Raw genomic sequence first — 227,965 nt, 5'->3', positions numbered from 1 at the left:
ATTTTGCACGGGAAAAGATGCCCGGCTTCGAGAATGCCTATGTTGTCGATTTCGCGCCGCAGACTGGCGTGCGCCAGACGCGCCTGCTGCAGGGAGACTATGTCGTGACGAAGGACGACGTCATGACGCGCCGCCATTTTGCCGACACGGTCTGCCGCGGCCGTGATTACTACACGCCCTTCCGCGCGATGTTGCCCAAGGAGGTCGACCAGTTGATCGTTGCCGGGCGACATTATTCGTCCACGCCGCAAGCGCAAAAATCCAGCCGCGAGATCCCGCCCTGCATGGCGATGGGCGAAGCGGCGGGTATCGCCGCAACCGTTGCCCTCAATGCCGGAACGACCGTTCGCAAGGCAGATATCCGGGCAATTCAGAAGCAGATGCGCGCCCAGGGCGCCGATCCCGGCGACATTCCCTCGGAGAACGCTACATATTTGGAGGCCGCGGAATGACGACTTTGCCACTCAACGGAATCCGCGTGATCGACTTCACGCAGGTCATGCTGGGCCCTTCCTGCACGCAGGTCCTGGGCGACTATGGCGCCGAAGTCATCAAGATCGAAAAGGTGAAGATTGGCGACCTTTCCCGTTGGTCGCTGGGTTCCGATCCGGATGGGCTCAATAACCCGGTCTTCTGCTCTTTGAACCGTAACAAGAAGAGCTTAGCGCTGGATCTGAAGGATGTCGGCGCTCGCAAGACCGTCCTAGCCCTGCTCGAAACAGCGGATATCGTCGTCAACAACTTCCGGCCCGGGGTGATGGAACGCATGGGCTTCGGTTACGAGGACCTGAAGAAGATCAATCCTCGTCTGATTTATGCCGTCGGCACCGGCTTCGGGCTGACTGGCCCCTACCAACACAAGGGCGGCCAGGACGTGCTGGCGCAGGCTGTTTCCGGCGTCATGCGCCGCAAGTCCGACAACAGCCACCCTACCTCGATCTATGCCACGCCGCTTGCCGATTACTCGGCCGGCATGCATCTCGTCCAAGGCATCCTGCTCGCCCTACTGCAGCGAGACAAGACCGGCGAAGGTCAACAGGTTGCCGTCAGCCTCTACAACTCCATGATCGCTATGCAGATGCAGGAGGGCACGACGCATCTGATGCGGCAGAAGGATCTCAACTGGGGCGCCTTCCCACTGACGGGTGTCTTCGAGACAACGGACAGTGCGATCGTCATGGTCGGCGCCTTCAAACCGAACCCCCTGCGCGACATCTGTGAAGCGCTTGAGATCGAGGACCTCTCAAAATATCCGCATTATAAGGATTTCGACGCGCAAATGGCGCGGCGGCCGGAATTGCAGGCGATCTTCCGCGAGAATTTCGTGAGAAACAGCACCGCGCATTGGATCGCACGGCTGGAAGGGGTGGACATTCTTTGCGCGCCGGTCCGTTCGCTCCCCGAAGCCTTGGAGGACGAGCAGACGATCATTAACAAGATGATTCTTGAGGCCGGTGAGACCGCAGCCGGTCCGATTCGCCTGATCGGCTCACCGATCGACATGTCTGCTGCCCACATCACCGTGCGGATCGCGCCGCCTCAGCTCGGTCAGCACAACGAGGAAATTCTGGCTTCCCTTTCCAAAATACAGGGAGACGCCGCATGAGCGTTTCCTTGACGATAGAGGACCGCGTTGCCCGCGTGACGCTCAACAGGCCCGACCGGATGAATGCCGTCGATGCCGAGACCGAGGAGAGGCTAGAATCGGTCTGGACGGAGATCGAGACGCGCGACGACATCAGCTGTGTTGTCCTGACCGGTTCCGGCGAGAAAGCTTTTTGCGCAGGCGCCGACCTCAAAGGCGGCAGCGGCAGCTCCGGTTTCGACTACTGGACGGTTGGCCGGGAGAATGGTTTTGGTGGCCTTGCCTTTCGCCGTACGCTCGACGTACCCGTCATCGCGCGCATCAACGGATATGCGTTGGGCGGCGGATTCGAAATGGTGCTCGGCTGCGACATTGTGATCGCGGTGGACACGGCACGCTTCGGCCTTCCGGAAGCCCGTGTCGGCCGCATGCCGCTCGATGGCGGAATGGTGCTCCTGCAACGCAAGATCCCGTTCAACCGCGCCATGGCAGTTATGCTGACGGGGCGGCAGTTTGGCGCGAGTGAGATGGCAAGCTATGGCATCGTCAATGAAGTCGTGTCGGCCGCAGAGCTGGATGCGGCTGTCGATCGCTGGGTCTCCGACATTGTCGCTTGTGCGCCGCTATCGCTCCGAGCCATCAAGCAGACGGTCAATCGCACGGCGCATTTGAGCCCGGCCGAGGCGCAGGCATTACGGACGCCGGCCCTCATCAAGGCCCTGAAAAGCGAGGATGCCATGGAAGGTGTCGCGGCTTTCCGGGAGAAGCGGGCGCCGGTTTGGCGCGGCAGATAGGCATGCTATAGCTTCGAGATTGCCGAGGACTTTCCATGCACGCCAGCATCCTGAAATATTTCACCGAGGTCGCACGCTCGGGATCTATTCGCAAGGCTTCAGAAGAACTGCATGTGGCAACCTCCGCTGTCAGCCGCCAGATCAAGAAGCTGGAAGACGAGCTTGGGACACCATTGTTCGAGCGTTTTCCCGACGGTTTGCGCCTAACGTCTGCCGGCGAAATCGTGTTGCGCCACGCCAAGGAAACGCTGCAGGACTTCGAGGTCATGAAGTCAAACCTTGGTGACCTTCAGGGGAAGAATACCGGCCGCGTCCATATAGCCGCTCTCGACAGCCTACTTGTCTCGTTTCTTCCCGATTTCATCAAGAGGTTTCACAAGCTGCATCCCGCGGTGGACTTTCGCGTCCGAGCAGGAGCCTACAATAATATCTTTAATTTCATGGCGGCTGGCGACATCGATATCGGCATCAGCTTTGATCTTGCAACCCCACACGATTTGAAACTTGTAGGCTCGATCCGCACAGCCTTCATGGCCATGGTTGCTCCATCGCACCCGTTGGCGCGCGCGAAATCGGTGACATTGCCGGAATGCGCCCAGTATAAGCTGCTTTTGGCGCTCGACAGCGAAGTCGTCAGTTCGGCCATCGCAGTCGAACTTGCGGGGCTCAATCGAGTGGGGCGAACCTTGGTCGCATCCAACAATCCAATCCTCCTCAAACCACTGGTCATGTCGGGTGACGGCATTGGTTTTTTTACCCCGGTTGGACTCTGGCCAGAAATCCAGACGGGCGAGATCGTTGCCATTCCTGTCCGCGACTTCAAGCTCAGCGCAATAGATATCGGCATTTTCATACCTCGCGACCGGCATCTGACTCACGCCAGCCAGGCGGTCATCGAGCTACTCCATACCGAGCTGCGCAAGTTTGGTGAGGATTTGAGAGACATCGTCAGCAGATGAGAAAAACATGAAAGAGATCCGCCTGCTAACATGTCCTGGCCATGGGCCTGCCGCGCGCTTCGATAGATTGACAGACCTGCCCTCGCAATTTAGTGCAACGGCGGTGCTGGCTGGCGATCTGATCATGCCGACACCTGTCAATGCGCACGATCATGGCTACGGCATCCGCACCCTTGATTTTGGCGCGGTCGACGACGCCCTCGAGATGTGGATACCGGGCCTGAGGCTGCGACCGCGAACGGACCCCTATCTCGAGGCGCTTGTCGCCTTCGGCCGGCTGGCCAAAACAGGCGTTGGGGCAACGATACACTGCCATAACTCGCTCAATGTCGATCGTCTGGTTGATGAGGCAGGCGCGGTCATGCGGGCCGCAGGAGATGTCGGCATTCGACTTGCCCTTTCCTGTCCACTGCTCGACCACGATGCCTGGGCCTATGATGGCGGGCCGCAACGCTTGAAACCGTTTCTATCGGCGGATGACTGGCAGGCGTTGGAGTCAACGGTTCCGAGCTACGCTCCGATTTCCGCCCTGCTCGCGGCCGTTGAGGCGGTTGCCGCAGCCAACTCCAGCCAACTGGTCGATGTGCAGTATGGGCCCATTGGACCACAGTGGTGCTCGAATGCGCTTCTGGAGGCGATTGCAGAGGCTTCCGCGCATCATAATCGACGCATCCACATGCATCTGCTTGAAAGTCCGCGCCAGCGCATATGGCTGGACCGCCGCTTCCCCGAGGGCGTCGTCACCTATCTCGACAACATAGGCTTCCTGTCGCCGCGGCTCGCCATTGCCCACGGCGTCCAATTGCGTCCAGACGAGCTTGAACTGCTTGCGGAGCGCGGGGTGCAGCTTGTCACTAATCCCTCAGCCAATCTGCGCCTTCGCTCGGGCATCGCTCCGATCGCCTCCGCGCTAGAGATCGGCGGCTCGGTCTTCGCCATTGGTCTCGACGGAACCGGATTGGACGACGATCAGGATCTCTGGCGGGAGATGCGGCTCCTCTATCTCCTGCAGGGCGGTCGTAACCTGACGCGACGGTTGACAGCGCAGGATATATTCGATGCCGCCATCCGCGTGGGCGGTCAAGTGATCAATGCGAACGAAGCCGATGACTTCACCATCATCGACTACCAGGCGCTGATTGCCGAAGCGCTCTTCTACGACCTCGACGAAGCGGAAGTACTGTTGACGCGCATGAGCGCCAAGTACGCCAGGGGACTCATCGTCGCGGGGCGGGAGGTGATGCGTCAGGGAGAATTGACCGGTATCGACTTTGACGCAGCCTCTTCCGAACTTGGGGCACAGGCAAGAGCTGACCTGCCACGGCTTGAAAAGCAGCGTCCCCTTGTCCGAGCTTTATCCGAAGCGACTCGCGCCTATTATGCAACCTGGCCCGGAATCTCGTGATAGAGGGCCAGGCGGAGATCATGCGTCGACAAGCGGACCGACCCGTGTTGCATCGAGGCCTTCGAGCCTCTTCTTGTCGGTGATCGGCAATTGCGGCGGCAGCACCCTATTCCAGACAGCATTTCCGGTGCGCTTGCCAACGAGATGCTTAACCGTCGGAATGAGGGGATGGGCAGCGATAGCTTGCCGCAGCCCTCGCACCTGTTCCAGCAGCTCGGCATTATCCTGGTCGCGCCAGAGCCGCTGCGAGGAGCGAGGGTCGATATTGACGGTCGCCGAGATGCAACCGGCATACCCATCGCGATCGGCATCGGCAAGTACCGCCTCGCTGCTCGGGAAAACGCCGAAGCCGGCGATCTTGGTTAGCTCCCGCGCATAGGCAAGATTTCCGGAGCTGTCCTTCGCCCCAAGAATCCGCTTTGGAAAAGCCTGCGAAAGCCGCGCCGACAAGGCGGGCGAAAACTCAATGCCGGTCAATTGCGGGAAGTTATAGAGGTAGATCGGGATCGGTGTCTCCGCCGTCATCCTTACGAGCTCGGCAAACCAGGCAAACAAGCCGTCTTCTTCGACCGGTTTGTAATAATAGGGCGGCAGCACGAGCGCCGCCGCAAAGCCAAGATCGAAGGCTCGGCGCGTCAACCCAACCGTCGTTTCCAGATCCGGCGTTCCGGTCCCGACCATCAGCCTGCTCCCATCCAATTCCCGGGCTGCGGTCGTCATGAGAGCGCTGCGCTGGGTGGCAGAAACGGAATTGGCCTCGCCCGTAGTGCCCAGCACGTTCAGGAAATCGCAGCCATGGTTGAGGCACCAGCGGCCATGTTCGATGAAGGCGGCGCGATCGACGTCATCATGATGGTCGAAAGGGGTGGGCAAGGCGGCGATCACGCCGGCGATCCGGGTCTGCGTCATGAGAGGCTCCTCCTATTCCATCAGATTCTATTCTTGGTCTGGCTGCGATAATCTGCCACGAAAGGATGATCGAGGCTGGTGACGTGGCTCTGGTCCCAACCACCCGGGGCGCCCCATCCGGTGACGCTGTCAGCAAAGAAATCACGATTGACATCACGCAAGAACAGGCGCTCTCTCGGCATTTCCTCGTCCCACAAGATGGCGTCGACCGGGCAAACAGAAAGGCAAAGCCCGCAATTAATGCATTCCTCCGGCTGGATGTAGAACATCCTACCGCCCTCATAGATGCAGTCGACCGGACAGGCGACCGTACAGGCTCCATCTTTGGTATCGATGCAGGGTTCGGTAATTACGTAAGCCATGTCTTTCGCCTCATGGCGCTCTGAAGGCGCCTTTAGCAAACTATGACAAACTGAAGCGTTCTTAAGAAGCGCTGATTTTCGGTTCTTGTGTTGCCGAAACGGCAACGCTTACGCCTGTGACTGGGTCTGATAGCAGCTGATGCAGGCCGTTCAACCGCCGTGCGGTATCCCTTGCTGAATGAGCATACCTTCGCCGCCTGGTCGTAAACGAATTCATACCTCAGCCCCTTGGTTCATGGCCCGGGACGGGCCGAGAGGGATCTTCGGGCTGCCAGATCCGCATGGCAATGTCAGTCGATAATATGCGTCGGTTTCGGCAGGATACGAGGCAGGCGCTTGAGGATTTCAGCCCCATCCGAGAGCACGGTAACGTCGCCGTAACCGCAATACCCCTCCCGTCGAAGCGTATGCCAAGTTCGATCCGCGTTGGCAGTGACAAAATTGCGGCCGCCGCCATCGCCACTACCACCAAGACCACGACCACATCGGGCAACAACAAGCTCGAAGCTTCGAGCTCACCGACCCTGATGGTACGCTTGCGCACTGTCGTGTGCGTCTCGGTTGGCTCAATAGGAAGAAACTTCTTGAGCACGCTCGCCGCTTGTCTGTAGGACATAACGCTTCCCAGCCGTGCCGTCAGCTCCATTAGCTCAGACGCCGCCCGATCAGGGCAGATTTCCTTTAGTGGCGCGAACGTAGTGACCATGCCCGGATAGCAATCGCTGCACATCATCCAGCGGGGATTGCGAACCTTCACTGTGCCAAAAACGGTTTTGATGCGGCGCGTCGTGTAATCTTTGCTGCCCGAACGTGTGGCAGTCCGGGCAGACACGGCGGTAAAGGGAATACGTCTCGGCCTCATGGTTCACGACGGCGTTCTGCGGCGCTTCCATAATCCTCTTGCCGTCCTCAATCGACAGGCCGAGGTCACCATCAAACAGCCGCTCCCACCTTTTGTCTATGCGGATTTCCTGCCGGCAACTTCGCCGAACTCATTCTGGCCCTCGATCGTGATCGTCCATTCCACTGCCATCGTTGCCTCCTCCATCAAGGCAATCAAGATGGCTCAGCCGGCACTAACAGTTCGTGAGCCCCCCAGAAAAGGTACCAGTCTCTCCAGCGGTGGGCACTCATCCATCGGTGTCGGATTGCCGGCCAGCCTTGTTCTTTTAAGCTTCTGTCTCGACAAAGTCGACAACAAGCGAGGCGTCCGGGCAGCGAGGGAAACGAGACGGTGTCGCCACAGCTAAGCGGCGGGCATGATTCTCGTAGCCTCACGGATAGCCGATGCAATCTCGTCTTCGCTGCGCTCCCCGTTTATGGCGATGCGCCCGCCAAAGACGAAGTGAGGAACTGAGCTGACGCCGGCAGCTAGTGATCTGGCCGCCTCCTGCTCGACGCGTCTGTGTTGCTCGGGGTCGAGCGCTACCGCCCGTGACGGAAAGCCAGCGTGTTCGGTTGCAGCGAAATCGTTTCGACGCCTCTCGTCAGCTGCAGCCTACCTCGCGGTCAGGTCGAGAGCCACGCCTTGTTGGCGATGAGATCGCCAACATTGACATCGGACCAGTTCTCTTGATCCAGCGTGAACTTGGCCTGATTAGTAGTCCGGGCCACATGCCAGTCGTCGTCAGCGGCCTTCGCCGCGTTGGAAAGAAATATGAGTTTATTTAAAACATAACGAAAAACAACGACATGGACCTCCCCTCAAAATTAACGGGGATATGACCACATGCCGCAGTTGAGATTAATTATAGAAACTCAGCTTGGTGTGAGACCGTACGAAATAGTCGGCTCCGACGTGAGCGTGGTCTTTGAACCTTTAACAGGCTGTTGAAGAAGTCAGTCGCGTTCGCACACGAAGCCGGAATCGTCTCCGTTGTGGATATAGATATGCCCGACAAGGCGTCCAGCGGAGCCAAGTGCTGCCCATCCGCGACCACAGACCGGGTCATTCTCGTCTTGTCCTTCCCACGAGAACTCCGCACAGGCTGATCCACTTCGCGCGCTATAGCGGACATCGAGAAAGCCCTTGAGAGCAACGAATGCGATCTCGCCGTCGGCCGTGCCCTGGAATGACAGATGTGCCTCTTCCACGAGATCGAGCGCGTCATTGTCCCAGTTGTCCATCTCGACGATGCGCCAACGACCGGCAAAGGCCTTGGCGAAAGCAGGAACTCTCGCCATCAGCTTGCATCCGTCATGAGCTTCGGCAGCCGCACAAGATTGTAGGAGGCGGCCGCGAAGGTGAAAGCCCATCCGACGCGGCCGCGCCCGCGCAACTTCGTCTTGTCTTGCTCCGCGACGGTTTTGATCCCGCCGAACGCCTCCGCGATGCGCTTGCCCATTCGCAAGCTGACCCCGTAGCCAGGATGGCACGTCGTTCGTCCGTCGATAGCCGAGCGGCGACCGTTGACGTTCTGCGCGACATGCGGGTTCACCTTCATCGACCGCAGATCTTTGACGACGTCCTTTGTGTCATAGGCCCTGTCGGCACCCAGCGTGATCGCTTTCGTCCGCCCGGTGAAGGGCCCGATCATGTGCGGCGACGTTACCCGTTCAGCATATCCGCTGGCCTCTGTTAGTCGGGCATCGACCAGCAGGCCATGGCGGTTTTCCATCAGTCCGTGCCCCATGAAGCACATCTTGGCCTCCTTGCCTCTGCCTGTCCTATAGAGCTTTGCATCTGGATCAGCCGTTGAAGCATGCGCCTCGTTGGAACGCCTTTCGCCATGAAAGTCTGCTTCCACATACCGACCGCCGCCATCCGATGGTGGTCCGCCCGAGCCGTTCCTCGGCTTGAAGCTCTTGATCGACGCCCAGGCTTCGATCAGCGTGCCATCGACGGAGAAGTGGTCCGTTGATAGTAGCCGCTTTACCTTGGGCGGCGAAAGGGTCGTACTCAAGACCCTCGCGGCGATATCGCCTTTCAGCAACCAGTCGCGGTTCTTTGAAAACACCGAATGGTTCCGAGCTGGATCGTCAAAGCCAATCTCCACAAACCAGCTGAACACAAGGTCGTATTCCAGCCGTTCCATCAAAAGCCGCTTGGAACGGCTCGAATGGAAGGCTTGCAGAAGCATGGAGCGCAGAAGCTGATCAGGCGCGATCGATGGCCGTCCGATTGATGAATAGAGCCCCGCGAACTCCCGCTCCAGCGAAACGAGCGTGTCGTTCACGATCTGCCGGATTGCACGCAGAGAATGATTTTTACGAACCCGATCCTCCAGATCGACATAGCTGAAGAGTTGACCTGTCCTCGCATTGCCGCCGCGCATCCATCAACTCCAAATAGCCATACCGAGAGTGAATCACGACAAGACCATATATGCCAGCGCCTTTCTCAACAGCCTGCCAGTCTTCTACTCGGCGACTCATTGCAACTAGCGTCGAGGCTACGCGGACCGTCGCTTATTCAGCCATCGCAAGACACGTATCTCTTCATCGTCCAGCCAAGTGAGTAGTCGGATGCTCCTGGTTTTCAACTTGAAAATGTCCTTCAACTGGCCCGCTTCGAAATCTTGAAAAACCGCGGGGTGTATGTAGGAGGAGCGGCACACGGACCGAGTGTTTACAAGCTTGGCGGCCACGTGATCGATCGCTTCGTTCACCTGACGAGCCAGCGCTCGGTTGGTGGTAGCCTTCTCCACACCGGCGAGGGCCTCAACCGCCATGCATGTCGCGCCCCAGGTTCGAAATTGTCGGGAGGTGAAATCCTCGCCAGCGACTTCCTTGATGTATGCATTCACGTCGTTGGACGATATCTGCCGACAACCTCCATCGTCGCAAACGTACTGGAAGAGATGCTGGCCGGGTAGTTCCTGTAGTTTCCGCACGACATTGGCGATCCGTCGGTCGCTATGAGCTAAATTCCATTCCTTTCCCGATTTCCCCTTGAACCGAAACCTCACGCTGCCTCCTTCAACGTTGACGTGGCGGTTTCTAAGCGTCGTCAGCCCGAACGACCTGTTCGTCTCGGCATAGGCGGCGTTGCCGACCCGAATATAAAGGTTGTCGAGCATCCAAACGACCGTCGCGAGCGCTTTATCCATGTTGAGTTTTCGCGAACGCAGGTCAGTGTCAACCCTTTCGCGAAGATCCGGCAAACGGTTGGCAAACTCCGCAAGTCGCTCAAACTTCGCCTTTCCACGCTCCGCGTGCCAATCTGGATGGTAGCGATACTGGCGACGTCCTCGTGCGTCGGTGCCAACCGCCTGCAGGTGAGAGAATGGGTTAGTCGAGATGACGACATTGGTGTAGGCCGGGGGTATCGCCAGCGCGTTAAGGCGAGCCACTTCCGAACCCTCGGTGATCCTACGACCATCGGGTCCGTAGTATCGAAATCCTCTTTCGCCCTGTCGGCGGGTTATCCCGGTTTCAAGTCCCGCAATATAGACTAGACCGGAGGACAGTTTCGCCTCGGCTACCGTGGTATCGATTTTGGTTATTACGGTGTCCATTCCGCTAAAACTCAAATCTGATAGCTAGGTTCCCTACGACCTCCGTCAGGACGAGATCATTGCGGACATGCAGTTTTCGTTGGCATCTCGCACGGGATCCGCCGTTATCTCTGTTGGGACACTGTGTGCCATGGCAGGGGAGGGTCATATTGAATGACGCCGCGGATCAAACCCATATTGTTCGCTAGAACATAATCTCAGTGGCCGAAGTCGGCCTTACCGAACTCTCCCGCGCCGGGCGTTGCGCCCAAGACCAAGGACCTCGTCACCGAGGCGGCTAGCCGCACATGTTCCAGATTCAAGCGAGCAAGCTTGCTCTCAAGCGTTCGCGAGATGCGTCGACCAAGAGCTTTCCTCAGCAGATGATCACCGATCCTGCGAAAACCACGGAAGAATGTTGGCCCGCGCGTCATGCGCAATCGGTGAATCCCGAGGCAAGATTAGGCCGGAACCAAAGCGTTCGTTGCACATTCTATGGCCGTAAACAGCCGGATTGAATTCGGTGTCGTGCATCGCCTTCAATCATACAGGACACCTCCACTTCCCACGCCCACGAGATACGATCATGGATGAGAACAGAAACGATTGGACCGCAACTCGAGCTTATTCCCTCTGGGAGCAGGCAGGACGTCCCTTCGGCCAGGACGAAAGACATTGGGCGCAAGCCGTACTTGAGAGAGACCTCCTTGAACGTACCCGCGCTTCGAGCGATGGCGCTGAGGTAATTTCTCGCGCGCGGCAAAACGAGCGTTCTGGTCATGGTGCGAAACATAGTATTCTAATTGTGGAGGATGAGCCGCAGCTCCGCTATAGCTTCGTCGATTTTTTTGACGAAGCTGGACATAAGACGTTTGAAGCAGGCAATGCCGACGAAGCATTGGTGCACCTCAGGAACAACGAGATCAACACCCTCTTCACGGACGTCGACATGCCTGGGAGCCTGGACGGCCTTGGTTTGGCGGCAACGGTTCGATCTAACTGGCCAAGCATCAAGATAATCGTGACGTCGGGTCTTATCACACTCGCGCATTATGATGAGGAGCTCGGCGTCTCGTTTCTCGCGAAACCCACCTCGGCTTTCGAATTGCTCGAGTTGATCGCCACGAACACCCAAAAGGCATAGGTCAGTGCATTCGGGTCTGGGGGGATGCTCCGATGGAGCGCTCCTCCGGATGACAAGGTTGGTTTTGTCGATCCCCCCAAGCTTCCCATGAATCCGTCCGGTAGCAGACAGGAACAAACGTCTCGCGGCCAAGTTAGCTTTCGTCTCCCATCGAAGGCGCGGCTAAACCAGCAACTTGCATGCAGGGAGAGAACAAACCAACGGAGGATATCATGGCAACGACCAAGACACTCGATGACCTTTTTCTCGATACACTCAAGGACATCTATTTCGCGGAGAAGCAAATCCTGAAGGCTCTGCCAAAAATGGCCCGTGCCGCGCAATCCGAGGAAGGCAAGACCGGATTTCTTCAGCACCGCGACGAGACGCAAGGACAAATCGATCGGCTCGAGCAAATTTTCGACCTCCTGGGGAAATCTGCCCGTGGAAAGACCTGCGAAGCGATTCAGGGCATACTGGCCGAGGGCGAGGAGATCATTGAGGAGTTCAAGGGCTCACCGGCGCTCGATGCCGGCCTGATTTCATCGGCGCAGGCCGTCGAACATTATGAAATTGCCCGTTATGGCACCTTGATCGCATGGGCAAAACAGCTCGGTCTAAAAGAAGCTGTCCCGCTGTTGGAAGCCACACTGGCCGAGGAAGAGGCAACGGATCGGAAGTTGACGCAGCTTGCTGAATCACGGGCCAACGCGCCTGCCAAGGGCAAGGCTGCTTGACACCATAAAGCGGAAGTACGAGGGGGCCGCCGGCAAGGCGGCCTCTTCGCAGTTGTCTGATTTTTACCAAGGGACATCAACATGGCCAAACGCCCAGCGAAATCCGCATCCATCTCCCCTGATGGGACGATCCATATCAACGACCAGCAGCTTCACCGAGGCGATGGAGGTGAACTCCATCAGTTCGCCGAGCAAGGACAGGATATCCTCACCACATCGCAGGGCGGGCCGGTCGCCGACGATCAAAATTCGCTCCGCATAGGTCCACGCGGGCCGCTTCTAGTGGACGATTTCCATTTCCGTGAGAAGATTTTCCACTTCGATCATGAGCGTATTCCCGAGCGTGTCGTTCATGCTCGTGGCTACGGTGCGCACGGCTTCTTTGAGACGTATGAATCTCTGTCGGACATCACGCGCGCGGATGTATTTCAACGCGCGGGCGAGAAAACGCCCGTATTTGTTCGGTTTTCAACGGTGGCCGGCAACAAGGGCTCCTCGGATCTCGCGCGCGACGTCCGCGGCTTCGCGGTCAAGATGTATACGAAGGAAGGCAACTGGGATCTCGTCGGTAACAATATTCCCGTCTTTTTCATTCAAGATGCCATTAAGTTTCCCGACCTTGTCCATGCCGCTAAGCAAGAACCGGACCGAGCGTTCCCTCAAGCCCAGACCGCTCACGATAATTTCTGGGATTTCATTAGCTTAACCCCAGAGAGCATGCACATGGTCATGTGGATCATGTCAGATAGGACGATCCCCCGATCGCTCCGTTTCATGGAAGGTTTTGGGGTTCACACCTTCCGTTTCGTGAACGCCGAGGATAAATCCACATTCGTCAAGTTCCACTGGAAACCGAAACTGGGCCTGCAATCGGTCGCTTGGAACGAGGCCGTTAAGATCAACGGCGCGGATCCTGACTTTCATCGCCGCGATCTTTGGAACTCAATCCAATCTGGCAACTTCCCGGAATGGGAGCTCGCGGTTCAGCTGTTTGATCAGGACTTCGCCGACCGGTTCGACTTCGACGTGCTGGATCCGACAAAAATCATTCCGGAGGAAGTGTTGCCAGTGCGTCCGATCGGCCGGCTGGTGCTCGATCGCATGCCAGACAACTTTTTCGCCGAGACCGAGCAGGTTGCTTTCATGACCCAGAATGTCCCCCCTGGGATCGATTTCAGCAACGATCCGCTACTGCAAGGCCGGAACTTTTCCTACCTCGACACCCAGCTCAAACGCCTCGGAGGACCGAACTTCACTCATCTTCCGATCAATGCGCCTAAGTGTCCCATGCATAATTTCCAGCAGGACGGGCATATGGCCATGCGCAACCCCGTCGGCCGCGCCAACTACCAACCGAACTCGCATGGCGAGGGACCGCGAGAATCGCCCACTCGCGGTTATCGGCATCTAGCCGCCGAGGAACAGGGACAGAAGGTGCGGGCGCGTCCAGAAAGCTTTGCTGATCACTACAGCCAAGCAAGGCAATTCTTTATTAGCCAGACCGGCGCGGAACAGCGTCACATCGCCTCGGCGTTGACATTTGAGTTGAGCAAGGTCGAAATTCCAGCGATCCGAGAGAGAATGGTTTCGCACCTTCTGAACATCGATGAGACGCTGGCGACCACGGTCGCGCAAAAGCTGGGCCTCCAGTCGATGCCGGAGCCCGCTGACGCGGCGATGCCGACCCGCCAAGATCTGGACGCCTCTCCGGCCCTTAGTATCGTCGAACGAGGCCCAAAACGCTTCGAGGGGCGCAAGCTTGGCATTCTCGTTACCGACGGCGTCGATCGAAAGCTCCTTATCGCGCTGACCAAGGCGATTGCCGCCGAAAAAGCTAATGTCGAGCTGATCGCGCCCAAGGTGAGCGGGGTGACCGCGGACGATGGGAGCTTCATCGCGGCCAATCATATGATCGACGGAGGGCCTTCGGTCCTGTTCGACGCGGTTGTCCTTTTGACGTCCCATCAAGCCATCGACGATCTCGTCAAGGAAGCCACCGCCCGCGACTTCGTCGCGGACGCCTTCCAGCACTGCAAGTATATAGGCTTTCACCAGTCCGCCATGCCGCTTCTAGGGAAAGCGGGAGTTGCAGATCAGCTCGACGAAGGGACGATTGAACTGACAGCCAGCAAGGCCATTGCCGCGTTTGTCGAGGAACTCGGCAAGCTACGTGTATGGGGTCGCGAACCCTCGCTCAAACTTGGGCAGGCTTCACCGCCACTCGCATGAGGCAAAGCGGGCGCGGGAAAAACCCGCGCCCTCTCATGGGCCAACAGGAACCCATTATCATTTTGAACTCCTGCATCCGCCAAAATGCATCGTCATCCAGCTTGCGTAACAAACTTGTCTGTTTGGCAACCCCAGACGCCGACCGTGCCGGTAGGCATGAAGGTTTATCGGTGAGTTCGAGAACGACCGCTCAGATTGCAACAAATCCACCGGCGACCCGCTATCTCTCGGTGATACATTGACGCCCTTCAATCTCAATTCATTAAGCTACACACGCGCCGCTAACTCTTGGGAACGATCACTCAAGTTCGACGTTACTCGGTCGCAACACTTAATTTAATGGGAGATTTCATCATGGGTCGCGGCATTCTACTTTGGCTTCTCGGCGTACCATTGCCGATCATCATCCTTCTTGCGTTATTCATGCGATAGGAGGCAACGATGTCTCTATCGGATGTGCAAGAAGCCGTTCCTGTCGAATCCTCAAAGTCAGCTGTGTCCTGGGGCCCTATCCTCGGTGGTGCCTTCGCGGCCGTCGGCACCACGCTAATTCTCTTACTGCTTGGGTCAGGCGTTGGCCTGACCATGGTTTCGCCTTGGTCGGGAGAAAGTAGCTCCGCGGCAGCGGTTGGTGTAACCGCCGCAATCTGGCTCGTTGTCGTCCAGTGGCTTTCCTCGGCTCTCGGCGGCTATCTTACAGGACGACTGCGCACCAAGTGGACGGCTGCCCATACCGACGAAGTTTTCTTCCGCGATACGGCCCACGGTTTTATCAGTTGGGCCGTGGCGACCGTGTTCGTGGTCGGCTTTTTGACATCATCCCTAACGTCTCTTGCCGGCGCGGGGGCAAGTGCCGCCGGTGCGGCGGCGACCGCGGCCGGTGCCGCGGGAACGGCCGCCGCGTCATCTTCAGCATCCGCGACGGATCTCTCCACTTCCTATTTCACCGATGCCCTCTTGCGCCCGGAGCGCGTCAGCGCGAATGCGTCGAGCGACGATGGAGCCGCTTCGGCGGAGGTCTCACGTATCCTCTTGAACGACGCGGCAAAGGGCGAGGTGCCTGAGGGTGACAAAGCGTACATCGCGAGCATCGTCACGGCACGTACCGGGTTGACCGAGGCGGACGCCCGGGCACGCGTTGACACGATATTGAAGCAAATTGACGACGCCAAGGTTGCAACGCAAGCCGCCGCGGACAAAACGCGAAAGGCTGCCGCAACCACGGCATTGGTAGGGTCGATCTCCCTCCTCATTGGCGCCTTTATTTCGAGTGCCGCCGCCGCCTTTGGAGGGAGGCAGCGCGATGAGGAAGAAGACATCTTACTAACGGGTCGAGGACCGCTCGTGTAATGGAGATTCAAGACGCCCCACGGTGGCTCGACATGTGGGGCGTTTTGTCGATGGCACGTTTGATGAACCCCACCATGCATCCCAGCAATGCTTGTTCCGGATGCGAACCGGCAAACGCCAGACGGCCGGGCTTTAAGTGGATTTCTCTGCGGAAACAAACAATGGCGACCTCGGCCCAGGAGGTAGCTACAAAATCGACAAGACGGTGAGCGAAGTTTCGGCATCGGATTTCGATGGCCTGATCATCCCTGGGGGCACGGTAGGTGCCGACAACTAAGGGCAAACGCGCAGATGGTGCCCTTTGTACGAGATGTAATCAACGGGTCCAAGCCAGTGGGGGTCATCTTGCCACGGTCCTTGGCTTTTGGCCGAAGCCAATGTCCTCAATGGGCGGACGGTGACGTCGTATGCGTCCATTCGCACCAATATCGAAAACGCGGGTGGCACATGGATTGACCAGGAGGTAGTGACCGACCAGGGCCTGGTGACAAGCCGCAAGCCGCATGACCTACCAGCATTTTGCGCGAAGATTATCGAGCAATTCGATGAAGGAAAGCATCCCGGGCAGGTTTATCGAGCTTAGTTGCCGAACCGTATCCACTCACCTCGCCGGTTTGTCTCTCTCTGGTCAAGGACGAGCTTTGAGGTCGAAGTCCGGTTCCGCGATCGGCCAGCCTCGCAACGCCAAGCATCCGTCTGTCACGGGTTCAGCGGAAGCGCACACTCCCTAGGAACTTCCACGATCATTGGCCGTTAACCTGTCAATTTGGAGATAAATGAATGGCAAACACCAACAACCTCGACAACGTCTGGGATCTCGCCGAGAAGATCGGCTTCTGCATGTTGACGACCCGAATATCACACGAACTTCGCGCACGCCCGATGGCCGCGCATCCCGAGCGTTTGGAAAACGCGTTTTATTTTCTCACTGACGTGGACGGACACAAGGATGAAGAGATTGCGCGTAACCCGCATGTCTGTCTAGCGTTCGCCGATAGCAAGGGGCAAAAGTACGTGTCGATATCAGGATCGGCGGAGGTGAGCAATGACCGCGAACGCATTAAGGAACTATGGTCCACGCCCGCCAAGGCATGGTGGGATAGCCCCGAGGACCCATCCATTCGCGTTCTTAAGGTCACACCTTCATTCGCTGAATATTGGAGCAGCCCCGGTACGATCGTGAGTTATATGAAGATGGCGGCCGCCGCCTTGGGCAGCGCTAAGCCTGACATGGGTAACAATGAAAAAGTCGATATGTAATGAGGGAGCGCGTAAGACTCCTCACCGGCGTCCCAGAGCATCGCTTTTCGAGACGAAACACGTGAAGCGCCGCAACGGCAGAATCAACCGAACGCTGACCTATGGCGCGCGACAGGTGTGACCCCGAACCTCACGCGCCGCTCACCTTTAGGCGAGATGGAGAAATTCAACATCTTTTTAGCGGCTAAGCCCCATAGCGAAAAGACCGCGCTTGAGGGTGGGATGGCACGGGAGCTTACGGTAGCGTGGATCGGGGACGTGACGCAGGCGGACCCCGCCACCATCGAACACCGGCGTTCCCCGATTCGACCATCGCGCGGTGGACGCGGTTTGGAAGCTTGCATTACGAAAGCGCGGGGTCGACTTTCATTTGGACGCGAAGTTTGTACGCTAACGAACAAAGTTGGAACCATAAGTCCCAACCAACGTTTTCGCGGTTTCAAGCTATCGAGGTCGAAATGATCGCCAATATGCACCCCAGCGACCTTGGCCTATTATACGAGGTGTTGCGGGACGCTGCTGAACTGGTGACGGAGCCATGTGAAACCACGCCAAAGGCGAACGTCGCGGCTAATTTGCTGATACAGCTGATCCAGCGCAGGGTATGCCACCTCGAGCGAACATATCGTCCTTATGGCAAATTGAACGAGATTGCCCTGATGTAAATCGCCCTCCCGCGAGGGTCGGTTTTAAAGATAAGTCCGCCCACTGCCTTCGAATGGCCGGGAACATAGTCAGTAACCGTCTCAGCCGCTTCCACCAGTTTAGGCTCTTCAAATACCTCTCCCCTTACCGTTACCTGCGAGGCGGTCTGGCTCGAACGATTTTGGATTTCGAATAGGACTTGAAACCCATTACTTCGTGCCTCCACTTGAAGAACGGACACGCCGAGGTCTGGGGAAGTGTCGCGATCCATCAATGCGTCCCTACCAATCCAGATCAGAACCGCCAGGATGACCAAGGCGGATAGGGTTCCGGTTGTCCACTCAATCCAATGAGGCTCGTTAGTCTCAATATTTGCGTGACCGGTGTTTTTCGTCATTTAGGCCTCTAGAGTATCAGGCGGGCGGCCGCCGCGCCAATCGCACCAGGAAAACTCAAGATAACGATCATCATCAACGCTTGCGTGGCCCCTACGTCGTCGGTGCGATGAAACGTCCAGAGGCAAAACGCGCTAATCATTCCAGCGATGACGTAGCCTGGAATCGTGAAGCGCACGAGGGCATGCCAGCTCGGTGTTCCCTCGGCAAGGTCATGACTTCCTCGGAATGAAAGTGTGTAAACAAATCCGTGCATGAGCGCGACGGAAGCTACTATCAAGAGAAGGGCATGCCATGGCGTCATCTTGTAAGACAGAAGGATCATCTCCTCAGTCGGCGCGACATTCAGGCTCAGGAAAAGTGCTCCAATAGCCATGAGAAACAGTTCGCCAGCATAGCTAGTCTCCCGGTCGCGCAGCGGATCGCCACTATCGGGATCGCCCTGTTGAGATTGCCCTCCCAACTGACTGCGTCCGAGCATCGCGCCAATGCTGGCTGGGACCGATTGCACAGCGATCATGCCGATGATTTCGTGAGGCGCCTGATCGGAGGTTACAACACCGATCGCCACGAGAATGAGGCCGCTCGCGAATATGCCAAGACAATAGGCAATGCTTGCATCCCTCATCGCTTCAAGCCACGTTGTGGTCTGTTCGAAACCGACGCGGTCCGATAAGACGATAAGCAAAGGAATATTGAGGACCATGAGGATCAATAACCTTGTTCGGTCCATGTAGAACCCAAGCTCCCACATCTCCATGGTCATTAGCATGGGTAAAGCGAACAGAAGCGCGCCGGCGATTCCTCTCGCAATGCCGGCAAGAAACTTGCCCAGGTCGAAATCCTTCGCAGTTGAACGTGGAGCCAGAGCGTTATTCATGATATTAAGTTCCACCGTCCAAACGCCGACGCGGCCCCTTTAAGGAAGAGGGCGGCCACGGTTGACAGTCGCGTTGGCCTCGGGAGCGCGAGAGCAGCGTAAAGCAGCGCGGTCATTGACATCAACGTTGCCATCTTCATTGTCCCTGTCACGCGTGGAAGATGATGCTCAAACACTAGCGACGAAGCTCGTGCCACCCCACTCGCAGATCGGCGACGGATGGCGACTTTACCCGCCGATAACGGGCTTCGACAAGATTATAGATACCGAAGGCCGCTAGACCGATTGCCACGAGAAGGTAAAGCACGCGGCCAAAAGGCAGTTGCCTAATCCAATTCAGCGCGTCGCTCATGCTGCCTGCCCGACTGGCATCAACTGTCACGGCGGCATAGCAGAAAAATATGCCCACGATGGCAAAAACCACGCCGCGAGATATGAGCCCATATACGCAAATCAAGATCAAGGGCCGATTCTCTCCAAGATCAAGATAACGCTCAAATCGCCGCGAGATGCCCTTCGCCGCCGTTGCGACGCCTCCAATGAGAAACCCCACGCCGATCGCGCCCGCTAGGTAGCGGCCAAAAGGCTGAGACATCGCCCACGCCGCCAAACTATCTTCCCCACCGCCATGGCTCGACCCCATCCCTACCACACTCTGAAACGCGTAGGCCGCCAAACCTAGGTAAGTGCCTGCGCTGCCAAAAAGAGCGGCACGGACCAGATAGCTTTTGAAGCTAGCGTCGTGGCCATCCGCGTTCGCCAAGGACTGCGCGAGGCGCCACGCCACGAAGCCAAGAAGACCAAGGGCAATCAATGTGAGCCAGATTGTCCCCAACCATTGGCCAAGGAGCACATCCAGCGCCGACTTTGTGTCAGCCTGTCGGCCGCCGAAACTCGAAAATGTAGCCAGTCCAGCGACTAGCAGGAATACGATACCCCTTGCACCGTATCCAGATCGAGCCAACCAAGCAAATCCCGTATGTTTCATCGACTGTTCTCCCGCGCCTTGAAGAACGTGTGGGCCAGCGCTTAGGTTCCGCATCAGCAGTCCACGGCGCAAACGCATCAGGCCACAATGGCCTCCCAAAATGTTTCATGTTTCACGTCAACACGCGTGGAACTGTTTAACGACTACCCAGCTCTGAACATCGGCTCGTTTCGCCGTTAGGGTTTTGGGAAATGGCGAACCGAGAGACGGATGGCTAAACATTTTTAACGTCGTCGGAACTCCGACGGCGTTACCGGCGTTGAACCGACGTATATCTTTCGACTAGAGGTTTAACACCATGAGTACTTTGCTGATTATTGTCATCCTTTTGGTATTGCTCGGAGGCGGCGGGGGCTACTACGCTCACGGGCGGTACGGGGGCCGAGGCTTGGGCGGCGTCCTGGGTTTAGTCGTCCTCGTGCTGATCATCCTATGGCTGTTCGGCACGCTGCACGGCGGTGCCGCACCACCTGTCTAAGCCCTTGTGGCAGTCGACGGACCCGCGCCTCTCGCGCGGGTCCCAGATCAATGAAAATAGCATTTACGGGACACGGCGCCAATCAATACCCTTGCAAAGGAGCCCTGCTAGGACGCAGCCCTTGGTGGTAATCCTGTCGCCCCGTACCGTCACCGTGAGCTTGTAAGTCATATCACGCTGCGGATCGAAGGCCGTGCCGGTATAAACACCATCGACTCCAGGCTTGATGGACATGACCAACTTGTCTCCTTCCTTTTCCTTCGGAGTTCCTGGCCTGATCCACGTGTTGGTGGCGCATATTTCCGATCCGCACGAACCAATTCGAACCTTGGCGTTTCCGTCTCCTCGCGCCCATTGGCCATCGATTTCGGCGGCGTTGGCCTGAACGATCACGCAGAAGGTCAACGTGATCGCGGCGACTATCCTTGCACTCATGTTCGGATCCTTATCTCGGGTTGATATCGATACGAGAGGTAGTGGTGAACGGTTTCATCAAGCCTTGCAGATCCGAAAAATTTATCCGGACGGTCTAAACCGAGGAAGCATGACGTCCGTAAACAAAGACGTCGACGCGCTCGGGTAGGCCAATGAGTATTTTCCTTCTAGTCTCGGTTGCTATCTGGCTATCGCTGGCCATGGCCGGCGCGTGGGCGATACAGCGCAGCAGCGGACAAAGTGGGTGGATCGATACAATATGGTCGGCCGCCGTGGGTGTCGGAGGCGTGGTCGCTGCCTCGTTCGCCGGTGGTGACTTCAACCGCCGTGTCGCCCTCTTGATCGTGATCTGCGCCTGGTCACTAAGGCTCGCAAGCCATATCGGCTCGCGCACCACAGGTGGTGGCGAAGATCCTCGCTATGCGAAATTCATCGAAGACTGGGGCGACGGCGCAGCCTGGCGGCTGTTCGTCTTCCTGCAGATACAGGCATTGGCCGCGTTCGTCCTCGTCCTGGCCGTCTATCTCGCCGCAGCCAATGACCGGCCGTTTCCAGGCGCCATCGACGCTCTGGCCATGCTGCTCGCCATCGTCGCGCTGGGCGGCGAAGCCCTGTCCGACGTCCAGCTCGCCCGCTTCCGAAAGACGCCCGAGGCAAAGACGGAAGTCTGTGAGGTCGGGCTCTGGCGGTACTCGCGCCATCCAAACTACTTCTTCGAGTGGCTTTTCTGGTGTTGCTGGCCGCTGTTTGCGTCGACTGGATCGATATGGAACTGGCTGTCCTTGCTCGCGCCACTCATGATGTACTGGCTGCTGGTTCACGTCTCCGGCGTTCCACCTCTCGAAGAGCACATGCTGCGCTCGCGCGGCGACAAATTCCGTGCCCTGCAACGCCGGGTCAACGCCTTCTTCCCAGGTCCTCGCAAATCCACCCTTCCAGGAGATCAACAATGAACATGCTGGCATTCGCCATCAACACTGCCGAGCGCGCGCCGCTTACTGACGCAATGACACTGGCAGGCATCGATTTTCTCTGCGCGCGCACCAAGCGCAAGCTCGCGACAACGACGGCGGATACCGAACGCGACTTCGTCCAGCTCATGGACCGCTTCCCGGTGGCAACCCACACCGATGAGGCCAATCGCCAGCACTATGAGGTGCCGGCCGACTTCTTCGCGGTAGCGCTTGGCCCGCAGCGCAAATACTCCTGCTGCCTTTATCCGACGCCCGATACGACGCTCGCGGAAGCGGAATTCCTGGCGCTCGCCGACACTGTCGCGAATGCTGCGATCGAAGACGGCATGACGATCCTGGAGCTCGGCTGTGGTTGGGGCTCGCTTTCGCTTTATCTTGCGCGGCGCTTTCCTAATTCGCGCATCACAAGCGTCTCGAACTCGGCCTCGCAGCGCGCCCATATTCTTGACCTCGCACGGCGGGAAGGTCTGGCAAACCTTGACGTCATCACCGCCGACATGAACCACTTCACCACGGAGGCGAAATTCGACCGTGTCGTCTCCGTGGAAATGTTCGAGCACATGTCCAACTGGCGCACGCTTCTCGAACGTATCCGCAGTTGGGTGAAGCCTGATGGCAGACTGTTCCTGCATGTCTTCACCCACAAGGATCGCTCCTACAGGTTCGATCCCAACGACCCGTCCGATTGGATTGCCCAGCACTTCTTTACCGGTGGGATCATGCCGGCGCACGACCTGCCGCATCGGTTCGGCGATCTGTTCAAGGTGGAGCAGGAATGGCGTTGGTCGGGAACGCACTATCGGCGGACGGCACTCGACTGGCTGGCGAATTTTGACCGCGACATCAATCGCATCCGGCCAATCCTTGCAAAGGTGTATGGCAGGGATGCACCCCTCTGGATTCGCCGTTGGCGGCTGTTTTTCCTGTCGACTGCAGGCCTGTTCGGGCATGATAAGGGTGATGTCTGGGGTGTCGGCCACTATCTGCTGGCGCCGAACACATAATGTCTGAAGCAGCCAAACAGCTCGACCCAATCACCCAGGCGACCGTGACGATTGTCTGGGTCATCGTGCTGAACAAGCCCTTTTATCCTGTCTACGTCTGGTATCTGGTCGGCAATGGCGTGGCGGCATCGCTTGGCACATTGCTCTCAGCGCCCCTCTTCCTGGCGATCCCGTTCGTAGCCAGGCGATCTTCACTGGCGGCGCGGATCGCGCTGCCGCTGATCGGCACGTTCGACACCTTGTTTGAGACGAAACTCTTCGGTTCCGCTTCGGGCACGGAATTGTACTTCGCCGCCTGCATCATGCTCGTCGCGCTGTCTTTCCAAGCACACGAAAAGTGGTGGCAGCGCGGCATGGCCGTGCTTGTCTTTGCCGTGTTCGTCTTCTCGCGCAATTTCATCGGTGCACCGCTGCATGTCTGGACTGCACCCGAACTCGCGACCCTCTTCAACCTGAATGCGTTCGCCGTCGCCAGCCTGTTGGCGTTTATAGCCCTTCGCTATGCGGGGATATCAGACCAACCGATCAAACGACAACGAAAGGGAGCTTAGTATGCATAAGATTTCTCGCTGGTGTTTTGCCGCGGCACTCGCGTTGATGTCGTTATCAAGCCCAGCCCTTTCAGCCTCAGCAGAGCCGCAGCCCGTCGCGGTTGGCATGGACCACTATCGTGGAACATGGCTTGAGATTGGCCGCCGGCCCATGTGGCTGACCGACGGCTGCGTTGCGGGCTACTCGACCTACAAGCCTGGAAAAGCGCCAGGCGAGATCCAGGTGGAAGACGGTTGCCGCGTCGGCACCCCTGGCGGACGACTGAAGACCGTCGATGGCGATGGAAGGATCCTCGACCTCGGGCACGGCAATGCCAAGATGCGGGTACGCTACCCCTTCTTCATTACATTCAACTATTGGGTCCTTTACAAATCCCCCGACAAGGCGTGGTTCATCAGTGCCGATCCAAAGATGCAAAACCTCTGGATCTACGCGCGCGCCGTGCCATCGAAAGGAAAACTGAAGGTGATGATCCGCAAGGCGAGCCAACTCGGCTATGATGTCAGAAAGCTTGAGTTTCCCGCGCAGTCTGGGCCTTGATGGTGGCGAATCTCGACAAGCTCGGATCTTCCGGACTCAAATAACGGAGCGGCGAACCAGCTGAGGGAACAGCGGCCCCGCCGCCAGTTCATGGCGATGCGCAGGCAGTCAGAACAACTGGGCTGCCTGTTCGTTGCCCGATCGCGTGCTAGGGTCTCCTAGGCACTCCTGGCACATCCGGGAGCACTTTACCTAGGATGATGGGCAGGTCTCGCACTGGAATACAGGTGGCAGTGTATTGGGGATTTGCGACCGCCGTCCCGACCCCCGTCATGCCTATCTCGCCAATACAACAAGCACTGATGGCGCCTGCGGATCGGGCGTGTTAGTGCGGAGGATGTCGATCGTCGGAACATCCATTCGCTCTGCTGGAACATGACATTCGGCGAGCGAAGCTTTGAACATCCGGCCAGTCCTTTTGTTGTCTCTATGGTGAGCGCTAGCCCAATGCCCATCACGATGCCGCACTTGCCTGGCGGTCGTCTTGGCGTTGAGGATCTGGCCGGCGTCGAAGGAGCCGAGAGAACGCTATACGCGGATTTCGCCCGTCAGGGCGCTGACCCTGACCTCGCAGAACTCAGCGCCGCGGAAGTGCATGGAAAAGGCCTCGATTCCGCCGGCGGCGGTACCAGCCCGCCGGTGATCACGTTCGGATGCATGGAGACACCGAATGTCCACGCCAACTGGTACTTTCTCGCAAGCTTGGACTGAAGTTGGACACCATGTCGACATCGTTCTTCCTGTCAAGCCGGACGATCCTTCCATTCAAGAAGGAGCGAATGCCCTTCTGACCAATCCTACTCGCTCAAAACGCGGGCAACGCCACCGGCCGTGCTGCCCCGTCTGGACGCGTGGCCTAGTTCGATTTGCAGACAGTTATCTTTTTGCCGCGGGCGATCTCCGCGGTGTCGCATCCATCCGGAACCCGCGAGGGCCAACGTTACGTTTCAGGAGCGGAGGAGATTCCCGATGAAGAAAGATGGCGAGGTTTCAAGCGAGGGGTTGAGCTCGATTTGGCTCGAAAGATTTCGAGCGAAGCACAGCGTGGACAGCGGCGTTCGCGCGCTGGCCGCGTACCGGTTGCCAGCTCTATCGTCGGGACTGCCCCCACTGAATCCATGACGAAGCCGGCGGCGAGGCTCGATAACCCCAGGCTGCCTACCTCGGTATCGAATCGTCTTGGGACCGTCCGATCAGCATGTAAAGCCATGGAAACGATGAGGACGCTTTGGACCGAAATTCTCGCTGGCGCTCATGGAACCAATTGCCGCGATGTACATTTCTTCCGCGCAATTTTGTGAGGGGACGTTGAGTAATCATTTTCAAATCAAGAGCATGGAAACCACCGGAGTTCGGCAAGTCCTGCGGGTGGAAGAATTTGCCAACCGATACGATTTGGACGAGCGGCAAAGACGAGACCTTCGATCGTTGTTCGGCCCATTCGCGACGCTTCAGGAGTTGCTTACAAACTGTCACTTCCCCGCGAAGTGTCGTTAATAGGGTAGCTGGCAGTGGATTGTATCGTCAATTCCATTGTCCGTGCCGATCTTCATCAGCATAATTTAGACGAGAGCCTTAATGAGCAAACGCACGCTGTTCCAATTTTTTCATTGGTACTCGGCCGGGGACGGTAGTCTCTGGAAGGAGCTTGGTGAAAAGGCCTCCTATCTCGCAGGAATTGGAATCACCGACGCCTGGTTGCCGCCTGCGTATAAGGGGGCGTCTGGGCCTGACTCTGTCGGATACGACACCTATGATCTGTTCGATCTCGGGGAGTTCGAACAAAAAGGGAGCAGGGCAACAAAATACGGAGACCGGGCCGCCCTTGAAGCAGGTTGCAAGGCTCTTCTCGAGCACGGGATCCGGCCGATCCATGACGTCGTGATGAACCATAAGATGGGGGCGGACGAAAAGGAAAGCGTTATTGTTCGTCGCGTCGACCCACTCGACCGTACGAATATCGAGGAGGAGTCAATTAGCGCGCTTGCCCACACGCGTTTTACCTTCCCTGGCAGAGACGGAAAATACTCCCGGTTCGTCTGGGACAAGCAGTGCTTCAGCGGCGTGGATTTGATTGAGAAACCTCATGAAACCGGCGTATTTCGGCTAGTGAATGAGTATGGCGAGGGGCAGTGGAACGACGAGGTCGACGATGAACTCGGCAACTTCGACTACTTGATGGGAGCCGACGTCGAGTTTCGTAACAGGGCGGTCTACGAGGAGCTGAAATATTGGGGGCGGTGGTTTTCCGAGCAGGTTCCAGTCGCGGGTTTCCGTTTGGATGCGGCGAAACATATTCCCGCTTGGTTTTTCAAGGATTGGGTCGGTCACATGCGCGACACTATTGGCGCCGACCTATTCGTTGTTGCGGAGTATTGGCACCCCGATATAACCACGCTCTCCAACTATCTGGAGCGGGTCGACAAGCAGCTGCTGCTGTTTGACGTCGCGCTTCACCACCGTTTCCATGACGCCTCCAAGGCGGGCGCGGACTTTGACATGCGGACTATCTTCGATGGGTCGCTCGTATCGTCCATCCCCGACCACGCCGTTACCCTCGTGGACAATCACGACACGCAGCCCCTGCAGTCACTAGAGGCAACCGTCGAGCCTTGGTTCAAGCCCCTCGCCTACGCCTTGATCCTTCTGCGCGAGCAAGGCACGCCGTGTGTCTTTTATCCTGATTTGTATGGTGCGGCATACAGTGACGTCACCGAAGATGGTCGCGAACAGATGGTGGAAATGCCCGTCATTGGCTGCTTGGCCAGGCTATTAGAGGCACGTCAGCGGTTCGCCAACGGCTCGCAGATTGATAAATTCGATAGCCCACATGTGATTGGCTTTCTTCGGCGGGGAACCGAAACAGAGCCGGGTTGCGTTGTTGTCATGTCCAACGGCGATGCAGGGGAGATCTCCATGGACCTAGGCCCGAACCTATCGAAATCCGTCTTCGTGGATTTCTTGGGTCACCTATCGGGTGAGGTGACGACCGACGACCAAGGTCTCGCGATTTTCCCGACGAATGCAGGTAGTGTCAGCGTCTGGGTTCAGAAAGATTTTGTTTGAGCGGCGCCGCAAAATGGCTTGGGGAACAGCTGCTTTGGTTGGCGATCAATGGGAGTACGACATATCTCGGCATCCAGGAGGCGCCGCTGCTACATCAGCGGATACCTCGATATCTCTCTCTTCCGGACCTGCACGCGGTGACGTTAATCTCGATCCGCGACCTTTTGGAACAAATCGTCTCCAAAGACATTTCGTCGCCAACTGAGGGAGGCAGAAGATGAAAGACGAATTATTCGAGCGTGAACGTGCCCTTCGGGGAAAACCCTATAGCCTGGAAGAGTTTCGGTCAAAATACGTCCTGGATCGCAAGGTCGCGGAAGACCTATTCAGACGTTTTGGACCATCATCCGTGGAGCTCGATCTTTTGATGGAGGCAAAGCGCCGGAAGCCGTCATTCCAAGCCATCGCCTCCGATATCCAGCTGTGAGGCAATAGGGGACACCAAGTCTCCACCAGTCTTGCGCAAGACCGGGGAGCACGCCACCGAGCTTCAGGGCCATTCCGACACGTCCCACGATGATCTCTTCGAGAACAGGGCAATGCCAAGGGAAAAGAGACCATGCAAATGTGCTCTAGAATTTGCTAGAAGTGCCGAAGTTTTCGACACTTCTATGATAGCGCTGTTCGGGCTAAACATTTGACGGGATCGCGGGGCGAGCGTAGCCAGCGCAGGCATTCACGTGCGCCTCGACCGACCCGCCTGTGCCTTTCAGAGGAACTGAAATCGCGATTGGTTGTTTTCCGATCAAACAGAGAGAAACATGGCGGGCCAATGAAATCTTTTGCCGATCGCTGGTATTATTCTGACAAGTCCCGGCGGCAACCTGTCGATCGCGATGCTCTCGAACAATGGCGCGAAGATACCTCCCGTGCTTCCGATCCCGTGCCAGCAACCTTTGGTCGCGCTGTGGAACGCGGACCTATTGGCCGTGCCCGCGGAGACGGTTCTCGCATGTCACATCGGGTCTCCGAAGTCGCGATGGGTGACGTGGCGGCTGGGACGGCTGAAGATAAGTCAGTCCGCCAGGGCGTTGACGATATAGTCCGCGAACGGCCGCTCGCCCCACCTGGCACCTTCGCGCCCGCGGCCTGGATCTTAGGAGCCACCCCATAGAGCTCGCGGCAACAATCCAGGCGGTGTGGCGATACCCTGTCAGTTCGCTGCGGGGGGAACGGGTTGACACCTTGGCGCTCGCATCCGACGGCGTTCGGGGCGATCGCGATTATCTTCTCGTCGACCTCGTTTCGGGAGAGATAGCCGCGCCGGAAAAAATCGCCCGTTGGCGTCCCGCGTTGGAGCTTGATGCCCGCGTGACGAGCAGGGGAGTCCTGATCTCCTCGAAAGATTGGGCCATGACGATTGATGATGCCGAGTTAGACAGCGCTTTGGCAGATCAGTTCGGTTTCCGGTGTGCGATCCGGCGCGCTGGGAGTAGCCTTCTTACAAACGTGGGCGAAATCAAATTGTCTCCTCGCTACCTGGCAAGCCCTGTTCATTTGCTGTCATTGAGATCCCTTTCGGAGCTATCTGAACTCCTGCCCGAGGCGATCGTAGACGTTCGCAGGTTCCGCCCGAACATCGTCGTGGACACTCGTGCGGACGAGAACGACTGGGTTGGCCGCCAGATCGCAATGGGCGCCTGCCGTGGCACCGTCACCGAAAAAACCAAACGCTGTGGAATGACAATGATCGCGCAGACTAACCTGTGCGAGGATCCCGAAATCCTGCGAACGATTGTCCAGAGGCGTCAGCGTTGTTTCGGTGTGTATGCAGATATCGATTCCGAGGGCGTGATTTCCGTTGGAGACACGATTTCCTTCGATGAGCGTTAGGCCGAGTGGACGAGGAGTTCTGAGTTTGCCACGGCATCGATAATCGTCGCTGAAACCTTGCTCCCCATTTCGTGAGCGCTGGTAATACCTTGAATGAACGGCATTTTGTGCAGCAGGAACGGGACCGAGACACAGTAGAGGTTGTTCGACAGCCCAGCTTCCAAGCGGGGTCGGAAACTGTCGTCAATCTCAATTCCACCTGTCCGACGGGTTTCGTCGTTCGCGCTTGCTCCGGCCGTGTGGGTCTCTGCCTTTTTGATCGCGCCGGGTTGACGAAGGCTCGGAAACGGGAGGTCGGAAGCGGAAAGAGCGTGCTGTCCGGTGGCATCGATGAAGGCGTCGTAACTGATGTCATTTCCATCAACAACCACGACAGCGCCGGGTTTTTCACGATCCTGCCGAATGTCGTAGTCGTCGCCTAACGCCTTCACTGACAGCTTGCCTGCCTGATGCAGGGCAAGGAGCCGTTCGACGGATTCGTGCGGAACCGTCGCGTAATCGTCCACAAACACCGTCTTGAAATGCTTGTGGAAGCGCTTCAGATCTCGATCATTCAGACGAGGGATGGCAAGCGCGATCACCTCATGCATGTTGAGGATAGCGTACCGCCACTGAACGGTCTTCCGCTCCTCTTTGTTTTTCTTCGCTTCAGACAGATTCTGCGCTGCCCAGACGAAAGGGTCCGCAGCCTGTCGCGGTCGAAAATAGCGGTCGGCAATATCTTCCACGGAGGCCAAGGCCAATCCAATACTGGCAGCGTAGTTGGGATCGGCCGCTGCAAGCTCTCGCCGAAACAACTCGAAGACCTCATCGAGGAGACGCTCCCGCTTTTGCTCCATCAGCAGTCGTATGGCAATTTCAGTGCAAAACCTGAGAGGCTCGTATGGGATCGGACAATAGAAGTCCGCCTCTGGCAACAAACCCTTGCGAGACATCATGGTGATATGGAACCCTGTGCTCATGGGATCTGGTTCGTATCGCAAGGTTCCGGAGTCGTCCCGAAGGAATATGCCATGGGCGGTGGCGACGGAGACCACGGCGTCTATACCGCTAAGCGACGTACCCAATACACCGACCTTTACAGCACCAATCCTCTTGATCGCGGCAGCGGGCCATGGCGACACAAAATACCCAGGCGACGTTTCCGTGTTCTCGGGCCAATCGTGACCTGTGGCCATGACGACGTGGTCGAAAGAAATCGTTGCATCCCGCCCGCCGTGTCTTTTGAATACGAGCGATATGTCATTCGTGCCGAGTTTGATATCGAGAATACGGTGGCTGGTTTTCACATCGATGGAGTGGCCACCCGAGAGCCCCCGGTTCACCAGTGCCCAAAACTGCGCGGCCAGGAACTCGCCGAGAACGATCCGAGGGTAAAACTCGCGTTCGCCGATCCCCGACCTCTCGATGCCGAGCTCTTGAAGCTCGGGATCACCGCGCGACGACAGCCACTCAACGAGGGTCTGCTCAATGCGAGGAATCTCAATGCTGGCGATATTTGCCAGCATCGCGCGGTCGTTGACCGCCGGATGATACGGCGTGCCTTTACCCGGATCGGGTGTTTCCTCAAAAATCGTGATCGACAAAGGGGTGGCGCTGGAGATCAACCCAGCGAGCGTGTAGATCCCGGTGGGTCCAGACCCGATGATGGCAACTCTTGGCATGTGGGTGGACGGTCTCGAATGAAGGGGGCCGGAGAAGTCAATCAAGGAGCCGCTCGAAAACGGCTCCTGAAACAATTAGTTGGCTGAAGACCACTGACTGCGGACATCCTCAGCGTTCTTCGTCAGATGGACGTGCTCGTCGACATGATCGACCCAATCCAGGGGAATGAGGTGATGGCGGCCATCACCAGAGTCGGACTTCGTTAGCTTGATGCGCGACGTGCCATCCATATGGTCTACCGTACCGACATGAGCACCATCCGCGCCTATGACTTCCATATGCTCGCGAACTTGTTCTGCAGAGATCATGATGCTTCTCCTTGATATGATTGCAAGGTGTGAACGTCTACTGCTTCGCTTGGTTCCCAGAGCAAAGGAGCCACGGTGACATGTCGGGCTCTCGACTGCCATTGCGCCGGCCGTGGATAGAAACTGGAAATATCGCAATGTTTCGATCCCTGCTGGTCGAGTTGGCACGCTAGCGGCCCCAAAAGTTCAATGTCCGCAATACAATCCTGTTGCCTCGGAATTCCCGAAGCGCGTCAATGATAAAGCATCGACGGGGATGGGGCCTGCGAAAACCATCTCGGTATGAATTTGTCTTGCAAAGCTCAGGGCTCGCCCAAACCGAGTGCTGATTGAACTTCAGCTAGTTACCGGCTTTCATCAGTCTGAATAGATGGAGGACCAGGGGATCCGGCCTGGCGATCTGTGTATTTCTTCATTCGACGATCATGTTGTCGATGCACCGTATGACGACCGACCTGAAGTGAGAGGTAGCGGTCCGCTCAAGATACTCTAGCGATCATCTCAGGACCTATCATCGCAACGCGTTGTCATCCCGTGGTCAGATGGGTTCAGGCGAAACCGGATCATCGGCGCTCGCCTCTCGCTGCTGAAACCTTTCCTCCCCAACGCACGACTTCATGTCCGGACGACGAAACCAGATCGCGCGACCGCATCGTAATGGTGCTTTGCCGGCTGTGAACACAATCTGCTCGTCCGCGCGCATCCGCAGGACTTCGTGCGGCTGGATCAACTGCCTGGAGGCGAGCTGTTTCGAGCGTGTTCGTGACGACCCGCGCGATTGGAAACTGCGGCTGACCTGGTCAATCTCGACCGTTGTCGTACCACACCTACGCGATATGTATTCCGCGGTTTCGGGATCGTTGATCGCGGCGAAGGATATCCAGCTGGCGCTCTCGAACCACTTGCTGGACGCGTCCCGACCGCCGTAGGTTTCCCGCAACTGGCCGATCGACTGATAGATCATCGTCAGCGTGATCCCGTACTTTCGACCGGCATCGCGCGCCGTCTCCAGCACCCGCATGTAACCGAGCCTTGCGACCTCATCGAGCAGAAACAATGCACGGCCTTTGATCGCTCCATCCCGATTGTAGATCGCGTTGAGGAAGGAGCCGATGATGACGCGCGCGAGGCCGGAATGCGTTTCCAACGTCTTGAGGTCGATATTGATGAAGACGTCGGTCTCGCCATCGGCCAGCGCCTCGGTGTAGAAGCTCGAGCCCGACACCAGCGCGCCGTAGTTCGCATAGCTCAGCCAATGCGTCTCCTTGATCGCATTGGCGTAAACGCCGGAGAATGTCTCCGGCGTCATGTTGACGAATGCGGCGACATTCTCCTTGACGAAAGCCGACGCTGAATTGTCGTAGATCTCCTGCAGGCGTGCGCGAAGCTTTGGCTCTGGCTCCGACAGATTGGTACGAACCTGCCGCAAAGTTTGGTGCTTCGCGTCCGTATGGCCGGATAGACAAACGTCTGATATCATCGCGGTCAGTAGCTGTAGTCCGGATGAGCGGAAGAAGTCGTCGCGGACGCCAGTCGCGCGGCCGCTGTCGCTCATGATCCACGATGCGACGGCCGCGATATCCTCTTCCTTGGTGCTGCCGTGCCGACCGATCCAATCGAGCGCGTTGAAGCCAGAACCAGCGTTCTTCGGGTCGAGTACGATGACGCGCCGGCCCGCCTTGCGCCGGTGCTCCATGACCATCGGCGCCACCTCGCTGGATGGGTCGAGCACGACAAGCGAGCCGCCCCATTTGAGCGCCGTTGGCACTGTGACAGACGTCGTCTTGAAACCTCCCGAACCGGCGAAGACGATCCCATGCGATGAGCCGAACGAGCCGTCAAAACACAAGAGCGGCGCGGAGCCACCCTTGCCCCAGGTCGTCGGTTCGCTAGCTCGAAACGATGTCGCCGCTGGATCGTCTCGGTCGACACGATAACGCTCGCCGATGACGATGCCCCCCGCTTCCGCGAAAAGCTTCTCCGCCTCCTGCATCGTCATCCAGTCCGCCTCGCCGTGCAGCGCGCGCTTGCCCCGGATTCGTCGCGGCTCACTTCGCGAAAAGGCCGCATTGCCCATCCTGGCGACGCGCAGGGCGAAGAACGTGACAAGCAGTGCCGCGCCCGCTCCTGCTATGGTCGAAGGATCGGCATAGGACAGAAGCGTCTTTCCCGCGGGGACCTGGCCGGCGAATGCCAGCAGGCGCGATCCCTCCCTGATCGCCGCGACGACGATCACGCCGAGGCCGCCCGTGGCGACACTCCAACCGGCCGTCTTGACATTGATCAATCCCCTGGTTCCGAAGAGGAACAGGAGGCCGCAGGCGCCAGCGAGCGCATAGGGCAATGCCAGTCCGATCCGCCCGAGCATTAGCTTTGCCTGGTCCGTTGTTCCGAACGCGGCGAGCCAGCGTTCGCTGCCGAGAAGGAACAGCACAATTGCCGGCATTGCCACGGCTGGAATGGCGGCGACGAGGATCCGCTTAGGCGTCATCGGCAAATGCCTTCGCGCCGAGTTCACTCAGGCGGGTTCGTTCCGCCTCGTCCGCTTTGATCCGCGCGCCTGCATCGATCAGAAGCCCGAGCAGCAGCGCCCGTTTCTCGTACCGCAAGCCCGCCTTGACGATCAGGCCGCCCAGCTCGATCTTTTCCCGCGCGTCCTTCTTGCGGGCTTCGCTCGCTGTCATCTTATGCATTCGTTCAAGTCTCCGCAGATTGGCCCGAAACCTCGCCAACGCCGTTCGGCGGCGTGGTCGCAGGCTTGCCTCCCTGGGCGAGTTTCGTCTCTCCGCGAAACCGGCCGGCGACCTCTTCAAAAGCCGACAGAAGATCAGCCTCTTCTACCTCGACCTCTCCGATCCCCGCACGTAGCGCGATCCGACCGACGCGCTCGGCGTCGCGTGTTTCGGCCTGCTTGAGTTGCTCCTGCAGGCGAGCAATCTCTTCCCGGATTTTGGCGGTTGGCTTCTTCATGGGCGCCGGTTCCTCGTGGCTTTCAGTCCGATGAAACTGAAGCTTGCCCCGAATTTTCCCTCGCTGGAAAGGTGCAATGTTGCACCTCGCCAAAGCGCCAGCTTTCGGCGAATGATCCCGCCGTTCCGAAGGAGCGGATCCAAGGGCGCAATTATACGTCGCTGACGCGACGCCTTGCTTTCAGCCCCTGGCGGGGCCCTCCGCTCCCGACGAACAGTCTGATCGTGTTCGATCTTAGGAGCTCGTTATCGTCGTGGCGGTCCCGCATTTCTCAGTCAGCATCGTTGCCCGCGGCTCCGGCCGCAGCGCCGTGCTGTCGGCGGCCTACCGACATTGCGCCAAGATGGAATTCGAGCGGGAAGCCAGGACGATCGACTATTCCCGCAAGCAAGGGCTGCTGCATGAGGAGTTCGTCGTTCCCGATGACGCGCCGCAATGGCTGCGGGAGATGATCGCCGATCGTTCGGTCTCAGGTGCCTCGGAGACCTTCTGGAACAAGGTCGAGGCCTTCGAGAAGCGCGGCGATGCGCAGCTTGCCAAGGATGTGACCATCGCCCTGCCGATGGAACTCAACGCCAATCAGAACATCGCCCTCGTCCGCGACTTCGTCGAACGGCATATTACCGCCAGGGGCATGGTCGCCGACTGGGTGTTTCACGATGCTCCCGGCAATCCGCACATCCATCTCATGACCACTTTGCGGCCGCTGACCGAGGACGGGTTCGGCGCCAAGAAGGTCGCGGTCTTGGGAGCTGAGGGCGATCCTCTCCGTAACGATGCCGGCAAGATCGTCTATGAGCTTTGGGCCGGTGGCGCCGACGACTTCAACGCCTTTCGCGATGGATGGTTCGCGCTCCAGAACCAGCATTTGGCGCTCGCCGGTCTCGATATCCGCATCGATGGGCGCTCCTTCGAAAGGCAAGGGATCGAGCTGACACCGACCATCCATCTCGGCGTCGGGACCAAGGCGATCGAGAGGAAAGCTGAGGGAGCGGAGGAGAAGGTCGCGCTCGAGCGGTTGGAACTGCAGGAAGAACGCCGCGCGGAGAACGCCCGGCGGATCCAGCGCGATCCGGAGATCGTGCTCGACCTCATCACCCGCGAGAAAAGCGTCTTCGAGGAACGCGATGTCGCGAAGATCCTCTATCGCTATATCGACGATGCGGCCGTCTTCCAGAACCTGATGGCGCGGATCCTGCGGAGCCCACGGACGCTCCGGCTTGAACGTGAGCATATGGATCTTGTCACCGGCGTCAGGGCAGCGGCGAAGTACACGACACGGGAGCTGATCCGCGTTGAATCCCAGATGGTCAATCAGTCGATCTGGCTGTCGCGGCGATCCTCTCACGCCGTCAAGCCAGCGGTCCTTAACGGTGTCTTTTCCCGGCATGACCGCCTATCGGATGAGCAGAAGACGGCAATCGAACATGTCACTGGTCCCGAGCGGATCGCCGCCGTGATCGGCCGCGCCGGCGCCGGCAAGACGACGATGATGAAGGCGGCGCGCGAAGCCTGGGAGGCTGCCGGATATCGGGTGGTCGGCGGGGCGCTTGCGGGTAAGGCGGCCGAAGGTTTGGAGAAGGAAGCGGGCATTGCCTCCCGTACGCTTTCGGCTTGGGAGCTGCGATGGGATCAGCAGCGAGACCGGCTTGATGACAAGACCATCTTCGTCCTCGACGAGGCCGGCATGGTCTCCTCCCGACAGATGGCGCGCTTCGTCGAAGCGGTGACGACATCAGGTGCGAAGCTCGTCCTGGTCGGCGATCCCGAGCAGCTTCAGCCGATTGAAGCCGGGGCCGCCTTCCGCGCCATTGCCGATCGGATCGGCTATGCCGAACTGGGCACGATCTACCGTCAGCGCGAACAATGGATGCGCGATGCCTCGCTCGATCTGGCGCGCGGAAACGTCTCGGCCGCGCTCGACGCCTATGCGCGGCGCGACAGGGTGCGGACCGGTTGGTCCAGGGACGATGCGATCTCCTCCTTGATCGCTGACTGGGACCGCGAACACGATCCGGCCAAGGCGACCCTGATCCTCGCCCATCGCCGCGTCGATGTGCGGCTGTTGAACGAGATGGCTCGCGGCAAGCTGGTCGAGCGAGGCGTGATCGAGGCCGGTCATGCGTTCAGGACGCAAGACGGCACGAGGCACTTCGCGGCAGGCGATCAGATTGTCTTCCTGAAGAATGAAGGATCGCTGGGCGTCAAGAACGGCATGTTGGCGCGTGTGGTCGAGGCCCGGCCAGGACAGATCGTGGCTGAGATCGGCATTGGCGGAGACCGGCGCCAGGTCGTGGTGGAGCAGCGTTTCTACACCAATGTCGATCATGGCTACGCCACCACCGTCCACAAGAGCCAGGGCGCCACCGTCGATCGCGTCAAGGTGCTGGCGTCGAGCACGCTGGACCGACATCTCTCCTATGTCGCCATGACCCGCCACCGCGAGACGGCCGAACTCTATGTCGGCCTGGAAGACTTCGCGCAACGGCGCGGCGGCGTGCTGATCGGTCATGGCATGGCGCCTTACGATCACAAGCCGGGCAACCGGGACAGCTACTATGTGACGCTCGGCCATGCCGATGACCAGGAGCGCACCATCTGGGGTGTCGATCTCGCGCGGGCGATGAATGAAGCGAAAGCCGAGATCGGTGATCGCATTGGCCTCAAGCACGTCGGATCCCAGCGCGTCACGCTTCCAAATGGCAAGGAGGTCGACCGGAATTCCTGGAAGGTCGTGCCGATCGAGGAGCTGGCGATGGCAAGCCTCCATGAACGGCTCTCGCGGGCCGGATCGAAGGAAACAACGCTCGATTATCAGGACGGTTCGCACTATCGCGCGGCGCTGCGATTTGCCGAGGCACGTGGCCTCCATCTCATGAATGTCGCCCGCACGATCGCGCACGACCGGCTGCAATGGACCGTCCGTCAATCGTCGAGGCTCGCCGAGCTTGGCGCACGCCTTGCCGCCGCGACAGTGGAGCTTGGCCTTGGCGGAGCCAAGTCGAGAGCATCGACGTCGTCCGCAATCAAGGAGGTAGAACCCATGGTCTCAGGTACGACGACCTTCCCCAGATCGATCGCTCAGGCGGTCGAAGACAGGCTCTCGGCCGACCCCGTCCTGAAGGACAGCTGGTCGGCGGTATCTGCTCGCTTCCATTACGTCTTTGCGGATCCTCGGGCCGCTTTCAAGGCGGTCAATGTCGATGCCATGCTGACGAACGGGACATTGGCGGCAACGACGCTTATGCGGATTGCCGAACGGCCGGAAAGCTTTGGCGTGCTGAAGGGCAAGACCGGCCTGTTTGCCGGCAGCACCGAGAAGCAGGCGCGCGATACAGCACTCGTCAACGCGCCAGCCCTTGCCCGCGATCTGCGGGGCTTCATCGCGCAACGGGCAGACGTTGCCAGCCGCTATGAGGAGGAGGAGCGCGCGGTGCGCACCAAGCTCTCGCTCGATATCCCTGCCCTCTCCGCGTCCGCAAGGCAAGTGCTCGAGCGCGTGCGCGACGCCATCGATCGAAACGATATACCCGCCGGTCTTGAATTTGCCCTCGCGGACAGACAAGTGAAGGCCGAACTCGAGGGGTTTGCCAAGTCGGTGTCGGAGCGCTTCGGAGAACGAACCTTCCTGCCACTCGCGGCAACGACGGCGGACGGGAAGGCGTTCGAGGCGGCGTCGGCGGGAATGCAGCCGGCCCAGAAGAATGAACTACGTTCCGCCTGGGACACGATCCGTACCGTCCAGCAACTGGCCGCGCATGAACGCACAGCGGTGGCGCTCAAGCAGGCGGAAACCATGCGCCAAACCCAGACGAAAGGGTTGTCGCTGAAATGATGTCTCACCTGACCCCTGCCTCGGCAGCCGGACGCCAAAGGCGCCCGGCCATCGCTCTCCTCGCGGTTTCATGCAGCCTTACGCTCGCAGTAACTATCGGCGGCGTCATTGGTGGCCTTCGGATCAATACCACGCCCAGCGAGCCGCTCGGCCTTTGGCGTGTCGCACCCCTCGATCGCCCGGTTCAGGTCGGCGACATGGTATTCGTCTGCCCCCCAGAGACCGACACCATCTTGGAAGGATTCGAGCGAGGCTACCTTCGCTCGGGCCTGTGCCCGGGCGGCTTTGGCCCTTTGATCAAAACGGTGACTGCACTAGGCGGGCAGCGCATCGAGATCGCGGGCGCCGTCACGATCGATGGACGGCCGATTGCCAACTCGAACCTTGTGTCTCGTGACGGCCAAGGGCGACTGTTGCATCCATATGAGGGCGGGACGGTTCCGTCCGGTTTCGTCTTTCTGCATTCGCCATTCCCAGGGTCCTGGGATTCGCGGTATTTCGGCCCGGTTCCAGCCTCCGGTGTCCTCGGGCTCGCAAAGGAGGTGCTTACCTATGCGCCCTGATTGGCTCCAACAACTTGCCCTCGTTCTGGCGTCTGCCGCGATCGGTTGTATAGCTTGGAGCGGACATCTGTTGGCGCTTCCCGCAGCTGTAGCATTTCCGGCGTTGTGGTCGATGGCACGCAGTCGCTGCGCTGCAGGCGTCCTATCGGCAGCCTATTTTCTGGCAGCCTCGCGCGGCTTGCCGCAAGGTGTGGCTGCCTTCTATCAATCGGATATCTGGCCAGGGTTGATCTTGTGGCTTGTCGCATCGATCGGCTTCGTCTTCGTGCACGCGGCGCTGTGGTCACGCCAATCCGGCTGCAAAAGAGCCTTGCGATATGCGATCGCGATGGTGCTCATGGCCATACCGCCCTTCGGGATTGTCGGATGGGCTCAACCGATCACCTCGGCAGGCATTCTTTTTCCAGGATGGGGTTGGGCTGGGCTTGCGGCAGTCACAGCCGGTCTTGCGTTCATGACGACGCGATATAGACCGGCTGCAGCCGTGACCCTCGTAGGTTTCTGGCTCTGGTCCGCCGCATCTTGGACCGCTCCCGACATACGGTGGAGCTGGCAAGGCGTCGACCTGCAGCTCGGAAATAGTCTCGGTCGCGATACCAGTCTTGCTCGGCATAGTGACCTGGTTGCAACGTTGCGCTTAATGCGTCGGCCGGACGTCGCCACCATGCTCTTGCCTGAAAGCGCTCTCGGGTTCTGGACGCCGTCGGTCGAAAACCTTTGGCAGCAGCAGCTTACCGGCACAGATCTGAACCTTATCGCCGGCGCGGCCGTCGTCGATGCTGAAGGATATGACAACGTGCTTGTTCGCGTGTCGGCCACCGAAAGCGAGATCCTTTATCGGGAACGCATGCCCGTGCCGGGCTCGATGTGGCAACCTTGGTTGCCAGTGATCGGAAGACCCGGCGGAGCAAGGGCACACTTTTTTGCAAATCCCGTCGTGTCCGTCAGCGGCAAGCGCGTCGCTCCGCTCATCTGCTATGAGCAGTTGATTATTTGGCCCGTCTTACAGTCCATGCTTCATGACCCGGATCTCGTCATAGCCGTTGGAAACGACTGGTGGACGAAAGGAACCTCCATCACTGCCATTCAGCGCGCCAGCACAGAAGCCTGGGCACGGCTGTTCGATAAACCTCTCGTCATGTCCTTCAACATCTGATCCTGGAGCCCAAATCATGGACCCGGCCTTTATCAAGGAGTGCGCCGATCCAACGCTCAAGCCAGCTATCGTTGAGCAGTTCGTGTCTGCGGTCGGCTCCGGCGACCCACTCGCCGTCACCGTCAAATCGGGTGGCCGCCTCATCCTTATTCCCAAGCCCAAAACCCCCGACGAGGCGATGGGTATAGTCCGGCAGTATGTCGGCCAGGCGGTGGTCCGTGTCGGCGTGACGCAGCTTCCGGCCGGTGTGGGCGTGAAAGATAGCTCCGAGATCGCGTCCGATCTGGTCGAGCCTTGTGAGAATCTCCGAAAGGGATCTGCGATGTTCGCCAAGATCCTTCGGATCGTAAGAAAATGGTATGGCAACCCCACGAGCGCAGAGGTCTTTCCGCAAATTTTCGACGATGCGGTCTACGCCTGGAACACAGGTCAGTTCGAGGGCCAAGGCGTGTTTCAAGGCGAGGATCCGGGGGGCGCAGTTCCCGAGGTGGACAGCAAGGCGAAGGGCGTGGAGGAAGAGCCTGCCGAGCCCGCGCCGGCAGTAAGTGAGTCCGAACCGCCAAACACAAGCGATATCGATGGGGCAAGTATCAGGATCGATCTGTCGAGGATTGGCGGTCAGAGATAGCGAGCGTTTCCAATGGATGACCGTTAAGGCGACGCCGGGAAAGTCAGTGCTGACGCTTCTCCCGGCGGAAGGAAGAACCTCTTGATGCAGGCATCATTGCGAACAGCGATCTGCGTATGGGTACGCTCGTGAAAGCGAGCGCTATAGTAGATTTCATTACCTTCGGGGAATAGCCCTCGAACCGTGTCAAATGCCGGAAGGGTGGCTTCCTTGGCGATCTCGTGGACATAGTTGATAACGGCGCAATCCAGCTTCCGCACCAGTTTGTCGGAATTCCTGTCGCCTCTGGCATCGGGATTCACAGGCATTTTTCCGCCAGTCGCCTCGATCTGGCTCCTCAGCATACGATAGCTGGTCTGGATGAGAGGGACGTACTTGCGAGTAATGAGGTCGAGGCAATTGCCAAGATCGATAATTGCCCCGATCACGAAAGGCTCTTCGTAGGCGCCAGATTCAGCTTTTTGCGTCGCCCATTCAAGCGCCCGCTCAGGATCGTTTTCCCGAAAATAGATGCCGAATCCGAGCCAGTCATAAGCCTTTTCACTCGGGAGAACGGGTGATGCGCCAGTTAGCGCAGCAATACCGACAGCCTTGTCGCAGCCGTGGTAGCCCAGCGTATGCTGGATAATTGAAACTCAAGCGGCGGCCGCTTCCTCAGCGTCGTCGTCGCGCGCGTACTCCGGAGCGAGCTTGCCATCGGCAGACACAATGCCGGCGTCCATCAGATGACGGCGCGCGTCATCTGGAGAGTTGGCGGCGTCTTCCGCCCGCTTTTCCATGAGCGCTATGAGCGCCTCCAGCTGGATGTCTGTCATCGTTAAGGCCCTCCTGAGCTAGTTTCCTAAACTTTATTGCAGGGACTCCGGCGAAAGCGCAAACGCCAACCAGGCGCTGCGCCGTATTAAGTTTCCTTTCGCTAAGTCGCTGCAAACGTTCATTTCAGCGAGACTTTGATGAAGCGGGAGGCTTCGGTTCGCAAGACTTGCAGTGATGACGCCGAAATTCGGTGCTCGACCTCCTCTCAGAAATGCTCGCCTTGCTAGAAATGTGGATATATGTTTCAATTTATTCTCGCGCGATGCAGGCGGTCAACACGGGGATATTACCTTGGCTCATTGGCTTGACACCTTACTCGATATTACCGCCATAGCACGCGATCAGAACACGCTAAAATCCGCGCTTTCCGATCTAGCAGAACGCTTCCAATTCTCCGGATATGCCTATATCGATCTTCGTTTCGGTCATACCCTCGCGATATCCAATTACCATCCCGATTGGCAACACCACTATTTCCATAACAATTTTAAGCTACTTGACCCCGTTATTCAGCGGGCAAAGAAGCTTCGACGCGCTTTCTCATGGTCAGCAGAAACAGATACGGCATCGATGTCCAAGCGGCAGAAGGAGTTCTTCGCCAATGCCGCGGACTTTAACATCCGATCGGGAATTACCGTTCCAGTTGCTCTGCCAAACCGCGGGACAGCCATGCTGACCTTGGCTTCTAGTAAGCCGCGGCCGGCCATCGATGGAGAGATCGATGCAGTGATGGCGGCTTCCACTGTCGCGCAGGTCCATGCTCGCATTCAGGCGCTGCAAGTGACACCATCGGTCGAGGAGCCCTTTCATCTCACTCCGAAGGAGGTGATTTTCGCACGTTGGCTTGAACTCGGCAAAACAGTGCAAGACGTAGCCGACGTCGAAAACCTAAAATACAACACCGTCCGAAAGACATTGGAGGAGTTGAGAGCCCGATACGACCTTTGCAATAACACGCAGCTGGTGGCTTTGGCCATCAGACGTGGATTGATGTGATTTGTCTGACATTGCCGACGACGTAGTATCGGTCGCGGAACGCAACGGCCATCCCGATAGTGCCGTGTTGCAGATGGGCTTCGGCATTTCGAAAGCAGGCGCGCACTTACCTTGACCTATCGGCCACCCGATATGATGCCGATCGGGCTGACTCGCTAGATGCGATCGCGGTATGGCTATGAATTATCACCTTCCAAATTGGCCAACGTGGTCAGCGGCTGCTGGATAGCTTGAACTTCGAGTTTGAGCATCTTTCTGACCGTCGCTGGAGGATCGCCGAAACGTTCTCGAAATCTGCGGATGAAGTGCGAGGAATTCTCGAAACCTGTCATCAGGGCAATTTCCGCTAAGCTCACGGCGGTGGTACGAACGAGCCGATTGGCACTATCGAGGCGCATCGTTAGATAAGCCGCGGAGGGAGAAACCCCCAATCTTGCTCTGAATGTGCGTTCAAGCTGCCGTCGGGACAAACCGACATGCGTGGCAATGTCCTCGATCTCAAGCAGATCCTCCACATGCTGCTCCATGATCAAGAGCGCCAGTTCGACCCGCTTGTCATCGGCGGCCTGTCCAAGCGGGTTGCGAGTTTGCATCTCCCTGGCATCTCGACGTCTGCTGATCTGAAGTATCTCCAATGCATTTCTTTCCGCATATTCACCAATATGCCTGTTCAACAGGAACGCGGCGAGATCTGCCGCGCTGCTTCCCCCCGCGCAGGTAATTATGTCTCCGTCCTCCACGAACAGTTCGTGTGATGAGACCGAGATTTCAGGGAACCTGTCGCGAAATTCCTTGTGATGCAGCCAGCTGACACATGCCCGCTTGCCCTTCAACAAACCCGCCGAAGCCAGAACAAAGCTACCGGTGCACAGGCCAATAATAGGCACGTTGTCTTCGGATGCCTTTTTTAGATATCGAAGGGTTTCAGGATCCAACACCTCTTCTTCGTTGAGACGGCCTCCCACGACCACCAGATAGGTGAAATCATTAGCTGGCTTCAAAAGCGACGTTGGAACGACCTGAACGCCAGAGCTTGAGGCAATGAAATGGCTCGTCGAACTCATCACGGACCAATCACATGCAATCCGCCCGGAATTGTCTCCTTGGTCACTTCCGAGACGTAAAGTGTCAACGAAAAGGGAAAAGGCATTCAACGTAAAGTTTCTAGCCAGCAAAAAGCCGATCTTAAGTTTGACCGGCGGCTTGCTACTCGTTCTACTTTGCGAGGTTTGATGGCGGATCATGGCGCTCCCAAGATAGCACGCATATTCTTGATTTTAACGTGGGAAGCACTTTCAAGCTACTTTGCAACGAGAGACTGTCACCCGCCACGCGTAAGAGTCCGCTCATCTGCTCGCTTGTCAGATTAAGCCATTTGAAGTGCAACGCGATTTCTTTGGAAATGTCGAATAGTATCGACGGCCGAGAGAGACTAGCCGATGGTCGCAATCTCCTGCTCGAACTCGCGCATCCCGGCATAGCCTTCCTGGGCGGGTATACGACCCGTGCCGATCATTCTTTCCGTACATACTTTGAAGAGCTTCAGATATGCGTTGCCTTTCTCGCCAAGTATGCCTCGGGAATTGTGCAGTTTCCCAGACAGGATCTCGGCAGACACATGTTCTGCGATCATCATATGCGCGGCATCCGCCACGGACCATCCCCGCTTGATGACTAAAACCGCTGCTAGACTGTCTTGAGCAATCAGTGTTGCAAAAATTTCCTCGGCGGCATCATCGAAAGCCCTCTCATTGGGCCTCCCATTTCCTCGATACCGGACACGAAATTTCTCGATTTCGGCCCAAAGAAGTTGAACCTCAGGTGAAAACGAAGCGTGCTTCTTCCGCTTAAAGAAACCAAACATGTCACCTCCCGAATTCCCCTAGAAGCGAACGTCCCAATCACCCCCAAGACCTAAGCTGATTCACGTGTGCCGTCTACTCGCACGCCAATCGCCATTGGCACGGGAGCCCGTCGCGAGAGTGCAAGGAGCAGTGCCGCCCGGACGTTGCGCGACCGACGGCTTGCAAGGTCGATATCGCGCGTGACTACACCCATTCGATAACAAGCTAGGTCGCGTCCCCATTAAAGGGTTTCGCTTTAGTCAGGATGATGATTCAATGTCCTTGGAAGGAGATTGATATGCGCCGTCATGAACTTAGCGATGAAGAGTGGGCGATTATCGCACCACTTTTGCCGAATAAGAGCCGTGGTGTCGAACGTGTTGATGACCGCCGGGTGATCAATGGCATTTTGTGGCGTTTCAGAACTGGCTGCTCTTGGCGGGATATCCCTGAGCGCTACGGCCCTCGTACTACACTTTACAATCGGTTCTCGCGCTGGCGTAAAGCCGGCGTTTGGGACCGACTTCTTGAAGCGGTATCAAGGCGTTACGACGGCGATATAGTTATGATCGACTCGTCGTGTGTGCGCGTTCACCAGCATGGTGCCAACGCAAAAAAGGGGGCTCTACCGATCCTTGCATGGGACGTTCGCGCGGCGGCCTGACGACCAAAATCCATGCCATGGTCGATGCGGATGGCCGACCGTTACGAATGGAGCTGACAGCAGGCCAGGCAGCGGATGCTCCGGTCGCTGAGAGGCTGATATCTGACATCGAACCAGGCACGACGCTACTTGCAGATAAAGCGTATGACACGGATGCGATCCGAGCGTTTGTGAAAGGCCGCAAGGCTTGGGCTAACATCCCAACAAAGATAAATCGGAAGCAGAGCTTCAGCTTCAGTCGCTGGGTCTATAGGCAGCGAAACCAAGTGGAGAGGTTCTTCAATCGTATCAAACACATGCGGGGCCTGGCCACGCGCTACGACCGTCGCCCTGACAATTACCTTGCTGCACTGAAACTCGTTGCGACACGAATTTGGATCAATTCAGTTTGCGAGTCCACGTCCTAATCCTCGGAACAAACCTCGGTGAAGGCATGGCCAACCGCCTCCCGATAAGTGGCGCTTGGCTATCTCCAGTTAGAACGCTTCGGTCGGCTCAATGATTGGCCGGTATGGAGCTTTCGTCGCAAGCGGATGACGCTGGCCCGGTCACGTTCAACAGTCGGCGCCGGATCAAGGACCGAGCCGCCCAGTAAAGGAAGCCTAGTTCTAATCCAGGCCGAGCTTCTTACGAAGGTCTGCGTTTTCGGCACGGAGCTTCTGCGCCAACGACTTGCGAAGCCTCTGATTTTCAGATTCGAGCGCAATCAGATCAGCGAGACCGGCGGCTCCGACAGGAGTGGAAGGTTCGAGGTTTTTCTTGCCTTTCGTGACCTTGAGCGAAGCTGCCTTGGTTGCAACCTTTTGTGTCGGTTTCGCCACGACGCTCACGGAGGACCCCAGGGACACCGACTTGGTTTTCGATGCACGTTTGGAATTCTTCTCGGCGAGTGCGGCGGCCATCTCTTCCTTGCTTCGACGGCGCGCACGCGTTTTCTTAGGTTGTTCCTGCGACACCGCCGGCTCTGCGCTTGTCGGATTTTCGGAAATTTCGTCGGCCATGAACGTCTCCTAGATAATTAACAGCCTTGTTTGTACCGTACAAAGCAGAGTGTCAACATTGTCGTCCACCCCGCGACGGTCTTGGCGAACGAAGAGCACGAAGGTGGGCGGGAAAATCCATCAAATCGAGAACGTTTCAAGTGCCCCGTCAAGTTAGCTGCGTGGAGGACAGGCCATGAACCATCAGTTTGAACACGAACAGGATGCCGTGCGGCTTTCTCTCGATCTGCTCAAACACAAGCATCTTCGCGGGTATCGCACATTGGCTCCTTCCGATGTCTCCCACACGGCGTCTCCTTGAAATTCGTCGACCCCGAAGCGCAGATCGCAACGCCCCGGGGAAGCTGGCCGTTATGCTATCTCAATCTCGGTTTGGACGGGACCAGATAAGCTTGAGATCGTCCTCTCCCTCTACGTCGGCGAGCGTTGCGTAGATTGGAGCGGCGAAACTAGGATCGTCGAGCTTGATCGACAGGTAGTCACGGCCTTGGTCGGAGGTCTTTTTCCATGCGGCTCCAAACTCAACGGCGCCTGAGTAAATCCTGTACTGAGGTCCTTTCTCGGAGGGGCTTTCAACTCGGTCAATGCGTGCCTTGATGTTCATTGCCAGCGTACGAATAGAGCCGGTGTAGCCGCTCTCGGTAGCGGCAAAAGTCCCAATCGTTGCCATTCTTCGTTCCTTTCAATTCTTGGTGCTCCGGACTTCGCGCCGGCAGCTGTTGAAAAGGGCCATCAGAAACTAGCCCGCCGATATAAGGCGCAAGGGAGTACGGCGCGGCAAGTCGCAGATCTGCGAGTAGAGGTGGAGCGTGATGCGCGCTGGTGACATTGGCTCGGCGCGGATCAGGTGCGCGCCCAGCTTAAACACGTTTGGCGAAACATGTTCTTGGCGTCACGAGCAGCGGCGCGCCGCGCTACTATTCGCGGACGCCCTCAAGACAAGTAACAACATGATTGCCCCTTGCCGTGTCCGCGAAGATCCGCCTCCACTAAAGGCGGCGCTCGTTGACTTGGCCTGCACTTATAGGGCCAGCGAATGAATCGTCGTAATACGCTATTGGACCGGCGCCACGCAGATGACGACCTTTCCTCCGGGAACAACGTCAACAGCGAGAACAACCATGAGAAAGATTCATGCCGCCATGTTGGTCGCGGTATCGAGCCTCTGCCTGGCTCCGGCACTTCACGCCGAGACCCTTGTCGTCAACAGCTATGGGGGCCCATACGAAGACATCATCCGGCGCGAGATAATTGAACCATTCGAGCGGCAAACGGGCATAGATGTCGTCTACGACGCTGTCGGCGCGGCGTCGCAGGACTATGCCAAGATCAAGGCAACCAGGGGCCGCCCGGGTTTTGATGTCGTTGTGATGACCGCCTCTCAATCGTTGCAAGGCTGTCACGATGGCGTGCTGGAACGACTTGATCCTGTAGCCATCCCTAACCTTCGCCACGTGGCACCCAAACTCGCCGGCTCGGCGGGCCCTTGCGGCGCTGTCCACGAGCTTCAGTACATGTCGCTCCTGTACCGGACCGATAAGATGGCGTCACCGCCCCGGTCGTGGTCCGCGCTTGCATCGCCAGAACTAAAAGGCAGGATCGTGCTGCCGACATTCCAGAATATCATGGCGCTGTATCTGGTCGAGATTTTCGCGACCATGAACGGCGGCGATTTAACGGGGAATCTTAACCCAGGCTTCAAGGCGATGTCCGAGGTTGCAAGGCAGTCTATCGGATTTGAGCAGAGCTCGGCAATCTTGGAAAGCTATATCAAGGACGGAACGGTCTGGGCCATGCCGTTCTGGAACGGTCGCGCCCAACTGTTGGTGGAGAGTGGCTTCCCGGTCGACTACGTTCGACCGCTTGAAGGGACCATTCCACTGATCGCGACGCTCAACATTCCGATCTCGGCGGAACACAAGGCATCTGCGAGGAAGTTCATCGATTTCTTTCTGGACAAGACCAGTCAGGAAGCGTGGGTGCGTGCTTACAAGGTTGGCAGCGCACGGACAGATATCGACGTTCCAGATGAAGTGAGAGCCCGACAGATCACGACGGAAGCGGACCTTGAAAGTCTGCTCTTGCCGGATCTCTCCGTTATTGCCGCACGCCTGCGAGAGTGGGGAGAGCAATGGGAGCGCGACGTTGTCGCGCATCAGGAGTGAGGAAGGAACATGACCATACTCGCACTTGATCTCCCCGACCGGCGACGCGGCTCGCGCCACAGTTTCTTACCGGCTTTCGGGCTGTCGCCCGCCGGCCTCATGCTCGTATTCTTCTTTGCAATGCCCATGGGGATGATGATCGGGACAAGCTTCCACGATCCGTCCTCGGGCGCCCTGGGCCTCCAAGCTTATGAACGGTTCCTAAATGACGGCTTGACGCTGAAGGGCTTTTGGCGAACCGCGATAATGTCATGTCTCGTGGCGGTGGCCGCGACCGCGCTGGCATTTCCACTAGCCTATTATCTCGCACGTACGAAAAGCAGATTTCGCATCGTTGTTCTAGCGCTCGCGCTTGCTCCGGAACTCGCAGGGGTCGTGCTGCGAACCTATGGATGGCTCATTATTCTGGAAGATCGCGGCTTCATCAATGACATCCTTCTGCACTGGGGTCTTATTGATCAGCCGTTGCGCTTATCGAAGAACCTTTTCGCGGTGGTGGTGGGCCTCACGCATGTGGTCCTTCCTTTTGCGATTCTGTCGCTCACGACAAGCATTCAAGGCATAGATCAAAATCTCGAACGAGCAGCTCAGATGCTCGGCGCAAACCGGCTCTCGGTCATCACAATGATCCTCGTGCCATTGTCAGTGCCCGGAATTGTCAGCGCGCTCCTGTTGTCGTTCACGATGGCGGCGAGCGCCTATGCGACCCCCGCGCTTCTCGGAGGAGCAGGCTTCAAGGTCCTCGCGACCATGATATCCGAACAAGTGCTCTTTTACGTGGATTGGTCATTCGCCGCGGTCATGGCGAACGCACTGCTCGTTCTCATGCTCGTTGTCTCCTACGCTGGCTTGAACGTCGAGACACGTCTGCGCGACAAGCGCGGTGAAAGACACGGAGGTTGAAATGAACCGGCTGATTTCCATTCTCTTTTGGTCTGCCCTCGTGATTGTTCTGACATTTATCACGCTTCCGCTGCTGGTGGTCGTGGCCGCATCGCTAAGCCCAACGGCCGACGTCACCTTCAGTCCATCGGCGTGGACGCTTCGCTGGTATCAGGACCTCGTCTCGCAGCGATGGCTGGCGCCGTTCGCGCTCAGCGTGAAAATCGCGATAGCGGTGTCGCTGATAAGCGGCATCATTGGTACGCTCGCCGCTTACATCGTGGCTTTCGAACGTATCCCAGGCGGCAGCGCGGTCATGGCCGCGCTTTTGTCCCCGCTTTCAGTTCCACAAATTGTCAAAGGGGTCGCGATCGTTCTGTTTCTCTCCATCCTTGGCCTGCAGCCCCTGCTTGGAACGCCCTCCTTGATCGCAGCCCATTGCGTGCTCGCGCTTCCTTTCGTGATTAGAATGGCCGCCACCGCGATCGCGAATTTCGACGGCAACCTTGATCGGGCGGGTCAAGTCCTAGGTGCTAGTCGCTGGCAGCGGGTCTGGCATATTCTGCTTCCGGCGATTAAGCCGGGTGTTCTGTCCGGCATGACGTTCGCGTTCGTTATTTCCTTCAACAACATTCCATTGTCCGTGTTTCTCGTACGTCCCGGAGACACGACGCTCCCCATAACCGTGATCAATTATCTCGAATACAGCCTCGATCCGGTCCTGGCGGCGGTCAATGTGGCGTCGATGATATTCATCCTCGTCGTCATCCTCGCATTCGAAAAATTTGGCGGCTTCTCCGCCCAGCTTCATGGAGGTAGCAAATGAGCGAACTTGATATCGAACTGGTTTGCGTAAGCAAGGCGTTTGGCGCGATTTCGGTCGTCAAGGACATCGACCTGCAGATCCCGAAAGGCGAGTTCGTGAGCGTTCTCGGACCGTCCGGTTGTGGCAAGACCACGACGCTCAACATGATTGCCGGCTTCAACCGGCCAAGCCGCGGAGACATCAAAATACGAGGTCGAAGTCAGGTAAATGTGCCACCAGAGGCGCGAAATATCGGGCTTGTCTTCCAGAACTACGCGCTCTTTCCTCATATGACCGTGGCTGAGAATGTCGCATTCGGCCTCAAGATGAAGCGAACCCCCAAGATCGAGATCGCTTCAATCGTGGAAAAGAGCCTGCGTGGCGTACATCTCGAAAAACTGGCTGATCGTTACCCGAAGGAACTTTCCGGTGGACAACAGCAGCGTGTCGCCCTCGCCCGCGCCTTGGCACCCAGGCCATCCGTTCTTCTCCTGGACGAACCACTGTCAAACCTCGACCTGAAACTGCGGGAATCCATGCGTGGCGAGCTGAAGGACATACAACGTGAGCTCAACATGACCTTTGTATATGTCACCCATGATCAGGAAGAAGCGATGGCGATGTCAGACCGCATCGTGGTCATGTCGAACGGGGTCATCGCCCAGCAGGGGAAGCCGGATGCACTCTATCGACATCCAGTTTCAACCTTCGTGGCGGACTTTATCGGCCGATCGAACATCATCGGTGTTGAACGGATGGTGAAGCGACCGGGAGGTTGCGAGGTGGCGGTCACCGGCAGCCAGATTACACTGAGGGTGGCTGTCGCGCCCTCTCATGCAACACCGCACTATGGCGTCATCCGCCTTGAGGATGTGCTCGTGTTGGGGGACACGCCATTCGTGGCCCAAGAACACCTCAACGTTCTGGAAGGTCGACTTGATCGCGTGACGAATCTCGGGGCGTCCCTGGAGTTGTCAATTCAGATCGGCTCGGGCCTTTCTCTTTGCGCGGCGGTCCGATCGGCGGAAGCAGGCTTTCTGCCGGCGACGGGCGAGCCGATAAGGCTTGGGATCGATCCCTCGGCTGTCACGCTCCTGAAGGAGTAGCAATCGGTCGATAACCATCGCTTATCAATGCAACTGCTTCTTTATTGGAGCACGCGTCAAGCTCCCAAATAAGATCAGGACAGCCTCAAAAGGAGGCTCATCCGCAGGAGATACGAGAATGTTGACAAGAGAAAAGATAACCGCGGTCCAGCATGACAGCAATGTCTGCGCGGACATCGTGGGTTTCGACTTCGCTCGCTATGATGAGCGCGATATCAACGAGATCCGCAAATACTGGCTCCAGTATGGGGTCATTCGTTTCAAGCATACACGCATTACAGACGACCAGCAGGTGAGGTTCTCGCGACACTTCGGTGAATTTGTTATTCATCCAAAGCAGCTGCAGGAGGGTGGTCACCCGTCCCACCCAGAAATTCTGGTGATCAGCAACGCAATGAAGGACGGAAAACCAAGCGGCGCGATGGGCAACAGCGAAGCGACCTGGCACACGGATACCTGGTTCTATGAGAAGCCGCCAGCAGGCGCCATCTTGCGCGCCATAAAAATTCCGCCTTCGGGCGGAGATACCTACTTCCTTTCCACCTACATTGCATATGAGACGCTACCGGCCGCGCTAAAGGCAGCCATCGATGGCCGGCAGATCTTCTTCCAGAACGTTTATGACAAGACCGGGAAGATCAGACTCGGGAAAGAGGAGCCAAGCAGCCGGGACTTTCGAGAATGGAGCGGTATTGTCCACCCTCTGGTACGAACACACGGCGAAACGGGACGAAAAGCCCTTTACCTTGGTGGCACATCGGATGGCGCATGGATTGTCGGTATGAGCATTCATGAAAGCAATGCCATACTCGCGGAGCTGTGGGATCACACAACGAACGGTAGCCACGTTTTCGTTCAGAGCTGGGACGAAGGAGACATCATGATGTGGGACAACCGCTGCACCATGCACCGACGCGATTCATTCGATCCTTCTTTCGTCCGCGTCATGCACCGCACGACGACATCCGGCGAACGCCCGATCTAAGCCGGACAAGAGAGGTTCTCGGCCATGGCTGGACTTTATCGGCTCTTTGAGCGCCATCCACCCCTGTCATCAGAGTTAGTTGAGCTCTTGTCTCTGGTCGAGACGGCCACGATCGGCCACACCGAACATCTCGGGTTCGTTGGAGCCGGTATCGTTCCGCTATTCTCGGCTCGTGTCGCCGGGGTGGCGGTGACCGTCGCGGCGCCTGGCCGCGACGGTGCCATCATCTATCGCGCCGTCGACCAACTTTTGCCAGGCGATGTATTGGTTATTTCCCGCGTCGACGGCGACGATATCGCATGCGTTGGTGGAGGTGTGGCCACTGCAGTCAAGGCCAAGGGAGCGGCGGGAATCATAATAGATGGGCCGTGCACCGACCCGCAGGAGATCATTGCTACTGGTCTGCCGGTATGGTGCAGAGGCACGTCTTCCAAAACCACCAACCGGCGGTTCAACATCGGCGGATCGCTCAACGTCCCGATAGCTTGTGGCCGAAGCGCGATCCTACCAGGTTACGCCATCCTCGCCGACTGCTGCGGTGTCTTCGCAACTGAGCGTCAGGCCATGCGATCGATTGCCGAGAACGCACTCGCTCGCCAGAAACGCTCCACGCTGATCCGCGACCATCTGGCCGCTGGTCATTCAATATTTGATTTCAAGGAACCTGCACGTGAAAATCGCATTGATTCAGATGAGCTCTCAGCCTGATCTTCGCCGCAACCTGGCTGAGGTCGAACGCATGATGACTGAAGCGGTCGCCGGCAGTCCCGATCTCATCGTTCTTCCCGAGCATTTTGATTGGATGGGAGGATCTTCCGACGATAAGCGCGCCGCGGCCGATTTCGTGCCGGGAGGTCAGGCGTACGAATGCGTCCGAGATTTCGCGCGACGACACCGCGTCTTTGTTCATGCTGGCAGCCTCATGGAGCGATGCTCGCAAAGCGGCAAGGTATTTAACACGACTGTCATTTTCGATGCTAAAGGAAGCCGTGTCGGAGCGTATCGCAAGATCCATCTCTTCGATATCACCACACCAAATGGAGCGCGGTATGCCGAATCCACGGTCGTCACGGCGGGAGATGATCTCCTTGTCTATGAGCTGAAGGGGTGGAAGATCGGGTGCGCGATCTGCTACGATTTGCGCTTCTCACGCCTCTTCGACCGGCTAGCGCAAGAGGCCGTCGACATCTTCATTCTCCCCGCCGCGTTCACACGACAGACGGGGGAAGCCCATTGGGAGGTCTTGTGCCGCGCGAGGGCGATCGAGTATCAGGCCTTCTTTGTCGCATGCGGTCAATGTGGCAGTTACCCCGCCTTGAATGGCGAACCTCGAGAAACATTTGGCACATCGCTGGTTGTTGACCCTTGGGGCGAGGTCATTGCAAATGCGGGCCAAAAGCCATGCGTCCTTCATGTCAAGCTTGACCGAAAGCGACTTGAAGATGTGAAGGAGCTAATTCCCATGGCAAGCCATCGGGTCGACATGAACACGCCGCGGATGCAGGTTCGGCACTCCAGCTGACAATACTTTCCGTTCGCCGGAAAACTTCATCAAGATTTACTCCTCCCTTATCCCGGCTCCTCCTAACCTTCTTGTACAACCAAGGAGGTACTGGAGATGCAAGAAACCCATGCTCCAAACACGCACTCACAATTCCTCTCCGCGGCCGCACTGCGTGATGCTGGCGCCGAGTTGGAGACCGGTGAGATGCTCGCGGCGATGGACAATGCTTGGGCGGATATTCGCTCCGGCAAAGCGTTCGGATCAAAGGCGGTTTTGTCCCTCCCGGAGGAAGACTTCTGGCGCGATGGCGCCGTTGCACACCGCAAGGAGGAGTTCGCGGATGAAAGACTGGGTTGGAAGCTTTCATGCCTCTACAGTGTCAACGAGCGCTATGGAGGAGTGAAAATTATTGGCGCCAATGCTTTCAACCGGCAGCTGGGCCTACCGCGCTCCACCTCGACGATCGTTCTCTTGGAAAAGAAGACGTTACGGGTGCTTACGGTGATGGATGGAACCGGTATCTCTGCTCGCCGCACGGGCACCTATGCCACCATGGTGCTGGATGCTTTTTGCCGCCGAGACAAACCGTTGTCGGTTCTGCTTTTCGGAACAGGCCCCACGGCCCGCGCCGTGGTGGAATGTCTCAGCTTCCGATATGCCGACCGCATCGGCAAATTCTCAATTCAGGGCCGATCGATTGACCGGGCATCGCAGTTTATCGATGCGATCGATTTTCCAAATAGCCTGAGCCTTCAGCCAGCCGAGAAAAAATCACTGGCTGAAAGTGATTTCATTATCACCGCGACAAACGCTCGTGCCCCGATTTTTGATAGGGACGAGTTGGCCCGTGACGCCGTCAGCCTGCATCTTGGCGGGGACGAGGTTCCCGAGAGCTACCTGCGGCGGGTGTTGCGGACGGGCTTGGTCGTCTGCGACGACCTTCGTACTGTATCGCATCGGAACTCGCAAAGCATTGCACTGCATTTTTCCCGGCGTGGTCTCTCACTGGCGGAAGTGGGGCCGCTCCTGGGGCTTCAAGACCTGACGACAACAGGAGCGACAGCCGCTCGGCACGAGGGACCTATTTGTGTCACATGTGTCGGACTACCAATGCTGGATCTCTACGCGGCACAGGCTACCTACGAGAAATATCGCCGGCTCACAGCATCGGATCGAAGGTAGCCAGCGATGTTCATATCCCAATTGCTTGGCAAACACATAGCGGACGTCGCCCGGCGAGGACCACCGTCAGGCACAAGCGACACCGTACTTCGTCTCGTGCTCGACGCCGTGGGGGCAGGAGCGGCCGGCGCGATCTGCGCCGGGCCCCGTGCCGCGCGCCGTTCCGTTTTACCAATCTTTGGATTGGGCGACGCGCCAATCTGGTTTTGCGGCACGGGCTCGAGCGTGTCGGGAGCCGTACACTGTAATGTCGCCGCGTGTTGTGCGCTTGATGTCGATGATGGCCACCGAGCCGCGCGCGGTCATCCGGGCGCGGCGGTCGTCGCGACAGCTCTCGCGCTTGCACAGTTGCATGATCGCCCAGCCGATCGGTTCTTGGCTGCGATCGTCGCAGGCTACGACGTCGGCGTAAGAATTGCGGCGGCACAAAACCCCATCGGGATTACCACGCGACAATCAGGCCGATGGGCGAGTCTCGCGTCCGCTGCAACGGCGGCTGCATTCTTGGGACATCGGCCAGAAGTGATTGCGCGGGCTCTGTCGATCGCGGGCGTGCTCGCACCCAATCAGCAGGCCAATGGTAGCTCCGGCTACTCGTCGCTTACTGGAAACGATGTAAAGGAAGGCATAGCATGGAGCAGTGTCACGGGATTGATGGCGCTGGAACTGGCCTCTAACGGGCATACTGGCCCTGAGGATTTCCTCGATCATCCGAGCTTCTACGACGGTGAGAGGATCCTGTTCGATCTGGGAAGTCGATGGGAAGTGAACGGCCTGTATTTGAAACCGTATGCCTGTTGTCGCTACATTCATCCAGCACTCGACAGGCTTTGCGACCTGATCGAGCAGAACAATATCCTCGTTGATGACGTTCGCTCTATTGAAGTCGCGACCTTCGCCTGGGCAACAAAACTTGGCAATCGAACCAATCCTGACAATCTGATCGAGGTGCAGTACAGCCTTCCCTATTGCCTTGCGGTGGCAATCGTCGATGGGCCCAAGGCGCTGCTCCCTCCGCGTACTGATTGTCTCGGTCGCCCCGACATCGAAGCTGTCGCGAAGAGAGTGAAAATATTCGTACGTGACGATATCGACGCTCTCTTCCCGTCTGAGACATTGGCAATCGTCAGTGTCGTGACCAGCACAACTCGCGTGACATCCGCACTTGGAACTCCTTTTGGCGATCCGCGCTGTCCCATGCTTTGGCCAGATGTCGAAAGGAAAATTCGTGTCCTAACGCGAGACGTTCTTGCCGCCCAACAACAAGGAGAAATCATCGACGCCGTGCTTGCGCTTGCATCAGGAGAAATCTCACCGCTGCTCAGTGCGCTAAAGTCGATCTCTCTCGACGAGGACGCTCAACAACACTTGTGACGACATATCAGCCTCGGTTTACGACGATCGCGCGGAAATTACGTCCGCCGTGAGCGAATCGAAGTCTACTCGGGAATAAACTCGCCGATCCCGCCAAGGCACAACTTGCCTTATTGCGAGGTGGGGCGACCCAGCGCCACTCCGGCGCCGGGTTGCCCCGTTGAGTCACGAGTATGGGGATTGGCAAACCGCGCGGACGCCCGCGCGAGGGACATACGTGTTGTCGCTGGCTCGATAAGTCTTATAGCGCGACGCGCACCATTCGTAGTGACGAGAACTGACCCGCGCGGGGCGGTTGGCATTATTGACGGCGCCACTGATCAGAGCCCCGGCGCCAAAAGCCGCGAGCGGGTACCACCAGCCATCGGAATGACGGCGGTAGCCCCGGCGATGGTCGCGATAACCGCAGTGGCCGTGATACCAGCCCTCGCGGTGATCCCAGCGACGATACTGAATTTGGTCGACATTGGCGGTGACCTGCCTTGCCGTCGTCGGCGCCTGAACTTATCCGATAACCTACATCACGATTGAGGTGCGGGACTTCACTTCCAGCGGACAGCCGTCGCTCGGGATTGAAGCGCCAGACAGGATGCGGTAAGGCACTCTTTCCAAGTGTCGTGAATAAACTTCATCGTCGCCGCGACTTTCATGTCAGCGATCCATAATCGCGGTGATGGGCTTTGGCGTTCATCGAGCTGGAGGGAATGCGGCATCCGCACCAATCGATTGCTGAAACGGAGCATCCTGCGTTGAGAAGACCAACACGCCAGTTCACCGTCGAGGTCAGGTCGTCAAATCGTCGATCGTCCCTCAAACCAACCTCAATATGGGGTGACATTGACCTGAAGGCGCTGGTCCGTGAGGCCGAGGCTGAAATCGCACTTGATAGGAGCCCGGTCCCAACGCCAGTGGATCCCCCGGTAGAGGTAGCCCTGGAAGAGACGGTGGCGCCTCCTCTCCCCGTCGATGACAATCACGAACAAAACGAGGTTGGACCTGAAGTTTCAAGTGCAGGGGTTGCCAACCAGATCGACGTCGCTCTGCCCGTGCAGGTCGTCGACGCCGGCGAAGAGGCGACCCAGCAGGCGGCACGGCCCCGCAAAATCAAGCCTCGGCGACGTCCGGCTCGAACGGTCGAATCTGTGCCCGCTGTTGTCCCTGTCGATCAGACTGATGTTGACCGGCTGCTGGCCGAAAATCATGAGCTCAAATTGCTACTCCGCCAGAAGCTATTGCGAGACAACGCTTTATTGCGAGACATGTTGGATCGGAACTAAGCCTGACACCAGCGCTCTCGTTCTTCGGCGAGATAACCTGTTTTTTGTCCACGTGGCCGGGATTGCCATGCCTTCGTCGCAGCCGATCACTCGACGATCGGGCTAACTTTCTTTTGACGAAGATAGGGGGTCGTAGAAGGCTCGCGAGATGTCATCGACTGGCTGATCGCGGAGGGCACCGCCAGCCGAGACCGACCGTCAATCGATGGCTCGAAAGCTTTCCTACCACTACGTACGTACCCTCAATGCCCGCTCAGTTCTGTCGGCGATCTGTGTAACGGCGTAGGCGATCACCATGTAGATCACGACGGCGACCAGGAAGGCTTCGAGGTAGTAGAAGTTCAAAGCGGCGGTTAGCTGCGACTGAGCGAAGATATCGACGACCTCAATGGCGAAGCCGAGCGACAGGGCCTTCATGATCACCATGAAGGAATTGGCGAGATCGGGGATCGCCGCGACGATGACCTGCGGCAGCATCACACGACGGAAGAGCTGGCTCCTCTTGTAGCCCAGCGAATAGGCGGCGTCCGCCTGGCCGGTATCGAACGAGTTCAACGCCCCCTTGACGACCTCCGCCTGGAAGGCCGCGACGCACGCCGTCAGCGCCACGATCAGCGTTACCCAGTTCGGCGTCGAGTGGCCGTTGTAGTCGATGCCCGCAAGTGCGGCGAGGGCGTGCAGGGTCGATGGAAGGCCGTAATAGGCGAGGAAGATGACGATCACCATCGGCACGCCCTTGAAGGCGACCTTATAGGCAACGACGAGCTGGCGAAGCACCGGGATCTTCCGGTACTCAACCATGGCAAACAGGCTGCCAACGATCGTCGAAAGCACGAAGATTGCGAGCGCCATCGCCAGCGTGAGCGGCACCGCGCCCAGGATTTCGTGGAGATCGGGAAGAAGAACTTCGCTGTCGAACATGATAGTTTCCTTCCCTGATCAGACGCTGGCCATCAGCGGCGCGCTGACGGTCTTGTCGTTCGAAGCATATTTCCCCGAGCGGCGCTCGAAGAAGCGCACGATCGCCCACGCAACGAGGCACAGCACCGAATAGAGCACCGCGAGCACGAGATAGGTCTCGAACTGGTATTGGTTGTAGTCGCGTTCCATCACCAGATGGGCCGTCGCCATCACGTCCGCCGCGCCGATATACATGACCAGCGCCACGTTATGGATCAGGTAGATGATCGCGTTTCCATAGCCGGGAAGGGCGATATGGAGGGCCTGGGGCGCGACGACGCGTAGCAGCTTCCGCCGGAACGTATAGCCGAGGCTGTCGGCCGCATCGTGCTGTCCGCGCTCGACCGCGAGATAGGCGGGACGCATGACCTCCGAGAGGTAACCGCCGTGATAGAGGCTGAGGCCGAGCATGGCCGCAATCGTCGGCGAGACGAAGTCTTCGATGCCAAAGACACCAACAAGCACCGGAAGGCCATAGAAGGCGACGAACAGCTGAAGAACAACGGGAACGCTGCGGGCGTAGGATACGTAAAGATCCGCCAGCTGGCTGATCACCGGAATCCTGCGCACCCGTAACGCTGTTGTGATCAAAGCCAGCACGAAGCCGGCGACCATGGCCGTGAACGTGATCGCAAGCGTCAGCGGCAATGCCGAGAGCAGCTCGGGGATCATTATGGAAAGGTCCACTTCGGAACACTCCTTCTTTCAGTCTGGGGCCCGGTCGCCGGCTTCAAAAGCCCGGCGTTACTTCATGTACGTGGTGATGTCTTCGCCGAACCACTTCCGCGAGAGCTTGGCCAGCGTGCCGTCAGCCTTGAGTTCCTTCAAGGCCTTGTCGATGCCATCGGACAGCGCCTTGTTTTCCTCGGAGCGGTGGATGAGCACGAAGGTCTGGTTGATCGCGACAGGCTCGCTCGCCTGCACTTTGAGCTTCTGCTCGTCGATGACGGTCTGCTCGCCGAGGTTCGACGGCAGAACGAGCGCGTCATACTTGCCGTTCTCGACTTCCTTCAGGCGGTCGGGGTAGGGAATGCCGGCGCTCGAAGCGGTGACCTCGATCTTGTAGTCGGGGTTCTTTTCCTGCCATGCGGTCGCGAACTTGTAGATGCCGCCGCCGGCGGTCACCGGCACGATCTTCTTGCCGACGAGATCCTTCATTTCCTTGATGCCGCTGTCCTTGCGGCTGTAGATTTTGATCAGGCTGGCGCCGATCGGCGCTTCCGGAATGAGGAACTGCTTTTCGCGCGCCGGAGCGCGGTAGTAGCCGCCCGTGGCGATGTCGTACTTGCCGGTCGCAAGGCCGGTTTCCTGGGCGATGTCGGCAGCGCCTTCCATCACGAACTTGTACTGCGGCAGCTTGGCGTTGATCGCCTTCAGCACGTCGGGCTCGTAGCCCTGCGGCTCGACGCCGATAGCGCCCCAGGACAGCGGCTTGGATTCGGCCGATGTGGCGATCTTGATGGTGCGGACGTCTTCGGCGAACGAAGCGGTTGCGAATGCGATCGCGACGCCTGCGACGGCGAGACCGAGACCACGGCGAGAGATTGAACTCATGGAAGTCATTTCAGGCATCCTTTCTTTACTGGATCGTACGTTCGGAATTGAGGAACTGTGCGAGGCGCGGGTTGGAAGGCGTATCGAAGATTTCGGAGGGGCTACCATCGGCCGCGACGACACCCCCGTCCATGAAAACGATGCGGTTCGAGATGTTCTTGGCGAAATGCATCTCGTGGGTGACGAGCAGCGAGGTGATGCCGGACGATGTGACGTCCTTGATCACCTTCAGGACCTCGTTGACGAGTTCGGGATCGAGCGAGGAGGTCGGCTCGTCGAACAGCATGACATCGGGCTTGACCGCGAGTGCTCTGGCAATGCCCGTTCTCTGCAACTGGCCGCCGGAAAGCTGGGACGGATAGTTGTCGAGCTTGTTCGACAGCCCGACCCGCTCAAGCTCCTGCAGCGCGATCGCACGGGCCTCGTCCTTCGACTTGCCCTGGACGACGACCAGCGGATCCATGACGTTCTGGATAACAGTCATGTTCTTGAAAACGTTGAACTGCTGGAACACCATCGCCGTGCGCAGGCGGATCGCCTGGACGGCGGCCTTGTCGGGACGCGCGAAATCCATCTTGATGTCATCGAAGGCGATGGTTCCGGATGCCGGCTTCGCCAGGTGATTGATGCACTTCAGCAGCGTCGTCTTGCCGGTGCCGCTTGGGCCGATAATCGACACCACGTCGCCTCTTTTCACGGAGAGATCGACGCCGTTCAGGATCTGGGTGGTCCCGTAGGACAGCTTCAGGTTCTTGATCTCGAGCATTGCGGGTCTCAGTTCCTCTGGAAAGATGGTTCGGAATGCGCTTCGGCACCGTCGTCGGCCCATTCGTCGCCGAGGAGTTCCGGCGTGTCGAAGGCTTGCAGGTTGGCGAAATGCGCTTCGCGGTCCTCGACGAAGAGCGACCGAACGATGCCGCGCGCCAGACGGTCGGCACCTTCGCTGATCGCCGGAATGTCGCCGGTAACCTTGCCGTGGCTTAGCGTCGCCGGGAAATTGAAGCAGTGGATTTTAGACAGCGTCGGGCAGGAACCCGGCCGTTTTTCGAGAAACTCGAACGCGCCACCGAGATCCGGCGAGCCCTCGAGCTCACCATTCGCCATGCCCGCCGGCGTCGGGAAGCGATCGCGCCACAGCCGGATATGCGGTTCGAAGCTTGCCAGTTCCGGCCGGTTGGTCAGGTCGATCTTGAAACCGGTTCCGAAGATCAGGAAATCGACGGGATAGCTGCCGCGCGGCGTGGTGACGACGATATGGTCACCTTCCTGACGCAGGGCGCTGATCGGGCTTTCGAGATGAAGATGCGCCTGCTCGAAGGCGCTGACGCGCAGCACGCTCGGGCGCGGCGGCGGCGTCTGCTCGCTCATGGCATAGTTCAGGAAACGCCACTTCCATTCGTCCGGTAGCCCGGCAAAGCCATGAACCACGCCCTGGCTGCCGATACCGGTGAACTTGTTGATGGCGGGAAGCTTGCTGCGGCGCACGAACATGTCGAGACGGGCGGCCCCCGCCTCCAGCGCGCTTGCCGCGTTGTCCATGGCCGAGGCACCGGCCCCGATCACGCCCACGCGCTTGCCGCGCAGTGCGCCGAAGTCGACTTCGTCAGCCGTATGCGCCCAAAACTTGCGATCGATACTCTTGGCGATGTCCGGCACGAACGGACCGCCGAGCCCATCGCGCCCCGTTGCCAGCACGACATGGCGGGCAACGATCGTCTCCTTGGCGCTGCCCTCAAGGCACGTGATATCGAGCATACCGTCTTCACGCGGGAGGATGCTGTCGACAGAGACGCCGTTGCGCACCGGCAGCTCGAGCACTTTCCTGTACCAGATCAGATAGTCCATCCAGATCTCGCGCGGCGCGCGATCGAGCGCGACCCATGCCTCGCGGCCGAAGCGCGCTTCGTAATAGGCCCGAAATGTGAGCGCCGGCAGGCCCATCGCCGGCCCGGTAAGCTGCTTTGGCGAACGCAGGGTTCGCATGCGTGCAAAGGTGACCCACGGCCCTTCCTGCCCCGCCGCCGCCTTGTCGAGCACGACGTGATTGGCGACACCGAGGCGCTTCAACATGCCGGAGGCGACAAGCCCTGCCATCCCGCCGCCGATGACGACGACATCGACGACTGGCCGACCATTGACGTCGCGCGTGGGAACCCAGGATTTCGCCGGCAATTCGAGCCATGAGAGATCCTGACGCAGGCGCTCCTCTAAAGCTGTGATATTGTCGGGATGTGCGGAAAGGTCGCTCATACGGGCGTTCCCTCTGAAATAATAGTTTGGCCGTAGACACTGTCGGCCAGCGCGTCGGTGCCGTTCGCCTCCAAAAGACGGCAGCCGGGCATTGCAAGCGACTGCACCCGCGCGGCATCGATAACGGCGGAGACCGTCGGCGTCAGCGGCAGCGCCGCGGCGGAGATCGCACCGAACAGGAACGGAATGTGCTGATCGAGCCGGCGCATGACGACGCCATCCAGCGGCATGCCGCAGACAGTTGCCGGCTCCACGATGGCGACGCCCAATCCGGCGCGCACAAGCGACAGCGCCGTCAGCGACGCATTGACGTCGATGATCCGCTCGGGCGCGACGCCGGCGCGCTCAAGCGCTTCGTCGACGCGGTGGCGCAGGCGGTATGGGTTGGCAAGCGTGATCAGCCGACGATCGGCGATATCAGACAGGCGAACGATGTCGCCGCTCGCAAGCGGATCGTCGGCGCCGATGGCAACGACACAGGGCGCTTCAGCGATCCAGTGTATCTCGAGGCCGGGATGCTCGAGCGGAAGGCTCGATATGCCGAGATCGGCCGAGCGAGCGATCACGGCCTGAACCACATTTTCGGCCGCGAGCGACTGGACGTGCAAATGACGGGGGATGAGGTCGGCGGGCAGGGCGGCCAGCGCCTGTGGAAGGATGCCTGCCGCAAGCGACGGCGTTGCCGCCACGGTCAGCGTCGCCGGCTCGTCACGGCCGATAGCCTCGGCGCGCTCGCGTATATGGATGAGGCTGGCAAGATGACGTTCGACCTCGGCGTGAAAGCGCAGGCCGCGCGCCGTCGGCTGGATGCGCCCGCTGCTTCGATGCAGCAGCGCGTAGCCGAGCTCGGCCTCCAGATCCTGGATCAGCCGGCTGACGGCTGGCTGCGACCGCCCGAGCAGACGCGCCGCTCCGGTCACGGAGCCCGCGGACATCACGGCCGCAAAGGCTTCAAGCTGGCGAATGTCAATTGAGTTGCTATGCATACTTAACATCAACCACTATCTGTCATGCATTAAAAGCATGAGTTTTCTATAAATGCACCCGAGAATAGATAATTATTTTGCATGACATCAAGGGGCTCATGCTAATTTGACATGACTGGCAGCCCGATCTAACTGGCGCTCTCCAGCGGATTGCAAAGGAGCCTCTTTTGACACTCATAGAAACGCTTGCCGACGTAAAACCTGGCTCGGCGCTCGCCGAGGCAATGGAGAAGCGCGCGGAGATCCTGCGTCTCAGCGAGGCCGCGCACGATGCCGTCCTTCTGCCACGTGATCCCGGCGGACTGTCGCATGGCTTGCGTGCGGCACTTGCCGCGCGCATGGCGCGGCACAACGGCAACGAAGCGCTTGCCGACCACTATGATGAACTGGTGAAACGCGCCGCGGAAAACGAAACCGTATTGCTCGCGCAGCCCGGCACCAATGTCGGCGATCCCCGTACCGCCGAGATCGTCCGCCACGCCGACCGCCTGACCGTGGCACCGCGCGAGGCCACGCGCGGCCATATCGAAGCATTGCGAAGCGCGGGCATTACCGACGCCGACATCGTCCGCCTGTCGGAGCTTGCCGCCTTCGTGAATTATCAAGTGCGCGTCATCGCGGGCCTGACACTGATTGGAGCAAGAAAATGAGCGAGACGGTCCACAGCTTCACCACAACGGTTCCTCGCTGGCAGCCTTATGTCGTTCCTGTTGATCTTGAGACCGCGACCGAGGAGCAGCGCGAGGCCATGCAGGTCACGCCTTCGAACAAGGGCATATCGACCTATGTGTTGACGCTCGCGCACGATCCTGAATCGCTTGCCGTTCGCTCGCCCTTGTTCAATCTGATCATGTACGGCAAGGACGGGCTTTCGCTCGGCGAGCGCGAACTGGGCGCCACCGCCGCATCCGTCGTCAACCGCTGCGTCTACTGCGCCGCCGTCCACGCGTCGCGCTTCATAAATTACACCAAGCGCACCGACGTCATCGACACCATCTTCGCCGACGAACTCGACGCCGAACTCGACGAGCACCTGCAGGCGATCTTCGACTTCTCGGCGCATCTGTCGACGACGCCGCCAAAGGCGACGCAAGCCGATGCGCAGGATCTGGCCGACGTCGGCCTGTCCGAGCTTGAATCCCTGGACCTGGTCCTGTCGTCGGCGATCTTCGGCTGGGCGAATAGACTGATGCATACCCTGGGCGAGCCCTTAAGGGACTAAGTCAGGCTCAAGGGTGCGCGCCCTCCCAAGCGGATCCACGGAGGGCGCGGTATCCTGACGGTAACTCGAGGAAGAGAACCATCGAAGGTGGAATTCGGCTCAGGTCGTTGACGGAATACTCGACGAAAGTTTCAGGCTAGCCTACCATCGCATGTTCAGATCGATTGAGGCTGCTGTCGCCGTTCATGGCGGCCGAGGATGACACCGTTGCGAACGACAATTCTGCCTTTCTTGATCACATGTCTTACCCTTGAGAGATTGTGCCCTTCAACGATCGCGATATCGGCGAGCCGTCCAGGCACAATCAATCCTCTATCGGAGGCAAGTTCTGGAAGGGCGCGGGAAACGTTCCCGGTGGCCAGGGCGACGGCACGCGCAAGGCTCGAATGGCCGAGCCGCACCATTCGATTCACCGCATCAAGAATAGGATCCCAGTCGCCACCGGCAAAATCGGTCGACAAGGTATCGACAAGTCCTTCCGAAACGAGAGCATCGAGATTCGTCGGCTGATTGCGCCAGCGCGTGGAGACGCAATCAAGCGTCGACACATCGATTGTTACCCCAATTGAGCGAAGGCTTCTCGCCGTGGACACACATTCGTCAGGCTCGAATGACGGATGATTGCTGTGAGCCGCGATCATTCGCGCCCTGGGATGAGTGACAGCCAGGCCTATCAGCGTTTCCGCCGTCGGCGTCGCATTGTGGAATATCGCTGGCAACCCAAGTCGACTGGAGGCTTCGGCGATCTCCGCGAGACCCCGCAATGAAGCCGACACAGGCGGCATGACAGTGGCGCGGATGAGTGCAGCGAGCGCTGAAGCATCGATCACGGGGTGAAGCATCGAACCAAGCAATAGATCATCCAAGGCCTTGAGATCGGTGACGGTTTGGTCGAGTTTGCGGCCAACAACCGCCTCTTTTAGCGCGCGTGCAAGATTTGGATGAATGCGTATGGCCGTCGCTTCGTGAATAGCGTCGGGAATGAACCGGTAATCCTGGGCGCCACCGCCGAGCGTCTGGCCACCGCCCGCCTCGCCCAAGGCCTTCGCACCGGCCTTGATCATGGCTTCAATCGTCATCTTGTGGTGGCGTTCACCCAGGCCCGCGCCATCGATGGCGATCGCGGCCGCGAGATTGGCGGGAGTATGAGCTGTCGAGACCGCCACCTCCAGGGGATGATCAATTGGCGCCGTCGCGATCTCATCGGTCAGTGGAAGCCCGCACACATTGAGAAGCGTGGTCGTGCCCGAGAGGAGATGTCGGTTGAGATGGTATTCGATATCACTTGGCGCGAAAGGGCTTGATCCACTAGGCATGGTGGGTCCCAACGTGCATCCATGAGCATGGCCGTTGATGATACCCGGCAGGATCGTGCAACCAGTGGCGTCGATGACCCGCGCGCTAGTGGGATAATCGATGACGCCCGCGATAACGTCCACGATCGCTTGGCCGGCGATCAGAACGTTTCCAGTCTCAATCTCGGTTACACCGTCGCCCGTGACGATACGTCCGTTGACGATCATCGTGTCCAGCCTTTGCTTGATCATGATGCTTCACCTCCATCTGGGGTACCGGCCAGCCCGTAACCGAGACCACGCACCGAGCGGATCGGATTGCCATGAAACCCCGGTCCGAGCAGCCTGCGCAACGTGGCGATGTGAACATTGACGGTTCGTGGGTCCACGAAGACATTGCTTGGCCAGCATCTGGCAATGATTTCGCGCCTAGAGAACACGCGCCCCGGATGACGCAGGAAGATGTCCAGGATCATGAACTCGATGCGAGGAAGCTCAACCATCGCGCCGTCATGCCAAACCCGCCAAAGAGCTGGATCGAGCGAGATTCCGCCATGTGAAAGTCGCACCTGTCTTCGTTGCGGCGCCAAGGCAAACGCGATCTGGCGTGCGGCGCTGGACGCGGTGAACACGCGGTTGGCACCAGCGTCTCGATAGGTTCGACGCTGGCTACCACCCAGCCGAGCAACCACGACAACCAACTGAAGGCGACTTGAGGTCCGGCTGTCACGAATTTCCCGGCAGGCCGTAAGCGAGGCAGGTAGGCGGGCGTCAATCAGCACGCCGTCGACATCAAGCCGCCTCACGGCGGCCACGGTTTCTCGCGCGGTTCGACGAAAGACCGTGTTCAAACCCGATCGCTCGAGGACCTGGACGACCGCTGAAAATACGCCAGGCTCCCGCGATCCGATAATTATTATCGGTCGCATGGTGGTATTTGCTCAAATGTTGTTCAGATGGCCAAAGATCTCACGAGGTCGAACGGGGTTCAATCGCTCTTTGCAACCGGGGGATTAAGAATTGTATCGGTGTCACGAAGGTATGTTGGATTGAAGAGGCCCTTCCCGCGTGTTGCCCCGCTCTTGAATGCGGTGCATTGCTCGGGATCCGGGATCTAATCGCTTGCTTTTCCCATCGGCTGGGGCTCCCGCTCCCGCGAAAAAGCCTCCGTGGGAGGTACGGAGGCTTTTTCCCGACGCCGGTTGTCGGCTGGACGTCCGGATAGCACCGGCGTCCATTTCGCCAACCAGCGACAATCAAGAAGGTTCCGCGATTAACTTTTCCGTCGTTGCCGGACCAATCGCGTCCAGGCGTGGTGGGAAGGCGGTGCCCAGATAATGAGCGGTGGGGCGCGTCTGATCCCCTCTTTTTTCATCCTTGGCAACTCGAATGAGTGGCCGTCAGACTGATAGCGCGCCTGGATGAATACACGCCTATCTTGATTGGTGTTTGAACACCGCTCAGTGCACGATCGTTCGCGGACCAGATCACGGAGAGATCAACGATGTGCAAAAGCCCAGACCCGACCGAACGCCTCTTCCCGCACGATGTCCGGGGCACCGAGAATGGAAGGTCCAAACCCTCTTCATGTGCCGAATGCCGCCTGTCGAGGTTAGGCTGCCCTGGGAGCCGGCAGGCCAAGATACTGGCGCTCGAGGAACGCGAGGGCGGCGCGCGTCACGGATAACCCGGGAGTACGCACCATTACCATCAAATCTGAGAGTTGGCGCCAGCCGCCGCGAGTGCAACTATAGGTACAGCGCCGGTCGCCGGGACCGGCGTATGCACCGACTGGAAGCCACATTGGATGACGCCTCCTCAAGCGCCGGCCCGCGGGCCGGTGTCGCCATGCTATCCTTGGAACACTCAGCACCAGATGACAATCTGGTCTCAGCCATTCGAGCCATGTCGCTCGATGCTTTTCACGTGTCCTCGATCCTCAAGCTCAGACGCCTGCTGATCTCGACTCGCGTTGATCTGGTGATCATCGTTGCGTCAGGCGACGCCGAGGCTGGTATCCGACTGTGCGGGCAAGTTCGCGCGACGAGCGACATTCCATTGATCATCATTCTTCCGGGGAACCGGGAAGATATGATCGAGATGGCATTCGATATCGGGGTCGACGACTGTTTTTCCGCCTCTCTCGCCATGTCGCAATGTCAGGCGCGGATCAGGGCGCTTTTGCGGCGCGCCGCCTATGCTCTCGGTCATCGAGCCGACCCCACGGTCATTCGTTTTGGCGAGTTCATCCTTCATCCTCGAGAGCGGGTCCTGAGGGACCTGAAGGGAACAACCATCGATCTCACCTCGACGGAGTTCGAGCTGATGTTGACCTTCTGTCGAAACCCTGGACGCGTCATGACGCGGGAGGAGCTGCTTTCGCTCACACACACCGGGCTCGCGGGGCCGGTCACACGCACGATCGACGTGCATGTCAGCCGGCTGAGGCAAAAGCTCGAACCGCGAAGTAACAGTCCGACACTGCTCAAGACGGTCCGACTTGGAGGATACATACTGGTCGTCGACGTCACATCGGACTAACGCAACGCCTCGCCCTGGATTTGTTAAGTTTTGTTGCGGCTTCGCGCACGTGTTGAAGCTCAAGCTAGCCGACGATATTCATATCAAAATGGATATATTTAGCCGGAGAAGCTATCAATGGCACGGTCGAACGTGCCGGCTGGCGATATTTTTCCAGCTCGCTCGACGGTGTCCGGTCACAGCGTCCTAACTTGGGAGAGATGGATGAGTTCAAGGGCCTTACTTGCAGGTGTCATCGACTGTGCCTTCTCGATCGGGTCCGAACCCGCGCTTCAAAAGGCCATTGGGCGTGTCGCCAAGCGCAATGGGTATGACAGTTTTGCCTATCTCAGCCTGCGCGCGGCAACCGCGCAAAATTTCGCGATCTCGAACTACGCGGCCGAGTGGCAGTCGCTCTATTTCGATCGCTCCTACATGATCGTTGATCCCATCATCACGATGGGAAAGCGCTTGATGCGGATTTTTAGATGGTCTGTCGACGCCGAGCGCAAACTCGCCAACGCCGATCAGCGGGGTTTTTGGGACCAGGCATCCGACTTTGGGATTCGAAACGGTCTGACAATCCCGATCACAACGGGATACGGCCAGGTCGCCATGCTGACATTCGCGACGTCGTCGAAAGGACCGCCACATGATGTCGTGGCCTCCGACATTGCCCTGGCCGCGACGGCGGTGGCCTTCCTGCACCAGCGCTTTAGGAATTCCTCGAACCCAACAATGATGCGCAAACCCGGCCTTACGGATCGCGAAGCACTTTGTGCGCGATGGGCGTCGACTGGAATGCCAATGCATGAAATCTCCGCGATAACTGGGTACTCATTCCACACTGTCAGGTTTGACCTCGATAACGTCAGGGCAAAACTGGGAGTCAGGAACCTGCAGGAGGCACTCTGCGTCGCAATAGCAATGCGTCTGATCTGATCATACGCAGTGTTCTCGCACGTCTTGATGGTTCGCCGCAACGTGGGCGAACCATCGGTCTAGGCTAGGCGGCTTGGCGGCTGGTTGGTGAAAGCCGTGAACGATAAGACACCGGTCGCAACAGGTCGAACGTATCGGTATTGATCACAAGGCGACCGGCTATGCTATTTGTCTCGTTTATCAAGCGGGGTTTTCCCAGTCTTGTGATCGGCCAACCGCGCTGCCTCAGCAGACGCTCCATGCGAAGATCGGTGGCCGTCACAAGGTCTGTCCAACCGTTTTGGAGACACCACTCGATAATCCCGGCAAGCAGGCAAAATGTGGCCTCGTGCGTTGCTCCACGCTGGCTAGATTGCGTGGTCGTGTCCACGCAGAAGCGCGAGCTTTCGATCGTCGTCGGACTGGTGGCGAGGTGCCCGTCCTCCAGCAATTGCCGAAACACCCCCATCAACATGTTCGGACCACTCGTCGGAAGCAGGCGAACCGATCCAACCACCCCTGCCCGGTCATCAAGGACAAGGATATAGGTCGGCCCGCAGTCGTCGAACTGATCGAACTCGCGGCCATGCTGACACTCGACATCCCAGCCAAGTCGCCCTTGGAAAACCTTCGCCCGCAACCGGTGCATTTCGTCAAGCAGTGCCTCTTCGGCGGATGTCCGCGGCACGCGAATATCTATGACTTCCATGTCGTCACTCTCCCTTGTTGAACAGGGACAGAGTGATGGCCTTCGATACTCGCTTCCAGTCGCACATCTGTGGGTCGACCCTCTCTCGGTTTCCGCGAGAGCGGCTGTCCCGATAGGAAACCAGATGTAGGTGCTAGTCGGCGGACGGACATCGACGAAAATTGGAATTACTCGCGAAAACTCAGGAACCCGCGACGACTGACACGTCAATCGCCCACCTTCAGTTTGCAACGTCCCTGGAGTCGATGACCCGGGCGTCCGCGACGCTTTTACTGATCTCTGGAGTGCCGCCCGACATCGCTTGGCCGAAAAAATAAAGAACACCGCAGAGGAATACGACGAGGGCAATGACCGATATATTCACCGTGAAGGGAATGGTGGACGTCCCTGGGCTCTTGCTCATGGCGAAACTCCTTGTCGTTGGCTATGGATGAAACGGACATGAAAGGCCCGCTGTTCCCGATCCCGGACCTTGGTCTGACCGCTTTCCGACGGACATACGGTTAACGGCCAGGCAATCGGCTCTAAAATCGGACTTTACCCAGGCTCAGGTCCCACGGTGAGCGGCGGCCATCATGGGGCCGTTGGTGGTGTCGGTCGCTGGACCGGCGATGATCCGGCGCCGAGCGAGGTCATCACTTATGTTGAGCCCGAGCATCGACCGCCCGCTCGGGTCAAGGAAAAGATAGTCGTCGCCCAAGCGCTGCCGGCGACCGTGAGGGGTGCTCCTACGCCTGGCGGCCAATCTCTCCCCAATGAGAGCAATCAACAACAAGCACACCGGAATGCAGAGGCATTGGACGGTGGTCCTCCAAAAGGCAACAGGCGCCGGGGTGAGCCGGCGCCCGCGATCATTCGGCTAGAGGCAATGCCTCCGCGCCGAATGCCACTACTGAATGACCTGGACTACCTTGCGGGTCTGCGGTTCGACGATGACACGCTCCTGACCCATGATGACGTAACCATACTTCGGATTGTCGGGAACCGGCGTCACGACAACATCAGAGGGCAGCGCCACGCCGACCTTGACCCGCTCCTGAACCACCACCGGCTGTTCCGGCACCGGCGCCTGCTGTACGTAGGTAACGACTTCGGCCGGCGGAGGATCAATCGCGGCTCCAGCAACGCCACCGACGATCGCGCCGACACCGGCCCCAACGGGACCACCAACGATGGCACCCGTGGCGGCGCCGCCAACGGCTCCGGTGACCGCGCCATCGGCGTAGGCCGAAGCAGCGACGCAGCTCATTGCTGCCGCAAGAATAATGCGTTTCATTTCCATTCTCCTTCTCTCATTTAGTGCATGAAAAAGGCGATCGCGCGGTATTTGTTCCGCATATCGGACTTAGGTCGGGGGTGTCGTCGTAGGTACGCGGCACGCGGTCACCAGCGCACTTTGAGAGGCGCGAGAGCGCCGAACTGATCGATAAGAATTCCTCAGCGGTCGGACGCAGGACGATTTCGTTGGTATTGACGACATCACCCGCACGATCGCCATGTCGTGGAAGTGCTGAACGTCGTCCCCAGTGCTTATTGCCCTGCGGCGATGCTCGAGTCGCTTGCGATCGCGCCAGGCTTGATTGACGGCGCACCGCGCTGCGGACGTCAGCGAAGGCCTTCCGCCGCGCTCACTGCCAACGCAGTGACGGAGTGGAGAATGCCGCAGTGCGGATGGGAATGCCAACCAACGAGTTTTGACTCACTTTCGCGAACGTCAAAAGTCTTTCGCTCGGGCTTTCGACCATCAGCCGTTGGTGCCATGCGCTCCACCGGTGTCGCCCCTAACCCCGATAATTGCCTGGGAAAATAATGTCCTGATCGACGAGCACATTGAACCGGTAACCGGGCCTGATCTTGATGGTCGGCTGGACGTTCAGATTTTTCGAGATTGTCTGCTCGGCGACACGTCCAAACGTTTCGGCAAAATTCCGACGCGCCGCGTCCGAGGCCGTGTCCCGCGTGGAAAGGGTCGAGCTCTCGGGCATCGACATGTCGATCCCCGTCCCGATCAGCGCGACCAGCGCGGCCGAACCAAAGGTCCTGACATAGTGGTTATCGACCTTGTCGTTGAAACCGCCGTAGCCCTGCGAGTCTATCCCAGCCATGCCGCCGATCTGCAGGGTCGAGCCATTTGGGAAGATGATGTCGGTCCAGACGACGAGAACGCGGTTCTGCCCGAATGACACCTTGCTGTCGTATCGGCCAAGAAGCTTCGTGCCCTGTGGCATGAGCGTGTAGTGGCCAGTCGCGCTGTCATAGACGTTCTGGCTGATCTGCGCCGTGATGCGGCCCGGCAAGTCGGAATTGATGCCCGTGAATAGCGTGGCAGGTATCACCGATCCACGTTTGAGCTCGTATGGTGAACGCTGAGGCACGACCTGGTTGGGCAAATAGCCGAGATCCTTGATATCAGCGTTGAAGAACTCTTCCTTGGATGTTTGCCCATTTTGATCGACCTGACCTGCAGCACCCGCCTTCAACACTGCGGCATAGAGATCCTGCGCGCCGCTCGACGCGGTGTTCGATTGACGCGCTCCAGCAGATTGAGCGACCGGCGATTGTGCCGAGACATCTGACATGTCGACCTTGAGCGGCGAGTCGAGAGCCGCCCCCCTCGCCTGCAGGCTGGCCATGCGCTGACGTTGCTGCTCGCGAAAAATCTGTTCTCGCTGTTCGCGGAGCATCCTGGCGTTCCACTCCTCGTCCGATTCCATGCGAGACCGACTAGGCTGCCGTGGTTCGACCTTTGCTTCTGCTTCTACCGGACGAGTAGCTTTCTGCTGCTGCGGGACAGGGGTGGGCTGAAACACCGGCTGCTGTTCCTCGCGGTCGCCGATAATGCCATCCTTGACACCCCGCTTCAGCTGGTCGGCGAAGGTCGAGGCCGGGGTGCCGGATCCGCCAGCGTTCGGATCGTGCTGACCAAACCTCAGCCCACGCGAGGAAAGGCCGTAGACCAGAACGGCGAGGAACAGAACCAAGATGCCGATGCCGACAAACAGAGGCACGCGGTTGAGCCGCTTCATCCCCTTCTCGTCAGCAGACTGATTTGATGTTCCCAGTTGCAGCGATTGGACCATGATCGTCTCCTCCTGTCAGTTTCGCTTCATGAGGGAAAGCGGGCTTGCCGGCGTCGCCACGCCATTGCTGACCGAGTAAGCTTGGCCGAGCTCCATCGTGTCAGTCGAAAGCCTCGCCAACACCTGTCCGTCTACAACGGCGATCGAATAGGCCAGCTCGAGCGGCTTCGCCCCATCCTTTGCGCCTGTGCTCTTTTGATCGGTGACAATGGCAAAGCCCCAGCCTTTCAACGCGGCCTCGAGTGCGACTGAGAATTCGGACGTGTCCTTTTGCAGTTTAATCGGCGTGGACGTCGATCTGGTTTGCTCGGCGAAACGTCCTGCCATGTCGCCAGCGATAGCGCCCGCGGCAGGTCCGGTAATGTCAGCGGGTGCAGCGCTGGTAGACAGCCCATCGGTTGCCGTCTGGCATCCGGCCAGGCCGAGCGCGATTACAATCGTAATGAGGCGATGGAGCTGCATGGTTCACCCTCTCCGCCGGATCGTGATCTTCTGCTGTTTCCAGCCGACCCCTGATATCAGGATCGCCTTGTCGATATTGTAGTCGACGATCATCATGTCGTTCTTCATCCGGTAATTGACGATACGGTTCTGGCCACCCGAGACGACGAACAGCACCGGGGCGTCCTGACCTGAGATTGCGCGGGGAAACTGAATGTAGGTCTTCTGCCCATCGGAATAGACCCGCTTGGGGCGCCATGGAGCGCTTCCGCTCAGGGCATAGGAGAAGGCCAGCTGTTCGGGGGCGACACCGCCCTCCGGTCCAGTCATGGCCTGGAGGCGGGCGTTGATGTCGGATAGTTTCGTGGCGGCATCCTCGGGATATTCGAACCCGACACGGGCCATGTATTGCATGGGATGTGACTTCAGCTGGATATGGTAGGTTCGGCGCGAAGTGGTCACCACCATGGACGTGACAAGCCCCGGCTCTGCAGGCTTGACAATCAGGTGGATGGCCTGACCACCGGCGGCGCCAGACGTTGCCGGTTCGACTTTCCACCGAACGGTATCGCCGACCAGCACGTCGCGGACGATTTCGCCGCCCTGCAGCTCAATATCGCAGACCTGAAGGGGTGAGCAGACGACAGACGGCTGCGTCTCACCGAAGAGGAAAATCACCTTACCATCAGGCCCTCGTGTCACCAGCCCGGCCTGCCCTCGCCATTTGCCGGAGAGGTTCGTCCCCTTTGCCTCGTTGCCCGTCAAGCTTTGCGCGATCGCGGTGGATGAGACTTCGGCCGATACGGCGAGCACCAGCATGCAGACAAGCGCCACGCGTTTACGTTTTTTCCTCATTGCTGATCCTGCCCTCAAAGTTGCGCGGTCCAGTCGAAATCGGTCACATAGACGCCGATCGGATTGAGCCGGATTGTTGCTTCGTCTTGTGGTGAGGTGATAGAGACGGTGGCGATCCCTCGGAAGCGCCGGGTCGCGACCTCCTTACCTTTCCGATCGCGTTCGTACTCGGTCCAGTCGATCTGATAGGTCTGGCTCGAAAGGGCGACGATGTTGTTCACTTCGATCGCCACTGTCGCGTTGACCGCCTTTTCGAACGGCGAGTTGCCGCGAAACCAGGCGTTGACCTTTTGCGTCGAAGCGTCACTCGTCCTCAGCAGCGCATAGGTGCGGTCGATATATTGCTTCTGGACAACCGCATCCGGCGTGATCGAACGGAAGCTGGTCACGAAATTGCCGAGCGTTGCTCGGACGACCCTGGTGTCGGCATATTCGATCTGCTGCGGGAAGCCGCCAGAAACCGTGTTCCCAAGTTTGTCGACCTCGACGATATAAGGAACGAGCTTGACCTGAGTGCTGAGATAAAGCGCGTAGCTGACGCCGATAACGGCCAATCCCAGGCTCGAGATGCCAACGGCCCGCCAGGCGGAGGCCGCCTTGACGTAGGAGCCGTAACGTTCAGACCATTCCTGCCTTGCGGCAAGATACGGGTTCTCAGGTGCTGATTGCCCTGCCATGTGTGTGATCCTGTCCGTGAACTATGGTTTGTCCGGTCTTTCCGGAGGAGGTAGCGGAGCTGAAGGATTGCCCCTTGCCTGATCAAGTTTCGCGTTGGCCAAACCAAGAAGAGAGCCGGCATAGGCACCGGGCGACCCGATCGCCTTTTCCTTGGCAGCGGATCCGGCAGCCATGGCACCGGAGCTGAAACTCGCGCCCATGCCTCGAAGCACCGAACCTGCAGCCGACGAGCCACCGGCACGCGCTGCCTGCGCGGCGGCAAAACCAGCGCCAACCGCTCCGGCGCCAAGAAACGCGCCACCCGCTGCGAACGAGGCCGCCTGTCCGCCATGGCGGATTGACTCCATGCCGCCGGAGACGGAAGCTCCCTGCACGACGCCCTGAATGATGTTCGGGACATACATCGCGATGATGAAAACGACGACGGAGATGCCGGCAATCGCAAGCGTCGTTATGAACTGGTCGCTTTCGGCTGTCGGCGCCTGTGCAAGGCCAAGCAAGACGTTCGATCCGATCTTGGCGATCATGACCAAAGCCATCAGCTTCATCCCGACACCAAAGGCGTAGACGAGGTATCGCACCGCGAAATCCTTGGTGAAGGACGAGCCGCCGAGCCCCAGCATGATCATGCCGGCCAGCAGACCGACATACATCTCGACCATAACCGAAACGAAGATTGCCGCAACGAGTGAGAAACAGACGACAACGATGCCCATCGCCAACGTCGCGGCGATAGCCAGGGCATTGTCTTCAAAAACACCAAACTTCGCCTGTTGCGACATCTGGGACGCAACGCGAATACCGGCGTCGAAAATGTCTGCTGGCGACGCTGAGCCTCCGCCGGAACCGATCTGAAACAGACTATCGACGACCGCTTTCGCGAATGTCGGACCCTGCGTAAGCACGAAGGCAAAGAAACCGATAAACATGATGCGCCGGACGAGCTCGGCAAACCAACTGTCCAGCGATGCTGCTTGGATCGCAAGCCACACGGCTGCAATCCCGACCTCGATGCCCGCGAGGATCCAGAACAGCGATTTCGCCGCATCCATGACGGTGGTTTCCCACCCCTTGGCGGCCGTCGAGACCTGGTTTTCCAACTCCGTCAGGACTTGACCGTGTTGAGCGAAGGCCGGCGCCGCCAGAGCGATGAAGGCGATACCGGTAGCCAGGATTGTGCTTCCGCCACCGCGCTTCACCATCTCGGTCAAATTTCCCGACCCTTTTCGATTGGTGACGGCGTCTCCTCCCAAGGCGAATGACGTCTCATGGGGCGCTTGCCGTTCGTCACTCACCGGCGGACTTGCGGCGCACTCTCCCCGCATCAAAACGACTGTGGTGATCGCGGCAATTACCGCGATCGCGTTGAATACGAAGGGGATCAATACGGGGCGGGTCACCAGCGGGGCTCCATTTTCTGTCCGGAAGGAATGGATTGGATGTCGGCATTGAAGAACTTCTCCCGACGCGCCTGTGCGAGGTCCTTGTCCGTCTGCTCGCTCTGTAGCCAGGTCCCCATCATCGTCGTCTGCTGGGAGACGATGCCGCGGAGCTTCTGCATCTGTGCCACCTGCTGAGCCGCGATCTGGTGGCCGACCTGCAACGCTTTCATCTGGCCATCTGCAGATTCCGACATCGATCGTAGCTGGCTCATCGTATCCTCTTCGCTATCAAACTGATCGGCGGTGAGGCTCGCGGCCTTGAGCGTGCTGGAAATCGTGTCGCGGTTCGTGTTCGACCATGTCTTATAGGTCGACGAAAAGCTCTCGGCGTTAAGCAGGTTCATCCTCAGGTCCGAATAGCTCTTGAAGCGCTGCTTTAGGAGATCATCCGCATTGCCCATGGAGAAGGCGATGCCCTGACCCTGATTGACAACATCGCGCAGCTGCTTCAGATCGCCTTCGACCTGGCCCCAGATGTGGTTCGGAAGCTGGGCAGTGTTTTGCAGCATGTTCTGGTAGATATTGAGCTGGTTCTGGATCTGCTCGGCAAGCTGGGTAATCTGCTTAATCTGATTGTTGATCTGCTCAGTCGACTGACCGACAAGATGGATGAGTTCACCATTGTTGAGCATCTGCGTCATCTCGGTCGCGCCGGTGACCGCGCCTCCTGCGTAGGAGAGGGTGGGCGTGGCCGACAGACCGGCGGCGACCAACCCGGTCACCAACGATTTGCCGAGTTTCAAGAACTGAATTGCTTCACTCATAGCGGTTGATCCCCCTTTCGATGAGCCACTGACCCGGCCACTCGTGGCCATGGGTCGAAAAGAGCGTCCGGATGCGGGCTAGATCGGCCTTCCCGGAGGCGCCGACAAAGGAAAGCGTGACTGGGCCAAGCGCCATATCGAAAAGCCTGCGGCCGTCGGGCGACGTCACGTAGTATTCGCGTTTCGGGATGGCGTTCGCGACGATCTCAATCTGCCGCTCGTTGAAGCCGATCCGCTCGTAGAATTCGCGGGTACCGGTTTCCCGGGCGGCGCCATTCGGAAGGCAGATCTTGGTCGGGCAAGATTCCTTCAGCACGTCGATGATGCCCGAGCGCTCAGCATCGGAGATTGATTGCGTTGCGAGGATGACGGCGCAGTTCGCCTTGCGCAGCACCTTCAGCCACTCCCGGATCTTGTCGCGGAACACAGGATGGCCGAGCATCAGCCACGCCTCGTCCAGAACGATGAGGCTCGGCGAGCCGTCGAGCCGCCTCTCGATCCGTCGAAACAGATAGGTCAGGACGGGAACGAGATTGCGCTCGCCCATATTCATCAGCTGCTCGATCTCGAAGCACTGGAAGCGCCCGAGCGTCAGGCCATCCTCTTCCGCATCGAGGAGCTGACCCATCGGGCCATCGACGGTGTAATGATGGAGGGCATCCTTGATCTCGCGCATCTGGACGCCACTAACGAAGTCAGAGATCGAGCGGCCAGGCGCCGATGCCATCAATCCAATCTGCCGCGAAATCGCGTTTCGATGGTCAGGCGCGATCGTCACGCCTTGAAGCGAAACAAGGGTCTCGATCCACTCTGAGGCCCAGGCCCGATCGCCCTCGGTCTCAAGGTCCGACAATGGGCAGAAGGCAAGACTGGCCCCCTCCCCGCTTTCGCCACCGATCTCATAGTGGTCGCCGCCAACGCCGAGCGTCAGCGGCAGCATCGAATTTCCCTTGTCGAAGGCGAAGACTTGCGCCCTCTCGTACCTGCGGAATTGCGCGGCGATCAGCGCGAGAAGGGTCGATTTGCCGGACCCGGTTGGGCCGAAAATCAACGTGTGCCCGACATCGTCGACATGCAGGTTCAATCGGAACGGGGTGGAGCCCGATGCGACCTGCATGAGCGGTGGCGCATCGGGTGGGTAGAACGGGCATGGCGCGGACGGCTGGCCTGACCAGACAGAGTTCAGCGGAACGAGATCCGCCAGATTGCGCGTGTTGATAAGAGGTTCGCGGATGTTGCAGTACCAGTTGCCGGGCAGGCTGCCGAGAAAGGCGTCGGTCGCATTCAACGTCTCGATGCGCGCTCCGAAACCTTCCGCCTGGATGAGGCGACGAACCGCCTCCGCCTTCTCTTGCAGCGCCGACCGGCTTTCGTCGAAGAGGATGATGACGGGAGTGTAGTAGCCGTAAGCCACCAACTGCGACGAGGCTTCGGCGATCGCATCCTCCGTCTCGGCAACCATGGCCATCGCATCCTGATCAATCGATCGGGATTGCGTCTGGAATAGTTGATCGAAAAATGGCCTGACCTTCTGCTGCCACTTCTTACGGGTACGCTCCAGGCGCTGCTTTGCCTCCTCCGCATCGAGGAAGATGAAACGCGACGACCAGCGATACGTCAGCGGTATCAGGTTCAAGCTGTTCAAGATCCCCGGCCAACTCTCGGCCGGAAGACCATCGATCGCGATCACGCCAAGAAACCGGCCCTCGACCCGCGGCGTCAGTCCATGTTCCAGCTCCGCTGTTGCGAGCCAGTCCAGGTACATCGGAATTTCTGGCAGGCGGACGGGATGGTTCTCGCCGGTGATGGCAAACCGGATGAACTGGAAGAGCTCGTCGTAGCGCGCGACGCGAACACCATCCTGTTCGGGAACCTCTCGGGTCTGCATACGCTGCACCGAGAGAACATTGCCGAGATATTGCTCAATCTCCCGGATCGAGCGGCGGAAGGTATCAAGGACAGTATCGGCATATTTTGCTGAGCGGCTTTCGTTGTCCGAGTAAATGTAGCGGGTCAGGCCCGATCGGCGCCGCTCCGGCGGCCGATAGGTCAGGATGAGCGCGTGCCGGCATTCGAAATGCCCGCGTTCCTGTCCAAAATGCCGTCGGCGCTCGTCATCAATCAGCCGCGTGACAGCGTCCGGAAAGTAGCTTCGTTGAGCGGACGGGTACTCCGTCGTCGGCACGCGCACGGCCTCGACCTGGATCATCCAGCCTGTACCGAGCCGCGAGAGGATCGCGTTGATCTGACGGGAAAGCTCGTTGCGCTCTGTGTCGGTCGCGCTTTCGCTGTCAGGACCAGCGAAATACCAACCGGCCATCAGACTGCCGTCCTTCAGCAGAAGGACGCCGTTATCGACAAGACCCGCATAGGGAACGAGGTCCGCGAATGATGGACCTGTCGATCGAAATGTACTTAAAGCGACCATCGCGAGGTCCTCAGTAACGGCGCCAGGGCGCCGAGGTCGGAAGGTAATGCGCCCGATAGCGCATGTGGCGGGCGTAAACTTTACGCATCATGGGATCGGATTTCGCCATTATGCGGAGCGCGCCAACCACCACGATCCAGATCGCGACGCCGAACATGGCCGAATAGAGGGTCAGAACAACGAAGATGAGGATGACCGCCGCGAGCCCGGTCAGAAGCACAAGCTCTCGGTCCGCTCCCATCAAGAGGTTCGGCCGGGACAAGGCGCGATGGATCCGGTTACGATGAAGCCCGGCGCCAGTGTCAGCCATGACGCCCCTCCCCTCCCCCGACGCGATTTGTGCTTGGGACCGCGGTCTGGTCGGCGACGAAAGAGCCGCCGATCGAAGCACCGGTCGAGCCGAAGAGACCGACGATCGTCGTCGCGCCAAGCAGGATCCCCGCGACCAGCACCACATACACCAATCGCCGCGCGAAATCGTTGAGCTCTCCGCCGAAGATCAGCATACCGCCGGCGATCGCGACCGCGGCGAGCGCGATATAGCGGCGACTGGTCCGGTGATGGACTGTTGGATTTGCTCCAGCGGCCCTTCCCAAGGAAGCGACCCGCCTGAGCTTGCGAAAGCGGGCGATGCCACAAACAAAACTGCCGCGAGGATACAAAGCCTTGATCTAAGCAGCATGACGGGTCTCATTTTCGCGAGCCTCGATGTGATAGTGCCCATCGCTGAAACCGGCGACGCTCAGAATTTCGCTGACCCGTCGCCCTGTCGGTGTTCGCTGGATGGCGATGATGAGATCAACCGCGTCACCGATGACCGCCTGCATCGGTTGCGGGCTTGCTTCCGCGGCCAGTTGCTCAAGGCGCCGCAGCGCCATGCGGGCCGAGTTTGCGTGCACGGTGGCGATGCCGCCTGGATGGCCGGTGTTCCAGGCTTTCAGAAGGGTCAGCGCCGCGCCATCGCGCACTTCGCCAACGATGATGCGGTCGGGACGAAGCCGCATCGTGCTCTTCAGGAGCCGCGACATGTCCACCGTCTCACTGGTATGCAGGCTAACGACGTTGTCGCCCGCGCAGCGGATCTCGGCGGTGTCTTCGAGAATGATCAGGCGATCTTTGGGTGAGCAGGCGACCGTCTCGGCGAGTATGGCGTTTGCAAGCGTTGTCTTTCCCGATCCGGTACCGCCCGCGACGACGATGTTCGCTCTCCGCGCGACCGCCTCGCGGATAATATCCGCTTGCCACGGGGTGATGTTGCGCGATCTTACGTACTCATCGAGGGTAACCAGACGCGATGCTCGTCTTCGGATCGAGAAAATCGGTGCCGTAACGACGGGAGGCAGCAATCCCTCGAAACGATGGCCTCCGATTGGCAACTCGCCGGAGATGATTGGCCTACTCGTACCGACCTCCACGCCGAGGACATGCGCCACGCAGCCAATCACCGTTTCGGCCGCGGAAACCACCATGTCGCCGAGTGTATTGATCGACCCGTCCTGACGCTCGATGAATAGCTTGCCGTCGGGGTTCAGCATGACCTCGATGACGTCGGGCTCGTCGATCACACGACAAAGGTCCGGGCCGAGGGCATGTTCGAGCTTGCTGATCAGGCGTAACATTGAATGACGGCTGCTGTCGGTCATGGAGGTAATCCCGTCGCAGGTTTCTAGTTGCGGGCTGTCCACCATCCACCGCAATGAGGTCGTTCTGGATTGGCGGTGACTGGTTGGTAGCTCGCCAACGCCGCGAGCGTCTACTCGCAGATCTGTGGGTAGGCAGCGGCGAGCCTGGGATGTCATGTGAATGGTCTCCGCCATCCGGCCGGAGAATATTCAGGGTGGCCTGTTCGATCTGAAGCAGACAGAAAAAGCCTGATCCGCAAGGTGAGGAACACATGGTGCGGAAATTGATGGGCATCAGTTGAGCGGGCAAGTCGCCGATCTCGCGGCTCGCGGGGGGTTGGGCACGTCGAGACATCGGCCATAGACATAATCACGCCGCCGAGCTTGTTTGCCAATGCGCCGAGCAGACGATTCGCACGAAGCAGGAGTTCGGCTGGCCTATTATTTTGTAGCCGTCTTGCAGAATGGAGCTGCTTCGGTCTCTCGACGGTGACTTCGCAGTGTGTGCACGGAAAGCGCCGAGATCGCGATAAAGGACTGAATTCTCGAGGAAATGTTGCTACTCGCTATGGAAAGCTGTGCAATCCATGGGTGGAGCAAGATTTCGTTAACTTTAAAAGGCTTGCAAGGGTCAGAGAATCGATGCACTCCTCAGATGCGTATTTTTCACGTTTTTCGGGCGTTTTCCGCATACGTGCCCTGATGGACGAAATGATGACCAAGACCACAAACAATGGCGACAGCCGCTCTTCACCACTCCGATCGAAGATCGCGAGTCATTCGGCGTCTCTTTCGGCCAAGCTTCAAGAGCACCAGTCGAATATCTTCACGCCGCATGCGCGCAAGACCATTCGGTCGTTTTCTCCGTCCGAAGCAGCAAAGCTGCTCGGAGTGGCCGAAGGTTACCTTCGCACAAGTGCGGTCGAATTGGAAAAGAAAGCGTCCGGCGGCTCGGAGCGCGACTTCAGTCCGGCGCTCGCCGGTGGCAGGCGCATGTACTCGGTGCAGGACATCGCCGCCATGCGCGTCCATCTCGACAAGCCGGCCCGTTCGAACGGCCGTTACCTGCCGCATCGCCGTGAAGGTGAGGACCTGCAGGTCATCTCGGTAATGAATTTCAAGGGAGGCTCGGGAAAGACAACGACCGCGGCCCACCTCGCTCAGTATCTGGCACTACGCGGTTACCGCGTTCTTGCGATAGACCTCGACCCGCAGGCCAGTTTGTCAGCCCTGTTCGGCAATCAGCCGGAGTTCGACGTCGGTGAAAACGAAACCGTCTATGGCGCGATCCGCTACGACGAGGAACGCCGCCCTATCCAGGAAATCATTCGCGGAACCTATATTCCTGATCTTCATGTCATCCCAGGCAATCTGGAACTGATGGAGTTCGAACACGATACTCCGAAGGCCTTGCTGCAACGCAAACCCGACGATATCCTGTTTTTTGCCCGTCTACAGGCTGCAATCAAGGACGTCGAGGACGCCTATGACGTCGTTGTGATCGACTGCCCTCCGCAGTTGGGCTTTCTTACGCTGTCGGCACTCACGGCCGCGACGTCGGTACTGATCACCATCCATCCGCAGATGCTCGACGTCATGTCCATGAATCAATTCCTCGCCATGACAAGCGCGCTCTTGGATGAAATCGCCGAAGCTGGCGCCGAGGATCGCAACAACTGGATGCGTTATCTGATTACCCGGTTCGAGCCGACCGACGGCCCGCAGAACCAGATGGTTGCCTTCCTTCGCTCGATGTTCGGCGAAAACGTGTTGGTCAATCCGATGCTGAAGAGCACGGCCGTATCCGATGCAGGCATCACCAACCAGACACTATTCGAGGTGGAACGCGCCCAGTTCACCCGATCCACGTACGACCGGGCACTGGAATCGATGAACAACGTCAACGCCGAGATCGAATCATTGATCAGAGCGACATGGGGTAGATCATGAGCCGGAAAAACCTCCTCCCGATGCTTCACAATGAAGCCAAGGACGGGCAGCAAGCTGCTCCGCCGCCGCCGTCGCGACCACACCTCGACGCGCCGAGATCAAAGCCACTGGCCGCGATCAGCAAGTCGCTCGGCGACCTCAACGATCGCAGTCGCCGTGCGAACGAAATCGAGCGGAAGCTGGCTGAAGGCCAGGTTGTCATCGAGCTCGACGCTTCCACCATCGAACCTTCCTTCGTGCAGGATCGAATGGAGGGGGACCTTGATGGTCTCGTCGCATCCATACGAGAGCAAGGCCAACAGGTTCCAATCCTCGTTCGCCCTCATCCTGAACAATCGGGTCGCTATCAGGTCGCTTTCGGCCACCGACGTTTGCGGGCACTCACTGAGCTCGGCCTTCAGGTCAAGGCGATCGTTCGAGAACTGAGCGACGAACAGCTGGTCATTGCTCAGGGCCAGGAAAACAACGAGCGTGAGGACCTGACGTTCATCGAGAAAGCCCGCTTCGCGGCGCGTCTCAAGGAACGATTCGCCCGTGACGTGATCACGGCGGCGATGTCTGTCGATAAGAGCGATCTGACGCGGATGTTCAACATCGTCGATGCGCTGCCAGCGGATCTGATCGACGCTATTGGTCGGGCACCCGGCGTCGGGCGCCGCAGCTGGATCGAATTGACCGAGCTCCTTGAGAAAGCGTCTTCACCGGAAGATGCAACACGCTATGCACAAACGCTCACGAGCCTGTCGTCGCAGGATCGCTTCAAAAGCGTGATTGCCCATCTGAAGCCGCGTCGAATCACACGCGGTGCTCCAGACGTGCTTTCAGGGCCTGACGGGCAACGGCTTGCTCAAGTCAAACAGAACAAGACCAAGGTGGAACTGACAATTGACAGGAAGGCAATGCCTGACTTTGCCGCCTTCGTATTGGAGCAGTTGCCCTCGATCTACGCCGAATACCGCACAAAACAGCAGCCAAAAAAGGAAGCGTAACCCGCAAAAGAAAAGAGCCCCCAAAACGTCGCCGTCCTGGAAGCCCCTATCTGTCTAAGCACCAGTAGAATCGCATTTCCGGGATTCATCGTCAAGAGTCTTTGGCATCGTTTTGATGAGCGAATTGCTTTTGCCTGAAGAAAGGTGAAGGACGATGCATACGGAAAGTGTGGCGACGCCGTTTGGGCGGCGGCCGATGACGCTTGCCTTGATCAGGCGGCAACAATCGGTTGCCGAGCTGAAGGCGGGTAAGACCTGTGACAAGTGGAAAGTTAAGCGGGACGCCTCTGCCGCCATGGAGCAGCTGGGCCTTCAATCGAACAGCCTCGCGGTGCTCGACGCTCTGTTGAGCTTTTATCCTGAAAACGAACTGCGCCAGGATGGCCAGTTGGTTGTCTATCCTTCCAACCTCCAGCTCTCCCTCAGAGCCAATGGCATGCCCGGTTCGACGTTGCGACGTCACCTCGCTCTCTTGGTCGAGGCGGGTTTGATCATGCGCAAGGACAGTGCCAACGGCAAGCGGTATGCACGCAAGGACGGTGCCGGCGACGTCGAACGCGCCTTTGGCTTTGATCTCGCACCCCTTCTTAAACGAGCGGAAGAACTTGCCGCCATGGCCCAGGAGGTGATCGCGGCACGCACCACATTGCGTAAAGCGAAAGAAGACCTCACGATCTGCAGACGCGATGTTCGAAAGCTGATTACCGCCGCCATCGAGGAAGATGTCGAGGGCGGTGATTGGTATGCCATGGAAGCAGCCTATGCAGCCATAATTGGACGTCTGCCGCGCGTTGCATCGCTCAAAGACGTTACCAGCGCCCTGGAGGAAATGCTCGCCTTGCGGACAGAGATCCTCAATCGATTGGAAAAGCACGATAAATCGGTTTTTTCGGGCACCAATGATGCTCATATTGAGCGGCACATACATAATTCGAATCCCGAATCTCCTAATGAATTTGAACAAAGCTCTGAAAAGGAGCTGGAAGCGAAATCGGTGGAAGATACTCGGGCGAAGAAACAATCACGTGAACCTCTCAAGGTTTTCGCGCTGGGTACCGTGCTGAGAGCATGCCCGCAGATTGTAGACTACGGGCCTGGCGGGAGCATCACGTCGTGGCGTGACTTCATGTCCGCCGGCGTGGTCGTCCGATCGATGTTGGGGATCACGCCTTCGGCATATCAACAAGCTTGTGATGTCATGGGGCAAGAAAACGCAGCGGTGTCAGTCGCTTGCATGCTCGAGCGAGCCAACATGATCAATTCGCCTGGTGGATACCTGAGAAATTTGACCGGCCGGGCCCAAAGAGGTGCGTTTTCTCTTGGTCCGATGCTCATGGCTCTCTTGAAGGCGAATGCCAATCCCGAGCGGAGGGTTTGAGTTCGATCGAAGAAACGTTACCAGCAGCAAGACACATGGTGCGGGGAGATTGATATCCCTGCAGGCACTGGGATTTATTTGGTTCACGTTCGACTTGGACGCAGTGCGGCACTGCGATGCAGGTGTGGAGCCGTTGCGCGGTCCTATAGGTCGGATCCATCGGGAATACAAGCAAGGTTGGAGGCTTTGACCGCTGTTGTCGTTGCGGTAAGCAGCAAGGGAAGCGGTCAGTGGCGGCAAACACTACTGAAGATGGAAGAGATCAAGGCAGCGCTTGCCTCGGGTATTGTTTCGCAAGGAAGGAGCTCCGCGTGCCGCAGATTGTTCGAAATACGCCCTGGAAGAGCCTGGCGACTCTCGTCAGGCTTTTTTAGCGGTTGCTGTCGATCGGGGATACGAGCGTCGGAGTTTTATTGGGCTCGCCCCAGGTCGTCCAGGCGGGATCATCATGTCACATTATTGGCAAAACCTGCGACCTAATGCCAGGCCGATTTGTCCAAAGTCAGAGTTCCGTCGTGGTGAGTTCGTGGCACTAAGCCTATAAAAGAATGAGATAATTATTGGTTTCGAAGAAGAGGAACGTCAGCGAGAGAGCCCGCAGTCATGGTTGGTCTGAATAACATCGTCCTCGCAATAGCTTGCATGACTTAGCCCGCGAATGGTCTTGGCACCAAGGTTGCAATGGTTTGATCAATGCTTTGGGCGGGACGGGCTCCGGGACAGCTTCGCTTCACATTACCGCAAAACAACATAACGGTTTTGAAGCGGCTTTTGGGATCGCGCGTGTGGCCCTTTTATAGGTTGGGAGGCAAAGGCTGACCGGAGCGGGCCTGTCTGGCATCGGGTACGAGGTTTTGCGTAGCGACCGAGCTCCAGGGAGACCTGCGTTTCGCGCTCAAGCGGATTCAATCTCGTGCAGAGGTTGGCGAGATCCGTCATTCTTCCAGGCGAGAGTGATCATACTCCGCGCTGAGGCATTCACGGGTGATCCTGATGATGATCGAGGTCCTTCAGCCGATAGTGAGAAACTGGTTCCTGTGGTGAGGCCAACGCTTCGCAAGTACCTTTCCTCGACTTGGGGTCCTGGACTAGTGCCAAGATGAGCGCGTGTCGACCGCGATGCTTCCGTCGCGGTTTCCGACCCAATGCTGAACGGGATCGTGTTGGGTGATCGTGACATGGCGGAACATAGCACTGTGATGATACGGCTGTCCGCGATGGGAGTCGTAGTACCGGTCTTCTTCTCAATGCTTCCAGGATTTTTGGAGCTCTTTTGCCTGGCTCGATTGCAGAGCGGCGATTGGGATCTTTCGCCGATCTCGAAGCGAGGATCGGAAAAAGGAGCCGCCGTTGCGGGATGATCGTCGTGAAATCCTTCAAATGGCAGTGACGTTTGCCGCTCAAAGGAAACGAAGAAAGCCAGCGACGCTCAATCAAGCTGCGACCGGGGCAGCAGCTGGGACTTCGGTGGAAATGTGGCGCGCGGTGTTTCTTATGATTCATTTCCAGCGCGTTTGGGATCGACACATCGAGTTTACGTGGGGCATGACATCCAATTGCAATCCGGCGGTTTGGTGGTGTAGGAGACCGTCCAGGAAGTTCAGGAAGAGCCGACCGACGTGAGATGCTTACGGGTATGGAAGGTCAACGCTCGTTTCAAATTCTTGAGGAATGTTATCGGGCCGCGGGATGGCGGGGCAGCGATACGAAGCCCGGCAATATGTCCGCTGCAGGATCACGCCTCTCCCCTCAGCCAACAACAAGCGCCGTTCGACACCGTACGGCGCAACTAGAGTTGTCTCTTCCGTGTCTTGGAGACGAGAGTTCCTCGCGCTGCCGTCACGGAGTTTTGAGGATCTCGATCCTGCTGAGATGGCGTTCGAACAAGCTGGGGTTCAGAGAGCGCCCCTCCCCTCTCGCCTTCTTCTCTTACTGCAATCGGCACAAGCGCGTGGCCTGTGATTGTGCCCAGCTACGCGCGAGGTCGTCGGTATCGGTTAGGCCAGACAGGAGGCCTCCAAGACCATCATCAATGTTGAGGTGAGCGTCGGTGATCCTGCAAGTTGACGGCTCCAGGCTAACGTCAACGCTTACTCTGCCCTCCACGGCATCGACCTGGAACAACGAACTGCCTTCAGCCTCACATGTCAGATAGGCCTGCGCCCGCACGGTTGTCATCCCGCCCGCCTGCGGACAGACTTCGGCAGAAGCAACCTCGAAACTCCTTGTTTTGTTAGGTCCGACCGGCAGTTGTTCGCAGAGCCGGACATTGGAGATCGCGCGAGCAATAGCTGGCCAGTTTTCATTTTGGATAATCGACACGCAGTTCGCCGAGGCTGAGGCGTGCCCCAGTCCAATAAGCCCGGCCGCTGCCCACATGATTGCGCTTCTCGTCCGCCCCGCTTCCATGATCATCTCCCGTGAGCTTCCGCCGACGAATCAATAGAAACGTCATTCCCGGGTTTTTGATGACGACGTCGAAGTTCATCCAACCCCGGCGGGGTGAATGGATCGCCGAGAGGTTCGAGCGACCTCAGCCAAACATCCAGTTGTCGCGGTCCCGGTCGCGGACCGTTCTTCTGACGAGCAAGATACGGCGTTTCCGCGCGAGTCTTATGCGCGCAGGTCTCGTGCGACTTGCGGCAGCGACGAATGTTCTCCGTGGGTGGCTGGCGATGGGGACGTGTCCGATCGCTTGCTGGTTTTTAGCGACGTCACCGGTTCCACTGATCGCTGGTCGCTGTTTGTTACGTGGCCAGGTCTCCGTCGCCCCTCCCCTCGCCGCTCGCTTGTTAGAGCGCGCATTTGACTGGAACGCCGACCAGCCTTTATCGACGTGCCGGTTGAACTCACGCGAGCCTTTACACGATTCGTCGCCTTGAATGTGGTAGGAGGCGAGTGGTTGATCAGTCGTTGGTTGGGCGCCGTTCGCGAACGCCAATGAAGGCTGCGCGGCTGGAGAACAGAGCGTGAAGAAGCCGATTTGCGATCGACGGCAGAAAATGTCGATAATTCAATGAGTTGAGATTGTGGGCCGCGGCCCACGGAGGCAAACTAAAATCTTAGCACATTTCATTGTCTCAGATTATGTAGCAAATTCATATGGTTATAACCGTGGGCCGCGGCCCACGCCGGTTCTTGCCAGTTTCACTCTCGGGATGCCGGGAAATGTCGCTGCACGAGCAACGCCCGGCCGGACCAACAAACTACTCCCTGCATGATCGCCTCGCTTCTTTGCTTGCCGTTGTGTGGCGGACGCTCTCAGCTATTCGATCTTTGCGAGAAGTATATGGGGACACCTGTAAACGGCCGAACAGGTGCGGGGCTTTTCAGCGGGCGTCAGGCAGTACTTCCCTCCGCGCACACATGGTGAAGCGTGTGTCATGGTCTGTGCGCTCGCGAGGCCCTTCTTTGCGAAAGGGCGAGTTCTGTTTGTCGCTATCGGCCCAGTTTTGCACGGCGCCTGAAGCCTGCTTCCTGCTCCTCCGCAACTGATCATTGGATACGCGGCCGCTGCGCTGAGGGGCTGACTGCCCCAAGTCTCTGCCGTTAGGCGGATGGGCATACTGGCTTCGAGACGACGCAGGAATCCCATCAATTTCAGCGCAAGGCAAGCGATCCTGAATGTGAAGGTTTGGGCTCGCGGGAATTGGTGCATCCCATGAGTGATGAACTTTGAGGCTGAGTCTCAACAGAACCCGGTGTCAGCTTGCGGGACGTTCGGCAATGGGGTGTGCGGTGTAGGGGCGTTTTCGGAGGTTGGGCTGAATGCTTACTGTCCGACGAGAGACTTTCGGCCGAGAGCTAGCTTCGCGAGGCGTGCTCGGGTGCGCCAGTTTGCTGACGTTGGCGCCAGTGTGTGCGACGGCTATTTGGCGGGGCCGTCGTGTCTGTTCAGGTCCCAGGATGGCTAATCGTCCCGTCGCAACATGCGCTCCTTGGACGGCAATTGTAACGGCTGTTTGTGCGTGTGTCTTTCTGGTAAGGTACGGCAAACGAAGCTTACCTCCGTCGACACAAGGAGCCAGGTTGCTGGGGAAACCTTCGCATGCCGTTGCGAACGCGCCATTGCAGAAGAGGCGATTGGGTCCTTAGCAAAGCAATGAGACCGAACGTATCTGAGCCCCGAAATCTGCAGCGCTCGATCTTGAGGCGCAGCCAATATGGAACCGCATGGTTTGAAAGCTGGCGCTGGCCACGAATGCCGGGCCATGATGCCTCGGCGCTGATCAGCGTTTGTTCGGGTGCCGTGTGCCCTACGTCATGCTCTAGCGTCTTTGACGCTACGGCTTTCCAGTGGTGCTCATGGGCTGGCGTTTGCTGCGTTCGGCGACCGGTATCGGCACTCGCATGAGCCGCCGCGAGGGATCATTCGAAGAACGGCTCGGACCTCGGGAGGCTTTCGCTTCATCCGGCAGGCTTTGGCGATGTTGAGTCTTCCACAACATGCTGCGCGCTTTTCGACCTGACGTCGAGGAGCGATCGGTAGGGCTGGATACTGACCAGCAAGGTCGCTTGTACGCGGCAGACCGGGGAAGATTTCCCAGTCAGCAGTGGGCGACAGTGCTCGGGTTGGGTCGCCAACCACCTGTAATGACCACCCCGAAAAAGCTTTCGGCTTTGCGTGGGCGCCGTGGCGTGACGGACTTCCAGAGATGTCGGCCGAGGGAGCGAGACGACTGATCAGGTCGACTACGTCTGCAAGGGGTCAGTTCTTCGCTTCGCTTGACGGACACCGCAACGCCCGAAAGCATGAGATAGGGTCAAGAGCAACTACCCTGGTGTAATAGTCCTGTCGGACGGAGGTAGACACAGGCGTCGGGCATCTGGATCCTAACGGCGGATGAGACCAAATCTGTGGGCCTTATCCAGCAGATCTCGAACAGATGAGGCCTGGAATTTCTTCCCGCCACGTGCCGGTCGTTCTCCCATTTTCTCAAGCTCACTTGCAATGTCGCGCAGCGATAAGCTTGGATCAGCGATCGTGATTGCCGCTACTTTCTTCATCAGATGGTCTTCGGGAGCGCGGCGAGGGGAGCGGTCAAGGAGCTCCTTTTCTGCTAGCTGCTCGCGCACCAGACGGTGTACCGCTCGACGGAGGCGCTCTACGGTCCAATCTTGGCCGCGTCGGTTGAGAACATCGACGACGTTATCCCAGCTGTGCTTTGGGCGCAGTTGCCTAACGACCGGAAGCCAGGTTTCCGACGAGGCATTGAGACCATCGATATAAAGCTTCTCGCGTGCCTTGGACGCAGCTTCAATCGCTTCCGGGCGCCTTTCCCGAAGACCGGGGTTGCCAGGAAATCGACCTTGAGCTTTTGCTGCCTTGATACTTTCTCTCGCGCGCTCGGCGCTTTGCGCCTTTTCAAGTTCTACGATCGCGCCGAGAACTTGGATGGAAAAGGCACCCAGCGGCCCGGTCGTGTCGATGGGATCACCGAGAGATCGGAAGCCGATCCCTCGAACTTTGAGTTTTTCAATTAGCCCCAGAAGGTCGCTAGCAGAGCGCGCGACGCGATCCAGGCGGGCGACGACCAAAGCATCTCCAGCGTTCAGCTCCGCAAGTAGGCGGACCAAGACCGGCCTCTCTTGTGACGAGGCGGATCGATGCTCCTGATAGATGCGGTCACAACCAGCCGCCCGGAGGTCATCGACCTGTCGATCGTTAGCTTGATCGCCAGCGGACGAGAAACGTGTGTATCCTACGAGACGGGTCGCGGACTTGTGATTGTCTACTTTTTCTTGCACCGCAGTGGGTCCCGATCTTTGAGCATGCAATAAATTGTACAGATATAGAATGTGCCAATAACACTATTTTTGCAAGAGTGTATCAGCGTGCTAATAGCTGGCCATACGGCGCGATTTTCTCGGTAGCGCTCATGGTTACTCATTTCACGTTGACAGCGCCATCTGGTGGCGCTCTACAGCGGAAAAATGCGACGTAACCGACGCACTCGGGGCACCTTTCTCTAAATCACATCGAATGCTTGTGTTTCACTGTGAAAAGGTCGCTCGTTCCGCAGCCGCTAAGCAACATACGGAAGGCGGGTATGGCCCCAGGCGTTCCGGGCGACCATTTCAGATGCCCGCTCTGCAACAAAGCAAATCCGCGTGTTAACGTTTCAAGTCGCAACGATTGGTCAGCTGGGACCGACGCTTAACGCTTCGCCTTCGCGGCTGTAATTGCCTCAGCTTGGATGACGACCATTTTGAGCTCTTCAGGAGCCATTCCCATTGCGGCATTAGCGAAACGATCCAACAGCTCGCTCAGCCACTTTTCGCTCTCGGTATGTGCGTCGAACCCCAGCAGCCAGTTTGGTGTAGTGCCCAGTGCTTCTGCTATGCGAACAAGTGTGGCCAAGTCTGGTTCGCGTCGACCTGCAACGTAGTGCGCGAAACGACGTTCCTCGAGACCGGCACGGCGACCCGCCTCAGCGACCGAGATCCCAAGGTGCTCACTTCTTTGCTTCAGGCGTTTTGCCAGTGTGTCCATAGGAACAATTTGTTCATGATTGATAACAATCTGGCCATGAACGTTTTGGAGTGTTATAACTACAATCTGTAGTGTTCGATTTTTGATCCGCTCGAGGTTATCGATGGAACTGCGCCAACTATCCCTTTTTCGAGCCGTAGCCGAGGAACTGCATTTTGGTCGGGCTGCGATCAAGATGAACATCGCCCAGCCAGCGCTGAGCAACCATGTCATGGCGCTGGAGAGGGAGCTTGGCTGTCCGCTGTTCATCCGCTCCACACGTCGGGTCGAGCTGACGAGGGCAGGGGAGACCTTCTATGACCGCGCTGTTCGCATCCTCAGCGAGATGGAGCTGACGACCGAGCTGACACGGGCCGCAGGTGGTAGTCGCATTCGCCAGATCAAGATCGGTACCGTCTATCCGGCCACCATGGGCATGCTGCCCCTGTTCCTCGGCAAGATCGGTCGCAAGTTTCCCGATGTCCGCATCCACATTGCTTCAGGCAACACTGGAGACATCATCCGTGGCCTAGAAACCGGACAGCTCAACCTTGGCTTCATCAGGCCGGTCGAGAACATCGGATCGCTGCGCTTCTTCTCGGTTGCCCATGAACGCTATCTTCTGGCGGTGGCTGAGAGCAATCCTCTGGCTCCGCTCAACGAGATCTCGATCGAGGACCTACGCGATCAGAAGATCATTGCCTTCAACCGGCAGAACCTCTCCTTCACCGAACGATACTTCAATGAGAAGTTCGAAGAGTACGACCTGAGCAAGAACGTCGCCTATAGCTGTGACGACACCTATTCGCTGGTCTCTCTCGTCTCCGCCGGTCTCGGCATCGGCTTTGCACCGGAGTGGACGACCGACATCCCGAACCGGAGCTTTGTGCTCAAGAAGGTGAGGGGGATCGACTTCAAGATCGGGCTTGGCATTGCATGGTCGAAGGAAGATCCGACGGCGTCGCGAGACGATATCGTCGAGATCGCGAAATCGATGGTACGGCGAGGGTGATGTTGGGAAGGCGTGCGCTAAAGACACCGAAGGATTGACCAAGCACGTCTAAAAGGCGATTCTCGACCTTGAGAATCGCAATGAATTGATCGGTCTCGGTTGCACACATTAAGAGATCAGCTGTGCACCGTTTTCCTATCGATAACCTATAATTATCGATAGTTGAAAACCCAACCCGAGATCGTACGCAGTGACGAATAGTAATTATCATATAGCGTTCGTTTAACGAACGATTTACCATGAATTCAATGCGTTACGATCTCGCCAAACTGCCCATCCAGAGCCTGCTGAAACCCGTCACCGAGGCGACCGCCGCTTTGTGCCGGCTCGACGAGCGCATCGCCCGCTCGACCGCCAGTGCCGGCCTGCTTGAACGCCAGAATTTTGCCGACGCCTGCGCCTCGCTGTGGCTCGACGGCGAGCTCGTGCATCTCGAGGACCTCGTCCTCCACGACGCCGGCGCCGACGTCCGTGCCCCCACCCACGAACTGACCATCGCCCGCGACGTGCTCCGCTCCCGCCGGCGCATCGCCAGCCAGCCGCCGGCCTGGGCTCTCAGCCCTGACGGCCTGCGCACCCTGCGCCAAGCGCCGGCGCAGGCGGGGCTTGGGCCCGGACCATCATTGGGTGACGATGGCGCGGGCGACACCGATGCAATTGATGGCGAACCAGCAGGGGGAGGGGAGGGGGAGCGAGAGGAAGTCGGTGACGCGAATGCGTCCACGGATGCGTCCGACCCGGACATGCGTGTCTTCGCCGACATCGACGCGATCCTGGCGCGCTCTAGTGCCGCGATCGAAGCCGCGAAGCGCCCCGATCGTGCGGGCACGAGCGGCGCCGCTGCTCGCGGCCGCGACGCTGACAGCAAGGCGCTAATCTACGATCTCGACTGGGATGAGGACGCGCGGCTCGATGAATGGCGCGATGTCGTCCAACAGGCGCAGGAGCTGCCGCCGGTGCTGGCGGCGATCGTCGCCCTCGATGCCTGGAACGAGCTATCGGTGTCGCAGCACGCTCCCTGGTTCGGCCGGCTGCTGGCTGCGGCGCTGCTGCGCCAGGCCGGCATTACCACCGGTGCCCACCTGGTGGCGATCAATGTTGGCCTGAAAACCATCGCCGTCGATCGGCGCCGGCATCGCGATCGTGATACACGGCTGCTGGCCATTGCCCAAGGATTCTTGGGGGCCGCCGAGATCGGCCTGAAGGAGCACGATCGGCTGGCGCTGGCCCGCACCATGATGGAGCGGAAGGTGTCGGGGAGACGAACGTCTTCGAAACTGCCGGAGCTGGTCGAGCTGGTGATGGCAAAGCCATTGGTCTCGGCTGGCATGGTGGCCGAGACGCTAGGCGTCACGCAGCAGGCGGCGCGGCGGATCGTGCTGGAGCTCGGCCTGCGCGAGATGACGGGGAGGGGGAGGTTTCGGGCATGGGGCATGATTTAGCTAGCCTATCGGCGATTGCTAAGGCGCCGTGCTGAGGGTCTGGAACGGCTGGAATCTAAGAAGGTTTACTGGTTGAAGGAGCAAGCGCTCGATGCGATGTTGCCAATCCCGCCGCTTGAGAAAAGCTGCATGAAAGCCGGCAGACAGGTTCACTACCCATGATTTAAGAAAGCAAGACCAGAGCGTGGTTAGGGGTCATACAAGTACATCTTCGGATAATCGGCGGGCCAGCCATAGCCATCCGCCACGGCGAGATCGAGCTTTTCATGCAATTCTTTCAAGATCAGCACCAGACCGTCATCGAAGATGCGGCGCTCTTTGACGTCGAAATCATCAGGCTTGGCACCCGCCTTCAGCCGTTCCAGCACATTGTAGAGGCCGGTCAGCGTCAGATGCGGATGATCTGAGAGTACCCGCTTGCGATGGGCATCGAGTTCTTCGGCAACAGTGCCGATGGCGGATTTCTGGGTGTCGGAGGTATCGGGGAAGGGAAAGGGGTCGAAACAACGGGATTGTATGTGAATCCAGCCAAGCACGCTCCGATCATCGCGAGATCAAGGTCGTCCTCTCTGTGATCGTGCCCCCCCCCAGCGTGGTGTAGGTCGACGGTAGCAAAGCCGCTCGCGAGCGCGCCCTTAGCGCGCTGTAGCGAGTGAGCGGCTTTGCGGGCGGTCATCGATAATCTCTGGTATGGTTGGGTTGCTGACACTCAACCAGATACGAAGGATACATCGATGACCAACGACATAATGGACCTACGCAAGCTTGTGGAGAAGACCCCGGACGCGGATATTCTGCGCGACATGATCGGTTTTGCTGCTGAGCGACTAATGGAATTGGAAGTTAGCGCTGCAACTGGCGCGGCCCACGGTGAGAAGAGCCCATCGCGATTGGCGCAATGCAACGGTTATCGCGACCGTGACTGGGAGACGCGTGCAGGTACGGTAGAGCTGCGTATCCCAAAGCTGTATAAAGGGTCTTACTTCCCAACCTTCCTCGAGCCACGCCGCATGGCCGAGAAGGCGCTGACAGCTGTTATCCAGGAAGCTTACATTCAGGGCATCTCGACGCGTTCCGTGGATGATCTCGTCAAGGCCATGGGGATGAGCGGCATCTCAAAGAGCCAGGTTTCCCGCCTGTGCGAAGAGATCGATGACAAGGTCAAAGCCTTTCTCGATCGGCCAATCGAGGGCGACTGGCCGTATTTGTGGATGGACGGCACCTAGCTCAAAGTGCGGCGCGGTGGTCGCATTATTTCTGTTGCCGCCATCATCGCGGTGGGCGTCAACACCGATGGTCGACGAGAAGTCCTCGGCATGGAGGTCGGGACCTCGGAAGCTGAGCCAATCTGGACAGAGTTCTTGCGCAAGCTGACGCGACGAGGCCTAAGCGGCGTCAAGTTGGTCATCTCCGATGCCCACGAGGACATCAAGGCTGCCGTGTCCAAGGTCCTGTGCGCTAGTTGGCAGCGATGCCGGGTCCACTTCGCCCGCAATGTGCTGGCGCATGCAGGCAAGAGTGGCAGGCGGGTTGTTTCCGCCTTCATCGGAACAGCAAGGCGACATTGGTCACGTGTTGGCGGCCCGGAGAATCCAATCCCGAAGCGCCGAAATTTTAGGATCGGCGTGCTTCGCTTCTGGATAGACCAGGTAATAAGCGAAGGTTTCCATGTGCGTAGGTTTTGCGAGCTTGACGAGGTGCCCTTCGTTCACTTCAGACGCCACCATCGCGGCCGGGAGCAAGCCCGCGCCCTGGCCGGCAATCACGGCGCTCAAAAGTAAGCCGGAATCGTCAAAGGACGGGCCGCGAGGAATCTCGACCTCATCGACGCCTTGCGCTTGAAACCATAGGTTCCAGCCCTTCCGGTCGGCATCATGAACTAGCGGCCACCGTGTCAACTCACCGGACTGTTCCGGTGTGCCTAGTCGCTCGACAAGTGATGGCGCCGCGACGGGCACCATTTCGACGGAAACGACGCGGTAGCTCTGCAAGCCACGATAGCGGCCGGTGCCGTGACGTATAGCGAGATCTACGCTTTCACGCGAAAAATCCACCAACGTGCTACTAGTGAGGATTTGGATGTCGATTTCAGGATGGGTTTCCTGAAATGACTTCAGACGCGGAACAAGCCAAGCCGATGCGAAGAAGGGAGTGACGCTGACTGTAAGGACGCCGGTTTCGGCAGTGTAAGCCACGCGCTTGGATGCTTCGGCTATCTGACGAAAAGCGTTTCGGATCGGGGGGAGGTAATCCCGTCCCGCCGGCGTCAAAAGGATTCCCCGATTCACTCGTTCGAAGAGCTTCACACCCAGATGATCTTCAAGGTTTCGGAGCATTTGGCTGACAGCCCCTGGCGTGACGCACAACTCCTCCGCAGCGAGCTTCACAGATAGATATCGCGCTGCGCATTCGAATGCGCGCAATGCATTGAGCGGCGGGAATCTTCGTTCAATCATTTAGATAATCTAACTCAAAACAACGAGAAAACCTGGTTTGCTAACCCGGCTGAATGGCAGCTATATGGTTCTAATGAAGCAGTTTTGACATGCCTCCATCCAACTTTCAATGCTGCTCAGCTAAACTATCGAGACGCAATTTGAGTTGACGTGTTCAATGCTCGTATTGCCAAGCGCGCGAGACCTAAGGAAATCCAAATTGACCGACAAATCCACCGCACTTCATTATCTCCAACTCGCGGAAGTCTCGGCTCTGATCCGCAGTCGCCAGATTTCATCACGGGATGTGACGCAGGCACAATTGGACCGCATTGCCACGCTCGACGCTGAGTTGCATAGCTACGCACTGGTGATGGCCGACACCGCTCTCGCCCAAGCGGACGTAGCTGACGCGGAGACAGCGGTTGGGCGGAGCCGTGGTCCGCTACATGGCGTACCTATTGCCGTCAAGGATCTCTGCCGGATTAAAGGTTTCCCGACTAGCGCCGGCATGACGATACATCGCCAGATGATTTCCGATGAAGACGCGACGGTTGTTCGGCGCCTGATGGAGAGCGGAGCCGTGTTGCTCGGCAAGCCACAGCTCACGGAGGGCGCCTATTCCGACCACCATCCATCGGTAAAGTCTCCGCAAAATCCGTGGAATGCCGATTACTGGACTGGTATCTCCTCAAGCGGCTCGGGCGCCGCAACAGCGGCCGGCCTCTGCTACGGATCGATCGCCTCCGATACTGGTGGCTCCATTCGTTGGCCAGCGGCGGCCAATGGCGTGACCGGATTGAAGCCAACATGGGGGCGGGTCAGCCGTCACGGTGTTTTCGAGCTGGCACCCTCGCTGGACCATGTAGGAACAATGGCGCGGAGTGTCCTGGATGCAGGGCTGCTGCTCGGAGCAATAGCGGGTCGCGACCCGAAGGACCCCACAGCGCTTTTGGATCCGGTGCCAAATTTTATAGCGGGAATCACCTGTGATCTACGTGGCATGCGGATTGGCATCGATGTTGGCTGGAACAGCGACGGCGTTGATGCCGGCACGCAGGCGGTTCTTGCTGAAGCCATCACCGCGTTCGCGGAGCTTGGGGCTGAGATCGTCGATACAGAATTTCCCGACGTTACTCAAACAGTCGCCGACTGGGTACCGAACTGCGCGGTCGAAGCGGCCTTAGCACACAAGGCAACGTATCCCGCACAGAAAGATCAATACGGCAGCGTCCTCGCATCGGTCATTGAGGCGGGACATGCGATCTTGGGCGTGGAGTATCAAGAAATCCTGCTACGGCGTAGGGCGTTCAACCGTCGAGTGGAAGCGCTGTTCGGCAGGATCGATTTGCTGCTCACGCCAGTTCAGCCGTTTGCTCCCCTAACGCTCGCAAAGGTTCAAACGCTCGGCGAACAACCAAACCTGATCGCCATGCTGCAGCGATACACTTGCCCGTTCAATATGTCGGGTCACCCAACCCTGACCATGCCCGGCGGCTTTTCTCGAGAGGGTATGCCGATCGGCTTCCAACTCGTCTCCGGTCATCTCGGGGAAGCAACACTGGTCCGAGCGGGTGTAGCGTTCCAGAGCGTTTCGGCCTGGCACCAAAATCATCCGGTGGCGTGACATGGAGGCCCCACGTACTAATCGTCTCTTCTATGGCTGGATCGTGGTCGCATCCGTGTTCGCCATCACCTTTGTCGGCTTTGGAAGCGCCTACACCTTCAGCGCATTCGTACCCTCGCTGCAACAACACTTCGGAGCGTCGCGGGGCTCCGTATCGGTCGTCTTTTCGCTGGCTGGATTTCTGTATTTTGGCTTGGGCGTCGTGAGCGGACCATTAGCCGATCGATGGGGCGCACGAAGACTTGGCGTGCTTGGCATGATTCTGGTGGGCGCCGGCCTTGCGGCTGCCAGCGTCGCCCGCACCATTTACGAGGTCTATGCGGCTTATGGCCTTGGCGTCGGGCTCGGCATCGGGTGCGCGTATGTACCGGCGATCGGAGTAGTCCAGCGCTGGTTCCTGAGGCGTCGAGGCTTCGCGTCCGGCATCGCGGTAAGCGGCATAGGAGTGGGGACTTTGGTTATGCCGCCGCTAGCCTCTTGGCTGATCGAGTGGTCAGGATGGCGGAATGCCTATCTGACGCTTGCCGGGCTCTCCTTAGTGATCGGCGTGGGCATGTCCTGGTTTATCTCGAATGATCCTCGCGACAAGGGAACCGGGCCAGACGGGGTTCCTATGGGGGTCGGTCAATCTGGAGCGGCCGGCACCGGGGCTTCGGTGGGTGAGGCGATCAGATCTCGGCAATTCGCGGGGCTGTATGTCGCCTGCCTGATTTGTTCGTTCGGCGTTTTCGTGCCATTCGTGCATCTCGTTCCATACGCATTGGACCATGAGATAGACCAATCTGCCGCCGTTCTGCTCCTCGGCGCCATTGGCATTGGCAGCACGTTTGGGCGCTTCTTCCTTGGCGGTCTTGGCGATAAGGTCGGGCGCCAGTTATTCCTTTTTATCATGTTCATTGGGATGGCAGTCGCGCTTGCAATCTGGGTCTTTGCAACAAGCTTTTGGCCGCTCGCATTCTTCGCTCTGATGTTTGGCCTCTTCTATGGCGGTTGGGTGGCGATCCTGCCCTCCGTCGTCATGGATCACTTCGGTGGACGCTACGTCAGCGGCATCATAGGGGTTCTCTATACCAGTGTAGCGATCGGCACATTGGTCGGTCCCAGCGCTGCGGGTTTCATCTTCGATATTAGTCATAGCTACCTGCTACCCGTTCTCGTGAGTATGGCCGCAAACATTATCGCGGCAATCGTGGCTGCGTTCTCGATGAAGGAGTCAGTCAAATAAAATTGTCTGAAAGAACAGATCATCATGAGGGCGCAAACATCGCTTAGCGTTTAGCCAAGTACTCCTCTGATACTCCTTCTTGGCAGGCGATTGTCTTTAAAATGAGTTTTGCGCTGTTGGCGGGATGACAGATCTTTGTGACAATGCCGATGCGGCAACGGCGGCCGGTCGCGAGCTTTGCGAAACACTCCTTTACACATTGCACGACGATTGAGACGATAATCGCGTCAGAAACCATCGGATGCAAAGAGAAAACAAGGCCCTCCTTGAATGCGCCGGCAAGCAAATTGGAACAGTTCTCGCTTCCAACGGTCGCAACTGCTACACACCGCTTTGCTGTTCCACCTGATATGTGTCCTCGATTAAATCAAAGCCAAGCTCTGCGTCTATGTGACCGGATCGGCGACGTGGAATCAAAATCCGTTGTTGCTAAGCCATAATTTTTCTAATGCCTAGTTTAGAGACGTTCCAACTCAATCCACTGCGTGCGATTCTGTCGCGACGGAGCAGGACGCCTCGAGCAGCCACTTCCTGAAAGCTGACATCGCAGGCGTTTCGCTACGAGATTTTTGCGATGTCAGCCAATAGCTCCCACGCGAGACGAAAACGTCAAAGGGTTGTAGCAGTGAGCCAATGGATAGCTGCCTCTGGAACATCAGCGGTGGTGCGAGTGCGACCCCTGCGCCTTGCAGTGCCGCTTCGATCATGGCGAGAGACGAGTCGAACATTATGCCATTGGCGATTGGCGGCTCTCCTGTCACGCCGGCGGCCGCGAACCATCCGGTCCACTCATCTGCGCGATAGGATCGAAGAAGAACCTTCGTGAAAAGGTCTTCCGGGCGTTCTAGTTCCCTCGCCAAGTCCGGAATGCAGATCGCTGAAAGCGGCGCCTCGAACAGGTGCTCCGCCTCGATATTGTGCCAGGCGCCAGTGCCGAATCTGATAGCAAAATCCAGACCCTCTGCCGCAATGTCCACGCGATTGTTGTTGGTCGACAGTCTCAGTTCGATCTGTGGATGGCGTATTCGAAAGTCTCCGAGACGTGCCAAAAGCCAACCTACCGCGAATGTTCCGATCACTCCGACGGTGAGGACTTCCCGAACGAACCCCCCCTCGAAACGCTCCAGCATGTCGGCCATACGGTCGAATGAATCACGCACGACAGGCAATAACGCCTCCCCTTCTGCAGTAACCTTCAGACCCCGCGATACGCGCTTGAAGAGGCTGACCTTCAATCGGTCCTCAAGAATCTTGACCTGATGGCTGACTGCGGCCTGCGTGACCGCTAGCTCGATTGCAGCCCGCGTGAAACTCAAATGTCTGGCGGAGGCTTCGAAAGCGCGGAGTGCGTTGAGTGGCAGATGAGGGCGGACCATGAAACCCCAAATTAAATTTGCATCTGGCCTTAAATAACGTCGTTTGTGCGGTCGCATCAACCCCTATATCAAACCATCATCAAAATATGCGGCGGCGAAAGAATTCGGCGCAAAGATCAACTCACCGACAATAAACAGAGCGTCTCAGGCGAAGAGAGGCTGCTTTTTACTGCCTTGAGATTGTAGTCATGGCAAGTGGAGCTGGATGTAGACGGAGTATTGAATGAAACGTTTGGCAGCGATTTTAAGTGTCGGCGTCAATTTGGGGGTCATGCTCGCGCTGATGCTCTACGCATTAGTCTCAAGTTTCAGCGTCGGAATTCCTGACCATACGCTAATTGCCAACTGGCAACCCTCCGTCACCTCACGGCTTTATGCCGGTGACGGATCGCTTTTGGCGGAGTTTGCGCACCAGAAGCGCCTTTTCATGCCGATCGGAGCTATTCCGCAGCGAGTAAGAGGCGCCTTTCTCGCTGCCGAGGACAAGAACTTTTACAGCCATTCTGGGATCGATCCCCTCAGCATCGGACAGGCCGTCCTCTCGAACATAGAGAACAGCTTGAGCGGTCACCGCCTCATCGGAGCCTCGACGATTACGCAGCAGATCGCCAAAAACTTCCTGTTGACGAATGACCGGACATTCGAGCGGAAGCTGAAGGAAGCGCTGTTGGCTGTCCGCATAAGCCAGGCCTATACCAAGGACCAATTGCTCGAGCTCTATCTCAACGATATCTACCTGGGGGCCGGGAGCTATGGGGTGGCACAGGCAGCTTTGACATACTTCGGCAAAGGCGTCGCCGAACTCGACATCGCCGAGGCCGCCTATCTCGCAGCGCTTCCGAAAGGACCAAACAACTATCATCCGATCAAGGCCCGCGACCGAGCGATCGCACGTCGGAACTGGGTGATAGAGCAGATGCTGGCGAACCGGTTCATTAGCAGGGCCGAAGCGCTTCGGGCGACGACGAAGCCTTTGAAGGTTGTTCTCAGGGACGACCTGCCCGCAGTTAAAAAGGCGGAATACTTCACGGAAGAAGTGCGCAGGTTCCTGCTGGCGAAATATGGCGAGGTCGAACTTTATCGTTCTGGGTTCAGCGTGCGCACGAGCTTGAACCCCGTGCTTCAACGTGCCGCGATGAACGCGTTGCAGAAAGGCCTCGTTGAGTATGATCAGGCAAAGGGCTATCGCGGACCGCTACTCCACCTAGAGAACGAAGACGACTGGCCATCCGCCGCCAAAAAGGTTGGGCATCTGGTGGACGTCCCCGAGTGGCGCCCGTCCGTGGTGACACGGGTCGATGCGAGGGGCGTGGTTTTAAATCTGGAGGTCAGCGACGAAGCTCCAATCGAGATGGATATGAAATCGCTCGGCTGGGCTCTGTGCACCCGAAACGCAGGCGAAAGACGATGCGCCACCGACGCGTCCGAAGTTTTTTCTGTGGGCGATGTCGTTTATGTCGAGAACACGAATAAGGGTTATCGCCTACGCCAGCCACCACATGTTCAGGGAGCACTGGTCTCAATGGAGGCACGAACCGGTCGGGTGGTAGCGATTGCGGGTGGCTTCTCTTACTCGCAATCACAGTTCAACCGCGCGACCCAGGCTTTCCGTCAGCCAGGCTCGTCGTTCAAACCGTTCGTCTACGCTGCGGCACTAGACGCTGGCTACACCCCCGCGACGTTAGTGCTCGATGCACCCCTGGCCATTCCCGATGGCGCAGGCAGACTATGGCGGCCCAAGAATTATGACGGTCGTTCCGGAGGCGCCTCCACACTCAGAACCGGATTGGAAAACAGTCGCAACCAGATGACGGTGCGACTTGCGCGAGCCGTGGGTATGGATGTCGTGGCTCATTACAGCGAACGGTTCGGCCTTTATGATGATCTGAAGGAATATCTTCCGATGTCCCTTGGCGCTGGTGAAACCACACTGATGCGGTTGGTCGCTGCTTATGCTGTCTTCGCCAATGGTGGCCGTGAAGTCCGGCCGTCCTTCGTCGATCGTATCCAAGGTCGCGACGGCCAGAACATTTTCAAGCAGGAACAAAGACGGTGTGAAGGCTGTAACGCTGCGTCATGGAGTGGGCAGCCGGAACCAACTGTGGTTGACGAAGAGGAATCCGTGCTCGACCCTATGACCGCCTACCAGATTACCTCGATGCTGCAAGGCGTGGTACAGCACGGCACGGCGCGGAGCGTGAATGTGCTCGGAGTGCCGCTTGCGGGGAAGACAGGAACGACAAACGACGAGAAGGACGTCTGGTTTGTTGGCTATACGCCGGATTTGGTGACCGGTGTTTTTATGGGCTACGATACGCCGACGCCTATGGGCTCTGGCGAGACCGGAGGGGGCCTCGCTGCCCCAGTCTTCATCGACTACATGAAAACGGCGCTCGAGGGCCGGGAGATTGCTCCGTTTCAACGTCCGGAGGGCATGCTTCTCCAACGTATCGACCGCCGAAATGGAACGGCAACAGAAGAACTGTCGGGTTCGCTCTTGGAAGCATTCAAGCCGGGCACCGGCCCGTGCATGTCGCCGTGTGGTGTGATTGCTGATACGGACAACTCCGAAGTCAGTTCAACGTCAGGAAAATCTGATGATGCGTTGCTCGACCTGCTGATGCGTAGCACCGGGGGGTTGTATTGAAATGCGCCGTATCACGCGATCAATCCCAAAGACGAGCGGCCGGAGCAAAAATGGCAGGCTCCTGCTCATGATGGCGGCATTCGTAATCATTTCTGCTCTCATCCTCGGACGTCTAACGGTTCTCGGTCTCATGGAACCCCCGTTGCTTGCCAATGTGCCGAGGATCGCTGCGAACAGCCGTCCAGCGATTTTGGATAGAAATGGTGCGATCTTGGCTATGGATCTCCCGTTCAAAAGTGCTTTCGCGATACCGAAATTGATCGTTGATGTTGACGAGGCGGTCGAGCGCATCACCTCTGTTTTTCCAGAGATCGACAAGCGCCAACTCCATGACAAGCTTGCCACTCGCGGGCATTTTGCTTGGATTAAGCGCCAGATAACTCCTTTAGAAGAACAAGCGTTATGGAATGCCGGAGTTCCAGCGGTCAGTTTCCGCAACGAGACAAAGCGCTTCTATCCCAATGGATCACTGGCTGCACATGTACTCGGCGCGGTGGATGTAGATAACATTGGCATCTCGGGGCTGGAGAAGTGGATGGAGGCAGATGGGCTGGCGGACCTACGTTCAAGTGGCATGGATACCTCGGCTGATGTATTGAAACCGATCGTCACGACGATCGATATTCGTGTACAGCACGCACTCGAGTCCGAATTAAAGAAGGCAATCGAGAAATACTCGGCCAAGGCGGCGGCAGGGCTGGTGCTTCAGGTCGACACCGGAGAAGTTTTCGCTCTCGCATCCCTACCCGACTACGACCCGAATGCGCCCTCGGACGCGCTTAAGCCCGATCGCATAAATCGGATCGCCGCAGCCAATTTTGAAATGGGTTCAACATTTAAGGCGTTGACCACCGCGATGGCTATCGACTCTGGCCGATACTCGATCCACTCGGTGATTGATGCCAGCAAGCCACTCGCCTTCGGTCGTGCGCGTATCCACGATTTTCAAGGCAAGTACCGGCCACTGTCTCTCCCGGAGGCATTCATCTACTCGTCGAATATTTCTATGGCGAAGATTGCTCTGGACATCGGGACGGACACCCACCGGCGCTGGCTTCGACAATTCGGACAGTTGGAAACCCTTCGGACGGAGCTGCCGGAAACAGCCACTCCGATACTTCCGAAGCGCTGGAACGCCATCGAAACGGCGACGGCCTCTTTCGGTCACGGCATCGCGGTCACACCACTGCAGGCCAGTATTGGCGTCGCTGCCCTCGTTAACGGAGGGCGGCTCATCCGACCTACCTTCATTAAGACGTCTGCCTTGCCTCCCAGGATTCTTGGCATTGACCTTGTCAAGACCGAAACGACCGACGCAATGCGCTATCTTTTGAAGCTGAACGCTGATGTAGGCTCAGCTCAAAAAGGCAGAGTATCAGGATACCTGATAGGCGGTAAGACAGGCACTGCAGAGAAAGTTGTAGATGGTCGATATTCGAAGACCTTGAACATCACCTCTTTCATGGGAATTGTTCCCGCCGACGCCCCTAGATTTCTAGTGCTTACGCTTCTGGATGAACCAAAGGGTCTTCCAGAAACCCATGGCTTCCGCACATCCGGATGGAATGCGGTACCGACTGGTAGTGCGGTGTTCAGCAGGATTCTACCCATGCTGGGGGAGTTGCCGTCGTTCGATGTGCTGCCAAGCCAGTCTCTTTAAATATCAGGATTGCCGCCTTCAGAGCGGATCTTCCCAACATCGTCTGTAAGCGGATAAAGCATGACACGCCTAGCTCTAAACATAGTCGTCCTCTTGTCGTATGTGTCATCGGCCCTGGGCCAGGAGGATCCATACCTAGGAAGACCGGGTCTGACATTTCCGGAAGGGACACCGACGGAAATTGCCACCTGCGCGGATCTTGGCCGCGCAATTTTGAACCTAAAGCTCGAAAGTGAGCAGAGAGTCGATTTGTGGGCAACTGGACCGCTGACGATCGTGGATACCGACGGGGTACTCTGGTACGTTGGCATTTGCTCAACGCCGGGCATCCGTGTGTTATGCGTGACGTACTCCGACAATGGAATGAGTGTCAACGACACGGTGACTGTACGCGGCGGCGTGAAGATCCAAGATAACAAGCATATTTTGCTCGACCCCTGCCTTGCGTCGCGTGATTGATCTCTCTTCCAAAAAGTCATGCGGGCAAACCTAAAGTAGGAATAGATCCTATGAAAAGCCTTTGTCACACGCGACAAATTCAAAGTTTATCGGGGCCCGTTCCTAAAAAGTTGATAACATATCAATGGCTTCCCGGACAAAGGACCCTTTATGAAATCGCGATTTCTTATTAAATTTCTTGCGGTCTTTGCGATCCAAGCGAGCTTCTCGACAACATCAGCTCAGGCGGGATACGCTGATCTAATCATTGATGCTAACAACGGAAGGCTCCTGCGATCGCACAATGCGGATACGCTCAATCATCCCGCATCCCTTACAAAGATGATGACCCTTTATCTTGTTTTCGAAGCTCTACACGATGGTCGCCTTCGATGGGAACAGGATATCGTAATGTCAGCAAACGGTGCTTCTACCATTCCTTTTAAGCTAGATGTGCCAGTAGGTAAAACTTTCACGGTGGAGGAAGGCGTATATGGCATGATCGTAAAATCAGCCAATGACGTAGCCGAAGCAATAGGTGATCATTTGGCCGGTTCCGAATTGAAGTTCGGGCAAATGATGACGCGGAAGGCCAAACAGCTTGGGATGAGAAGTACGGTATTTCGAAATGGCTCCGGCCTGCCAGACGAGCTCCAGGTGACAACTGCCCGTGACTTGGCGACGCTTGCCATGGCGCTGATGAGGGATTTCCCGAAAGAATATGCTCTTTTCTCGACACGTCGCTTTTCCTTTAGAGGCAAGCTTGTGGAAGGTCACAATAGGCTGATGTACCGCTACAACGGAATGGACGGGATCAAGACCGGCTATATCAATGCATCAGGTTTCAACATAGTGTCTGCAGTCAACGATAACGGGAGACATGTTGTCGGCGTCGTACTAGGTGGCAAGACGGCTCGAAGCCGCGATGAACGCATGACGGCACTGCTGGATGAAGCAATGGCAGTTGCCTCGATTAAACGCGGCCCGGCGATTGCTCGGGCCTACGTGGAGATCCCAAAGAGAAATATTCCTGTACCGACTGCGGCGTTTAGAGCATACGCTGTAGAAACCGCCGCAGTTAGTCAAGAAGCGACCACGCGGATTTTAGTGGCCAAACGGAGGAATTGGGAAATCCAAATCGCGGCGACGGACACAGATCGATCCGCGCGAGACCTTCTTGCGAAGGCGCAGCTTGAAGCCCTCGCCAACTACTCCGAAATTTCCTCCTATACGCAGATGATCAAAAGCGGGACCGCCACGCTTCATCGAGCAAGATTTACCGGATTTGCTAGCCGCTCCTCCGCTATTTCGGCCTGCCAGTCGCTTAGGGATTATTCCTATCATTGCCTCGTACTTCCGAACTGAAGCGCGGGTCTTTTGTGATCCTGACGCGGCCAGAATATCTTAAGCATAAGATGAAAACGAAGCTTAGTTCCAACAGGAACGTTATCGGCCTACATTTCGTACGTGGGCAGATTCCATTTTCAAATGCAACGAGGACAATAATGGCCATGGTTTCAGGAGGATGGAATGGCCCGCTCTTCGAACTGGGCATAAGCGTACCGGTGGCGTCGAGAAACATTGGCGCCTTGATTTGAACGCCTGACAGGCGCGGCGTTGCGCCCGTTGCGAAGATTTTTGCCAGGTTCTGTTCGAAACTATCATGAATATCACCCTGGCCGGGGCCGACATAGGTCCCTGTAAACAGGTGATTTGTCGTGAAGCCGGCCAGCCGCGTCAGTAGAATGTCGGCTGGAAGCGTCGTCAGCTCGCTCGCTCTACGATCGTGATGTTCGACATATAGCGCTTACCGGTGCGCATTTCCGCCCGCTCGTCCGGGCTGTTCAGCACTCGGTTCAACCAGCCTTCCGGCAACAGCGATTCGATGAAGGGCGGCAATTTGCCGGGCGTGGTCTGGTGCACAAGCGGCGGGCCATCCGGATCGGATGCCTTCTATCGCCATTCGAAGCCATCATGCACCAAGTTGCCGATTGCGGCGCCATGCCACGCAACGATTAGATCGAGCGCAGCCTGGTTGGTAACGGCGACAGCGGCCGTTGGCTTCCGTTTTAGGAAACGCTCACCCGCACTCCCTTCGTTAAGCCAGTCATTGTCGCGGGCAAGCTTAAACACCGCATCGGCGGCGCTCTCCGGACTTCCGTATTCTTCGATCAGCCGTGCAGCGATTGCCTCTTTCATGTCTTCGTCAAATGAGGCCGCATGTTCACTACGGATGCGGAAGGCTTCCAGAAAACGCTGGCGCAGCGAAGACACGTCCACGCGGAACTCGCCCATGTCATCGCCGACCACCGCCTGGGCGACAGAGGGGTGGTCCGGCGCTTTGTTCTGAATGATTTCAAGCGCTCTGATACGCTGGCGCTGCACGCGGCGGCCGGTCAGAAACGGGCGGCCATCACGCATGGGGCCAAGCAGCACGGCGCTGGCGGCCGAGAGGTAGGCATTCGGATAGAGGTATTTGGCGATGCGCACCGCATGGGCGCGTACCGTCTGATCTATATCATCATCAGCGTCAACGTAGATGCCGCGCATGAGCTGGACCAGTTTCCCCAGCCTCCGCTTGGCGGTGGCTATGGGTTTTATCGATGTTTTCGCCAACGAGGGGCACAATATGGAACTTTCGCGTATTTCAGATACGGAAAAGTGACATCATTTACGTCGGGTCATCAAGATTACCGTCACTATCGGCCAGGCCGGGGCGCTGTTCGGGGCGATCCAGACCTCTATCCTCGGCGCCTTCGGCTGGTTCTATATGCTTTCGGTCGGCATCTTCCTGCTCGCGGTGCTGGTGCTCTGCTTCGGTCGTTTTGGACAATTGAAGCTCGGCCCGGACGATTCTGTCCCGGATTTCCGTTTCGTCTCATGGATCGCAATACTTTTTGCCGCCGGCATGGGTATCGCGCTTATGTTTTATGCCGTCGGCGAGCCGATGACGCACTTCATGGCACCGCCAACGGCCGAACCTCGCTCGATCGAAGCCATGCGAGAGGCGATGACCGTCACCTTCTTCCATTGGGGCATCCACGCCTGGGCGATATATGCGGTGGTTGGACTGTCGCTGGCCTATTTCGGTCCACAGCGCCCCGGAACATCAATCCGGTGTGTAGTTTCAGACAGAGCGTGGTGGCGGACGGGTTTAGCCGCTCACCACGAATTGCTTTCTGTTGCATGGTTTGAAGGAACGGTCGCATCCCAGCCTCTCTGTGAAAGAGGTGCAACAATGCAGAGCGGCACAGACATACACTACACAGCGAAAGAGCTTTCCGGTCATTACGAGTGAAGGCGAGGTAGATAGCAGGAGGATAAAAAAGACAAACGCAATCGCGCGAGTAAAGGCACGTCCGATTCTGACCAAAATCAGGAAAGGTCTGACACACCGATCACAGATTGACGTTCTTTGATGCTTTTTGTCGAGGCAAACGCCAACCAGTCGACCACAACGAAGCCGGAAATCATGGCTACATAGGCCTGCGCATTTGCGACAAGGACACCAACTGACGTTCGGCCAGGCCGATCAAAGCCACGAAAAAACAAGAAGGTGACGCGCAAGGACCCGCAGTGCCAACGTCGCGCGACAAACCGCACGCGTCTGTGGCGGGGCCGCCGGCTCATACCCCAACGCGACCGGCTGCGTGAGGTTCGGTTGCAGCAGCAGCTGTCCATCGAGAATGCTGAATTAACGATAGAATTCGGCTCGTCCGTCTGGCTGCGGTATCAGACACTCGCATGAGCAAAGTTCAGACGTTGCGGGCGTCCCCATAGCAACCTTGGCCAGCTGCACCACAGAAACACATCGAGGTACAGTGTCTGCTGAACATCCATTCGCCGCAGATCACTAAAGTCGTCACGGCGGCTAGGTATCCCGCCCATCAGAAGGCCGTGGATCGAGAAATTCAATCGGACATTTCGACATCCTGAGCGACCAAGCAGCACAATATAGACGTTCTAGGCTCTTGAAAGTCGTTCTTCCCTGATCCGGTTTGGATTGAATTGAACGCCCTAAATTCCGCACTTGCCGTTCTTCTGCTGCCAAATCCCTGATCAGGTTGACGCCGGTCCATTTATGGACCGGCGTCTGGATGGTTAGTTGGTATACTCAGGTTGCGCTTTCAGCTTTTCCTTGGTGGCATCGACATAAACTCTGACGTCGTCGCCCTTTTCGTTGCGCATGATGTTTGCCTGATTGAGAGGCACGGCGATACGATGTTCTCCCATCCCGAGGAACCCGCCGATATCTAGCACCAGTTGCTTGACCGTTCCGTCGGCGTTGAGGACCAGCTTGTCGACCTCACCGATGTCCTCGTCCTTCGCGCCGTAAACATGCGCTCCGGTAAGAGTTTCAGAGGTGAGATCCTTCATATCCGATGCGCGGTAGCCGTCTCGCTTAATGTCCGGACGGATCATCGCGGTGTTGTCAGCCGTTCCGGTCTGGGCAGGAGTCGTCGCCGTATTGTTTGCCATCGTGGTGCTTGGCGCCTTGTAAGCGGGCGCATCCGTCAGCATCTGCTTGTTTGCATTAACGACGAGGAAATAATCATCCGGACCGTCACCATCGCGCACGAACTTGACGTCCTTCATCGCGATGGCAACGTCTTTTTCGCCGATGCCAAGGAACCCGCCGACACCCAAAACGACCGCCTTCACTTCACCCTGGCGGCTCAGGATCACTTCGTTGATCTCACCGATATCATCCCAGTCCTTCTCAGCGCCCGATTTGACCATCATGTCAGCCGTAATCGGCGTTTCGGTCGCATAAAGGCGCATGCCAATGAACTTGGATGCCATGATGTCGGTTGGCTGTTGCTGGTACATCGCCATCGGTGCCATCGTCGCCGCGTAAGCCGTTCCGCTAAACAGTGCTGCGGCGAGGGCTGTGGCTGTAACAAACTTTTTCATGGGAATCTCCCCGTTTTTTTCGGTTGGCCCGATCGCAAAAAAATGCAACGGAGATTTTTGCACTGCGATAACACAACAAATCCGTTTTGAAATGAACGAGCCGGATGAACTCCGCTTATTGCTAACTGACAAGGGTCCGAATAGTTCCGATATTTGGTGAACGGGGACCGTTGAGGCGAGCAAACACGCGGCATGAGGCGATCAGGCCGACAAGAGAACAAGTGGACCTCATCCCGCATTGCCAGGGACATCGCATGTCGCTCTGGCATCGCATCCTGGTCCGCCGCTGCCGTAATGGTCGTGTGGCTGTTGTCCCATTGATTTTTCGTCAATCGGTTTGCGGTAGTCGGGCATGATGACAGCTCGACGCCGACCGAAACATCGCATCTCTATCGAAATCGTCGCCCGCGCAATCTGGCTGTCTTTTCAGTTCAATTTCAGCCTGCGCGAAGTCGAGGAAATGATGCTGGAACGCGGCGCGGCAGTATCGTATGAGACGATCCGTCGATGGTGTAGGTCCGCATGAGTTGATGATGACCGCGCGGTCGCACCGAAAAGCGCCTTCATGCAGCGACGTGTGGCATCTCGACGAAGCTGCGGTTCAAAGGGAGGTAGAAAGTGCTGCTGTGACGCGCCGAGGACCAAGACGGATATCGGGTTTGAAATCGTTCAGGTTCGCCGCAACACTAAAGCGGCCAAGCGATTGCTGGTCCGTTTTTATATAGCGCGACGCGATCTTTCATATTCGCTCGTCGCGCTCTAGATCTTTGTTTTTCCGCATGTCTTGATCCCGAAATGGGCAGCCACTTTCGGGAGACATGCTCTAAAAAAATAAGGGATTGGCGCCCAGCGCATCATCACCGACAAGCTGCTATCCTAGAGCGCCGCCCGCCGTCAGGTCATGCCCGCCGTTGAGCATCGCTCTCATTAAGGTCTGAACAACAGGGGCGAGAATTTGCATCTGCCATTTCTAAGCGTGAACGAACCCAGCAAGGATTTAGCTCGATTGGGTCGCTGTAAATTTACCTCGATCTTCTCAGCCGTCCGCCTTTCGATCCCGCTAAATCGCTACGCTGCCCAGATCAAATGCTTCCGCCAAGCTGCGACTATCCAATGGAGGATGGCCGCGCTGCAACGCGCGATATCCCTCCGCGCGGTTTGCAGGCTGACCCGCCAAGTTTGAGCGATCTCCTTTCCTTCGCACTGAAGCGCTCACCCGTCCTTGTCTGCTCTAAGAACCATAGTGGATTGTGGTTGAGAGGCACCTTCAAGATCTCTCTCGGAGACAAGATTAAGATCACGGCGGCGCCTGGTTCAGCGACCGTAGCGTAAACATAGGACCTCTGCTTTCCAAAAAAGGGTTGAACCTCTGGTGCGGTACGATTTATATCATTCCATGATATTATTGACCGGAGCACCTCGTCAGCGTGTCAGATGCACTCAATCCCCCATCCCTGCCGACTGACGAGGTCCTTGCGGACCGCCTGGGACTTTCGACGAAAGAATTCAAGCGCTACCGTCTGCAGAACCTCATATCGGTTTCCACGACCTCCGCGACCGGGAGCGACGGACTCCTGGTCACCTGCCAGCTCGGAAATAGGGTCTGGGAAGGCGTCGTCGTTGATGGAAGCGTCACCTCCGAACAGGTCAGGTTCATTCGCGGCAAGCGAGCGAGTAGTTCGCCTTCGACAGTTCGTCGCCAACCCTGACCCGACTCTCAGAAAGGAAAATAATGAAAAAGCTTGCCGGCCTCCTCGTCGCCGTATCGATGCCGCTTACCGCCTATGCTGCGCCCAGAATGGTCTCCCAGAGCGGCGACTGGGGCGTCTACTCCTTCAAGAGAGACGGAAAGCCCGTGTGTTACGCGCTCTCGGTGCCCAAGGAAGCCAGACCCGCCGACGTCGATCACGGGAACAATTACTTCCTGATCGCGCCAGCGGAAAAAGGCGGCGGCAACGAGCCAGAGGCCATCCTCGGCTACGCAGTGCAGGCCGGTTCGCGGGTGCAGGTATCGGTTGGCGAGAAGAAGTTCAAGATGGTCGTAAAGGACAATACTGCCTGGGTCTCCGACGCCACGCAGGAACCCGAACTCATCAACGCGCTTCGATCCGGGAGCCGCATGACCTTACAGGCGACGTCGGCTAGAGGAACGCGTACCAGCTACGAGTACTCGCTATCAGGGGTCACGGCTGCTTTGGAGCGCGTAGCTCGCTGCAAGTGAAGGAGGGCTCAACCGATCCCGAATGGAGCCTTGCTGTCAGGCGTCGCGAGTTCCCTCAGGCGGTGCGAACCGGTTCGGCCCTTGCCAGAAAGCAGCAGGTCCAGTTCGTGCTTCGAATTTCCAAACCTTAGCAGAAGGCGCTCCGCTTCGTGTCGGCCGATGCCGTAGCGTCGCCGCAGGCTTCCAACATCGTACCTGGGTTCAATCTCGGTTTCGTTCACCGATGGGGGAGGACTCTGTTCTTGTTGGGAACGCTGCATGATCAAAACTCCTTCAAGGGAGTAATGGATCTGACGCCCCGGCAGTTCCAGCCGCGGCATTATATATCACGTCATGATGTAGATGACCGTTGGATCTGCAGAAGGACGTAGATCGCGCCGCCCCAGATTGCGGCGACGAACAGGGCGACGCTCGTTAGGATGAGTTTGATGTCAGGGGACATGATCGACGGTCAACGCCGTAGGCAGTCCACGTTCCGCAGGCGTTCAGTTCGACGTCTTGACCAGTGCGGCCCGAGACACCTCGGACGGGGCCTCGCCAGGGATCGACGCTATAGCAAACATGACCGCGACGTAGCTTGCGAACACCGCGGAAAGGATGACGCTATTGGTCAATCGTTCGCTCCTTTGTATCATGTGATGACATTCTTTAACTGTTCGCGCATAATGTCAATCCTGAATGCAGCATGAACAGTAGGGGGAGGCGGATGGCTTTGGGAAGAATTCTGATCGTGGAGGACGACGCGCTAATCGCGGTGGATCTTCGAGATATCGTGGAGAGTTCCGGCTACGAGGTCGTGGGGATTGCCGATAGTTTCGAGAGCGCGCAGCGGCTTGCCCCGTTTGCAACCATCGCCCTGGTCGATGTCAACCTTCGCGACGGGGCTACCGGACCGAGGATTGCGCAATACCTCGCGAACGACTTCGGCGTCGCGGTGGTCATGGTCACGGCCAATCCCGAGATGATCGTTACCGATCTTTCGAAAGTCATCGGCCTGATATCGAAACCCGCCCAGCCGAAACTGATCGGTAGCGTTCTCGAATACCTGAGGACGATTCGCGAGGGCGGGCGCGGCTCGCCGCCAGAAGGGATGCGTATCTTCGCGTGAAGGAGGGCGCGACACCATGATCGACAGACGTGCAGAGCTCGGTCTCTGGCTGGGCCGGCTGGAATCCATCCTGATCGAACGAGGAGTGCTGAACGAGGACAGCGAGGTCGCCTTCAATGTCAGATCACAGTTTCCCGAGGACGTCGAAGAGGCGCTGGATGGTTTCATTGAGAACCCGGTGGAGCTTGTCGGCCTCCTCAAGATCTGCCGCGACGCCCGCGATGGACGACCGTTGTCTCCCGCAGTTCTGATGGCGGCACATCTTATGACCAAGGAGATACTGCTGGCATTGCAAGGGGCCATGGGCGCCGGACGGTAGGGGACTTCCAAAGAAAATGGCCCGTCCGAAATCATTTCGGGCGGGCCTCGCGCCAACCAAGCATCTCATCACGCCTGGTCGAAACCTAGCTGTCGGTAACTGGGGCGTCTCCTCCCGATCGCGGCAGTTCCTTCATCTTGACGAGTTGGTCGGCGCACGTGTCGGCCGCATTCGTGACGGTCCCGTCGATCCCCGCGACCGTCGCCCAGCCGCCTTCGGTGATGAAGTCTTCACGCTGCCACGAAGACTTCGCCTGCAGGGCCTTCAGGTTTTCCTGTGCATTGCTGGCGCTCACGAAGTTATGGACGCAGATGCTTGCGACCAGATCCGCCTTGGCGTTACGGACGGCAATCTCCGTCATGACGTTCGCCCTGCCTGATGTCGTCCAGCCGCCCCAGGTGAAGCCGAGCACCATCGTCAGAGCCGAGGCGCCAACGATCGACCACCCCCAAAGAGTCTTGGAAGGCCGGTATCCCGACCAGCCACTTTCGCCATTTTCCATAGCTGTTCTCCTCTGGTTTATATCATAACATGATACAAAATCGAGGGCAGAGGTCAATCACGCAGTGATCAAAAAACGGTGACGCCGGTCAGGCGAGCTCGGTGACTTGTCGCAGTCGCGAGAGGGATTCTGCCAGGAGCGGTTCATTCTCGAGCATGCCGTCGACATGGATCTTAGCCAGAGCTTCAAGAACCTTCTCGCCCTTGGTGGTCATGACAATCAGCACGCTCCGCTTGTCGTCTTCAGCGGGTATCCGTTCTGTCAGGCCTGCCAAACACATGCGGTCAACGAGCTGGACCGCGCCATTATGGTGCATCAGCATCTGTTCAGCGAGATCGCGAAGCCTCACTTTCCAGTCCGGCGCCGTGCGTACTACAAGAAGAGCCTGATACTGCTGCGAAGTGACGCCCGCCTCGGCGAGCGCAGCGTCGCTGAACGACAGGAACCGTCTCATGGCGAGCCGGAAGCCTGCGAGGCCATCATAGACTTCGTCAGCCAGGCCGGATGTCCGGCGTCCCGATCGAGGCATTCATTAGTCCTTCCAAAAACGTCATGATGTGATATAAATGACGAACCAAGCCAGGAGAACGGTCAGCGAGTGCGGCCGATGCGGGAGACGGTGCAAAGCGCCGGCGTCGGCTGATCACTCGCGGACCATATTCTCCCGATGGTGGCAAAAAGACTGTGCCAATTTCGTGACGTCGCGAGAAAATTAAATCGTGTTTGAACCGCCGAAGCGATTCCTTCTAGCTCGATTTCAGGCTCGAAGCGCCTGCGCGATTGCCTTTCCATGCCTGGAAGCTATCTGACCTTGTCTCGAAGAAGGGGGCACCATGAACTCGCGCTTGATTTGGTCGATATCGGTTCTGGCGCGGCGGATCTGGTTCAGGGCCACGCTGTTCTCCCTCGCGGCAGTTGCCACCGCCCTCCTGGCGATCGTCGTCACACCCTACATTCCGACGGACCTGTCGACGAAGATCGGTGCGGACTCGGTCGACAACATCCTCGGCATTATCGCTTCAAGCATGCTCACCGTCACGACATTCTCCCTTAGTACGATGGTCTCGGCGTATTCGGCAGCCACAAACAACGTCACGCCTCGCGCGACCCGGCTCGTCATGGAGGACAGCACGACGCAGAACGTGCTGGCAACCTTCGTCGGCTCGTTTCTATTCAGCCTTGTCGGCATCGTCGCCCTGACCACGGGCGCCTATGGCGAGCAAGGCCGGGTTGTTCTCTTCGTTGTCACGATCGGCGTCATCGTGCTCATAGTGGTGACCCTTCTAAGATGGATCGACCACCTGTCCAGATTGGGCCGGGTGACCGAGACGACACGTCGGGTGGAAGAAGCGACGCTCGACGCCGTCAAAGCCTCGCGAAAATCCCCGAACTTCGGTGGGAGTGCGCTCGACGGAGACAGTCTTACGCCCAGTACCGACGACACACCGTTTTTCACAAATGAGATTGGCTACGTGCAGCACCTGGATGCAGCGGCGCTCGCAAAGATCGCCGACGAGAGTAAGTTCGACCTGGTAATCGTCGCGATGCCTGGCAAGTTGGTCTCGCCGGCCCGGCCGCTTGGATGGCTTCGGGGAGCCGTCGGCGAGGATGTTCTGGATCGGGCCGCTGCCTGCTTTTCGATCGGCGACGTCCGCTCCTTCGATCAAGACCCGCGGTTCGGAGCGTCGGTACTGACCGAGATTGCGTCGCGCGCTTTGTCTCCTGCCGTCAACGATCCGGGAACCGCCATCGACGTCATTTCGCGCGCGATGCGAATTCTCCACGCGTGGCATGACGCGAATAGCGAGGCACCTGACGAAATCGTCTATCCTCAGCTCCATGTCGCGACGCTGTCGGCAGCCGACCTGTTTGACGACCTGTTCACCCCAATCGCCCGCGACGGCGCGGGCCTTGTAGAAGTCGGACTTCGACTTCAAAAGACCCTCGCAATGCTTTCGAAACTTAGCGCGGAATTTCAGGCAAACGCCGTGCGCCATTCGAAGGAGGCGCTCGACCGTGCGGCCGCGGTGATGCAGGTCGAGGCCGACATGGAGAGGCTGCAGGCCGCTGCCGCCGCAATCGCCGCAGACGACAAGCATAGTTGAGTGGCAGAGCGAGGAGGGTCCATGCCGTCTCAACGTGAACGCCGTCGATCACTGGTCTCGCTGTTAGGCAGTTGAGCCCGCCGACCACGTCCGCGAAATGTTTGTACTGCCGCGCTTCACTTAACAGATCTGCTATCGATCTGAAGACGATCTCGTCACGCTGCTGACAGGAACCTGCGTCCGAATGGCGTCCATAAGAATCAACGCGTCGTCCTCGATAACGGTTGACTGATGCGGACGTCGCGGACTTGCCCGCTTTGATCGACGTCGCCTCGTGCAGCGTATCTAAGGGGTCCAGGGAACAAGTTCTCCGAGCCTCGCTGGCCAAAGCCCCAGATCGTCCTTCACCGCAATTGGCAATGCGTCTCTCTGTTTTACCAGCAAGGCTTGATGGATGGCCGCTTCGAGTGGCTCGGCCTGACCTGGATGAGATTGATCTTTGACCGCCAGTTCACCAGTGATTCCGGCTTCGTCGCCAGCAACGATGATGACGTGCCCCGGATAGGCCGAGGCGGTTTTGCTATCCACCAAGTCGAATCTTTGCATCTCTTTTCCTTTGTCCAAGTCTTCGGCATCCATCGAGGCTTCTGAAAGAATCTCGAACCGCACCTCCTCGATGGTTCGTCCATCCCCTCGGAGCCTGACGATCCTAGCAATTGTGGCATAGGCCTTCGGATCGCCTTGGTTGACTGACGAACGCCTGCACCACTCGTCAAGAAGAATGCTCACAGCCACAAGCTCATGAGCGTCGATCGCGGCCTCTGGACGCCGATTGAAGGCAGGAATTAAGAACCCGATGAGTTTCAGGAATATCGCAGTGGCTGAAAATATCATGCGGTGATATTAAGTCATTTTCTGACCTGAGGAAAATGACAATACCGCGAGCGATCCACATGACGGTACACGGATATTTCGAGTTGTCGTCATCTATGAGAGTCCTTAGACGTTTGTAAAAGTTGCAGGTAACGAGCGTGTTCTTGATGTTAGAACCGGTCGGTGTAGTCGCGCACGGTCGTCGTCCGTTCAGGTTCGAGTTGACTTCGGTTCCTTTTCCGCCGCGCGTCGCGCCCGGATGGCCGCCGCGATGAAGACGCGCGACAGACCATGGTAAAGCGGTTCGCGGGACAGGATGCGTGATGTCACGTAGCCGATCATCGATACCGCCATGATCGGGATCACCGCCTGGTGGTCGCCAGTCATTTCGAGAATGATGACGAAGGCCGTCATCGGCGCTTGTACGACGCCTGCGAAGTAACCTGCCATTCCAAGGATTGCTGCAAGGGTGATGCTGGTGCCGAGCAGGGAGCCGACGGTGCTGCCAAAACCAGCGCCGACGGCAAGAGACGGCGCGAAGATGCCGCCCGGAATTCCCGACAGCATCGACAGGAAGCTGGCCGCAAGCTTCTCGACGAAGAAGAGCAGTGGCAAGGAGTTGCCTTCGACCGCTCCGCGCGCCTGTTCGTAGCCGGTGCCAAAGGTCGTGCCGCCGGATGCAACGCCGATGACAGCGACCGCCAAACCGCAGCAAGCCGCAAGCGCCAGCATACGCGTTAGCGGTTGGGGTTGCGCCCAGCGGCGGATCTTTTGGCCGAAATGCAGTGCGAAGCCACTGAAGGCGGCACCCAGCGCGCCGCCGCCGACGCCACAGATCAGAACCGGTCCCCAGTCGCGCAGCTCGGTCGGCGCGGCAGACGCCATGCCGAAATAATTGTAGCTGCCGGAAAGCCCGAGCGCCGCCAGGCCGGAAAGGATGACCGCTGTCAGCACCAGTCCGTTGGCTCGCGATTCATAGGTTCGGCTCATTTCTTCGATGGCGAAGACGATACCAGCAAGCGGCGTGTTGAAGGCAGCCGCGATACCCGCCGCCGACCCCGCCAAGATCAATCCTCGCGCCTGCCCTATACCGCCAAAGCGGGCAACGGCGAGCATGATCGAGGCGCCAACCTGCACTGTCGGTCCCTCGCGCCCGATCGAGGCGCCAGAAAATAACCCCAGCACCGTCAACACGATCTTGCCGAATGCGATCTTCAGCGACAGGAGCCGTGTCCGGTCTTCTGTTTCGTGCAAGTGCCGCGCGGCGATCGCCTGCGGAATGCCACTGCTTCCTGAATTCGGAAACAACGTCGCCGCTACATAGGCCGACAGCATGAATCCCACGGGCGTCAACACCAGTGGCAGCAGGAAAGCCCATTCACCTGCCGAGGTGACGGACTCGAATGCGTTCTGCGCCAGATCCGCGAGCTTGGCGAAACCGACGCTGATCACGCCAATCGCCAGCGCTCCGCACCAGAAAACAAGTCGTGGTTTCCAAAGCGAGAACGAGCCCCAGATCACACGGGAACGGCGGAGGAGCTTGGAATAGCGGTAACGGCTTGGCATGGCGGCTCGGTACGTGACGCAGGTTATGAAGTCTTCTACCGCCAAAGGTTCCCGAAGATCACCCCTAAAAAAGAAAAGGCGCAGGTCGGGGGGTGGGGTTGAGCCATCCGAGTCTCGGAGGACGCTGTGCAAAGCGCGTTCGAAGCAGGGGAACTTTATACATTATATCACGTTATGATGTAAATTATGCGCGCGTTATCGACACTTCTCGTGCCGAGGTCTGTCGCATGGAAGACGGTGAGCACCAGAAAAACTCATTGACGGTACTAAGAAGTGTTCCCGTATTGGTTTCATACTCTCGCGATCATTTGTCTCTGCCTTGGTGGGGTGTCGGTGGTAATCGTCCTTTCAGATATCTTGCGGCATCCGCAGCGCATGGCAGTCATGAACGTCGTCTGGCCTGTGACGGCGATCTTCGGAACGCTTCCCCTGATGGTCCTCTATTATCGCTATGGCCGCCTCACCAGCCAGGAGGCGCACCACCGGGCCAAGGCGCTTGACGAGAAGATGCCAAGCATGACGGACACGCCCTTTCCTGTCATGGTTGCCAAAGGGGCGCTGCACTGCGGAAGCGGCTGTATGATCGGAGACGTCGTGGCCGAATGGCTGGCGTTCCTTGTCCCCGCCGTCGCTGTAGCTTTGGGCTGGCAGACCCTGTTCTCTGAAAAGATGTTCGCGGTGTGGATCCTAGACTTTATATTCGCATTTGGGCTCGGGATCGCATTTCAGTACTTTGCCATCGTTCCCATGCGTGGCCTGTCGCCAAAGGAAGGGCTCAAAGCGGCTGTAAAGGCGGATACGTTCTCCCTGCTTTCCTGGCAGGTCGGCATGTATGGAGCCATGGCTTTGCTGCAGCTCTGGATCTTCCCGGCCGCCTTCGGCGTCAAGGCGGAGGTCAACAGCTGGGAGTTCTGGTTCGCCATGCAGATTGCAATGATCTGCGGCTTCGTTACGAGCTATCCGGTGAACTGGTATCTGGTGTCGGTCGGCATCAAGGAGAAAATGTAACGTGGCGCATCACCATTCCGATCAGCACGGCGGTGGAGGCCATGGATCCCCCGAGGACTTCGGCCGCGCGTTTGCCATCGGCATTGCGTTGAACCTGGTTTACGTGATGCTTGAGGCGGCCTTCGGCCTATATTCCGGATCCCTTGCCCTGCTGGCCGATGCGGGCCACAATCTTTCCGATGTGCTTGGTCTGGTTCTGGCCTGGGGAGCCGTTTGGCTCGGCAAAAGGCCACCATGGGGCCGCCAGACCTTTGGATTCAAGCGCAGCTCCATCCTTGCATCGCTCAGCAACGCCATTCTCCTGATGCTTGCGGTGGGCGCCATCACCTATGAGGCGATCCGGAGACTTCTGGAGCCGGAGCAGGTCGCCTCCTCCACCGTGATCTGGGTCGCGGTGGTCGGCTTGTTCGTCAACGGCTTCACGGCCTACCTTTTCTCCGCAGGCAGCAAGCAGGACCTCAACATCAGGGGTGCCTTTCTACATATGGCCGCCGACACCGGCGTGACCGTCGGCGTCATCTTTGCCGCTTTGCTTATCAGCTGGACTGGCTGGCTCTGGCTTGATCCGGCCATCAGCCTCCTGATCGCCGCGGTCATTCTCGTGGGAACCTGGTCCCTTTTGCGAGGCTCTACCATGCTTGCAATGGACGCCGTGCCGCCGAACCTGGACCTTGCAAGCATCCGAAAGCAGCTATGCGAAGCGGACGGGACCGTCATTGAGGTTCATGATCTCCATGTATGGGCGCTGAGCACGACCGAAACGGCACTCAGCGCCCATCTTGTCTGCTCGGAAATGGAGAAGGGGCAGAGCCTTCTGCGAAAGCTGCCGGGGCAGCTGGAGCAGGCATTCGGGATCCGCCATACCACACTACAACTTGAAACGCCTGCCACGGCGGAGGCATGCCCGCTCCGTTCGACGGAAATCGTCTGAGGACGGGCGAATTCTCGTAACGCAGCTAACCACTGCCTTTGAACGTCAAAAGCATCAACAACGGAGCCTGATTTCATGTCTAAAGAGGACACAGTTGACTATGATGGACCAGCTGGCGGCTGGGGCTCTCTGAGGGGCGTCGCCTCCGTTTTTGGAGGGGAATGGGCGACGCCGGCGGCGTTGGAAACTTTGCGGCGCCAGAACAAGCCGGGCGGCTTTATGTGCGTCTCCTGCGCCTGGACCAAACCGGCCGACTACCATCCTTTCGAGTTCTGCGAAAACGGCGCCAAGGCGACGCTATGGGAACTCACGAGCCTGCGCTGCACACCACACTTCTTCTCCAACCACTCGGTAACGGAATTGCGTGGCTGGAAGGACTACGATCTGGAGCAGCAGGGACGCCTTACCCATCCCATGCGCTATGATCGCGAGAGCGACCATTACGTGCCATGTTCCTGGGAAGAAGCCTTCAACGCTATAGGCGCAGAGCTGAAGCAACTCGACCCGAAATCGGTGATCTTTTACAGCTCGGGCCGAGCGAGCCTCGAAACCTCCTACTGCTATGCCCTTTTTGCCCGGCTCTACGGCCACAATAACCTGCCCGATAGTTCCAACATGTGCCACGAGACAACATCGGTCGGCCTCAAGAAGGTCATCGGCTCTTCAGTCGGCACTTGCGTTTACCAGGACTTCTCGGCCTGCGACGCCATCTTTTTCTTCGGACAGAATACCGGCTCCAACAGCCCGCGCTTCCTCCATCCGCTTCAGGAAGCTGCCAAGCGCGGTTGCAAGATCATCACCTTCAACCCGGTTCGGGAAAGGGGGCTGGAATTCTTCACCAACCCCCAGAGCCCCGTGGAAATGCTGACCGGCAAAGAGACCCAGATCTCCAGCCAGTATCACCAGGTCAAGGCTGGCGGCGATATTGCCGCCCTTATGGGCCTGTGCAAGCATGTATTCGCCAAGGACGACGAGGCCAGGGCACAAGGGCGCAGTGTGCTCGACCGTGATTTCATCGAGAGCCAAACAAGCGGCTTTGACGAATTCGAGCAGCGGGTGCGTTCCATCGGATGGGACGAGATCGTCCGCGGGTCGGGCCTGGAGCGTTCCGCGCTCGAAGCGGCGGGCCAGGTCTATGTGGAGGCCGACAAGGTCATCGGCGTCTACGGCATGGGGCTGACCCAGCAGGTCCACGGCTCGGACAACATCGCCATGCTGGTCAACCTACTGCTCATGAAGGGCAATATCGGTCGCGACGGCACCGGCATCTCCCCCGTGCGTGGCCACTCCAACGTACAGGGCCAGCGCACGGTCGGCATTTCCGAGAAGCCGGAACTGGTACCGCTGGACAAGCTCGCAGCCCTGTTCGGGTTCGAGCCGCCCCGCGACAAGGGCATGAACACGGTGGAGGCCTGCGAGGGCATGCTAGCCGGCAAGGTGAAGGGCTTTATTGGCCTCGGCGGCAATTTCGTGCGCGCCATCCCCGAACGGGACGCCATGGAAAAGGCCTGGCAGACCATGCGCCTGACGGTGCAGATCGCCACAAAGCTCAACCGCAGCCACCTGATCAATGGCGAGGTCGCCTATCTTCTGCCCTGTCTCGGACGATCGGAGGAGGACAAGCAGGAAGGAGGCCCGCACACGGTCACCATGGAAGACAGCCTGAGCTGCATCCAGGGATCCATCGGCAGGCGCAAGCCGGCAAGCGAGCATCTGCTGTCCGAACTGGCGATCGTCGCCGGCATGGCCAAGGCGACGCTCGCGCCCAATCCGAAGGTCGACTGGGTCGGCTGGGTCGGCGATTATGGCAAGGTCCGGGACCTAATCGAGGAGACCTATCCGGAGGAGTTTCATCGCTTCAACGAGCGCATGTTTACGCCTGGCGGCTTCTATCGCGGCAACAGCGCCCGCGAGCGGATCTGGAAGACCGAGAGCGGCAAGGCGAATTTCAGCGCGCCGGAAATGCTGTCAGCGACCGGGTTCGAAGACAAGCCCGGCCGGTATCGCTTGATGACGCTGCGCAGCAATGATCAGTTCAACACGACGATCTACGGCTATAGCGATCGCCTGCGCGGCATCGAAGGCACGCGCGACGTCCTTCTGATCAACCCGGATGAGATGCAGCGGGCGGGTCTCCAGGAAGGGCAGGTCGTATCGCTGGTAAGCGATGCGGGAGATGGCGTGGAACGCCGGGTTGGCGGCCTGAAGGTGCTTCCCTTTGCTCTGCCGGATGGCTGCCTCGGCGGTTATTACCCGGAGCTCAATCCGCTGATCCCGCTATCGCATTATGACAAGCTGTCTAAGACTCCAGCCGCCAAGTCCGTTCCGGTGCGCATTGAAGGCTGAACAGAACCGGCGACGCATGGGGCAAACCCGATGCGTTGCCGCTGGCTCTTGACTCGAAAAACATGGCCGCTCTCGGCCCTACCCGGCAGCGGCCTTGTGTTGTTTCGCAACTTAAGAAAAGGACGGATTGCCTCCAGCCGATGGCACCGGACGGCGATGGCCCAACGGCCATCACCACGCGACCTCATCAAGGTCAGGGATTCTTGTTTGGCGGAAGCTCACCCGGCTTCACGACCGGCATCGTGCCTGTATGCGGGGTCGGCGCCACAATCTCGTTATCGCCAACCTTAGGCGGCTTCAGAACGCTGTTGCAGTTATCCAGCTTGCTGCTGAGCTTTGCGTTGTCCTGCTGCCCAGTGGGCAGATTGCAGTCCTGTTCTACCGCAGGCTTTGCATCTTCCGCGGATGCCGCGCTCGGTGCAAATGCCGCTGACAGAACAAGCGTGGCGATACTGAATGAGGCCGACCATGTGGGGACCTGTTTCATCGTTTCCTCCTTTTGGTTTTCAATTCAGTTGAAAGGCGCCGGTTCCGCCCGGTCCTGGGAGGCAGCCTACGAGGAGATTGTCCCAAGATGAGTTTCATCAAGCCGGACGTCCTTCCTCCGCCACATACCGACCGAACGAAACAGTGACTGAACGGGCCGTCCGGAAACCAGATAAGCGAGGCGCCAACCCGACTGTTTCCGCCGACAGGCAGATCATGGGAGCGCATAAGCAATTACCGCGTCGCCGACCGGTGTTTCCATGAAGTGATGCCCGCCAGCCATGATGACGAGATATTGTTTCCCATTGATCTCGTAAGTCATCGGCGTCGCCTGACCGCCAGCCGGAAGTTTATCCGTCCAAAGGGTCTTACCGGTTCTGATGTCAATTGCACGGATCAGGTTGTCGGTCGCAGCCGCAATGAAAACCAGGCCACCTGCTGTGACCACGGAGCCGCCGTTATTTGGCGTACCAATGGTGATTGGAAGCATCGACGGAATGCCAAAGGGTCCATTGGTGCGTGCCTCTCCCAGCGGTCGATCCCAAAGCGTCTTGCCAGTTTTTAAATCGATGGCACGAATGCCGCCATACGGCGGCTCCTTACACAGAAGCCCTGTCACGGGGAGACGCCAGCCCGCATTGACGTTGATCGCAAAGGGCGCACCCGCTTGCGGATCTCCCGCTCCCTCGGCTCCACCGATCTTTCCGCGGGCCTGGTCGCGCGGCGCCCAGCCCAGCTTGTCGGCTTCAGCCCTGGGGACCAGCCGATTGTAGTTCGGCATGTCATTGTAGTTGGCAATCAGCACACCGCGCTGCGGGTCCATCGCGATCCCGCCCCAATCGGAGCCGCCGTTATAGCCAGGATATTCAATGCTGTGGCGATTACTTGTTGGCGGAGTGAAGATGCCGTCATAGCTCGCCTGGCGAAACTGGATCCGGCAGATCATTTGGTCAATTGGAGACATGCCCCACATCTTCGCCTCCGTGAGATCCGGCTTGCGTAGGCTATGGTAGGTGGAAAAGGGTTGGGTTGGGGTGCGTTGATCGGGCTCGACGCCGCCCTTTGGCACCGCTTTTTCCTCTACCGAAACGAGCGGCTTCCCGGTTCTGCGGTCGAGCACGAATATGTCGCCACGTTTGCTTGGCAAGACGAGCGCGGGGACCGGTCCCGCCTCGGTCGGATAATCCACAAGCGTCGCCTGCGAGCCCAGGTCGTAATCCCAGACATCGTTGTGCACCGTCTGAAAATGCCATGCCGGTTTGCCCGTCGAAACGTCAATGGCCACCAAAGATGTAGAGAATTGCTTTTCCAAGGGGGAACGGGCGCCGCTCCAATAATCGACCGCAGCGCTGCCGAGAGGCAGGTATACGAGCCCGAGCTGTTCGTCACCCGAGGCCGTCGTCCACATGTTAGGGGTACCACGGCTGTAAGTCTCGTGTTCGGGAGGCAAGCCATTATTGTCGGGCCGCTCCATGTCCCATGTCCAGCGCAGCGCGCCCGAGACCGCGTCATAGGCTTGAATGACGCCGGACGGAGCATCAAGTTTCTGACCATCCAAAACTTGATGTCCAACTACGATTACACCCCGCACGATTGTCGGTGCAGAGGTCATCGAGAACATGCCAGGATCGTGCTGGCCTATGCCGTCCGTCGTATCCACGGTCCCGGCACGGCCGAAATTCGGGCACGGCACTCCTGTCTTCGCATCGACGGCAATCAACCTGGCATCCAGCGTTCCCTCGATAATGCGTTCTGCACAGACGTCGGAAGGCTTTGCGTCGGTTTGTTTGAAGAACGCGACACCACGACAGGCCGCCGTATAAGGAATGCTTTCGTCCGGCACGAGCGGGTTGTAACGCCATTTTTCCTTCCCCGTCGCAGGATCCAAAGCGAGCATGATATTTTTCGGGGTGCAGAGGTAGAGGGAGTCATCGACCTTCAACGGCGTGGTTTCGGCGCCATAAGTGTTCTTTGCCTGCTCGCTTGGAAGATCGCCGGTATGCGCTACCCACGCTCTCTTCAAATGCTTGACGTTGTCGGGCGTGATCTCGGCCAACGGCGAGAACCGACGGGCGCTATCGCTGCCACCGTATGCCGGCCAATCGACGCCCGCTTGCAGGGTCGAGGGATCCGCCATGGTGCGAGCAGCCACGACCGGCAAGGAATCGACGGCGGGGTCCGGCGCTAGCCGGTAAACAAGAAAGCCGCTGAAGAAGGACAGGATGATAAGAATGCTCAAGCCGCTGATTGTCTGTCGCCAGCTGGTCCGCGGATAGAGGAAGGGAAGGCACGCAATAACGAAGGTGAAAAGGACTAATGGGGCAACCAGGCGAGGGACCAAGGCCCACCCGTCCAGCCCAGCCTCCGCGAAAGCCCATACCGCAGTGGCGACGATGATAACAGCATAGAGGAGCACACCGCCGCGCCTGTGCATGAAGAGGAGGACAGAGCTTATGAAGAGCGAAATTCCGGCTAGCAGATAATACCAGCTCCCTCCCAACGCCGCTAGCCAGCCACCGCCGACACTAAGAACGATCCCGATGAGTGAGACGACTGTGGCGACAACGAGCACATAGATACCGCGGTGCTCCGACGACCTGCGAGATTGCAACATCCAAGCGCTCCGTTCTGCCTTTGCCTAGGTATCCTACAATATATACATCATGGCATGATATAAATCGCACCGCGTGTGCGGCAAGGCTTAGAGGGCATCACAAACACGTGCACGCCCCGGCCCCAAAGAGGCATAGACTCAATGCTGATGAACATGCCTTCACATGCGAGTCAGCGAGAAGTCTTCTCAGCCACCGAAGGCCCTTCGACAAATATGGTTCGCCGCGCGAGTGCACCCAAGGTGAGACCCTGAACGATGATGCTGAACAAGACCACCGAATAGGTGGAGGATAAAATGACAAGCTTGGCCGGGCTATCTGGAACGGATAGCGCCAGTGCAATGGAGATGCCGCCACGGATGCCCGCCCAGGTGAGGAACGGCACGTTTCTGGTCGACATCATGTCGCTTGACCAGGCAGCCAGTGCGGGGGCCCCGACGGCGATCAGCCGTGCCAGCAGAACGAGCGGTATGGCCACGGCCGCGATCTCCAGGGATAGCGTGTCGAATCTTAGGACGAGTACTTCGAGCCCGATCAGTAGGAAGAGAACCGAATTGAGAATCTCGTCGATCAGCGTCCACAATCCGAACAGATACGTCTGGGTACGATCACTCATGGCTTTGCGGGGTCCGTGATAACCAACCAGTAGGCCCGCGGCGACTACGGATAAGGGACCGCTGACGTGAAGGCGCTCTGCAATGGCATAAGTGGCTGTGACAAGGGCAAGCGAGATCAACACCTCTACTGAATAGTCGTCGATCAGGCGCATAGCCCAGTAAGCAATGCCGCCGGTGACGATGCCGAGCAGGAGACCGCCGCCGCCTTCCACGAGGAGGAGTTTAAGGACCGACTCAGCGGTGACCTTGTCACCCTCTGCTTGCGTTGCAAACAGCAGCATCACGGTGAAGAGAACAATACCGATCCCGTCATTAAACAAGGATTCACCCTGCATTTCCACCTCAAGATCGCCAGGCACTTTGACGTTCTTGAGCGTCGCCAGGACTGCGACGGGATCCGTGGGGCTGATGAGGGCGCCGAAGACCATCGCCCAGGCGAGCGGCATGTCCTGACCGAACAGTTTCGCGAGAAGCCAGAAACCGCCGCCCACGATTGCGGTGGACACGATCGTCCCGAACAAGGCGAGAATTGCGACCGGCGCCGCCCGTTCACGCATCCTGCCGAGATCGACATGCAGCGAGCCGGCAAAAAGCAGAAAAGCGAGCATCCCGTTCATTACCACTTCTGTAAAATCGATACGAAGCATGGCCTGGGTCAGCGGCTCGAAGAAGTGCCGCCCGGGATAGGCGGCATCGATCGCGACCAGGATCAGCGATGCCGCCACGCTCATCACCAGAAGGCCGATCGTGTTCGGCATCGGCAGGTATTTGTGATTGATCCAGCCGAGCACGGCCGAAAGGCTTAAGAGAATGGCAGAAAGCTCAAAGATCGACACAGTTGCCCCCGAGTGGTCTGCGGTTCCCGGCCGGAAAAGAGATGGGCGGGAGGTTCATGATAATCCGAGGTTAGCGGAAGGAGGCGCGCCGTCGCAATCCTCCCTCGTTCTCAGGGCATGGTTGGCATGGTCGGCATCATTTTCTGATCGAGATTATGCATGATCCAGAGCGAGCCTCCTACGATCAGGATCACGACAAGCGTCCCGAACGCGAGCGCCAGCGCGTTATTAGTATTGTCGGAACCAGTGGTCAGGTGCAGAAAGAACACGAGATGAACGCCAATCTGCCCCACCGCCAGCGCGATGAGAGCAGCTCCTATACCCGGTTGCCAGACGAATGCCCATCCATTGGCAACGGCAAAGGACGCAGCGGTCATCAGCATGGCCAGCACCAGACCGATTACATAGCTGGTAGCTCCCTTGGTGATGTCGCCGTCGTTGCCCTGCGCCTTTTCGCCGGGCGCCTTTTCCTTGGCGCCTTGGGTCGATGCGTCTCGACTGTCGGTCAATGCTTTATCCCCATGAGGTAGACGAGCGTAAAAATCGCGATCCAAACAATGTCAAGCGCATGCCAGAACAGATTGAAGCAGGCGAGCCGCCGTTGGATCTGTGGCCTGAAGCCCTTCACGAGGATCTGGGCCATCATCGTGCCGAGCCAGAGGAGGCCGCCGAACACGTGCAGGCCGTGGCATCCGACAAGCGCGAAAAAAGCGGACAGGAAAGCACTGCGCTGTGGGCCTGCGCCCTGCGCGATCAGGCTGGCGAATTCGCCGAGCTCCAGAAAGAGGAAGCCGACACCCAGCACGCCCGTGGCGAGCAGCCATATCTCGCTTGCCGCGACTTGTTCACGCTTGGCCGCAACCGCAGCCATGCCGGCTGTGAAACTCGAAAACAGCAGACAGGCCGTCTCGGCAGCCGTTCTGGGCTGCTCAAACAGTTCCGCGCCCGTTGGCCCACCCGCCGTTCGGATTACCAGAACAGCATAGGTCGCGAAAAATGCTGAGAACATAATGATGTCGCTCAGGAGGAAGATCCAGAAGCCATAGCTGGCAACGGTCTTCTTCGGTGAAGGCCCGCCCTCGCCATGACCGGTCGCGCCCTTGGCGTTGCCGCCTCCGCGGCCGACGCGGTAAGGATCCTCCCTGCCTGCAAAGAGATCCGCTTCACTCACGAGGCCTCTCCTTGCTGCGCCAGCCATGCCTCTCGGGCCGAGCGCCGCCGGCGATCGGCGACGGCTACGTCTTCGGCGCTGATTTCTCGTTCCTGCGGGTCCATCCAGGTGAATATGACAAAGAGCACAAAGCCCGCCACCAGGCCAACAATCACCAGCCACCAAATCTGCCAGATCAGCGCGAAGCCGAGTACCGTGGTAAAAGCGGCAGTCACGAAACCAACTGAGCTGTTTTCCGGCATCCCGATCGGCTGATACGTCGGTGCTGGACCGAGGTCCTGCTGTTCGATCGCACGCTGCTTGATCGCCCAGTAAGGCTCCTGCTCCCGCACATCCGGGAGCACGGCAAAATTGAAGGCGGGCGGCGGAGATGGCGTCGCCCACTCAAGAGATCGCCCATTCCACGGATCGCCGGTCTCGTCACGCAAAGCCTCGCGGTTGCGGATGCTGACGATGAGCTGGATAAGCTGCGCCGCCGCACCCGCCATCATGATGACGATCCCTGCGGCAGAGACCAGAAGCCAAGGATACCACGCAGCCACCTCTATATGCTGCAGGCGTCGTGTCATCCCTTCAAGCCCCGTGATGTAAAGTGGCACAAAGGTCACGTAGAAGCCAATGAAGGCGAGCCAGAAGGCCCACTTGCCCCAGCGCTCGTCCAGCCTGAAGCCGAAGGCCTTTGGAAACCAGAACGTCATTGCCGCAAAGGCGCCGAATAGCACGCCGCCGATGATCACATTATGGAAGTGAGCGACGAGGAAGAGACTGTTGTGGAGCGCGAAGTCCGCCGGCGGAACCGCAAGAAGGACACCGCTCATGCCGCCTATCGTAAAGGTCACCAGAAAGCCGACCGACCACAGCATGGGCGTCTCGTAGCGGATGCGGCCACCATACATCGTGAACATCCAGTTGTAGATCTTCACGCCTGTTCCGACCGCAATGATGCTCGTTGCGATGCCAAAGGCGCCGTTAACGTCGGCGCCGGCACCCATCGTGAAGAAATGGTGCAACCAGACCGTGAAGGAAACGATGCAGATAAACATCGTGGCGATGACCATGGAGCGATAGCCGAACAGCGGCTTGCTGGAAAAGGTCGAGATAATCTCGGAGAATACCCCAAAGGCGGGTAGCACAAGAACATAGACTTCTGGGTGTCCCCAGGCCCAGATGAGGTTGATGAACATCATCATGTTGCCGCCGCCGGAATTGGTGAAGAAATGGAAGCCGAGATAGCGGTCCAGCGTCAGCATGGCGAGTGTGGCGGTCAGTATCGGAAAGGCGGCGACGATCAGCAGATTAGTCGCGAGCGCCGTCCAGCAGAACATTGGCATTCGCAGATAGCTCATGCCCGGCGCCCGTGTCTTCAGTATCGTGGTAACCAGGTTGACGCCGGTCATCAGCGTTCCGAGACCCGAAATCTGGATTGCCCAGAGATAGTAGTCGACCCCCACATCCGGCGAATATTGAAGTTCCGAAAGCGGCGGGTAGGGAAGCCAGCCGGTGCGCGCGAATTCTCCGATCAGCAGGCTGGCATTGACCAGAAGCGCGCCGCTGGCCGTCAGCCAGAAGCCGATCGAGTTTAGCCGGGGAAAAGCGATATCCCGAACACCCAACTGCAGCGGCACGACAAAGTTCATCAGGCCGATCATGAAGGGCATGGCCCCGAAGAAGATCATGATCGTGCCATGCGCGGAAAAAATCTGGTTGAAATGTTCAGGCGGGAGATATCCTGGCGACTGGTAGGCAATAGCCTGCTGCGAGCGCATCATGATGGCGTCGACGAAGCCGCGAAGCAGCATCAGAAGCGCCAGCACGCAGTACATGACACCGATGCGCTTGTGGTCGACGCTCGTGATCCACTCTCGCCAAAGATAGGGAACATAGCCCTTGACCACGACCCAAACCACCAGCGCCAGCCCGAGTAGGAGGATGCTCGAGCCCGCCACCAGCGGAATGGGCTGATCGAGAGGGAGCGATGACCAGCTAAGCTTACCGAGCAATGCTTGCGGCCTCCCGACCCCGGGTCGAAGAATGCCGCGCATGTGCCGGCAAATTGTCCGGCGCGCCGCTGACGATCCTGGCGAAGAGTGCCGGATCCACCTGGCCAAAAGTGGTTGGCGGCACGTTCTGGCTGGGCGCCTCGAGCGCCTGGTAGCTCTTCAGGTCAAGCGAACCGCCCGACTGCCGGACCGACGTCGTCCACGCGCTGAAGGCGGCGGGAGACACGCTGCGCACTTTGAAATTCATATCAGCAAAACCCTGGCCACTGAACTGAGTGGACTGGCCGTAGAAGTCGCCGTCACGATCGGCCATCAGATGAAGCTGGGTCACCATACCGTACATGACCGCCACCATGCTTCCGAGCTGCGGCACAAAGAAGGAATTCATCACGCTGCCTGACGTCAGCGACAGATGCACCGGAGTGCCGGTTGGAACCACCAGCTCGTTGACGCTGGCAAGTTGCAGCTCGGGATAGAGGAACAGCCACTTCCAGTCGAGCGACACCACCTGGACCTCAAGCGGCTTCTTCTGAGAGGCAAGGGGCTTGTACGGATCGAGCTGATGGCTGCCGATCCAGATGATCCCGCCCAGAAACAGGATGACCAGAAAGGGGATCGACCAGATCAGCAGTTCCAGACGGCCGGAAAACGCAAAATTTGGCCTGTACCGCGCCTTGCTGTTGGACGCGCGAAACCACCAGGCAAACAGGCCGACACCGGCGATCGTGGGGATGACGATCACTAGCATGACGCCCAGCGAGTTGAGCATGATGGCGCGGTTGGCGGCAGCGACCGTACCATGGGGGGAAAGCACGCTCGGACCGGCGCATCCGCTGAGGACTGCGGACGGAATGCAAACTGAGAGCCAAGCTCCTTCACGCACACATTTATCTACCACTTTTCGTCCAAACATGCTGCGCCTCGTAGGCATTTTGCGTGAAAGCGGTGAGCGTTAAATTCCCATAGCCGGTTTGCTTTTATTTTCGCGCCCTCATGCCCACACATATCATGCCGTGATACAATCGGCAAAACGTGGCGCCAGATCGCTTTGGGTACTCACGCATTTCCCCTCCCGCTTAAGTTACTCCTGCTTTCGCTCCCCACGCGAGGGAAGGCGTTAAACGCCAGGCAACGCGAGCCCAAGCCGAACTTGCCAGGAACGAGTTAGTTCCCGCATGAATATAGCGGCGGAGGAACAGGACAGGGAAAGCGATGATAAATCCTCCCGCGATTGTCAGGGCCCACCGTAGGGCCACTACGGACGCTTGCAGCAGGTGGACCTACCGGGAAGACAGAAGACGCTTGAACGGTCTGTCACGCGCGCCCCGACCTTTTACTACAGCTTCCCGAGAGCAGATGGCGGATATAGCTAGCGCAAGGGATTTAATTGGAGGGCAAACCTGAGCCTGTCACTTCCTGCCGGGCTCACATCCTCTCAACCTTCCACTCAGGCGTGAGCCGTCCCTGACTCACATCTCGATACCGGCTAAACTGGCGGCGGAGCCACAGTATGGCCGAGGAACAGGGTGCTGATCATCAGAGCAGCGATTAAGGCGATAGCCCCGAACGCCATCAGGAAGATCTGGGTATTGGTGATTTTCATCGTTAGAATCTAATAGCGAAACCATTCGATGGTAGACCCCGCGACACATTGGCGCTTGCCGGGCCCTCCAACTCATCCCCAAGGTTTAGCGTAAGCGCCGCCAGCGCCGACCGTTCGGTCTCGTACGTTTCCCTACATGCGGTCGCCAACTCCGCTCGTTCAAATCGTCGTTTGCAGACCGAGTTCCACCACCCGGCCGGACGGCAGGCCGAAGTAATCGGTCGCGTTACCAGCATTTTGCGCGAGCGCGATGAACAAGCGATCCTGCCAGAACGGCATTCCGCCCTTCTTCGACGGCAAGATCGTGCGCCGGGACAGGAAGAACGACGTCGACATGATGTCGAACTTGAAACCGAGCCTCCGTACCAACACAAGCGCGCGGGGTATATTCGGCGTCTCCATGTATCCGAACGTCAGAACCAGGCGGCTAAAAAGCGGATTGAAGCTCTCCAGGAAAATTTTCTCGTCATCAGGTACGAACGGTGTCGCGGCGGTGACAACGCTGAGGATCACATTCTGCTCGTGTAGTACCTTGTAGTGCTTCAGGCTGTGGAGAAGGGCCGTTGGGGCTCCCTCAACGTCGCTCGTGAGGAAGATGGCCGTGCCGGGTACGGTCGGTGGCTTCTTGTGCGCCAACTTCTTGATGATTGCGTCCAGCGGGATCTCATCCGCTTTCGTGCGGGCTGACAGAAGTCGACGTCCGGACATCCATGTCTGCATGATCAGGCCCATCGTGCAGGCGACCGCCACCGGAACCCAGCCACCATCCGCGAATTTCGCAACGTTCGCAGCGAAGAATCCGAGATCGATCAGAAGTAATGGCGCCACCACGGCGAGCGCACTGTTCCGCTTCCAACCCCAGATGTGCCGCATCACCACGAATAGCAGGATCGATGTGATGAGCATTTCACCAGTGACGGCGATGCCGTAGGCAGCGGACAGCCCGCTGGAGTTTCTGAAATATAGTACCAGGGCCACGACAAAGATGAACAGAAACGAGTTCACCTGCGGCATGAAGATCTGGCCGGAGTGAGTTTCCGACGTGTGCAGGATCTGCAGGCGGGGCAAAAGATTGAGGTGCATGGCCTGGCGGACAAGCGAATAAGCCCCCGAAATCACGGCCTGACTGGCGATGACGGTTGCGGCAGTAGCAAGGCAGACCATCGGCAGCTTGGCCCAGTCCGGGTGCATACCAAAGAATGGATGATCGGACATCCCAGGGTTCGCAAGCACGAATGCACCCTGACCGAAGTAGTTAAGCAGCAGGCAAGGGAAGACCATCAGAAACCATGCCAACACGATCGGACGGCGTCCGAAGTGCCCGAGATCCACGTATAGCGCCTCAGCGCCAGTGACCGCCAGAAAGACCGCCCCAAGGACCGTGATGGTGATGCCGATGTTTTGTACCGCGTATGTGATGGCGTGAGCCGGGTTAGTCGCCGAAAGTACGGCCGGGTCATCAAGGATATGGATGGCACCGCTGATGCCCAGCACGAGGAACCAGAGCGCCATGATCGGGCCAAACACGGCCGCGACACCGCCCGTGCCAAATCGCTGGATAAAAAAGAGTATCGCAATAATCACCAGCGTGATCGGCACCACCCATTTCGACAAACCCGGTGCAACGATCTGAATGCCCTCGACCGCGGACAGAACCGAGATCGCGGGCGTGATGATGGCGTCTCCAAGAAACAGCGACGCGCCCGCGACGCCCAGTACAAGAATCCAGACGGACCTCCGGGGAAGGCTCCCGCGGGCGAGCGTCATCAGTGAGAGCGTGCCGCCTTCACCCCGGTTATCGGCCTTCAAGACAAAGGTCACGTATTTGATCGTCACTACGATCGTCAGTGCCCAGACCATGAGGGACAAGATGCCAAGGACGTTGTCACGGTGGGTACCACTACCTGCCGTGGCGTGTAGCGCCTCTCGGAATGCGTAAAGCGGACTGGTCCCAATATCGCCGTAGACCACGCCGAGCGCTGCCAGAACAAGTGCGGGCAGACCGCCATGCTTGGTGTGCTCTACTTCCGAATCTTCTGAGCGCAGCTCTGATTGAGACACTGGGCGGCCTTTCTGTCAGTTTTACGCCAGGTTGCGATTCAGGCGAGGATGTCAAAAAATCTTCGGTGCTGTCGCCCCGCCAAGGTTTCGAGATGACACATTTGTCTGTTTACGAGGGCGGCATTTGACGGGCCAGGGTTTCCGGTCAGTCAGGCGCGCCTTTTGAATGTCCCCAGGATGACTGCACCGACAATTCCGGACGCCACAGACCCGAGCAGAATTCCCATCTTCACGTGGTCCTGGATTGTAGGATCGTCGAACGCGAGAAGCCCAATGAAGAGGCTCATGGTGAAGCCAATCCCACAAAGCGCCGCGACCCCCGTCATCTGACCCCAACTGGCTTTCGCGGGAAGGTCGGCGAGGCCAAGTTTCACCAGAAGGGCGACGGTACCGAGCACTCCGACGAGCTTGCCTAGCAGCAGCCCGGTCGCCACTCCCATCGTCAGAGGCTCTGAAAAGATGGACATGGACGCTCCGGCGAAGGAAACGCCTGCGTTTGCAAATCCGAAGATCGGGACAACGACGAAGGCGACTGGCTTGTGCAGCAGGTGCTCAAGATGATGAAGCGGAGATTCCTGATGAGTGGCTTCCGGTGTTCCTGGCGTCAGCTTGAGCGGGATCGTCAGCGCGAGAAGGACGCCAGCGAGGGTCGCGTGGATGCCCGACAGGAAGACCAAAAGCCATAGCACAGCGCCAAGAACGAGGTAGGGCCAGAGCGTCAGTACGTTCGCGCGGTTCATGCCAAAGAGGCTCGCTAGCACGATGGCTGCTCCGGCGAGAGCGAACATGTTGAGATCGTTGGTATAAAAGAGAGCGATCACCACGACCGCACCGAGATCGTCGATGATGGCGAGGGCGGCAAGGAAGATCTTCAGCGAAGCTGGCACGCGAGAGCCGAAGAGCGAAATCACGCCGAGAGCGAAAGCGATGTCGGTCGCGGTAGGGATCGCCCAGCCCCGGAGAGCCGCCGGGTTCTCCCAGTTGAGTCCAACATAAAACAAGGCGGGGAAAACCATGCCGCCAAGCGCTGCCGCCCCAGGCAGAATTCTCCGGCTCCAGGAGGAAAGCTGCCCATCGAGCATCTCACGCTTGATCTCGAGGCCGACCAGCAGGAAGAACAGCGCCATCAGGGCGTCGTTGATCCAGTGCTGGAGGCTCAGTGGGCCAACGAAGACGTGGAGCGCGTGGAAGTAAGCCTCGGCAGCCGGCGAATTCGCTGTCACGATGGCAACGAGCGCGACAGCCATGAGCACGAGACCGCCAGATGCTTCATTGTCGAGAAACTGGCGAAGGGTGGACCGAATACGGCCCGCAGAGATAGGCGACGACATAGGTCAGCGCTCCCTTGTGGAAGGTTGATCGTAGTCTCCGTCGATTTCGGGGAATCCCGTGGCGCACGCAGCACACGCCATCTATTTGAATAGTGGAGCAAGACGTCGACTTCCAGCAAAATCGTTCCCTCAGGGGTGCGAAAACCACCCGAAACTGCTAGCCGCGACCATAGCGAGCTGCGCTAGAGTATCCGTGTTGGTCAAGGTAGGATGGGACCCATTTTCTGCCTTTGCCGCGCTATAGTACGGAAATCGTGCAAGAAAAAGTTCGCCGGTTCATATCCTTTCAAGGCGGAATGATCCTACGTAATGCAAACTCAACCAACGTTTGAAGCTGCGCCGTCTACTATCCTTGACACACCCGTTGGCTATGAACATCGCCCGATATGCACGCGTTTCCCCAAACGGCAACAACGTCCGCTCTGGAGCCCCCCCTAGACCAGCAGCGCTAACCGTTTAGTTGCGCACCGCGCCGGTCAATCCGTTGCTCCGGCGACGATCCTGCCTCCGTTTTGCTCTTGGACGATGACGGCCCTCTTGAGACCTCGGTGCGCAGACGGGATCGGCAACATCACCGTCTCCCCTTGCCAAGTGGCGAGACGCTGTAGCTCATGGACGACATGAGCGTGAGGTAATGTCTCGCCGGCATTCTCGCCTCTGGCAACTGGCACTTGGACGATGCCTGGTCCATATTGCACCAGCCAGATGTCGACCGGCGCTGGAATGCCTTTCCCGGCGCCAACCACGACGCTATGTGTTGACAGAGAGATCGACGGCCCGGGCAAAGCGGGCTCGGAGTCGATGACGCGCCGGATCTCATTGAAATCCTGACCCACAATCGACTCGCGCCCGTTGATAACCATCTGCGGTGTGAACGCGCCGGATTGGCCGAGTGCAGGCTCGTAGGCCGTCTGCCGGTCGGTGAATTCCTTCTTCCCGAAACTGTCCTTCCAGCCGAGATAATCCCAATAAGTCACCGAAAAGCTCAGCGTCAGTATATCCGGTTCCTTACTGAGCCTGACGAGATTGGCATTGGCTGGAGGGCAGGAAGAACAGCCTTGGCTCGTGAATAGTTCGACGATCGCTGTTGATTGCCCGGCATCCGCATGCGCGATAAAGCCGCAACTCAAGACGAGCGCAGCCACTGCGGGCCTCAATCCACTCAAATATCTCATGATTAAACTCCCTTGGTGATCTTCCTCTCATCCTCCTTCGCGAGAGAAGCACCCTTCGTTACGGCATCACGCTTTCGTGACGGGTTGCGAGCGCAATGCTGGCAAAAGCTACGCAGCAAAAAACATTGCCGCCGCTTGTAACAAGTCGTGGGCGGCCTGCGTACTTACTCCGGGAATGTGACGTAACCGGACATCGAAACCGATCATGGCGACACTCGACAACCACAGCGACGCACCGCCGGAAAGGATCTTCATCCGCCGACACTCCTTGGTGACGCGGATCACTCACTGGATCAATGTTCTCTGTCTGAGCCTGCTCCTGATGAGCGGACTGCAGATCTTCAACGCACATCCATCGCTCTACTGGGGGCAATATGGCGCCGATGCCGATCCGTCCTGGCTGTCGATCGGGACGGTCGAGCAGGACGGCGGTACGCGCGGAGTTTTAACCGTTGGGGATGTGCAGCTTAACACCACGGGCTTTCTCGGCTTGTCAGGTGTCGGCGACGGAGCGACCGAACGCGGCTTTCCAGCCTGGGCCACGATCCCGAGCTACCAGGATCTCGCCACCGGCCGGCGCTGGCATTTCTTTTTCGCGTGGTTGTTCGTGATCAATGGCTCGCTCTACGCCCTGTATGGCTTCGTGCGCGGACATTTTCACCGCGATCTGGCGCCAACCGCGGAGCAACTCACACCACGGCATCTGGGTCGGGAGATCGCGGACCACGCACGGCTGCGCTTTCCAAAAGGCGAGGAGGCGAGGCATTACAATGCGCTGCAGAAGCTCGCCTACCTGATCGTCATTTTCGTGTTGCTACCGCTAATGTTGGCAACGGGACTGACCATGTCTCCCGGAATTGATGCCGGATACCCCTTCCTGCTCGATCTTTTTGGCGGCCGCCAATCGGCGCGATCGATCCATTTCATCTGCGCATGGTCGATCGTCGCCTTCGTGATCATTCATGTGTCGATGGTCATCCTTTCGGGCCTCTGGAACAACATGCGTTCGATGATCACTGGCCGATATGCCATCGAAACAGAGCGAGGCGAGCCATGACGTTCTCAATCACCCGCCGCCGCCTGTTGACCGGTTCGGCAGCCAGCCTCGCCGCCCTCGGTTTGAGCGGTTGCGATGACGTCGCGCAGAATTCGAATGTCCAGAGCGTCCTTGAAATGGCGGAGCGGCTGACGATGCGCGGCCAGCGGCTGCTTGTCTCCAAGGACACGCTGGCGCGCGAGTTTTCCGAACCCGACATCTCGCCGGTGTTCAAACCAAACGGCTCGACGGCGCCCGACAGTGAAGACTATGCGCGAATGATGGAAACCGGCTTTGCTGACTGGCGGCTGAAGATCGATGGATTAATCGAGCGTCCCGTTGTTTTGTCTCTTACGGACCTGAAGCGCTTGCCTTCGCGCACGCAGATTACCCGCCACGACTGTGTAGAGGGATGGAGCGCCATCGGAAAATGGACGGGCACGCCGCTTGGGCCGCTGCTGCAGAGTGCAGGGCTTAAGCCAGGTGCGCGCTATGTGGTGTTTCATTGCGCCGACGAGCTCGAGCAAACGATGGATGGTAGCGGCACCTATTACGAAAGCATCGATCTGATCGACGCCTTCCATCCTCAAACCATCCTTGCTTACGAGATGAATGGCAAAGACCTGGAGGTCGCTCACGGCGCCCCGCTACGCCTGCGCGTCGAACGCCACCTTGGCTACAAGCATGCGAAATATCTGATGAGGATCGAGATCACGCACAGTTTTGCCGGTCTATGGGGAGGCAAGGGCGGCTTCTGGGAGGACCGCGGCTACGAATGGTACGCCGGCATCTAACGTAAATCGAAGCGGATCTGCGCAGCGCTTCGCGCCCGAGAGTCTTGCAACGGGCAATGGTGCCCACAAGGAGGAGAATACCATGTTGAAATGCACCCTAGCTGCTATCATTCTGGCAGCCGCTTCGGCGCTGCCTGTCTTTGCCCAGGACGCGATGATGGCGGCGGAATGCGACGACGGCTCGATGATGAAGATGCAGTCCGGCATCGATGCGATGAGCGATCCTGCGATGAAGGAAAAGAAAGAAATGGCATCGAAGGAAATGATGATGGCCAAGGACTCGATGGCGGCCAAAAAAATGGACGACTGCAAAATGCACATGGACAATGCGATGAAAAGCATGGGCAAGATGTAGTTCATTGGGGCAAGGGGCGGCACATTTGCCGCCCCTCTCGTGCTGTGCAATGCGAGCCTGTTATTTGCCGTTCAATCGGACGCGATGAATCCTTGGATCACCTACGCGGCAGAAGCTGCGGGTCGTAGGTTCGAATCTCATCAACTCGCGTTACTCAACTTGGCCGCACTGCCCCACATTACCAAAGATAGACCCTTGGGATCATTCGCCGAAAAGGATGGCGCCATAGTCGGTGGCACGATGCAGGATGTGGATGATGATCACCTTAGCACGTACAACGCGGTAAAAGATCAGGTAGTTGCCGTGAACACGTCGGCGAATATCATAGTGTTCAAAGCGGGGGACGACGGCGAAGCCATTCGGACTCTCGACGAGACCGTAACAACTACTCCGGAGTTCTTGGAGGAATGAAACGGCGCGCGCGCGCTGTGGATTGTGCTCGGCAATATAATCAGCGATCTGCTCAAGATCGCGTTCGGCCTCCCTGGAAAATTCAAGGATCATACCGATTTTTCGGCCTTCTCAGCCATCGTCCGATACTTGGCGTCGAGGCGGTCGAAAACATCGCTCGCTGCCTTAGTTCGATCAGCGTCCGCATCGGCAATACCGCGCATGATGGAAGCATCCAGCGCGGCGAGCCTGGTCTCCCTATCCTGGACCAATCGCACGCCTTCACGCAGGACTTCGCTTTTCGAACCGTAGCGCCCTGTGTCAACGAGTTGCTGGACATAGCTTTCGAGCTGCTTTCCCAGATCTGCGCTGATCATGTGATCCTCCATCTATTGTGATGGCGAAGTCATAAGCCATTTATCAACTATTACCAAGGCGAGCATTCTTTTGGTGAGCTTCAGCGCCGGCAGTCGCCGCCTTGCCAGACCTGTCGACCATCTTATTGGGCCGAGCGTCATCCAGTTCGGCCACGCTGAGCGCAACGGCTAGACAAACCTATACTGGGCGCTTTTGCGATGCGAAATGAAGCTAGCATAACTGCTGGGTCGGCAGTTCATATCTCATCAAGACCTGGGCCCTACGCGATTGGTTCACGTTGGGTTGCCAATGCTTTCCTGAATGAATGCAGCGGTTCGGCCGTAATGTGCAACAAGTAGTTCAACTGCCGCGTCGGGCTGTGAATCCAGCACAGCGCGAAGCAGTGCATCATGCTCCTCGCCAACCTTGCGAACTCTAAACGATTTTCGGCTTGATAAAGCTCGGTATCGCGAAAGCCGGTCGGCGAGCTGCTCGCAAAACGCTATCAACGGACGAGAACCGCAGTTGCCGATCAACAGGGCATGGAATTTGCGGTGGCAGCGCTCCCATTCGGGATTGTTCTCAAAATTGTCAGGGTTGAGCGATCTCGGGGTTCGATCAAGCCGGTGATGCGCAACCAGAAGCGCTTCTTCCCAGGCGGGAGTAGCGTTCGCGATCGACTCCCGTAGTGCTGTTCCCTCGACCCAGCCGCGTGTTTTAGTCAGTTCCGCCAGCTCCTCCAGGCTGATGGACTGGACGAAGAAACCGCGCTGTTCCTTCCCGACTACCAAATCCTCCGTGGTAAGCCGATTAAGCGCCTCGCGTAGCGGTGTTTGCCCCGCACCGTAATGCTCCATGAGAAACCGAAGTTGCAGTTTCCGCCCGGGTTCAAGCTGTGCGGAAAGGATGTCGGCTTTCAATCGCTCGTAGATGCCGGTGGCCAAGGTAGCAGGCGCTTCAACGGCTCCATGGACAATCCCGATACTCATGATGCTCCCAGCTTCTGATGACTTCCGATTTTATATACACAGTTTGCCATTGACTTGGAATTTATAAATTTTTGGCTTGCGTTACGAAATTTGCATAATTAAAGGTACGGCAGGGAGAGGACGAATGGTTGGAGCTTTCACATCGATGCCAAAGAGACGAGCCGCGTGCACTTGCTGCGCCGTGGATGTCCACTGTCATGTCGTGCCGTCACGTTTCCCGGGGGCGCCGGGAGGCGTGTCGACGGCAGGCTGGCCCAGCATGGTAGATGCCGGCGAATGCCACGCCACCATCGTCATCAACGATAAGCCTTACCGCACCGTCAGCGATGCCTGCTGGATGGCCAAACGTCGGCTTGCGGAAATGGATCGTGCAGGGATCAGGCTGCAGGTGCTGTCGCCCATGCCGGAACTCTTCGGTTACTGGCTCGACGCCAGCCCGGCCAATGATCTTGTGCGCCATGTCAACGATACGATCGCGTCTCTGGTCGCGGAGGGCGAGGGGCGTTTCGCCGGCTTCGGCGGCGTTGCCCTGCAGGATCTCGATCTCGCCATCGCGGAACTTCATCGCGTGATACGCGACCTGGGTTTTGCCGGCGTAGAGATCGGCAGCAACATCAACGGCATGCCGGTCGGCGATCCGCGCCTGCATCCGTTCTTCGCGGAAGCGGAAGCGCTGGGTGCTGCCGTTTTTGTTCATGCGGTCAGGCCGGCCGGCATGGACAGGCTCGTTGGGCCGGCCCCCCTGCAACAGATCCTTGGTTATCCGACCGATGTCGGGCTTGCGGCCGCCTCGGCGATCACAGGCGGACTTCTTACAAAATTTCCGAAGCTGCGCATCGCGTTCAGCCATGGCGGCGGCACATTCGCCTCGTTGCTGCCGCGTCTGCAGCAGGGGTATGAAGTCTTTCCGGCCGTCAGGGAAGTGATGCCCAAAGCGCCCGTCGAGCTTGCGCGCCGCCTCTATGTGGATTCGCTCGTCTTCGACGAAGAGACGTTGCGCCGGCTCGTTTCGATTTTCGGGGAAGACAAGGTGCTGATTGGCACGGATTACCCATTCAATTTCCGCGAGGCGGACCCGGTCGCCCGTATCGAGGCGACTTTTGCGGATCTCACCCTGCGCGAACGGCTGACATTCGCCAACGCGCAAGAATATCTGGCTTTGGACAAGGTTTCTTCAGATGAGCGACTTTCCCGTTTCGGCGCTGCGCAGCGTTGAGCTGTCGACGCCCGATCTCAACGGTTCCGTTGATTTCTACACACGTGTCTGGGGCCTTGAAGTGGTCGCCGAGGCGGACGGCAAGGTGTTCTTGGCGGCCAGCGGAGATGATTTCCATGTGCTGGAACTGAAGGAGGGAGAACGTGCCGAACTACGCAAGATCAGCTTTCGCGTCCGTTCCGCGGAGGATCTCGCCGACCTTCTCGACAAAACGATGGCAGCGGGCTGCACGGTCCTGCGCACGATCGGAGACGCGGATGCCCCCTCCGGCGGCCGCCGCTTCGTCATTCGCGAGCCGCAGGGTTCGGTGCTGGAATTCGTCCATGGCGACAGCCGTAAGGCTGGCACGGAGGTCGAAAATCGTCCGACCCGCTTGGCGCATGTGAATATTAATAGCGCCGATATCGGGGCTCTGACTACCTTCTATCAGGAAGTCCTCGGGTTTCGCCTTACCGACCGCTCCAAGCTGATGGCTTTCCTGCGCTGCAACGACGATCACCATGCTGTTGTGTTGGCCGAGGCGCAGCAAAACGGGCTCAACCATGTGGCCTTCCTCGTTCCGAACCTGGAATCGGTCATGCGCGGCTCCGGCAGGATCGCCGATGCTGGCTATCCGATCGGCTGGGGTGTCGGCCGTCATGGACCGGGGGACAATGTGTTTGCCTATTTCGTCGATCCGACCGGCGTCGTCATCGAATACACGGCCGAGGTCCTCCAGGTCGATGACGACTACCGGGTGAAAGGCCCGTCCGATTGGGTCTGGCCACCGGGCCGGACCGATCACTGGGGCATCGCGCTACCCAAGAGCGAGGCCTGCAAAAAAGCCCAGACCGCCATCGCCTTCGCCCAATAGACCGACCCGACGAACAGTTTTTAGAGGCATGCCAGTGCATATTGAAAGCGAAGTTTCCGATCATATCGATATCCTCGTCGTCGGCTTCGGCCCGGCCGGCGCCGTTGCCGCCGGCATGCTCGGACAGAAAGGCCACCGAACTCTTGTCGTCGAGCGCCTGACTGAGATCTACGACAAGCCGCGGGCAATCGCGATCGATCACGAGATCCTGCGCCATTTCGACAATATGGGCGTGGCCGATCAGGTTCTGCCCTATGTCGCACCGTTCACCGCGTCTCAGCATTTCGGCGCCAAGGGACAACTCATCCGTCGCATCGACATGGTCGCAAAGCCCTATCCGCTCGGCTATACGCCGAGCATGGTCTTCACCCAGCCGCCGGTGGAAGTGGCGCTGCGCCGCCATGCCGAAAGCTTCGACTGCGTAACCGTCGAGCTTGGCACCGAACTGATCGATCTTGCCGATACTGGCGAAGAGGTTCTGGCCAGGCTGAAAGATGCCGCTGGTCGTGTCCGCACCGTCTCTGCGCGCTATGTCATCGGTTGCGACGGCGCCTGGAGCACGGTCCGCCAGTTGTCCGGCATGAAGCTCGAGGATCTCGTCTTCGACGAGCCGTGGCTGGTCGTCGATGTCCAGGTTCATGACGGAGCCCTGTCTAAACTTCCCTCGACATCCGCGCAGTTCTGCAATCCGGCGCGCCCGACGAGTTTCATCATGGGGCCGAACAATCATCGTCGTTGGGAAATCATGCTGTTGCCCGGCGAAGACCCGCGCGAAATGGAAAAGCAGGAAAATGTCTGGATGCTGCTGGCGCCCTGGCTTGCGCCGGAAGATGGAGAGTTGTGGCGCGCCGCCGCCTACCGTTTCCATGCGCTCGTCGCCGACGAATGGCGGCGCGGCCGCATTGCCATTGCCGGCGACGCCGCCCACCAGCAACCGCCTTTTATCGGCCAGGGCATGTGCCAGGGCCTGCGGGACGTGTCGAACCTCGTCTGGAAGCTCGACCGGGTACTCAGGCAAGAATCCTCGCCCGACCTTCTCGATACATATACCGTCGAGCGCCGCCGACACGTGCGGACGCTGACCGGCAAGATCAAGGCGATCGGCCAGAATATCTGCGAGCGCGATCCGGCAGCGGCCGAAGCGCGCGATGCGCGCATTCTTGCCGAGGGCGGCGGACAACCGTTGACGATTACCCGCCAGGATATCGTTCCGCCGATTGAGGAAGGCCTCATTGCAGCCGAGGGAACGCCGGCGAGAGGCGTCCTGTTTCCGCAGCCGTCGATCGTCGAGCCATCGGCCACGACACTGCTCGACAAGGTAACGGGTACCGGTTGGCGCGTCTTCCTCGATGGCCGCAAGATCGCGTCCGGCGAGGGGGCTGGGCTCGGCGCGCAGCTTGCGGGCCTCGCCGTGCATGCCGTCGTTCCGGCAGGCAAGGGCAATGGCGAAGCCTCCGTTCTTCAGGAGAAGGACGGGGTTCTGGCCGATTGGTTCGATCGCAATGGTGCGGTCGCCGTCATCGTCCGGCCGGACCACTACGTATTCGGCGCGGCAAGATCGCTCGCCGATCTCAACGAACAACTTTCGGATCTGCATCGCCGCCTCGCATAAGGCGCGGCGCGACCTGCTGATCATATCCTGATACGGTTCTGGGAGGAAAACATGACCGATACGGCAATCCAGAAAGGCAGTGCGTGGCGCCCATTCGCGGTTCTCGCCCTCCTTTTCCTGTTTCAAACGCTGAACTTCTTCGACAAGCTCGTCTTCGGCTTGTCGGCAGTGCCGATGATGAAGGAGTTGCAGATCTCGCCGCAGCAGTTCGGCCTGATCGGCAGCAGCTTCTTCCTGCTGTTCTCGATCTCCGGCGTACTCGTCGGCCTGTTCGTCATCGGTCGCGTGCCAATCAAGTGGATCCTGGTGGTGCTGGCGGCGATCTGGTCGCTGACGCAGATACCGATCTATTTCACCAGCTCGGTAACGGTTCTGGTCGTTTGCCGCATCCTTCTCGGTCTTGGCGAGGGACCGGGCCTGCCGACGGCACTGCATGCCGCGCATAACTGGTTCAGCCCGGAAAAGCGAAGCGTGCCAAGTGCCGTCGTTCTTCAGGGCATCAGCGTCGGCCTGCTCGCGGGCGGCCCGATCCTCACCTATATCATCGTCCAGCATGGCTGGCGCACCGGCTTCCTGTTCTGCGGCGTTATCGGCATTTGCTGGATTTTCGCCTGGCTGTTCATCGGCGGCGAAGGTCCCTATGCGGCGAGCAACGAAAAGACCGTTGCAAGCCAGCCTTCCGAGGCACCGATACCCGCCCGCAAGCTCTGGCTCGATCCAACGGTTATCGGCGTCATCATCATGTCGACTATGTCCTATTGGATCGTCGGCATGTCCGCGACCTGGCTGCCGCCGTTCCTGCAGCAGGGGTTGGGCTACAGCCAGATGGAGACCGGCAGCGTCATTTCCGCCGTCTACATCTTCCAGTCGCCACTTCTTCTGATCGGCTCCTGGATCGCCCAGCGGATGCTGCAGCGCGGCGTCAGCAAGCGCACGACGCTCGGCAGCGCTTCCGGCTATGCCCTGCTGGTCAGCGGTCTTGCCCTGATCGGTTCCGTTCATGTCAGCGGTGGGTTGCAACTGGTGCTAATCGCCATCGCCTTTGCGGCACCTAGCCTCACCACCATTTATGGCCCGATTACGCTCGGTGCCGTCGCTCCGGCCGTCCAGCGCGGCAAGCTCATCGTCGTCATCTATTCCGCCAATGCCGTGTCCGCCCTCGCATCGAATGCCATCACCGGCATGATCGTGCAGCACGCCGGCCCCGAGCACCTTCCCGAGGGCTATGCGAACGCGATGATGTTTACCGCCGCTATCCTCATCATCGGTGCGATTTCCGCCTTCGCGTTGATCTTCCCGGACCGCACCATCCAGCGTTTCGGCGAGCGCAGCCGCATTTCCGATCACATGCAGCGGGCCTGACGGCCCGCCACTTCATAGCACTCAAGGAGAAGAACGTATGAGACTGTCCACCGTCAGAATAGCCGGCCGCACGACATGGGGCGTTGTCGACCAGGAGAGCTTCCGCGATGTCGGTGCCGTGCTTGCCGGCCGTTATGCCGATCTCAAGGCAGCCATCACGGCCGGCCTGGCGGGGGTGGCGGAGGCCGCGGCTTCCGCTGCGGCGACACCCCTTGCCGATATCGAATGGCTGCCCGTCGTGCCGAACCCGGACAAGATCCTTTGCGTCGGGCTGAACTACGAGATGCACCGCCAGGAAACCGGCCGTTCGGAAGTCGAAAACCCGACCATTTTCGCACGTTATGCCAATAGCCAGACCGGCCATCTAGCGCCGATCGTGCGCCCCAAGGTCTCGACCGATCTCGATTACGAAGGCGAACTCGCCATCATCATCGGCAAGCCCGGCCGGTATATCTCGCGTGAAGACGCGCTTAACCACGTCGCTGGCTATGCCATTTACAACGACGGTAGCATTCGAGACTTCCAGAAACACACACACCAGTTCACGCCGGGCAAGAACTTTCCGGATACCGGCGCCTTCGGTCCCTGGATGATGACGCCGGATGAACTCGGCCCCTTGGGAGATCTGCGCATACAGACACGTTTGAACGGTCAGGTCGTGCAGGATGCCACCTTCAGCCAGATGATTTTCGACATCGCGCGGCAGATTGAATATTGCTCTAGCTTTACGCGCCTTGAAGCTGGCGATGTCATTGCCAGTGGCACGCCAGGCGGCGTTGGCGCCAAGCGCACCCCTCCGCTCTGGATGAAGCCTGGTGACCTTGTCGAGGTTGAAATCGACAAGCTTGGCATCCTGAGCAACCCGATCGTCGAGGAAGTCTGATTACTGGACTGCGTGCGGTCCCAGAGGATGCCGATATTCGGCATCCTCTGGGATGCATACTAATTTCAGGCGTTCAGATCTTAGCCGAAAGCTTGTCGCAAGTTCGGTTCCCATCACGCCAAGAAGGCATCAGCCTCCCGTCGCCCGAACTGCCTATCTCAGCGCTGAGGTTAAATGGCAACCAACCGGTAACTACTCACGGCCTTCAGGTAACAGTCGTGGAGGTCGGCGGAATGTAAGGATCGCGGGCTGTTGGGCCGCCCTCCTAAAAGAATTCGCGTTAAAGCTTCGCTTAGACTCGACGATAACGCTGGCGCCCTGCCTCGATCTGCTCCGGAGTGTAGGGATCAGCTGCCTCATCGAAGCGGGTCCAACCTTGCTGGATGGAGCTTACACAGCGCGCCGCGACGTCGACTGGGCGAGAGCTGTCCAAGATCGCCTGGGCATCGACGACTTTGTTTTTTCGTATCGCTACTACGAGGTTGCTCCCGACGACCAGGCATCGCACACACTGGGCGCGCCGCCATCCAGTTCTTCAACGATGGTCACCGGTCGCTCGGCGAAATAACCACCATGTTGATCGGCACCTACGTCGGAAAGTGCGCAACGCGCACCAATGTCCCCACGTCAGATGCAGTACATCAGGCCGCGGGCGCCGAATGACCAACCAAAGTACGCTGGCTCTCAGGTCTTGTTAGTCTTCGGGGTGAATACAGCCACCTGATTGCGACCGCCAGTTTTTGCAGCATAGAGTGCGGCGTCCGCAGACCGCTGAAGCTGCTCGGGCGACCCCGTATCAAGGTCGTGCCTACAAGCGGCCACGCCGATACTCATGGTGACATGCGACGCAACCCGTGAGGTCGGGTTGGGGAGAGCGGCGGCTTGCACCCTGCTGCGGATGGTTTCTGCAATGATTTTCGCATCTGCCTCAGATGCCCCCGGCAGCAGGACAAGAAATTCCTCGCCTCCGTACCGCGCTACCTGATCGTGCTCGTTGCGAATGCTGCTCTGGATGATGCCGGCGACCTTGACCAGACAGCGATCGCCTTCCGCGTGCCCGAGATTATCATTCAGCTTCTTGAAGTCGTCGATATCACACATGAGCATGGCGGCGCCAAAGTTAGATCCGGTCGCTCCCTTCCAACAACGCTCGATGGTTTCAGTCATTGAGCGACGATTGGCAACTCCAGTCAGGGGATCTGTCCGCGCCAGCAGTTCGAGACGAGCATTGGCCTCGGCCAGATCCGCCAGTCGGCCGCGATCCCGCAACTCGAGCAGGAAGGTCTTCTGGGAGAGGATGGTGGCGGTGCGACGGGCGACGAGCGTCGCGGCCACGCCGCATGCGAAAAACAACGTTCCGGCCACAGCGCTTCCCGCACCAATGTCGGCGTTTCTGAGCTGGAAGAATAGGTAGAGGCCCAAAGCATAAGCTGCGATCGTCATTGACCAGCCAAGCGGTACCGGAAAGATGACGATCGCGGTGACCGCGACGAAAAGCATTATGGTCAGGTGCCGCTCGTAGAATTCGCCTCCGGAGCTGACGCCGACCAACGCAACCGACAGCAAGATCAAGAAGACACTCACCAGGACGACCGCGCCCTGTGCCCATAGGGGGCGGGGTTTCGAGAAGACGGCCGCAGCAATGAAGGCCGCGGGCGGTAGGATCAACGCGGGCAGAAGCATTGATCTGACCGTTTCGGTGGGAAGGAGGACGGCATTGAGAGCCAGCGTCAGCGCATCGAGCACAATGACCCACATCATCCAAGCTCGGATGATCTTTGAAGTCTGAGACCAAAAGCGCTCGCGAAAAAGGCGAGCGAGTTCTCCGGTAAGGCGGATCTCGCGTGTGCGTCTGGTGAGTTGCCGCTCGACTTCCTTGTCGATCTCTGGGCTCAACCTTTGAGGTGGCGTGCGCGGAAATGGCGTTGGTGGCTCGCCCGCGGCTGTTGATCTGACGGCGTCCATTGGGATGAACTAGCAAGGGCAGCGTCACAGGCAAGGGGTAGCGCGCAAACACGGTCTCCTGCAGACCCTGTATTGTCTACCGATGTTTAATCTGCCGCGGCTGCAAAATTGATAACTGTGTCGCTATGGGTCAGGGGGATGTCCGACGGTTAGCTCGGTCAAGTTCAAGGACCAGATCCACTGCCTTTGAGCGCGCGAGCGCTGGTCGGTCGGAACCGCCGGCGGATCGGGCTCTATTCGGCAGCGTAACGTACAGGGAAGACTTCGAGCGGCTCAACAGGGGCGATAATCTCGAAATCGCCGATCATGTGGTGCTCGTCGGACCCCGGCACCGCCAATGTCCAGAAATCAGGGGACTCGCCGAAGATCGTGGAAACCTGGACGATCGTCGTTCTCCCACCTGCATACTTGTTTGATCGAGCCCGGTAAAACTTGTCCGGAACCAAACTCTTCATAACGCCTGCTCCCGACGCTGTCTCTGCGTAATACCAGAAAATTCAAAGATGACTATCGCTCGTATCTGCGCTTCCACCGCAGCGTCGAGAATTCAAGCTCTCGGAAGCATTTGGCCCGCGCAAAACACGGGCCAAGCGACTTGTTTAAGGAACGGTAATGTCCCAGCTTTCGACTTGCCCATCCTGCGGTCCTGGCCAACGTCGTAGGTGACCTTCTAACGTGTCGGGCAAATTACGAAAGTTTACCGGAGCTAGGATTGTTCTTTGCACAATGGGTCTATCGATTGCTTGAGTGCCGGGACAGGTTTTATGGTGTGGCAGATCGCCCCCGGAAATCCTCGCAGCCTTAACGGCGGGATGAAAAACGACTTCGACCGTCTCCGAACGCTGTCCGCGTTCGGCGGCTCTAGGCAATCTTAACCTGCGGTTGGAGCGCGAGAACAATCTTCGGTGCTCGGCACTAACCTTTCTCACTTGCGATGTATTTTCCGGCTACCCGCGACACCAACGCCAGAGAGACTGCACCGGCGTCAGGATGACCTATGCTCTTTTCAGCAAGCGGACGGACGCGACCAAGTTTTGGGGTCAGCGTTGCAGTCGCATCGGCGGCAGCCTTTGCCGCATCCGCTGCAGCAGACCATGCTTCGGACAGCGACTTGCGGGCAGCAGCTTCTTTCTCCAGGGTCTCGACGAAGGGCACGAGTGCGTCAACGAGGGTCTTGTCGCCCGGGCGGGCGCGGCCAAGACGGGTCACGCTGTCTAGCGCCAGACGGGCGCCTCTCACGACGGCATGCTTTTCGATTGCGGCCGTATCGCTCAAGGCGTTGCTCCACGCGCGGAGCAGCAAGCCCCAGATGGCGCCAGAGGTGCCGCCGGCGCGATCAGCCCAGGCATCGCCCGCAGCGGCCAGAACACTGGCCGCACCCGCTCCGAGCGCAACGGCTGCCCTGGCGGCATCGAGAGCTGCGGCCGAGCCGCGGCGCATCCCCTGACCATGGTCGCCGTCACCCGCAACGGCGTCGATGCGACCAAGTTCTTCTTCCGCTTCCTTCAGTGTAAGCGCGATCTCCTCGATTACGCCTGCTACGCATTTGCCCTCGATTTTGGAGACGTCGCTGGCTTTGGCAAAGTTGGCGAGTGTGTCGCTGTCGTCGAGCGCTTCCGTGGCAGGAACGGTGGTGAACGTCGCTCCGCGGCGCAGCACCGGCGTATCGCAGGCGGCCGTCCAGAGCGGCTCCAGCTCATCGTCCAGCCAGAGCACCGTCAGCGAGCAAGCCTGCATGTCGAGGCTGGTGACGAATTCGCCGGCCTCCGGCATAACGGCTTCGAGGCCGGCAGCCTCAAGCCGTGCGGCGATCGCCGTCCAGAGCACGAAGAGCTCTTCGTATTTCGTTGCACCCAGCCTGCAGCGCTTCCATAATCCTCTTGCCGTCCTCAATCGACAGGCCGAGGTCACCATCAAACAGCCGCTCCCCCCGAGATTGTCTTTCTAGGCTGTCAACCGATTGGATCGTCTCCAAGTCCGTGAAATCCCCGCAGCGAAAGGCTAGGCCATAGCCTGCGCGATGCAGGGTTTGGCTATGGCATCAAAAGCTTCGAAATTTCGCGGGGCTTAGCGCATGGCCAGCGCACGTTCCATTCGGTCGAGGCCCTCGCTAAGCAGCGATCGTGGGCAGCCGAAATTGACACGGACGTAGTCTCCGTAAGCGGCGCCGAATTCCGATCCGGCGCTGAATCCCACCTTGCCGTGTTCGAGGAAGAACGCCTGCGGATCGGGAGCGAGCCCCATGTCGCCGCAGTCGAGCCAGGCAAGAAAGGTGGCTTCCGCCTTCACAAGCCGGATGGCGGGGAAACGGGACGCCACCTGTTCGGAAAGATAGTCTCGGTTGGCCTGGATATAGCCGAGCATCTTCTCTTTCCAGGCAGAGGCATGTGTGTAGGCCGCTATCGTCGCCTCGAGGCCGAGTACGTTGACGCTGTCGACCATTCCGAGCTTCGACTGCACGAAGCGTTCGCGGATCTCTTGGTTCTGAACGATCGCGAACGCGGTCTTGAGGCCGGCGATGTTGTAGGTTTTGCTGGCGGCCATCAGGGTGATGGTACGGTTCGCCGTCTCCTCGGAAAGCGTTGCGATCGGAACGTGGCGGCGGGCGTCGAACAGCAGTTCGCAATGGATCTCGTCGGAAATGATCAGCGCGTCATTCTTTTCGCAGAGCGTGGCGATCTCGGTGAGTTCGTCTCTTGTGAATACCTTGCCGGTCGGGTTCTGCGGATTGCAGAGAAGCAGCGCGCGTGATCTGGCAAGCGCGGAGGCCAGCGGGTCGACATCCATCACGTAGCCCTGCTCGGTTGTCTTGAGCGGCACTTCGTTGCGAACCAGACCCCAATGGCCGGCTGCATTGAGGATGGGGCGGTAGACCGGCGTCTGCACCACCAGCCCGTCGCCGGGCTCCAGCATGGCCTTCAACGCCATGTTGAAGCCGGGCTCGACGCCCGGCAGGAACACGATGTCGTCTACTGTAATCGACCAATCGTATTTAGAGGCCATGTCCTCGACGATCCGGGCGCGCATCTCGTCGCGGGCGACGCCATAGCCGAGCATCGGATGTTCGAGCCGGTTGCGTATGGCGTCGACGATCTCAGGTGCCGCCGGAAAGTCCATGTCGGCGACCCACATGGGCAGGATGTCAGCCGGATACTTGCTCCATTTCGAGCTGCCAGTGCCGCGGCGCTCGTGCACAGCATCGAAATCGGTCATTGCTTACAGTCCTCTGATCATGCCGCCATCGACGCGGATGGACGATCCCGTGACATAGCTCGCCTGAGAACTCGCCAGGAATACGGCGACGGCCGCGAACTCCTCGGGCTTGCCGTAGCGGCCGACCGGAATTTCGTTGCGCGATGCTTCCTGAACCGCCTCAAGCGAGGCGCCCGTCTTCTCGGCCTTGATGCCATCGAGCTCGCGAACGCGGTCGGTGGCGATGCGGCCGGGGAGGATCAAGTTGACGGTGATGCCGTGGCGGGCGACTTCGGAGGCGAGCGTCTTCGACCAGCCGGCGACAGCGGCGCGCACGCCGTTCGACAAAGCGAGATTGGCGATCGGCTGGACGACGCCGGAGGAGCCGATGGTGATGACGCGCCCCCACTTGCGGGTGATCATGCCCGTGAGCATGGCGTCGGTGATCGAAAAGATTGAGGTCGCCATCGACTGGAAGGCGGCAACCCAGTTCTCCGAGGACTGACCGAGCGCCGGACCGGCCTTCGGGCCGCCGGAATTGTTGACGACGATATCGACACCGCCTTCCGCGTTGAGCTTCTCGATCAGCACTGCGACCGAAGCGGCATCGGAGAGATCGACGGCCACCGGAACGATGTTTTCGGTCGCCTGGATCTTGTCTGCGCCGCGGGCGGCGGCGAAGACCTTGACGCCTTCGGCCGCAAGGCCGGCCGCGATGGCGGCGCCGAGGCCACGGCTGGCGCCGAGAACGAGTGCCTTTTTACCAGAGATCTGCAGGTCCATTAGTTCAAAGCTCCTAGTTTCTTTTCCTGGCGGGCAATCAGCCGCTCGACTTCGGCCACCGCCGCTGCATTCAATGCCGCACCGGGGCGGCGCTGGGCGGCGCTGGCGATCGCGCCGCGCTTGGCCAATACATATTTGCGAACGGCGAGGCCGAGACCCGGTTGCTGCTCGTAGCGCATGAGGGGGAGATATGCGTCGAAGAGATCATGAGCCTCCTCATGCCGGCCTTCATTGCTGAGTCGGCAAACACCGGCCATCATTTCTGGATAGGCAAAACCGGTCATGGCGCCATCGGCGCCGCGCTGCATTTCCTCCGGCAGGAAGACGCCAGCATTGCCGCACAGGATCGAGACGCGTCGGCGACCCTTGGCCTCGGCGGCGCGCAGGTCGGCGATCTTCTGCAGGCCGGGCCAGTCCTCGTGCTTCAGCATGACGATGCTCGGATGTGCCTCGAAGATCGCCCCGAGGGTTTTCGAGCTGATCTGGACGCCGGTTGCCAGCGGAAAGTCCTGGAGCACGACGGGGACGTCGGTGCCGATGGTTTCGACGACGTCGCGGTAATAGGTGGCAATCTGGTCGTCGGTGCGCAGGCTGGACGGTGGCGCAACCATGACGCCGGCAGCGCCGATATCCATCACCGCCTTGGTCAGTTCGCCGATCGCGGCAAGGCCGGGCGCGGAAACGCCGACGACGACGGGCTTGCCGGCCGAGCGGGCGAGCGTCCGGCGCGTCACGTCGATCGATTCCGCCTGGGTCAGCTTCGGCGCCTCGCCCATCATGCCCAGGATCGTCAGGCCGTCGGCGCCTTTTCCATAATAGAAATCGACCATGCTATCGATGCTGGCCGCGTCGATCGCGCCGCTCTCGTCGAAAGGGGTGCAGGCGATGACGAAGACGCCCGAGGCGTCGGCTGTGATGTGTGACATGTATTCTCCTCGCTAGAACACTCAGAACCAGGCGGAATTGCCGCGGCCGACATACTGGCCGTCGCCGGGGGCATTGACGATCTCCGTCCCATCATAGGCGAGCTTGCCGCCGACATAGGTGCGGGCGACGCGAACGCTGAATTCGCGGCCGTCGAAGGGGCTCCAGCGGAGCTCATCATGGGCCTTGGACGAATCCCAGACCTGCGATTCCATCTTGAGAATGGCAATGTCGGCATCCGCGCCAACGACAAGCGCGCCCTTTTGCGGCCACAGGCCGAAGAACTTGGCGGGGCGTTCGCACAGCTGCTCGACGGTCAGCTTCACGGCATCGAAGCCGCGTATCTCGGCACCGGTGTAGAAGGCGGGCAACAGGGTCTCGAGGCCGGGAACGCCGGCGCCGGCGTCGAAGATCGATGCCGTGAACTTGTTGTCGATCGGCCAGCTCGAATGGTCGGAGCTGACGAAGGCGACACGGCCCGCCACGACGTCGTCCCAGAGCAGTTCGATCTGGCCGGGGCGGATCGGCGGGTTGACCTTCATCTTGGCGCCGAGCGCCGGGCCGTCGATTTCGGGGTCGAGCCACAGATAATGGACGCAGAGTTCGCCGGTGGCGCGATAGCCGTCCGTCAGGTAGTTTTCGACGAGGTCGAAGCCACGCGTCGTCGTCAGGTGCACGATGTGGGCGTGCGCGCCGGCGGCGGCTCCGAGTTCGAGGAACTGCGCGGTCGCGGCCATTTCGGCGGCCGGTGGTCGGCTTTCGGAATGCGCCTCGATGCCGTCGCGACCGGCGGCCTTGGCGGCGGCGATGTTGGCGCGAACGATTTCCTGGTCTTCATTGTGCACGCCGAGCGGGATCGCGGTCTCGGCCAGCGCGGTGAAGATCTCCAGCGTCTGGTTGGAGGAGATGCGCGGGAAGCGGGTCGGGCTGCTTTCGAAGGTCGAGATCTTGAAGGCGACGACGCCGCCTTTGATCAGGCCGTCGATCTCGTCGGTGGACTGGCCGGGCATGACCGTGCCGTAGAGGGCGACGTTGGTGTGGGCGTTCTCGCGGATTGCTGCGACCTTGGCGTCCAGCTTAGCGACCGAGTTGAGCGGATCGGGATTGTCGTAGGGCATGTCGACGATGGTGGTGATGCCGCCGGCAACCGCCGAGCGCGTCGTGGAGCGTATGCCCGGCAGGCCGCCATAGCTGCAGGCGTGCGTCTGGCCGTCGATGACGCCGGGGATGAGCAGGTCCGCGCCGGCGTCGAAACTCTGGGCCGCATCAGGCGCCTCGCCGGTGCCAATCGCGGCGATCTTGCCGTCGCGGATAGCGATCCAGGCATTGTCAAGCGGTCCCTCGGGCAGCACGGCGGTGCCGCGAATGACGATGTCGTAGGTCATGATGCGTGCCTTCCGTATTGCAGATCGAGAGTGGTGCAGGCGAGTGCCACGCCGGCCTGAACCGGATCGATGACGGGAATGCCGAGCGCGTCCTGCATTGCCTGGCGATAGCCGCCGAGGCCGGCGCAGCCGAGAATGATGACGTCGGCGCCGTCCTCGTCGCGCAGCAGGCGCGCCGTGCGGGCAACGGTTTCGACCACATCGCCGGCCATGAGCTGGACGACCGTCATGTCGATGGAGCGATCACCGGCGAGCCGGCCGTCGAAGCCGAGCACCTTGAGATAGCGCAGGTGGCGGTCGATCGAGGATTGGCCGAGCGAGACGATGCCGAACTTCTGTCCAAGGCCCAGCGCCGCAAGATAGGCGGCCTCGGCGATGCCGACGACGGGACGCGTTGTCGCCTTTCTTACGGCGGCGATGCCGGGATCGGAAAAGCATGAAAGAACGAAGGCATCGGCGTCGGAGACCGCGATCGCTTCGAGAATGTTGGGTATCACCTCGGCGACATGTGCGTCAGTCTCGATGCCGGGCGGGGATTTCTGCAGTTCCGTGCAACGAATGTCATGGCGGCTGGCGCCGCGAACGATGCCAAGGCACGTCTCCATCGACCGGGTGACCGAGACGGAGCTGTTGGGATTGATGACGAGAATTTCTGACAAGGCGATACCTGCTGGGGGACAGCATTGCGTCCAATAAATATATTACGTAGTATATCAGAAAACTTAGCTTGTCAAAGTTCTGTTGGCGCAGGCCTGATGATGCGAAGTGTTCGTGGAAATTGGCGGATTGCTCGCCTATGTTGATGCTCGGCTCGACGGATGACGCCGCCGAAATCGGAAACTGGAGATTGATTTTGATTAAAGCGGACACGTCGAGCGGCAAGCATGGAAAGTCGCTGACGGAGACGGCTTATGCCGTTCTTCGCGAGCGCATCATCACCGGCGACCTGGCGCCCGGCGTGGAGGTCTCGGAGCCGGAGCTGGCCGAGCAGCTGTCGGTCAGCAAGACGCCGGTGCGCGAGGCCCTGGCGCGGCTTTGTGTCGAAGGCTTCATGGAGGCTTATCCCCGGCGCGGCTACCGAGTGACACCGGTGACGGTAAAGGACATGAACGACCTCTTCGCCATCCGTGGGATGCTGGAGGGGACTGCGGCCGCACTGGCCGCCAAGAACCTTAGTGATGCCGATCTCGATCTTCTCGATCAGCTCGCCGATGTCAGCTATGTGATCGGCGAGGAAGTCAGCACCAAGACCTTCGTCGATTCCAATCAGGAGTTCCACTCCGCGATCGCGCGCGGCTCGCGCAATCCGCGCCTCTATGCGCTGGTCATGAGCCATCTCGAGGAATGCGCGCGGCTGTTCTACATGGGCGCCCGCGTTCGCGACATCAATCCGGAGACGAATGACGACCATCATCGCATCGTGGCGGCGCTGCGAAAGCGTGATGCCGACAAGGCGCGCGACGCCGTGGTCGAGCACAACGAGAATACGCGCCAGGGGATACTGGGCGCGCTCGTCGCAACGGGGCAGGTGGGGCTGACGCTTTAAGTCGGCGCCCGTCGTCGCGTCAGGCGACCTTGACGAGGTGGCCGGGCGCCGGTTCGTCATAGCGGGCGACAGGCGGCTGGTAGTCGGCGGGCCTGATGGCGCTGCCGATCTCGCCGCCGGGTGTCGCGCGGCGGATGTGACGGCGGGCCGGATCGGCGATCGGAACCGCGCTCAAGAGCTTGCGTGTATAGCCGTGTTGCGGATTGCTGAAAATCTGCTCGCGCGTGCCGATTTCGACGATCTCGCCGAGATACATGACCGCGACGCGATGGCTGACACGCTCGACGATGGCCATGTCGTGGCTGATGAAGAGGTAGGCGATCTTCAGCTGCTCCTGCAGCTCCATCATCAGATTCACGACCTGCGCCTTGATCGATACGTCGAGTGCGGAGACCGCCTCGTCGGCGACGATCAGACCGGGATTGAGGGTGAGCGCGCGGGCGATGCTGATACGCTGTCGCTGTCCGCCCGAGAATTCATGCGGAAAGCGCCGCGCCATATCGGCCTGCAGGCCGACGCGCACCATCAGATCCGCCACCTTTTCGCGCGCCTCCTTCGCTGTCGCGAGGCCATGCGTGATCATTGGCTCCATGATGGCATCACCGACGCGCATGCGGGGATTGAGGCTCGAAAATGGGTCCTGGAAGATCATCTGCATATGCTGGCGCTGCTTCGTAAGCTTTGCTTGGTCGAGCGCTCTGATATCCTGGCCGTCGATATGAATGGAACCGCTGACGGGCTCGATGAGGCGCAACACGGAGCGACCGGTGGTCGACTTTCCGCATCCGGATTCGCCGACCAGCGAGAGCGTTTCCCCCTCATGGATATCGAAGGAGACGTTTTCGACGGCATGCACGCGGCCGCTGACCCGCCCGAAAAGCCCCGACTTGATGTCGAAACGGGTGACGAGATTGCGGACCTCAAGGATAGGGCGCTTGCCGGTTTCGACGGTGCCGGCGATCTCGCGTTCCGGCGAGGCAACGCCCGTGTCCGTATCCGTCAGCGGCAGCGTGGCCGGAAAGGCGCGGCCGTCCATCGAGCCCAGCCTCGGAACGGCCGACAGCAGCGCCTTGGTGTAGACATTGGCGGGCGCTTTGAAAATCTGTTCGGTCTTGCCGATCTCCAGCGCGCGCGAACGGAACATCACCACCGTGCGGTCGGCTATTTCGGCGACGACGCCCATGTCGTGGGTGATGAAGAGAACGGCCATGTTCTCCTCGTCCTGCAGCGACTTGATGAGCTGCAGGATCTCCGCCTGGACGGTGACGTCGAGTGCGGTGGTCGGCTCGTCAGCAATCAGCAGCTTGGGCCGGCAGGCGAGCGCCATCGCGATCATCACACGCTGGAGCATGCCGCCGGAGAGCTGGTGCAGATATTCGTCGTATCGGCTTGCTGCGGCCGGAATTCTCACGCGCTCGAGCAGGCGCACGGCCTCGGCGCGTGCTTCCTTTTTCGAGCAGCCGCGATGGCGGATAATTGCCTCGGCGATCTGGCGCCCGACCGTCAGGACCGGGTTGAGCGAGGTCATGGGTTCCTGGAAGATCATGGCGATGTCGTTGCCGCGCACGTCCTGCATCTGCCGCTCCGGCAGCGACAGGATGTCGGTGCCGCCGAGCGTGATCTTGCCTGATACCCGCGACGTGCGCTCCGGCAGCAGCCGCATGATCGACATTGCGGTGACGCTTTTTCCCGAGCCGGATTCGCCGACGATCGCGACCGTCTCGCCCGCCGCGATGCTGAAGCTCACGTCGTTGACGACAGGCGTCCACGCGCCATTTCTGCGGAAGGACGTGGTGAGATTTTCGACCGAAAGGACTGTCAAGCGCGGATACTCCGGGTGACGGCAAAGCTGGCAGGTCGATATTGCAACGCGTCAATGGACAAATGTCAATAAAAATACCTCGTGGAATATCACGTAAGATATTTTAAACTTGCGATCTTGTTCCCAATCGACAAATCTGCCGCTGACATAGATGCAGACAGGTGCCTCACCGGATCGATCGGAGACCGACATGACAGACGCGCAGCGCCAGACCGTTTTGCTCACCCCTACTCAGCTGCAGAAGATGCGCGCATCGGGCGCCGATGTGACCGTGATCGCGGTTCACTCGATCAATCCCTATACCGGCCAGGCTTCTTTCAAGGGGGCGCGCATCGAGGGTGCGATCGATACGCAAGCCTATGAGGATTTCCAATCGCCGGCGACCGTCGAGGGCGGGCAGCGGCCTTTGCCCGATATCGCGGTGCTGCAGGCCAAGGCGCGCGCCTGGGGGCTGCGCCGCGAGAGCACGATCGTCATCTATGACGCCGATCGCGGCATGACGGCGGCGCGGGCCTGGTGGGTGTTACGCTGGGCCGGTCTTCCTGACGTGCGGGTGCTTGACGGCGGCTTCCCAGTCTGGTTGACCGCCGGCCTTCCCGTCACCGAAGCGGTTTCTCATCCAACGCCAAGCGATGTCACGCTGACTTCAGGTCACATGAGCGAAATCGGGCCGGATGAGGCGCTGCGTCTCGCCGTCGATGGCGTGCTCCTGGATGCCCGTATCCGTCCGAACTACATCGGCGGCGCGTCGCTTCCCGGCCAGCCGCCACGCGGGCATATCCCGTATGCGCTCAGCGCGCCGGCGCCCGACAACGTCACCGATTACGGCAACTTTACCGATACGGCGACGCTGAAGGAGATGTATCGCGCGCTCGGCGCCGATGGGCGGAAGCCGGTGGGCGTCTATTGCGGTGCCGGGATGTCTGCCGCGCACACGGTGCTGGCGCTGGCGTCGATCGGCATCGATGCGGCGATGTATCCCGGATCGTGGTCGGCCTGGGTGAGCGATCCGTCGCGGCCGGTCATAATGGGAGCCGACCCTGTGTGAGCTGTGGGTGGCCTGAATTTTTCGCATGAATGCTGCTATGCGGAATAATCTTTTCGCAAATGCACAATAAATAGGCCATATTCGCTACTTGTTCAAAACGCTTGCAGCCAAGGCTTTACAGCCGGAAAAGCAATGATATATTTCGTGGAATATCAGAAGGGGAAGGCCTTGATAGGCTGACAATGAGAGGCTCGGGCGACGTTGAACGCGTCCCGGCCAGACCATGAAAGGGTCGTGCGAATGAAACTGCTTAAAGGACTTGCCGCCGCGGCCTTGGTCGCCTTGCCGATCTTTTCCGGATCGGCGCATGCCCAGAGCGACGAGCAATTGAAGACGCTGGTCGTTGCCGTTCCTTCCGATCCCGTAAGCCTCGAGCCCGGCACCAACAAGGCCGAACCGATCGGCAGTGAGATCATTCTCAACGTGTTCGACACGCTGGTCGCCTGGACCGCGCCCGATTTCAAGCAGCTCGAGGGCCGGCTCGCCAACAACTGGACCGTTTCGGCCGACGGCAAGGAATTCGATTTCAAGCTGCGCGATGGCGTGAAGTTCCAGGACGGCACCCCATTCGATGCGGCCGCCGTGAAGTTCTCGCTGGAGCGCACCAAGGCCACCAACTCCTACGTCAAGGCGACCTTCGACCTCATCAAGGATATCGCGGTCGTATCGCCGACCGAGGTCAAGATCACGCTCTCCGAGCCCTATCCGGCATTCCTGTCGATCCTGGCGCAGCCGCAGTCGGCGATCGTCAGCCCGGCTGCCGTCGCGAAGTACGGCGACAAGTTCGCGGCCAATCCTGTCGGCACCGGGCCGTTCTCCTTCAAGAGCGCGCAGGCCGATACCAATGTCGTGCTTGAAGCCAACCCCGACTACTTCCGTGGCGCGCCCAAGCTCTCGCGCATCATCTACCGTGTCATTCCCGATGCCTCGACGCGGCGCCTGGAACTCGAAAGCGGCGGTGTCGACGTCGTGCAGCAGCAGGGCCAGCTCTCGGCCATCGCGGCCGAGGATATCGAAGCGCTGAAGTCCAACAAGGACGTCAAGATCATCGAGGCGTCCAGCCAGATCATTCGCCAGCTGGAATTCAACAACAGCAAGAAGGATGGCCCCTTCGCCAATATCAAGGTCCGCGAGGCGGTTGCGCATGCCATCGACTATGACGGCCTGCTGACCGGCGTATTCGGCGGCACGGCCGAACGCGTCTACGGTCCGCTGACCTCGAACAGCTGGGCGTTCGATCCGAAGATCAAGGACATGGCACCCGCTTACGATCCGGAGCTCGCAAAGAACCTTCTCTCCGAAGCCGGCGTCGATCCCTCCACCATCAACCTGAAGCTCTACAGCTTCCAGGGTCCGCTGTGGGGTGCCGTCGCTACCTTCGTGCAAGCCAATCTCGCCGATATCGGCATCACGGCAACGATCGAGCAGACCGAATTCCCGGCCTACCGCGCGCTGCAGACAGTCGGCCAGTTCGACGCCGCACTGGATGGTCGCCAGCCCTGGTACAACGATCCCGACGCGCATATCACCATCGGCTATCTCTCGTCGCTCGCCGACACCGCGATGACCTTCCGCATGCCTCAGGACAAGGCGCTTGACGACCTGATCTTGAAGGCGCAGCAGACGGTCGACATGGATGCCCGCAAGGCGCTCTATCAGCAGGTGCAGGAAGAGATCGTCAAGCGCGTGCCGGGCGCCTATCTGTTCAGCCCGAAGCTCATCGTCTTCACCCGCGCCAATGTCGAGGGCTTGGTGGTCAACAGCGCGCCTCCGCTCAACGAGTATTGGGGCGTGTCCAAGAAGTGAGGCGCATCGCGCCTTACTGACGAAAAATCGATCCGCAGCGGTTCGCCGCCGCGGGTTCTTTCCCTAGGATGTGAGTAGAACTGGGCATGGCGACCTTCATCTTGCGCCGATTGATCGCGTTGATACCCGTCATGTGTATCGTGCTGGTCATCGTCTTTTCGCTGGTGCGCTTCATTCCCGGCGATCCGGCCGTGACACTTCTCGGACCCGGAGCGACGCAGGCGCAGATCGATGCGCTGCGGGCGCAGCTCGATCTCGACCAGCCGTTTCCGATCCAGTTTCTGAATTATGTCGGCGGCCTGCTGCAGGGTGATTTCGGCATCTCGCTGAAGACCGGCCAACCGGTCGCGCATGAAATCCTGCTGCGGCTGCCGGCCACCATCGAGCTCTCGGTGCTCGCCGTCATCGTCGCCGTCATCATCGGCATCCCGATCGGCGTTCTGTCGGCCACCCGTCCCAATTCCGTCTTCGACCATGCGACCCGCGTCGTCTCGCTGGTCGGCGTTTCCATGCCCGCCTTCCTGCTGGCGCTAATCCTGCAGCTGGTCTTCGGCACCTATCTCGGCTGGTTGCCGGTCTCCGGTCGCATGAGCTCCTTCATCGTTGCCGAACCGGTCACCGGCTTCGCCATCCTCGACGGCGTGATCACCGGCAATTGGGCGGCGGCGCTGAGCGCGCTGCAGCACCTGATCCTGCCCACCGCCGTCCTCGCCGCTTTCCTTGCCGCCACGCTCGGTCGCTTCGTGCGCAACACCATGCTCGAAGTGATGGGCGAGGATTTCATCCGAACCGCCAAGGCCAAGGGGCTACGACGCGGCGACGTGATCATCCATCACGGGCTGCGCAACTCGCTTTTGCCGGCGATCACCGTCATCGGCCTGAAATTCGCCGAGATGCTCGGCGGCGCCATCCTGACGGAGACCATCTTCGCCTGGCCGGGGATTGGGCGCTACATGTTCGAGGCGATCAAGAACCGCGACTATCCCGTCATCCAGGGCACGACGCTGGTCTTTGCGCTGCTATTCGTTTTCACCTCGATCGTGGTCGACGTCCTCCACGGCGTTCTTGATCCGCGCGTCCGCAAGAAGATGAAGTGAACGCGATGTCAGAGTTTTTCAGCTTCCTGCGCAAGAACACGCTGGCCATGGCCGGCAGCCTCATCCTGCTCGCTCTCGTGCTGGTGATCGTCTTCGGGCCAATGATCACGCCCTATTCGCCGACCAAGCTAGACGTGCTGCACAAGCTTGCCGCGCCGAGCTTCAGCCACTGGCTCGGCACCGATGCCTTCGGCCGCGACGTCTTCACCCGCATCATGCATGGCGGCCGTGCGACGCTTGCGATCGGGGTCGGCGTCGTCGCGATCGCCTTCGTCGTCGGTGTCTCGTTCGGCATGCTCGCCGGTTTCGCCGGTGGGTGGACGGATAGCGTCATCATGCGCATCGTCGATGCGATCCTGGCGTTTCCGGCGCTGGTGCTGGCGATTGCGCTCGCGGCGGCCTTCGGCCCGAGCCTTGAGAACGCGATGCTCGCCGTGGCGATCACGCTGGCGCCGCAGTTCGCCCGCGTCGCCCGCAGCCAGGCGCTCAGCATCTCGGTGAAACCCTATGTGGAAGCCGCGATCTCGCTCGGCCTGCCGACGCCGCGCGTGCTTTTCCGCTATGTGTTTCTGAACGGCCTCGGGCCGCTCCTGGTGCAATCGACGCTGGCGCTCGGCAGCGCCATCCTGCAGACCGCGAGCCTCGGTTTCCTCGGCCTCGGCGCCCAGCCGCCGATGGCGGAGTGGGGCGCGGATGTGTCGGCCAACCTACAATTCGTGCGTGGTGCCGCCTGGGTGGCCCTGGCGCCCGGCATGGCGATCCTGCTTGCCGTGTTGTCCTTCAATCTGATCGGCGATTCCCTTGCGGACTGGTTCAATCCACGCCGACGCAGCGAACTCGACTGAGGCCTATAATGTCCACACTGACGATCAGCCTCGAGAAGGTCGATTTCCTGCCGCCGACGCGGGTGACAGACGATACCAGCGTGCTGACGCTGAAGAACCTGGTGTTCGAGCCGCTGTTGAAGTGGCACGACGGACAGGTGCTGCCGGCGCTGTTTTCCGATTGGACGCATAGCGACGAAGGCCGCGAGTGGCGGTTTTCGATCCGCGAGGGCGCGACCTTTCATGACGGGAAGCCCTGCGTCGCGGGAGATGTCATCGCGTTCATCGACGGAATTCTCGAAGCGGTCGATACGTTCGGGATGAAGTGGTCCTACGCGCGCTATCTCGCCGATGCCGTCATCACTGCCGAAGGCGACACCACCGTCGTTGTCCGCAACCCCCATGCCTTCGCCGATATTCTCGACATTTTCTCCGAGTTCTACATCTGCCGCTTAGCGCCCAATGGGCAGCCGATCCTCGGGACCGGGCCATTTCGCGTTCGCTCGTTCGAGCCCAAGGCGAAAGCCGTGCTTGAGCGTGTCGCCGGGCATGCCGAGCCGCGCGAGATCGTTGCCATCGTCGAACCCTCCGCCGACAAGCGTCTTGAGATGCTGACGTCAGGCGCGGTGGACGCCGCCCTCAATCTCGAGCGCGTCGATGAACGTCTTGAGATGGGCGACCGCTTCCAGTGGGGCAAGGCGGTCAATACGCTGTCGGTGATGTTCTATCTCAATTGCCAGGCGGGCGTCTTCCGCTCGCCTGAAGCGCGGCTTGCGGCCAATCTCGCGGTCGACACCGCCCGCATCGCGGACGAGATTTTCCACGGCCTCGCCGTGCCCTCATCGAGCATCGTCAGCCCCTATCATCTCGGCATGGCGAGCGCCGGCCTGTTTCCGATCCCCTATGATCCCGCGCGCGCGCGCGCACTGCTTAGTGAGGTGGAGGGCAGCAAGCGCGTCAAGCTGCGCACACCGACCTTCATGCCGGAGCGCGCACCCGAGGTCAGCCGGTTGGTGGCGGCATCGCTGGAGGCCGTCGGCTTCGAGGTGGAAATCGAGATCGAGACCGACCGGCCGGAATATGCGCGCCAGATCGGCCGCAAGGAGATGGGGGATCTCGCAATCTTCGATTCCTCGCCGCACAGCACCTACCGCATCTTGAACGACAAGATTTCCAGCATCACCAAGGCCGTGTGGTGGCAGGGCTATGACGACGCCGAGGCCGAACGCCTGATCGCAGCGGCCAATGCCGCCGTCGAGCCTGCGGCTCGCGAGGCTGCCTATGCGGCGTGCCTGACCCATCTCAACGCCAATCCGCCCTGGCTCTACCTCGTGCATCCGGTCGATGTCTTCGCCGCGCGCAAGGAGATTGCCGGCCTATCCATCGATCACAAGGGCACCTTGAGCATCGCCTGAGCCTGTGAGGACAGACCATGAAAAACGACTATTCGATCACCTTCTTCTACTATGACGACATCCATGCCGTGGTCCCGTTCTACGAACAGACGCTCGGCTTCGAACTCGTTCTCGACCAGGGCTTGGCGCGCATCTATCGCATCGCCGAGAACTGCTATTTCGGCATCGTCGATGGCAATCGCGGCCATCTGAAGCATCAGGAAAAGAGCGCGGTGCTGCTGACGATCGTTTCGCAGGATGTCGAAGGCTGGCATTCGCGGCTGAAGGAAGCCGGCGTCGCCGGACAGTCCGAGATGCTGCGCGGCCGATTCTGCGAGCATTTCTTCTTCGAGGATCCGGCCGGCTACGCGATCGAGATCCAGCGTTTCCACAATCCCGACGTTGCAAAGCTGTTTCAATGACCACCCCGAACAAAACGCTGCTCGACCCCGCGTTTGACGCTATCCTTGCGGAAGCGAAGGCCTTTGGTCAGGTGCCGCTGCTTGGCTTGCCTGATGGCTCCGTGGCGGATCTCGCGACGGGCTACATCCCGCTACTGGTCAACTTCACCTTCGAGGACAAAGACGCGAAGGGGCTGCGCAAGCTCAAGGATCAGGCTGAACCCGAGCCACCAGTCCATTTTACGGCGCTGGAGATGGTTCGCGACAATCCGGCGATCATCCTGACCGGCGAGACCGGCAGCGGCAAGACGAGCTTCGCCCGCAACCTTGCTTCCCGGCTGTCCGTGGGCGCATCGGCCTTGCGGCCACGGCCGGTACCGCGAAACGATCTTGGAGCCGTGCATGAGGAGCGCTGGGACCTCGATAATGTCATTCCTGTCTACATGACCGTCACCGGTCCGCAGACATTCGGCGATCTGCTCGAACAGACCGGCACCCGCGCGGTGTTTGACGATCAGGCGCTCGCGGACGCCGGTATCACCATTCTTGTCATCCTCGATGCAATCGAAGCCGCTGGCGCGGAAGGTCCGCGTCTGCTCGCCGAGGCGCTGACGTTCCAGAAGACCCATCCTCGGGTGCGGTTGCTGGCGCTCGGCGAGAGCTCCAGCGTCAAGAGCTGGCCGCTGCCGGCGGACTGCGTCCGCTACGATCTCTTGCCGCTCCTGAAAACCCAGCGTATGGATGCGGCTGCCCGACTGGCGGGGCTCGACCTTGTCCAGTCAAACGTTGCGCTTGGTGCGGCGGCCGGCAACCCGGCGCAGTTTGCCATGGCGATGTCGGCCGGGGACGCCGGTAAGACCGCCGAAGCGATTACCGATCGCTGGGTGGCGCGGATCGCCGGGGACGAGAAGACGGCTAGCCTCCTCTGCGGCCTGGCATTCGATGCGCTCAGTGGAAAGAACAACGATCCCGCGCTGTTTCCCGTCACCCGCGTGCGCCAATTGCTGGCGGCGCGGCATCTGGCATCGGAGCCAGCCGACAAGGCCGTGCTGCCGTTCCAGACGCACCCGGTGCTCTGGGCACCGGTTCTGCGGGGCCTTGCCAACCGTCTTTCCGGCACAGAGGCCGCTGACCTGCTCATCGGAGCGTTGCTGGCTGGCGAGGGCGACGACGTCCTGCGCGGCGCGCTCCTTGCCGCCGACCTTGTGACCGAGACCAGCGCACTTCGCGGCTGTATTGCAGCACATCTGCTCGCCATCGTGGCTGACGGAATGCTATCGGCGCCGCAACGGGAACAGGCGGCCCGTATCCTCTCGCGTTGGGGCGATCCGCGTGACCTGCAGGCGCTGGCCGAAGTTCCCTCGGGAAACTTAACCTTCGGCTCAGACACGCATCCGAATTCAGCGCCGCCGCATCCATTGACGGTCGGTGCGTTCAAGATCGGCATCTACCTCGTCACGAACCGCGACTATGGCGGCTTCATCGAAGAGACCAACCGCCTTTGGCGTAGCCCTGACGGCTTTGCCGAGGATCGCCGCAACGCACCTGCGACGGATCTGACTTGGCGCGATGCGCGCGCCTATTGCGACTGGCTAACCGAACGCTGGCGTGCCGAGGGACGCATCTCGCCGGACGAAGCCGTGCGCCTGCCGACGGAGCCGGAATGGGAGCGCGCGGCGCGCGGCGATCAGCCCGATAATAGGCCCGAAAAGATCGTCTATCCCTGGGGAACAGAATGGCGGGACGACGCCTCCAATTCCGAGGAGGCCGGGTTCAACACCACCTGTGCCGTCGGCCTATTCCCGAAGGGCAAGTCACCATACGGCTGCTATGACATGACGGGTCAGGTCTGGGAGTGGACGACGACGCTTTGGGGCGATGACATGGCAACGCCGCATTACAAATACCCCTACGCCGGCGACGGCCGCGAGGCGCCGGATGCAGGACCATCCATCCGTCGTGTGCTGCGCGGCGGTTGTTTCTCCAGCGGCAAGCTTAAGGCCTGCTGCACCTATCGCGGGAGCCTGGAACCGGACGGTTTTTGGCGGGGCAATGGCTTCAGGATCGTGGTCGCACGAGCCTGAGGTTGAGTAGGTGGTCCGTATGCCCGTAACAGTTCCTCATGAGCTACGTGCGGCTGAAGTGTGTGAGCCGGAGCTCGTGGTCCGCAACCTAAGCCAGCACCACTCAGCGTGCCACGGCAAGCTCAACTCCACGCCATCGGCTGCTGCTCACAAGCGACAGGATGCCTTCGAGAGGAAGCGGGTTCGAAAAATCTTCCCTTTGCGCAAGCTGTCCGGCGATGTGCTGGACGGTGCCGTTATATGGTGCCGCTATGCCATGCAGGCGGCCGAGCATGACGATCTCGACATTTAGGAAGTCGACCTCGTCAGATGCGACACGGGTAAAACTTCGCCAGGTGGATTGCTGGCCGGGATGGATGTCGCTGTTCTCAGCCACCCGCAGTTCGAAATATCAATGTCGCGCTCGGATACCGCGGCAAGCCTATAACCGACTGCCTGAAGTGGCAGCCCCCGCCTCTTCAAATTTGGCTTCGCCGAGGAGTCCAATCGATGGCAGGATCAACCGACACCAGACCGCCGGCTGGATCTCGTCGATGGAAACTTTGATCTGAAAGGCGCTTGCGGGCTTGAACCCGGGGGAATGAACAAGGTCGGAAGGAGATCGTCAAGAAAGCTGCTCGACGCTATTGCTGGGATCGGCTCTCTCCGATAGCAACCTGCCGACTTGTGCAGTCGCCGATGCTCACTATCTCTGGTGTGGGCCTGAGTTGGAGCATCGCCATGAATCAAAGCGCGGCCGATATGCTGTTGGAAGTCGGTATCGAAATTCTTCCGCCGGAACGAGAAGACAACTGCACATCGGACGCAACAACCTGTCCCTGCTGTCAAAAGTTGCGCCCGGCATCGAGCATGGATGAGATGGCTGTGGGATTTGTGATGAATGCCTGGCGCCCCTGACCTCCAGCCGAGAAGAGCTTTCTTCTGTTCCTGCCTCATTTGAAGCCGCGTTTGCGATACTACTCGACGACTATGTTGACGGAAATTTTGGCGGTCGAGCATAGAGCGTGACCGTCAGGCGATCGCGGGATGGAAAACGGACTTGGCTTTATGGCCAGGAGCTTGGCGGAAAAGATATTATCAGCTTCAACCTCTATCGATTTGCTGGATCTGGCCCGATGCTGAAGTGGTGCGAAACGTCATCCGCCAAGGTGATCGAATCCGTTCTCGGCATCGAGCCGAGTACGCAGAAAGCTGCGCCTACATCATAAATAATGGACCAAAAATGAGCAGAAAGTTTTCATTGCATTGCAACATGCGCATGGCTGCATTGCGATCTGAACGCTAGCGATCGGGGCAGTCTCTGGTATCTTTAGGGCATCGAAGTAATGCACTTCCTCCCGCATAGCTTCGTGTTCAGGCGACCCACTCCTCCTCCCAAGGGGCGCCTGACGGAACGGCGGCATTCCTCCTCCCAGCCGTTGTTCAATTCTTTTGAAAAGCCTGCCGCACCTCCTCCCGCGGCAGGCTTTTTCGTTTCCGACAGATTCATGTTCGGAGATCAGACGTCAAAGCAGGGTACCCTGTTCCACCGGCTCTCCGGATTTCGACACGATCGTGGATCCGTACCGTTTGCGTGAAGAACTGATGAGCGCGTCATTCGGGAGGTACGCGGCCGTCAGATGGAATGTCTAGAAACCCAAAAGCTGTCGGCGGCGGTCACCTTTGCGATATCTGCACAGGCCGAGGCCGCTGAATCGGCGCGATCGCGGGCTGCGGCGAAGGGTCGATCTCGCCAGGCCCTCCTCTCCAACCTGCTGATCGTTTTCGTCCAAGCTTTTTAGCGCGTCGATGATCTCGTCATAGGTGACGGCTTTATCCGCGCTATGATACAGCCGGAGACCGGGCGTGGACTCGATCGCAAACATATCGGAAGCCCACGACGCGAGGAGGGCGCGTTTTTCATCTTTGCCAATCTCAACCGCAGCAAGGACCTCACGCGGATGGCCAAAATGTTTCGCCGGATGAAGAAGGTGCGCGGCGCTGATGGCCGCTGCCGCCTTCTCCGGTATCGAATTTTCCAATCGTTCCTTTCTCATAGCTTGACCCCGTTTGATGCCAGGTCGATGTTTGGTTGCATTTGGCGCCTGTGGTTAGAGCGCCCGGTGATCGAAGAGGCCTCTCGCGGCCTCGACCATTGTTTTTAGATGGCTCGGTTCGTGAACACCTTGCCTGTACAATTCCACTGTGATGGCCGCCATCCGTTCTGCTTCTTCGGATTGCTTAATGACTCCAGTTCTCGATCGAATGTCATCGAAAACCCGCTGACAGACCGCAAGATCACGGCTGTCGAAAGACGTCGACGAAGGTTTTGTTATTGCTTGAGCCATTCTTCCACCTCCTAATCGAAGGCTCGCCCCGAGAGGCTAGGGCGAGCCTTCCCAATCGCCTGCTTAGAAGTCCATGCCAGCGCCGGCCGGCAGAGCAGGAGCGGTGTCCTTCCTAGGCTTTTCAGCGATCATCGCTTCCGTCGTCACGAGCAGGCCGGCAACGGATGCCGCGTCTTGGAGCGCGGTGCGCACAACCTTTGCCGGATCAATGACGCCCTGCGCGTAGAGATCGCCATACTCACCGGTCTGCGCATTCCAGCCATATGACAGCTCGCTCTTTTCCCGCAGCTTTCCAACCACGATCGATCCCTCGGCGCCGGCGTTTTCCGCGATCTGCCTGATGGGAGCCTCGATCGCCCTTCGGACGATGTCAATCCCGACGCGCTGATCGTCGTTGGCGGTTGGCAGACCGTGGAGTGCATTCACCGCGCGAAGCAATGCAACACCGCCGCCCGGAAGGATGCCTTCCTCGACGGCGGCCCGGGTTGCATGCAGGGCGTCGTCGACTCGGTCCTTCTTCTCCTTCACTTCAACTTCCGTCGAACCGCCGACCCGGATGACAGCAACGCCACCGGCTAGCTTGGCAAGGCGTTCCTGCAGCTTCTCGCGGTCGTAATCGGAGCTGGTCTCCTCGATCTGCGCCCGGATCTGCGCGACGCGACCATCAATTTCGGCCTTGGAGCCGACGCCATCGATGATGGTGGTGTTTTCCTTTTCGATTGCCACCTTCTTGGCACGGCCCAGCATGTTCAGCGTGACGTTTTCGAGCTTGATGCCGACATCCTCGGATATAACAGTGCCGCCAGTCAGGACGGCGATGTCTTCCAGCATCGCCTTGCGGCGGTCGCCGAAGCCCGGCGCCTTGACGGCGGCGATCTTAAGCCCGCCGCGCAGCTTGTTGACGACCAGGGTCGCTAGGGCTTCGCCTTCGACGTCTTCCGCGATGATCAGAAGTGGCTTGCCTGACTTCACCACTGCTTCCAGGACCGGAAGCATGGCCTGTAGGTTCGAAAGCTTCTTCTCGTGGATCAGGATGTAGGGATCCTCGAGTTCGACCCGCATCTTGTCCTGGTTGGTGACGAAGTAGGGGCTGAGGTAGCCGCGATCGAACTGCATACCTTCGACAACCTCGAGCTCCGTCTCCGCCGTCTTGGCCTCCTCGACGGTGATCACACCCTCATTGCCGACTTTTTCCATCGCCTCGGCGAGGTAACGGCCGATCTCTTCATCGCCGTTCGCCGAGATCGTGCCGACCTGGGCGATCTCGGAATTGCTGGTGATCTTGCGGGCGTTGGTCTTCAGTTCCCTAACGACGGCGTCGACGGCGATGTCGATGCCGCGCTTGAGGTCCATCGGGTTCATGCCCGAAGCGACAGCCTTGGCGCCTTCCTTGACGATCGCCTGGGCGAGCACGGTCGCGGTCGTGGTGCCGTCGCCGGCAAGATCATTGGTCTTTGATGCCACTTCTCGCAGCATCTGGGCGCCCATGTTCTCGAATTTGTCTTCGAGCTCGATTTCCTTGGCAACGGATACGCCGTCCTTGGTGATGCGCGGTGCGCCAAAGGACTTGTCGATCACGACGTTGCGCCCCTTTGGGCCGAGGGTCACCTTGACCGCATTGGCAAGCACATCGACCCCACGCAGCATGCGTTCACGGGCATCGGTGTGGAATTTGACTTCTTTCGCAGCCATTTGTCTAACTCCTCAATAGGCAGCTACTGACTGATAGTGGTGGGTATACGAAACAGCCCGTCAGGCCGCCTTCTTCTGCTCGGCTTGAACGTCAATGATGCCTAGGACATCACTTTCCTTCATGATCAGCAGGTCCTCACCGTTAATCTTGATCTCGGTGCCGGACCATTTGCCGAATAGGATGCGATCGCCAGCCTTGACGTCGAGCGCCTGGATCTGGCCGGCCTCGTTACGCGCGCCAGTGCCGACAGCGACGACCTCGCCTTCTGACGGCTTCTCCTTTGCGGTATCGGGGATGATGATGCCGCCCTTGGTCTTTTCCTGGGATTCGACCCGGCGGACGAGAATGCGATCGTGAAGTGGTCGGAACGACATGTTTTCCTCCATTGAGCAAAAATGATGACGTTGAAACCCTACCGAACCGGATGACCAGTCCGGGCGGGTGCGAACCTCAAACGAGCGTTGGCGGGCAAAATTTATTTTCGAGATTTTTCGATTTCAAGAGGGTCGATAAGAAAAATTAGCACTCGGCGTCGTTGGCTGCTAACATGCTGGAAAGGAACAATAAACAGCATCGCCGAATTCAAAAAACCATTGATGAGTGCAAGATTTTAAGTCACCTTCGCAGCGTCATGAAACGGAGATGAAGCATGCAATTCTCGTCGGATCTGGAGCGTCAGCTCAACGGCTACGGGCTGACCACCGCGCATATCCTCTACCGCATTCCCGACTTCGAATCCGTCCTGCAAACCTACGTCTGGCAGGACTATGATCTCGAACCTGATTTTCCGGAGATGCACAAGTTCCTCGGCTTCTGGCAGGCGAACCTCGACGGGCCTCTCCACTCTGTCCGCTATTCCCACCAGCGGCTGATCGGGCCACACGAATGGCGCCGTGTCGAGGGCGAGTTCAAGCTCCATTGAACTCTTGATTTTGATTTTCGTCCTCCTCGCTTTTCGACCCACCGAGGACTGCCGAGCTTGGTGCCCCCGAAGGCGATGGAGTAACACCTCTATGGAAGAGAACATCAATATCCTCAAGAACGTCGCATGGATGAACGCGAAGGGATCATAGTGGACTTTGCTCGCTGGCTTGAGACCGCCTCAAAAGAAGCCCTAGTCCAGTAAGGAAAGTTCGCAACGATGTCCGCGAGCATTGCAAAAGCAATGCGTGTCAATGCTGGCGAGCTTGCACGCGGTAGACCGGAGGCAGCCGAGCGTGTTCAGCAAGCATCTGAGATGATGGCCCGGTTCGAGCCCGCCTATCCTCAATCCTAGCGATAAACGCCGAAATCATCCGATTTCGGTCGGTGTGGAATTTTTCGCGCCGCGGATCTTGAAGCCGAAACTCTCAAAAGCCAAATTATTTTCCAGCCAGTTGCTGAGGACAGAGCTGGCCTTGCTGGAGGCGCCGCCTTTCGGCGTTTCCGTACCCATGTTGCTTCAAGGAGGATATGGCTATGGGACCATCTTACGACTACGCCCCCCTGTTCCGCTCGAGCATCGGGTTCGATCGGGTCTTCAATCTTCTCGAAAACGCTCAGCGCGCCCGCTCGATCAGCGACTGGCCGCCCTATGACATCGTAAAGACCGGTGACGACGGTTACCGCATCTCGATCGCGGTGGCCGGGTTTGCTCAGGACGATCTCGACATCACTTTTCAGTCCAACCTGCTGACTGTCAGCGGCAAGAAGCAGGAATCCTCCGCCGATGCCTACCTGCATCGCGGCGTTGCCGGACGTCCGTTCGAGCATCGTTTCGAGCTTGCCGACCACGTCCGGGTGAATGGCGCGGATCTGAGCAACGGCCTCCTTTCGATCGATCTCGTTCGTGAGATCCCGGAGGCGTTGAAGCCGCGGAAGATTTGGATCCAGGGCTCACCAGCTCTGACTTCGTCCTGCCCCGCTCACATCGAGGCGCGGGAAGCGGCGTGATCGAGCTTGTCCACTAATGGGCGCCACGCGCCGTGACACCCACCAACATCGCGGGTCGGAAAGGAGAGAGAGATGAAGCCCGATATGTTCAGAGAGCCAATTTGCATTCTCGTCGGCCTAGGTTTTCCGGCCGAGGTTCACAGTGCGACGGACGCGTATCGTCATCTTTGTGAATGGCCAATGAGGCTGAGGGATAATGCGCATGCTGTTGCCTTGAAGGCCTGCGGCGCCGCGTTGCGCGGCGAGATCGAGGCCGAAACGGCGCGCGGCCTTTTCGCGGCATTCGCTGAAAGGCATGATTTGCTGGCGCCGGAAACGGGTGCCATAGCCGCGTCTCGCCTGAGGCGGGATCAAGATCCGCACATCCAGTGAGGAGGAACCCATGCATAGTCAACTGCAACGGGCCGCCAGCCAAGCCGCGACGATAGCGCTGGTGGTTCTCGTTCCCGGCCTTCAGCTTCGGCGGCCGATCGACGTCGTCCGTGCGCCATTTCTCTCGATTGATGATCGTCGCGCCTTCCTGGCGGCTTGGGCACCAGACTTGTAGGCGGTGGATTCGCAATTATCGCAGCGGCATCTCCCGGGAACGCCCGCCAGGCTCAATGGAGGAGGTGCGGGCGGCTCCGGGGGAGCTTGATCACGACGCTACTGTCGAGTGCACAGCCTGGGATTGACCTCGATGGCACCCCAGGGACGCTTCGCTCCAAGCTGGCGGTGAAAACAGCGCGAGCCGCGTTCCAAGTATATCCATCGCCATCCACCACGTGCTGACGGTGGTGGATGCGTATCGGCTCTCACTGTCGCCTAGCGATTACCTATCATAGGGTCCACAATGATAAGAGGGGCGAGCGGCCTCGCCCCTCGAAGGCGTCAGCCGATCGGATAAATCGGGATTACACGATCACCGATTTCTAACCTGCCTTGCGCAGTTGCAATCTCGATACGCCGGCCGCGACATTCAGACCGGTCCCGACTTCGGCGCTGAGCGGCTGCAGGCCAAAATTCTTGGCGTTGCCGCCGACCAGCGCGTTCGCCCCCAGGCCGAGGCCAACCGAAGCTCCGGCCGACGCGCCAACGTAAGTACCAGCTAGGCTACCTTCTCCAACTGTCGTCGGCTTGGTGTTGATCACGACCCAGCTCAAATAGGACTTCCCTGTTACGCCGACATCGATGCCGAGCTTTCCGATCGTACCGGTGTAGCGTTCGACCTTGCCGGTCCGCTGTTTGAACTGGCAGTCAACCGTTCGGCTGGAGCCGATCAGTAAGCCAATACCACCGGCGACTTCGCAAGAAAGCGTACCCAGCCGCTCTTTCGGCTGCGAGGCAACTTTCTCGTTATGCTGGCTTTTGCCGTGGCGAATATCGGCCGCCGTGGCAACGGAGCCAAAGACAAGGGTGGTGGCCAACGCGAGAATGAGCGTCTTCTTCATTTTCTCTTCCTTGTTCGAGATTAAAGCGTGTTAGGTCGCACGACCGGCTTCACGCGAGCTTGGATGTGGGCGCGACCCGCAGACCGCAAAGCACCGGTTTCGACGTGAAGTCGGCGGCGATCGCGCTCGCCACGCATGCGGCTTCTTCCGACGACGCCGTGCCGGCTAGCATGATGGAGCCGTCGACGACTTCGACTTCGATCTGGCAGTCTTCCAGGCCATGGGTGTACGCCAAAACGCACTTGATCGCCTCAATAGTCGAAATGTGATCCGCGACGGTCGCCGCGCTTGCGAAAGATTGAAAAAGCATCGGGTTGATCCTTATTGGACGACCACGGCTCGCCTTCGCGGCGAGCCGGTCGATCGCGGAATCTTACTTCAACGCATCCTTAACGGCGTCCTTGCCTTTACCGACGGTGCTCTGCACCTGGCCAGCGGCCTTGTCGACCTTGCCCTCCGCTTCAAGTTTCTCGTTGCCAGTGACCTTCCCAGCAACTTCCTTGATCGTGCCCTTAAGTTCCTTCGCGGCACCTTCGATACGGTTCTTATCCATAATGCGGCCTTTCCTTAGACAGTGTTTCGATCATTGACCCCGGGTATTTCGGCGTCATGAAGAAGGAGATAGAACCGCGATCGGAAGAAATTCAGAGCTGAAAGTACTAGTGCGATTGGTATCCCGTGACCTTTTTCGGAGGTGAGATCACTTTTTTCTCGGCCTTCGCTCGGACCGCTTCCGAGATTTTGGATCGGGTGCCGTGAAGCCGCGCTCCCGAGCCCAAATGACCGCGGCCGCCCGGCGGTTAACACCGATCTTCGCATAAAGGGAAGCGACGTGGTTTCGAATGGTATTTCTTGAGAGATGCAACGTTTCGCCCATTTCGGCATCGCTTTGCCCGCTACAGATCAGACCGAGAATTTCCCGCTCTCGTTCGCTGAGCTCCAGCAGCGCTTTCGTCGGAACCGTCGAACCCTGCTTGAGGGTCGCGAGGCGCTCTACAATGGAGCGGCTGAACCACGACGTATCGGCCATCACACTTTCGATCGCCTCGACGAGTTGAGCCTCGCTGCGCCGGCGTTCCGTCACATCCTGCAGTGCCCAGACCACGCACTGCTCGTCATTGATTTCGACCCGCTCGGCGGACACAAGACAGTCCGCGAAATCACCGTCCTTCTGTTTCAGCCGCATGGGTTCGTTTCGAACGAAGATGTTATCGCGCAGCTTCTGCTCCACGGCTCGTCTGGCGGCAATATCATCCCAAAGCCGGAGCTCGCCAGCAGTCCGGCCGACAACTTCCGTCAGCTTGTAACCCGAGATATCCAGGAAGGCGTCGTTTGCTTCGGTGAACACGAAGTCTTCGAGCCGTGAGATTGCAGCCGGGGCAGGCGACAGCCGAAACGACTTGGAGAACCGCTCTTCGCTTTGACGAAGTGCGTTCTGCGCCTTTCGCCTGGCATCGAGGTCGGCAAAGGTGAACAGCATACAAGGCTCTTCGACCACGGAAATAGGTTCACCGGCGACAATCACAAGCCGGTCGCCACCTTCGGGCAACGGAACCAAGGCTTCGCGGTGGCGTATCACCCGCCCCTCGTTCAGTTTAGACAGCGCATCTTCCGCGGTTTCGCAGTTTGAGAATAGACCGATGGCTTCCACGGTCCTGCCGATGACATCGTCCTTGGTGAAGCCCGTCATCTCCAGGAATCCCTCGTTGACCCGAATGAAACGCTGATCGTGGAGCCGACAAATCAGGCCGGGGGCAGGATTGGCATTGAACGATCGCTCGAACCGCTCCTCTGCTTCAAAACGCGGGGTCTCATCTCTGATGATCAGGGCCAGTGCGTCAGGCTTGTCGCCAGCGTCGGTGATGAACATCGTGCGAACGGTGTGCACCCAGACCATGTCAAGATCGGCCGCCGGCGATACCTCGACTGTCACATCGTCGATTGTTTCGCCAGCGAGAAGTCTCTCGATCGGATATTGGCCTTCCTCGAGAGGATGATTATTTCGATACCGCAAGGTGAACGCCCGACGATATCCTCTTGCGTCACCACCGAGTTCATCGGTGTTGCTAGCGCGATGCATTGCGATCGCCGCGGCGTTTGCCCAGGTTATCCGTCCACCCTGTTCAACAAGGATGATACCATCACTCAGGCCCCCGATCAGTTCTTGGAGGCTGCCCTTGTTGATTTTAGGCGGATCAGGATTATCGCTCATTTTGTCCCTCAACTGCATCGGCTGACCATTACGTTGCGTCCCGGCTGAGGATTTAAAGGGTGAATGATCGACGTTTTGTGGGATAATTCGAGAGTTCGCCTTGGCGGGGAGATTACGAGCTGTCCTGCAACGCGATTTTATTCTCTTAGCCTCCAAGTCGAATCGTGAGATCGGCGAGTCGATTTAACTTAGCCCCCTTCAACATGGGAGCTAGTGGTCGGTCGGGGCGCAGCAGGTCCAAACAAGCAATATAGGGCGTTTGGAACTAAGCGCGAGTGGGCACGCGGAGTGGTACGTGCTCATGGAAAGGTCGCCTCCGGGCGGAAGGAGGCGGACTGTAGCGGACCACGAGGATCCGCGCGCTCCGGCGGAGGGGAGGACGCGGAGCGCTTGCTGCTAGAGCTATCGCCTCTGTGAACGAGGGGAGGCGACGTTCAAAGGATAGTCGTGACCTGAAGGCGGGAATACCAGCCTGAATCGAATCGTCATCCGACGCACCACTCACCGCTGTGGCTTCCTCGACCAGTGTGCGAAAGTTCTCGCTCACTTCCGCGATCCGAACTTCAAGATCTTCGCGCTCTATGCCAGCGAGGACATGGGCAGCATCCTGGCCGACCGCAACTATCAGCACGACGCGCGTATCAGCGCCATCTTCGACCTGATCAAGAGGGCTTCCGAGTTGGCTTGACGGAGCAATCCTGTACGCTGAGTTAACATGCCTGGCGTAGCTTTCAGTTGGCATTAACCAGACTAATTTTCCATGGGTTAAACTGGCGCTGCTAAGGATCGGGCATTGCATTGGGGCCTTGGGCGATGACCAACCTTGTCTTGAAATTCTTGCGCGACAGATCAGGTAACTTTGGAATCATCACCGCGCTCATTGCCGCGCCGGTGATCGGAGCGGCTGGCGTGGCAATTGACTACTCACATGCATTGGAAATAAGGACAGAGCTACTGGCCGCGGCAGACGCCGCGGCAGTCGGCGCGGTATCTGAAAAGTCGGCGGCGGTAACACAAGCAATGACCATGACATCGGACGGCGCCATTGCTGTCGGCCAGTCAGACGCTCGCGACATCTTCTCCGGCCAGCTATCGCGGGAGGCGGCTTCTCTTCCAATCACCGTGAATACGTCGATCGTGAAAACGAGTAACAAAGTCATTTCCACGGTGAGCTTCAAGACATCCGTGCCGACCACGCTCATGCAAGTTCTCGGTCAGAAAAGCATCGACATGTCGGGCAGCGCGACTGGCGAGTATCTTACCGCCAGTTTCATGGATTTCTATATCTTGATCGACAACACGCCTTCCATGGGCGTAGGCGCTACAGCCGCCGACGTCGCCAAAATGCAGACCAACACAACTGACACATGTGCTTTTGCTTGTCACGACATCAACAGCGGATCAAAGAGCTACTATAACCTAGCCAAGACGCTCGGCGTCACCATGCGTATCGACACTGTCAGGCAGGCAACGCAGCAACTTACGACGACTGCGAAAACCAATCGTGTTCGAGCAACCAGTTCAGGATGGGTGTCTACACTTTCGGCACCAAGGCCGAAGACGCCAAGCTGACCACGATTTCGAGCCCGACATACGATTTGGATACAGTTAGGTCATACACGGATGCCGTGGACCTGATGACGATCCCATATCAGGGATACAACAGCGACCAAACCACGAGCTTTGACTCGGCCCTTACCCAGATGAACGCCATCATTGATACGGCGGGAACAGGGAGTACGGCCACGGATCCTCAAAAGATCCTATTTTTCGTGGCGGATGGGGTCGGCGATAGCTACAAGCCGTCAACCTGTACGAAAAAGACAACGAGCGGGCGTTGCCAGGAGCCGATCGATACTGCGTTCTGTGCCCCGCTCAAGGCTCGTGGAGTGAAGATCGCCGTGCTCTATACCACATACCTCCCACTTCCCAAAAACAATTGGTACAACACCTGGATCGCGCCATTTCAGGCGGAGATACCAACGAAAATGGCTGCGTGCGCGTCTCCTGGGCTTTACTTTGAGGTCACGCCAACCGATGGGATCGCGGATGCGATGAAGGCGCTGTTCTTGAAAGTCATCAGGACTCCGAGACTGACATCGTGACTTGGTGATCGATTGGACCCGACACCGGAGAAAATGGGTCGGTCAGCAAACGATTGCGCGAAGACTTTCATGGCACCCGAATAAACGGCGGTGTTTATTCCGATGTCCTCAAGCGAATATTTCGTCGAGTTAATTCGCCGGAAAACCTCAATAATCTTTCCCCTTGGAACGGAGCCCAGTCCGCGTACAGCCACAACAGGGGACAGCATACATCAGGCTTGTTGAAGATACAGAACGTACGAAGGTCGGAAAAGAATAGCCGCCAAAGGTTGCGGGCACGGGATCCTGCAACCAATACGCCTGCCGGCGAGGCTGTCCTGTCATGTCATGTCATGTCATGATAAGGGGGTCAGAACAAAATTCGCTTGCGAGACTGTGTAGGTTGAGCCCGGGAAAAGTATCCTTAGCCACGTCGTAGAGGAACAACATTTCTCATGGTCTTCGAGCCACCACGCCTCTCGCTCAAGATACTGCTTGCGAGACTTTGAATTGCTCGCAAAGTCTCGGTTTCCGACCATCCGGCACGAACAGCGTCCTCAAGCAATGCCCGGATAGCTGAATGGATGGCATCCTCGCAACGGACATGCCGATCGGGATCATCATCGGTCACGAACGGTGGGTCGATATTACGTCTGTTGTCTTTCAAAATCTATGTCCTGATCTTCTCGGTCGACTGGCCATACGCCATCTCGTGAGCCTAACGCTGGTAACTCGGCATCTGGCTACTGGCGTATGTGTTAGCCGAAATGCTTTCGTGGAGTGCCTGTGGGTCTTGCACCGCATCGACGATTGACTGTGAGTAGCTCGCGTAGCGCGAGTGGAATTGCTCATGGTCAAACATGAATACCCTATTCCTTGAATTGAGACGCGTATGGAGTTTTAGACACAACCTGAACCACGGGCGCGGCCTCAGGAATACGTTTCCGCTGGGTGCGGGACATTTCGACATCATTTAAGACCTCGCGATAGTCGAGCCGGTCAGTTACAGCATCGTTGCCGTCCTATCGCTATACGATGATTTGCTTTTCCGTAATCATACGTAAGTGTAGAGACCGTGGGTCTGGTTGAGCTCCTCAACCTCACAGGGGTTCTCGCTCGCCTTTCTCACACGTCTCGGGTGCCAAGCATTGTCCACCCAACCTCTCAGTTGGGCCACTGCTATGCTTCTGAAGGCAAATGCTCTGCCGCATTTCGAGTTTGAGACATGCGCTAAATTGGCAAGGTGCAGAGTGCGCCGCTTAGAAATGGCCAAGGAATCTACAATCGCTGAATCGGTGAAGCGTGTTGGATGAACCGTATTACATCGACGCGACGAGAACAGCATTTGTCTTATGTGGCGATGAGCTTTCAACGGAGAACACAGCATGAAGGGCTTTTTCATTGTCGCAGCGTCCCTGGCTGCACTCGCAACCTCCACCTCGGCGTTTGCCGCCGATGCGGTTGATCAAATTCCGAGCCCGCCGGTCGCTAGCGATACGGCGCCATTTTCCTGGGGCGGCTTTTACCTGGGTGCGCATACCGGTTACGATTGGGGTACCGGCAAGGTGGACGGATTGAGCTCTGATAGCTTCGACGGCTGGCGTTTGGGTGGCTTCACCGGCTACAACTGGCAGCTCTCGGACAGCTTTGTAGCCGGTGTGGAAGGCGATCTGAACTACGACTGGGCTGACAAGGACTACGGCAGCGGCGTTAAGCTAAAGGGTGGCTTTGGCGGCTCTGTCCGTGCGCGTGCAGGCTATGCTCTTGACCGCACTTTGATCTACGCAGCCGGTGGCTGGACAGCAACCAATGCCAAGCTGAAGACGCCGGTAGGCAACGACAGCGACACCTTAAACGGTTGGACGATTGGCGCAGGTGTCGACCATGCGTTCACAGACAAGATTTTTGGGCGCGTCGAATACCGATACAACGATTTCGGCCGGGGCGAGCTGTTCGGAACGAACGTCGATTTCAAACAGAATGTCATTCAGGTAGGCGTTGGCATGAAGTTCTGAGCTTTGGCTATTTGGCCTTGATTGATGAGCGTCCGCGCATCGCGCGGGCGCTTTTGTATGGCAGCTGGCCGCCTTTGCTTTGCCGCGAAAAATTGTAGGTAACGGGTGACAGTCTTGGCTGCGCGGCCTCGATCCAGTTGCCGGTCGCCATCAGCCTGACTTGTAACCATCATTGATGGTTTTCTGAGCGCTCGCCAAATGAGAGCCCCTCTTTTCAAGAAACGTGGAAATGATGCGCTAACTCCCAGGCCCCGGCTAAGTGGACCTGAAGCGAACTGTTCCAGCTCTTTCAGCGAGCTCCAGCGCTCAGCGGCAGAAAGGTCGGGGTCAATATCTCCAGCGCTCTAGGCATCGCCAACAGTTTCCCAAAACGAAGACGCGCCTGGTCCTTGGAGGACCAGGCGCGTTTAAAAATTCGAATCGCTCGGCAGGGGATTTGAGAGAACTTAAACGTTCTCGATCTGAAGTATCTTGGCGGTCGCAGCCCGGATTGATCGGCACGCATCCGCGTCAACCTTGAGGTCAATTCCGTAAGTTGGGATCATTCGCTTCAAAGCTGGAAGCCATTCTTCCTCAGTCAATTTCTCCGAGAAGCAGGTCTTGAGAACTTCGATAGCGATGAAGGCTGCTGTCGAAGCGCCGGGAGATGCCCCCAAGAGTGCCACGAGTGACTTATCCTTAGCTGGCACCAGCTCAGTGCCAAACTCGAGAACGCCGCCCCTCTTGCTGTCGGGCTTGATGATCTGAACACGTTGACCAGCGACAGCCTCCTTCCAGTCTCCACGTGACGCAGTGGGGAAGAACTGCTTCAGTGTCGAAAATTGGTGGGATGAACTTTGAACCACCTGGCCTACGAGGTACTCCGTCAGCGCGAAATTGTCCTTCGCAACATCGAGCAACGGCAAAATGTTGTCATGTGTGATGGAGTGGAAAAGGTCTGTCAGCGATCCGTGTTTGAGAAACTTCGACGAAAAGCCAGCATAGGGTCCGAAAAGGAGCGACTTGCGGCCGCCGATGATGCGAGTATCGAGGTGAGGCACCGACATAGGCGGAGAACCGCTAGCCGCCTTTCCGTAGACCTTAGCGTGGTGGCGAGCGCTCACCTCGTCAACATCACAGCGCAACCAGATTCCACTGACCGGAAACCCGCCATACCCACGGCCTTCCGGTATCTCTGACTTTTGCAGGAGATCGATAGAAGCGCCACCCGCGCCGATAAAAACAAACTTAGCGGAGACGGTTTCCTGAGAGCCGTCAATAGCGTCCTCTACCGTCACCCGCCAGCGACCAGAATCTTTACGATCGAGTGCGATCACCTTTCGATTGTAGCGGGCGGTAAAACCAGGCTGCTTGGAAAGCTGGGCCACGAGCAGGTGGGTGAGAGATCCGTAGTCAACGTCGGTCCCTGTTACGATTCGCGTCGCAGCCACTGGCTCTTCAGCGCGTCCTTCCATGATCAACGGCGCCCATTTCGCGATCTGAGCGGGATTTTCGGAGTACTCCATGCCATGGTAGCAGTGGTGAGCCGACATCTGCTTGTATCGCTCACGCAGGAAAGCGACGTTCGCCGCACCCCAAACAAAGCTCATGTGAGGGCAGGGATGCAGGAAGGCTCGCGGATCGGGAATGGAACCTTTCTCGACGAGGTAGGACCAGAGTTGCCTCGATATGTCGAACTCGGTGTTGACGTCGAGCGCCTTTGAGATGTCCACGCTGCCGTCCGGGCGCTGGGGCGTATAGTTCATCTCGCAGTTGGCCGCGTGACCCGTCCCTGCGTTGTTCCACGATTGGGAGCTTTCCTGACCACAGTCATTTAGAGTCTCAAACATGACTACAGAAAGAGACGGATCGAGCTCCTTTAAAACTGTGCCCAACGTTGCGCTCATGATGCCGGCACCGATGAGAACGATATCTGGAGAGTCTGTCATTTGGATCGACATAAGTTCGGCCCTTCTATGCGCTTATGGGATTCGGCGTGAAACGCAGGTCTACGTCGTCTTCGTAGACGACATAAGCGCGACGCCAGGGTTCTGATCCGATCAACCGCCACCTGTGGCCCGTGCCACTGTTGTCCTGGGCAATGAGTACATCGCCGGGCCTGATTGTAAACGTGGCACCCGATTTCGTTTCGAACTCTAACGTGCCAGAGAGCGTCAAGACAAACTGCGGTACTGGATCTTGGTGCCATTCGAACGCTCCGCCAGATGACGTTTCTCTGAACGAGATGCTCTTGGCAGCCACCTGCTTTCCAATGGAATCGCCGCGTTCGCCCGGTAGGAGATCAACGGTGCCTTCTTCAAACAACGAGTTGCCGTCAGCTCCGGTCCACATTCTTACGCATCTGATCATATCAAAATCCTTTCATATTAGGCGCCAGCCAAGCCGTCTCCGACCATGGCGAGGGGGGTGATCGTCTTATCAAAGAGGGCTGCATCGACGTGACCGGAGGCGAGCGCAGCTTCGCGAAGCGTGGTGCCGTCGGCGATCGCCTTCTCCGCAATGTGTGCCGCATTCTGATAGCCGATAATGGGTGATAGTGCGGTGACTAGCATCACGCTACCGTCCACGTAAGACTTGATCCGCTTGGTGTTGAGTTCGGTACCTTCAACGGAGAACTCGCGAAACTTCTCGCAGCCATCGGCAAGGATCCGCGCGGAATGGAGAAAATTGTTGATGATGACCGGCCGCATAGCATTCAGTTCAAAGTTGCCCTGACTGCCTGCGAACGAAACGGCTGTGTCGTTGCCCATCACCTGGATTGCGATCATGACCATTGCTTCGCACTGAGTCGGATTCACCTTACCAGGCATGATTGACGACCCTGGCTCGTTTGAAGGAAGCAGAAGCTCTGCAAAGCCGCAGCGCGGTCCAGAAGCTAGCCAGCGGATGTCATTTGCGATTTTCATCAACGCGACAGCCAGGTTGCGAAGTGCCGCATGTGCCCTGACCATGGCATCAAGTGAACCCTGCGCCGTGAATTTGTTAGGAGCCGTGACAAATGGCTTCCCGGTCAGTTCGGCAATCTTCTGTGCAACATCCTTGGAGAAGCCCTTTGGAGCATTAAGCCCGGTTCCCACGGCGGTTCCGCCTACAGCCAACTGGTAAAGACCGCTGCGGCTTTCCCTGATCGCTGCTACAGCATCGTGAATTTGACCGGCCCACCCATGCCATTCCTGACCAACGGTCAAGGGAACTGCGTCTTCGAGATGAGTACGGCCGATCTTGACGACATCCATCCAGGTATTTGCTTTACGCTCAATCGCGTCTGCCAGTTCCACCACTCGGGGGAGTAGGTAGTTGTCGATCGCCTCGATCGAGGCAATATGCATTGCCGTTGGGAAGGTGTCGTTCGACGACTGCCCCATGTTGACGTCATCGTTGGGACCGACGGGCTTCTGAGATCCAAGAGTGCCCCCAAGCAATTGGATCGCACGGTTCGAGATTACCTCGTTAACATTCATGTTGGACTGCGTACCAGAGCCCGTTTGCCAGACAAACAGCGGAAAGTGGTCATCAAGCTTACCGGCGATTGTCTCGTCGGCAGCGCGAATGATAGCATCTCGCTTCCATTCAGGCAGTCTACCCGCAGCCGCGTTAACGAGCGCACATGCCTTTTTTACATAGCCGTATGCGTGGTAGACGGCTTTTGGCATCCTGTCGTCACCGATGTCGAAGTGATGAAGGGAACGTTGGGTCTGCGCACCCCAGTAGCGGTCACCAGGTACGTCGACACTTCCCATGGAGTCGAATTCGCTACGCGTGCCTTGCGCTACGATCCCGATATCAAGATCAGTGATTGTCGGGTGGTTGGTGATTTCGTCAGGCATTGCTCCGATCCTTTGGTTCGAGTTTCAAGAGGTTTTGGTGAGATCCCGCGAGGGATAAGGTCACGCCAAGAGCGATTGCGATAGTTGTGACCGTTGTGGTGATCGCGAGCGCGATTGTGGTAGCGATCAGTGCATGAGAGGCTGCCGCACCCTCGGCCATAATCTGCAGTCCACCTATTCCTGCGCGAAAGCCGTAGGATCCCGGGATCAAGGCCACCACGCCTGGGAAAGCGAAGACTACCGCTGGTGACCGATAAGCGCTCGCGGCCGCTCTAGCGATTAGGCCCGCGGCAAAGGCGCCTATCAGTGAGCTAAGCGGTAGGTTTACGGCGACTTGCTCCAACGCCGAGCGGAGCCCGTGACCAGCGATCCCTGTCAGAATGCAGATGAATATCGCTCGAGGAGGAACATTGAACAGAAGCGCAAAGCCAAAGGCTGCCAATCCGGAAAAGACGAGGTCTTCTGTCAATGGCAGTGATCCGGGCCCGGTACCAATAGGAAGCTCGGCCCCAGTGAGCAAACCTACAGTGAAGAGCGCGAAACCAATCACCAAGACTGTGACGGTTCCAGTAACCAGCCGCGCGACCCCGTTCCCAGCATATCCACCGGATATGTCGCGTATGCCGTTTATCAATGGAACCCCTGGAACGAGGACCATCCCCGCAGCTGTAAGCGCCAGGACTGGTGAAGCATCGGGGTAAGCGCTCAGTGCACAAACTGCGGCAAGACCACTTAGTATTGCGATGATAAAAGTGCTGGCGAACTGGTTGCCAGAGATCTTCGGAACTTGACGCCGGAGCACCGCACTTATTGCGCCCGCAACCAGTGCTGCCATCACGACGGTCCAAGTGGCTCCGAACAGACGCGCCAGCGAAGCCGTGGTGATAGCCAGTCCAAGCACCACGGCGATTATCGGATATCGCCCGCCCGATGTCTCCAATGCATCAAGCCTTTGATCTGCTTCGAACGGCCCCAGGGTCCCCGCATGTATTTGGTCGATGATTGCTCGTAGCGCAGAGAGGTGACCCATGTTTACGGTCGGAGACGTGAGTTGGTGACCAACCTTTGTGCTGAAATGTTCGCTCGTACCCACCGTCGCAAGAATAGCATCAGATGTGACTAGGACATGGGCCTCTTGACCCAAATCGGAGGCCACGTTCACGACTGTATCCGCGACATGCCGAGAGTCCGCGCCATTCGAAAACATCAAGCGCCCAATCCTAACTGCGAGGTGTACAGCGCACTCTGGAGACACCGCTTGCTCGGTAAGGGTTTCAGACGCCATCGGAATGACTAACCATATCCGCGGCCTTCGATTGGCGCATCATTCGTTCAGTGATGTGAGGGGCCATCAGCAGTTTCCTTCGGTGACGTACCGTACAAAGCAACTCAGAAGGAAATTTAAGAGTAGGCTCGCTGACACGTAACCAAGCTTTGGTCTAGGTTAGTCGATACCTTGGGATGTTACGGCCTCCGGCCAACGGGGGTTAAATGCCCCGCCACGCGGAGCAATCTTGATCAATTTAGAGCGTGAACGGCACGAGCAGCCTGCGTGACCTGAACCATGGTACAGATGCGTTTAGAATGAACGCCGTTGTAGAGTCGGGTGTCCAACAGATCTGAGGCGAAACCTGTGTCACACCTCTCACACTCTACTCCCACGCGGGCCACCACCAACCTGGGAACATCGATCGATGGGATCGCATCATTGGCTGTCGCCAAACGTCATATGCTAGTGCTACAGCTATCTGAGAGCTTGAACGAATTGTCGAGGATCGCTCGGGAAGTCGGAAACCAAAGTCTCGAGACCACGTTATGCGACCTGTCAGTCTCTTTCAGAAGAGCATCGAGGGAGATTGCCGAGGCCAGTTGTGGGCCGTTAGTGATCGAGCGTTTGTCGCACTCCGTGGAACGGATCGCAGAAAATCTTTCGGCAGGCTCTGACAAGACCGAGACGTTGAGTTCCAATTCCAAGACCTAAGTATAGTTACGGAACTCGCACTCCAGAGGTAGCTTTGCCTCGTTACCTCGATCGCTCCCCCCGACGAGGTCGCGTAGCGCTCAGCTACCGGGTCCCTGAACCCCTCATCTCGGACCTAACTGCGGAGATGGTATCCGCGGAGGCCGCCTTCCCCCTCCCAGAAGGCGGCCTCATTCTTTTTCCACAAGGCGGCGTCTGAGGACTTCGTATGGGAGAGCCGAGATGGAAACCTACACTTATGTATAGGTCCAGTAGACATAGAGAACCGGTAACCTTGTGATAAGGGCAGGAGCGATTCAGGTGCAAGGTGCGGAAATGAGGCTGGCAAGGCATGGGGCGAGGCGCCACGACGTCTTTTTTGGTGGTGCAGCAGTTGCAATGGCGGCCGCGGTTTTCGCGATCGACACTCTGACATCAATTGAGGGAGCGATTGCGGTACTTTATGTAATTTCGCTTCTGCTTGCCGCAGAGGCGATAGACCGCACGGGACTGAAGATCCTCACGGTGATTTTCATCGGACTGTCGCTGCTTTCGTTTCTCTTCACTCATGGCCCAGAGCCTGATTTACAAACCTTCCTGCGTCTGAGCGTGGCAGTAGCGGCATTGTGCGTCACGACGGCACTTCTCCTGCGTACAGACCGCGCTCGCACCGAGTTGCTCGGAATGAATACGGCTTTACGCGAGAGTGAAGCTCGCTACAGATCCATATTTGACCGGGCCCGTGTTGCCCTTTGGGAACGCGATTACTCGAAGCTTCGTGACTTCCTGGCAGGACTGAAGCATGCAGGTGTGAGCGACGTCACGGCTCACTCGCAGACAGATCCCGAATTTGTCTCAACATGCATGGACCTGATTAAAGTCGTGGCAGCGAACGAGGCTGCAATTGAACTGCTTGGGACGTCGACGCCCCCTGACGAAGGAGGCGTTACGCACCAGTATATTCCGGCCGACAGTAAGGCTTTTCTGTCCATCCTTCAGGCTATTATGGATGGCGCCGCGTACTTCGAGGACAATGCCGAGATAATCAACCGGAATGGAGAGCGAAAGGCGGTTCTCCTCAGTATCAGCTTCCCTGACGACCCTTCGGCTTTCAATCGAGTTGTGGTCAGCATGATAGACGTTACACAACGCGAAGAGGCGCGAAAAGCCCTGACAGAAGCGCAGGCCGAGTTGGCTCGTGCCTCCAAGGCGGCTACTATCGGTGTGTTGTCGGCATCATTAGCTCATGATCTCAATCAGCCCTTGGGTGCTATTGGGGTTAATTGTCAAACGCTGGTTCGATGGTTAGACCGCGATCCGCCTGACATCGAAGCTGCCAAGAGATCGGCTGAGCGAATCTTGCGAGACAGCGGCAGGGCCAGCGACATATTTAAGAGCACCCGTTTGTCGATGTCAGCTGCATCGAAAGATAAAGAGAAGTTCGACCTCGGTGAACTGATTGGTGATACGCTGGCCTTGATGGAGCATGACCTTCAGCGAGAGCGGACTACGGTAAAGGTCATTCAGAACGACCGAATCCAATTGGTAGGTGTCAAACTTGAATTGCAGCAAGTGCTCATCAACCTGATTGCAAACGCAGCCCAGGCTATAGCGCATTCTAATCCTGCACTGAGGCTTGTGACGATTTCGGTGGATGGGCCGATCGAGGCTGATTACATCTCCATCGCAATTCGGGATACAGGCGACGGACTTGTAGGGGAGACGCAGCGAAAGCTCTTCACTCCGTTCTTCACGACGAAAGAGAACGGTATGGGTATCGGTCTAGCAATCTGCAGAAGTTCCATTGAGGCGCGTGGAGGCTCACTTGAGGGCTCCAATCACCCTGATGGTGGCGCCGTGTTCGAGATTAAGTTGCCTAAGGAGCCGGTTAATGCGTGAGCAGAAAAATGCCAAGCGAACGTCTGATCGACCAGTTATCTACATCGTGGACGATGATATTTCGATCCGTGAGGCCTTGTTGGATCTCTTCTCATCAATGCAATTTGAAGCTGAAGCGTTTGGCAGCCCCAATGAGTTTGTTGCCCAGGCGGATTTGACGAGGGCGGGCTGCATCGTACTCGATGTAAGGCTGCCAGGTGTGAGCGGTATTGAGTTCCAGACGCAGCTCGAACGTGCGGGAAATCAGTTGCCGATCGTGTTCATGACCGGGCACGGCGATATATCGATGGGTGTCCAAGCGATGAAAGCAGGTGCTGTAGACTTCCTTACTAAGCCATTCCGCGAACAGGATCTACTTGACGCTGTATCGACGGCCATAAGCAGAGATTGCGTTCGCCGCCAGGAGCTTCAGCGCCATCAGGAGGTTATGGGCCGGTTTGAAACGCTTACCCAGAGAGAGCGGGAGGTGCTTGAAGACGTGGTGGCTGGTTTGATGAATAAGCAGATCGCGTTCAAGCTGGGAATTAGCGAGATCACTGTTAAGCTGCACCGTGGCAACGTCATGCGTAAAATGGAGGCCAAATCAATCGCTGACCTAGTGCGCATGGTCGAGCAAGCCAATGAACTCCTGAACCGCAAATCACAACCCGTTATCGGGCGCGTTGCTTGATATATCGTGAATTACCTATGAAAGTTGCAATACCGTGTTGAAATCCACTCTAATAGCCATTGTCGATGATGATCTGGCAATCCGCGAAGCCTTGGACGATCTCATCAAATCTCTGGGCTATGAGAGTCGTGTGTTCGCGTCCGCTGAGGAGTTCCTTGAGTTTCGGCCCAGGGCTTCGATCGATTGCATGGTCGTAGATGTGAAGATGCCTGGACTTAGCGGGATTGAACTGCAGAGACGACTGATCGTTGAAGCAGATTGCCCTCCGATGATATTCATGACGTCGTATCATGATGAACACATGCGAACGGCCGCTATGGAAGCAGGGGCGTTGGCGTTTCTTGGGAAACCGGTTGATCTGCAAAAGCTCATCCAGTGCGTCGAGGAGGCTGTGTCCACCTGACACGCTCTCGTATCATCTGAAGGCAAAGCTTCAGGCGAAGTTCCGTGCTTCAATGCCTGACCAGAAATCCCTCGGCCGCTTCCATCTAATTCTCTGCTACAGAGCGATCTCAGCCGCCGGTCACACTCATGTGGCGTGCAACGCTAGGCCGATTGTGGTTCCGATCTATAATGAAGTCATGGCCTTTAGGCTTTCGACGTATAGCCTCATCGATCGCGGCATGTAGCTCCCTGTCGTCATTACCATCCCGCATCACGGAACGTAGGTCCGCGGCATCGTCCTGACCCAGGCACATGTAAAGCGTACCGGTGCAGGTCAGGCGCACACGGTTACAACTCTCGCAGAAGTTATGGGTCATCGGCGTGATGAACCCAAGTCGACCGCCTGTTTCAGCGACTTGCACATAACGAGAAGGGCCTCCGGTTCGGAAACTAAGGTCCAGCAAGGTGAATTGTTGTTCAAGCTGGGCCCGCAGATGCGAGAGTGGCAGATATCGATCCGTACGATCCTCCTCGATTTTTCCCATCGGCATAGTCTCAATTACTGTGACATCCATGCCTCTTCCGTGGGCAAACCGAATTATAGATGGCATCTCAACGTCGTTAAAGCCTTTCAGGGCGACGGTATTCAGCTTCACCGCGAGGCCTGCTTTCTGAGCAGCGTCGATGCCGTCCATAACCTTTGAGAAGTCGCCCCAGCGGGTGATCTCGCGAAACTTCTGGGGATCGAGAGTGTCGAGTGAGACATTTATGCGGCGTACACCACAGTCGGCGAGCTCATCGGCAAATCGAGCCAACTGCGAGCCGTTTGTGGTCAACGTCAGTTCATCTAGACCATGACCGATCTGCCTTCCCAGATTCCTTACTAGTTGCATGATGTTTTTGCGGACCAACGGTTCGCCGCCGGTCAGACGCAACTTTCGGACACCCTTCGATATAAATGCGGAGCATAAGCGCTCAAGCTCGTCGAGAGTAAGAAGATCCGCTTTTTTCAGGAATGTCATGTTTTCTGACATGCAGTAGGTGCAACGAAAGTCGCAACGGTCGGTGACCGAGACACGGAGATAAGTAATAGACCTTCCAAATGGATCGGCCAAGCCCAGATTCGGGGTTGCCGGGCCAACATTCGTTAGAGTTGCCGCCTTTAACATTGCGCAATCCTTCCCATTTCAGCAGAGAGATGCCGCGCGGACACCGGGGCGGCAACCATACTTAGGTATAGGAATAGCTGCGTCGGGAGTGCTCCTGCTGGTGTTTAGCCTCCGAGGTTGGGCGCGAATGCTCCCACACCGGAGGATTGCCAATTGAAGTAACGAGGGCCTCAGAGAATGCGTGAACGCGAGCGCTTGCTGCGGTAATGCTCTCAGTAGAAAAATTCCCTCCGGATCGTCGTTCCAACGTTCGAGGTCGGGGAGGAGCCGGACCAACTTGCCGTGATTGATAAGCGGCCCAACAACCCGGCTCGGGAGGAATGCTATCCCCATATCAGCTAACGCGGCGCTTTGTAGGGCCTCAAAGTCATCCGTGCGGAAGGTGACAGCGCTGCTACCCTTTGCACCGGCTCTTGTGCCAAGGACATCCCTCCAGCCAAGGAGGGCGTCGCCATGAAGTTTTTCAATCAGTCTGTGTGAGGATAGATCGTCGACTGACCTTGGCAGGCCCTCATTGCTAACATAGCGTTGACTTGCCACGAGATGACGATGATACGGCGCCAATTTTGTGCCAATTAGCGTGCTGTTCGGTAACGCACCCATCCGGATGACCAAGTCCAGACGTTCAAGCACCGGATCGGAAAGCCTTTCCGCGAGCTCCAACTCGAGTTTTAGGGCAGGGTGCTGGGCTTGAAGTGACGCGAGGAGTGGCAGGACATAGCGCTTCCCGAAAGGTTGGCAGGCACCCGATCCGCAGCGTCCCTGATACAGACCCACCGAAAGCGGAAACCTCGGCGTGGGTATCCGCGAGGTCATCACGGAGACGCAGGGCCCGCTCGTGAAGTCTCTCTCCGGCGTCCGTTAGTGTGAGGGCGCGAGTTGACCTGATGAGGAGTGCGAGACCAAGATCCGCCTCTAGAGTGTCGATCTGTCGAACGACCGCCGATGGGGTAATTGCTCGCTTCCGGGCAGCCCCTGAAAAGCTTCCTGCCTGCACCACGTCAATGAAGGTCGATAGAAAATCAGCTTTCATCTTTGACCTCAACGCAAAGCAGTTTCCGATATTTTCTGTCTTATCCCGGGCGACTACCTCATGCAATTATCAGGTAACGCTCGCTGCAAACGGCAATGCAATCGCATCGCCGATTGAGTGACGAGTGGACGTACCCTTACCGGTCCTGCCTCCGCGAACCTAAACCAATGGATAGATTTTGGCACTCCAGGTCTGATTGAGCCATCGGCGCGGTAGTGCCAATTTCGGCTCAGAGCAGATGCCCGGTTTGCTCAGCACGACCAACTCCAATGCGTCACCACGGTGCCACTCGGCACGCGATGAATAGATGCCGAATACCGAAAGGAAACGATCATGAAAGTAATCACCGACAAGCTGCTTTCCCTGTCAGCCTACTCGCATGAGATCGACGTCCCGCTCGATCAGATTGATATCGCAGATTGGCTCTTCAATCTCCCGGAAGCTGAGTACCAGCGTTGCTGCGCTCCCGATCACGTTGCATGCGGTGCGACTTTCACTGACGACGGCCGCAGGATGTCCATCAACGTCGAAAAGATCGGCACGGGCTTGGTCATTCAACACTACGTCGCCGACGAAGCTACTCCCTCGTATTGCCGGATGAATTCGATCTCCGACGTCTTCACTCCGACCGGAGAGCGCACTCAGGTCAACGTGATTTGGGAACTGATTGCCGAATCTATCGAGGGCAACCGCACCCGCTACACCAACAAGGTCACTTGCCACCCGACTGATGCATTCATGGCTTTCATTGAAAAGCATGGTCAGTCGTTTGAAGATGCAGCTGCCGCTCGCCAGGCTGCAGGTGGTGACCACAATCATCGCGAAACGCCGTTCTTCGCGGAAAGCATTGCTCGCAAGGCTCGTGCTAAGGTAGCAGCCAAGTGAAGGCGATCACCTATGATCAGTTCGGCAAGGCGGATGTTCTCCGCCTTGCCGACGTTCCACGTCCCGAACCTCGGCCTGGCGACCTTCTGGTGAGCGTGAAAGCACTTGGCGTCAACCGCGCCGACCTGCTTCAGCGCGAGGGTTACTACGGTACGCAAAACTATGGCGAGAGCCCGCTACTCGGTTTGGAGCTTGCTGGCGAAGTGGTCGAAGTGGGTTCGGATGTCGAAGACATTGTTCCTGGCGAACGTGTGATGGCGATTGTCGGCGGTGGCGCCTATGCCGAATATGCTCGGGTCGATCGAAGCATGGCGGTCAAAATTCCGGCCGATCTTAGTTACGTGGAAGCCGCTGCTGTCATGGAGTCTTTCGTAACCGCCTGGGAAGCCTTGGTTCACCTGGGGCAGATCAAATTGGGGGCCGTCGTTTTGATCCATGCTGCAGCAGGCGGGATCGGATCGGCGGCAGTCCAAATCGGTCACGCTTTGGGTGCTCGCGTGCTTGCGACTGCTTCAGCCGCGCGTCGAAGCGAAGTTCAGGCCCTTGGTGCAGACAGGGTTTTCGACTACATCGCCGAGGATTTCGAAGCAGGTGCCAAGGACGCAACCAACGGTCACGGCGTGGATGTCATTGTCGACTTTGTTGGCGGTGACTACTTCGTCCGAAATCTTCGCAGTCTCAAGCCGGGAGGCAGGCTTGTCCAAGTCGGTCTGCTTAGCGGCGAAGAGAACGTGCAGGTTCCTTTGAGTCTCGTGCTTCACAATCATTTGCGAATTATCGGGACTGTAATGAAGTCGCGCAATGCCGAGGAGAAGCGAGCCATGGTTCGTCGCTTTGCTGAGAATGGCCTGCCGCTGTTTGCTGAAGGGCGGCTTCGTCCCATCGTCGGGCAGATCTTCCCACTGCCGGGTGCCGCGGAAGCGCACAAGTATATGGAGACCGGCGGTGGCTTCGGAAAGATCGTTCTCACAGTGGACGATGATCTCGAACTCTAGAGCCAAGGAGGGCAACAGGAATGCTGCCCTTCTAGATCTACGATTTGGCCAGAAACCAGGTCGCCAATCAAACCTCTGCCAATAGCCCTTTACCACATGCCTTCGAGAAGGAGCCCAGCGTGACCAACAATCAGGATTACGCCGTGAGATACGTTCAGCCAGTCAACGATATATTGGTCGATCGCTATGGAACAGATCACGGGCTGACCTCCTCTCAGAGTTCCATCATCAATCATATCATGATGCACCGAACTATTCGTGACTTCACGCACGAAGAGGTACTGGAGAGCGATATCACCGCAGCCATCGCGGCAGCTCAATCGGCGGCAACGTCGTCGCATCTTCAGAGCTGGAGCGTTATCAGAATTAGCGACCGCCAGCACAAGAGCGCTGTAAACAGACTTTGTGGCAATCAGGGACAGATCGATACCGCACCCTTGATGCTTGTGTGGCTAGCGGATCAGAGCCGCAACTTTGCGATCTCTGAAGAGAAGGGAACGTCCAACGATGCCTTCGATTACTTTGAGACAAGCATGCTAGGCATCATTGACGCCAGCATGGCCGCACAAAATGCTGCCCTGGCGTTCGAGGCCCTTGGCTACGGTACATGCTTCATCGGCGCCGTAAGAAACAATGCAGAAAAGCTGGCTTCGCTACTGAAGCTCCCCGATCGATGCATTCCGGTCGCAGGTTTGGTGATCGGTCGACCCGCGCTCCGAAACAATACCGACATCAAGCCACGTCTGCCCCAACGAGTCGTTGTGCACGAAGAAACCTACCGGATCGCTCAACGTGACGAGATTTCTGCTTACGACCAGGTGATGAAGCATTTCCAAAGCAAGCAGTGGATGGCTTCGGTCAATTGGTCGAGCAAGGTCGCTGTGCGCTTGAGTACGAAAGCCTCATTGGACGGGAGAGATCGTTACATGACGTTCATGCGATCTGCAAATGCGGGCGTTTTATAAACATTTACGGTTTGGCGAGCCAGCGAACATGCGAGTGAAGGCGGGATGTCGATAGAGCTCGAATATGAATTCCTGGTCGGTCTCTTGCTTGCCGTTGTTGTCCTGGAATTGGCGGCACAGCGCCTCAGATTGCCGCCAGCCGCAGCTTTGATTGTAGGAGGCGCGGCTCTTGCGTTCGTTCCCGGCATTCCTGCGGTCACAATTGACCCCAACCTGATCCTCGTTATCTTCCTTCCTCCACTGCTGCTTAGCAGTGCGTACAGGACAGTTTGGCTAGATTTCAAACAATATTTCGCAGCGATTTCGTCTCTCGCCATAGGGGCGGTGGTCTTCACAACGGTCTCGGTTGGTTATGTTGTCCACTGGCTTCGACCCGACCTACCGTGGTCTGCCGCGTTCGCGCTAGGAGCTGTCGTCTCACCACCAGACGCCGTCGCTGCCAAGGCGGTGTTGGAAAAACTTCGACTACCTAACCGACTCACAGCAGTGTTGACGGGCGAGAGCTTGGTCAACGATGCCAGCGGACTTGTGCTATTTCACTTTGCGCTGGCCTCGGCCTTAAGCGGCTCTTTCTATCCCGCAAGTGCTGTTGGCTCTTTCCTCCTCGTATCGGTGGGAGGTGTGGCCGTGGGGTTTTGCATCGGTTGGATCTCGATGCGTCTGCTACGCCGGTTTGGTAACAGCGATCTCGTGGTCACGGGCACGATACTCCTTGCGGCGGTCTCCTATATGGTTTCGAGTGCCATGGGGTTCTCCGGTGTTTTGGCGACGGTGACTACCGGCCTCATGCTAGGCTGGCAACAGCATGAGATATTTTCGGCAACGACGCGCATTAAGGCCCAGGCTTTTTGGTCGATATTTGTCTTTCTGATAGAGTCGCTGCTATTCATTCTCGTTGGTCTATCTCTGAGAGAGGCGCTCGATCGGTTTGAGAGCCTTGGGGAAGGTGTCCGCAGTCTTGCCATGCCCGTGGCATGCGTCGTGTTGACTGTGATATGCGCACGCTTCCTGTGGCTCTTCGCCTCAGATTTGCTCTGGACTGCGCTGGTCAGGGTCGGTATCAAGCCGCGAAATCCTCCATCAATTCCAATCACAGTTATAGCTAGCTGGGCTGGGATGCGCGGTGTAGTGACGTTGGCTGCCGCACTCTCGCTCCCCGTTGGATTTCCAGGGCGCGACTTGGTTCTCGCTTCAGCGTTCGGAGTGATCTTAGTCACGGTACTCGTGCAGGGCACAACGTTGCCGCTTTTGATAAAGCTATTCCCTTCGATCTCTTTACAAAGCAACTCTCAGCTATCGAGAGAAGAGGCGACGGCAAGAAAAAAGATAGCCGATATTCAAATCCAAACGATGCAGCAGCATCCCGTGCGAAATCGACGTTCTGGAGGCATCGATGAGAACCTGTTTAGCGTCAACACGGCGCCACGCGTCGGTATTCAGACCGATTCTCTCCGCCCGCTTACAGTTGAGCATTTTGAAGCGGTCTTGGCCGCGATTAGGGTAGGGCGCTCGGAAGTTCTTCGCATGTACCGTTCGGGCCATCTTTCAGACCGCGCAATGAAAGATATAGAACAAGACCTGGATCTCAAAGAAATCGTTGCTGAGCGAAGATTGCGCGAAGGGAATCCGACTTGACAGGATGTGGTCAAATTTGCCGTCCGGCCCCTCTTTGGAGCTGCAAGGTGGCAACTGGCGTGATGCTGGCGCAGCAGCGTTAGACCGCATCAGTGCTCAGGCCTCCTGAGGAGTGCCGAATCCATCAATGCAATGCTTGTGATCTGGCTTTCCCAGCCGACAATGCCGACCACCCCAAAAAATTGGGGAGCTCGTGCATTCGCTGGAGCGTCGCTCAATCATATCATCGTCAAAAACTATCGTGTTTACCGACGAGATCCGTATCTACAATCGACGAAAGTGAGCCTCGACCCCGGTCGCTGGTGCCAGCAACTCCAACGGCCTACGCGTCAAGATTAGTAATCTCAGACGTTTCCGGCCAGGAAGCTCTGTGCCTTTTGCGGGAAGCGCTCAGCTAAAGCCGATAGCGTAAACTCCCTGTTCGGTGCACGATTTGAAGCCTGGCTAGCGTCGGCGGCGACCACGGGATTGATCATCATCTCGTCGACGCCAAGCTCGGCAGCGAGCGCTTCTACGCCGTCGGCCACCCGATCAGGTGATCCAATTATCCAAGAGCGACGGAAATTGGCTACCAGATCATCGTAGCGCTCTGGGAATTCCACCTGTTCAGACTGCTCGACGAGCATTTGCGGCTGCACAGGTTCACCCGAACGAAATGCAGACATGAAGTAAAGCTGTGACCGTGCTAGACGCTCGGCTTCTTCATCAGTCTTGCCCATCACTACGATTGCGGAGACTAGGCCCTACACTCATAAACGGGGTTCACACGCGGGCATGGCTTTGATTCAATGAGGCTTTGATTTGGAGGCCTCAGATGACCCGTCGCCGGTTCGACCTGACTGATTTCGAATGGAGCATTATCCAACCGCTTCTTCCTAACAAGCCTCGCGGCGTCCCGCGAGTTGACGACCGGCGCGTAATCAACGGCATCTTGTGGCGATTTCGGACCGGCTCGCCCTGGGCGGATGTTCCTGAGCGCTATGGCCCCTACACAACCTGCTACAATCGTTTTGTCCGTTGGAGAAAGGCTGGTGTCTGGGACCATGTTCTGGAGGAGGTCTCAAGGGCCTTCGACGGCGATATTGTCATGATCGACAGTTCCTGTGTCCGCGTTCATCAACATGCGGCCACGGGAAAAAGGGGGATCAAGACGATGGCTGCATGGGACGTTCCCGCGGCGGCTTGACGACGAAAATCCATGCTCTTGTCGATGCAGATGGCCGTCCAATTGGCATCGACCTGACCCCAGGACAAGTGCACGACAGCAGGGCCGCCGAGCCAATGCTGAAGGATATCGGAAAGGGTGCCATACTTTTGGCAGACAGGGCTTATGATACAAACGCCCTTCGAACCTTGGCAAAAACAAAACGGGCGTGGGCCAATATTCCAGCAAAGCGAAACCGCAAGGAGAGCTTTCCGTTCAGCTCATGGGTCTATAGGCAGCGAAACCTCGTCGAGCGATTCTTCAACAAGCTCAAGCAGTTCAGAGGGATTGCCACTCGGTATGACAAGGACCCTCAAAACTTCCTAGCAGCCGTAAAACTACTCGCCACCCGCATCTGGATCAGGTCGTTATGAGTCTACGCCCTAGCACTACTTTGGCAGAATTAAAATTTCGCTTTGAAGATGCCGTTGGCAGTGCGGACATCGGATTTGTACTGTCGGTATAGCAAGCGCATTTATCACGGCCCGGCGGATGGCAGGCAAGGTCGGCTCAGGTGGTCCACGACGAACTCGCCGCTTCTTTTTTTTCCCGCTTTGCAGTCTGCAATCTTTGGTGCTGGAGGAAGGCATAGGCGATCATCGTCATCAGAGCGTGTCGGTGCAGTCCTTGCCATGATCGGCCTTCGAAGTGATCGAGACCAAGCTCCTCTTTCATCTGCTGGTGCGCCTGCTCGCAAACCCATCTCGCCTTGATGGCGGACGCCAGCACTTTCAAAGTCGCATCGGCTGGTAAGTTGGAGAGGTAGTATTTGCGCTCGTCGTTTGATCGCCACTCGCCAACCAGCCAGGCTTCCTCACCCGGCATGTGCTGTTGTCCCTTGTCGAGAATACGTTGCGGCGTACCGTCGGCGATCCGGATGCGCAATGCCGCAAAACGTGCTGTCAGGCGACCTTTTGTACCATGCCTCCAACTAACCTTTTTCCAGCGTGCAGAAGTCAGCATCGTTTCTGCGGCAACCGACAGGGTGTCGGGGATCGAATGCTTGCGAGGACGGCCATGACCGGCGACGGGAAAGATCAATCCGACATCATAGGGATAGACCTTCTGATGCTTGGGGATGCCGACCGCCCAGGTGAGGCCGCGGCCACTCAATCCCTTTCGGAAGGCCGCCGACAGGCCGTAGCCTGCGTCAGCCAGAACTGTGCCGAACCGGACACCCGCCACGATCAACCGATCGATCTCGGCAAGAGCGATCTCCGGCTTCGTACGAGACGTTCGCATGCTGTCTGGAACACCGGCCCTTGCCATGCGCTGCTGATCACCGATCCAGCTTTCAGGCAGGAACAAACGCAAGCCCACCGGGACCGGCACCTCGTCTCGCGCAAGCGTCACTGACACCAATGTCTGGCAATTTGCTCTCTTGCCCAGCATTGAAGCATATTGCGGAGCGACACCGACCGAGTGGTCGCCCTTCTTCGGCAAACCGGTGTCATCGATCACCAGAAACGCATCGGATGCACCCACGATCCTGTCCGCCTGTCGCGCGAGTTCAGTCTCAAGAGGCGCTGAATCCCAAAGGCCATCAGAAATGAAATGGTGGAGGCGGTCGTACTGGCCTGGAGCAAACCGCTCGGCCATCGGCTCGATGCTCTTGCGGTCACCGGGACCGATCAGCCCAGACACATAAAGTGGACACATCTGTCGTCGTTTCTTGTGTCCAAGCTTCTCCAGAAACGGCTGCAAAAATGCCGAAAGATCCGAATCCCAATCCGTCATGTCCCGCCCTCGATAAAGAGAGCCACAATCATCTCAAACGTGCCTTGCCCGAATCTGCCAAAGTAGTGCTAGAACGCTGGGCTCAGGTTGTGCTGCACTGGGCACGAACCGATCTTTGTATAACTGAATGGCTTCCTTAGCTCCTTCCGCGCGAATGTGGTAGCCAAAGGCGTAGGGCAAGCTGAGCTCGGCGGCCAGTTGTGCTGAGTAAGACGATGTGCCGAGAATCCACGGTGATGGTGCGCTGCTAGCGTTCGGGACAGCTTTGAAGCTATATGACTGGCCGCCTTGGTCTACATCTACGCCGTGTGGCTGGTTCAGTGCCAAGAGGTTCGAGAGGTCACTGATGTAGCCCTCCTCGTTCTTCATCGGCGTCCCTCCACGGAGGAGGGAGCTCGTAGCCCAGTCGGCACCAGTCGATCGGCCAATCCCCAAGTCAACTCTACCGGGGAAGCATGCGTTCAACAGCCCCATTTGTTCGGCCACCAGGAATGGTGGATAGTGAGACAGAAGTACGCATCCACCTACGCGGATGTCTTTGGTATTGGCCCCCACCACTGAAGCGAACACAGGGGTGTGACTTGCCGCGACAGCTGCAACGTTGTGGTGTTCCGCTAACCAGTATCGGTGGAAGCCAAGCCGATCTGCGTGTCTCGCAAGCTCCAGCATGGAAGCGAAGCAGTCTGAAGCGGACTGGTTTGATCGAATTGGGCCAATATCTAGGACAGATAGCTTAAGTTTGTTGGTCATGTCGGTCACTCCACAATCCTTTCAGCCAACCGGTGAAAGGCGTGGATCTTGTCCTCAATATCATAGGCCATCATAGTCAACATCACCTCGTCAGCGTCATATGCCGCGGCTCGAGCCTTAATTTGTCCGACCACGTCATCGATAAGGCCGGTCACCTCCCGGTTGGCTATCTGATCCAGATAAGCAACTTGGTTACGGCTAAACTCGACGCGTGCAAGGCTGCTGGGAGAGGGAACGGCTGTAGGATATGTGCCGTTGTCACGCATTAGCCTGAAGTAGTCTGACGCCTTCTTCATGTCGTTGAGTTTGCTCGTGTCGTCGGCGGTAACTACGTTCAAAGCGATAATGACTTTCGGCTCTGGAAACTCCTCTGAAGGTTTGAAGTTGCGCCTGTAGGCCGTGACCGCCTCCTTCGTCGCCGCAGGATTGATGAAGAGAGCAACTGCCAGACCCATACCGTTCTCTGCCGCCATTTGACCGCTGTTGGCGTGTGAACCTGCAGAGAGAAGCCAGAGCGGCGGAGCCCCCTTGACCTTTGGCATTGCTGCCACCCGAGGGTATGCGTCGTGAAAGAACCTGTCGAGTTGCCGCACTTGTTCTGCGAAGTCGACATCCTTTGGAGGGTTGAGCAAAGATGATGAGTATGGGTCGCCACCGCTGGCACGCCCAATGCCGCAATCGACCCGCCCGGGAAACAAGGCCTCTAGAACGCGAAAGTGTTCCGCGACCTTCAACGCGCTGTGGTTCGGCAACATGACGCCACCCGAGCCTATCCGAATCCGACTGGTCTTCGAACCCAAGGCCGCGAGCAAGACTTCAGGCGATGAACCTTGAAGAATACTCATGTTGTGGTGCTCAGATAGCCAGAGGCGCTCGTATCCTACATAGTCGGCCTCCTGAGCGAGAAGCACTGTGTTATGAATTGCGTCAGCGGCAAGACCATTCTCGGATAGGGTGGACTGTTCAAGTATTGAAATTTTCACGGTAGCTACCTTTGACATGCAGCGATCATCCAACGGATTTGGCCAAAATCACTTGAGGTGATTGCCTCCATCCAATCGCCGCGTGGAACGAATGCTTCGGGTCCTTAGACAAGATTGGTTTGATGATAGGTCGTGGCCTGCAAGGTGGTAACTATACGTGAGTGTAGCGATGCAACACCAAGAGCAGGTGTTGGGCTGAGTACTGCCACCAAGCGAGCGCTTCTCGCGGTGAGCGAGCCTTGTGTATGGCCAGACCTAGCCGTACGTATAGTTCAGATTGGTGAGACATCCCCGTACCATTCATTATCGTGAAAAATAGAGGTTAGGGATGTCCGAAATCGATACTGTAGTCTTGTCCGGCTCCAAGGATCAGCCTGTCATCCTTATCGCAGATCCTGCCTGTGATGAGAGCTCGACGCTTGTGCATCGCCTTCGACAAGAGGGGTACAGCGTGGTGATTGCGGGCAGCGTCCGCATGGCGATCAACGTTGCGAACTCTCAGAAAGTATTCTTCGCATTGACCGAACTGAGCTTCGAGGACGGTTCCGGCAAAGACATTCTCGCGTACCTCTCAAAAACGCACCCGTACTGTAGAGCGATAGTTCATACCGCGTATTGTGACGTCAAGACGGCTGTTTGGGCCGCCAAAGCCGGAGCGGCGGATGTTCTCCCGAAACCCACAGCCGTTGATTTTCTCATCGCAATTCTGTTGGAGAAAGATCTCCGGAAAGGCGGAGAATTCACTGGCGTACAGCCACCAAACGAAGTGCGAGAGGAGCATATCCGCCAAGTATATCTCGCCTCAGGCTTTAACCTAAGCCGCACGGCTGATCGATTGATGATGCATCGACGAACTTTACAGCGGATCATGGAGCGCTCGCCTTCGCTGCGGGCGGTCGGTAAGTGATGTCAGCACGTTCCACAATTCAGGTCGTACCTGCGCAAAAAATCCGCGCCATATCAGCAAAGGCCGAAGGCGTTCGCCATGTTCCGGAAGAGGTGCCGATCGCCATCTCCTATGGCGGCTCAAGCCATGCAGTTTTGATGGGAACACCCGACGATCTCGTGGATTTTGCGGTCGGCTTCAGCTTGACTGAGGGAATTATCACGCGTCTCGAACAGATCCAATCGATCGATGTGGTGGAGGGGGACCTTGGCATTGACGTCCAGGTTTTGCTAGCGGATGACGTCTCCAACATCTTGCGTCAGCGTAAACGAAGCATGGCCGGACCGGTCGGCTGCGGACTTTGTGGTATAGAGTCTATCGATCAGGCTATGAGGACGTTGCCGGAACTCGTGGCGTCAAATTTGAAGATGACCTTCAAAGATGTGACTGACGCCACAGCTGAGCTGCAGCGCTTGCAAGTTCTGCATCGAGAGACCCGAGCGGTCCATGCAGCTGGGCTCTTCGTGCCAGGCGCTGGAATCATGGCTCTCCGTGAGGATGTCGGTCGACACAATGCACTCGATAAGCTGTGCGGCTTCGCGTTAGGTGCAGAGATCAAGGCTGAGAATGCTGCTGTCGTAGTTACGAGCCGAATTTCCGTTGAGATGGTACAGAAAACCGTTATGCTGGGCAGTCCTATCCTCATTGCGGTTTCCGCGCCGACGGCACTGGCAATCCGCACAGCCGAGGCGGCTGGTGTGACGCTTATCGGCATAGCGCGGGGCGAAGACTTCGAAATCTTCACACATCCTTACCGGATCGTTCGCGGATAATCGCACGCAAACTCTCGCTGTCGCTAAGGGGCCAATGAAGCATTGGTCGTTCCAGACTCTGGCACTGTAACGCTTGTCGTCCCCTCGGCCGATAGACCTTCCTTCGACACAACGTGCCAGATGACCTTGTAGGAGCCTGGCGGGAGTGGGTTGACGATAGGCGCGATCAGCTCGCTTCCAGAAGCGTCAGTCTGCAGGGGTTCAGTCGCGATGACGCGACCCAGTGGCGAGAAAATTTTGATTGAAGATCGGGCTACATCCACCGGATCCGTGAACGTGAGAGCGAAGTTCTGCAGGCCGGAAGCAGGGGGCTCATCCCAATTCGCTTCCTGCTTGGCTTGCGCTCCGTTTGTCATCGTTAGTGAAGCTGCGATGCCGAGTGCAATCAACGCCTGCTTAAACATGATCCATCTCCTTCATCCGTAGAACGGTAAGACGTTTCGAGCCTTGTAAGTTCCGCCTATTCATGTCGTAAGAGTGCCTGTTTCTAAGAGGTTTTGATACTAAATGAAGGTCTAGGTCCGTCGAGCCGATTGTGTAAGGTCAGTACATGACCCACGGGATTCGTCCGCTGAGATGATGCGAGGCCACGCGGCGACCGAGCAAGGGATGTCACTGATGGGACTGCGGCTAAAGTTGATCGCCTCGAGGAATTATCGTCAGAAGGCGGCGGCCTTGCGCCAGTTGCAGCCATCTGCAGAATAGCTAAAGTTGGCAGCTGTTAAGTAGGCGCAAGGAGCCGCGCTCGATGTCCAAGGTGTTTGAAATTCTAAAGCGCATAGATGAGGCGAAGGTGCATTATTTTATCGGCAGGTATCGCGCTGATACGATTGACATCACCACCACCGTTGTCGGTGAGCGTGTAGAGATTTCCGTCTTTGAGGATGACCACGTTGAGGTATCGCGCTTCGTTGGTAACGAGGACGTTCTGGACGAAAGCGTCCTTGACGAAATTTTGTGAAAAGAAGGTTGACCGCTTAGGGCCGAAAGGCGACGTCATCTCGTAGACGCCCCCTGGCAAGGCAAAGCTCGACTCCGCCCTGTCAGGCGATGTCGACGGCAGCTCGCTCCATTACGCTGCGGCGGATCGGACGATCGTGACGGGTACACCCTTATACGCAGGGGTTCCGGATTTACGGTCATAGTCGTTCAGAGCAACAACCGCGTTCATCTCCGGGTAGTACCCTGCTACTGAACCCGTCGGGATATCGTATTGGACAGCCGTGTATCCCCGTACGGACCTCTCAGGCCCTTCCGTAGTCATCGCGAGGACGTCAATCTTATCGCCTTCCTGTAGGCCCCGAGCACTGAGATCGGCCGCACTCATGAAGATAACGTCACGCCGTCCGAAGACGCCGCGGTATCGGTCGTCTAGCCCATAGACAGTCGTGTTGTATTGGTCGTGGCTTCGCAGCGTTGTCAACACCAGCGTAGTTGGGTCTTTCAGACGAGGATCTTCATCCAGGCCCGGTGCGCAAAGGAAGGTGGCTTTGCCGCTGGCTGTTCGCCACTCGCGGTGAGACGCGGGGACATATAGGCGGAAACCGCCGCGGACGCGGACCCGTGCGTTGAAATCATAGAAGTCTGGAAATACCACTTCAATCTTGTCACGGATGCGGTCGTAATTGGCGATCAGACCTGCCCAGTCAATCCCGTACTTGTCGCCGAGTGTTGCCGCAGCCATGCCAGCAAGGATGGCTGGTTCGGATTTGAGCAATGGGCCCGGAGGGTTCAAAAAGCCGCGAGATGCGTGAACCATAGACATTGAGTCTTCGACGGTGACCGACTGCGGTCCCGAGGCCTGGGTATCTAGGTCCGTCCTCCCCAGGCACGGGAGAATAAGCGAGTGTTTTGCAGTCAACAGGTGAGACCGGTTGAGCTTCGTCGAGATCTGCACAGAGAGGTCGAGTTTCCGCATCCCCTCAAAGGTGATCGTAGGATCGGACATTGCCACGGCAAAGTTGCCGCCAAGGCACACCAGAGCTTTCGAACGACCGTCGGCGATTGCCTCGATCGCTTCGATTGCATTATGCCCTTTGTCGCCCGTCGGCTTGAAACCAAACGCTCGTTCCATCCCATCGAGTAGGGCGCTATTGGGAATCTCGGTAATTCCGACAGTTCGGTCACCCTGAACGTTGGAGTGTCCGCGAACCGGACAGATACCGGCGCCCTCCCGGCCTATGTTCCCTCTCAGCATAAGCAAATTTGCAGCCTGCTGGACGTTCGCGGTGCCCTTTGCATGCTGTGTCAAACCCATGCCATAGCAAAGGATGACATTCTTGGCTTTGAGATATACGTCAACAGCGTCTTCGATCGAACTCCTTGAGAGGCCGGAATACAACAAGATGTCGTCCCAAGACGTGTCTTCGACGTCCTTGCGAAGACCATCTACGCCCACAGTGTGCTCGGCGATGAAATCACGATCCAGAACGCCGGTCCCACCATTTGCGAGATCCAAGGCGTCACGTTCAAAGATCGACTTCATCATTCCCTTGATAGCCGCCAGATCACCGCCTGTTCTTACCTGGTGGTACGCAGATGCGATCTCAGTCGACGAGAAGGTTGCCATTTCTATCGGATTCTGGGGCGCCGCGAATTTTTCCAATGCTCGCTCTTTGAGCGGATTGAACACAACGATCGGAACTCCACGCCTGGAAGCATCGTGAAGCGTGGTCATCATCCGAGGATGGTTCGTACCCGGATTATGCCCGAAGCTGAAAATCGCGTCGCAGTGATCGAAGTCCTCGAGGGTAACCGTTCCCTTGCCAACGCCTATGGATTCAGGCAGGCCTACGCTGGTCGCTTCGTGGCACATGTTGGAGCAATCTGGAAAATTATTGGTCCCAAACGCTCTTACGAAAAGCTGAAAGATAAATGCGGCCTCGTTCGACGCGCGTCCAGACGTGTAAAACTCGCCTTGGTGTGGGCTTTCGAGCGCGTTCAAACGATCGCCGATCAGCGCGAACGCCTCCGCCCATTCGATAGGCTTGTAGTGGTCGCTCTCTGCATCGTAGACCATTGGGTGCGTGAGACGCCCCTGGTTCTCTAACTCATGATCGGTCCAGTTCCAGAGCTCTGAGACAGAATGCTTCTCGAAGAAATCAGGGCTCACACGTTTGGCCGTCGATTCCCACGTGATCGCCTTGGCGCCGTTTTCACAGAACTCAAAAGAGGACGTGTGCTTGGGATCTGGCCATGCACATCCGGGACAATCGAACCCCTCTGGCTGGTTAGCCTTGAGGAAGGTTGCGGTGCCCTGAGCGACAATCTGCTGACGGGCCAGCGTCTCGGCCACCGCCTTGAGCGCACCCCAACCGCCAGCTGGTTCATGATATGCTTTGATGCCATCAGGCCGTTTCTTGCTCATGGGATTCTCCGCTTCTGCTAGAAAGAAACGGTAGCAGGGACCGTGACGTTACGAAGCTATACTGAAGTGTAGGTTAGGCCCTCGGCCGCTCTTTCGATGTCGTAGTTAGTGCGGATCACGGTGTCGAAGGGGTGCCCTTCTACCAGTGCATGTCTTGAATTCGAGGTTTGCGGCCAGCTACTGACGGATCTCGAAACTGACGTGTACGCTCGCTTTGATGGCGTTCGAGTAAGGGCAAATGCCGTGCGTGACCTCCATCAGCTCTCGCGCTTGTGCAGCGGGCATTCCAGGCAGATACACCTCCAGGTTCGCCGTAATGCCGTTACCACCCTCCGATCGTGGGCCCATCCCAATTGTCGCAGAAACCGTCGTGCCTACGGGAACACTCACTTTCAGTTGTCGAGCGCCTACGCGAAGTGCTCCCAGAAAACATGCAGAATACCCAAGGGCGAAGAGCTCCTCCGGGTTCGCACCGGGGCCTCCAGGACCACCAAGTTCTTTGGGTATTACAAGCTGAAAGGCGAGGGTGCCATCATCTAGCGACGTCTTGCCGTCGCGGCCCGCCGGTTGCCGTGGCGCGAGTGCTGTACTTCGGGTTTACTGTCACCGCATTTCCATGGGATTAGGCTGCCGAGAGGTAAGGCGCTCGACTGCGAATGGGATCTGTTTGTGCCTTTGGCGAGGTGACGCTGGGCTACGGGCCCTTCAAGTCGCTCGTGCCGTCAATGGAAGCTAACGGTCTTCTGACTGTAGGCAGGCTTGGAAATATGCGTCACCGCGTCCACAGCAACGATGTCCATAAGCGTTGCAACGGGAAACGCGTGAGATACGCCCCCAGCCTGGATCAATATGAAATCATCGACTACACGAACATGCGATGCCACGAGGTTACGTTCTTCGCCATTATCGTTGACGGACACGACAAACATGAGTTCTCCAAGATTGTTTGATTGAGCGCAGTGCAGCTTCCTGGTTAACGGCAGGTAATCGTCTCGTCGTGATTAATGCGGGATTGCGGACTCCACCAAAAAAGGTCTGAGCCGCAGCGCACTAGGCCGCCATCCTGGAGCAAACTTCAGCGCAAGCTCGGCATGCGTCTGCGCATTCTTGCATGCCGCCGACACGATCGCATTCAATAGCGCATTCCAGGCAAATCTCGGCGCACTCTTTGCAAGTGTGCTTGTGATGGACTGTTCCGATAAGCATGAAATGAGCTGAAGTTCGACACATCTCAGAGCAGGCAAGCATAAGTCGCAGGTGAGCAGGCTCGGCGTTTTCGCCACCCATCTCAATGCCATGGCGGGTAACGGTAGACAGGCAGGCAGCATAGCAGCGAAGGCACTTTTCGATGCAGTCAGGCATTTCAGATTTCATGTCGAGCATGCTGTTTTCCTTTTTGTGAGCTTGGTCTTGAGAGCGCTCGGCACCGGTCACGATTGCCGCAAGTTTGGGCGAATAGCTCTCGATCATAGGCCGGATTTTGCCGGGCAATTGGGTCGGGGAACGGGAGAGCCCGTCCGTTAGTATGAGCAGGGCCGATCGTTGTCGAAGCCAAAGGAGCACGCCGAGTTTAGTGGCATCTGAACGTACCTGCTCTGCTCGGTTGTCGTGCAGGAGGCGGTGGCTACCAGGATCGCGATCACAGTGCCAAGTCGGGTCCAACTGTTCATTTGGCTTCTCCCAAGTATATGTTTGGCTGAGACGGGGTGCGCGTCGAGGCGAGCCTCGCTACCGACGAGTGATCATCAGAGCTTCGACGTCGTGAGACATATTACTAGTTGCTCTTAGGCCGGGTCCGCGACGGGAGGGCGGCAGGCGTGAATGACACATGACCGCTACTATTGAATTGAACCCAGTAACCGAAGGCCATGAAGATGGCACCACCAATGAGGTTGCCGAGCGTAACCCACGTTAGATTGTGTACGGCTCCCCAAATCGTGATGTTGTCTGGATGGTGACCGATCAACGCGAGGGAGAAGGTGAACATATTCGCGACGGAATGCTCGAAGCCCGATGCGACGAAGATCGTGATCGGCCAGAAGATCAGCATAACCTTGGCGGCAGCGTTCTCAGTTCGACCGGCCATCCAGATTGCCAGGCAGACCAGCCAGTTGCAAAGAATGCCGCGAGCTAGCAGTTGCCAGGACCCTGCGGACATCTTGGCGCCGACGATCGAGTAGAACGTGCTGCTACCATCTCCCAACATCACGCCTCCACCGGCGAGCCGGATAAGCACTGCCAGGCCGATCGCTCCGATCAGGTTTCCAAGCCAAGCTGCGCACCAGACCGCGATCATGTCGGCGACAGTGGCGCGGCCGGTCAGTAGGGCAAGCGGCATGTACATCGCTGTGCCGGTGAAAAGCTCAGATCCAGCGAAAACCACGATAGTCAACGCTGAAGAGAAGACGATGCCCATGACGAGATGCGTCCAAGCTGGATCGATATGAGCGCCCGCCGTAAACATCAGGATGTCGCCAAAACCAATATAGGCTCCGGCCATTGCAGCGCCTACTAGGAAAGCGACCAGCTGCTTCCTTACGAGTTGAGCTTTGTGAGCACCAGCTTCCGAGAAGCTCGTAATGGAATCATCGTACATGCTGCGCCTCGTCGAGTGGAGTGTAGTTGTTAACTAGCGGCCACCCTATCGAGCGACCGCACACTCCTGAATCATACGTAGGTCTAGGTTTGTGTTGCCATGAGCATAGCGCAGGGACGTTCAAAGCCCCCGGACCGTGATGCGGACGAACGCACAGATTGGGGGAGCAACGCGTGTATTCTGCTACACGATTGCAGGGAGCAAGTTGAGCAGCAGCACCATCACCAACCCGACGACCGAGACGATGGATTGGATCACCGAAATCGTCATCGTTGCCTCGCCCATTGTCATTCCGAACGACTCTTTCACCAACCAAAAACCAGCGTGGTTTGCGTAATTGAAGAAGAGCGAGCCACAGCCGATCGACAAAGCGAGAAGTGGAACATTGATCGGCTCGGTCCCAACGAGGGGGGCCAGAAGGCCTGATGCGCCAACGATGCCTACCGTCGCCGATCCGGTGGATACGGAGAGCAGCATCGAGATGAACCAACCGAGCGCAAGTGGTGAAAGCGAGAATTGCTGGCTCATGTGCACGATCGCATCGCCGACTTTTGCATCGGTGAGGACGCGCTGAAATGCACCTCCACCGGCGATTATAAGCAGAACGTTTGCGATCGGGCGAACACTTGCCGTCAGGGACTTTTGGAAGCGTTCCGTATCTGTGCCCCGCAGATAGACGAGGACCAGTGCGGCGAAGAGCACGCCGACAAGCATCGCGATCGCAGGATCCCCCAAGAAGCCTGTGATTTTCGCGATCGTTGAGTCCTTGGCGAATAGCAGTTCCGTTACCGCGTTGAAGAGCATCAAGATCGCAGGCAAGAGGGCGGTCAAGAGGCTTAATCCCAGACTTGGCGCGGGTGCCTGCGTGTTACCAGCCACGTCAGAGCTCGAAAACTGTTTAACCAGCGCCTGATCCGGCGACACCTTCATGCGAGGTGTTATTAGCGCACCGTAGACAGGCCCGCCAAGGATAATGGCGGGGACAGCCGCCACGAAGCCGTAAAGCATGGTTGCGCCAACGCTGGTGTTCAACGACGCGATCGCCGTAAGTGGTCCTGGATGAGGAGGAACCATGCCATGCATCGAGGCAAGTGCTGCGATCACAGGGACGCCGACGTACACATAAGCTGAACCGCGAATTTTGGCCGATTTTTCAAGTTTGCTAGCGACACTGAAGATGAGTGGCAGCAGAACGACGAGGCCCACTTCGAAGAACATCGGGATGCCGACCACGAAGGCCGCAGCCGACATTGCCCATGGTAGCAGGTGGGTGGGCGTGCGGTCCACGATCGCGTCTGAAATGGCTTGTGTAACGCCGCCATCAGCGAGAATTTTACCCAACATCGCGCCTAGCGCAACGACGATGCCAACCGCGCCAAGCGTGTTACCCGCGCCTGCTTCAATGGATTTGACTAATTTGTCAATCGGTAGACCCGCTAGTGTGCCGACAGCAATCGAGGTCGTCAGCAACGCCAGGAGTGGGTGAAACTTCACGCGCGACACGATGAGCGTGACCAAAAACGCGACGCCGCCGACGGCAATCAGGAGGAGCTTCACATCTGATGGTGTCATGCCGGTTCCAAGGGAAATCATTTGCTTTCGACCAGTTCAAGGACCAGCCGCTTTACGGAAGAGATCGATAGGATGCGAACTAAAGGCACCAGGTTGGTCGACTGTCAATAGCGAGTGCCTTTAAGTGACTCTGGTTCAGGCTGCTGTTCCGGCGGATTTCCAACCAATGCCAAAGGAAAGTTGCCGGTGGTGACCATGGAGCGGATGTGCCTCCAATTCTATTATACCTGTGTATGGTTTCCGTCTCTCTCGGGCCCACAGGACACATCCCGATGCTGGCATGCCGCGACTACTGAATCGAACGTAGGTGTAGGTCGCCCTCTTCATCTCGACAAAGCATGCGACCCTTGGATTCATACAATACAGCGACTTCGCCCAAGTCTATCAGTGCAACCATAAGCTTTGAGGCGAGCACAAAACTTCGCTGTCGCTGCTTTCGGGATCGTCTGACGAGGGTAGGTGGTGCCAACTAAGGCTTGGACACTCCTCACACTCCCCGTTCGCCCGCTCATCGCGTCAAAATTACAGGATGGAATCGGAATGCCGCACTTCTCTAAGCTTCAAAGTCCAGAACCTGCCGCACAGGCCGACGTCTTGCACGCCGCAATGGCTGAATTGATGAGTGAGCACTCCCTCGCGTACTTCGTCGTGAGCTACTTTCCTGAAGCGGACAAGGCGGGACTCAATGAAAATATACTAGCCACAAACTGGCCATTGCAGCTTTTGAACCGCTACGAACACGCTGACATGTTTAGGCAAAGTCGGATCGTGGCGGGACTCAAATGTTCTATTGAGCCAGTCTCAACCGAGACGCTGCTATTTGCGCGTGGACGAGGTGATGGCAAGCTCGAAGAGCCATTGGCACTTTATCACGACGATGGTTTTAGCAATACAATCGGGTTCTCACTTCACGATGCGACGTGTCATCATTATCTGCTGATGCTATCGGGGCTCCGCAAGGTTTCGAGTGATGAGGAAATTGCGCTGATCATCCTCAAAGCCATGAGAGCTCTCGACAAATTTCGTCCCTGCAATCCGGTCGACTTTGGCTTGAGCCAACGGGAGCTTGAGTGTCTTAGATGGTCAGCAGCTGGGAAAAGCAGTGAGGAAGTAGCGTTGATTTTGCATCTCAGTGTCCATACCGTTAATTCCTACATCAATTCGGCGATGCGGAAGTTGGACACAGTAAACCGCGTACAAGCGGTTGCGATGGCAGGGCGACTACGGTTGATCTGAATAGCAAGATTGTCGGATGTCCCACCGTTGGTCGCCTTCTGCCGGATGGTGTGCTCGAAACACTATCCGGCAGGCGAAGCATCGTTAGCTGAGCCCGGTCACTTGGCGGGCATTATCCCAGGTTGGTCGCTCGGTATCTTGGCAATATCGGTGGGAGCCAGATTGAGATGTTGCGCCACCAAGGCCGGTGGCGTGTGAGACAGCCAAGACGAGAGGCCGATTTCCTGGTACTCCGGTACCTTGAAAACAGCGACGAACTGGAGGTCGGTTTTGCCGGTGTTTTCGATGATGTGTCCCTGGCTTTTCTTGACGTAGCCTATATCACCGGCACGGAAGTCCGCCGTCTGGCTGCGTGGGCCAGCATCGAACACCGTCATTCGGCCCTCTCCTTTGATCCAATATTGCCACTCGTCGGCATTGGGATGCCAATGCATTTCACGCACGGCGCCGGGCTTGATCGTCTCAATTGCTGCGGCGATCGTCTTCGAGACGGTAAATGCGCTGCTATCTGCCAGCTGAAGGGTGCCGGAACTATTCTGCCTGATAGGCTTGGACGCGGTGAGCCGGTAGGTGAACGGGTACTCAGGAAGGCCTGCCGATGCAACAGCCTCCTGATCGGCGGAAAGCGGTCCAGGTTCTGTACCCTGAAAAATCCAGAGATCGGTCAACGGGATTGATTTGAAGGCGTCAGCGGTCATGCCAAAGTTCTTGGCGAGTAGCTCCGGCTGCGTATGTGCTAACCAATCGGTCAGCAACAAAGTGCCGTACTCGGACTGATCACCCTGGTCGAAGACGATCACGAATTCACAGCCGTCGGGACCAAGACCCTGCAGGGAGTGTGGAAAGCCCGCTGGAAAGTACCAAAGATCGCCCACGCCGACATCTTGCACGTAGGCCCGGCCCTTCGCGTCGAGCACGGTGATACGGCAACGACCATTGGTGACGATCGCCCACTCCGCAGCGCGGTGCCAGTGCATTTCACGGATGCCACCAGGTCCAAGACGCATGTTGACGCCGGACACCGCGTCAGAGATCGCAAAGTCGGATTTGGTGACCTGCCGTGCCCATCCACCGTTCTGGATCCGTTTTGGGGCATTGTTGAACGAGCCCCAAAACAGCTGCATCTCGCCCACATCTGTTGCCGGGGGGCTCTCAAACGAAGGGAACTGCTCATTGAGTGCCGGGTTGCGTGGTCCTGGGTCCGTCAGGCCTGCGGGATTTGCATTGATTGCACCCTCCGGCGGCCGGTCGGGGTTGCCGAAAGATGCGGCATTCGCCGCGGTTGCTGCGAAGGCCGCTCCGCCTGCAGCTCCGATTGCAAGAAGGTGGCGGCGTGACAGATCTGTCATGATGGACGTCCTTTCTATTCTAGTTCAAATGTGATCGATGGGGTGGACAGCCGCGGTCGTGGCCTGCCGCCGCGCAAACAGTGAGCTGAGTTTCTCGAGATAGAGATAGACAACCGGCGTGGTGTAGAGCGTCATCATCTGACTGATAATCAGGCCGCCAACGATGGTGTAGCCAAGAGGTTGTCGGAGCTCCGACCCTGTTCCATGGCCAAGCATGAGGGGGATGCCACCGAATAGCGCGGCGCACGTAGTCATGATGATTGGCCGGAAACGGAGAAGACAGGAATGTCGAATTGCTTCGGCGGGCGTCATTCCCAGATCGCGCTGGGCTTCGATCGCGAAATCGACGATCAGGATGCCGTTCTTTTTAACAATGCCGATCAAGAGCACTACGCCAATGAGAGCGATGATGGTGAAATCGAGACCAAAACCCCAGAGCATCGCAAGCGCTCCCAATCCGGCCGATGGAAGCGTTGAGAGGATCGTCAGAGGATGGACGTAGCTCTCATACAGCACCCCCAAGATGAGGTAGATGACACACAATGCCGCCAGTACCAGCAGCGGCTCGCTTGAAAGGGAAGACTGATACGCTTGAGCATTTCCTTGAAAGGTGCCGGTCAGGGTTGCCGGGGTTCCCAGCTCCTTCTCCGACTTCTCGATCGCGCTTACCGCCTCGCTCAAGGCGACCCCCTTAGCAAGATTGAACGACAGAGTGACGGAGGGAAACTGGCTCTGATGCGTGACAGCGAGCACTGCAGTTGGCTCGGTCGACTGCTTAACGAGCAGGTTGAGTGGAACCTGTTCGCCGGTAATCGGGGACTTAATGTACAACCCGTCAATCGCAGACGGTCCCTTCTGAAACTCTGGTGCGACCTCGAGAACCACATGGTAGCTGTTCACATCAGTGAAGTATTGAGCAACCTGGCGCTGTCCAAAGGCATCATAGAGTGTGTTATCGATCGTTTGTGTCTCGATTCCAAACCGTGCGGCCTGGTCGCGATCAATCGCAAGCGTCACCGTCGCCCCACCGTTCTGCTGGTCGGTCGCAACGTCGCTAAGTTCTGGGAGGGTCTTGAACTTGGCGAGTAGTTTGTCCGCCCATTCATTGAGCTCCGCCGCATTCCCATCCTGCAGAGTATACTGGTACTGGGTTGCGGATGAACGTCCGCCAACGTTGATATCCTGAGCAGCCTGAAGAAAGAGCTGGGCGCCGTTGATGCCAGCGAGTTTCGGGTGCAGCCTGAGAATGATGTCCGTTGCTGACGCCGAGCGTTCGTCGCGCGGCTTGAGCGTGATGAACATACGTCCCGTATTGACGGTCTGTCCCGAGCCACCGCCGACCGCCATTCCCACCGTGGCGACATCGGGGTCACTCTGGATAATCGAGCCTGCCTCCTTCTGGAGCCGAGCCATTTGATCAAAAGAGATGTCCTGGGATGCTTCCAGTACCCCTATGAGAAGGCCTGTATCCTGCGTCGGGAAAAAACCTTTTGGAATCTGGATGAACAGGACTGCGGTAGCGACGAGCGATGCGATGAATACGGAAAAGGTGACGAGGTGGAATCTGAGCGCAACGTCGAGGGTCCGTCGATATCCGGCAAGGAGTAAATCAAAGCCCTTTTCGAAAGCGTTGTAGATCGGACCATGTTTTGTCTGAGCTTCGGATTTGAGAAACCGCGCGGCCATCATCGGAGTAATCGTTAGTGAAACGATCGCGGAAACAATGATGGTCATTGTTACGGTTAGTGCAAACTCTTCGAACAGGCGGCCGACCAGCCCTCCCATCATAAGCAGTGGTATGAATACGGCTATCAGGGAGGCGCTGATCGACACAATCGTAAAACCGATTTCGGAAGCGCCCTCGGTGGCGGCGTCTTTCGGTGACTTGCCCATCTCGATATGACGTTGGATATTCTCTATCATGACAATGGCGTCGTCGACGACGAAGCCGATTGCAATGCTGAGTGCCATCAAGGAGAGGTTGTCGAGACTAAAGCCAGCCACGTACATCAGTGCAAGTGTTGTCATGAGCGCCAGCGGCACAGTCACGCTGGGAATTGCCGTCGCCCAGAAGTTTCGCAGGAACACGAAGATGACCATCACAACCAGTGCAATGGTGATCGCCAAGGTCTTCTCAACATCCGCGACTGATGCTTTGATCGTCTGTGTGCGGTCACTGAGGATCGACAGGTCGACTGCAGCTGGTGATATGGCCTTAAGGCTTGGGAGCGCCGCTTTGATCGCTGTAACGGTATCTATGACGTTCGCGCCCGGAAGCTTGAAGATAGGCAAGATGATAGCTGGTTTGCCGTTAGCCCATGCGGCAAGTTGCGTATTCTCGGGGCCGCCAACCGCTTGCCCGATATCCTTGATGCGCACCGGTGCGCCATTCTTGTAGGCAACGATGGCGTCATTCCACCCATCAGCCTGCAGGAGTTGGTCGTTGTCGTAGATCGTGTAAGTACGCGTAGCGCCCTGGATGGTGCCCTTGGGCGCATCACTAGACAGGCCGGATATCGCAGATCTGATGTCCTCTAATGCAAGGTTTTTCTCAGCGATCGCATTAGGGTTAACCTGGACGCGCACAGCTGGCTTTTGCTGACCAAAGACTAGAACTTGTGAGACGCCAGAGAGTTGGCTGATGTGCTGAGCGAGGACGTTCTCCGCATAATCGTCGACTGCGGTCATCGGCAATGCGTCGGAGGACAGAGCTAATATCAGCACAGGGGGATCCGCTGGGTTCACCTTTCTGTACGTTGGCGGCGATGGAAGGCCCGTTGGAAGCTGGCCCCCCGCAGCATTGATCGCAGTCTGCACGTCCTGAGCCGCACTGTCGACGTTTCGTGAAAGGTCGAACTGTAGCGTAATCGCGCTGCTCCCCAGTGTGCTTGTCGACGTCATCTGCGACACGCCGGGGATCTGAGCGAACTGGCGCTCAAGTGGCTGCGTCACGGATGTTGCCATCGTCTTGGGGTCCGCGCCTGGTAGCTGCGCAGATACCTGAATTGTCGGAAAGTCGACTTGGGGGAGTGCGGCGACAGGGAGAAACGGATAAGCGGCAACGCCAACGCCGAATAACGCAACCATGAAGAGCGATGTTGCGATCGGACGCTTGATGAACCAGGTGGAGATCGACACGGTCTACTCCTTATTCGCGACAGGTGCTGTGTAGCTAGTGGCGGTGACTTTGGTGCCGGGCGCTAATCGGTATTGCCCTGTCACCACCACCTTGTCCGACGGGGAGAGTCCTTCCTCCACCACTGCGTAGTCGTTTTCGATCGGCCCAGGTTTCACCTTCTTGATTTCCGTCTGGTCATTGGTGTCGACCACGTAGACAAAAAAGCCATCTGGGCCTCTTTGAAGTGCGGGAGAGGGTATGGTGAGAGCGTTCTTAATCATCTTCTCCGTGACCCGCACAGATACCGCCTGCCCGGGCCAAAGCTTCTCGTCGGGGTTTCCGAAGGTGGACTTTATTTTAATCGTGCCGGTAGCTTGGTCGATCTCGTTGTCAACGAGTAGAATGGTTCCTGTGCCGAGCTGCGTTGTACGGTCGACCGAGGCTGCAGCAACGGCGACAGGCCCTGAGGCCATCGCGGTACGAACCTTATCAAGGTCCGTTTCGCGCAATGTTGAAATGACGGATATTGGATCCGTTTGCGTAATCGTCACGATCGGCGTCGTGCTGGCAGCGGTTACCTGATTCCCGGGGTCGATCTGGCGAATCCCGGTACGACCTGAAAGAGGAGATCGGATCTCCGTGTATGAGAGCGATATCTCGGCGGATTCCTTCGCCGCTTGATCCTGTGCCAACTGCGCTGTCAGCGTTTGGACCTGAGCCTTTTGCTGCTCCAGAGCCTCTTGTGTTACGATCTCCTGGCCTGCAAGCTTAGAGTCTTTATTCAAGAGATAATTCGCGTAATTCAAGCTCGCTTGATCCTGCGAGATTTTGGCGATGGCTTGGTCGAGCGTCGCGCGAAACGGCCGGGGATCTATAACGGCGAGCAAGTCACCTTTTTTAACTTGCTGTCCCTCGACGAAGGCAACGCTTTCAAGCGGCCCGCTTATCTGTGGTGTGATATCCACGGTGTTTTCGGACTGCACCACACCCAGGCCATCGAGGTAAACTGGAACAGTCTGTAGCTTCGGTGTGGCGATCTGGACTGGAACGAGGGCGGGCGTGCCGTCGAGAGAGAACGCTGGAGTCGCTTGGAGGCCCAAGATCAACAGTGATGCGGCCATGGAACTAGTCGGCAGCGCAAGCCGCCGGTTCGAATTTCTGTGCCTTTGGTTCAATCCGGTGCCTATGCGCAACGAACCCATGTTCGAACTCCAGGTGTAAGGTGAAAACTTCAATCATGTCTGAGGGATAAGCGTTGCGGCGCTACCGCACGCGAGATCTCGTATCATGACATCGATGCCTCAAGACGATATCTCGGCCTCATGCAGTCTGCACCTATACGCAGGTCTAGGATGTGCTGTGCATTAGTTCGGCATTGTCGGGACATTGCTTTGAGGCACGCTTTCCGTTGTGGGTCGCCGACCCTGTCGTCACCATACCAAAGCATAGGTAGGCGAACCGACCGTATGATTCCGGTCGTGGGTGAATGTGAGCATTGTCGCCGGATTAGATTTTAACTGGAGATTAGAAATGCGATTGAAAAAGACAGCAACTGCTATGCGCAGCGCAGGTATGGCGGTAACGGGTATCGTTGTCGCTGCAACGCTTCTCGCGTCATGCACGACCGATGCCGGAACCGTGCAGAACAAGGAGAATAATCTCGCGGCTGCGGGCTTCGTTGTGCGCCCTGCCAATACCCCTGCGCGAGAAGCGATGCTGAAACGCCTCCCGCCAAATAAGTTCCTCACTCGCACACGCGGCAAGACTGTGAACTATGTCTACGCGGATCCATCAAACTGCAATTGCCTGTATGTTGGCACGCAACAGGCCTACAGCAAATATCGAATGGCCCAGCAACAGGAACGCATTGCAAACCGTAATCTGCTAGCTGCTCAAACCTACGCGGATGCTGATTGGGATTGGTCTCGATGGGGACCGTATTTCGACAATTTCGACGGTCCGTTCGGGCCAGGATTCGGGTGGTAAGACCGGCTACCGGGATTTTCATGTGGACCTGCGCCGCTCGGAAACACGTCCACGTGAAAAAATTCCGGACTACTGCGTCCGCCTTCTATGATAACGTCGGCTGGGACCACAATCCCGATCCACGACGTCTGAGGAGGGCGGACGCCCGAATGTCCGTGTGACGCGAGCGTCGGGGCATAGGTACCCCCCGGCCTTGCGCCGAGCGGGATGCGGGCGGCGGTAGCCAATTCGCCGCTTCAATTGACCGATGGACATCCTGCCACGACTTGAGCTCGGCGGGCAACTTTCCATTCTTCCATGGACGGGAAACGCATCCTTCCTCATAGACCGGAGAGACATCCTTTGCTTTGGCCAGTCGCGCTGTTCCGCGCCTGGCAATTTCGCATGCGGCGGCGCACGCATCTGGTACCTCGAACGCAAATTTGCCGATGGCAGATGGATATCCTCCCAAGACCTCAACAACCTGGATCCCGGCAAGTCTCGGTCGCCGGGTCAACATCTGGAGCCCGGTTGTTGCCGCTGGAGCGCAGCCTACCGAGCCCTTTCTCCAAGCCGATCGTTCAGCAGCGGTGCTTTCGTGCCATGCGGATTGCTCGATCCGACACTGCCGCGAGCGTCTCGCGCACGAGCTCGGGAGATGCATCGATTGGCAGGTCAAGCTTGACCAGTGCGTGCTCGAGAAGGGACGTCCCGTCTAGGCGGGACGGATCGACCAGGCTCTCGGCGACCGCGATGCCGATCCAGCTCGGACAGAGGTCAACGCCCAGCTTCGCCCGGCGATAGGTCGAATTCGCCTTCGACGCTGCGGCTGGTTTGGCAAAGCCTGGGGACCGAAATTGATGCTGATGTGCGTATCATCAATGGCATAGCTGACGTTAATTCGGTGCCTTTCATCGTTGCGGACGCAGATCTCAGCCAGTTGACGCATGATCGCCCCTCGATACCCTTCATACGCGGCAGGCGCAGCAAAGTTCTACGAGTGACTGTCTTCCCGAACCTTTCTCCACTTTCCTTCCTCGCAATTCTAACGAGGACCGTCGTCTCATCGATGAGATGAACATTTTGATTACCACGCGTTTCCCTCGGTCGCCATAGCCGACAAAGGGATGGGAGCGTCTACGGCGCCATTCCTCGGAGAAAAGTAATCCTTTTCGACGCCGCTCAAGCTCAGCGCGGCTACCGAAAGTCATTCTCCCGTCCGGGCGGACCTTGCGCTTCGAAATTCCAATTCTGGTGGCACATTGAGCGGTCCAAGTGTCGTAGGCCCCATCGCCGATAACACGCGCTTTGACTGATTTGTGTTATCCATTTCCCTGCGCGGCGAACCATCGGCCTTGGTTGCGTTCGCGTAAGCGGTGCCATTGCCACAGACTGCGAACGTCGTAACGCTTCTAGTCGGACTAAAGGCTCTTGAGGCATTCCAAACGATAATCCGGATAGTCCCTAAATCATGTTCAGCGGCGGGGAATTGCCCGCCGCTTTTGATTTCTCCAAAACCGTTTTAAAGGTAGCTCATCGGCTATTGCCGACCCCATTCCAGATTCCCGATAAATCAATGTATTCAATCGCCTCTGCTGCTTACAATGCACCGCGGCCCGGTGAATTTCCTTAGGCGAGCGGGTAAAGGCAAACTTTAGTCTAGGCCCCAAAACACCTGAGTATGATTTCGTCGCATGCCCAAAGATCATAGTTTCCTCTCACCGCAGACAAAGCGGTACCGACCGAAAAATCAGGACACAAGTTGCCCGTTGAGCAACGCAAAGCAAAGAGGATTGAAATCATGAACCGCGTATCGAAAATTGCAGTCGCCGCCGCTATCGCATCGCTCTCCTTCGCTGGCATCAGCTACGCTGATAGCGCAGCTATGAACTGGGGTCCCGAGCTGGAAAAGACCCTGACCACGTTCGACAAGGGCTTCGACGTCAAGCAGATCGGCGACTACCAGAACCAGAAGGTCGGTTCGGACGCAGAGGATACGACTATTCCTCGCTCCGCCGAAGCTGTCGAGCACATTCAGGCCGCCATCCGTTCTAACAAGCCGCTTGCCGCAAAGCTCGAAGCTAAAGGCGTAAACCTGAAGGACGTCGTCAACGCTCAGCAGGCAGCCGACGGCACTGTAACGTTCTGGACCCGCTAAAAGGTGCGATCTTAGTTCGGTGGAACTGAACTAAGGACTCTCGATCTCTTTGGTCGGCGCTTGCAGGTCTCCCATTGCAAGCGCCTTCCGCTCATCGCGCTCCTTTCAATGGGATCGCCAAACATTTCAAGATCCGAAAACTGAAAGGAAATAGTATGCGGACTCTTCTCATCGCGTCTGCCGCCATGGCGGTCATCTCTGTTGTCGGAGCTAGCACCGCATTTGCCGCCCCTCACGCTGAGGTGGGACGCCTCGATTGCGATGTTTCTGCTGGCATCGGTGTAATCATTGGTTCACAGCAAGAAGTGACTTGTGATTTCACGCCGACGGACGGTGGCGCCAAGGAAAGCTACAAGGGCAAGATCACTGAGTTTGGTCTCGATATTGGCGAGATCAGCAAAGAGAAGATGGCTTGGTTGGTGTTTGCACCGGCAGACCGCAACAAGGATGCACTTGCCGGAACGTATGCCGGTGTCAGCGCTGATGCTGCCGTTGGTCTTGGCCTTGGCGCAAAAGTGCTTGTAGGCGGCGAAAATGGTACCGTCTCGCTGCAGCCGGTTTCAGTGCAGGCCGAAGAGGGCTTCAACGTCGCGGCTGGAATTTCCGCACTAACGCTCCGGGCATCAAAGTAGAATTATAAGGGCGTGCACTTCATCAGTGGCACGCCCTTCCTGCTAGCGCGACGCTTCGCTCGAAGTTGGCGTGTACTGAACGATAACGAGCTAAAAATTGGTCGATAAGATGCCGCGTAACTCAAAACCTCCAATTGGTGCTGTGTCACAGCTGTGCGGCGGTTCATCTGTCAGAGACTCCGCTGACACTCTACGTGTTGATGCGATTTCGGGGCTGCCGCTAGAGCCGGAGCAGGCATGCCGAGTTCGCGATCTCAAGCCTGGCCTCGCAGACTACCTTCTTCGTGAATACCCGTCTCTAAAGCCAAATGATTACATCGATAAGGCCAGCATCGAGGATTTGCGTCGGCAGTATGTGATCGACGTCTTGAGAGAGGACAAAGGTGAGCTGACCACGCTTGAATCCGAGGTTGCTGAGAGTATTGCGACTAGAGAAACGCTCGCTGAGAATACGGAGCTGGAGTACGACGACAGTCAGGACTTTGGAGGTCGGGTTGCCGATTGGGTCGCCAGGGTCGGGGGAAGTTGGTCGTTCATTATTTTCTTTGGAAGTTTCCTCGCAATCTGGATGATAACAAACGTCTTACTCGGCACACATGAAGCCTTCGATGCCTATCCGTTCGTCCTACTAAACCTCGTGCTGTCAACTATAGCTGCATTCCAGGCGCCGGTGATCATGATGAGCCAGAGGCGTCAGGAGGCCAAGGACCGCTTGCGGGCTACTAACGACTACCAGGTCAACTTGAAGGCCGAGCTGGAAATTCGGCGGCTCCACGAGAAGGTCGACCATTTGATTTCCCGCCAGTGGAAGAAGCTGGATGAGATGCAGTCGCACGTAATCGAACTAAGCCGTAGCTCGGAAAACCAGGAGTTGGCCAAAAAGGGCAGGCGGCTGGCCTCCCGTGGTAAAACGGCGCCCTCCGTCAGCGAACCGTTCATTGCCAATCCAGAAGAGCCCTCACTTTAGGGTTTGGATTGACCGATCACCTTGGAGACGTTGAATGGCGCGAATTGTTCCTATCGCCATAATGATAGTTCTACTCGCGGGAGTGTTTGCACCGCTGTTCGTACGAGGCGATGACGAACAAATTCCTCCGGGCCAGCCGCTAGAGCGCAATCCATAGATCGTCTGCGGTTTGATGCAGCAGAGAAACCTGAAGTCCACGAAGCGGCTATTTATCCAGTCTTGAACCCAGCCTAGAGGAGCAATTTATGACCACATTGAATATAGACGCCACGTCTCTCAGCGCTCTCGAGCGTGTTAGAGCGAGCTGGGCATGGTTCGTCGCGCTAGGAATTGGTCTAATCGTTGTCGGATTCATCGCGAGTGCGCACTTGGTCGCGTCGACTATAGTGACCGTTCTGTATGTTGGGGCGATGATGTTGGTCGGCGCCATCTTTCAATTAACACACGCCTTCTCAGAACGAGGTTGGAAGCGCAAAATGCTGAGCATAGCGGGTGGCTTGTTTTATGGCCTGGCTAGTTTAGTGCTGATCTACGATCCTATTCTGTCGGCTTTAAACATTGCCCTTGTCTTGGGCGCTCTACTGGTCGCCGCAGGTGTAGTTAGGCTGATTTCAGCGATTCGGCATCGTTCTCACCGTGGCTGGGCATGGATTGCTGCGTCAGCAGTTGTAACGATCGTTGTCGGTTTGCTCGTACTCGTCACATGGCCGTCAGTAGGGCTGTGGCTGCTCGGAATGGTCTTGGCTGTCGACCTTGTCTTTCAGGGGTGGGGTTTCTTGGCCTTCGGCCTTGCCCTGAAGACGCGAGCGCCTCGACGCTAACAGTGTCAGTGAAAACGATGGTTGCGAAGTAAACTCTTGAAAACTTCCAAACCTTTAAGGCCCCAAAAATCCGGATGAATTCGATGCAAAAATCTTACCTTGCTTGTTTAGCTGCAATAGCCAGCTGCGCTTATGTCCCTTATGCGTTGGCCGAGACAAATAGTCGAGCCAATGGATCCCAGAGTTTGAAGACGGTCGGCCAGGTAAGCAAACCAGAGACGTCAGCCTCTTTGGTCGTTATAAATGCTAACAGTGCAAAGCTCGACGGCGACAAACTCGTTCTCACTGGTGTCGCGGCTAGCGCGATTGTGTTTTCTGAACGTCCGCAGAAAGCGGCAGGACACCTCGCAACCGGAGACCTCATCGAGCAATGGGGACAGGGACCAGATAATTTCGATGATGATCCTCCTAACGCCACGATCTCGGTTTTAGGACCTGGCAAGGAACCGTCAGACGCCGTCGTGACACTTAAACACCCCGAACTGGAAGGTACGACGCTGACGTTTGAGGTCTCTGTTTTGGAGGGATCTCTTCAGGGGGAATCAGGGCCAGCAGCGTTGTTTATCGATCACTGGCGGGGGTGGCGCGGCGCAGGGCTTTACGGTCTCGGACTGGCTTCAGGAGCCGCTATCGGCGCCGCCATTTTGCGACCATCGCCGCCTCCGGCCCCTGTCTACGTCTCGCCGGAGCCCTACTACGAGTATCCGCCGGTTGTGCCTGCGTCATGTCCTGCTGGTTATTGGCTCGGTCCATGGGGAGAATGCCGCGACACGCCGTATCACGGTAGGCTGCCAAATGGCGGATGGCAGTAAGAGCTTTCGTATAGACACGGAGATGGGATTGGGTGTGCACCCAGTCCCATATGAATTTGCGTTTGTCCCACGCATGACCAACGCGTGCCGTGCTCGATGCGTGCCACATAAGCTATCGAGCTAATCTCGTCTGATGACGGCGATGCACCGACGTCACCTAACCGTCGCTAGATACCATACTACAGTTTAGGTTCTTCAATACCTGTTGGGAATGTCGAACGGACAATAGTTCGCCTAGCTTGGTCATGCGTCCAACATTTTGGATCTTCGCCTCTTAATGGAGAGAACATCATGACCAGCCAATCACTCATCTCGCGCCGTCAGTCACCACTAGCAACGCCAACCGATCTCGGTGCAATCGCTACCAAGGAGATTGCCGCATCACTGACTGCACTTCTTGCAGATGTGTTCGCACTTTATCTCAAGACTAAGAATTTCCACTGGCACATGTCCGGTCCTAACTTTCGCGACTATCACCTGCTGCTTGACGAGCACGGCGATCAGCTGTTTGCAATGACTGATGTTATCGCCGAACGGGCTCGCAAGGTCGGCGGTACGACGCTCCGCTCGATTGGGCATGCGGCACGCCTTCAGCGAATTGCTGATAACGATGCAAGTTTCGTGACGCCCGATGACATGCTCGCTGAGCTTCGCGAAGATAACAAGCAGCTCGCCATCACTCTTCGTCAGCTACATGAGACGACGTCAGAGCACAATGACTATGCATCGACCAGCATTATCGAGAACTGGATCGATGAAACAGAACGGCGCGTGTGGTTTCTATTCGAGATATCAAGATCTCTCTAGTCGCGTCGCAAGACCGCTCACCCACCCCACTCCGAGCACTCAAATCCAATGTCACAAACGTCAAACTAACCTGACGTTCATGAACGACAACAACTCTCTAGGAGAAACTTCATGATCACAATTCTTGCTAAGCATAAAGCGTCGGCCCTCCTCGGTGTCGCCATCATTCTCGGTGCAGCTGCGATGACGTCGGAGGAGATGACTTCGAAAGCCTTCGCTGCACAGCAGGAGCAAAATGGCACTACGGGCACCGTGGCTGCTGTGGTCGAGGCGGATAAGCCCGCTGTCGTCACAATCACTTCAACTATGAAAGCCGACGATGGCGACACTCAAGGTGGTTCGCCAATGGATGAGCAATTCCGCCGGTTCTTCCAGGAACAGGGCATTCCGCTACCTCACCAGCAGCAAGAGCAGAAGGGTCGGAAGGCGATGGCGCTTGGCTCCGGCTTCATAATCAACTCTGACGGGATAATCGTCACGAACAATCACGTGATTGACAAGGCGACGAGTATAAAAGTTGCTCTAGACGACGGGACTGAATTTCCAGCCAAGCTTCTCGGTGCGGACCCAAAGTCTGATCTCGCCGTGCTCAAAGTTGATTCACCAAGAAAGTTGCCGATCGTAGAGTGGGGTGATTCCGACAAGTTAAAGTTGGGTGATCCGATTGTCGCGATTGGTAATCCATTTGGGATTGGCACAACCGTGACGGCTGGAATCGTATCGGCTCGCGGTCGTGACCTTCATAGTGGCCCGTATGACGACTTCATCCAGATCGATGCACCGATTAACCACGGCAACTCAGGTGGTCCACTGGTGAACTTGGAAGGGAAGGTCGTTGGGATCAACACCGCAATTTATTCACCCAACGGCGGTAGCGTCGGCGTTGGCTTTGCCATTCCATCGGATGAAGCGAAAGTAATTGTCGCGAAGTTGGAGAAGAGCGGTACGATTGATCACGGTTACATCGGCGTACAGATTCAGCCTGTCACGAAGGAGATCGCGGATGCCGTAGGTCTGGAAAAGCCCGAGGGGGCATTGATCGCTGATGTAAGCTCCGGCACACCGGCCGCCCGTGCTGGGCTGAAGTCGGGAGATATCGTTACCGCGATCGGTGACAAGTCGGTGCGCACGCCCAAAGACCTATCTCGGTTCGTAGCTGACATGTCCCCGAGCGACAAAGAGACACTGACCGTCTGGCGGGATGGAAAATCCGTCGACTTGAAAGTTGTGATCGGCGGCAACGAGGGAGAGGCCAAACAGGTCGCGGCTGAGAAGAGTGACCCGAGCCAGCCGAGCATCGGTGTCGGTCTTGCTAACCTCACGCCTGATATTCGCGAGCGCCTTAATCTTCCGGCGGATGCGAAAGGGGTTGCTGTCGCCAGCGTCAATCCAGACAAGCCTGCGGCAGATGCTGGCATTCAGACCGGTGACATCATTCTTTCTATCAATTCCAAGTCGGTCAACAGCGCTGACGAGGTGAAGGAAGCCGTCGGCGAGGTCGCGAAGAGTGGCCGGAAATCGGTCCTCCTGCAGATCGAGCGGGACGGAAAGAAGACTTTCGTCGCCGTTCCATTCGCCGCATCTTGATACGATTGGCAGGAACCCCGTTGCTATCCGAACGGGGTTCCTGCAACTAACTGGCGTCAATCGGAAATCTGAAGACGATCTCTGCCGGACAAACTAGCGTTATCTGCATTGCCAGTCTCTTCCCACGACCACGACAGTGCATATCGCTTAGGCTGCAGCGTCAGCAGTCGTAGTGCTCCGTACCGCCTACACCGATGCGCTCGGGTGAACGCGCGGGCTCGGCTTGCCGGAAACCAGGTTGGCGGGCTCTAACGGGTAGGGTTCCACCATCGGCAACACCTCGCTTGATGCCCCAGATGCGTACTTGGCCGCCGGTGGAACGGCTTGCCCACTGTGCCACGCAAGCTGTGACGTCGCGTCGGGGTTGCAGGGCAAACCCCTGACTGTCTGCCGATATTCGAAGTCTCGTGAAGCAAGCGTCCCCAATGTCTTTCCTTGGCGACTTTCTCGATTCCATATCAGTGCGCCAGACGAAAAGGGCTGTATCAGCGCGAGTTGCGTGCCGACGCGTTGGCTGCTTACGGTTCGAAGCTCAAGCAGAAAGATCCGGTATCCGGATTTTAGTGTGGAACTGGAACTGGCCAACGGTTCGACGTAACTGGCGACTTCGCCCTGGGGTTGCCGAATGGGCCTTTGACGGCCTGCCGATTTTCGAAGTCTCATTAAGGAAGTGCCGCCTGATGCCTTCCTTTGCAGACCATCTCCATTCCATATCGACGCTCGAGCGATGACCGTATGTATCTCATCGAGCTACGCCGAGTTTATTCTGCGGCGGTCCGTACAGCGTATGCCAACGCGGTGGCTGCCGACGGTTCGAAGCTGAAGAAGAAAGATTTGCGCGATCTGGTGAAGAGCCGTTTCTTGGGTGGTATCGTCGACGCTTGGCTGCTGCACTGCGCGACGCTCGAAGGAATGGATCAAACGTAAACTTCGATCCGACGGCAAGATGGTGTTCGGGTCCCGAGCAGGGTTGGAGCGCCGCCGCAAAGGACTGATCACCAGCGCCGAATGGCGTGAGATGCGACTGCGTCCGCTCTGCTTCCGAGGCGATAGCACCCAGCTCGGCAATCGTCATTTTCGCTTAACGCCGGACGCTAGAACCTGCCTCCTGAGGATCTATGGCCGGGAAATCCGGTTGGAACTACCCGCCATGACAGGAAACACCGGAGAAGTGTTGCGTCAGGCGTCTGAACTTGCAGCTGATAAAAAGATCAATCTCACCTTCAAGCTTGATGGGAAGAGACTGCACATGACCGTGGACTACAATGATCTTCCGAACCATCCACAGCGCCGAAGACCTGTTGAGGCGCTTCCTTGCGGATGCCTTGGCATCGACCTCAACCCGAACTGGATTGGGATCGCTGCAGCCGAGAACCGCAGCGATCCGACGTCGCTCGGAGCTACGGCACTTTTGGAACACGCTCTCGTGAAACTTGACCTCGCAGTCGATGCGTCACCTCAGTTGGTGCGCGAGACGCTGGCGGTTGTCGCTGACCAGGCGATCTCGATGGCGCGGAAACACCGGTGTGGCACCATTGCCTTGGAGAAGGGCTGGGTAAACTTCGGTCCAGCGGCAGAAACAGGAGCCTCAACCGGCTACTGAACTACTGAGCTCGAACAATCTTCGTCGCCATGCTGACGCGCCGTGCGCGTCTGGCTGGAATCACTGTCATCGAAGTCTGGGCTCGATACTCCTCCACCATCGTAACTCCCATTTGAGGCACCTTAGGCCTTACGCGCCAGCCACAGAAGTTGCCGAGCGCGGGATAACGCGCCCGGCCAACGTCATGGATGTCTTCTCGCGTTCAGAGGGGTCGTCGGCGAGCCTACGGAAGAATTTGCCGCTGCCGTCTATAACGACAGGGAGACGGGCTTTAGCTTGTTAAGGACTGCGAAAGGCGGCGCATGAGGCCTACAGCCAGGAGCGTTGTTAATGCAATTGAGAAAACAATCGACGCAAACTGGCTCACCGTGACAAAATCAAATCCTTCTACATTCGCGAGCAAGAAGCTCGCGCATGTCAGAACTGTGCAAGCTATTCCGATGTAAGTGACGCCTAATCGAGAAAAGGCTCTCGTCGACAGAACGATCAGCGGCAGATACAATACACTTACTACAGGATCGAACGGTCCTGCGACGTCCAGAAGAAAAACTGCGGCGAGTGCCACCGGGACTGTAAACATGAACCACAATGGCGTGTGGCTTTCCTTGGGCATCTTAACACTCCGATCGGGAAAGAGGGGAAGACTCGTGCTCTCTAGCCGCTCTGGCTGGAGCACTCTCGCTAGGTCATTTCACTTGTCGGCAGGGCCGATAGAAACTGGCAGTCAGGCGGCGGCCCTCCGCAGCGAGCTGGGTGTCATACCGAGCCTCTTGCGAAACAGCGTGCAAAGATGAGCCTGATCGACAAGGCCGCAGTCGATCGCAATTTCGCAGAGCGGGAGGCTGGTGGTAAGCAACAGATGCCTGGCGTGATCCACGCGACGAGCGATAATGTACTGATGGGGCGCCTGACCAAACACCGCTTTGAATGCAGTGGCGAAATAGCTTGAGCTCAGGCGAACAAGATTGGCGAGTTCATCGA

General features: G+C 57.9%; 210 protein-coding genes and 12 pseudogenes (2 of these 222 only partly in view). 108 read left to right on the top strand and 114 right to left on the bottom strand.

The annotated features are described in order from the left end of the window. The 5 genes in view from ACVTFQ_RS28980 to ACVTFQ_RS28960 are tightly spaced (at most 35 nt apart) and all read left to right on the top strand, a layout consistent with a single transcriptional unit that may run on beyond the window. A protein-coding gene (locus tag ACVTFQ_RS28980; protein WP_113177644.1) for an FAD-dependent oxidoreductase crosses the window boundary here: on the top strand, positions 1-452 show its 3' end. Its footprint begins 907 nt before the window's first position; the window shows 452 of its 1,359 coding nt (coding positions 908-1,359); the start codon falls outside the window, past its left edge; it ends in the stop codon at positions 450-452. Then, positions 449-1,606, top strand: coding sequence for a CaiB/BaiF CoA transferase family protein (locus ACVTFQ_RS28975; RefSeq protein ID WP_283193624.1), 1,158 nt, complete (start codon positions 449-451; stop codon positions 1,604-1,606). Before ACVTFQ_RS28980 ends, ACVTFQ_RS28975 begins: the two co-directional genes overlap by 4 nt. Next, on the top strand, positions 1,603-2,379 hold the full coding sequence (locus ACVTFQ_RS28970) for an enoyl-CoA hydratase-related protein (protein WP_113177640.1): 777 nt from the start codon (positions 1,603-1,605) through the stop codon (positions 2,377-2,379). The genes ACVTFQ_RS28975 and ACVTFQ_RS28970 overlap by 4 nt, the downstream gene beginning before the upstream one ends. 35 nt (positions 2,380-2,414) lie before the next feature. Next, positions 2,415-3,338, top strand: coding sequence for a LysR family transcriptional regulator (locus ACVTFQ_RS28965; protein WP_470424368.1), 924 nt, complete (start codon positions 2,415-2,417; stop codon positions 3,336-3,338). A 7-nt stretch (positions 3,339-3,345) separates the two neighbouring features. Beyond that, on the top strand, positions 3,346-4,743 hold the full coding sequence (locus ACVTFQ_RS28960) for an amidohydrolase family protein (RefSeq protein WP_113177636.1): 1,398 nt from the start codon (positions 3,346-3,348) through the stop codon (positions 4,741-4,743). Positions 4,744-4,761: 18 nt separating this feature from the next. Here the strand turns inward: ACVTFQ_RS28960 and ACVTFQ_RS28955 are convergent, their stop codons facing one another. The 6 genes and pseudogenes from ACVTFQ_RS28955 to ACVTFQ_RS28930 all read right to left on the bottom strand — a co-directional run bounded on the left by ACVTFQ_RS28955 (position 4,762) and on the right by ACVTFQ_RS28930 (position 10,471). Then, complete coding sequence (locus ACVTFQ_RS28955; RefSeq protein WP_113177634.1) at positions 4,762-5,652, bottom strand: dihydrodipicolinate synthase family protein; 891 nt, start codon at positions 5,650-5,652, stop codon at positions 4,762-4,764. A 20-nt stretch (positions 5,653-5,672) separates the two neighbouring features. Beyond that, positions 5,673-6,014, bottom strand: coding sequence for a ferredoxin (gene fdxA / locus ACVTFQ_RS28950; RefSeq protein WP_113177632.1), 342 nt, complete (start codon positions 6,012-6,014; stop codon positions 5,673-5,675). 1,246 nt (positions 6,015-7,260) lie between these two features. After that, positions 7,261-7,452: pseudogene (locus tag ACVTFQ_RS28945) on the bottom strand (DsbA family protein); the annotation flags it as partial. A 401-nt stretch (positions 7,453-7,853) separates the two neighbouring features. Next, a complete protein-coding gene (locus tag ACVTFQ_RS28940) occupies positions 7,854-8,198 on the bottom strand; it encodes a hypothetical protein (protein WP_112437010.1) in 345 nt (114 codons plus the stop codon). Further along, positions 8,198-9,289, bottom strand: coding sequence for an IS5 family transposase (locus ACVTFQ_RS28935; protein ID WP_112437011.1), 1,092 nt, complete (start codon positions 9,287-9,289; stop codon positions 8,198-8,200). Before ACVTFQ_RS28935 ends, ACVTFQ_RS28940 begins: the two co-directional genes overlap by 1 nt. A gap of 117 nt (positions 9,290-9,406) precedes the next feature. Then, positions 9,407-10,471: a DNA topoisomerase IB gene (locus ACVTFQ_RS28930; protein ID WP_112437012.1), complete on the bottom strand. Its 1,065-nt coding sequence runs from the start codon at positions 10,469-10,471 to the stop codon at positions 9,407-9,409. A gap of 287 nt (positions 10,472-10,758) precedes the next feature. On the opposite strand from ACVTFQ_RS28930, the gene ACVTFQ_RS28925 reads away from it, so the two are divergent. From ACVTFQ_RS28925 to ACVTFQ_RS28895, 7 genes and pseudogenes are all read left to right on the top strand, one after another. Further along, positions 10,759-10,968: a DUF4142 domain-containing protein gene (locus ACVTFQ_RS28925; protein WP_111564222.1), complete on the top strand. Its 210-nt coding sequence runs from the start codon at positions 10,759-10,761 to the stop codon at positions 10,966-10,968. 68 nt (positions 10,969-11,036) lie between these two features. After that, on the top strand, positions 11,037-11,594 hold the full coding sequence (locus ACVTFQ_RS28920) for a response regulator (protein WP_111564223.1): 558 nt from the start codon (positions 11,037-11,039) through the stop codon (positions 11,592-11,594). 212 nt (positions 11,595-11,806) lie between these two features. After that, positions 11,807-12,310 carry a YciE/YciF ferroxidase family protein gene (locus ACVTFQ_RS28915; protein ID WP_112437013.1) on the top strand — a complete coding sequence of 168 codons (504 nt, stop codon included), beginning with the start codon at positions 11,807-11,809 and terminating at the stop codon, positions 12,308-12,310. Positions 12,311-12,391: 81 nt separating this feature from the next. After that, a complete protein-coding gene (katE, locus tag ACVTFQ_RS28910) occupies positions 12,392-14,539 on the top strand; it encodes a catalase (RefSeq protein WP_111564225.1) in 2,148 nt (715 codons plus the stop codon). Positions 14,540-14,980: 441 nt separating this feature from the next. Then, positions 14,981-15,889 (top strand): hypothetical protein, encoded by a 909-nt coding sequence (locus tag ACVTFQ_RS28905; protein ID WP_111564226.1) that lies wholly within the window; start codon positions 14,981-14,983, stop codon positions 15,887-15,889. 358 nt (positions 15,890-16,247) lie between these two features. Then, positions 16,248-16,472: pseudogene (locus ACVTFQ_RS28900) on the top strand (DJ-1/PfpI family protein); the annotation flags it as partial. A gap of 197 nt (positions 16,473-16,669) precedes the next feature. Beyond that, positions 16,670-17,149 (top strand): pyridoxamine 5'-phosphate oxidase family protein, encoded by a 480-nt coding sequence (locus tag ACVTFQ_RS28895; RefSeq protein ID WP_111564227.1) that lies wholly within the window; start codon positions 16,670-16,672, stop codon positions 17,147-17,149. A 631-nt stretch (positions 17,150-17,780) separates the two neighbouring features. Here the strand turns inward: ACVTFQ_RS28895 and ACVTFQ_RS28890 are convergent. The 3 genes from ACVTFQ_RS28890 to ACVTFQ_RS28880 form a co-directional block, all read right to left on the bottom strand. Beyond that, complete coding sequence (locus ACVTFQ_RS28890) at positions 17,781-18,191, bottom strand: TIGR02588 family protein (RefSeq protein WP_112437014.1); 411 nt, start codon at positions 18,189-18,191, stop codon at positions 17,781-17,783. 8 nt (positions 18,192-18,199) lie between these two features. Further along, on the bottom strand, positions 18,200-19,069 hold the full coding sequence (locus tag ACVTFQ_RS28885; RefSeq protein ID WP_111564229.1) for a TIGR02587 family membrane protein: 870 nt from the start codon (positions 19,067-19,069) through the stop codon (positions 18,200-18,202). Between the two features lie 175 nt (positions 19,070-19,244). Then, complete coding sequence (locus ACVTFQ_RS28880; protein ID WP_111564230.1) at positions 19,245-20,057, bottom strand: DUF1206 domain-containing protein; 813 nt, start codon at positions 20,055-20,057, stop codon at positions 19,245-19,247. A gap of 298 nt (positions 20,058-20,355) precedes the next feature. Between ACVTFQ_RS28880 and ACVTFQ_RS28875 the strand changes: the two genes are divergently transcribed. Beyond that, positions 20,356-20,535, top strand: coding sequence for a DUF3309 family protein (locus ACVTFQ_RS28875; RefSeq protein ID WP_112437015.1), 180 nt, complete (start codon positions 20,356-20,358; stop codon positions 20,533-20,535). A 63-nt stretch (positions 20,536-20,598) separates the two neighbouring features. Here ACVTFQ_RS28875 and ACVTFQ_RS28870 read toward each other — a convergent pair whose 3' ends face one another. Then, positions 20,599-20,970 (bottom strand): DUF2147 domain-containing protein, encoded by a 372-nt coding sequence (locus ACVTFQ_RS28870; protein WP_470424367.1) that lies wholly within the window; start codon positions 20,968-20,970, stop codon positions 20,599-20,601. Positions 20,971-21,122: 152 nt separating this feature from the next. Here ACVTFQ_RS28870 and ACVTFQ_RS28865 point away from each other — a divergent pair, with 152 nt between their 5' ends. The 8 genes from ACVTFQ_RS28865 (at position 21,123) to ACVTFQ_RS28830 (ending at position 28,939) form a co-directional block, all read left to right on the top strand. Next, entirely contained in the window at positions 21,123-21,923 is an 801-nt protein-coding gene (locus ACVTFQ_RS28865; RefSeq protein WP_111564233.1) for a DUF1295 domain-containing protein, read from the top strand. Then, a complete protein-coding gene (locus ACVTFQ_RS28860) occupies positions 21,920-22,948 on the top strand; it encodes an SAM-dependent methyltransferase (RefSeq protein ID WP_111564234.1) in 1,029 nt (342 codons plus the stop codon). Before ACVTFQ_RS28865 ends, ACVTFQ_RS28860 begins: the two co-directional genes overlap by 4 nt. Then, positions 22,948-23,499 (top strand): hypothetical protein, encoded by a 552-nt coding sequence (locus ACVTFQ_RS28855; RefSeq protein WP_111564235.1) that lies wholly within the window; start codon positions 22,948-22,950, stop codon positions 23,497-23,499. Before ACVTFQ_RS28860 ends, ACVTFQ_RS28855 begins: the two co-directional genes overlap by 1 nt. A gap of 46 nt (positions 23,500-23,545) precedes the next feature. Beyond that, a complete protein-coding gene (locus tag ACVTFQ_RS28850) occupies positions 23,546-24,040 on the top strand; it encodes a lipocalin family protein (RefSeq protein WP_283193910.1) in 495 nt (164 codons plus the stop codon). Between the two features lie 447 nt (positions 24,041-24,487). Continuing rightward, a complete protein-coding gene (locus tag ACVTFQ_RS28845; protein WP_413397583.1) occupies positions 24,488-24,751 on the top strand; it encodes a hypothetical protein in 264 nt (87 codons plus the stop codon). A gap of 867 nt (positions 24,752-25,618) precedes the next feature. Then, positions 25,619-27,106, top strand: a complete 1,488-nt coding sequence (gene amyA / locus ACVTFQ_RS28840; protein ID WP_112437018.1) for an alpha-amylase — start codon at positions 25,619-25,621, stop codon at positions 27,104-27,106. A gap of 217 nt (positions 27,107-27,323) precedes the next feature. Continuing rightward, positions 27,324-27,533 carry a hypothetical protein gene (locus tag ACVTFQ_RS28835; protein ID WP_111564239.1) on the top strand — a complete coding sequence of 70 codons (210 nt, stop codon included), beginning with the start codon at positions 27,324-27,326 and terminating at the stop codon, positions 27,531-27,533. 662 nt (positions 27,534-28,195) lie between these two features. Then, positions 28,196-28,939 carry an MOSC domain-containing protein gene (locus ACVTFQ_RS28830; RefSeq protein WP_470424626.1) on the top strand — a complete coding sequence of 248 codons (744 nt, stop codon included), beginning with the start codon at positions 28,196-28,198 and terminating at the stop codon, positions 28,937-28,939. Here ACVTFQ_RS28830 and ACVTFQ_RS28825 read toward each other — a convergent pair. From ACVTFQ_RS28825 to traC, 5 genes are all read right to left on the bottom strand, one after another. Beyond that, positions 28,936-30,603 (bottom strand): FAD/NAD(P)-binding protein, encoded by a 1,668-nt coding sequence (locus ACVTFQ_RS28825; protein ID WP_470424366.1) that lies wholly within the window; start codon positions 30,601-30,603, stop codon positions 28,936-28,938. The two genes, ACVTFQ_RS28830 and ACVTFQ_RS28825, sit on opposite strands and share 4 nt — an antisense overlap. A 75-nt stretch (positions 30,604-30,678) precedes the next feature. Continuing rightward, positions 30,679-30,912 (bottom strand): DUF2171 domain-containing protein, encoded by a 234-nt coding sequence (locus ACVTFQ_RS28820; RefSeq protein ID WP_111564242.1) that lies wholly within the window; start codon positions 30,910-30,912, stop codon positions 30,679-30,681. A 538-nt stretch (positions 30,913-31,450) separates the two neighbouring features. Beyond that, positions 31,451-33,403: a Ti-type conjugative transfer system protein TraG gene (gene traG / locus ACVTFQ_RS28815; protein WP_470424365.1), complete on the bottom strand. Its 1,953-nt coding sequence runs from the start codon at positions 33,401-33,403 to the stop codon at positions 31,451-31,453. Continuing rightward, on the bottom strand, positions 33,393-33,605 hold the full coding sequence (gene traD, locus ACVTFQ_RS28810) for a type IV conjugative transfer system coupling protein TraD (RefSeq protein ID WP_470424364.1): 213 nt from the start codon (positions 33,603-33,605) through the stop codon (positions 33,393-33,395). Before traD ends, traG begins: the two co-directional genes overlap by 11 nt. A 4-nt stretch (positions 33,606-33,609) precedes the next feature. After that, the gene (gene traC / locus ACVTFQ_RS28805) at positions 33,610-33,882 is read right to left on the bottom strand and encodes a conjugal transfer protein TraC (RefSeq protein WP_111564245.1); all 273 of its coding nucleotides are present in this window, start codon (positions 33,880-33,882) and stop codon (positions 33,610-33,612) included. 253 nt (positions 33,883-34,135) lie between these two features. Between traC and traA the strand changes: the two genes are divergently transcribed. Genes traA through ACVTFQ_RS28785 form a run of 4 tightly spaced genes read left to right on the top strand, consistent with a single transcriptional unit; the run spans position 34,136 to position 40,064 of the window. Continuing rightward, positions 34,136-37,717 (top strand): Ti-type conjugative transfer relaxase TraA, encoded by a 3,582-nt coding sequence (gene traA, locus ACVTFQ_RS28800; RefSeq protein ID WP_470424363.1) that lies wholly within the window; start codon positions 34,136-34,138, stop codon positions 37,715-37,717. Beyond that, complete coding sequence (gene traF / locus ACVTFQ_RS28795; RefSeq protein WP_470424362.1) at positions 37,714-38,280, top strand: conjugative transfer signal peptidase TraF; 567 nt, start codon at positions 37,714-37,716, stop codon at positions 38,278-38,280. The genes traA and traF overlap by 4 nt, the downstream gene beginning before the upstream one ends. Next, on the top strand, positions 38,270-39,436 hold the full coding sequence (locus ACVTFQ_RS28790) for a conjugal transfer protein TraB (RefSeq protein ID WP_470424361.1): 1,167 nt from the start codon (positions 38,270-38,272) through the stop codon (positions 39,434-39,436). The genes traF and ACVTFQ_RS28790 overlap by 11 nt, the downstream gene beginning before the upstream one ends. A gap of 13 nt (positions 39,437-39,449) precedes the next feature. Next, positions 39,450-40,064 carry a TraH family protein gene (locus ACVTFQ_RS28785; RefSeq protein ID WP_111564339.1) on the top strand — a complete coding sequence of 205 codons (615 nt, stop codon included), beginning with the start codon at positions 39,450-39,452 and terminating at the stop codon, positions 40,062-40,064. Positions 40,065-40,087: 23 nt separating this feature from the next. Here ACVTFQ_RS28785 and ACVTFQ_RS28780 read toward each other — a convergent pair whose 3' ends face one another. Beyond that, positions 40,088-40,492 carry a hypothetical protein gene (locus tag ACVTFQ_RS28780; protein ID WP_470424360.1) on the bottom strand — a complete coding sequence of 135 codons (405 nt, stop codon included), beginning with the start codon at positions 40,490-40,492 and terminating at the stop codon, positions 40,088-40,090. A gap of 207 nt (positions 40,493-40,699) precedes the next feature. After that, positions 40,700-40,879 carry a hypothetical protein gene (locus ACVTFQ_RS28775; protein WP_470424359.1) on the bottom strand — a complete coding sequence of 60 codons (180 nt, stop codon included), beginning with the start codon at positions 40,877-40,879 and terminating at the stop codon, positions 40,700-40,702. Between the two features lie 292 nt (positions 40,880-41,171). On the opposite strand from ACVTFQ_RS28775, the gene traR reads away from it, so the two are divergent. Further along, entirely contained in the window at positions 41,172-41,876 is a 705-nt protein-coding gene (traR, locus tag ACVTFQ_RS28770; protein WP_112435696.1) for an autoinducer-binding transcriptional regulator TraR, read from the top strand. A gap of 176 nt (positions 41,877-42,052) precedes the next feature. Here traR and ACVTFQ_RS28765 read toward each other — a convergent pair whose 3' ends face one another. Together ACVTFQ_RS28765 and ACVTFQ_RS28760 are read right to left on the bottom strand one after the other, a co-directional pair. Next, on the bottom strand, positions 42,053-43,120 hold the full coding sequence (locus ACVTFQ_RS28765) for a GlxA family transcriptional regulator (RefSeq protein WP_111564251.1): 1,068 nt from the start codon (positions 43,118-43,120) through the stop codon (positions 42,053-42,055). 188 nt (positions 43,121-43,308) lie between these two features. Continuing rightward, positions 43,309-43,740 carry a hypothetical protein gene (locus tag ACVTFQ_RS28760; protein ID WP_111564252.1) on the bottom strand — a complete coding sequence of 144 codons (432 nt, stop codon included), beginning with the start codon at positions 43,738-43,740 and terminating at the stop codon, positions 43,309-43,311. Between the two features lie 272 nt (positions 43,741-44,012). Between ACVTFQ_RS28760 and ACVTFQ_RS28755 the strand changes: the two genes are divergently transcribed. Beyond that, positions 44,013-44,791, top strand: a protein-coding gene (locus ACVTFQ_RS28755) for an IS5 family transposase (protein WP_283193918.1) whose coding sequence is annotated in 2 segments (ribosomal slippage) — positions 44,013-44,339 and positions 44,342-44,791 — 777 coding nt in all. Because the reading frame shifts where the segments join, the coding sequence is not laid out codon by codon here. Positions 44,792-44,992: 201 nt separating this feature from the next. On the opposite strand, the gene ACVTFQ_RS28750 is transcribed toward ACVTFQ_RS28755, so the two are convergent. Continuing rightward, on the bottom strand, positions 44,993-45,385 hold the full coding sequence (locus ACVTFQ_RS28750; RefSeq protein ID WP_413395425.1) for a hypothetical protein: 393 nt from the start codon (positions 45,383-45,385) through the stop codon (positions 44,993-44,995). Positions 45,386-45,560: 175 nt separating this feature from the next. Between ACVTFQ_RS28750 and ACVTFQ_RS28745 the strand changes: the two genes are divergently transcribed. Next, on the top strand, positions 45,561-45,686 hold the full coding sequence (locus tag ACVTFQ_RS28745; protein WP_413395427.1) for a hypothetical protein: 126 nt from the start codon (positions 45,561-45,563) through the stop codon (positions 45,684-45,686). 60 nt (positions 45,687-45,746) lie between these two features. On the opposite strand, the gene ACVTFQ_RS28740 is transcribed toward ACVTFQ_RS28745, so the two are convergent. Then, entirely contained in the window at positions 45,747-46,055 is a 309-nt protein-coding gene (locus ACVTFQ_RS28740) for a DUF736 domain-containing protein (protein WP_111564253.1), read from the bottom strand. A 451-nt stretch (positions 46,056-46,506) separates the two neighbouring features. Between ACVTFQ_RS28740 and ACVTFQ_RS28735 the strand changes: the two genes are divergently transcribed. The 9 genes from ACVTFQ_RS28735 to ACVTFQ_RS28695 all read left to right on the top strand — a co-directional run bounded on the left by ACVTFQ_RS28735 (position 46,507) and on the right by ACVTFQ_RS28695 (position 55,388). Continuing rightward, positions 46,507-47,550: an ABC transporter substrate-binding protein gene (locus ACVTFQ_RS28735; protein ID WP_111564254.1), complete on the top strand. Its 1,044-nt coding sequence runs from the start codon at positions 46,507-46,509 to the stop codon at positions 47,548-47,550. 9 nt (positions 47,551-47,559) lie between these two features. Then, on the top strand, positions 47,560-48,453 hold the full coding sequence (locus ACVTFQ_RS28730; RefSeq protein ID WP_413395430.1) for an ABC transporter permease: 894 nt from the start codon (positions 47,560-47,562) through the stop codon (positions 48,451-48,453). A 1-nt stretch (position 48,454) separates the two neighbouring features. Continuing rightward, positions 48,455-49,258, top strand: coding sequence for an ABC transporter permease (locus tag ACVTFQ_RS28725; RefSeq protein ID WP_111564255.1), 804 nt, complete (start codon positions 48,455-48,457; stop codon positions 49,256-49,258). Continuing rightward, positions 49,255-50,343, top strand: a complete 1,089-nt coding sequence (locus tag ACVTFQ_RS28720; protein WP_111564256.1) for an ABC transporter ATP-binding protein — start codon at positions 49,255-49,257, stop codon at positions 50,341-50,343. Before ACVTFQ_RS28725 ends, ACVTFQ_RS28720 begins: the two co-directional genes overlap by 4 nt. Before the next feature lie 118 nt (positions 50,344-50,461). Continuing rightward, on the top strand, positions 50,462-51,328 hold the full coding sequence (locus ACVTFQ_RS28715; protein ID WP_111564257.1) for a TauD/TfdA dioxygenase family protein: 867 nt from the start codon (positions 50,462-50,464) through the stop codon (positions 51,326-51,328). Between the two features lie 24 nt (positions 51,329-51,352). Next, positions 51,353-52,036, top strand: coding sequence for an RraA family protein (locus ACVTFQ_RS28710; protein ID WP_111564258.1), 684 nt, complete (start codon positions 51,353-51,355; stop codon positions 52,034-52,036). After that, positions 51,999-52,850, top strand: a complete 852-nt coding sequence (locus tag ACVTFQ_RS28705; protein WP_111564259.1) for a carbon-nitrogen hydrolase family protein — start codon at positions 51,999-52,001, stop codon at positions 52,848-52,850. Before ACVTFQ_RS28710 ends, ACVTFQ_RS28705 begins: the two co-directional genes overlap by 38 nt. A 96-nt stretch (positions 52,851-52,946) precedes the next feature. Next, positions 52,947-54,014 carry an ornithine cyclodeaminase gene (locus ACVTFQ_RS28700; protein WP_111564260.1) on the top strand — a complete coding sequence of 356 codons (1,068 nt, stop codon included), beginning with the start codon at positions 52,947-52,949 and terminating at the stop codon, positions 54,012-54,014. A gap of 6 nt (positions 54,015-54,020) precedes the next feature. Next, on the top strand, positions 54,021-55,388 hold the full coding sequence (locus tag ACVTFQ_RS28695) for an MmgE/PrpD family protein (protein WP_111564261.1): 1,368 nt from the start codon (positions 54,021-54,023) through the stop codon (positions 55,386-55,388). Positions 55,389-55,553: 165 nt separating this feature from the next. On the opposite strand, the pseudogene ACVTFQ_RS28690 reads toward ACVTFQ_RS28695, so the two are convergent. Continuing rightward, positions 55,554-55,868: pseudogene (locus ACVTFQ_RS28690) on the bottom strand (BA14K family protein); the annotation flags it as partial. Positions 55,869-56,068: 200 nt separating this feature from the next. On the opposite strand from ACVTFQ_RS28690, the gene ACVTFQ_RS28685 reads away from it, so the two are divergent. Continuing rightward, entirely contained in the window at positions 56,069-56,665 is a 597-nt protein-coding gene (locus tag ACVTFQ_RS28685) for a hypothetical protein (RefSeq protein ID WP_112991241.1), read from the top strand. A gap of 228 nt (positions 56,666-56,893) precedes the next feature. On the opposite strand, the gene ACVTFQ_RS28680 is transcribed toward ACVTFQ_RS28685, so the two are convergent. Genes ACVTFQ_RS28680 through ACVTFQ_RS28655 form a run of 6 tightly spaced genes read right to left on the bottom strand, consistent with a single transcriptional unit; the run spans position 56,894 to position 62,415 of the window. Continuing rightward, complete coding sequence (locus tag ACVTFQ_RS28680; RefSeq protein ID WP_111564263.1) at positions 56,894-57,586, bottom strand: amino acid ABC transporter permease; 693 nt, start codon at positions 57,584-57,586, stop codon at positions 56,894-56,896. A gap of 18 nt (positions 57,587-57,604) precedes the next feature. Next, positions 57,605-58,312 (bottom strand): amino acid ABC transporter permease, encoded by a 708-nt coding sequence (locus tag ACVTFQ_RS28675; protein WP_112949668.1) that lies wholly within the window; start codon positions 58,310-58,312, stop codon positions 57,605-57,607. Between the two features lie 57 nt (positions 58,313-58,369). After that, positions 58,370-59,188 (bottom strand): amino acid ABC transporter substrate-binding protein, encoded by an 819-nt coding sequence (locus ACVTFQ_RS28670; RefSeq protein ID WP_111564265.1) that lies wholly within the window; start codon positions 59,186-59,188, stop codon positions 58,370-58,372. 16 nt (positions 59,189-59,204) lie between these two features. After that, positions 59,205-59,945 carry an amino acid ABC transporter ATP-binding protein gene (locus ACVTFQ_RS28665; RefSeq protein ID WP_111564266.1) on the bottom strand — a complete coding sequence of 247 codons (741 nt, stop codon included), beginning with the start codon at positions 59,943-59,945 and terminating at the stop codon, positions 59,205-59,207. A gap of 8 nt (positions 59,946-59,953) precedes the next feature. Beyond that, positions 59,954-61,429 (bottom strand): NAD(P)-binding domain-containing protein, encoded by a 1,476-nt coding sequence (locus ACVTFQ_RS28660; protein ID WP_470424358.1) that lies wholly within the window; start codon positions 61,427-61,429, stop codon positions 59,954-59,956. Continuing rightward, the gene (locus tag ACVTFQ_RS28655; RefSeq protein WP_111564268.1) at positions 61,426-62,415 is read right to left on the bottom strand and encodes a LysR family transcriptional regulator; all 990 of its coding nucleotides are present in this window, start codon (positions 62,413-62,415) and stop codon (positions 61,426-61,428) included. Before ACVTFQ_RS28655 ends, ACVTFQ_RS28660 begins: the two co-directional genes overlap by 4 nt. Before the next feature lie 167 nt (positions 62,416-62,582). Between ACVTFQ_RS28655 and ACVTFQ_RS28650 the strand changes: the two genes are divergently transcribed. Both ACVTFQ_RS28650 and ACVTFQ_RS28645 read left to right on the top strand, forming a co-directional pair. After that, the gene (locus ACVTFQ_RS28650; RefSeq protein WP_111564269.1) at positions 62,583-63,065 is read left to right on the top strand and encodes a CMD domain-containing protein; all 483 of its coding nucleotides are present in this window, start codon (positions 62,583-62,585) and stop codon (positions 63,063-63,065) included. After that, positions 63,062-63,637, top strand: coding sequence for a peroxidase-related enzyme (locus tag ACVTFQ_RS28645; protein WP_112435705.1), 576 nt, complete (start codon positions 63,062-63,064; stop codon positions 63,635-63,637). Before ACVTFQ_RS28650 ends, ACVTFQ_RS28645 begins: the two co-directional genes overlap by 4 nt. A gap of 155 nt (positions 63,638-63,792) precedes the next feature. Here the strand turns inward: ACVTFQ_RS28645 and ACVTFQ_RS28640 are convergent, their stop codons facing one another. Both ACVTFQ_RS28640 and ACVTFQ_RS28635 read right to left on the bottom strand, forming a co-directional pair. Continuing rightward, complete coding sequence (locus ACVTFQ_RS28640; protein WP_112982064.1) at positions 63,793-65,184, bottom strand: amidohydrolase family protein; 1,392 nt, start codon at positions 65,182-65,184, stop codon at positions 63,793-63,795. Continuing rightward, complete coding sequence (locus ACVTFQ_RS28635; protein WP_162724918.1) at positions 65,181-65,783, bottom strand: winged helix-turn-helix transcriptional regulator; 603 nt, start codon at positions 65,781-65,783, stop codon at positions 65,181-65,183. The genes ACVTFQ_RS28640 and ACVTFQ_RS28635 overlap by 4 nt, the downstream gene beginning before the upstream one ends. A 931-nt stretch (positions 65,784-66,714) precedes the next feature. Between ACVTFQ_RS28635 and ACVTFQ_RS28630 the strand changes: the two genes are divergently transcribed. Together ACVTFQ_RS28630 and ACVTFQ_RS28625 are read left to right on the top strand one after the other, a co-directional pair. After that, positions 66,715-67,473 carry a response regulator transcription factor gene (locus tag ACVTFQ_RS28630; RefSeq protein WP_470424357.1) on the top strand — a complete coding sequence of 253 codons (759 nt, stop codon included), beginning with the start codon at positions 66,715-66,717 and terminating at the stop codon, positions 67,471-67,473. Between the two features lie 204 nt (positions 67,474-67,677). Next, positions 67,678-68,394 (top strand): autoinducer binding domain-containing protein, encoded by a 717-nt coding sequence (locus ACVTFQ_RS28625; RefSeq protein ID WP_112949663.1) that lies wholly within the window; start codon positions 67,678-67,680, stop codon positions 68,392-68,394. A 64-nt stretch (positions 68,395-68,458) separates the two neighbouring features. Here the strand turns inward: ACVTFQ_RS28625 and traI are convergent, their stop codons facing one another. The 13 genes and pseudogenes from traI to trbB form a co-directional block, all read right to left on the bottom strand. Then, positions 68,459-69,082 carry an acyl-homoserine-lactone synthase gene (traI, locus tag ACVTFQ_RS28620; protein WP_112949662.1) on the bottom strand — a complete coding sequence of 208 codons (624 nt, stop codon included), beginning with the start codon at positions 69,080-69,082 and terminating at the stop codon, positions 68,459-68,461. 220 nt (positions 69,083-69,302) lie between these two features. Beyond that, positions 69,303-69,485, bottom strand: a complete 183-nt coding sequence (locus ACVTFQ_RS28615) for a hypothetical protein (protein ID WP_112982066.1) — start codon at positions 69,483-69,485, stop codon at positions 69,303-69,305. Positions 69,486-69,971: 486 nt separating this feature from the next. Beyond that, the gene (locus tag ACVTFQ_RS28610) at positions 69,972-70,364 is read right to left on the bottom strand and encodes a DUF1236 domain-containing protein (protein ID WP_470424356.1); all 393 of its coding nucleotides are present in this window, start codon (positions 70,362-70,364) and stop codon (positions 69,972-69,974) included. A 499-nt stretch (positions 70,365-70,863) separates the two neighbouring features. After that, positions 70,864-72,162 (bottom strand): IncP-type conjugal transfer protein TrbI, encoded by a 1,299-nt coding sequence (gene trbI, locus ACVTFQ_RS28605; RefSeq protein ID WP_112982067.1) that lies wholly within the window; start codon positions 72,160-72,162, stop codon positions 70,864-70,866. A gap of 15 nt (positions 72,163-72,177) precedes the next feature. Further along, positions 72,178-72,624 carry a conjugal transfer protein TrbH gene (trbH, locus tag ACVTFQ_RS28600; protein WP_112982068.1) on the bottom strand — a complete coding sequence of 149 codons (447 nt, stop codon included), beginning with the start codon at positions 72,622-72,624 and terminating at the stop codon, positions 72,178-72,180. 3 nt (positions 72,625-72,627) lie between these two features. Continuing rightward, complete coding sequence (gene trbG / locus ACVTFQ_RS28595) at positions 72,628-73,458, bottom strand: P-type conjugative transfer protein TrbG (RefSeq protein WP_112982069.1); 831 nt, start codon at positions 73,456-73,458, stop codon at positions 72,628-72,630. 14 nt (positions 73,459-73,472) lie between these two features. Further along, a complete protein-coding gene (locus ACVTFQ_RS28590) occupies positions 73,473-74,135 on the bottom strand; it encodes a conjugal transfer protein TrbF (RefSeq protein ID WP_470424355.1) in 663 nt (220 codons plus the stop codon). A gap of 21 nt (positions 74,136-74,156) precedes the next feature. Then, complete coding sequence (gene trbL / locus ACVTFQ_RS28585; protein ID WP_112435710.1) at positions 74,157-75,338, bottom strand: P-type conjugative transfer protein TrbL; 1,182 nt, start codon at positions 75,336-75,338, stop codon at positions 74,157-74,159. Between the two features lie 194 nt (positions 75,339-75,532). Then, complete coding sequence (gene trbJ / locus ACVTFQ_RS28580; RefSeq protein ID WP_111564283.1) at positions 75,533-76,342, bottom strand: P-type conjugative transfer protein TrbJ; 810 nt, start codon at positions 76,340-76,342, stop codon at positions 75,533-75,535. Continuing rightward, positions 76,335-78,770, bottom strand: coding sequence for a conjugal transfer protein TrbE (locus ACVTFQ_RS28575; protein WP_470424354.1), 2,436 nt, complete (start codon positions 78,768-78,770; stop codon positions 76,335-76,337). Before ACVTFQ_RS28575 ends, trbJ begins: the two co-directional genes overlap by 8 nt. 10 nt (positions 78,771-78,780) lie before the next feature. Further along, positions 78,781-79,080, bottom strand: coding sequence for a conjugal transfer protein TrbD (locus ACVTFQ_RS28570; protein WP_111564285.1), 300 nt, complete (start codon positions 79,078-79,080; stop codon positions 78,781-78,783). After that, positions 79,073-79,452, bottom strand: a pseudogene (locus tag ACVTFQ_RS28565) (TrbC/VirB2 family protein). Before ACVTFQ_RS28565 ends, ACVTFQ_RS28570 begins: the two are co-directional and overlap by 8 nt. Beyond that, a complete protein-coding gene (gene trbB, locus ACVTFQ_RS28560) occupies positions 79,442-80,413 on the bottom strand; it encodes a P-type conjugative transfer ATPase TrbB (protein ID WP_112949653.1) in 972 nt (323 codons plus the stop codon). Before trbB ends, ACVTFQ_RS28565 begins: the two are co-directional and overlap by 11 nt. A gap of 693 nt (positions 80,414-81,106) precedes the next feature. On the opposite strand from trbB, the gene repA reads away from it, so the two are divergent. The 3 genes from repA to repC all read left to right on the top strand — a co-directional run bounded on the left by repA (position 81,107) and on the right by repC (position 84,709). Beyond that, positions 81,107-82,342, top strand: coding sequence for a plasmid partitioning protein RepA (gene repA, locus ACVTFQ_RS28555; RefSeq protein ID WP_470424625.1), 1,236 nt, complete (start codon positions 81,107-81,109; stop codon positions 82,340-82,342). Further along, entirely contained in the window at positions 82,339-83,331 is a 993-nt protein-coding gene (gene repB, locus ACVTFQ_RS28550; RefSeq protein WP_111564288.1) for a plasmid partitioning protein RepB, read from the top strand. Before repA ends, repB begins: the two co-directional genes overlap by 4 nt. A 154-nt stretch (positions 83,332-83,485) precedes the next feature. Continuing rightward, positions 83,486-84,709, top strand: coding sequence for a plasmid replication protein RepC (repC, locus tag ACVTFQ_RS28545; protein WP_470424353.1), 1,224 nt, complete (start codon positions 83,486-83,488; stop codon positions 84,707-84,709). Positions 84,710-86,638: 1,929 nt separating this feature from the next. On the opposite strand, the gene ACVTFQ_RS28540 is transcribed toward repC, so the two are convergent. The 4 genes from ACVTFQ_RS28540 to ACVTFQ_RS28525 all read right to left on the bottom strand — a co-directional run bounded on the left by ACVTFQ_RS28540 (position 86,639) and on the right by ACVTFQ_RS28525 (position 91,385). Further along, positions 86,639-87,031: a hypothetical protein gene (locus tag ACVTFQ_RS28540; protein ID WP_162718035.1), complete on the bottom strand. Its 393-nt coding sequence runs from the start codon at positions 87,029-87,031 to the stop codon at positions 86,639-86,641. Beyond that, positions 87,012-87,197 (bottom strand): hypothetical protein, encoded by a 186-nt coding sequence (locus ACVTFQ_RS28535; protein ID WP_470424352.1) that lies wholly within the window; start codon positions 87,195-87,197, stop codon positions 87,012-87,014. The genes ACVTFQ_RS28540 and ACVTFQ_RS28535 overlap by 20 nt, the downstream gene beginning before the upstream one ends. Before the next feature lie 2,345 nt (positions 87,198-89,542). Further along, positions 89,543-90,457: a recombinase family protein gene (locus tag ACVTFQ_RS28530; protein ID WP_112435716.1), complete on the bottom strand. Its 915-nt coding sequence runs from the start codon at positions 90,455-90,457 to the stop codon at positions 89,543-89,545. Positions 90,458-90,866: 409 nt separating this feature from the next. Next, a complete protein-coding gene (locus tag ACVTFQ_RS28525) occupies positions 90,867-91,385 on the bottom strand; it encodes a helix-turn-helix domain-containing protein (RefSeq protein ID WP_470424351.1) in 519 nt (172 codons plus the stop codon). Between ACVTFQ_RS28525 and ACVTFQ_RS28520 the strand changes: the two genes are divergently transcribed. Together ACVTFQ_RS28520 and ACVTFQ_RS28515 are read left to right on the top strand one after the other, a co-directional pair. Next, positions 91,306-92,193, top strand: a complete 888-nt coding sequence (locus tag ACVTFQ_RS28520) for a LysR family transcriptional regulator (RefSeq protein ID WP_112435718.1) — start codon at positions 91,306-91,308, stop codon at positions 92,191-92,193. The genes ACVTFQ_RS28525 and ACVTFQ_RS28520 overlap by 80 nt on opposite strands. 239 nt (positions 92,194-92,432) lie before the next feature. Further along, positions 92,433-93,635, top strand: coding sequence for an RHE_PE00001 family protein (locus ACVTFQ_RS28515; RefSeq protein ID WP_470424350.1), 1,203 nt, complete (start codon positions 92,433-92,435; stop codon positions 93,633-93,635). Positions 93,636-93,823: 188 nt separating this feature from the next. On the opposite strand, the gene ACVTFQ_RS28510 is transcribed toward ACVTFQ_RS28515, so the two are convergent. After that, positions 93,824-94,171 carry a hypothetical protein gene (locus ACVTFQ_RS28510; RefSeq protein ID WP_470424349.1) on the bottom strand — a complete coding sequence of 116 codons (348 nt, stop codon included), beginning with the start codon at positions 94,169-94,171 and terminating at the stop codon, positions 93,824-93,826. A gap of 198 nt (positions 94,172-94,369) precedes the next feature. On the opposite strand from ACVTFQ_RS28510, the pseudogene ACVTFQ_RS28505 reads away from it, so the two are divergent. Further along, positions 94,370-95,191: pseudogene (locus ACVTFQ_RS28505) on the top strand (IS256 family transposase); the annotation flags it as partial. A 12-nt stretch (positions 95,192-95,203) separates the two neighbouring features. Here the strand turns inward: ACVTFQ_RS28505 and gcvA are convergent. Continuing rightward, the gene (gcvA, locus tag ACVTFQ_RS28500; RefSeq protein WP_470424348.1) at positions 95,204-96,091 is read right to left on the bottom strand and encodes a transcriptional regulator GcvA; all 888 of its coding nucleotides are present in this window, start codon (positions 96,089-96,091) and stop codon (positions 95,204-95,206) included. Positions 96,092-96,290: 199 nt separating this feature from the next. Between gcvA and ACVTFQ_RS28495 the strand changes: the two genes are divergently transcribed. Continuing rightward, the gene (locus ACVTFQ_RS28495) at positions 96,291-97,697 is read left to right on the top strand and encodes an amidase (protein WP_470424347.1); all 1,407 of its coding nucleotides are present in this window, start codon (positions 96,291-96,293) and stop codon (positions 97,695-97,697) included. Between the two features lies 1 nt (position 97,698). After that, positions 97,699-98,922 carry an MFS transporter gene (locus ACVTFQ_RS28490; protein ID WP_470424346.1) on the top strand — a complete coding sequence of 408 codons (1,224 nt, stop codon included), beginning with the start codon at positions 97,699-97,701 and terminating at the stop codon, positions 98,920-98,922. 473 nt (positions 98,923-99,395) lie between these two features. Here ACVTFQ_RS28490 and ACVTFQ_RS28485 read toward each other — a convergent pair whose 3' ends face one another. Next, positions 99,396-100,298 carry a LysR substrate-binding domain-containing protein gene (locus ACVTFQ_RS28485; RefSeq protein WP_470424345.1) on the bottom strand — a complete coding sequence of 301 codons (903 nt, stop codon included), beginning with the start codon at positions 100,296-100,298 and terminating at the stop codon, positions 99,396-99,398. A 223-nt stretch (positions 100,299-100,521) separates the two neighbouring features. On the opposite strand from ACVTFQ_RS28485, the gene ACVTFQ_RS28480 reads away from it, so the two are divergent. The 4 genes from ACVTFQ_RS28480 (at position 100,522) to ACVTFQ_RS28465 (ending at position 106,408) form a co-directional block, all read left to right on the top strand. After that, positions 100,522-102,945 carry a penicillin-binding protein 1A gene (locus ACVTFQ_RS28480; protein WP_470424344.1) on the top strand — a complete coding sequence of 808 codons (2,424 nt, stop codon included), beginning with the start codon at positions 100,522-100,524 and terminating at the stop codon, positions 102,943-102,945. A 67-nt stretch (positions 102,946-103,012) separates the two neighbouring features. Further along, positions 103,013-104,605, top strand: a complete 1,593-nt coding sequence (locus ACVTFQ_RS28475) for a peptidoglycan D,D-transpeptidase FtsI family protein (protein WP_470424343.1) — start codon at positions 103,013-103,015, stop codon at positions 104,603-104,605. A gap of 60 nt (positions 104,606-104,665) precedes the next feature. Beyond that, entirely contained in the window at positions 104,666-105,064 is a 399-nt protein-coding gene (locus ACVTFQ_RS28470; RefSeq protein ID WP_470424342.1) for a hypothetical protein, read from the top strand. 150 nt (positions 105,065-105,214) lie between these two features. Next, positions 105,215-106,408 carry a serine hydrolase gene (locus tag ACVTFQ_RS28465; protein WP_470424341.1) on the top strand — a complete coding sequence of 398 codons (1,194 nt, stop codon included), beginning with the start codon at positions 105,215-105,217 and terminating at the stop codon, positions 106,406-106,408. Between the two features lie 118 nt (positions 106,409-106,526). Here the strand turns inward: ACVTFQ_RS28465 and ACVTFQ_RS28460 are convergent. Then, positions 106,527-107,672, bottom strand: a pseudogene (locus ACVTFQ_RS28460) (type II toxin-antitoxin system HipA family toxin); the annotation flags it as partial. Positions 107,673-107,726: 54 nt separating this feature from the next. On the opposite strand from ACVTFQ_RS28460, the pseudogene ACVTFQ_RS28455 reads away from it, so the two are divergent. Then, positions 107,727-108,134: pseudogene (locus ACVTFQ_RS28455) on the top strand (BCCT family transporter); the annotation flags it as partial. Between the two features lie 1,010 nt (positions 108,135-109,144). Here ACVTFQ_RS28455 and ACVTFQ_RS28450 read toward each other — a convergent pair. Next, a complete protein-coding gene (locus tag ACVTFQ_RS28450; RefSeq protein ID WP_470424340.1) occupies positions 109,145-109,957 on the bottom strand; it encodes a PRC-barrel domain-containing protein in 813 nt (270 codons plus the stop codon). A gap of 823 nt (positions 109,958-110,780) precedes the next feature. Here ACVTFQ_RS28450 and ACVTFQ_RS28445 point away from each other — a divergent pair. After that, positions 110,781-110,885 (top strand): annotated as a pseudogene (locus ACVTFQ_RS28445) (IS6 family transposase); the annotation flags it as partial. 804 nt (positions 110,886-111,689) lie between these two features. Next, complete coding sequence (locus ACVTFQ_RS28440; protein ID WP_470424339.1) at positions 111,690-112,178, top strand: invasion associated locus B family protein; 489 nt, start codon at positions 111,690-111,692, stop codon at positions 112,176-112,178. 8 nt (positions 112,179-112,186) lie between these two features. Here the strand turns inward: ACVTFQ_RS28440 and ACVTFQ_RS28435 are convergent, their stop codons facing one another. Both ACVTFQ_RS28435 and ACVTFQ_RS28430 read right to left on the bottom strand, forming a co-directional pair. After that, complete coding sequence (locus ACVTFQ_RS28435; protein WP_470424338.1) at positions 112,187-112,438, bottom strand: hypothetical protein; 252 nt, start codon at positions 112,436-112,438, stop codon at positions 112,187-112,189. 225 nt (positions 112,439-112,663) lie between these two features. Beyond that, on the bottom strand, positions 112,664-112,792 hold the full coding sequence (locus ACVTFQ_RS28430) for a hypothetical protein (RefSeq protein ID WP_470424337.1): 129 nt from the start codon (positions 112,790-112,792) through the stop codon (positions 112,664-112,666). A gap of 71 nt (positions 112,793-112,863) precedes the next feature. Here ACVTFQ_RS28430 and ACVTFQ_RS28425 point away from each other — a divergent pair, with 71 nt between their 5' ends. Both ACVTFQ_RS28425 and ACVTFQ_RS28420 read left to right on the top strand, forming a co-directional pair. Then, the gene (locus tag ACVTFQ_RS28425) at positions 112,864-113,286 is read left to right on the top strand and encodes a response regulator (protein ID WP_470424336.1); all 423 of its coding nucleotides are present in this window, start codon (positions 112,864-112,866) and stop codon (positions 113,284-113,286) included. Positions 113,287-113,302: 16 nt separating this feature from the next. Continuing rightward, complete coding sequence (locus tag ACVTFQ_RS28420) at positions 113,303-113,605, top strand: hypothetical protein (protein ID WP_470424335.1); 303 nt, start codon at positions 113,303-113,305, stop codon at positions 113,603-113,605. Between the two features lie 85 nt (positions 113,606-113,690). Here ACVTFQ_RS28420 and ACVTFQ_RS28415 read toward each other — a convergent pair whose 3' ends face one another. Together ACVTFQ_RS28415 and ACVTFQ_RS28410 are read right to left on the bottom strand one after the other, a co-directional pair. After that, the gene (locus ACVTFQ_RS28415; protein ID WP_470424334.1) at positions 113,691-114,107 is read right to left on the bottom strand and encodes a hypothetical protein; all 417 of its coding nucleotides are present in this window, start codon (positions 114,105-114,107) and stop codon (positions 113,691-113,693) included. A gap of 88 nt (positions 114,108-114,195) precedes the next feature. Next, the gene (locus ACVTFQ_RS28410) at positions 114,196-114,636 is read right to left on the bottom strand and encodes a MarR family winged helix-turn-helix transcriptional regulator (protein ID WP_470424333.1); all 441 of its coding nucleotides are present in this window, start codon (positions 114,634-114,636) and stop codon (positions 114,196-114,198) included. A 304-nt stretch (positions 114,637-114,940) separates the two neighbouring features. On the opposite strand from ACVTFQ_RS28410, the gene ACVTFQ_RS28405 reads away from it, so the two are divergent. Next, a complete protein-coding gene (locus ACVTFQ_RS28405; RefSeq protein WP_111564665.1) occupies positions 114,941-116,212 on the top strand; it encodes a DUF2254 domain-containing protein in 1,272 nt (423 codons plus the stop codon). 285 nt (positions 116,213-116,497) lie between these two features. On the opposite strand, the gene ACVTFQ_RS28400 is transcribed toward ACVTFQ_RS28405, so the two are convergent. Together ACVTFQ_RS28400 and ACVTFQ_RS28395 are read right to left on the bottom strand one after the other, a co-directional pair. Then, entirely contained in the window at positions 116,498-117,046 is a 549-nt protein-coding gene (locus tag ACVTFQ_RS28400; protein WP_283193565.1) for a hypothetical protein, read from the bottom strand. 189 nt (positions 117,047-117,235) lie between these two features. After that, a complete protein-coding gene (locus ACVTFQ_RS28395) occupies positions 117,236-118,591 on the bottom strand; it encodes a chloride channel protein (protein WP_470424332.1) in 1,356 nt (451 codons plus the stop codon). Between the two features lie 273 nt (positions 118,592-118,864). Here ACVTFQ_RS28395 and ACVTFQ_RS28390 point away from each other — a divergent pair, with 273 nt between their 5' ends. From ACVTFQ_RS28390 to ACVTFQ_RS28380, 3 genes are all read left to right on the top strand, one after another. Then, positions 118,865-119,599 (top strand): DUF4396 domain-containing protein, encoded by a 735-nt coding sequence (locus ACVTFQ_RS28390; protein ID WP_111564667.1) that lies wholly within the window; start codon positions 118,865-118,867, stop codon positions 119,597-119,599. Between the two features lies 1 nt (position 119,600). Next, entirely contained in the window at positions 119,601-120,530 is a 930-nt protein-coding gene (locus tag ACVTFQ_RS28385; RefSeq protein ID WP_283193563.1) for a cation diffusion facilitator family transporter, read from the top strand. A gap of 75 nt (positions 120,531-120,605) precedes the next feature. Then, a complete protein-coding gene (locus ACVTFQ_RS28380; RefSeq protein WP_470424331.1) occupies positions 120,606-122,876 on the top strand; it encodes an FdhF/YdeP family oxidoreductase in 2,271 nt (756 codons plus the stop codon). 193 nt (positions 122,877-123,069) lie between these two features. Here the strand turns inward: ACVTFQ_RS28380 and ACVTFQ_RS28375 are convergent, their stop codons facing one another. The 10 genes from ACVTFQ_RS28375 to ACVTFQ_RS28330 form a co-directional block, all read right to left on the bottom strand. Beyond that, positions 123,070-123,363: a hypothetical protein gene (locus ACVTFQ_RS28375; RefSeq protein ID WP_111564670.1), complete on the bottom strand. Its 294-nt coding sequence runs from the start codon at positions 123,361-123,363 to the stop codon at positions 123,070-123,072. A 213-nt stretch (positions 123,364-123,576) separates the two neighbouring features. Then, the gene (locus ACVTFQ_RS28370) at positions 123,577-125,976 is read right to left on the bottom strand and encodes a membrane-bound PQQ-dependent dehydrogenase, glucose/quinate/shikimate family (RefSeq protein WP_283193561.1); all 2,400 of its coding nucleotides are present in this window, start codon (positions 125,974-125,976) and stop codon (positions 123,577-123,579) included. 170 nt (positions 125,977-126,146) lie between these two features. Next, a complete protein-coding gene (locus ACVTFQ_RS28365; protein ID WP_283193560.1) occupies positions 126,147-127,427 on the bottom strand; it encodes a cation:proton antiporter in 1,281 nt (426 codons plus the stop codon). A 110-nt stretch (positions 127,428-127,537) separates the two neighbouring features. Beyond that, on the bottom strand, positions 127,538-127,936 hold the full coding sequence (cyoD, locus tag ACVTFQ_RS28360; protein ID WP_111564673.1) for a cytochrome o ubiquinol oxidase subunit IV: 399 nt from the start codon (positions 127,934-127,936) through the stop codon (positions 127,538-127,540). Beyond that, positions 127,933-128,625, bottom strand: coding sequence for a cytochrome o ubiquinol oxidase subunit III (gene cyoC, locus ACVTFQ_RS28355; protein WP_111564674.1), 693 nt, complete (start codon positions 128,623-128,625; stop codon positions 127,933-127,935). The genes cyoD and cyoC overlap by 4 nt, the downstream gene beginning before the upstream one ends. Next, entirely contained in the window at positions 128,595-130,598 is a 2,004-nt protein-coding gene (locus ACVTFQ_RS28350; RefSeq protein WP_283193558.1) for a cbb3-type cytochrome c oxidase subunit I, read from the bottom strand. Before ACVTFQ_RS28350 ends, cyoC begins: the two co-directional genes overlap by 31 nt. After that, a complete protein-coding gene (cyoA, locus tag ACVTFQ_RS28345) occupies positions 130,588-131,511 on the bottom strand; it encodes a ubiquinol oxidase subunit II (RefSeq protein WP_181459333.1) in 924 nt (307 codons plus the stop codon). The genes ACVTFQ_RS28350 and cyoA overlap by 11 nt, the downstream gene beginning before the upstream one ends. Positions 131,512-132,360: 849 nt before the next feature. Next, positions 132,361-134,262 (bottom strand): potassium transporter Kup, encoded by a 1,902-nt coding sequence (locus ACVTFQ_RS28340; protein ID WP_111564677.1) that lies wholly within the window; start codon positions 134,260-134,262, stop codon positions 132,361-132,363. Between the two features lie 149 nt (positions 134,263-134,411). After that, positions 134,412-135,593: a Na+/H+ antiporter NhaA gene (gene nhaA, locus ACVTFQ_RS28335; RefSeq protein ID WP_470424330.1), complete on the bottom strand. Its 1,182-nt coding sequence runs from the start codon at positions 135,591-135,593 to the stop codon at positions 134,412-134,414. 476 nt (positions 135,594-136,069) lie between these two features. Beyond that, positions 136,070-136,768: a DUF1223 domain-containing protein gene (locus ACVTFQ_RS28330; RefSeq protein WP_470424329.1), complete on the bottom strand. Its 699-nt coding sequence runs from the start codon at positions 136,766-136,768 to the stop codon at positions 136,070-136,072. 205 nt (positions 136,769-136,973) lie between these two features. On the opposite strand from ACVTFQ_RS28330, the gene ACVTFQ_RS28325 reads away from it, so the two are divergent. The 3 genes from ACVTFQ_RS28325 (at position 136,974) to ACVTFQ_RS28315 (ending at position 138,953) form a co-directional block, all read left to right on the top strand. Further along, on the top strand, positions 136,974-137,825 hold the full coding sequence (locus ACVTFQ_RS28325; RefSeq protein WP_111564680.1) for a cytochrome b/b6 domain-containing protein: 852 nt from the start codon (positions 136,974-136,976) through the stop codon (positions 137,823-137,825). Then, a complete protein-coding gene (locus ACVTFQ_RS28320) occupies positions 137,822-138,598 on the top strand; it encodes a molybdopterin-binding protein (RefSeq protein ID WP_112436897.1) in 777 nt (258 codons plus the stop codon). The genes ACVTFQ_RS28325 and ACVTFQ_RS28320 overlap by 4 nt, the downstream gene beginning before the upstream one ends. An 82-nt stretch (positions 138,599-138,680) precedes the next feature. Next, positions 138,681-138,953 (top strand): hypothetical protein, encoded by a 273-nt coding sequence (locus ACVTFQ_RS28315; RefSeq protein WP_112991152.1) that lies wholly within the window; start codon positions 138,681-138,683, stop codon positions 138,951-138,953. Between the two features lie 201 nt (positions 138,954-139,154). Here ACVTFQ_RS28315 and ACVTFQ_RS28310 read toward each other — a convergent pair whose 3' ends face one another. The 3 genes from ACVTFQ_RS28310 to ACVTFQ_RS28300 form a co-directional block, all read right to left on the bottom strand. Continuing rightward, complete coding sequence (locus ACVTFQ_RS28310; protein ID WP_111564683.1) at positions 139,155-139,457, bottom strand: type II toxin-antitoxin system RelE/ParE family toxin; 303 nt, start codon at positions 139,455-139,457, stop codon at positions 139,155-139,157. Next, complete coding sequence (locus ACVTFQ_RS28305; protein WP_111564684.1) at positions 139,454-139,720, bottom strand: type II toxin-antitoxin system ParD family antitoxin; 267 nt, start codon at positions 139,718-139,720, stop codon at positions 139,454-139,456. The genes ACVTFQ_RS28310 and ACVTFQ_RS28305 overlap by 4 nt, the downstream gene beginning before the upstream one ends. A 273-nt stretch (positions 139,721-139,993) precedes the next feature. Beyond that, positions 139,994-140,689, bottom strand: a complete 696-nt coding sequence (locus ACVTFQ_RS28300) for a GntR family transcriptional regulator (RefSeq protein ID WP_111564685.1) — start codon at positions 140,687-140,689, stop codon at positions 139,994-139,996. Positions 140,690-140,765: 76 nt separating this feature from the next. Between ACVTFQ_RS28300 and ACVTFQ_RS28295 the strand changes: the two genes are divergently transcribed. Genes ACVTFQ_RS28295 through ACVTFQ_RS28275 form a run of 5 tightly spaced genes read left to right on the top strand, consistent with a single transcriptional unit; the run spans position 140,766 to position 146,615 of the window. Further along, a complete protein-coding gene (locus tag ACVTFQ_RS28295; RefSeq protein ID WP_470424328.1) occupies positions 140,766-141,905 on the top strand; it encodes an amidohydrolase family protein in 1,140 nt (379 codons plus the stop codon). Next, positions 141,868-142,758 (top strand): VOC family protein, encoded by an 891-nt coding sequence (locus ACVTFQ_RS28290; protein WP_111564686.1) that lies wholly within the window; start codon positions 141,868-141,870, stop codon positions 142,756-142,758. Before ACVTFQ_RS28295 ends, ACVTFQ_RS28290 begins: the two co-directional genes overlap by 38 nt. Before the next feature lie 34 nt (positions 142,759-142,792). Continuing rightward, positions 142,793-144,370, top strand: coding sequence for a bifunctional 3-(3-hydroxy-phenyl)propionate/3-hydroxycinnamic acid hydroxylase (locus ACVTFQ_RS28285; protein ID WP_413396850.1), 1,578 nt, complete (start codon positions 142,793-142,795; stop codon positions 144,368-144,370). Between the two features lie 51 nt (positions 144,371-144,421). After that, positions 144,422-145,732 (top strand): MFS transporter, encoded by a 1,311-nt coding sequence (locus tag ACVTFQ_RS28280; RefSeq protein WP_112436898.1) that lies wholly within the window; start codon positions 144,422-144,424, stop codon positions 145,730-145,732. Between the two features lie 37 nt (positions 145,733-145,769). Further along, on the top strand, positions 145,770-146,615 hold the full coding sequence (locus ACVTFQ_RS28275) for a fumarylacetoacetate hydrolase family protein (protein ID WP_111564689.1): 846 nt from the start codon (positions 145,770-145,772) through the stop codon (positions 146,613-146,615). A gap of 684 nt (positions 146,616-147,299) precedes the next feature. Here ACVTFQ_RS28275 and ACVTFQ_RS28270 read toward each other — a convergent pair. The 8 genes and pseudogenes from ACVTFQ_RS28270 to ACVTFQ_RS28235 all read right to left on the bottom strand — a co-directional run bounded on the left by ACVTFQ_RS28270 (position 147,300) and on the right by ACVTFQ_RS28235 (position 155,523). Continuing rightward, a complete protein-coding gene (locus tag ACVTFQ_RS28270) occupies positions 147,300-148,580 on the bottom strand; it encodes a GGDEF domain-containing protein (protein ID WP_112989735.1) in 1,281 nt (426 codons plus the stop codon). Between the two features lie 233 nt (positions 148,581-148,813). Continuing rightward, the gene (locus ACVTFQ_RS28265) at positions 148,814-149,035 is read right to left on the bottom strand and encodes a hypothetical protein (protein WP_111564691.1); all 222 of its coding nucleotides are present in this window, start codon (positions 149,033-149,035) and stop codon (positions 148,814-148,816) included. Positions 149,036-149,495: 460 nt separating this feature from the next. Beyond that, a pseudogene (locus ACVTFQ_RS28260) lies at positions 149,496-150,437 on the bottom strand (DAK2 domain-containing protein); the annotation flags it as partial. Between the two features lie 210 nt (positions 150,438-150,647). Beyond that, positions 150,648-151,793: a MalY/PatB family protein gene (locus ACVTFQ_RS28255; protein WP_111564693.1), complete on the bottom strand. Its 1,146-nt coding sequence runs from the start codon at positions 151,791-151,793 to the stop codon at positions 150,648-150,650. A gap of 3 nt (positions 151,794-151,796) precedes the next feature. Continuing rightward, the gene (locus ACVTFQ_RS28250; RefSeq protein WP_112980999.1) at positions 151,797-152,555 is read right to left on the bottom strand and encodes an SDR family oxidoreductase; all 759 of its coding nucleotides are present in this window, start codon (positions 152,553-152,555) and stop codon (positions 151,797-151,799) included. Beyond that, positions 152,555-153,481 (bottom strand): dihydrodipicolinate synthase family protein, encoded by a 927-nt coding sequence (locus ACVTFQ_RS28245; RefSeq protein ID WP_112436902.1) that lies wholly within the window; start codon positions 153,479-153,481, stop codon positions 152,555-152,557. The genes ACVTFQ_RS28250 and ACVTFQ_RS28245 overlap by 1 nt, the downstream gene beginning before the upstream one ends. 21 nt (positions 153,482-153,502) lie before the next feature. After that, the gene (locus ACVTFQ_RS28240) at positions 153,503-154,864 is read right to left on the bottom strand and encodes a dihydroorotase (protein WP_111564696.1); all 1,362 of its coding nucleotides are present in this window, start codon (positions 154,862-154,864) and stop codon (positions 153,503-153,505) included. After that, positions 154,861-155,523 carry an aspartate/glutamate racemase family protein gene (locus ACVTFQ_RS28235; RefSeq protein ID WP_111564697.1) on the bottom strand — a complete coding sequence of 221 codons (663 nt, stop codon included), beginning with the start codon at positions 155,521-155,523 and terminating at the stop codon, positions 154,861-154,863. The genes ACVTFQ_RS28240 and ACVTFQ_RS28235 overlap by 4 nt, the downstream gene beginning before the upstream one ends. Before the next feature lie 194 nt (positions 155,524-155,717). Here ACVTFQ_RS28235 and ACVTFQ_RS28230 point away from each other — a divergent pair, with 194 nt between their 5' ends. Continuing rightward, positions 155,718-156,410 (top strand): GntR family transcriptional regulator, encoded by a 693-nt coding sequence (locus tag ACVTFQ_RS28230; RefSeq protein WP_470424327.1) that lies wholly within the window; start codon positions 155,718-155,720, stop codon positions 156,408-156,410. A 19-nt stretch (positions 156,411-156,429) separates the two neighbouring features. Here ACVTFQ_RS28230 and ACVTFQ_RS28225 read toward each other — a convergent pair whose 3' ends face one another. After that, a complete protein-coding gene (locus ACVTFQ_RS28225) occupies positions 156,430-158,232 on the bottom strand; it encodes an ABC transporter ATP-binding protein (RefSeq protein WP_470424326.1) in 1,803 nt (600 codons plus the stop codon). Positions 158,233-158,422: 190 nt separating this feature from the next. Here ACVTFQ_RS28225 and ACVTFQ_RS28220 point away from each other — a divergent pair, with 190 nt between their 5' ends. The 7 genes from ACVTFQ_RS28220 to ACVTFQ_RS28190 all read left to right on the top strand — a co-directional run bounded on the left by ACVTFQ_RS28220 (position 158,423) and on the right by ACVTFQ_RS28190 (position 166,886). Beyond that, positions 158,423-159,280 (top strand): sulfurtransferase, encoded by an 858-nt coding sequence (locus ACVTFQ_RS28220; RefSeq protein ID WP_162718187.1) that lies wholly within the window; start codon positions 158,423-158,425, stop codon positions 159,278-159,280. A 240-nt stretch (positions 159,281-159,520) separates the two neighbouring features. Then, positions 159,521-161,086 (top strand): ABC transporter substrate-binding protein, encoded by a 1,566-nt coding sequence (locus ACVTFQ_RS28215; RefSeq protein WP_111564700.1) that lies wholly within the window; start codon positions 159,521-159,523, stop codon positions 161,084-161,086. Between the two features lie 86 nt (positions 161,087-161,172). Next, positions 161,173-162,183: an ABC transporter permease gene (locus ACVTFQ_RS28210; RefSeq protein ID WP_111564701.1), complete on the top strand. Its 1,011-nt coding sequence runs from the start codon at positions 161,173-161,175 to the stop codon at positions 162,181-162,183. Positions 162,184-162,188: 5 nt separating this feature from the next. Then, a complete protein-coding gene (locus ACVTFQ_RS28205; RefSeq protein WP_111564702.1) occupies positions 162,189-163,028 on the top strand; it encodes an ABC transporter permease in 840 nt (279 codons plus the stop codon). A gap of 8 nt (positions 163,029-163,036) precedes the next feature. Continuing rightward, positions 163,037-164,422 (top strand): ABC transporter substrate-binding protein, encoded by a 1,386-nt coding sequence (locus tag ACVTFQ_RS28200; protein ID WP_111564703.1) that lies wholly within the window; start codon positions 163,037-163,039, stop codon positions 164,420-164,422. Between the two features lie 17 nt (positions 164,423-164,439). Further along, a complete protein-coding gene (locus tag ACVTFQ_RS28195; RefSeq protein WP_111564704.1) occupies positions 164,440-164,823 on the top strand; it encodes a VOC family protein in 384 nt (127 codons plus the stop codon). Then, on the top strand, positions 164,820-166,886 hold the full coding sequence (locus ACVTFQ_RS28190; RefSeq protein ID WP_413396856.1) for an SUMF1/EgtB/PvdO family nonheme iron enzyme: 2,067 nt from the start codon (positions 164,820-164,822) through the stop codon (positions 166,884-166,886). Before ACVTFQ_RS28195 ends, ACVTFQ_RS28190 begins: the two co-directional genes overlap by 4 nt. Positions 166,887-166,989: 103 nt before the next feature. Here ACVTFQ_RS28190 and ACVTFQ_RS28185 read toward each other — a convergent pair whose 3' ends face one another. Beyond that, positions 166,990-167,262, bottom strand: coding sequence for a hypothetical protein (locus tag ACVTFQ_RS28185; protein WP_111564706.1), 273 nt, complete (start codon positions 167,260-167,262; stop codon positions 166,990-166,992). A 344-nt stretch (positions 167,263-167,606) separates the two neighbouring features. Here ACVTFQ_RS28185 and ACVTFQ_RS28180 point away from each other — a divergent pair, with 344 nt between their 5' ends. After that, on the top strand, positions 167,607-167,783 hold the full coding sequence (locus ACVTFQ_RS28180) for a hypothetical protein (protein WP_162718185.1): 177 nt from the start codon (positions 167,607-167,609) through the stop codon (positions 167,781-167,783). A gap of 608 nt (positions 167,784-168,391) precedes the next feature. Here ACVTFQ_RS28180 and ACVTFQ_RS28175 read toward each other — a convergent pair. The 5 genes and pseudogenes from ACVTFQ_RS28175 to groES form a co-directional block, all read right to left on the bottom strand. Further along, positions 168,392-168,490: pseudogene (locus ACVTFQ_RS28175) on the bottom strand (SOS response-associated peptidase); the annotation flags it as partial. Between the two features lie 24 nt (positions 168,491-168,514). Then, entirely contained in the window at positions 168,515-168,922 is a 408-nt protein-coding gene (locus tag ACVTFQ_RS28170; RefSeq protein ID WP_470424325.1) for a hypothetical protein, read from the bottom strand. A 54-nt stretch (positions 168,923-168,976) separates the two neighbouring features. Then, entirely contained in the window at positions 168,977-169,213 is a 237-nt protein-coding gene (locus ACVTFQ_RS28165; RefSeq protein WP_111564708.1) for a hypothetical protein, read from the bottom strand. 63 nt (positions 169,214-169,276) lie between these two features. Next, on the bottom strand, positions 169,277-170,905 hold the full coding sequence (groL, locus tag ACVTFQ_RS28160; RefSeq protein WP_470424324.1) for a chaperonin GroEL: 1,629 nt from the start codon (positions 170,903-170,905) through the stop codon (positions 169,277-169,279). Between the two features lie 60 nt (positions 170,906-170,965). Further along, positions 170,966-171,280, bottom strand: coding sequence for a co-chaperone GroES (gene groES, locus ACVTFQ_RS28155; RefSeq protein WP_112437467.1), 315 nt, complete (start codon positions 171,278-171,280; stop codon positions 170,966-170,968). 275 nt (positions 171,281-171,555) lie between these two features. Here groES and ACVTFQ_RS28150 point away from each other — a divergent pair, with 275 nt between their 5' ends. After that, the gene (locus tag ACVTFQ_RS28150; RefSeq protein WP_470424323.1) at positions 171,556-171,828 is read left to right on the top strand and encodes an usg protein; all 273 of its coding nucleotides are present in this window, start codon (positions 171,556-171,558) and stop codon (positions 171,826-171,828) included. Between the two features lie 369 nt (positions 171,829-172,197). Here the strand turns inward: ACVTFQ_RS28150 and ACVTFQ_RS28145 are convergent, their stop codons facing one another. Continuing rightward, positions 172,198-172,341 (bottom strand): hypothetical protein, encoded by a 144-nt coding sequence (locus ACVTFQ_RS28145; RefSeq protein WP_162724622.1) that lies wholly within the window; start codon positions 172,339-172,341, stop codon positions 172,198-172,200. A gap of 23 nt (positions 172,342-172,364) precedes the next feature. Here ACVTFQ_RS28145 and ACVTFQ_RS28140 point away from each other — a divergent pair, with 23 nt between their 5' ends. From ACVTFQ_RS28140 to ACVTFQ_RS28130, 3 genes are all read left to right on the top strand, one after another. Beyond that, positions 172,365-172,838, top strand: a complete 474-nt coding sequence (locus tag ACVTFQ_RS28140) for an Hsp20 family protein (protein WP_112949884.1) — start codon at positions 172,365-172,367, stop codon at positions 172,836-172,838. Positions 172,839-172,910: 72 nt separating this feature from the next. Continuing rightward, positions 172,911-173,210 (top strand): DUF982 domain-containing protein, encoded by a 300-nt coding sequence (locus tag ACVTFQ_RS28135; RefSeq protein WP_470424322.1) that lies wholly within the window; start codon positions 172,911-172,913, stop codon positions 173,208-173,210. 10 nt (positions 173,211-173,220) lie between these two features. Then, positions 173,221-173,385: a hypothetical protein gene (locus ACVTFQ_RS28130; RefSeq protein WP_313760764.1), complete on the top strand. Its 165-nt coding sequence runs from the start codon at positions 173,221-173,223 to the stop codon at positions 173,383-173,385. 364 nt (positions 173,386-173,749) lie between these two features. Here ACVTFQ_RS28130 and ACVTFQ_RS28125 read toward each other — a convergent pair whose 3' ends face one another. The 4 genes from ACVTFQ_RS28125 to ACVTFQ_RS28110 form a co-directional block, all read right to left on the bottom strand. Further along, positions 173,750-174,268, bottom strand: coding sequence for a DUF992 domain-containing protein (locus ACVTFQ_RS28125; protein ID WP_111565437.1), 519 nt, complete (start codon positions 174,266-174,268; stop codon positions 173,750-173,752). Positions 174,269-174,317: 49 nt separating this feature from the next. Continuing rightward, entirely contained in the window at positions 174,318-174,578 is a 261-nt protein-coding gene (locus ACVTFQ_RS28120) for a hypothetical protein (RefSeq protein WP_111565436.1), read from the bottom strand. Positions 174,579-174,641: 63 nt separating this feature from the next. Next, entirely contained in the window at positions 174,642-174,821 is a 180-nt protein-coding gene (locus tag ACVTFQ_RS28115) for a CsbD family protein (protein ID WP_111565435.1), read from the bottom strand. Between the two features lie 147 nt (positions 174,822-174,968). Continuing rightward, positions 174,969-176,480, bottom strand: coding sequence for a PAS domain S-box protein (locus ACVTFQ_RS28110; RefSeq protein WP_470424321.1), 1,512 nt, complete (start codon positions 176,478-176,480; stop codon positions 174,969-174,971). An 813-nt stretch (positions 176,481-177,293) separates the two neighbouring features. Between ACVTFQ_RS28110 and ACVTFQ_RS28105 the strand changes: the two are divergent. Next, a pseudogene (locus ACVTFQ_RS28105) lies at positions 177,294-178,585 on the top strand (TadE/TadG family type IV pilus assembly protein). Positions 178,586-179,949: 1,364 nt separating this feature from the next. Next, on the top strand, positions 179,950-180,579 hold the full coding sequence (locus ACVTFQ_RS28100) for an outer membrane protein (RefSeq protein ID WP_470424320.1): 630 nt from the start codon (positions 179,950-179,952) through the stop codon (positions 180,577-180,579). A 446-nt stretch (positions 180,580-181,025) separates the two neighbouring features. Here ACVTFQ_RS28100 and mqo read toward each other — a convergent pair whose 3' ends face one another. From mqo to ACVTFQ_RS28080, 4 genes are read right to left on the bottom strand one after another with little or no spacing between them, the layout of a single operon-like run. Further along, the gene (gene mqo / locus ACVTFQ_RS28095) at positions 181,026-182,519 is read right to left on the bottom strand and encodes a malate dehydrogenase (quinone) (protein ID WP_112989101.1); all 1,494 of its coding nucleotides are present in this window, start codon (positions 182,517-182,519) and stop codon (positions 181,026-181,028) included. Positions 182,520-182,532: 13 nt separating this feature from the next. Beyond that, positions 182,533-182,910 carry a cupin domain-containing protein gene (locus ACVTFQ_RS28090; protein ID WP_112949889.1) on the bottom strand — a complete coding sequence of 126 codons (378 nt, stop codon included), beginning with the start codon at positions 182,908-182,910 and terminating at the stop codon, positions 182,533-182,535. Positions 182,911-182,945: 35 nt separating this feature from the next. Beyond that, positions 182,946-184,406, bottom strand: a complete 1,461-nt coding sequence (fumC, locus tag ACVTFQ_RS28085; RefSeq protein WP_112949890.1) for a class II fumarate hydratase — start codon at positions 184,404-184,406, stop codon at positions 182,946-182,948. Further along, positions 184,399-185,691 (bottom strand): threonine/serine exporter family protein, encoded by a 1,293-nt coding sequence (locus ACVTFQ_RS28080; RefSeq protein ID WP_112949891.1) that lies wholly within the window; start codon positions 185,689-185,691, stop codon positions 184,399-184,401. Before ACVTFQ_RS28080 ends, fumC begins: the two co-directional genes overlap by 8 nt. Positions 185,692-186,687: 996 nt before the next feature. On the opposite strand from ACVTFQ_RS28080, the gene ACVTFQ_RS28075 reads away from it, so the two are divergent. Genes ACVTFQ_RS28075 through ACVTFQ_RS28065 form a run of 3 tightly spaced genes read left to right on the top strand, consistent with a single transcriptional unit; the run spans position 186,688 to position 189,338 of the window. Beyond that, positions 186,688-188,265, top strand: coding sequence for a PAS domain-containing sensor histidine kinase (locus ACVTFQ_RS28075; RefSeq protein ID WP_470424319.1), 1,578 nt, complete (start codon positions 186,688-186,690; stop codon positions 188,263-188,265). Continuing rightward, positions 188,258-188,935: a response regulator transcription factor gene (locus ACVTFQ_RS28070; RefSeq protein WP_112949893.1), complete on the top strand. Its 678-nt coding sequence runs from the start codon at positions 188,258-188,260 to the stop codon at positions 188,933-188,935. Before ACVTFQ_RS28075 ends, ACVTFQ_RS28070 begins: the two co-directional genes overlap by 8 nt. Positions 188,936-188,969: 34 nt before the next feature. Beyond that, positions 188,970-189,338 (top strand): response regulator transcription factor, encoded by a 369-nt coding sequence (locus ACVTFQ_RS28065; protein WP_112949894.1) that lies wholly within the window; start codon positions 188,970-188,972, stop codon positions 189,336-189,338. 109 nt (positions 189,339-189,447) lie between these two features. Here the strand turns inward: ACVTFQ_RS28065 and moaA are convergent, their stop codons facing one another. Genes moaA through ACVTFQ_RS28050 form a run of 3 tightly spaced genes read right to left on the bottom strand, consistent with a single transcriptional unit; the run spans position 189,448 to position 191,521 of the window. Continuing rightward, on the bottom strand, positions 189,448-190,488 hold the full coding sequence (gene moaA / locus ACVTFQ_RS28060; protein ID WP_112980951.1) for a GTP 3',8-cyclase MoaA: 1,041 nt from the start codon (positions 190,486-190,488) through the stop codon (positions 189,448-189,450). 18 nt (positions 190,489-190,506) lie between these two features. Then, the gene (locus ACVTFQ_RS28055; RefSeq protein WP_470424624.1) at positions 190,507-191,202 is read right to left on the bottom strand and encodes a substrate binding domain-containing protein; all 696 of its coding nucleotides are present in this window, start codon (positions 191,200-191,202) and stop codon (positions 190,507-190,509) included. Continuing rightward, entirely contained in the window at positions 191,114-191,521 is a 408-nt protein-coding gene (locus ACVTFQ_RS28050) for a LysR family transcriptional regulator (protein ID WP_470424318.1), read from the bottom strand. Before ACVTFQ_RS28050 ends, ACVTFQ_RS28055 begins: the two co-directional genes overlap by 89 nt. Positions 191,522-191,854: 333 nt before the next feature. On the opposite strand from ACVTFQ_RS28050, the gene ACVTFQ_RS28045 reads away from it, so the two are divergent. The 4 genes from ACVTFQ_RS28045 to ACVTFQ_RS28030 all read left to right on the top strand — a co-directional run bounded on the left by ACVTFQ_RS28045 (position 191,855) and on the right by ACVTFQ_RS28030 (position 196,001). Beyond that, positions 191,855-192,406 (top strand): hypothetical protein, encoded by a 552-nt coding sequence (locus ACVTFQ_RS28045; protein ID WP_112949896.1) that lies wholly within the window; start codon positions 191,855-191,857, stop codon positions 192,404-192,406. Beyond that, positions 192,403-193,401, top strand: coding sequence for an NAD(P)H-quinone oxidoreductase (locus ACVTFQ_RS28040; RefSeq protein ID WP_112949897.1), 999 nt, complete (start codon positions 192,403-192,405; stop codon positions 193,399-193,401). Before ACVTFQ_RS28045 ends, ACVTFQ_RS28040 begins: the two co-directional genes overlap by 4 nt. 119 nt (positions 193,402-193,520) lie before the next feature. Then, entirely contained in the window at positions 193,521-194,366 is an 846-nt protein-coding gene (locus ACVTFQ_RS28035; protein WP_470424317.1) for a nitroreductase family protein, read from the top strand. Between the two features lie 45 nt (positions 194,367-194,411). Then, complete coding sequence (locus tag ACVTFQ_RS28030) at positions 194,412-196,001, top strand: Na+/H+ antiporter (RefSeq protein WP_112949899.1); 1,590 nt, start codon at positions 194,412-194,414, stop codon at positions 195,999-196,001. 344 nt (positions 196,002-196,345) lie between these two features. Here ACVTFQ_RS28030 and ACVTFQ_RS28025 read toward each other — a convergent pair whose 3' ends face one another. Continuing rightward, a complete protein-coding gene (locus tag ACVTFQ_RS28025; RefSeq protein WP_470424316.1) occupies positions 196,346-196,720 on the bottom strand; it encodes a hypothetical protein in 375 nt (124 codons plus the stop codon). A 95-nt stretch (positions 196,721-196,815) separates the two neighbouring features. On the opposite strand from ACVTFQ_RS28025, the gene ACVTFQ_RS28020 reads away from it, so the two are divergent. Then, positions 196,816-197,579, top strand: a protein-coding gene (locus tag ACVTFQ_RS28020) for an IS5 family transposase (RefSeq protein ID WP_283193646.1) whose coding sequence is annotated in 2 segments (ribosomal slippage) — positions 196,816-197,131 and positions 197,131-197,579 — 765 coding nt in all. Because the reading frame shifts where the segments join, the coding sequence is not laid out codon by codon here. A 136-nt stretch (positions 197,580-197,715) separates the two neighbouring features. Here the strand turns inward: ACVTFQ_RS28020 and ACVTFQ_RS28015 are convergent. From ACVTFQ_RS28015 to ACVTFQ_RS28005, 3 genes are read right to left on the bottom strand one after another with little or no spacing between them, the layout of a single operon-like run. Continuing rightward, positions 197,716-198,942, bottom strand: coding sequence for an IS701 family transposase (locus tag ACVTFQ_RS28015; protein ID WP_113201027.1), 1,227 nt, complete (start codon positions 198,940-198,942; stop codon positions 197,716-197,718). 33 nt (positions 198,943-198,975) lie between these two features. Beyond that, positions 198,976-199,692, bottom strand: a complete 717-nt coding sequence (locus tag ACVTFQ_RS28010; RefSeq protein WP_470424315.1) for an MsnO8 family LLM class oxidoreductase — start codon at positions 199,690-199,692, stop codon at positions 198,976-198,978. A gap of 5 nt (positions 199,693-199,697) precedes the next feature. Then, on the bottom strand, positions 199,698-200,693 hold the full coding sequence (locus ACVTFQ_RS28005) for an MsnO8 family LLM class oxidoreductase (protein ID WP_112949901.1): 996 nt from the start codon (positions 200,691-200,693) through the stop codon (positions 199,698-199,700). A gap of 310 nt (positions 200,694-201,003) precedes the next feature. Here ACVTFQ_RS28005 and ACVTFQ_RS28000 point away from each other — a divergent pair, with 310 nt between their 5' ends. Together ACVTFQ_RS28000 and fdhD are read left to right on the top strand one after the other, a co-directional pair. After that, entirely contained in the window at positions 201,004-201,582 is a 579-nt protein-coding gene (locus tag ACVTFQ_RS28000; RefSeq protein ID WP_112949902.1) for a response regulator, read from the top strand. Beyond that, the gene (fdhD, locus tag ACVTFQ_RS27995; protein WP_112980947.1) at positions 201,582-202,394 is read left to right on the top strand and encodes a formate dehydrogenase accessory sulfurtransferase FdhD; all 813 of its coding nucleotides are present in this window, start codon (positions 201,582-201,584) and stop codon (positions 202,392-202,394) included. The genes ACVTFQ_RS28000 and fdhD overlap by 1 nt, the downstream gene beginning before the upstream one ends. Positions 202,395-202,417: 23 nt before the next feature. On the opposite strand, the gene ACVTFQ_RS27990 is transcribed toward fdhD, so the two are convergent. Continuing rightward, the gene (locus ACVTFQ_RS27990) at positions 202,418-202,798 is read right to left on the bottom strand and encodes a copper resistance protein CopC (RefSeq protein WP_112949904.1); all 381 of its coding nucleotides are present in this window, start codon (positions 202,796-202,798) and stop codon (positions 202,418-202,420) included. A gap of 344 nt (positions 202,799-203,142) precedes the next feature. On the opposite strand from ACVTFQ_RS27990, the gene ACVTFQ_RS27985 reads away from it, so the two are divergent. Further along, a complete protein-coding gene (locus ACVTFQ_RS27985; RefSeq protein ID WP_112949905.1) occupies positions 203,143-203,355 on the top strand; it encodes a hypothetical protein in 213 nt (70 codons plus the stop codon). A 111-nt stretch (positions 203,356-203,466) separates the two neighbouring features. Here the strand turns inward: ACVTFQ_RS27985 and ACVTFQ_RS27980 are convergent, their stop codons facing one another. The 6 genes and pseudogenes from ACVTFQ_RS27980 to ACVTFQ_RS27955 form a co-directional block, all read right to left on the bottom strand. Continuing rightward, positions 203,467-205,761: an FdhF/YdeP family oxidoreductase gene (locus ACVTFQ_RS27980; RefSeq protein WP_470424314.1), complete on the bottom strand. Its 2,295-nt coding sequence runs from the start codon at positions 205,759-205,761 to the stop codon at positions 203,467-203,469. A 177-nt stretch (positions 205,762-205,938) separates the two neighbouring features. Next, positions 205,939-206,368, bottom strand: a pseudogene (locus ACVTFQ_RS27975) (Ohr family peroxiredoxin). A 115-nt stretch (positions 206,369-206,483) separates the two neighbouring features. Next, complete coding sequence (locus tag ACVTFQ_RS27970; RefSeq protein WP_112949907.1) at positions 206,484-206,690, bottom strand: hypothetical protein; 207 nt, start codon at positions 206,688-206,690, stop codon at positions 206,484-206,486. A 121-nt stretch (positions 206,691-206,811) separates the two neighbouring features. Beyond that, the gene (locus tag ACVTFQ_RS27965; protein ID WP_470424623.1) at positions 206,812-207,144 is read right to left on the bottom strand and encodes a four-helix bundle copper-binding protein; all 333 of its coding nucleotides are present in this window, start codon (positions 207,142-207,144) and stop codon (positions 206,812-206,814) included. Between the two features lie 391 nt (positions 207,145-207,535). Next, positions 207,536-208,357, bottom strand: coding sequence for a formate/nitrite transporter family protein (locus ACVTFQ_RS27960; protein ID WP_112949908.1), 822 nt, complete (start codon positions 208,355-208,357; stop codon positions 207,536-207,538). A 183-nt stretch (positions 208,358-208,540) separates the two neighbouring features. Next, positions 208,541-209,929 (bottom strand): GntT/GntP/DsdX family permease, encoded by a 1,389-nt coding sequence (locus tag ACVTFQ_RS27955; RefSeq protein ID WP_112980957.1) that lies wholly within the window; start codon positions 209,927-209,929, stop codon positions 208,541-208,543. Between the two features lie 540 nt (positions 209,930-210,469). Between ACVTFQ_RS27955 and ACVTFQ_RS27950 the strand changes: the two genes are divergently transcribed. After that, positions 210,470-211,165, top strand: a complete 696-nt coding sequence (locus ACVTFQ_RS27950; protein ID WP_112980946.1) for a helix-turn-helix transcriptional regulator — start codon at positions 210,470-210,472, stop codon at positions 211,163-211,165. Between the two features lie 98 nt (positions 211,166-211,263). Here the strand turns inward: ACVTFQ_RS27950 and ACVTFQ_RS27945 are convergent, their stop codons facing one another. The 3 genes from ACVTFQ_RS27945 to ACVTFQ_RS27935 are packed head-to-tail and all read right to left on the bottom strand — an operon-like array spanning position 211,264 to position 216,834. Then, positions 211,264-212,514, bottom strand: coding sequence for an oxalate decarboxylase family bicupin (locus ACVTFQ_RS27945; protein ID WP_112949910.1), 1,251 nt, complete (start codon positions 212,512-212,514; stop codon positions 211,264-211,266). Between the two features lie 24 nt (positions 212,515-212,538). Beyond that, positions 212,539-215,652 carry an efflux RND transporter permease subunit gene (locus tag ACVTFQ_RS27940; RefSeq protein ID WP_470424313.1) on the bottom strand — a complete coding sequence of 1,038 codons (3,114 nt, stop codon included), beginning with the start codon at positions 215,650-215,652 and terminating at the stop codon, positions 212,539-212,541. A 3-nt stretch (positions 215,653-215,655) separates the two neighbouring features. Then, positions 215,656-216,834, bottom strand: a complete 1,179-nt coding sequence (locus tag ACVTFQ_RS27935; protein ID WP_112980945.1) for an efflux RND transporter periplasmic adaptor subunit — start codon at positions 216,832-216,834, stop codon at positions 215,656-215,658. Positions 216,835-217,162: 328 nt separating this feature from the next. On the opposite strand from ACVTFQ_RS27935, the gene ACVTFQ_RS27930 reads away from it, so the two are divergent. From ACVTFQ_RS27930 to ACVTFQ_RS27885, 10 genes are all read left to right on the top strand, one after another. After that, the gene (locus ACVTFQ_RS27930) at positions 217,163-217,618 is read left to right on the top strand and encodes a hypothetical protein (protein WP_112949913.1); all 456 of its coding nucleotides are present in this window, start codon (positions 217,163-217,165) and stop codon (positions 217,616-217,618) included. A 1,780-nt stretch (positions 217,619-219,398) separates the two neighbouring features. After that, a complete protein-coding gene (locus tag ACVTFQ_RS27925) occupies positions 219,399-219,755 on the top strand; it encodes a hypothetical protein (protein ID WP_112949914.1) in 357 nt (118 codons plus the stop codon). A 155-nt stretch (positions 219,756-219,910) separates the two neighbouring features. Continuing rightward, positions 219,911-220,387: a DUF992 domain-containing protein gene (locus ACVTFQ_RS27920; protein WP_112949915.1), complete on the top strand. Its 477-nt coding sequence runs from the start codon at positions 219,911-219,913 to the stop codon at positions 220,385-220,387. Positions 220,388-220,484: 97 nt separating this feature from the next. Further along, a complete protein-coding gene (locus ACVTFQ_RS27915; RefSeq protein WP_470424312.1) occupies positions 220,485-221,354 on the top strand; it encodes a DUF1003 domain-containing protein in 870 nt (289 codons plus the stop codon). Positions 221,355-221,599: 245 nt separating this feature from the next. Next, on the top strand, positions 221,600-222,175 hold the full coding sequence (locus ACVTFQ_RS27910) for an HdeD family acid-resistance protein (protein ID WP_112980944.1): 576 nt from the start codon (positions 221,600-221,602) through the stop codon (positions 222,173-222,175). A gap of 74 nt (positions 222,176-222,249) precedes the next feature. Continuing rightward, positions 222,250-222,987, top strand: a complete 738-nt coding sequence (locus ACVTFQ_RS27905) for a hypothetical protein (RefSeq protein ID WP_470424645.1) — start codon at positions 222,250-222,252, stop codon at positions 222,985-222,987. Between the two features lie 291 nt (positions 222,988-223,278). Further along, a complete protein-coding gene (locus tag ACVTFQ_RS27900) occupies positions 223,279-223,794 on the top strand; it encodes a Dps family protein (protein ID WP_112949918.1) in 516 nt (171 codons plus the stop codon). 111 nt (positions 223,795-223,905) lie between these two features. Beyond that, complete coding sequence (locus ACVTFQ_RS27895; RefSeq protein ID WP_112980943.1) at positions 223,906-225,381, top strand: DegQ family serine endoprotease; 1,476 nt, start codon at positions 223,906-223,908, stop codon at positions 225,379-225,381. 735 nt (positions 225,382-226,116) lie between these two features. Further along, on the top strand, positions 226,117-226,308 hold the full coding sequence (locus tag ACVTFQ_RS27890) for a hypothetical protein (RefSeq protein ID WP_470424311.1): 192 nt from the start codon (positions 226,117-226,119) through the stop codon (positions 226,306-226,308). Between the two features lie 223 nt (positions 226,309-226,531). Next, positions 226,532-226,984 (top strand): hypothetical protein, encoded by a 453-nt coding sequence (locus ACVTFQ_RS27885; protein WP_470424310.1) that lies wholly within the window; start codon positions 226,532-226,534, stop codon positions 226,982-226,984. A 271-nt stretch (positions 226,985-227,255) separates the two neighbouring features. On the opposite strand, the gene ACVTFQ_RS27880 is transcribed toward ACVTFQ_RS27885, so the two are convergent. Together ACVTFQ_RS27880 and ACVTFQ_RS27875 are read right to left on the bottom strand one after the other, a co-directional pair. Continuing rightward, entirely contained in the window at positions 227,256-227,597 is a 342-nt protein-coding gene (locus tag ACVTFQ_RS27880) for a hypothetical protein (RefSeq protein WP_470424309.1), read from the bottom strand. Positions 227,598-227,708: 111 nt separating this feature from the next. Then, positions 227,709-227,965, bottom strand: partial view of a helix-turn-helix domain-containing protein gene (locus tag ACVTFQ_RS27875; RefSeq protein ID WP_162724626.1) — the 3' portion only. The gene runs 187 nt beyond the window's last position; only the last 257 of its 444 coding nucleotides appear in the window; its start codon lies off the right edge, out of view; it ends in the stop codon at positions 227,709-227,711.

The sequence above is a fragment of the Rhizobium sp. O111 genome (assembly GCF_055616315.1).
This window is presented reverse-complemented; position numbering and strand designations above follow the sequence as displayed.

Excerpts from the sequence above, each read along its gene's own strand:
- ACVTFQ_RS28150 (WP_470424323.1), top strand. The coding sequence starts at position 171,556 with ATGCAATTCTCGTCGGATCTGGAGCGTCAGCTCAACGGCTACGGGCTG.
- katE (WP_111564225.1), top strand. The coding sequence starts at position 12,392 with ATGGCCAAACGCCCAGCGAAATCCGCATCCATCTCCCCTGATGGGACG.
- fumC (WP_112949890.1), bottom strand. The coding sequence starts at position 184,406 with ATGCCTGACGAAATCACCAACCACCCGACAATCACTGATCTTGATATC.
- ACVTFQ_RS28435 (WP_470424338.1), bottom strand. The coding sequence starts at position 112,438 with ATGCAGCGTTCCCAACAAGAACAGAGTCCTCCCCCATCGGTGAACGAA.
- amyA (WP_112437018.1), top strand. The coding sequence starts at position 25,619 with ATGAGCAAACGCACGCTGTTCCAATTTTTTCATTGGTACTCGGCCGGG.
- ACVTFQ_RS27930 (WP_112949913.1), top strand. The coding sequence starts at position 217,163 with ATGCGATTGAAAAAGACAGCAACTGCTATGCGCAGCGCAGGTATGGCG.
- ACVTFQ_RS28200 (WP_111564703.1), top strand. The coding sequence starts at position 163,037 with ATGTCCACACTGACGATCAGCCTCGAGAAGGTCGATTTCCTGCCGCCG.
- ACVTFQ_RS28940 (WP_112437010.1), bottom strand. The coding sequence starts at position 8,198 with ATGGCGAGAGTTCCTGCTTTCGCCAAGGCCTTTGCCGGTCGTTGGCGC.
- fdxA (WP_113177632.1), bottom strand. The coding sequence starts at position 6,014 with ATGGCTTACGTAATTACCGAACCCTGCATCGATACCAAAGATGGAGCC.
- ACVTFQ_RS28370 (WP_283193561.1), bottom strand. The coding sequence starts at position 125,976 with ATGTTGCAATCTCGCAGGTCGTCGGAGCACCGCGGTATCTATGTGCTC.
- ACVTFQ_RS28610 (WP_470424356.1), bottom strand. The coding sequence starts at position 70,364 with ATGGAAATGAAACGCATTATTCTTGCGGCAGCAATGAGCTGCGTCGCT.
- ACVTFQ_RS28680 (WP_111564263.1), bottom strand. The coding sequence starts at position 57,586 with ATGTTCGACAGCGAAGTTCTTCTTCCCGATCTCCACGAAATCCTGGGC.
- ACVTFQ_RS28405 (WP_111564665.1), top strand. The coding sequence starts at position 114,941 with ATGAACTCGCGCTTGATTTGGTCGATATCGGTTCTGGCGCGGCGGATC.
- ACVTFQ_RS28420 (WP_470424335.1), top strand. The coding sequence starts at position 113,303 with ATGATCGACAGACGTGCAGAGCTCGGTCTCTGGCTGGGCCGGCTGGAA.
- ACVTFQ_RS28280 (WP_112436898.1), top strand. The coding sequence starts at position 144,422 with ATGACCGATACGGCAATCCAGAAAGGCAGTGCGTGGCGCCCATTCGCG.
- ACVTFQ_RS28590 (WP_470424355.1), bottom strand. The coding sequence starts at position 74,135 with ATGGCAGGGCAATCAGCACCTGAGAACCCGTATCTTGCCGCAAGGCAG.
- ACVTFQ_RS28955 (WP_113177634.1), bottom strand. The coding sequence starts at position 5,652 with ATGACGCAGACCCGGATCGCCGGCGTGATCGCCGCCTTGCCCACCCCT.
- ACVTFQ_RS28625 (WP_112949663.1), top strand. The coding sequence starts at position 67,678 with ATGAGTTCAAGGGCCTTACTTGCAGGTGTCATCGACTGTGCCTTCTCG.
- ACVTFQ_RS28920 (WP_111564223.1), top strand. The coding sequence starts at position 11,037 with ATGGATGAGAACAGAAACGATTGGACCGCAACTCGAGCTTATTCCCTC.
- ACVTFQ_RS28525 (WP_470424351.1), bottom strand. The coding sequence starts at position 91,385 with ATGTTCATCTTGATCGCAGCCCGACCAAAATGCAGTTCCTCGGCTACG.
- ACVTFQ_RS28470 (WP_470424342.1), top strand. The coding sequence starts at position 104,666 with ATGACACGCCTAGCTCTAAACATAGTCGTCCTCTTGTCGTATGTGTCA.
- ACVTFQ_RS28485 (WP_470424345.1), bottom strand. The coding sequence starts at position 100,298 with ATGGTCCGCCCTCATCTGCCACTCAACGCACTCCGCGCTTTCGAAGCC.
- ACVTFQ_RS28960 (WP_113177636.1), top strand. The coding sequence starts at position 3,346 with ATGAAAGAGATCCGCCTGCTAACATGTCCTGGCCATGGGCCTGCCGCG.
- trbB (WP_112949653.1), bottom strand. The coding sequence starts at position 80,413 with ATGACCGACAGCAGCCGTCATTCAATGTTACGCCTGATCAGCAAGCTC.
- ACVTFQ_RS28645 (WP_112435705.1), top strand. The coding sequence starts at position 63,062 with ATGAGCGAGACGGTCCACAGCTTCACCACAACGGTTCCTCGCTGGCAG.
- ACVTFQ_RS28575 (WP_470424354.1), bottom strand. The coding sequence starts at position 78,770 with ATGGTCGCTTTAAGTACATTTCGATCGACAGGTCCATCATTCGCGGAC.
- ACVTFQ_RS28080 (WP_112949891.1), bottom strand. The coding sequence starts at position 185,691 with ATGGCGTCTGAAACCCTTACCGAGCAAGCGGTGTCTCCAGAGTGCGCT.
- ACVTFQ_RS28375 (WP_111564670.1), bottom strand. The coding sequence starts at position 123,363 with ATGAAACAGGTCCCCACATGGTCGGCCTCATTCAGTATCGCCACGCTT.
- ACVTFQ_RS28320 (WP_112436897.1), top strand. The coding sequence starts at position 137,822 with ATGACGTTCTCAATCACCCGCCGCCGCCTGTTGACCGGTTCGGCAGCC.
- ACVTFQ_RS28880 (WP_111564230.1), bottom strand. The coding sequence starts at position 20,057 with ATGAAACATACGGGATTTGCTTGGTTGGCTCGATCTGGATACGGTGCA.
- ACVTFQ_RS28330 (WP_470424329.1), bottom strand. The coding sequence starts at position 136,768 with ATGAGATATTTGAGTGGATTGAGGCCCGCAGTGGCTGCGCTCGTCTTG.
- traD (WP_470424364.1), bottom strand. The coding sequence starts at position 33,605 with ATGCATAAGATGACAGCGAGCGAAGCCCGCAAGAAGGACGCGCGGGAA.
- ACVTFQ_RS28760 (WP_111564252.1), bottom strand. The coding sequence starts at position 43,740 with ATGTTTGGTTTCTTTAAGCGGAAGAAGCACGCTTCGTTTTCACCTGAG.
- trbI (WP_112982067.1), bottom strand. The coding sequence starts at position 72,162 with ATGGTCCAATCGCTGCAACTGGGAACATCAAATCAGTCTGCTGACGAG.
- ACVTFQ_RS28415 (WP_470424334.1), bottom strand. The coding sequence starts at position 114,107 with ATGGAAAATGGCGAAAGTGGCTGGTCGGGATACCGGCCTTCCAAGACT.
- ACVTFQ_RS28790 (WP_470424361.1), top strand. The coding sequence starts at position 38,270 with ATGCGCCCTGATTGGCTCCAACAACTTGCCCTCGTTCTGGCGTCTGCC.
- ACVTFQ_RS28895 (WP_111564227.1), top strand. The coding sequence starts at position 16,670 with ATGGCAAACACCAACAACCTCGACAACGTCTGGGATCTCGCCGAGAAG.
- ACVTFQ_RS28440 (WP_470424339.1), top strand. The coding sequence starts at position 111,690 with ATGAAAAAGCTTGCCGGCCTCCTCGTCGCCGTATCGATGCCGCTTACC.
- ACVTFQ_RS28665 (WP_111564266.1), bottom strand. The coding sequence starts at position 59,945 with ATGCTCGAGATCAAGAACCTGAAGCTGTCCTACGGGACCACCCAGATC.
- ACVTFQ_RS28135 (WP_470424322.1), top strand. The coding sequence starts at position 172,911 with ATGAAGCCCGATATGTTCAGAGAGCCAATTTGCATTCTCGTCGGCCTA.
- ACVTFQ_RS28090 (WP_112949889.1), bottom strand. The coding sequence starts at position 182,910 with ATGTGGACCGGAGCTGACGGCAACTCGTTGTTTGAAGAAGGCACCGTT.
- ACVTFQ_RS28860 (WP_111564234.1), top strand. The coding sequence starts at position 21,920 with ATGAACATGCTGGCATTCGCCATCAACACTGCCGAGCGCGCGCCGCTT.
- ACVTFQ_RS28290 (WP_111564686.1), top strand. The coding sequence starts at position 141,868 with ATGAGCGACTTTCCCGTTTCGGCGCTGCGCAGCGTTGAGCTGTCGACG.
- ACVTFQ_RS28520 (WP_112435718.1), top strand. The coding sequence starts at position 91,306 with ATGGAACTGCGCCAACTATCCCTTTTTCGAGCCGTAGCCGAGGAACTG.
- traG (WP_470424365.1), bottom strand. The coding sequence starts at position 33,403 with ATGACGCCTAAGCGGATCCTCGTCGCCGCCATTCCAGCCGTGGCAATG.
- ACVTFQ_RS28870 (WP_470424367.1), bottom strand. The coding sequence starts at position 20,970 with ATGAGTGCAAGGATAGTCGCCGCGATCACGTTGACCTTCTGCGTGATC.
- trbL (WP_112435710.1), bottom strand. The coding sequence starts at position 75,338 with ATGGTGAAGCGCGGTGGCGGAAGCACAATCCTGGCTACCGGTATCGCC.
- trbJ (WP_111564283.1), bottom strand. The coding sequence starts at position 76,342 with ATGAGTGAAGCAATTCAGTTCTTGAAACTCGGCAAATCGTTGGTGACC.
- ACVTFQ_RS28720 (WP_111564256.1), top strand. The coding sequence starts at position 49,255 with ATGAGCGAACTTGATATCGAACTGGTTTGCGTAAGCAAGGCGTTTGGC.
- ACVTFQ_RS28400 (WP_283193565.1), bottom strand. The coding sequence starts at position 117,046 with ATGATATTTTCAGCCACTGCGATATTCCTGAAACTCATCGGGTTCTTA.
- ACVTFQ_RS28820 (WP_111564242.1), bottom strand. The coding sequence starts at position 30,912 with ATGATCTCTGCAGAACAAGTTCGCGAGCATATGGAAGTCATAGGCGCG.
- ACVTFQ_RS27880 (WP_470424309.1), bottom strand. The coding sequence starts at position 227,597 with ATGCCCAAGGAAAGCCACACGCCATTGTGGTTCATGTTTACAGTCCCG.
- ACVTFQ_RS28615 (WP_112982066.1), bottom strand. The coding sequence starts at position 69,485 with ATGAGCAAGAGCCCAGGGACGTCCACCATTCCCTTCACGGTGAATATA.
- groL (WP_470424324.1), bottom strand. The coding sequence starts at position 170,905 with ATGGCTGCGAAAGAAGTCAAATTCCACACCGATGCCCGTGAACGCATG.
- ACVTFQ_RS28380 (WP_470424331.1), top strand. The coding sequence starts at position 120,606 with ATGTCTAAAGAGGACACAGTTGACTATGATGGACCAGCTGGCGGCTGG.
- ACVTFQ_RS27920 (WP_112949915.1), top strand. The coding sequence starts at position 219,911 with ATGCGGACTCTTCTCATCGCGTCTGCCGCCATGGCGGTCATCTCTGTT.
- ACVTFQ_RS28215 (WP_111564700.1), top strand. The coding sequence starts at position 159,521 with ATGAAACTGCTTAAAGGACTTGCCGCCGCGGCCTTGGTCGCCTTGCCG.
- ACVTFQ_RS28655 (WP_111564268.1), bottom strand. The coding sequence starts at position 62,415 with ATGCATAGCAACTCAATTGACATTCGCCAGCTTGAAGCCTTTGCGGCC.
- ACVTFQ_RS27885 (WP_470424310.1), top strand. The coding sequence starts at position 226,532 with ATGACAGGAAACACCGGAGAAGTGTTGCGTCAGGCGTCTGAACTTGCA.
- ACVTFQ_RS28395 (WP_470424332.1), bottom strand. The coding sequence starts at position 118,591 with ATGCCAAGCCGTTACCGCTATTCCAAGCTCCTCCGCCGTTCCCGTGTG.
- ACVTFQ_RS28045 (WP_112949896.1), top strand. The coding sequence starts at position 191,855 with ATGAAAGTAATCACCGACAAGCTGCTTTCCCTGTCAGCCTACTCGCAT.
- ACVTFQ_RS28570 (WP_111564285.1), bottom strand. The coding sequence starts at position 79,080 with ATGGCTGACACTGGCGCCGGGCTTCATCGTAACCGGATCCATCGCGCC.
- traF (WP_470424362.1), top strand. The coding sequence starts at position 37,714 with ATGATGTCTCACCTGACCCCTGCCTCGGCAGCCGGACGCCAAAGGCGC.
- ACVTFQ_RS27925 (WP_112949914.1), top strand. The coding sequence starts at position 219,399 with ATGAACCGCGTATCGAAAATTGCAGTCGCCGCCGCTATCGCATCGCTC.
- ACVTFQ_RS28890 (WP_112437014.1), bottom strand. The coding sequence starts at position 18,191 with ATGACGAAAAACACCGGTCACGCAAATATTGAGACTAACGAGCCTCAT.
- ACVTFQ_RS28975 (WP_283193624.1), top strand. The coding sequence starts at position 449 with ATGACGACTTTGCCACTCAACGGAATCCGCGTGATCGACTTCACGCAG.
- ACVTFQ_RS28855 (WP_111564235.1), top strand. The coding sequence starts at position 22,948 with ATGTCTGAAGCAGCCAAACAGCTCGACCCAATCACCCAGGCGACCGTG.
- ACVTFQ_RS28925 (WP_111564222.1), top strand. The coding sequence starts at position 10,759 with ATGTTCCAGATTCAAGCGAGCAAGCTTGCTCTCAAGCGTTCGCGAGAT.
- ACVTFQ_RS28115 (WP_111565435.1), bottom strand. The coding sequence starts at position 174,821 with ATGGATAAGAACCGTATCGAAGGTGCCGCGAAGGAACTTAAGGGCACG.
- trbG (WP_112982069.1), bottom strand. The coding sequence starts at position 73,458 with ATGAGGAAAAAACGTAAACGCGTGGCGCTTGTCTGCATGCTGGTGCTC.
- ACVTFQ_RS28005 (WP_112949901.1), bottom strand. The coding sequence starts at position 200,693 with ATGTCAAAGGTAGCTACCGTGAAAATTTCAATACTTGAACAGTCCACC.
- ACVTFQ_RS28010 (WP_470424315.1), bottom strand. The coding sequence starts at position 199,692 with ATGACCAACAAACTTAAGCTATCTGTCCTAGATATTGGCCCAATTCGA.
- ACVTFQ_RS28310 (WP_111564683.1), bottom strand. The coding sequence starts at position 139,457 with ATGATCCTTGAATTTTCCAGGGAGGCCGAACGCGATCTTGAGCAGATC.
- ACVTFQ_RS28190 (WP_413396856.1), top strand. The coding sequence starts at position 164,820 with ATGACCACCCCGAACAAAACGCTGCTCGACCCCGCGTTTGACGCTATC.
- repA (WP_470424625.1), top strand. The coding sequence starts at position 81,107 with ATGACCAAGACCACAAACAATGGCGACAGCCGCTCTTCACCACTCCGA.
- ACVTFQ_RS28915 (WP_112437013.1), top strand. The coding sequence starts at position 11,807 with ATGGCAACGACCAAGACACTCGATGACCTTTTTCTCGATACACTCAAG.
- ACVTFQ_RS28905 (WP_111564226.1), top strand. The coding sequence starts at position 14,981 with ATGTCTCTATCGGATGTGCAAGAAGCCGTTCCTGTCGAATCCTCAAAG.
- ACVTFQ_RS28875 (WP_112437015.1), top strand. The coding sequence starts at position 20,356 with ATGAGTACTTTGCTGATTATTGTCATCCTTTTGGTATTGCTCGGAGGC.
- ACVTFQ_RS27900 (WP_112949918.1), top strand. The coding sequence starts at position 223,279 with ATGACCAGCCAATCACTCATCTCGCGCCGTCAGTCACCACTAGCAACG.
- ACVTFQ_RS28210 (WP_111564701.1), top strand. The coding sequence starts at position 161,173 with ATGGCGACCTTCATCTTGCGCCGATTGATCGCGTTGATACCCGTCATG.
- mqo (WP_112989101.1), bottom strand. The coding sequence starts at position 182,519 with ATGTCGATCCAAATGACAGACTCTCCAGATATCGTTCTCATCGGTGCC.
- ACVTFQ_RS28765 (WP_111564251.1), bottom strand. The coding sequence starts at position 43,120 with ATGATCCGCCATCAAACCTCGCAAAGTAGAACGAGTAGCAAGCCGCCG.
- ACVTFQ_RS28025 (WP_470424316.1), bottom strand. The coding sequence starts at position 196,720 with ATGGGCAAGACTGATGAAGAAGCCGAGCGTCTAGCACGGTCACAGCTT.
- ACVTFQ_RS28325 (WP_111564680.1), top strand. The coding sequence starts at position 136,974 with ATGGCGACACTCGACAACCACAGCGACGCACCGCCGGAAAGGATCTTC.
- ACVTFQ_RS28465 (WP_470424341.1), top strand. The coding sequence starts at position 105,215 with ATGAAATCGCGATTTCTTATTAAATTTCTTGCGGTCTTTGCGATCCAA.
- ACVTFQ_RS28670 (WP_111564265.1), bottom strand. The coding sequence starts at position 59,188 with ATGACTTCCATGAGTTCAATCTCTCGCCGTGGTCTCGGTCTCGCCGTC.
- ACVTFQ_RS28240 (WP_111564696.1), bottom strand. The coding sequence starts at position 154,864 with ATGACCTACGACATCGTCATTCGCGGCACCGCCGTGCTGCCCGAGGGA.
- ACVTFQ_RS27980 (WP_470424314.1), bottom strand. The coding sequence starts at position 205,761 with ATGAGCAAGAAACGGCCTGATGGCATCAAAGCATATCATGAACCAGCT.
- ACVTFQ_RS28265 (WP_111564691.1), bottom strand. The coding sequence starts at position 149,035 with ATGAAGAGTTTGGTTCCGGACAAGTTTTACCGGGCTCGATCAAACAAG.
- ACVTFQ_RS27945 (WP_112949910.1), bottom strand. The coding sequence starts at position 212,514 with ATGACAGATCTGTCACGCCGCCACCTTCTTGCAATCGGAGCTGCAGGC.
- ACVTFQ_RS28450 (WP_470424340.1), bottom strand. The coding sequence starts at position 109,957 with ATGAAAAAGTTTGTTACAGCCACAGCCCTCGCCGCAGCACTGTTTAGC.
- ACVTFQ_RS28775 (WP_470424359.1), bottom strand. The coding sequence starts at position 40,879 with ATGACAGACATCCAGCTGGAGGCGCTCATAGCGCTCATGGAAAAGCGG.
- repC (WP_470424353.1), top strand. The coding sequence starts at position 83,486 with ATGCATACGGAAAGTGTGGCGACGCCGTTTGGGCGGCGGCCGATGACG.
- ACVTFQ_RS27965 (WP_470424623.1), bottom strand. The coding sequence starts at position 207,144 with ATGCTCGACATGAAATCTGAAATGCCTGACTGCATCGAAAAGTGCCTT.
- ACVTFQ_RS28835 (WP_111564239.1), top strand. The coding sequence starts at position 27,324 with ATGAAAGACGAATTATTCGAGCGTGAACGTGCCCTTCGGGGAAAACCC.
- ACVTFQ_RS28490 (WP_470424346.1), top strand. The coding sequence starts at position 97,699 with ATGGAGGCCCCACGTACTAATCGTCTCTTCTATGGCTGGATCGTGGTC.
- gcvA (WP_470424348.1), bottom strand. The coding sequence starts at position 96,091 with ATGATTGAACGAAGATTCCCGCCGCTCAATGCATTGCGCGCATTCGAA.
- ACVTFQ_RS27910 (WP_112980944.1), top strand. The coding sequence starts at position 221,600 with ATGACCACATTGAATATAGACGCCACGTCTCTCAGCGCTCTCGAGCGT.
- ACVTFQ_RS28120 (WP_111565436.1), bottom strand. The coding sequence starts at position 174,578 with ATGCTTTTTCAATCTTTCGCAAGCGCGGCGACCGTCGCGGATCACATT.
- ACVTFQ_RS28305 (WP_111564684.1), bottom strand. The coding sequence starts at position 139,720 with ATGATCAGCGCAGATCTGGGAAAGCAGCTCGAAAGCTATGTCCAGCAA.
- ACVTFQ_RS28110 (WP_470424321.1), bottom strand. The coding sequence starts at position 176,480 with ATGAGCGATAATCCTGATCCGCCTAAAATCAACAAGGGCAGCCTCCAA.
- traI (WP_112949662.1), bottom strand. The coding sequence starts at position 69,082 with ATGGAAGTCATAGATATTCGCGTGCCGCGGACATCCGCCGAAGAGGCA.
- groES (WP_112437467.1), bottom strand. The coding sequence starts at position 171,280 with ATGTCGTTCCGACCACTTCACGATCGCATTCTCGTCCGCCGGGTCGAA.
- ACVTFQ_RS28695 (WP_111564261.1), top strand. The coding sequence starts at position 54,021 with ATGTTCATATCCCAATTGCTTGGCAAACACATAGCGGACGTCGCCCGG.
- ACVTFQ_RS28885 (WP_111564229.1), bottom strand. The coding sequence starts at position 19,069 with ATGAATAACGCTCTGGCTCCACGTTCAACTGCGAAGGATTTCGACCTG.
- nhaA (WP_470424330.1), bottom strand. The coding sequence starts at position 135,593 with ATGTCGTCGCCTATCTCTGCGGGCCGTATTCGGTCCACCCTTCGCCAG.
- ACVTFQ_RS28710 (WP_111564258.1), top strand. The coding sequence starts at position 51,353 with ATGGCTGGACTTTATCGGCTCTTTGAGCGCCATCCACCCCTGTCATCA.
- ACVTFQ_RS28935 (WP_112437011.1), bottom strand. The coding sequence starts at position 9,289 with ATGCGCGGCGGCAATGCGAGGACAGGTCAACTCTTCAGCTATGTCGAT.
- ACVTFQ_RS28270 (WP_112989735.1), bottom strand. The coding sequence starts at position 148,580 with ATGGACGCCGTCAGATCAACAGCCGCGGGCGAGCCACCAACGCCATTT.
- ACVTFQ_RS28250 (WP_112980999.1), bottom strand. The coding sequence starts at position 152,555 with ATGGACCTGCAGATCTCTGGTAAAAAGGCACTCGTTCTCGGCGCCAGC.
- ACVTFQ_RS28730 (WP_413395430.1), top strand. The coding sequence starts at position 47,560 with ATGACCATACTCGCACTTGATCTCCCCGACCGGCGACGCGGCTCGCGC.
- ACVTFQ_RS28245 (WP_112436902.1), bottom strand. The coding sequence starts at position 153,481 with ATGTCACACATCACAGCCGACGCCTCGGGCGTCTTCGTCATCGCCTGC.
- ACVTFQ_RS28100 (WP_470424320.1), top strand. The coding sequence starts at position 179,950 with ATGAAGGGCTTTTTCATTGTCGCAGCGTCCCTGGCTGCACTCGCAACC.
- ACVTFQ_RS28725 (WP_111564255.1), top strand. The coding sequence starts at position 48,455 with ATGAACCGGCTGATTTCCATTCTCTTTTGGTCTGCCCTCGTGATTGTT.
- ACVTFQ_RS28050 (WP_470424318.1), bottom strand. The coding sequence starts at position 191,521 with ATGAAAGCTGATTTTCTATCGACCTTCATTGACGTGGTGCAGGCAGGA.
- ACVTFQ_RS28000 (WP_112949902.1), top strand. The coding sequence starts at position 201,004 with ATGTCCGAAATCGATACTGTAGTCTTGTCCGGCTCCAAGGATCAGCCT.
- ACVTFQ_RS28930 (WP_112437012.1), bottom strand. The coding sequence starts at position 10,471 with ATGGACACCGTAATAACCAAAATCGATACCACGGTAGCCGAGGCGAAA.
- ACVTFQ_RS28165 (WP_111564708.1), bottom strand. The coding sequence starts at position 169,213 with ATGGCTCAAGCAATAACAAAACCTTCGTCGACGTCTTTCGACAGCCGT.
- ACVTFQ_RS28475 (WP_470424343.1), top strand. The coding sequence starts at position 103,013 with ATGATGGCGGCATTCGTAATCATTTCTGCTCTCATCCTCGGACGTCTA.
- ACVTFQ_RS28750 (WP_413395425.1), bottom strand. The coding sequence starts at position 45,385 with ATGGCCGACGAAATTTCCGAAAATCCGACAAGCGCAGAGCCGGCGGTG.
- moaA (WP_112980951.1), bottom strand. The coding sequence starts at position 190,488 with ATGTTAAAGGCGGCAACTCTAACGAATGTTGGCCCGGCAACCCCGAAT.
- repB (WP_111564288.1), top strand. The coding sequence starts at position 82,339 with ATGAGCCGGAAAAACCTCCTCCCGATGCTTCACAATGAAGCCAAGGAC.
- ACVTFQ_RS28030 (WP_112949899.1), top strand. The coding sequence starts at position 194,412 with ATGTCGATAGAGCTCGAATATGAATTCCTGGTCGGTCTCTTGCTTGCC.
- ACVTFQ_RS28195 (WP_111564704.1), top strand. The coding sequence starts at position 164,440 with ATGAAAAACGACTATTCGATCACCTTCTTCTACTATGACGACATCCAT.
- ACVTFQ_RS27895 (WP_112980943.1), top strand. The coding sequence starts at position 223,906 with ATGATCACAATTCTTGCTAAGCATAAAGCGTCGGCCCTCCTCGGTGTC.
- fdhD (WP_112980947.1), top strand. The coding sequence starts at position 201,582 with ATGTCAGCACGTTCCACAATTCAGGTCGTACCTGCGCAAAAAATCCGC.
- ACVTFQ_RS28850 (WP_283193910.1), top strand. The coding sequence starts at position 23,546 with ATGTCGTTATCAAGCCCAGCCCTTTCAGCCTCAGCAGAGCCGCAGCCC.
- cyoA (WP_181459333.1), bottom strand. The coding sequence starts at position 131,511 with ATGTTTGGACGAAAAGTGGTAGATAAATGTGTGCGTGAAGGAGCTTGG.
- ACVTFQ_RS28130 (WP_313760764.1), top strand. The coding sequence starts at position 173,221 with ATGCATAGTCAACTGCAACGGGCCGCCAGCCAAGCCGCGACGATAGCG.
- ACVTFQ_RS27890 (WP_470424311.1), top strand. The coding sequence starts at position 226,117 with ATGTATCTCATCGAGCTACGCCGAGTTTATTCTGCGGCGGTCCGTACA.
- ACVTFQ_RS27905 (WP_470424645.1), top strand. The coding sequence starts at position 222,250 with ATGAATTCGATGCAAAAATCTTACCTTGCTTGTTTAGCTGCAATAGCC.
- ACVTFQ_RS28315 (WP_112991152.1), top strand. The coding sequence starts at position 138,681 with ATGTTGAAATGCACCCTAGCTGCTATCATTCTGGCAGCCGCTTCGGCG.
- ACVTFQ_RS28845 (WP_413397583.1), top strand. The coding sequence starts at position 24,488 with ATGCCCATCACGATGCCGCACTTGCCTGGCGGTCGTCTTGGCGTTGAG.
- ACVTFQ_RS28535 (WP_470424352.1), bottom strand. The coding sequence starts at position 87,197 with ATGAACTTCGACGTCGTCATCAAAAACCCGGGAATGACGTTTCTATTG.
- ACVTFQ_RS28970 (WP_113177640.1), top strand. The coding sequence starts at position 1,603 with ATGAGCGTTTCCTTGACGATAGAGGACCGCGTTGCCCGCGTGACGCTC.
- ACVTFQ_RS27990 (WP_112949904.1), bottom strand. The coding sequence starts at position 202,798 with ATGTTTAAGCAGGCGTTGATTGCACTCGGCATCGCAGCTTCACTAACG.
- ACVTFQ_RS28205 (WP_111564702.1), top strand. The coding sequence starts at position 162,189 with ATGTCAGAGTTTTTCAGCTTCCTGCGCAAGAACACGCTGGCCATGGCC.
- ACVTFQ_RS28300 (WP_111564685.1), bottom strand. The coding sequence starts at position 140,689 with ATGAGTATCGGGATTGTCCATGGAGCCGTTGAAGCGCCTGCTACCTTG.
- ACVTFQ_RS28745 (WP_413395427.1), top strand. The coding sequence starts at position 45,561 with ATGAACCATCAGTTTGAACACGAACAGGATGCCGTGCGGCTTTCTCTC.
- ACVTFQ_RS28275 (WP_111564689.1), top strand. The coding sequence starts at position 145,770 with ATGAGACTGTCCACCGTCAGAATAGCCGGCCGCACGACATGGGGCGTT.
- ACVTFQ_RS28740 (WP_111564253.1), bottom strand. The coding sequence starts at position 46,055 with ATGGCAACGATTGGGACTTTTGCCGCTACCGAGAGCGGCTACACCGGC.
- ACVTFQ_RS28140 (WP_112949884.1), top strand. The coding sequence starts at position 172,365 with ATGGGACCATCTTACGACTACGCCCCCCTGTTCCGCTCGAGCATCGGG.
- ACVTFQ_RS28735 (WP_111564254.1), top strand. The coding sequence starts at position 46,507 with ATGAGAAAGATTCATGCCGCCATGTTGGTCGCGGTATCGAGCCTCTGC.
- ACVTFQ_RS27985 (WP_112949905.1), top strand. The coding sequence starts at position 203,143 with ATGTCCAAGGTGTTTGAAATTCTAAAGCGCATAGATGAGGCGAAGGTG.
- ACVTFQ_RS27935 (WP_112980945.1), bottom strand. The coding sequence starts at position 216,834 with ATGGGTTCGTTGCGCATAGGCACCGGATTGAACCAAAGGCACAGAAAT.
- ACVTFQ_RS28700 (WP_111564260.1), top strand. The coding sequence starts at position 52,947 with ATGCAAGAAACCCATGCTCCAAACACGCACTCACAATTCCTCTCCGCG.
- ACVTFQ_RS28640 (WP_112982064.1), bottom strand. The coding sequence starts at position 65,184 with ATGATCAAGCAAAGGCTGGACACGATGATCGTCAACGGACGTATCGTC.
- ACVTFQ_RS27950 (WP_112980946.1), top strand. The coding sequence starts at position 210,470 with ATGCCGCACTTCTCTAAGCTTCAAAGTCCAGAACCTGCCGCACAGGCC.
- traC (WP_111564245.1), bottom strand. The coding sequence starts at position 33,882 with ATGAAGAAGCCAACCGCCAAAATCCGGGAAGAGATTGCTCGCCTGCAG.
- trbH (WP_112982068.1), bottom strand. The coding sequence starts at position 72,624 with ATGCAGCTCCATCGCCTCATTACGATTGTAATCGCGCTCGGCCTGGCC.
- ACVTFQ_RS28125 (WP_111565437.1), bottom strand. The coding sequence starts at position 174,268 with ATGAAGAAGACGCTCATTCTCGCGTTGGCCACCACCCTTGTCTTTGGC.
- ACVTFQ_RS27955 (WP_112980957.1), bottom strand. The coding sequence starts at position 209,929 with ATGACACCATCAGATGTGAAGCTCCTCCTGATTGCCGTCGGCGGCGTC.
- ACVTFQ_RS28145 (WP_162724622.1), bottom strand. The coding sequence starts at position 172,341 with ATGGGTACGGAAACGCCGAAAGGCGGCGCCTCCAGCAAGGCCAGCTCT.
- ACVTFQ_RS28410 (WP_470424333.1), bottom strand. The coding sequence starts at position 114,636 with ATGCCTCGATCGGGACGCCGGACATCCGGCCTGGCTGACGAAGTCTAT.
- ACVTFQ_RS28660 (WP_470424358.1), bottom strand. The coding sequence starts at position 61,429 with ATGAGCGACCTTTCCGCACATCCCGACAATATCACAGCTTTAGAGGAG.
- cyoC (WP_111564674.1), bottom strand. The coding sequence starts at position 128,625 with ATGGCTGGCGCAGCAAGGAGAGGCCTCGTGAGTGAAGCGGATCTCTTT.
- ACVTFQ_RS28865 (WP_111564233.1), top strand. The coding sequence starts at position 21,123 with ATGAGTATTTTCCTTCTAGTCTCGGTTGCTATCTGGCTATCGCTGGCC.
- ACVTFQ_RS28070 (WP_112949893.1), top strand. The coding sequence starts at position 188,258 with ATGCGTGAGCAGAAAAATGCCAAGCGAACGTCTGATCGACCAGTTATC.
- ACVTFQ_RS27960 (WP_112949908.1), bottom strand. The coding sequence starts at position 208,357 with ATGTACGATGATTCCATTACGAGCTTCTCGGAAGCTGGTGCTCACAAA.
- ACVTFQ_RS28015 (WP_113201027.1), bottom strand. The coding sequence starts at position 198,942 with ATGACGGATTGGGATTCGGATCTTTCGGCATTTTTGCAGCCGTTTCTG.
- ACVTFQ_RS28480 (WP_470424344.1), top strand. The coding sequence starts at position 100,522 with ATGAAACGTTTGGCAGCGATTTTAAGTGTCGGCGTCAATTTGGGGGTC.
- ACVTFQ_RS28425 (WP_470424336.1), top strand. The coding sequence starts at position 112,864 with ATGAACAGTAGGGGGAGGCGGATGGCTTTGGGAAGAATTCTGATCGTG.
- ACVTFQ_RS27970 (WP_112949907.1), bottom strand. The coding sequence starts at position 206,690 with ATGTTTGTCGTGTCCGTCAACGATAATGGCGAAGAACGTAACCTCGTG.
- ACVTFQ_RS28965 (WP_470424368.1), top strand. The coding sequence starts at position 2,415 with ATGCACGCCAGCATCCTGAAATATTTCACCGAGGTCGCACGCTCGGGA.
- ACVTFQ_RS28220 (WP_162718187.1), top strand. The coding sequence starts at position 158,423 with ATGACAGACGCGCAGCGCCAGACCGTTTTGCTCACCCCTACTCAGCTG.
- ACVTFQ_RS28255 (WP_111564693.1), bottom strand. The coding sequence starts at position 151,793 with ATGACCGATTTCGATGCTGTGCACGAGCGCCGCGGCACTGGCAGCTCG.
- ACVTFQ_RS28515 (WP_470424350.1), top strand. The coding sequence starts at position 92,433 with ATGAATTCAATGCGTTACGATCTCGCCAAACTGCCCATCCAGAGCCTG.
- ACVTFQ_RS28715 (WP_111564257.1), top strand. The coding sequence starts at position 50,462 with ATGTTGACAAGAGAAAAGATAACCGCGGTCCAGCATGACAGCAATGTC.
- ACVTFQ_RS28170 (WP_470424325.1), bottom strand. The coding sequence starts at position 168,922 with ATGAGAAAGGAACGATTGGAAAATTCGATACCGGAGAAGGCGGCAGCG.
- ACVTFQ_RS28180 (WP_162718185.1), top strand. The coding sequence starts at position 167,607 with ATGAATCAAAGCGCGGCCGATATGCTGTTGGAAGTCGGTATCGAAATT.
- ACVTFQ_RS28825 (WP_470424366.1), bottom strand. The coding sequence starts at position 30,603 with ATGCCAAGAGTTGCCATCATCGGGTCTGGACCCACCGGGATCTACACG.
- ACVTFQ_RS28630 (WP_470424357.1), top strand. The coding sequence starts at position 66,715 with ATGCACCGACTGGAAGCCACATTGGATGACGCCTCCTCAAGCGCCGGC.